Consider the following 230,686-nt stretch of genomic DNA (forward strand, 5'->3'; position numbering starts at 1 on the left):
AGTGACTGTGGCGGTGGCTGTAAAACCTCCTGATTGTTGTGGCAGATATAATGTCTGGTATTCTCCAGGCTGATCGGCGAGCGGTTCAGCTGTAAGCTCAAGCGTTTCTTTGTCGGGAGTTGTGATTTTTAAAGCGACCAGGTAATCACTGCGTTTCTGAAATTCGGGATCGCGGACCAGAATCTTAATTTTTGTACCCGATGAGGCATCTTCAGATTCTACAACTTGCAGCGAGACTGGTTCCAGAACGTCGGTAGTCATCCAGCGCAAAAGCTGACGCCAGGCTTTATAGAGTTGCGGATTTGGAGAATCTTCCTGGAGACGCCAGCGCCACAGATCCCCAATCATTACAGCTGTGACACGGCCCAGTCCATAACGTTGTGAAGCGATTGCGGGGGTAGAGGAGCGTGATGTGTTTTTCGCTTCGGCTGCCAGGATCGCGCCTGGTTTGGTGGTGTCTACCCGGTTAATGGTTTTGAACGCCGGCATTTCTGCCAGTCGTTTCTGTTCGTCCTGTTCCTGTTTATGGTGACGCAACCAGGGTTGCAGCCAGCCATCTCGTGTCAGTTGAAACTGGACATCGCTGGATATCTGTGGGTTGGGAGCGTGAGAAAAGTAGACTGGCAGCATTCGCTTAATGTCGGTTTTGTCATAGCCCCCCTGTTGAAATGACTCCTGGCCTCCGAGCATTACCAGCCCCCCGCCCCGTTCTGAAACAAAGCGGGTCAGCAGTTCGATCTGATCGTGAGTAAAAAAGGCTGCTTCAAGGTCATCAATGATTACGGTTTCATACTGAAACAGCTCGGCTTCGGTTTTGGGGAAACCATCCTTCAGTTCATTCGGCGTTTGTGTGTTAATCCGGACAAATACCGGTTGATCATAGCGTTCCAGATCCTTCTCGTTTTTCTCATCAAAGCCACGGTACAGGGCATTGCCCTCTTCCCCGTCTCGACTACGGAAATCAAACTTTGTTTCTTTTTGTGCAATGCGAATCAGTCCTACCAGCTGAATATGCTCATCTTCATGAATCGCACGCCGCAGGAATTTGAATTCCCAGTTTGGACGCCCCGAGACATAAAGAACGCGGTGTGCTTTCCGTCCCCTGTCGACCTTCAGTGTGCGCTGGTTATTAGCGAGCGTCAGTTCGCCCCCCTCTGGAATATTGACACTGGTTTTAATCCGATAGAAGGCAACGCCGGTCTCTTCTGGTTTGACCTGGAAGCGAATCTGGAACTGCTGCTCGGGCTGACTGACTTCGCGCGTGATAGTTTCAACGACTTTTCCAGCCGGATCTATTAGTTGGGCGGTAAGCTGTTTCTGCTGGCATTCCGTGGCGGAAAGATCGGCCAAGATGCGTATCGGAGCATCCTCGAAAGGAGAATAACTGACTGAAGTATTAGTAATTGCCAGATCGGTTGACCGAGCGACATGACCGATGGGAACCGGATAGATGGGGACACTGGTTTTCAGCTGGCTGGTATCACTGGCTGAAATTCCATCCGTCAGCACCAGGATTCCCGCGAGGGGCAGTTTCTGGTATCGCTGATTGAGTTCATTGAGGCTGGTTACCAGATTCGAAGACGTTCCCTCAAATTTCAGGTGCGTCAGGTCAGAGCGGGCATGAGCATGAGAGTCGAGCGAGTACTTGCGTACGGAAAAATTCTGTTCCAGATCGATCAGCCAGCGGGCTTGAGCTTCAGGTTGCTGTTTATTGGCTGACGCTAGTAACTGTTTCAACTGTTCGCTACGGGGTTTACCCGTTTTCGGGTCCTGAATGGCGAGGCTTTGCGAGTCATCAACCAAGACTGCGAAAAGATTCGTGCCGGGGGCCATACGTGTGCCACTCCAGAGTGGCTCCGTCAGGGTGATAGCCAGGATTGCGATCGCCAGTAGTTTCAACCCGGCAGCCCCCCCTGACAGGGCACGCTGAACTGTCAGTGAACGGTACGCGTAGACCAACAGCGCCAGTCCTGAGATGATGGCTACTGGTACAAAAAGGCTCCAGCCCGGAGCACCCAATTGAATTTCTGCCAGACTGATCATTTTCCGTTCCCTAGTTCTTCATAATAGCGTCGGACCAGGTCTGAGTACTTTTCTGGTACCGGGTCACGGTCAATCGGTGCCAGCGATGTTTGCGCACCTCGTTTACTGATTTCGTTTGACAGAATTGTTTGAATTTCAGCCAGCGGTTCCAGGATTTGTGCATTGATCAAGTCTCCCTCTGGTGCTTTGGAGTGACGTTTAAACTCTGCACGCATACTCTGTGCGCGTTCACGAATTTGAGCGACTCGACTACGTAGTTCGGAATCCCCCACCATTTCTTCCACGTCCCGCATCCGGTCTGACCATTCGCGGAACTGGTTTCCCGTCAAAGGTCCAGGGGTTGGGCTGCCGGGGCCTCCCTGGCCACCACCAAGTCCTCCCTGAGACTGTCCCCGTTGTCCCTTAAGAGATTTGGGAGCGGCTGAATTTTGCGAAGAATTGGGGGAGTTGGCTTGAGAACCGTTTCCTTTGCCTGCCTGCGCCGAGGTCAGCTGTACTTGCCCCTGCCCCTGCCCCTGACTGGCAGGCTGTCCTGATGAATTGGACTGGCTTTTTCCAGGTTGACTTTGTCCTGATTGTCCCTGCTGTGGTTGTCCAGATTGAGGCTGGCCAGACTTTGACTGTTCGGCTGAGGACGGATTTTGACCTGATTTTCCAGGCATCGGCTGATTCTGTGCCAGGCTGTTCTGGTCTTGTCTACTCTCACCCGGTTTACCTTGCCCCTGAGAACCTGCTGGATTGGGACGTTGACCTGCTTGTTGTGGAGATGGGGAACCAGGTTTTCCCGAACCAGTGCCTGGTGGTTTTTGTTGGGGAGAATTGCTTGCCAGTTGCTGTTCCTGTTGTATTTCAGAAGAGAGCGATTTGAGTGCCTGGCGAGCGCGTTTTAATGATTCCAGATCGTTGCCAAGTACGCTCTCAGCGGCGACCTGAATTCCCTGTTTCATGGTCTCGATGCCGCGTGAAGCACGTTCTTCTGCTTCACGAGCCTGATTACCATTTCCTTCTTTCAGGAAATTGGCCGCATCTTTCAATGCTTCTTCGGGGCGAAAGGGTCTCGTTTTGCGAATTGCGTCATACAGATGTCGTGAGAGCAGCGGCTCTGCCTGTTCCGATTCCTGTACAACCTGCTTCATCTGTTCCATGATTTCTTTGAGGCGGTCTTCCTGTTGTTTCAACTGATCTGCCAATTCTGAATTGCCCCGATGGCTTCTCAGGGAACGCCGTGCTCCCGGTTCCGGTTTCCGTTTCTGGTCATTAATCGCCTGATTGATAGCCTGCTGCTTCTGATCAAGCTGTTCTGCCTGCTGGTTCAGCGAACGCATGGCATCGGCGAACTGGTTGGCTGTTTTTTTGCGGAAGTCATTTTTCAACTGATTTAGTTTCTGCTGTGCCCGGGTGCCTGAGTTCAGAGCCCGGGAAACCTGCCCCTCTTTTAATGACTGGGCACTTTGTTGAAGATGCTGGCGGGTCTGTTCCAGTTCGCGACGTGATTTCATTGAATCGGGTTGTTTGGCCTGATCCATCCGCTGGGCCACTTCATCCGCCTGACGCAACAGTTCGCGTTGTCGTTCCCGCAGGCGTTTGAGCTGTCGTTCGATCTCTTCCCGTTCTACGTGTGTTTTGGCAAACCGCTGTTTATTGGCCAACTCCTTGAGCTGTTCATTCAGATCTTTCTGACGCTCAGCCAGTTCCCGCAGACGATTCAGAATTTGTAGAGATTCCCGATCTGGTTGAGCAGCAGCGGGCTGAGAAGCCTGATTTTCTGTTTCATAACGCTGTTTTTTATTGGTCAGTTCCAACTGCTGCAGTTGAGTCTGCGAACGGCTGCTGCCTCCCCCCTTGCTACCTCCGCCGTTTTTACTCTTGGAGACTTCATGCTCCCGGGCACGCAGTTTCAGCAGCATCTGATAGCTAGTCTGTTCCGCAGCCAGAGCCGTTGAAAGTGTCGATACAGACTGCGCCTCCCTGGCGGAGTCCAGGCAGGTAGCGGCCTCCTGCATGCTTTGCGAGATGGAGTCAATCAGTGCTTTTGATTTTTGGGATTTGATTTTTTCGGAAAGCTTGCGCAATTCTGCTACCAGCGACTGTTGTGCTTGCGAGAGCGTCTCGAGATCTGGGGAAAACTGTTCAGAAACGGTTGACTTGATCTCGCGGCGGATGACTTTCCAGGTTGCATTTATTATCTGTTTTTGTTGTTCTGCCAGCTTCTCGGCCTGTTGTGCGTTGCCACCACTTTTTCCTGCCTGTGAGGCGCCGCTGGGAGATCGTCCTTCCCGGAATATCTCTTCAAAGTGACGGACTTCCATGAAATACATGTCGCTGAGGACTTTGCGCGTGCGACCCTCTGCTTCGAGATCCTCAGCAAACAGGTAATAGGAAATCAGGGTGTCGGGCTGCACGTGCAGACGTTCCAGAGAGAGAGTGTGCTCAGCCGTGAAATCGACTGCTGCTTTATCGCTTTCACGGAGTACTACAGTCTGTGGTTCCTGGCCTGGAATCGAGTAAACCAGACCTACCCGTTGCAGGCCGAAGTCGTCTACTACGGTGCCTTGAACCAGTGCTTCTTCGAGTGGGGAGACACGGGTGTCGCGAGCTGGAAATGTGATTTTGATTTCAGGTGGAAGATTGGGTATCACGGCCAAGTCGATAAATGGTGGTGTGCGGTTTGAACGACCATCGCTGTCGTTCAGAAGCAGGTTCCAGGTCTGGTCCTGTTCTGCCTGCAATGTCAGACGGCCCGATAACCCATTTGAATCGATCACCATCGGTAATGAATTGCCGTTATCGGTTCTAAGTTCAGCTGTTCTCACTGGCTTATTAAAGCGGGCGTGGAATTGAATTTTAGAACCAACAATTGCACTCAGTGTGAGACTGTCTTCATTCCGCTGCGCTGGTTGACCTGTATAGTCTGGCGGTGTGATTGTGCTGTCAAGTTGAACCAGCTCGGGCAGGACATAGACTTTTACCTGTGAAACATTTGACTTCCAGTCTGCTGAGTGCACTTGATAGCTCAAATCCTCTATTAAAGAAGGAATTCGAACCGCAAAAATCGGGTCGTCCAGCTGTTTGGTCAGCGGAAGTTCTGTGGTGGTCCCACTGGCAGTTTTGAAATGCAGAATTGCAGTCTCCGGGACTTTTTCCAAGAAACGTGCAGTGATCAGCAAGGGATGTCCTTTTTCTACCTCGGTAGAACCAGGTTGAATTTCAACTTTGAATTCCTGTTGGGCCTGTTTTATGAGAGCGATGGATGATTTTTGAGGAGTGGGAGCGGCCTGGAGCAGAGTCCAGCAACTCAGGCAGCAGAGCAACCAGACAGTAAAGCAGGTTAAGTGTGTGGTGCTCTGCAGAATCAGACTGCGGTTGGAAATCGCCTGCCGCCAGTCATGGTTTGTGCCGTGTGAAATAACCTGGGCCAGCAGACGCTTCTGCAGAAATGTGGGTGACTCATTCCAGTTTTGCTTTTCCAGCTCCAGTGTTGCGAGCAGACTGGTGTCGAGATCAGGATAAGTTTCTTCGATCAGTTTTGCCACTGCATGCCGACTGGCTGGAGAGTAGCGGTTTCGCGAGCGATGTGCCAGCAAGCCGACAGCGATACAGGTTGGGACTCCCAGTAAAACTCCCAATAACAAGTACTGTTCGGCAGGAGTTGCTACGGGGGGAAGCAGGAGTACCATCAGCAGGGTCAGACCGCCTGCAACCAGCCAGAGTAGCGTCAGTCGCTTAAGCTTCAGACTGATCTGCTGGCGAAAGATGACCTGATTCAGCTGTTTTAATAGATCGGGCAGGCCCATGTTTACGCCTTTCCTGTCGCAGAAGAATTGCCGGTCAACCATCTGGCCAGCACCGTTTCCAGGCCCAGTAACGCAAGAGCCACTATGATCAACCAGCGCCAAAGCTGCTGTTTCTGTTCCAGTTCTCGTAACTGTGCCTGACGCTGAAGTTCGGAGGGAGAAGTATGCTCCTGCGATCCTGGACCAGAGTCCATAAAGTGGACTCCAAGAGCTTCCAGCTTTTCTCGCGCGAGAGGCTCGGTCTGGCTTTCGCTAATATCCAGATTTACTGCAAACTGCCTGGTCGGGGGCAGCTGGGTATCACTTTCAACCTGATACAGTCCGGGCAGAATCGTTTCTGTGAAATCCTGCTGATCGGAAGCAAGTTTGATCTGGGAGCGATCAGGCGTGCTGATCAGACGCGTCTGTTGATCTGCGGGGAGATTGACTTTCTGGCCGATTGTGAACTGCGCCGGGGTATTCTGGGCTCGGTCATTCAGAGTCAGGATTGCATTTAACATGGGGACGAATTTTGTTGATAGCGCGAACTGGCTTTCCTGAGGCGTCCAGCCAAAGCTCATTACGAGCAGTTTTCCTTTGTTTCGTGTTATTTCCAGTATCGCGGGAGCCTGATGATCGAAGCGGGCCAGTACCCGATGTGGAATCTGTTCCGGCAGTTTGAGCCCGCGATAATTCCAGAATTTCAGTCGGGTGAAGTCTGAGAATTCCGGAGCCTGAAAAATCTGAAACAGGGGATGCTCGAAATTGATATCGGTGAGTAAGGCATAAGTGTTGATTTCGGGGGAGACTGTTTCTATCAGTGCTGTAGTGTCTGCGTTATGCGTCGCCAGCTGATTCAGCGAATCAGTGGACTGATCATCGTGCAGCGTGAGAAGGACTACTCCCCCCTGCTCCAGATAACGTTGGACCTGTTCTGTTTCATCTGGTGCCAGTTGTCGACTGATCAGCATCAAATGGATCTCTGTTGCGGTGATCAGCAGTGGTGGTGAATCAGGGCCGATTGTTTGAAAATCAATGGATCGCTGGCTGGTACTGGGAAAGGCCCGTCGGGCAAAGTAATTCGCAGACTCAATCGAGTTTTCGGCAGGAGTCCCATAATGCACAATGGTCAGATTGGGCCGGGCCGGGGGCTGAAGATAAAGGTGGTTATCAAAATTCTGTTGATCGCCACTGAGCACAATTCTGGGAACAGAGGCTGGCTGTTGCCAGGCGGCCATACGGACAACTCGAGACTGGCCTCGAGGGATATAAACCTGCTGACTCTTTTCGAGTTTACCTGGCTGTACTTCATAGGCGATTGTGAATTTTTCCTTTTGAGAGTTAGCTGCATTCACAATTCGAATTGTCGGTTGAGACTCAGCATCGAGCGTGAGTAACTGCAGGCCGGCGTTATCTAAGTTGTCAGCTTCTAGCTGGTGCAACCGCACACTTAACTCCTTCGGCCAGGAAAACTCAGAGAGCGCTTCGGTTCTTGATCCTGCCTGGAAATCCGTAATCAGTTCGACTTTTGTGTGACGCAGGATGCTCCCGGTTGGATCAGAGATTGCCTGTTCCTGGAGGAGTGCCGCCAGTTCCGCCAGGGCCGTTCCCAGATCAGTTGCTTTCCAGCCGGGAGTCAATTCCTCTAATAGATTCTGGTTTCTTTCGAGTGAGCTTGCTGAACGTGTTTCTTGAGACTGTCGTAACGGTTTGACTGCTTTGAGTTGTGTGTCAAACGTATAAACTGAGATTTGATTCGGCGGCGTCTCTTTGATGATCTCATTTGCCTGGGATAATGCTTTTTCCCAGAGGGAATCCCGCTGCATACTGGCACTGGTGTCAACCAGTAGAATGGTCTGGCTCTGGGGCTGTGTTGAGGCGAGCTTCAGATCCTGGTTCTTGAAAAAAGGACGGGCGAATGCGGCGACGAGGAGAATCACGGCCAAAGCGCGTAATGAGAGTAACAGCCAGTGCTCGATTTTATTTTTGCGATTAGTCTGGGGGGGCTTGTGTTCCAGAAAGCGGAGAGAGCTGAAATAGAGGACGTTCTTAGGCTGATGACGGACCAGATGCAGCAGAATCGGCAGTCCGACGGCGATGATACCAACTAAATAAAGTGGGGTTAAAAAACTCAACTCAGGTCCTCTAATTAGATAGCACTGTCAGGCAGCGCGATCGGTAAGGAATTCAGAAAGCCCCTGCTCAAGGGGCATATCTGTGGTTAACTGATGGTAATGAACTCCCTGTTTGCGGCAGAACGACTGAATCGCCGCCTGATGTTCCTGTAACTGTTGCTGATAATTATCCCGGGCTGCTTTGGGATTGAGGGCGATACGCTCACCAGTTTCCAGATCTTCGAAGATTGCCGTTTCGTGGAAATTAAGGTGAATTTCTGCTGGGTCCAGAATCTGGAATAATGCGACTTCGTGTCCTTGTGCGCGAAGATAACCGAGGTGGGTATTTAATTCATCCAGGGGGCTCAGCAGATCGGATATCAGGACTACGAGCCCTCGTTTTTTGATGGTTTCTACTGCATGTTTCAGGGGATAGATCAGATTGGTATGTGAACCTTGCGGGGGACGTTCCAGTTCGATCAAGATTCGTCTGAGCTGCCCTCGCGTAAAGCGGGCGGGAATGATCGTTTCCACCTGCTCGTCAAAAATGATCAGTCCGGTGGCATCGCGCTGCTGGGCCAGGAAATAGGCAAATGTTGCAACCAGGGTTTTGGCATATTCGGCTTTGGTATAGCCCAGGCTCTGAAACTGCATCGAGGTACTGAGGTCGAGCAACATATGGCAGCAGAGGTTTGTCTCCTCCTCAAATCGTTTAATGTAGTGTTCGTTGGAGCGGGCTGCCAGTTTCCAGTCGATATGGCGCGGGTCATCTCCGGGCGTATATTCACGGTATTCGGTGAATTCAACGGAGAACCCGTGGTAGGGGCTGCGATGCAGTCCTTTCCAGGTTCCTTCAACAACGGTTTTCGCGCGTAATTCGAGAGATTTGATCCGCATCAGACAGGCAGGGTCAATGCGTTGAGACATCAGTCTCTGGTTACGGCGGGCTGTGGTATTTGTGTTCATGCAGCTTCAATTCATCCTTTGACGGGGGCGGGAATGGTTTCGATCAATTTTTGCACAACCTGTTCTACGGTGATCCCCTCGGCCTCTGCGCGATAGTTGATCAGAACGCGGTGACGCAGGACTGGTGCCAGCAGGGCCTCAATATCTTCCTGGGTGACATGAACTCGTCCCCGCAGAACGGCCCGGGCTTTGGCGCCCAGAATCAGACTCTGGGCTGCACGTAAACCAGCTCCCCAGTTGACCCATTCATTGATAAATTCCGGAGTATTCTCCTGGTGTGGCCGGGAGGCCGCACAAAGTTGAACCGCGTAACGGACAATCTCTTCGGCAACAGGTACTTCACGCACAAAACCATGGAACTGCTGGATATCATTTCCGGTAAACAGTGGTTCGATCGGTTCAGAATTGCGGGCTGTCGTCTGGGTCACAACGGCCACCTCATCATCCTCAGAGAGGTAATCAATGACCAGATTAAACATGAAGCGGTCTAATTGTGCTTCCGGTAAAGGGTATGTGCCTTCCATTTCGATCGGGTTCTGAGTTGCCAGCACGAAAAAGGGCTTTTCCAGTTCGTATCTGATCCCCGTGACGGTGACCTGTTTTTCCTGCATCGCTTCCAGCAGAGCAGCCTGTGTTTTGGGAGGCGTACGGTTAATTTCATCTGCGAGCAGAATATTGGTGAAGACGGGGCCTTTGACGAACTTCATCGCCCGTGATTCAGATGTATCACCTGCCAGAATTTCCGTCCCCGTGATGTCGGCGGGCATCAGGTCGGGAGTAAACTGAATACGCTGAGATTTCAGTTTGAAAACCTGGGCCAGGGAATTTACCAGCAGAGTTTTTGCCAGTCCCGGAGCACCTGTAATCAGGCAATGTCCGCCGGCAAACAGTGCAATCAGGAGCTGGTCGATAATTTCTTTTTGCCCAATGACTGCTTTAGAAATTTCGCGGTCAATCTGCTGTCGACTGTTCTGCAGCATTTCAAAGATGCGCTCGTCAGTGTCGCTGACATCGGGGGAGACAAGTTTCAAATTCACGTTTCGACTCCTGATAAAAAAACTGTCAAAGCAGAGACGCTGTATTCAGTGGGTCATGGCATAAAACACAATGTTAATCCCCAGGGGATAAGCTTTCTTTTCCGAGAACTCACGGAAGTACCATTTATCCTCCCCTTCCCGTTCCCAGCCATCACCCAGATCGGTATTGTGACAGACAATCGCCATCAATCGGCCGCTATCGTCGAACAGGCCGCGATAATGCACTTCCCGGGCATCTTCCCGTTCCCAGGTAATTCCTTCAGAGCGTCCCCACTGGGCGACGCCGATACTGGGGACCTGTGGTTTTTCTTTGAGGTCATATACACAATGGAAAATGGGATGTTCAAGAGGGATGTCGACCAGTTCGCGGTCCGGAAAAACACGTTTCATTTCCCAGGCAAAATTATCCCACTCGGCTTCTCCCCAGAAATCGTCCACCATCATGAAGCCACCGTTGGTCAGGTAACGTCGCAGGGCGGTGACTTCCTCTTCCGTAAATTCAAGGGAGCCGGGCTCAATCAGATAAATAAACGGGTAATGGAAAAGCTCCTCATCAGTCAGTTCGAGGATTCGACCTTCGGGATCGACCTTCAGCGAAGTTAATTGCTGAAGACGGTAGGAGAAGTTCAGATCACTGTCTGGATAATCAGTAGCCCAGCGGCGCCAGCCCCGATGTGAGTTGTAGCGGATGCGGACGAAGGTGAAGACGTCATGCTGGAACTCGGGATCAACTTTCCATTCCGGAACACCATTCCGGTCCATAGGGATGCGGGAGCGGTACTGTCCAATACAGATCGTGGCGACGATCAGTATAATGCCTGTGGCTGCCAGTGAAATCAGGGTTTTGTTCATGGCAGGCTCCTCCCGAGCCTCTGTATTTACATGTCAGTTCCGTTGCGAGCGTGGGGTGGTGTTCTCTGTTGTCAATTCCAGGAGTAAAAGGTGGGCAGCCCGAAAACGGGGGGCCTGTTCGAGCGCGATCAGTGTGTGTCGTTTTGCCTGCTGCTGGTTCTCTGATTTCAGCAGACGGGCTATCTGGTAGTGTATTTCAGCTTTATTATGGGGATCTAATGCCAGAATCGCCCGGTAGGCCTGGATCGCTTCCTGCCGCCGGTCCAGTCTGGTACAGGCGGTGGCAAGTGAGAGTTGTGAATCCTGATTCATGGGATTCACTGCATGGGCCAGACGGGCCGTCTGATAAACGGCAGACCAGTCTTCCTGCTGCTGATAGAGTTCGATCAACCTCTGGTAGACTTCCAATGCGTCAGGATTGATGCGGGCATGCTCTTCCAGAATCTGTTGTTCCTCTGCGAAACGTTTCTGATTCTGGTAAAGTTGGGCCAGTTGTTGGGCAGCGTTATCTGCTCCGGTATATACAGGATAGATTTCCACCAGTTTTTTAAGGGTGGTTTCGAGTTCAGCTGTGCGGTTTTCTTCTGAAAGAATCGTTGCATAGGCCATCAGGCCTCGGAAATGGTCAGGATGTTCCCGAATCCAGTCATCGAAACGTTTGGTATCGTCATTGAGTAGCGGTCGCAGATCCTGTTCGGACCAGTCTGCTTGTGGAGCGAAATCGAGTGCCTGCTGTTTCAGCCAGACTGCGTACTCTTCTTCCAGTTCTCCCAGTATCTTGGTGCGACGTTCGATAGCAACATTGATGGGGATGCCTGCCTGCAGGTCAACCAGAATTTTACGTACGGTTTCCAGACCGAAGTTTCTGACCAGGTATTCCACGACCATGGATGACTGGTAATACGCAAACTGAATATGCAGACTGCTTTTGGGGTTCATGAATGCACTGCTCAGTTGGCTGATGGGCGTGGTTTCTCCCTGTAGGATCATTTCGCGATACTGGGGAGTCATGGTCTCGCCCCAGAACGTATTCTTCTGACGTTCTTCATACACTGAGATACCCTCGCTGATCCAGCGGGGCATTTTATTATGGGTGAGTTCCAGAGTGACGACATGGCAGAACTCATGCCAGAGCACAGACTGCCAGTTAGCAGGGTGATCGGCCTGCGAAGCGGGACTGTTGGCGGTAATAACTTTGCCGAAGCAGACTCCCAGATAACCTGAAACAGCCGGCATACCAAACGTACGCACGGCGAAATCATCCGGATCGGGAAAGATTTCGACGGTGATTTTCTGGTTGAGTTTGAGTCCATATTTCTGGCAGAGCGACTGTTTGGCTTCATGGAGCAGAGCTTTGACCTGCTCACCGTATATGGCTGCTTCTCTGGCTTCCATGCGAATGATGAAGGAATCATCTTCCAGAGTTCTAAATTGGGCCAACTGGTCTTTCAGCTCCAGCAGGTTAAATATAGTCGTATCGTAACCGTCCTGGTTGTGAGCCTGTTGGGCATGCTCCCAGCCACTGATTTCCTGCCCCAGTCTTAACTGGTCCTGTGCGAGTTGAATCCGGGCCGGCAGATATTTTTCTTCTTTTTCCAGAGCCTGTTTCTGGTAGGTGGCACCTTCTGAAAACCGATAATGTTCCGAGAGTGTTTTGCCGATCAGGTAGTCAACATGCGGGTTTTGATCGTGATGACATAAGGCCTGCCAGTAATAGGCGGTTTCATCGGAAGGACGATTTTCAAAATGGGCAATCGCAGCCAGGCTGGCCCAGGCAGAAGCCAGATGAGGATTGATCGAAAGGATCTGATTCAGTTCGGTTTTGGCCGCCTCATACTGTTCCGAATCAATCAGCTGGCCAACCTGCATCATTCGTGCTGGAATGTGGCGGGGATTGATTTCCAGAACTTCGGCGGCGAGCACGGCAGCGCGTTGAGAGTCGGAACGTGCTAATGCCTGTGAAAGTCCGAAGAGGAGATCTGGATCCTTGGGGACCTGTTTCAGTCCCGCTGTGAAAGTTTCGTTGGCCAGAGCATAATCGTGCTTAGCTAAAGCGAGATTCCCACTGGCAAGCCAGGCAGCTCGCTGGTCGGGATATTCCTGGATGGCACGATCAAAAAAAGTTTCGAGTACCTGACCAGGGTCCATTCCCCGTTGCAGGGAAGCCTGTCCCAACGCCACCAGACTATCAGCATCGGTATAGCGCCAGGCAGAACGGCTGGCGAGTTCATGAATGCTGTTCAGAAACGCGTCTGCAGCTTCATGCTCATTATTCAGGTGGTAGATCTGCCAGGCGAGATATCGTAAAGGCAAGCTCCATGAATAGCGTTTCAGGCCAGCGTTTATCGTCTGCTGGGCTTCAGCGTATTGCCCGACGGCAAACTCAGCCTGTGCTTTGAGCAGCGGCCATTCAGAGCCGTACGCCTTTTTTTCAATGGCGAGGGCAGATGCTTGAATGCAAGCCTGATACTGGCCGGTCAGGAGAAGTTGCTCACAGTCTTCCTGTTCCGACGCTGATAATTCAGTTGCGATTGTCAGGGACCAGAGTAGAAAGCAGAGGGTAGAGAGAGGGCGAGTGCGAAGAGCCAGTGAGCGAAGCTGAACCAGCAGCGATAACGAAACGTCAGGCCAGACTCGGAAACGATGCACTCGTTGCATAAGCGCCCCTTCCCTGGGAAAGTTCAATTCGCGGAGCGACTCGCGACTATTGAAACGTAATACTTATGCCCAGGAACAGAAACAGTTCCTCTCCCGAACATGGAAGTATATCACTCGTGGACTATCGTAGTAATCGTCAGGTGTCATTCATGAGCAGGAGAGCCAGAAGAAAACGATATCTGATTTTTCCCAGTTGTGCAACAAGAAAATATTTTGGGGAGGGAATTTCCTGCAATTCCTGTTCAGTGTTGCACTGGAGAAACCATAAAAAAACAGGCAGGTCTCGCTTCCCTGATTCGGGTTGAGAGCCTGCCTGTTTATGAACAGTGCTGTTGAGGAAACCTCAACGGTGACTGATACTATCGCGATTAGAATTCGCCCAGAACCTGTCCATCATTGATGATCGCCAGTTTCTGATAAGTTCCCATGGCTGCGGGGCCATTGGATGAATTGTAGTCAGAAGAGTTGATGTTTTCGCTGATGAAGCGAACAGTACCATCACCCAGCAGGAAGTGGCAACCACCTACGTGCTGGCTGCTGAATCCACGATGAGCAGGACCTGATTTCAGATTGATACGAGTTGCATCAGAAACAACGCCCAGGCTGTCTTCTTTCAGGCTGGTGATGATTCCGCTGGTACCGATGTTGTTGGTACGTCCGCCGGCCCAGATGGCAGCGTATGGCTGCTGAGTGACAGTTCCTGTGAACTGGAAGGCACGTTCGCCAACCAGAATTGTGTTGGATGTTCCGTCAGTGAAATCACGGAATCGGACACTGCTGCGGGGGTAAAATGTTCCCTTGTCCTGGTAGGTGGTAACCGGGGTTCCGGTCAGAGCTGCTACGTGGCCAGAAACGCCAGGGTAGCTGAGAGAGCCGTAGCCACTGGGAACGCTGTCAGTACGCTGGTTGTTGATCACAGGTACGACAGACGAAGGGCAGCGGTAAACAGGAATTGCTGTTTGTAAAGCGGGCTGACCGTTGTAGGTGGTGTTCGCTGCGGGAAGAAGCAGGCCACCATTCGGGTTGAGTGAATTGTAGAGTGGTGCCTGATCGACAAATGGCAGCAGGAAGGTAGACCATGCCCAGGTAAAGTCAGTTGAGCTGCTGGTCTGGTTGACATATCCGAGCGGGAAAACAGTGTGAGTATCGGCGTAGTTGTGAATAGCGATGCCGATCTGCTTCAGGTTGTTCTTGCAGGTAGAACGACGAGCTGCTTCACGGGCCTGCTGTACGGCGGGCAGAAGCAATGCAATCAGGATTGCGATAATGGCAATCACAACGAGTAACTCAATCAATGTGAACCCACGCTTTGAGGTTCCTTTACGACTCTTCATCTTAACTCCAGTTTGTCTTAGGGTTGGGTTTAGAGGGCGCCTGCTTGAACTGCCTGTGCAGTCGAACTGCCAGTCCATCTGCGAGCAAATTGGTAGACTTCACAGTCTGGATGGATAGCAATCGCAGTAGAAAAATATACCTGCGATGAAGAGGAAACAAGCACTGCTTGTTCTTAGTTTAAGAAAAAATTAAATTTTTCTTATGGCAGGGTCCAAGTGTGCACTTTGTTGCCGCAAGTCCCTGTTTTTCAGGCATTTATTTTGCAGATTTTTGTCAGGAAATTTGTTTTTTTGACGAACGTGGAGTTCTGTGCATAGGGGTGAACCCTATATTTCTGCAAATATTGGCATGCAATTTTTTTCAACGACGCAGGCGTTCAAATCGGGCCAATGCCATTAGCGGAAAATAGGTGCGGTACAGGTGGTATTTGAGATAGAAGACCTTGGGGAAGCCTGTCCCGGTAAATGGTTCTTCGTCCCAGTTACCGTCATTCTTCTGGGTTTCCAGCAGGTAGTGAATACCTCGGCGAACTGCAGCTGAGTCAATTTCTCCCGCTGCCATCAAGCCCATTAGAGCCCAGGCGGTCTGAGAAGGCGTAGCCTCTCCCTGTCCGCGTAGGGAGGGATCAGCATAGCTGTCAGCTGTCTCGCCCCAGCCACCACTGGGTTGCTGTTTTGACTTCAACCAGCCCACTGCACGGACAATTCGAGGGTCGTCTGTCGGGATTCCAATCTGTACCAGGCCGACAATCGATTGCCAGGTACCATAGAGGTAGTTGATTCCCCAGCGACCGTACCAGCAGTGATCGTCTTCCTGCTCGCTCCAGACGTACTGAATCGCGCGTTGCGTGGCGGGGTGGCTGATGGGGAGCTGGACATCGGCGAATGCTTCCAGGACCCGGGCCGTTAAATCGGCGGTACTCGGGTCCACCATCGCATTGTGATCGGCAAAGGGGACCTGTGTGAATAATTCCCGGTCATTGTCCCGGTCAAATGCGCCCCATCCGCCATCTTTGTTCTGCATTCCCAGGACCCAGTGCACGCCTCTGCGGATGGCGCCAATCATTGGTTGCAACAGTTCGAGGTCAGCAAAGGCCTGTTCGCGCGACTCACTTCTGCCTGCGACAATCGCTTCTGTGTCCAGGTCTTCTTCGTAGGGGTTCCATTCAGGATTGACCAGGAAGTCGGTCAGCCATTGATCCTGTTTGAGGGTTTTGGGCAGGCAACGACGCAGGGCCATGATGACCATCGTCGTGTCATCGACATCGGGGTAAAACTCGTTGTTGAATTCAAAGTACCAGCCTCCGGGAGTCTGGGATTTGCTTGAATTGACCCAGTCGCCCGGAATTCTGGCTTCCTGGGAGAGCAGCCATTTTACGCTCTGGCGGATGGCCGGATGACGATTGGAGACGCCTGCTTCCCGAAGTGCGATCGTGCTGATGGCGGTATCCCAGACGGGGGATTTACAGGGCTGCAGGCGGATGCGGTCGCCGTCTTTGATCTGTAGTTTTTTGAGTTCTTTCAAGGCACGCTGGATATCAGGACTGCTTTCATCCTCTCCAAGACATTTTAAAGCGATCACGGTCCAGATGATTGGAGGAAAAATGGCTCCGAGTCCATCACTGTGATCGAATCGCTCCTGCATCCATTGATAGGCTTTATTGACTGCCCGCTTACGAAAAGGCTTGATCCCCAGGTTTTCGACCAGTTTGAAACCCTGGTCGACGACTTGAAAGAAGCGGTGCCAGTCGAACCAGGTTTTTTTCTTGAGGGAATCGAGTGCCTCTGATTTCGGGACGTTCCGAGGGTAGTTCTCTGGGGAACCGGTAAAGAGTTCGTTGATCCCCTGCTCTTCCGGTAAAGTGACCGAGGGACGATATTCCCAGAGAATACTGAGAGGAACCAGAATGGTGCGGGACCAGGCTGACATTTCAAAAATGTTGAAAGGCATCCAGCGTGGAATCAGCATCAGTTCGGGAGGGACAGCAGGGCATTTTGAATAGGGGATCACCCCCAGAAGTGCCAGGTAAAACCGTGTGAAGCTGTTGATGGCTTCGACTCCGCCTGCTGCCAGAATTGCTTTACGAGCCCGTTGCATGTACTCGGCGTCGGGTGAATGGCCCGTCAGTTTCAGGGCAAAATAGGCTTTAACGGCAGCACTGATTTCGATGGGGCCTTCGGGGTACATGTTCCAGCCTCCCTCAGGCATCTGGATATCCAACAGGTAGTTGGCACACTGGATCGCTTCTTCGCTGTGCTGTTTGCCGAGGAATGCGAGTAGTAGAATGTACTCTGATTCGAGAATCGAGTCTCCTTCCAGTTCGCCGCACCAGTAGCCATCGGGATCCTGCAGGGAGAGCAGATAATCGCGTGAGCGGGCGATGCCCTTCAGCAGTTGATCGGGGTGATCAAAGGGGGCTGCTTCCGTACTCGGAAAAATCTTGAAGGTGGGGGTGGTTTCGTTTTCGGCTGCCGAGCTGTTGGAAAGATCGCTGGCACGCAGTCTGCCTGAATTCATTTCAGGTGCTCCCTGACTCTAAGATGATGGATTCCATTCCCGCAGATTGAGCAGGTCTGTACGCCGTGCACTCAATCTGAAGTCGGAATCATACGTTGGGAGCGTTATTCTTACAACCTCAATCCAGATAAGGGCTTTGTGGAATTCACAAAACCCTCCCGGACCGATAATAAAGCGGGCTCAGCGGGACTCGGTTTGTCCTGCCAGTTCGGGGGCTTCAGTGGATGCATCCATTTCGTGGCCCGATACAATGACTTCGAATCCGAGATCAGAAATCATTTCATAATCGGCTTCTGCGGCCTGCCCTTTGGTTGTGAGATAGTCGCTGACGAACATGGAATTCGCAGCATAGAGCCCCATGGCCTGCATCGAACGCAGGTTTACTTCGCGTCCGCCTGCAATCCGGATTTCCGTTGAGGGATGAACCATGCGGAACAGGCAAAGTGCCTTGAGGCAGTGACGGGGGTCGAGCTCATCCACCGCTTCCAGTGAGGTACCTTCGATGGAATTCAGGAAGTTGACCGGGATCGATTTGGTTTCCAGGGTACGCAGCTCAAAAGTGGCATCGACGATGTCTTCCAGCGTTTCTCCCATGCCGACAATCAGTCCGCTGCAGAGTTCCATTCCTGCTTCCCGAGCCACTTTCAGAGTGTTCAGGCGATCTTGATATGTATGAGTGGAGCAGATCTTGTCGTAGTATTCGCGGCTGGTGTTCAGGTTGTGATTGATCCGGTTCACGCCGGCTTGCGACAGACGCTGTGCCTGTTCTTCATTAAGCAGGCCCAGACAGCAGCAGATGCGGAGATCGTATTCTGATTTGATTTTCTCTACCACACTGGCAACGTGCTCTACTTCTCTATCGGTGGGGCCACGTCCACTGGCGACGATACAGTAAGTACCTGCTTTGGCTTCATCGGCGGCCTTGGCGCCCTCAAGCAGCTTCTCTTCATTCAGCATACGGTACTTGGGAATGTCTGCCTTGGACCCGCGGGCTTGTGAGCAGTAACCGCAGTCTTCTGGGCAAAGTCCGCTCTTGGCGTTTTTGAGGTAATAGAGCTGAACCTGTTTCCCGAAATATTTCTGCCGTACCCGATAGGTGGCTGCCAGCAGTTCCAGGAGCTCATCGTCAGATGAATTTAAGATTTCCAGACCCTCTTCACGGGTCAACTGATAACCGGATAAAACCTGGTCCGCCAGCGACTGCCAGCGAGAAGAAGATGTGGGAGCCTGAGTGCTCATTAAAAAAGATCTTTCAGTAGTAAAAAACGTTGTTGTCACTGGCTGAAGTGCCAGCCTCTTAATTACGCTTCTTCACCCGCCTGAATTACGGTTTGTGGATTTCTGTATAGAGAAAATGCAACAGAAGGTGAATCTTGAGCGTCCAGCCTGAATTCAGAAGATCAGAGGCAGGAGCCATATGCCTCTATGATAGGCGAATTAGATGAGAGTACAAGTTTCGGAGTGGCATCGAAGCGTAACTGAAGGGATAAACGGAAGTTTTGATCAGTAGGAAGTGCGGATCCATTTCTGATTTACATCGCCGGAGTCATCCCGCAGTGTGAACATTTTGTCCTCAATGCTATGAATCTCCCGGACAAATTCTTCTCCCCAGAGTTGTTTGATATAATCTAATTTATTCTCTGGACTTCCGCCAACGGTTCGCAGTGTCAGTTTTCCCTGATTGAGGCTCCACTCGATATTGATCGTGACACGGTCTCCCAGAACAGCAGTCCAGAGTCCCTGAGGTTCGACGATCATCGTTGCCTTGCCGTTCTCTTCAATGGTAAGGATCTGTCTGCTGGTGCTTTTGGTCTGCTCCCATCGTCCAACGAGCCGGGTGAGGATCTCATCGGGAGTCAACTGTGAAATCATTTCGCCAGTAATGACGGCCGATTTTTGAGCCTGTGACACAGTCTTTTGGAGGGGATTCGCTCTCACAGACTCTGATTTTACTCGAGGTGGAATCTGTTGCAGAACGGCCTGACGTGTTTGCAGTGGCTGACGGGATTCTCCTGTCTGCTGGTTTGCCCTGGTTGCAGAAAACCAGAACGGTGCTGAGAGTCCTGTCAGCGCCAGCAAAAGTATTCCCGTTGTTTTTTTAACCATTTTTTCTTCCTGAATGTGCAAATTTACCGTACCGGTAGCGCAACTATATCTTATTTTCGGTTCGTCTGGAGCCCCGGATTTCTTAAAATCAGTCGAAAACAGCACTTTTAAACGGTTTGTCGCTGCAACGGGCTTAGCGACCGATACTTCCGCCAATCGCTTTTTTCTTGACGACTGGAGTGTGAAAGTGGATATGACTTTCACCAATCGTGGCTTTCAGGCGGTTTTCGAACTCCTCGCTGCAGGACACGCGAAGATTACCGGGCGGGTTCAAGACGTACCTCAAGCTCGTATCCGGCTTTTCCTGGTCCACGGAATCGACGACCAGAATCACCTCGGTTTGCCCCGGAAACTGCGTCAGCACATCATGTACATTGACCATATCCTGTCGCGTGTGGACTCCCCGTTTGAAGTTGATTGCCAACCGGTCGGTAAACTGCTTGCGGGCGTCGTTGAGGGTCAGTAACTGGTCCACAATTACGTTGGGCTCCCTGCCTCGTTTGTCTATCTTACCCTTGATGATCACCATGGCTTCCATCTTGACCTTTTCCCCGAAGCGAGCGAACTGTTCGGGCCACATAATGCAGCGTACCAGGCCGTGTGGATCTTCAAAGTCAAAGTTCACGTACCGGGTGTGACCGTTCTTACTGGGTTTCTTGGTGGCAGCATTTTTGATGGAGGACACCATGCCGGCCAGAATGACTTCGTCCCGGTCTTCCATTTCCGCGAGTTCATTCGTTCTATTCTGTGCGTACTTGGTCAGGGCGTCACCCATTTCAGCCAGGGGATGCGAAGTCAGGTAAAAACCAAATACTTCCTTTTCAGCGGCGAGTTTCTGTGCTCGCGACCAGTCTTCGGCTTCGGGCAACAGTGCCTCATCTGCAGAATCGGGTTCATCACTGGCAGACTCATCGCCGAACAGGCTTTTCTGCCCGCGTGCCCTGTCCTTGTGAATCTTGAGAGCCGACTGCACTGCTCTTTCTACAGTCAGCATCAATTGCGCCTGATTTCCGCCCAGGCTGTTCAAGGCACCAGCTTTGATTAGAGTTTCCAAGGTGCTGCGGTTTAACGATTTGGGGTCGACACGTTCGCACAGGTTATACAGGCTGCTGTATTGACCGTTTTCTTCCCGTTCTTTCACTACTTCTTCGAGTGCCTGCTCTCCGACCCCCTTGATGGCGCCCATGCCGAAACGAATCTTTTCGCCATCGACACTGAATTCCACATCGGACCGGTTGATGTCCGGTGGCAGAACTTCAATTTTCATTCTGCGACAGTCATCGACATGCTCGTTGATTCGCTCGTGGCTCTCCATCCCACAGGAAAGCAAGGCGGCCATGAATTCTTTGGGATAATGCGCTTTGAGGTACGCAGTTGCATAGGCGACACCCCCATAAGCGGTGGAGTGTGATTTATTGAAACCGTAACCGGCAAATTTTTCGATCATGTCGAAAAGTTCGATTGCCAGTTTTTCATCCATGTCCCGTTCTTTGGCACCTGCGATGTACTGGTCTTTGAACTCTGCGATGATTTTGAGCTTCTTCTTACTGATCGCTTTAATACAACGATACGCGGCAGAAAGCTCAATCCCTCCGACGCGGTTCAGAATCCGCATCACCTGTTCCTGGTAAACCATCACGCCATAGGTTTCTTCCAGAATTTCATCCACGATCGGATGAACTTTAGGGATCGGAATCCGGTTGTGTTTCACATCGACGTACTGCATCACCATCCCCCCTTCCAGGGGACCCGGACGATACAGAGCCGAGGTAGCGATGATGTCCTGGAACTTGTCCGGCTTCATCTTGGTCAGCAGGTCACGCATTCCGCCACTTTCCAACTGGAAAATGCCCTTTGTTTCTCCGCGTTGCAGCAGGGCAAACGTTTCTTCATCGTCCAGAGGGAGATGGTGCGGATCGATTTCAATCCCACAGTGCTTCTTCACGTTTTGAACGGCTTTGTCCAGAATCGTGAGATTTCGCAGACCGAGGAAGTCCATCTTGAGCAGCCCCACCGATTCCACGGTAGGACCATCCCACTGGGTGATAATGTCCGTTTTGCCGGTGATTGTCTGCAGAGGGACGACTTCAGAAAGCGGCAAGTCGGCGACCACCACACCCGCAGCGTGGGTCCCTGCACTGCGGCAGAGACCTTCCAACTGCATAGCGAGATCAAGCAGCTGTTTTACTTCCATATCCTGGTCGTAGGCGGCTTGCAGATCGGGGCTTTCCTTGATGGCATCCTTGATCTTGATCCCCAGTGAGTCGGGAACCATCTTGGCAATTTCGTTGACGCGGGCCAAGGGGACGCCCAGCGCACGGCCGACGTCACGGATCGCGGCTTTGGCCTTGAGTGTTCCAAACGTCCCGATCTGGGCCACGCTACGTTCGCCGTATTTCTTTTTGGTGTAATCGATCACCAACTGACGGCGGTCACGGCAGAAATCGATATCGATATCGGGCGGTTCGGTGCGGCTGGGGTCGAGAAATCGTTCAAACAGGAGATCGTACTTCAGGGGGCAGACCTGCGACATTCCCAGGAGGAAGGCTACAATGGCTCCACAAGCCGAACCACGGGCCGTACAGGGGATCTTCTCACTTTCAGCGAAGACGACAAAGTCCCACACGATCAGGAAGTAGCTGGAGTAACCCATCTGCTCGATGACGCCCAGTTCTTTGTTAAGACGATCCCAGTGCGCCTGGCTCAGTTCATCACCGTATTTGAGGGGCAGGCGTTCCTCACAGAGTTTGCGCAGGTACTGTGTGTCTGTCATTCCATCCGGTGGCTGGAAGACCGGGTAGAATTTTTTGTCCGACATCTGAATGTCGACACGCTCGGCAACTTCCTGTGTGCGGGCAACCGCGTCTTCAAAGCCGGGGAACGCGTTATACATTTCTTCCTGAGTGCGGACGAAGAACTGGTCTCCTGTCATTTTCATCCGTTTTTCATCACTTACGACCGCACGCGTACTAACGCAGAGCAGCACGTCCTGGGCAACAGCATCTTCCTGTTCGACATAATGCGCATCGTTGGTGGCAACCAGGGGCAGGCCCATCTTGTTGGCCAGTTCGACGGTGCCTTCCATGCACTGCCGCTGAATCTCCAGACCGGCATTCTGGATCTCCATATACACGCGATCGCCGAATACTTTTTCATACCAGGCGCATAGTTTTTCTGCCTCTTCCCAGTCTTCTCCCAGGATATAGTGCGACAGTTCGCCTGCGGCACAGCCTGTCAGCAGGATCAGTCCGTCGCTGTGGGCTTCCAGGATCTCCTTGTCGATTCGCGGCTTATAATAAAAGCCTTCAAGGTAAGACATGGATGAGAGTTTAATCAGGTTTTCGAACCCCTGGCGATTCTGGGCCAGTAAGGTCAGGTGAAAACTGGCCTCTTTCATCCGCGAAGCCCCTTTTTCGAAACGGCTGCGGGGGGCAATATACGCTTCCAGACCCAGGATCGGATTGACTTCCTGGCTCCGGCAATGGCTATAAAAGTCCATCGCTCCGTACAGGTTGCCGTGGTCGGTGATTGCCAGCGAGTTCATGCCTGCTTCTTTGATCTTGCTGACCATTTCCGGAATGCGGCTGGCGCCATCCAGCATGCTGAAATGAGTGTGACAATGCAGGTGAGCAAAAGGACGTGTGTCGCTCATGAGTTTCCGTGCTCCCGTATGATGGCTGCCGTCCAGGCAGTTTTTGGCTTGCGCTGTGAGAGATATCTAAGGCAGGACACTGGGGAGAATTCCACGACAGTGCTCCAGTTAACGAGTGTATTTGGAATCTTGGGTTTGTCAATCTACCTTGCGCTACTGAGGTTTGGGTTTTTGATATGGACGAGCTTTGATGTTAAAGGCCTGGGAATTCAGGGCGTCTCTTTTCAGGCGACCAGATCCTGAAAGGTGCTGCAAGCTTAACTGACTTGAATCGTCAGGTGGCTTAGATCCAGAGATTGATATACCAGTTTACGCCATCTGCGAGGGGCGGACAGAGGTCACAGGCCAGTAAGAGTGGCATGTAGAATGCGGCGAAGAATGGGGAGCTCATTGAGTGGTACGAAGCAAACCATTGCCAGAACAAGGGACCGATGGAAAGGATGTATATTGTCAGGAAAATAGCCAGTTGAATCAGATAGCTGATGATATACCGCCGCCGACTCCGCTGGGGGAGAGCTGTTTCTGTCTCTGGCAGATCGGGTGCAGACGTCAGTTCACTTTCCATGTGGCTATTCTAAGCTTGAAGAGAGAGTCGGGTCAAATACCCATTCTCTGGAGATCTATAAAAACAAGTATTTTCACAGGGAATTCCCAAGTAAGAGTTACCCTGGCAATTTCTGATGTTCTCGAAACCAGTCAATAGTCTCTGACATGGCTTCTTGATAGGTCGTCTGTGGTGCATAGCCCAGCTCATGCTGCGCTTTGAGCGTGCTATAATCCAGATTCAATCCCAGGAACTTAATACGCGCCTGAGAGAGGATGGGGGCCTGTTTCTTTCCCAGCAGTCGCCAGAGTCCCTCAAGCAGTTTGGCCAGGTGCCGGGCTACCGGCAGGGGGACCACTTTTTCTGGTGACTTGTATCCGGCCTGTTCTGCTATCGTTGAGATGAACTCCCGTTTGCTGACCAGGGTAACGTCGGTGATATTATATATCTGACCGACGGCCTGCTCCTGATTCAATGCCAGAAAGATGGCATCCACCAGGTGTTTCACATAGGTGTTATTCATCAGTTTCTCAGGAGAGCCGAGATATGCAAACTGACCAGACTGGAGTCGCTCCAGAATTCGGGGCAGAACGGTTCGGTCGCGGGGGCCATAAATGAATCCGGGACGCAATATGGTATAAGGAATCGACTGTTGCTGGAGCATCTGCTCCGCTTCGATTTTGCTCAAAGTGTAACCATCAATTCCGGATGCATGAGGGGGCTCGGTCTCATCCGTGCCATGATGATCACGGGCTGCATAAACGCCCAGGGAGCTGATATGGATCAATCGCTTTAAGCTACATTGTTCCTGGAGAGCTGCGATCAGGTTCATTAAACCGGTAACGTTGGTCTGACGGTATTCATCGACCTTACCCCAGTCTCCCACTTTGGCGGCGGTATGTACGACCTGGGTAATGCCCGAGAGCTTTTCTTGAAGAGTTTCGGGACGGGTCAGGTCGCCTTCAATCAGTTCCACCCCCTGCTCTTGCAGGAATGACGCCTGCTCTACAGAGCGGACCAGAGCGGTGACTGGTTTACCGAGTTCTAGCGCCCGCTGGATTACCTGGCTGCCTACCAGTCCGGTCGCACCTGTAACAAGCAGTTTCTCCTCAGCTGGATTTGTCATGTCTGGCCTCCCTGCCGATGCGGCATTATGTTGATATGGTTTCAGCCTGTCGTTTTCAGAGCGGTGATGATTCTGGTTGAACGTGGCCCCTGTCCACTGAATTCGAAGCGGCGTGTGGTTTCTGAGACGTGTGTGATGGTGACCTGCAAGACATCCCGAGGCAGCACTTCTGAAACTTTTTCCGCCCATTCAATCAGGCAAACTCCCTCTGCATACAATAGTTCGTCCGCTCCCAGTTCGAGGAATTCGTCTGTATCTTTGAGACGATAGGTATCGAAGTGGTAGAGCGGAAGTCGTCCTTCGTACTCTTGCACCAGCACAAAGGTGGGACTGTTTACTTCAGCAGGATCGACTCCCAGTGCCGTGGAAATCGCCTGAACGAGGCGAGTTTTACCGGCACCCAGATTCCCATTCAGGGCAATGACCGTGCCTGGAACCAGTTGGGCGGCCAGCAGTGCCCCTAAACGCCGGGTATCTGCTTCGCTGGTTGAGTCAAAGGACCATTCTGCCGCTGTTTCCAAGAATCCATCTTTCCTGAATCGAAGGTTGAGTCACTGAACTTCTGCTGGTATAGCCAGTTTTTCTCAAAATCACAATGCATCGTGCCTGTATATCACGTGCTGAAAAGATATCAAAACTCAGGCTGGTCCAGGGAAGCCGATTTCCATTTCATGGGCCACATCAGTAGAATAACAGCTGTCCTCCAGTTTGATCCCCTGCCTCGAAATTCTATCTCAAAATGTCCTACGCTTATCGCTGTCTGATCTGTCTCACGCTGACGCACATCATCGTTGATGCTTCGGCCATAGTGGTCGGCCCTCTCTGGGGGGAACTGGAGCGGGTACACTCGCTTTCGGAAAACGCATTGTTTCTGGTTTTGACGATTCATGCACTGGCTTCATCGCTGGCGCAACCCGTTTTCGGCTATATTCGCGATCGATATCCAATCCCCTCAATTTTATGGATTGGTCCTGTGCTGGGGGCGATCATGATGCCTCTGGTCGGACCCGCACCCAATGTGGCGGTATTGTGTGTGGCATTGTTACTGGGGGGCGTGGGCATCGGTTCCTTTCATCCCGAGGCCGCTGTGGTCGCGGGAGCTCTGATCCCCGAACGCCGGACACGGAGTTTGTCGCTATTCATGTTTGGTGGCGCGATGGGACTGGCCCTGGGACCGATTGCCTGTGGTGCCATTGTAACAACCTGGGGCTTGAAAAGTGTCTGGATCCTGGCTCCTTTGTATGCCGGTTTGATCCTGATTTTACACTACGTTGGAAAACCACCAGCGAAACTGTTCGAACGCGATAAGACTCAGAAACCTCAATCGCTCTATCATATGCTGGAAGGAAAAATCCCTCTGGCACTGTTCCTGTTTATGGTCTGTTCATTGAGGCTGGTTCCAAACATGGCGATGGACAAACTGATTTCTTTCATTCTCAAAGATCAGAATGTTTCTGCTTTTCAAATTGGGTTAGTGCAATCCGTTTTTCTGTTTTCTGCCAGTGTCGGCATGTTACTGATGGCGTTTCGTTTCAAATCCGGTCACGAAAAAGCGTTTATGATTGCCTGTCCGCTGTTGGGAATTCCACTGATGCTGGTGTTGGGCTGGGACGGCTGTCCCACGTGGTTGATGACGCTCCTGCTGGTCCCCAGCGGGCTGGTGTTGTGGGGGACGAGTCCAGCGATGGTTTCCTATTCTCATCAACTGTTTCCCAAAGGTGGTGGTGTTGCTTCAGCAATTACGATGGGTATGGCCTGGGGAGGTGGCGGAATGATTCAGGCAAAAATCACGAGTCATTTTGTTTCGTTGGGAACACCCCATCTGGCCTTTTATGCGATAATTCCCTGCCTGTTGCTGGCTGCCGTTGGTGCGTCCGTTCTGCCGGCATTGTCGACCGAGTCAAATCAACAGAATGATGCGCTAGAGACGGCTTAAGACTGCCGGCCTGTAGCAGGCAAAACCCCAGTTTTAAAAGAATTCTCTGAAAAAAGCCGATTTGTGATGCAAATTCAGGTGTCCGAAACGCCCAAGGCACAAGATATGGTGTCTGATCTGCAACTTGAAAAAATAATCGCTCAAAATGATCGATTCGCTGGACAGCCTCCAGACGGGGTACTAAGATCCCCCCACTTGAATGATTCGAACTGACTCACAGACGACATTCAAACGGACTGATTCACATCAGTCCGACACGGACCGAAGGAACGGACCGCTAGAAGAGAATGGATTCTATTTTCTATTCGTTCGACAGGGGGGATATTTCATCCGCTCGAACGCACTTCGTTAGCGTATCGCTCTGCTTTCTCCGGTCCCCGGTTTTTGGGGATATCCCGTTACCTCCCCAACCCGTTTTGACCGCACAGGAAGTGCACTTGAAGTGAAGGATGGATTCGATGTCAAAAAAACCTCTGATCGGAATTACCGGAGACTTTCGCCCCGAGCAAAAACAGACACAGGCACTGAGCTGGTTCTACACAGGCTACTATGACTCAGTGACCGATGCCGGCGGAATTCCCGTCATGGTTCCCCCGCTTGCCGATGACGATGACTTGAAACAAATGCTCGAACAGCTGGACGGTCTGGTACTTTCGGGTTGTGCTCTGGACCTGGATCCGATTCGCCTGGGATTCGAAAAACACCCTGCTTCCCGCGCCATGCCCCTGCGTCGTGAAGACTTTGATCGTCGTGTCTGCACCATGGCCATGGAAATGAAAATGCCGTTGTTGGCCATCGGATCTGGTATGCAGCTGATGAATGTCATCAGTGGTGGAACACTGCACCAGCATGTCACTGAAGATGTTCCCGGTGCCATGTATCACCGTGATGGTGTTGAAGCTAACCTGCGACATATCATTGATATCGTACCTGGTACCCGCGTTGATAAAATGTATGGACCTGGAGAAATTCGGGTGAACAGCCAGCATCACATGGCTGTGAAATATGTTTCCAAAATGTTTGTGGTTTCTGCAACAGCACCGGATGGTGTTGTTGAAGCGATCGAAGTACCTGATGAAGACTGGTTCTGTGTCGGCGTGCAGTGGCACCCGCAGAATCATTCTGCTTCCGCTCTGGATATGCAGGTCTTCGAAAACTTCCTGGCTGCCTGCGAAGAGCCAGAACCACAAATTCTGCAAATGCCTGTCCGCAAAGCAGCGTGATTCCAAAATGGATCACGGAGGCACTTCTCCAGCGATTGTTCAGGATGAAATCGCTGAGAGGAACTTAAGGTGCTTCAGCTTTGTGTCATCGGAAAACGATGAATCAAAATCGGCAAGTCATCAGGACTTGCCGATTTTTCTTTTCCCCTTCGAAGCTGGGGAAAGTTTCAATTTGTGACGGTTAATCTGACGATAACGATCATAGCAGGCTGGTGTGCGCGAAGTCTGACGAAAAATCGCCCACCTCCTGAATTGAAATAAGTATTCTAACCCGCTGACATAAAACAGGTTATCGTAATATTGCCCTGACGATATTACGTGACAGAGCCCGAACCAAGCTTATGACGACTGCCCAATATAAGGTCGAGTTGCAGATATACAGTGGTCCATTAGACCTGCTGTTATACCTGATCCGGCGGAATGAGCTCGACATTCTGGACCTGCCTGTGGCTACGATTACGTCATCCTTCAATGAGTTTCTGGACGTGCTGGAACTGATTGATCTGGATCTGGTGGGTGACTTTCTGGTGATGGCGAGTACTCTGGCGGAAATTAAAAGCCGGATGGTGCTTCCCCGGGCCGAAGAAGAAGAAATTGCGGAAGTGATTGACGATCCCCGCAGCGATCTGATTCAGCAGTTGCTGGAATACAAGAAGTTCAAAGATGCAGCGAACGCTCTGGAAGAACATGCTGCCGAATGGCAGGAACGCTATCCCCGTTTGTCAGATGAACGGCCCAAATCGGGTAAGGATCCTGCAGAGGATCTCATCAAGGAAGTCGAGCTTTGGGACCTGGTCAGTGCGCTGGCCCGCGTAGTGAAACGCAAAGAGGTCGAAGAGGAGTCGAGCATTACGTATGACGACACGCCAATTTCTACCTATGTGGAGCGAATTGGAGCACGCGTGCGTCAGGAAGGGAAGCTCGCCTTCAGTGCGTTTTTTGAAGGCGAAAAACTGCGCAGTCGGATCACCGGGATCTTTCTGGCGATATTGGAACTACTTCGTCATCATCATTTCCGGGCAGATCAGCCGGAAGACTACGGCGAAATCTGGATTATGGCTCCCTTGCCCGAAACGCAAGACTCAGAAAGCGCTCCGATAGCGGAGACTACTGACGCGTCGGTAACTGAGCATGCGGAAGAGGAAGTTGCCAGTGTCGAAACAAATGATCCCGAGATGGTGCAGACAGCTCAGATAGAAGTAGAGGCACTTCCCGAGTCGGGTGAGACTGAGCCTGATCAAGTCGCTTCGGATGCTGTAGCTCCTGAGGACGGAGCTGCTAAGAGCGATCAATCAGAGGTAGATCCAAGTGACGACACCGATCCGGAATCACTCCATCCGGAAGCATAGTCGTTTTTCAGGTGTCCGGGCTGTGATTATTGGTTCTCTGCCGGGAATCAGTGGCTCCCTTTATTCGTGACACCAGGATGCTCTACAATATCTGTCATAGAAGATATCAGTTTCCCCGTTCCGGTCAGAGGTGAACCGGTGCGCTGACCAGACGCAGAGAGTAGAGCAACCATGTCCGTGTTTCAGTTACAGAGTGACTTTCAACCTTCGGGAGATCAGCCTCGTGCTATCGATGGACTGGTGAAAGGCATCAAAGAAGGCAAGTCTGATCAGGTTCTGCTGGGGGTGACCGGATCCGGTAAAACGTTCACGATGGCCAATGTGATCGCAGAACTGGGGCGCCCTGCTCTGATACTGTCGCACAATAAAACTCTGGCAGCGCAATTGTATTCTGAATTCAAAGAGTTCTTTCCGAATAATGCAGTCACCTATTTCGTAAGTTATTACGACTACTATCAGCCGGAAGCCTATATTCCCCAGCGCGATATTTATATTGAAAAAGACGCTTCGATCAATGATGAAATTGATCGACTCCGGCTTCTGGCGACTAGTGCCCTTGTCAGTCGGCGGGACGTGATCGTGGTTGCCAGCGTGAGTTGTATCTATGGTTTAGGGTCACCGAAAGACTACCTGGAGATGATGATTCCCCTGCGTGTGGGAGAGGAGATTGACCGGGATGATATGCTCCGCAGACTGGTAGATATTCAGTATGATCGCAACAACGTTGAACTGGCGCGAGCCCGGTTTCGCGTGAGAGGCGACGTAGTCGAATGCTGGCCCGCATATGAAGAGTTCGCCTATCGGATCGAGTTCTGGGGAGACGAAATCGAAAACCTGGCGATCATTGATCCTTTGACGGGCGAGGTGTTGCGAACTGTCAACGAGGCCTACATTTACCCTGCCAAGCACTTTGTTCTCCCGCAGGAACGGATTGAATCAGCGATTAAAGAGATTCAGACAGAATTGGATGAGCGGCTGCAGGTGTTACAGAGCGAAGGGAAGCTGCTGGAATCTCAGCGGCTCAGTGCCCGGACCCGCTACGATATGGAACTGCTGGAAGAGGTTGGCTTTTGCCCGGGTATCGAGAATTACAGCCGTGCTCTGGCGGGCAGAAAACCAGGTTCCCCACCGGATACACTGCTGGACTTCTTTCCTGATGATTTCCTGTTGTTCGTAGATGAATCGCACGTAACAGTCTCTCAGATTCGAGCCATGTTTGCCGGGGATCGTTCGCGTAAGACAAACCTGGTCGACCATGGATTCCGGTTGCCAATGGCTCTCGATAACCGGCCTCTCACCTTCGAAGAATGGAACGAACGCCGTAAGCAGACTGTTTTCGTTTCCGCGACACCAGGCGACTGGGAGCTGGAACGCGTTGAGGGGGAAGTTGTTGAACAGGTCATTCGACCCACGGGGCTGATTGATCCTGCGATACGCATTGTCCCGGCTCGCGGTCAGGTGCCTCATCTGAAGGAAGAAATTCTCAAGCGGGTGGAGGTAAATGAACGTGTGCTGGTAACGACCCTGACCAAGCGGCTGGCGGAGGATCTGTCGTCTTATTTTCAGGAAGAAGGCATTCGCTGCGCATGGCTGCATTCTGAACTTGATGCCTTTGAGCGGGTTGAAATCTTAAGGGGGCTCCGCGAGCAGAAGTATGATGTGGTTGTGGGGATCAACCTGTTGCGCGAAGGGCTGGATATTCCGGAAGTGTCACTGGTCGCCATTCTGGATGCTGATAAGGAAGGCTTTCTGCGAAGTGAAACGAGTCTGATTCAGACAATCGGGCGTTCGGCACGGCATGTGAATGCTGAGGTGATTCTCTATGCAGATCGGGTGACTCCCAGTATGCAGAGTGCGATTGAGGAAACAGATCGCCGCCGCGCGATTCAGGAAGAGTACAACCGCGAGCACAACATCACTCCGGAAACGATTCGCAAGGCGATTAAGCGGGGGATTGAAGACGAAATTGAGGCGCGCCAGTTTGTGAGGGAGTCAGTCGGCTTTTCGGATGAGTCGGAATACATTACCCAGGAGTTTCTCAATGAACTGGAAAGCGAAATGCTTGAAGCAGCGGAGAAACTGGAGTTCGAGCGGGCGGCACTCCTGCGAGACCGAATTGACGATCTGAAAAAGTCGGGAGGCAAAGCAACCAAGTCAGCGTCAGGGAAATCATCCGGCAGGGGCGGCAAAAAAGGGAAACGTCAACGCCGCAGACGTTGATTCAGCGTGATTGCTAAAAACCAGAGTTCAGCTTCTGGAGTGCTGCACCCGTGAGGGAGTCGGGGTGCTGTGCCACTTCGGTGGGTGTGCCGGTGGCTACGATCTGGCCCCCCTGCTCTCCTGCGGCTGGTCCCAGGTCAATGATGTGATCGGCAATCCGAATGAGTTGCAGGTTGTGTTCGATCAAAATCAGGGAGTGTCCCGCCGTGAGCAGGTATTCAAAGCAATTGAGCAGATATTGTATATCCAGGGGATGCAGGCCTCGGCTTGGTTCATTCATCAGGAACAGTGTGCGTTTCCGACTGCTGGTCGTGAGGTAAGCTGCCAGTTTGAGTCGCTGACATTCTCCACCGGAAAGGGATGGGAGTGGCTGACCCAGGGGGATATACCCCAGTCCCACATCTTTGAGTTGCTTTAGTTTTTTCTGCAGTGACGCCTGTCCCCGGAAAAAGGGGAATGCCTCATCGACGGTCATTTTCAGAACATCTGCGATGCTCAGTTTGCGATATTTTATCTCCAGAAGTTCGCGTTGATAGCGTTCTCCGTGGCAGGACTGGCACTCCATGGTAAGATCTGCCAGGAACTGCAGGTCGATTTCGATGAAGCCGGTTCCTTTGCATTCAGGACAACGTCCGCCATTTTTACTGTTGAAGCTGAAGTCTTTGGCTGTCAGGTTTCGCAGTCTCGCGTCAGCGGTCTGGGCAAAGATACTGCGGATTTCATCAAATAGATTCAGGTAGGTCGCGGGGATGCTGCGGGGAGTCTGGCCGATCAGTGACTGATCCAGCAGAATAACCTCGTCGATCTGATCTGTTCCGGAGATTGACTCATAAACTGTTCCAAGGTCTGATATGGGCTCTTCAGCTAATGCTCTGATGAGGCTGGGGAATAGAGTCTGTTCCACCAGGCTGCTTTTACCGCTTCCACTGATACCGGTAACGATACAGAGTTGCCCCAGCGGAAAAGTAACTGAAATGTTCTGCAGATTGTTTGTTGTGCAGCCTGTGAGGGTGATCGATCCACTCGCTTGTTTTCCGGATAGGGATCCAAAGTCATTGGAATGAGTTGAGTTGAGAAAACGGCTGGTTGGTGAGTCAGTCGCATCTTGCATTTCGAGAATTGAACCCTGGAAAACGAGTTCTCCCCCAACTCTACCGGCACCGGGGCCAAGTTCGATAATGTGGTCTGAGGCACGAATGAATTCCGGGTCATGTTCCACGATAACCAGGCTGTTATTGAGGTCTCGTAACTGCTGCAGTATCGAAATCACACGCTGGCTGTCAGCTGGATGCAGGCCCGAAGAGGGTTCGTCCAGAATATAAAGTGTGTTGACGAGGTTCGAGCTGAGAACGGCAGTGAGTGCGATTCGTTGCTGCTCTCCGCTGGAAAGCGTGGAACGACCGCGATTGAGGGACAGGTAGCCGATGCCCAGGTCTTCCAATGTCTGCAGTCGATTAGTGATCTCCCTGACCAGCGAAGTTGCCGTGGGTGTTGAATCGAGGTGACTCAGCCAGGAATTGATCTGCGGTATCGCTTGTGCCCCCAACTCATCAATGTTCAAATCTGCTATCCGGACGGCACGAGCAGTGGAGTTAAGGCGACTTCCCTGGCATGAACGACAGGAGAGTTCGCCTGACTGAGGATCAGTGCCTGTACCCCGGCAGACTGGGCAGGCACCCATCTGGCTATAGAAATTAAAGAGCTGTGGCTCTGGCTTCAGGTAGGACTCCTGGCATCGCGTGCAGGTGAGACTGGAGAAGAAATCACAGCGGTACCATTCCTGTTCATCAACGAGGAATGGTGTGTCCTTCGGTTGGCTTGCTGGTGGCTGCTCTACCAGTAATGTTGCTGTACCAGCAGATTCGGTAAATGCCAGCTCCAGGCTTTCCAGGATACGCTGATCATCTGCTTTACGAGTGCTGAGGCGATCGAGTACGATCAGGCAGTTATTCGTGATCGAGCTGTTGTTTCCCATTTCATCGAGCTTACAGGACTGGTGATCAATGATCGCGCGCGTCAGGCCCTGCTGAATCAGTTCGGCCAGTAGTTTGTCGGTCGGTCGATCAAAAACAGATCCCAAGGGAAAGCAGATCTGGAAACGTGTCTGTTCAGGCAGGCTGTGTATGAAAGTGAGGACCGATTCTGGGGATTGTGGTTTGACGGGGATCTGGCAGTTTGAGCAGATGACCTCTCCCAGGGTGCTGAACAGCAGGCGGAGGTAATTCTGGACCCCCGATTCAATGCCGACGTTCGGTTCCAGTGTTTTACCTGTAGCAGCGCGTCGACCGGCATTCTGTTTGAGAGCGACCGTGGGGGGGATTCGGGTAATCCGGTCTGCGTCCGGCTTGGGCAACTGGTGAATGAATTGACGTGCTGCCGGAGAGAGGGTTTCGAGGTAGCGTCTTTGCCCTTCCGCATAGAGGGTGTCAAAGGCGAGGCTGGTTTTGCCTGAACCACTGACGCCACAAACTGTCACCAGTTGCTGCAGAGGCAGATCCAGGTCGATGTTTTTCAGATTATGGACACGAACTCCGCGCAGCTGAATCGCAGGCGTCTCAGGACTCTGTGTTGCTTCGCCGTGCGAGAGTTCAGTCATGTGCTGTCAGTTTCAGGCAGCGTCGGAGGCGTCCAAGTAGTTCGTGATCCGGTTCTTGGGGGATAGGCCAGGAGCAAACTCCTGTTCGGTCCGCTGCAGGCGATACTGGAGGACATAAGCATCCTCCCCGGCGTCTTCGAAATAATTCCGCAGCACTGAAACGGCGCGGAAATCCATTTTTCGGAAGAACAGCTGGGCCGAAAGATTGGTTTCACGGACTTCCAATACGATTTCCCGACGTCGTTGCTGCGAGAGCTTGTCGATCACCCGCTGTACCATCTGGCGACCGATTCCCTGCTGCCGAAATTCCGGGGCAACAGCGAAATTCAGTACCTGGATCATCGATTTATGCAGTTCGTAAATCATGAATCCAACGATCTGATGATTATGTTCGGCTACCATCCCGATGCAGTTCCGCTGGCGGAGACAGCTGAGAAAGTACTCTTCAGACCAGGTGTACTCAAAGCTTTCTTCTTCGATACGGAGAACCTCTGGCATATCTCTGCGGATAAGCCAGCGAATTTGAACCATTAAGTCCTGATTGGGGGGTTGATTGAGACTCATAGTGGCCTTCCTGCTACTGATAAGTGCTTCAATAAGTTCCTGCAACTGGTGCCCTGCTTCATCCTGAATCAGGCAGCAGCTGGATCGAAAATGATGACGGTAAAGGCTTGTCCGGGCGCCGATAATCATGGTCATGATTGAAGACGTGAATCAAAGCTGACGACGCCGAAAACAGCGAGGTTGATTCGCGAAACTTATCAGAACTTGAAAACGGCGCACAGAGGAATTTCAGAATTTTTTCGTGAAATCGGAGACGTGCAGGAAAGGTTTTGCGCAGGTAGTGCTCTGACCTGACGTTCTGAATCCTCTGTGCAGCAGGGGTTTATCAGCCTTTAGGGGGGATAGGCATGCGGCGTTTCATCACCATGTGGTTGATGACTTCTTCTACGCCGGTCAGTGCCTGAATTCGCTTGCTGAGATCGGGACATTCGTCATCGAACTCGAGCACGCCTTCCAGGCAGACGCCGTTTTTGGTGCGTCGCACGACCAGAGAGTTCAGGCAGACATCGGAATCGATGGCCAGCGCGTGCTTGATCTCGCATTCGAGCGCATGTGGCGCTTCGAAATTACGGGGAGCAATGCGGGAAGCTGTGTTTGCAGGAAGCGGTTGGGCTGTGCGGGGGAGGGGTTTACTTTTCATGTGGTTGTTCCTTTCACCACCAGTTAAAATCGTTCCATCAGCATACTGGATTTGGGTCTATCCTCTGACCCAATCTTAACATTCATTGAAGAAACTGATAGATGAAAAGTAAACCTTCTTTTTAAGAATTTGAAAAAGGACCTCCCCCTCTCGTATCCAGCCTGAGTCACTTCGAGGTAGTGATAGTACAGAGTGAATAAGGGATATTATTGATGTGGTAGATGGCCTCCATGTAGTAGGCGACATGCCCCTTATCTGGTTTGTTTATTTTAGCCAGATAGCTATTGTCTTCCGGGGTAACGTCTTGTGATGACCATTGGGCGTCACGGAAATCCTTATCGTCAGAGTAAGCGCTCCAGATGCGGACCCGAGTCGGTTTGCTGTCACAAGTCAGCTTTAGTTCGTAATCATTGCTGTTGTCCCAGCTTATGTTCGGCAGTTCCTGACCCGTTGCTGCATGGATGAAGAATGCTGCAATGGTTTGCAGGGCGTATTCGACTCCATTCCCCAGGTCATGTCCTGCGTTGGGGACCTGCAGGATGTACTTCGGACCTACGAGATCTGACCAGTAAAACTTCATGGCGTCGACGACCCAGTAAGGATCATTGGTGCCATTAACGAGGAGTTTGGGAAGTGTGAGCTGATGGCGATAAGTATAAGGGTCCATCATCAGTCGCAGGTGTTTTTCCCGAGGGGATTCGACTCCTTCAACGATCAGGCCTTTGCTGGTGTAGTCAATAATCTGAACGCTGTATTTTCCCCAGGTGGCAATCTGATGTTTCATCTGTTTGCGGAAATTCAGGGTATCGATCACGATTGGTGCTGTGGCGATGATCCGTTTGTCTACAACGGGTGTGAGCCAGCTGGTCCAGCCGCGCTTGGATGCCCCGGTAATGACGAAGCCGTCGATCTCAATATTTCGATGCTCGCGCGCAATTTCCTGAATGGCGTCCATGGCCTTGACGGCGCTTTTGGCCATGGGAAACAGCAGCGGCCAGTTTTCGTCTCCCGTTTTCAGGTATTGCAGCCAGGTTTCGGTGATCAGGTCATCCTCTTTTTTGCCATCAAACAAGGGCTGGTTGGGGACCTGTGTCAGTAAGGCGATGCGGGCTCCCGTGGTTTTAGCAAGCAGGAAGGCGGGTTTGAGTCGTTTTTCGTTGGGGCGCGAGCCGTTGCTGCCCCCTGTGACGAACAGTAAAACCTTGTTATTAATCCGAACCTGATCGGGCTCAAAGATGTAAAGCCAGTGCTTCCAGGTGTGTCCCTGCCAGGTTTGTGAAGTCAGCTCTACAGGGTAGGCTGTCACGCCGTCGTGGGAAAGTGAGTCATGGATTTCCCATTTGTATTCAGGCTCTTCTTTCTGGATGTAGTTAAAGAAAGCCTCGGGAACCTCTTTCGCTTCTACCGGTCTGGTGCGGAGGTTTACATTTTCCGCTGCAGAGAGTACCGAACTGAAGCTGAAAAATAACAGGAGAATGCAGGTTCTATGCAACATGTTTTACTTCCGGTATACGAGCAGGAGTGGCGGTTAACTATTGGGGGCCGCCTGGTTGAGTCAATTTAGTGCGACTGTTTTGTAGATGAATGTGAGAAGGTTTATTTGGTGGTCAGTTCGATGACACCCAGATCAACTTCATCGCCCTCTTTAACAGAAAATTCTATTTTTGACTTCTGTGGTGAATCATAGCGTTTTTTCAGCTTGTCCGGTCCGCTGTAGCCACGGTTCACCAAATCGAATTTCTTCCAGACAAAAGTCAGAGCGTATTCGCCGGGAGGAAGACCATCACCGGTTGTATAAGTAGAAAGTTCAAAGACACCATCGTTATCGCTTGAGCCTCTTGATAGCGTAGGGTGTTCCGTATCAACTTCACCCTTATTGACGCAGTTGATTTGAATCGGGGATCCGGGGGCTTTGCCATCAACGGTAATTTTCCCTTTTACGGGATAGGTTTTTTTAGTGTAAGGTTCCTCTACATGGTTGCAGCCTGTGAATACAAGCGACAATAAAACCAGGGGAATGGCATTGATTCGTTTCATGGAGCTTTCTCGGTTGTGGCTGATGTAGAATGGCTAAACCTGTCAGCGCCAGACGTGGCGTCTGGCGCTGAGCCTGCTGTTGCTTGGCAAGATAGGTTTAGAATTCGCCGAGGACTTCTCCCCCCGCACGAGTGGTGAGAGATGCCAGAGTGTAGGCATCAACATTCTGGCTGATGAAACGGACGGCGCCATCGCCCAGCAGAAAGTGAGCCCCTCCAACGTGGAAGCTAAGAAAGCCTGCACTTCTAATATTAGTGCAGTTGATGGCGCAGGGGCCATCGGGTGTACCATCTCTGAGAGAGCCTGTATACCAGTGCTCACCATTCAGGAGGTCTCCCCATCCGCCTCCATTGGTTGAGCCGTAGGCGGAGGTGAACGCCGAATGAATGGTTGTACCAGTATAGATATTTGTGCCTCCCACCCGTTCGCCGAGCAGGATTGTATTGGATGTTCCATCGATTACATCACGAATTCTGGTGATTGTATTGCTTCCCCCTGAAGGATTACTGGGGTCGACTCCTACATTGGTCAGCATTCCGGATCGACTGTTAGCTGCCGGGTGACCGGTGTAGGCGATTGAAGAATAAGTGCCGCGAACTCCTAAAGCCGGGCAATAGTCGGTTCGGGCAGCGGTGTAAGTAAGTGGAAATCCGGCAGGTGTTAAGTCGTAGGTGTGGGTTGTGGCCTCTGGTGTGGAAGGACACATGAAGACTGGAAGTGGGTTCTTGATGACCTGCAGGTTTTGTTGCACAGCAGGAATGGCGGCCAGTTGATCGAAAGCAGGATACGATGAATTCCACTGGTTGTAGAGTGGTGCCTGATCCATGTAGGGGAGAAGCATGATGTTGTAAACACTGGCTTTCGGATTTGCAGGGTTGGCGGCATCTACAAACCAGGAAAAGGGGAAACAGCTGTGTGCGTCATGGTAATTGTGGAACGCCAGGCCTATCTGTTTGAGGTTGTTTTTGCACGTCGATCGACGGGCTGCCTCTCTTGCCTGCTGGACTGCCGGCAGTAACAGGGCTATTAAGATGGCAATAATCGCAATGACGACAAGTAGCTCAATCAGAGTAAAACCTTTTTTGAGGCGCGAGTTCAGTTTCATCCTCTTTCTCCTTAGGCACAGCGAAATGAATTATGGGATCCAGGGAAAATCAGAGTAAGAATACATTCTCCATAAAGAGAGCTTTCTTCTGTTTTATATTCAGCAAATCACGCACCAAGGTGTGGTTCGGATTGCTGGCAAGAATTTGCAGTTCGAAAGTAACCTATAACTTCAGGTTTTTTGATATCAGGCATTTAGGACATGTATTGGATAGGGCCTGATAATTTCTCAGCATACCTTCCCGTTTCTCGACAATCCATATCATTATCTATGAAATAGGTAAAAATACTAATTTTAATTTTTGGGGTAGCGAGGGTTAAGAGCTTGACTGTGTAACCTGCAGGTAAGGTTAATTTTGGGGCTGGAAATTCTGCTAAAAGTAGCCCGGTCCGCTTTCTATTTATTGTGTGAAGGGGATGCCGTTTGGGGTAGGTGGCAGTTGCTTGTGTAAAAATTACAAGCGGTCTGAGCTGCGGCATTTTTTTGCATAACCCGCCTTGACCAGATTTGAAGAATCGGGAGAATGCTCCCACTTCAAAGACGCAACCAGAAATTGATCACTTCCAATCACATCTCCCAGCCAGTTCCGGCTGTTATTGTTTACCACCAGCCTTTTAGATCAAAGCATTCCCTAGCCACCCCCCCTTTCAGACATTGGTTTCATTGAAATGCATGGTTCATACCTCACATCCATGTCATCTTCATCGTTAAGCTTGTCACCGGGAACGATTGCCATCAGTTTAAGATCGCAATTTCCTTCCGCGAGCTTTGTGGATTGTGCTGACATTTGCGTGACGTCCCTGCAGTCCGACAGTCGACGCTGTCAGCCGGGAGACCTGTTTGTGGTGATTGCCGGGACCAGAGAGTCTGCCGAAAAGTATATCCCTGAGGCGATCAAAAACGGTGCTAAGGCGGTACTGACCGGTCGTCCGTTGACGGGACTGGAAGTACCTCAGTGTATTGTGGCTGACGTTCGCAAGGCATATGCGATTCTATGTTCGGAACTGGCAGACCGTCCTTCAAGGCAGTTGGATGCGGTAGGGATTACCGGGACCAATGGAAAGACAACGGTCAGCTGGCTGGTTCGGTCGATTTTACAGAGTGCCGGATACAAGGCCGGTCTCACTGGTACGGTCGAGTACCATGACGGAAATGAGTCTCGCCCTTCTTCGCTGACGACGCCCGATGCATTAGAGTTGTCGCAGTTATTATCTGCAATGGTCAAGAATGAAGTCACGCATTCAGTAATGGAAGTCTCCAGCCACGCTCTGGACCAGAGCCGGCTTGCGGGGACACAACTGGCAGTCGCAGCGGTGACGAATGTCACACAGGATCATTTTGACTATCATCAGAATTTGAAAAATTATGCAGCTTGTAAAGCACGAATCATTCAGCATCTCAAGCCTGAAGGGACGCTGGTGCTGAATTTCGATGATCCCGTTTGTCGTTCGATGGCAGACGGAAAGCAGTCGGCTCAAAAGCTGCTGACTTACGGGCTTGAGTCGGAAGCAGATCTGCAGGTGACTGGGATACAGGAATCGGCGGCTGGTACTGCATTTGAAATTGTATTCGGGTCAGACACTAATTCAGTCAGTACGACTCTCATCGGCAGACATAATGTTTCGAATTGCCTGGCGGCAACAGCTGTCTGCCTGGGGCTTGGTCTGAGCCTGCACGAAATTGTGGCCGGAATTCAGGCCCTGGAAAATGTTCCCGGTCGAATGGAACAGGTGAATTGTGGTCAGTCCTGTACCGTGCTGATTGATTATGCCCATACTGATGATGCATTGCGACATGCGATTCTCTCTGCCCGACAGGTCTGTAATCGACGTTTATTCTGTGTATTTGGGGCTGGCGGGGATCGCGACAGTTCGAAACGCGGCCTGCTGGGGATAGCGGGCAGTGAAGCAGACCGGGTGATCATCACCAGCGATAATCCGCGGAGCGAGGATCCCTTTCAGATCATGAAAGCGATTGCTGCCGGCTGTCAGTCTCAGGGAGTGACGCCGGAATTGATCGAAGATCGGAAAGCAGCGATCGAATATGCTTTGTCAGAAGCCGGGGCAGGAGATCTGGTGCTGATTGCCGGTAAAGGTCATGAATGCGAACAGATCTTACGTGACAGGAAAGTTCCCTTCCGCGATCGACTGGTTGTAGAGCAGTATTTCGCGGAGCAGAAAATTTCGGACTCTCAGAAAGTTTCCGCTTAACAGATTCTATTATTCACAATTCAAAGGAACCACGGGCCAGACAGTTATGAATCATCTATCTCTCGCAACACTTAGCAAGGTGCTTCTCAGCAGATCGAATAACTTCGATTCCGCTGCCGGTACAACTGGTGTCAGCGGGATTTCAATTGATTCACGCACGGTCCAACCGGGGGATCTGTTCTTTGCAATTCAGGGGCAGCGCCTTGATGGTCACGAGTTTGTAAAGCAGGCATTAGAACGAGGGGCAAGTGCCTGTGTTGTGAAACAGCAGCTCGTCTCTGAAAACAACTCGGCACAACTCTTGTTCGTGGATGATGTGAATCAGGCACTCACACGGTTTGCTTACTGGTATCGCCGGCAGCAGTCTGCAACTGTCATCGGAGTTACGGGAAGTGTTGGCAAGACAACCACCCGCAATATGATTTACACAGCCCTGGCTCCTTATCTGAAGGGGGTGCAGAGTCCTGCTAACTATAACAACGAGTTTGGTGTCCCCCTGAGTATTGCTCAGCTTGAGTCTGTGCATCAGTTCGCGGTACTGGAACTGGGGGCTTCACAGGCGGGTGAGATTCGTAGTCTGGCAGAAGTGGTGAGTCCTGAGATCGGTGTCATAACTGGAATTGGGCCTTCGCATCTGGAACATTTTGGAACACTCCAGCGAACGGCTGAAGCGAAGGCAGAACTGTTTGAGCAACTTCCGGTTTCGGGACTGGCAATTGTCAATGGTGACGATGCCTATGCGGACTTTCTGGTCTCTCGCAGCCCTGCTCCCTCATTCCGGATTGGTTTGGGAGAAGGCAATGATTTGCGAGCCGTGGCGGTTCGTCAGGAAGAAAATGGCCTGACCTTCCAGGTCGATGGAACAAGTTTTGTTATCCCGGTCATGGGCAGTCATTTTGTCTACCCTGCTCTGATCGCGATTGCCGTTGGTAAAGTGCTGGGACTGTCAAATCAGGAATTATCAGACAGCCTGCGGGAGTATGAACCAGTTCGCGGTCGCTGTCATGTCGAACTGGTTGGAGACTGGACCGTGGTGGATGACGCATACAATTCCAGTCCGGTTTCGATGCGAGCGGCATGTGAGCTGTTGAGCGAGTGGCCAACTCCCGGAAAGCGGATTCTGGTAATGGGCGATATGCTGGAGTTGGGGCCAGACTCGCCCGGTTATCATCGCGAAATTGGAAAAAAGGTCGCCTGTTCCACAATCGATCGATTGTATGTATGTGGTGCCCAGGCGGCATCCGTTGCGGCAGGAGCACTCGAAGAACAGTTCCCTGCTGGATGTATCGTGCAAGGGGCAGATGTCGAAGAGATTCAAGCGGATGTATTTTCCGGTCTAGAGCCGGGAGATGTTGTATTAGTCAAAGGTTCCCGTGGTATGCGGATGGAGCGGCTGTTGGAATATCTCAAGCAGCAGGTTTCAGTGCAGTCCACTCAGGGAGAAAAAAATATTTCATGTGTCTAACTCAATGATTTTGCCATGTGCTTAGGGTTTGCGGGAATCCAGAGCGCGTTCGCTTCGGCGGACAAATCAGCACCGGAAATTGTGATTAATTGGGTCGATCACTCCAATGCTGTATCATGGTGAAATCATTTCCGGGCGTCGAGATTGGGGTCTCGGCGCCCGGTCTCTTTACAGGACCTGGTAAAAAAATGAATGAGACCCTGAATCCGGGCGAGAAAAACACTGCATGATCATTTGGTTGTTGAATCATTTTTCTCCCCTGCTGGAAAAACTGGAAGTGCTCTCCACTGGCGATTCGCGTGTGTTTCTGACTGCACGCATTGCGCTGGCCAGCCTGTCTTCATTTCTGATCGCGATTCTACTCGGCCCGTTTGCGATTCGCTGGCTGGAAAAACGTTTCCGGGAACGAATCGACAGCGCCTCGGAAAAGCTCAATGAAATTCATGCTTCCAAGAATGCAACCCCGACCATGGGGGGCATTTTTATCGTGGGGGCAATTTTGATCTCCGGTCTGCTCTGGGCGGATCTTTCCAGCGGCTATGTGCAACTTGGCCTGTTGACGGCGTCGGGATTTGCGCTGCTGGGAGCTTACGATGACTGGGTGAAGCTGAGTACCAAGCAGAATGGTCTGAAGCCGCGGCAGAAACTGATTGTGCAATTAATCTTTTCTGCATTGATTGGGGCTGCCTTGTATCATAGTCATTCGACGGTTCCAGCGGGCCTGGATCTGATCATGCCGGTCACTCGTCTGGTGTTTCCGCTTGGAATTCTGTTCGTTCCCTGGGCGATGCTGGTCATGACGGGCAGTTCCAATGCTGTCAACCTGACTGATGGGCTGGATGGACTGGCCAGTGGGTGTATGGTGTTTGCCGGATCTGCTTTCGCCGGCCTGACGTACCTGGCGGGACACAAGGTGATGGCTGAGTATCTGCAGATCCCCTATATTCCCGGTGCAGGTGAACTCAGTATTCTACTGGGAGCAGCCGTGGGGGCGGTGCTTGGATTTCTCTGGTTCAACTGTTATCCAGCCCAGGTTTTCATGGGAGATACCGGATCCCTGCCTCTGGGAGCGCTACTCGGGTTTGCGGCGCTGGTCATTCGACAGGAAGCTCTGCTGGTGATTGCCGGCGGCGTTTTTGTCGTCGAGACACTGAGTGTGATGCTGCAGGTGTTCTGGTATAAGCGAACCGGAAACCGAATTCTGGCCTGTAGTCCTCTGCACAATCATTTCCTGTTCAAGGGCGAACATGAAATGAAGATTGTAGTTCGCTTTTGGATCTGTTCCGCCTTGCTGGCGATTATTGCGGTTGCCAGTCTGAAAATTGCAACCTGATCTGCCGTCGAATCAGTTCGGTTCAGGTAAGCGTGAAAAGCACTGGCTGTTCTGTCGATTCTAGCGGTCTGCGAAGTGGGGGCAGCGATTCCATGGCCTGTTATCACGGTTTTGTCAGCTGATTCATGTCGGGCGGCAATGTTTCTAAATCATGGTCTGGTTATGGGGTTACCTTTGGTGAGGTGCCCGAAAAATAGTCGATTTCAGAGATGTCACTCTGTGTCATTTTCGAGATCGGAATATGAAACCTACCTCACTCCTGCCGCAAACTCAGCCTGATCATGATCGCAGCCTGTTCATCTCGATGGCTTGCGCGCTGCTGGGGATCGGGGTGTTAATGGTACATAGTGCCAGTATTACATCCTGGCCAACCGAGTTTGAGCAGGTTTACCTGTCCCGGCACCTGACCTTTCTAGCTCTGGCGGTTGTAGTTTCCTCAATTGCTTCCATGCTGCCAGCCCGATTCTGGTACGAGCGTGCGCCCCTGCTCTTCTGGGGAACCGTAGCATTGCTGGTGCTGGTACTTATTCCGGGAGTCGGGACGCGGGTGAATGGTGCTCAGCGCTGGCTGAGATTAGGGCCTGTTTCATTGCAGCCCTCCGAACTGGCGAAGATCGCGCTTCCGTTACTGACTGTGCGATTGATGGTCCAGCGTCGGGCATTTTTAAACCATTGGTGGAAAGGCACAATTCCGCTGCTGGTTCCCCTGCTCCTCGTGATTCCACTTGTGTTGAAGCAGCCTGACCTTGGAACCTCGCTGTTTCTTGTGGGGGGCGTGGCGTTGGCTCTGTTCCTAGGTGGCTGGCCTCTTCGTAATTTTATAATAGGTCTGTTATGCGCGATTCCTGCGGTCGGAATGCTGGTGGCATTGCGGCCTTATCAGTTGAAACGTATCACCGGTTTTGTAGATACCTGGACCAACTGGCAATCGGCGCCATACCAGCTGAAACAGTCTCTCATGGCTTTGGGGGCTGGCGGAATCAGTGGTTCCGGTCTGGGCAAAGGAGCACAAAAGCTCAGCTTTCTTCCCGAAGCGAATACTGACTTTGTCTTTTCTGTTGCCGGTGAAGAGCTGGGGTTGATTGGTACTTTGGGGATTGCAGGTCTCTGGATCGGTCTGTTCCTGGCCGGGTTCAATATTCTGCGTTCCCAGAATCAGAAGTCTTTTGCCTATGTTGCGGGTTTTACACTTTTGCTGCAGCTGGTGTTGCAGGCAATTATCAATGTGGCCGTCGTCACAGCCATGGTTCCTCCCAAGGGGATTTCGCACCCTCTGATTAGTTATGGAGGGACGAATCTGATGGTCAGTCTGCTTTCATTGGGGATTATTGTCAGCTTAACCCGCGCGGGAACAGATGAGAGTCTGCAGATCGACCCTGCCCTGGATCAGTCAGATGATCCTGAGACTGCCATTGATCAGTCAGTATCCTCTCTTCCAATCAACGAAGCGCCCCAGGATGAAGAGTGCGAGGATGAAGAGTGCGAGGATGAAGAGTGCGAAGATGAAGAGTGCGAAGATGAAGAGTGCGAAGATGAAGAGTGCGAAGATGAAGAGTGCGAAGATGAAGAGTGCGAGGATGAAGAGCTGGAAAAAGAGTGACTGGGATTTTCCTATGACATATTCTATGCTGAGCTGTCTGATCTCAGTTTGAAATCCTTGTCCGGTAGCGTCCACGATGATGACCGAATCCCGTCTTAAGAAACGATCTCTTATTTTTGCCGGCGGTGGCACTGGCGGTCATCTGCTTCCCGGAATTGCGGTAGCAGAACAACTCGCCTCAATGGACGACTTTTCGATAACATTTATTGGTTCCAATCGACCGGTTGAGCAGCAGATTATTGAACGTTCGGGATATCAGCATCTCGGACTGGCTTCTTCTCCCAGTAATGAGTTGAAAAGCGCTCCCTGGAGCTTCTTCTGGAATAACGGACGTGCCTGTCTGCAGGCGCGGCGGATTTTGCGGGCGGAACGACCGGCTGCGGTGATTGGACTGGGTGGGTTTGCCAGTGTGCCTCTGATTATGGCTGCCAGCTGGCTTAATATTCCGATCGTGTTGTTGGAGCAAAACATCATTCCCGGTCGAGCCAACCGGTTTCTGTTCTCTCGCGCCAATGTTATCTGTACTTCGTTTGCCGAAACCCGTCTTCCCAAGCCTCACTCTGGAAGGCCTCTGATTGCCTTTACTGGCAATCCGGTGCGTGAGCAGATGACGCATCTTGAAACCACCCCAAAGAGCGAACCATCAGAGATATTGTTGCTGGTTCTAGGTGGCAGCCAGGGGGCACGAGCGGTGAATCAGGCGGTACTCTCTTTGCTGGAACAGGGGCGAGATGCCCTGCCTCGCAGACTGCATGTCGTGCATCAGACAGGTGAGACAGACTGGAAGTATGCGGTGCAGGAATATCAGAAACTTCAGAAACACGATTCCGAATTGCGCGTAACCGTTGAGCCATTTATTAATGATCTGGCGGAATGGTATTCGAAGGCCGATCTGGTGATTTCGCGGGCGGGAGCTACGACTCTGGCAGAGCTGGCCTGTACGGGATGTCCGACGGTATTAATTCCCTACCCAAATTCGATCGGCGATCATCAACTGATTAATGCTCAATTCTATGAGGCAGAAGGAGCTGCGGTGCTGGTAGAGCAGATGGCTGATGCCGAAGTGACCGCGCACAACCTACAGACCGCAGTGGTCGAATTATTGCATGATTCTACGAAACGGAATTCATTGTCTGAGGTTATGCAAAAGCTAGCCCTCCCGGAGGCTTCCCGAAAGGTGGCGGATGAAATCATGGCTCTTATTGCCCATTGAGGTAGTGTACGATATGCCATTTATTGAGGTTCCAGCTACTGATTTCCGGGGACTGTGGTGGCTGAACTGGTAGAACCTGTCAGTTTTCCGGGCTTTTCCAGGTTTTACGGAATCCCCCCAGCCTGTTGATTCACGAATCAAAGGGGATTTGTTACCTTTCTAGCACTTGGGCAGCAGGAATGGAGCCGTTTTGTTCTGCCAGTCGAGATTACCCTACTCAAGTTCTTTAGCATCAGAAGTTTAGAAATTGGAGACGAGACGTGTCGCTCATAGTCCAGAAGTTCGGTGGAACGAGTGTCGCTGATACCAGTAAGATTCAGGCTGCTGCCCGTCGCGCGACTGCCATGCATCAGGCGGGGCACCAGGTCGTGATGGTTGTCAGCGCCCGCGGCAAAAAAACGGATGAACTGGTCGGCCTGGCTGCTGAAATCACCGATCGTCCGACTCCCCGCGAAATGGACATGTTGCTTTCTACCGGCGAGCAGGAATCAGTGGCATTGATGGCGATGGCGATTCATAAACTGGGGGTCGAGGCGATCAGTCTGACGGGGTCTCAGATCGGCGTAGTAACTGATTCCTCGCATACGAAGGCTCGCATCATCTCAATCTCGACTGAGCGGATGAAAGCGGCTTTGAATGAAGGCAAGATCGTCATTGCTGCCGGCTTTCAGGGGCGGGACAAAGACTGGAATATTACCACCCTGGGACGTGGGGGAAGTGATACAACGGCGACCGCGCTGGCAGCTGTTCTCGAAGCCGACATGTGCGAGATTTATACCGACGTGGAAGGGGTCTTCACCACCGATCCCCGTGTGGTTCCCGAGGCCCATCAGATGGCCAGCATCTCTTACGATGAAATGCTGGAGCTGGCCAGCCTGGGAGCGGGCGTGATGCATTCGCGTTCTATTGAATTTGCCAAAAAATACAGAGTTCCCCTGAAGGTACGCCCCTCTTTTTCGGATGGTGAAGGCACCCTGATCGCGGCACAGGCGCTGGATGCGGCTCCGGTCGTGACCGGAGTGGCCTTTGTGAGGGATGAGGTTCGGGTGAGCCTGACCGATATTCCGGACGAGCCGGGTATCATGAGCAGCATTTTTGCCCGGATGGCAGAGCGGAAAATTACCCTGGATATGATCGTTCAGGATGTGGGAACGGGGGGCCTGGCACGGGTATCCTTTACCGTACCTCAGTCTGACCTTGCCGAGACGTTGACCGCAGCTGGCGAGGCAATTGAAGATATCGGTGCCGGTAAGATTCAGCATGGAACCAATCTGTCCAAGGTTTCCATCGTCGGCAGTGGCATGCGGAACAATTACGGTGTTGCCAGTCGGATGTTCTCGATCCTGGCAGACGCTGATATCAATGTGGGGATGATTACGACCAGCGAAATCAAGGTGACGGTACTCGTCGACCGGGATCAATGCGATGAAGCAGTCCGCGTGATCCATAACGGTTTTGAGTTGGACCGTTTGACCAGCTACGATTTTGCATCGAATCAGATTCAGGCCGGAGAGGGACAGCCTGACGAGTCCCAGCAGAAAACAGCAGAACTGGAGCAGGAGATCGTCGATCAACTCTCCCATATGGAAGACATCGTAGTCAGTGAAGTTCTGTTGGACCAGAGTCAGTCCCGAGTTACTGTCAGAAATCTGCCGGACAATCCGGGCATATGCTCGCGTCTGTTTTCCGTCGTCGCAGAAGGCGGTGTTTCCGTGGACATGATTGTGCAAAACATGGGCGAGGAGGAGCAGGCGCATCTTTCGTTTACCGTGCCGCGCACCTCGCTGGAAAAAAGCCTGAAACTGGTCGAGCCGCTGCTCTCGGAGTGGGGAGACGCCGAGCTGAGCCATGAGGCAGAGATTGCCAAGTTGTCGGTAGTTGGGATTGGACTTCGCAGCCATACGGGAGTCGGGCAGTCAATGTTCAGCGCCCTGGCGGAGGCGGAGATCAACATTCAGATGATCAACACCAGTGAAACCCGGATCAGTGCCGTCGTCGCTCTGGAAGATGGCGAAAAAGCCTTCCAGGGCCTGCTGAAAAAGTTTGGTCTGAGCTAATCGTCTGTCGAGAATGCTGTCTGCAGTAATCGCGGGAGATTCGCAGAGAACTGGCTCCGTGGCAGAACCTGGTCACAGCCTGCATCCCTGGCCTGCTGAAGTGTTTCTGTGTCGACGTGCGGTCCGTATGCGATGCTGGTCAATTGCGGATATGGCTGCATCGTTCGGGTCAGTAGTTCCCAGTCAATTTCCGGCTGATTTAAATCAATGATCAGCAGTTGAGGGAACTCGTTTGTCAGCTCTCCCAACGCCTGAGCCAGACTCAGGACGCAAGTAAAAGAGAAGCCATTGAGACGGGCGGCACCGGTGATCTGACTTTGAAACATCAGATCGGCGCAGAGAATCACGATTTGGGATCGGGGTTCTGTTTCGCTGGTCATACTAACTCAATCATGGTTGTTCAGGCCTGAGCGAACATGATTAGACTGGGCAGGCCTGTCGCGGTTGGTATTTCAGATGGTGGAACGATGAAAGTGGACGTGCTGCCATTCTCCGTCCTGTTTCTGCCAGATGCGGGATTCTTCGCAGGCAGCACTATGATCGTGGCCATGCTCGTCAATCGATTGTACCACGCGAATGTAGGTGACCAGAGCAACTTCTCCCATGATGGAAACCATGGGGGAACTGATAGTAGACTGCCGCGGGCGACCTGTCGGGTTCATATCGAAGTAGAAGCGATGAAAATCCATTCCGGTTACGAGATGCCCCCGGGCTTCCGGTTCGAAACAGGTCAGCTCTTCATCGCAGAGACTGGTGTAGGTGTTCCAGTCTTTGTGATCAATGGAGTCTAGGAGCTGTTTGCTTAACTTCAAGAGGTCTTGTACATCGTTGTCTGACATCTGCGGATCCTGCTCTGGTGACAAAGAAGATTTAACTCTGCCTCATCTTATCCGTTAATTCAATTTCTGGAAATTGAATCGTCTTTTTATTTTCTGAAGTTTCCGCATCTGGATTGTATTCGTCGATGGTGACCGTTTCGGTGGACTTTTTCCCGGATGATTTGTCCTGGTTCTCCGGCAGATCCACTGCGACGGGAATTACATCGTCTGAAGCGGAGGCAAAAGGCAGCTCCGGCAGTAGTTCCCCCACGCTTTTGAGGTTGATTGTAGAGCCAACGTCCACAAAGACCTGTGGGTCGTAATCGATACGAAAGCTGACGTCAGCAATGGAAAGTACACAGCCCGGCAGCAACTTGGTATCCCGTTTGGGAGTTACCCTGTTCCCATCGATAAAGGTGCCGTTGGAACTACCCAGGTCATGTACCAGCGCTACTGACTCAGTCAGCACGATCCTGCAGTGATGACGGCTTACCAGATCGGACTTGAGCTTTAAGTCGCAGTCGGCTGATCGGCCCACCAAAGTCGTTTTTGTGAGTGTCATCGACTTCAGTTTTTTAGACCCATTTTGAAGGCTCAGACGAATTTTCATAACGATTGACCACACATAAGAAAACCCGCCGGAGGGCTGCTCCGGCGGGAAATTGTTCATTTCAGGTTCATTATAGATTCTGCCCAGGGGCAAGTCTATGCGGCTGCTGAGTCATCTTTGGGGAAAAGATGTTCAGTGCCCCGGATGATTTCCGGAGTAACCACGTATTTTTTGCCGGCTTCCTGCTCGGGCAGTTCGTACATGATGTCGAACATAGCTTGTTCGATCACGCTACGTAAACCACGAGCTCCAGTGTTCTTTTTCTGGGCGATACAGGCAATTTCATGCAAGGCTGCATCTGTGAATTCCAGTTCGGCGTTTTCCATTTCGAAGAACTTCTGAAACTGGCGAACCAGAGAATTCTTTGGTTCCTGCAGGACGCGAACCAGATCGTTTTCTTCCAGCTGACTGAGCGTGGAGAGAACGGGGAGTCGTCCGAGCAGTTCGGGGATCAGGCCAAATTCAAGTACATCGTCGACTGAGGCCTGGGCCAGCAGGTCGTTCTTGGACTTTTCCTGATCTTTCTTCTGATGAGACTGTCCAAAGCCAATCGTCTTGCGACCGAGTCGCTTACCGACAATGTCTTCGAGTCCCACAAAAGTACCACCGCAGATAAACAGAATGTTGCTGGTGTCGAGCTGGATGTACTGTTGCTCGGGATGCTTGCGGCCACCCTGAGGAGGCACGTTGGCAACGGTGCCTTCCAGCATCTTGAGCAGTGCCTGCTGAACCCCTTCTCCGGAAACGTCGCGCGTAATCGAAACGTTCTGGCTGGTTTTGCCGATCTTATCGATCTCGTCGATAAACAGAATTCCGCGCTGGGCAGCTTCTACATCGAAATCAGCAGCATGCAGCAGCTTGAGGAGCAGGTTTTCAACGTCTTCACCGACGTAACCGGCTTCTGTGAGGGTTGTCGCATCACCGATGGCGAACGGTACCTGCAGGTAGCGAGCCAGACTCTTGGCGAGCAGGGTCTTACCGGAACCAGTGGGGCCGATCAGCAGGATGTTTGATTTATCCAGTTCTAGATCTGAACTGGCTTCCTCGGCGTGCATCAGTCGCTTGTAGTGATTGTGGACAGCAACCGCCATGACTTTCTTGGCACGTTCCTGGCCGATGACGTAGTCATTCAGGTGTGTGACAATTTCCCGGGGAGTTGGAACATTCTTGAACAGTTTTTTAGTCGTTCCACGACGACGATGCTCCTGTTCCAGAATCGACTGGCAGACTTCTATACATTCTCCACAGATATAGGCATTATCGGGCCCCTCTACCAGAGGGCCGACTTCGCGATAACTTTTTCTACAGAAAGAGCAGTTCGCATTTTTCTTACCAGAAGAATTACGTTTTCCAGAGGTGATATCTCGTCCGGTGGGCATAGCTTCCCTTCAACGGTGTCAACTAAATTATGGCGTTCAACGTCCAGTGAGTTTTGATTCTGCCTCCCTGCAAATCACTCGATAGGTATAACTTGTGAAATGAGTTCCTCATTTAGAATCAGAAATAAATATCAGAGGCAATCAATCGGGTGATACAGTCGTTTCCAAACAGGAACTCGATGAAGCACAGCTGACCTTCAACCGGGATGTTGCTGGTCACTCACATCTGGAGAATCGGACAACTCGTCTTTCTTCTCTTGTTCCGGATTGTTATCGGATGAATCAACAAGCCGTTTTTTGATGGATCGGAATTCGTCGTCGGTAAGGTCACCTTCTCGTTGCATTTCTGCGAACTGGAGCAGTAATTCACGCGCATCGACATGACGATCTTCATTTTCCCTAAAACGTCCTACGATCCATACTATTACCCAAATCAAAAAAATGATTAGTAAAACTGCCAGGCACCACTCAACGGCGTGTCCGTCAAAGAGTTCCTTAAACAGCTTCTGCTTAGCCGCCTGATTTCCCTGTAATAAATAATTCTGAGCCACTTTAAAATCAGCAGAAGGAAATCTCGTTCTGCCTTTCCTAGTTTAAACCTGCGACAGTCACCTCGATCGCGTCCCTTTGAACGTGAAGTCCATCTGAACGCTGCTGAGCTTTTCTTCATTATTGGAAAGAACCATAATTCAGGCAAGCCCTGTTGGGGCTGAGTGCCTTGGCAGTGGTTTAAATGAACTTGCATATCATGCGCCAAAGTCGAGCAAAATACGGTAGTAAATCAAAACAGGTGTTCTGTGGTGAATCGCATGATTGTGGCATTTTGGAATAAACCACCTCAAATACAGGGGTGATTGGGTTTTTCCAGAAGCCTGAAAGGCAACCGGGCCACAGCAGGGAGTGGGTACACCCGAACACAGAGAGCACTCACAGTTCCAGCGAATCTGGTAAGACTTACATTGTCGATATTACCTTAAGTTGAACGAGAATCATTATTTGGGAAGTGACGAATCGCCAGAGAACTGTCGCTCACGGGTGTGCCTTGCATTGCATACCAGACTCATCACTTTTATGATCTCTTCTGCCAGTAACTACGTATAATAAAAGTCTGCCTGCTCGGCAGTGAATTTTGATTTATGACTTATAACTACCGGTTTTGAATTTCAGGGATTACGAATGGACTTTGAAAAACGTCTTAAGCACGCGATCAATAAGGGGCGTGCGGCCAAAGATGAAGAAACCCGGCAGGAAGTCGGTAAGAAGATGTCCGAGGAGGAGTTTCGTAATCTTCATCTTCAGTACCGACTCGAACTGACTGACCACATTGATAACTGTCTGAAGAAACTGGCCGATCACTTCCCCGGTTTTCAGTTCAATACAGTTATGGGTGAAGAGGGCTGGGGATCCCGCATTACCCGCGATGATGTCAATCTGTCACGTGGCAAGGCACAGACACTGTACAGTCGGCTGGAAATGATTGTCAGGCCATTTACAGAAACACATATTATTGAACTGGTTGCTAAAGCAACCATTCGCAATAAAGAGACCTTTAACCGCTCGCATTATCAGTTTATTGCAGAGGCTGACATTCAGTCTTTTCAGGATCTCATGGACTTGTGGATCCTGGAATTTGCCGAACAGTTCTCTTTTCAGTCGTAATAAACGAACTCTATTCCTATCAGCTTGATCAAGATATCAGAGAAACAGGGGTAACAGCAGATGAGTCGTCACGCGGATTTCTCACAGGTTATGGATCGTGGTGCAGTGGCGATTATTCGCGCTCCCTCCAGTGAATTACTGGTCGATGTTTCCAAAGCCATCTATGCCGGGGGCCTGGATGTGATTGAAGTCACATTCACCGTCCCCAATGTCCTGGATATTCTGGCTCAGGTGAAACGTGAGATCGGCGACAAGATCCTGTTGGGGGCCGGGACGGTTCTGGACCCGGAATCAGCGCGGGCTGCGATTCTGGCCGGGGCGGAGTTTATTGTGACTCCGACTGTGAATCCAGATGTGATCGAGCTCTGTAACCGTTATGATAAGCTGATCATGACGGGCGCGTTTACACCCACCGAGGTGCTGACTGCCTGGGAATCCGGGGCGGACATAATTAAGGTCTTCCCGGCTTTTGTCGGTGGCCCCGAGTATCTCAAAGCCCTGCACGGTCCCCTGCCCCAGATCCCGCTCATGCCTACAGGCGGAGTCGATCTGGAAACGCTGCCTGCCTATATGAAAGCAGGTGCCTGTGCCGTCGGTCTGGGTAGTTCGCTGGTGACGAAACAGATGGTCGCTGATGGCGATCTGGAAGGGATCCAGAAGTTGACCGCTGAATACATGGCCAAAATTGCCGAGCTTCGCAAAGCCTGATTCAACAAGGCTTTATAAATAACTGACCAGTCTGGCCATTTAAGTCTGACGGGTTGGAGCAGTACTGATACAACTGTTTCAGCCCGAAAGATCGTCTCAAGTCGTAAGATCCGAATGGACGATATTTTCCGATAGTCGGCATTCGGTCTACTAGTGGTCCGTCGATTCTGAATTGACGGTTCAAGCGACGCCAGGCGAGCGTACGGCCCATTTCAGGCTGCTTGTCATGCCAGAGTTCGATCCATCACTAGTATTCCCGTACGTCATGGCTGTTGGATCAGTTACCATAATCGCAGGAGGGGCTCCAGGGCAGGATGGCCTGATTCTATTGTCATCCAGCCATGGAGGTGCATTGGCATGAGACTATTTTCACTACTGGTAATCAGTTGCTGTATCTGGAGTGGCGCTGCAACTTCTGTTTCTGCAGCGACGGCACCGCCTGTCTTTACCAGTAAAACGCAGTTCCGGATTCCTTATCACTACGATCAGGCGGAAATTGATCGTCTGGGGGCCCGGGAGATTCGTCTCTATGTCTCGACTGATCGCGGAGTCAGCTGGAATCATCAGCAATCGGTCTCTCCTTCGACGCGGAAATTTCCTTTCACGGCGACCCAGGATGGCGAATACTGGTTCTCGGTCCGGACACTTGATGCCAATAATCAACTGCACCCTTCGGGGCGCGTTTTCGAACCTGGTCTGCGTGTGGTCATCGATACCACCCCTCCCCAGCTCGATCTGGATCTGAAACAGGTTTCTCCGGGAAAAGTTCAGCTGATCTGGAACGCTGAGGACAAATATCTGGACCCTACGAAACTGGTTCTGGAATATGCCCAGAATGGGAGCCAGGACTGGCAACGTGTGATTGTTGCCCCTAACAGCCGAGGTCAGACGACCTGGTCAATTTCGCAGGGGGGCGTTGTTTCTGTACGAGGCATGATCAAAGACCGAGCGAACAACGTGGGGAGCAGCCAGAAACAGATTCGCGTCGTGGCTGCAGCCAGCCGCACATTACCCAAGCCGAAGCAGGATCTACCAGATTTCAATCAGCCGATCGCGCAGGGATCGCTTCCCGATCAGAGTCTAACACAGAACGATCCGGGTTCACCGGCTCCTTATTCCAGTCTGAAGCAACCCGGTCAGCCGGAACAGCCTGGTGCGCTTGAACCATCTACTCCGCTGGCGAATCGTCAGATGCCCGGGGTCTTTCCCCGAGAGGGACAATTTGATCCCGCTCCACCAGCGGGGGCTCCCGTCCAGGATTCGGTCAAAGGACAGTACGTTGCCGACGATCCCGAAAAACGGCCTGCATATGCGAAAAACCGGTATCCGATGCCTGCTCAAAACTGGTCGGCTGATCGGAAACAGGTATTGAACGGGACTCAGTTCCAGATCGGTTTCCAGGTCGACGAGGTTGGACCTTCGGGAGTGGGAGCTGTCGAGCTTTATATTACAGAAGATAATGGCCAGAAATGGTATAAATACGGTGAAGACCCCGATAAAAAGAGTCCCTTCCAGGTCGAAGTTCCCAACGATGGAATTTACGGATTTACCCTGCGGGTTCGCAGTGGTGCCGGGTTGGCCGATGCCCTGCCCAAGTCAGGCGAAAAGCCTGATGTGGTCGTTGTGGTAGACCGTCAGGCGCCGGTGATTCAACTGGACCCAGTGGTTCAGGGAGTGGGGGGGGAAGCGAATAAAGTCACGATTTCCTGGAATATCAGCGAGCCTAACCCTGCAGAAAAGCCAATCGCCATCAATTACTCGACCCAGCCAGGTGGTCCCTGGGAGCCGATTGTGGAGTGGCAGGAGGACCAGGGGCGGTTTACCTGGTCGGTTCGCCCCGGGAATCCTTCCAAATTTTATCTGCAAGTTGTTGCGAGAGATGCCGCCGGCAACATCTCTCAACAAGTGACACCTCAGCCGATCGTAGTCGACCTGACGAAACCGTCAGGTCGGATCGTGGATGTGGAAGTTCTGAGCAGAAAGCCTTCTTACTAAGCCTGCTCTGATTTTTCTTCTTTGGGTTCGGAACTGGGAACTTCGAATTTCGGAGCAGTGAATTCTTCCGAACGTTCTTCCGGTTTGGGGCGTGGTGTTTCAGGCTGAGAATGTGAGTAAGAAGCCTGATTGACTTCGTCCTCGATACCACTCACTCCCTTTTTGAATTCGACAATCCCCTTACCCAGGCTGCGTGCGACTTCTGGCAATCGTTTGCCAAACAGCAGCAGGGCAATAATGCCGACAATAATCATTTCATAACCGCCAGGCATACCCAGAAAGGCGGGGACGGCATTGATGTGTGTGATGGTCTGGAACATGTTTTAACCTCTCAATTATCATGAAGGTGATGAAGGTGTTCCGCAAATTGGAAAGCACTGTGCACCTTGTGGCGATTGGAAACTGAATTCAACCTCTGATTCGCGCAGTCGCGGTTCGTCAGCCTGACTAGCTGTCTTTGGAGGAATCCTGCGAAGAGATCTTTGAGGAATCGTCATCGGATTCCTCCCCTTCCTTCGCTCCTTTTTTGAATTCGACAATGCTTCTACCGAGGGAATTCATCACGCCGGGCAGACGTTTGCCAAACAGCAGGAGAACAATTCCCAGAATAATGACGACTTCAATCCAGCCAGGAAAGCCAAACATACTAACGGTCCCGTTAACTTCTATGAATCGGTCGAGGTAGACGATTCCGTGAATCTCTGTAATCCGGTTCTTTCAGTGAAATGGTAACAGATGGAAGCTTCACCGAAAATGAACACCAGCATAGTCGGGATGTTCCAATCGGGTATGCTCTGCCGGCGGCAGGGAGAGATCAGGAGGAAATCTAATTCCCGCATGATGGCCCTGCGAAACGATATCTCGAAGGAAATCCCAGTGATGGATATCCACTCGGTTTGCCCGCAGGAGAGTCGCAGGAGGATTGAGCGGTAAGTAATTAAATCATAACCGCCCAAACGCGGCTGTCAACAGAATTTAAGGGCTCATTTCTGCTGAATTTCTATTCCGTATTTAAAAATGAGAATCCTGCGGGTCGTAACCGACTCCGGAGATCCTCCGTATAGCGGAAATTATCCCCTGTTCTTAACCTGTTGTCGCATCAAGGGATGTCCGTTGGAGTAAAAGCTGCATTTCGATCCACTGACTTTGCCTGGCAAACGTATCGAGGGAGGCATTCCCTGAGGCTGCTGACTCTGCACAGCAGTCGACGAACTCGTTCAGCGACCATTTGCCACTGGACACCAGTGGGGTCTGCCAGTCTAAAACCTGGTTGTCCCCAAACTGTGCAAATAAAGGGGCGATGACGTCCGGGAGTTCATTGAGCAGCGGGTGATGGCCGACTGCCCTGCTCCAGTATTTGGCGTTTGAATCGTCGGGCTCACGGCGGTGCATGATGTGATGCCAGTAGTCACCAGCACGATGTCTGCCGTCATGTTGCACCGACTGCGAATATTGATGGCTTTCCTCGAGGTAATCATGGATGCAAAGCAGGCCAGCTTTCACGGCTTTAGCATCAGGGCGGGAGCTGATATTGGGCAGATCCTCCTCTGGCTGATATGCCTGCAGGAGTGAATAAAGCCACTCGTATTCCGAGCCGGGTTCGTGAGGAGCCAGCTCCGGTAAATGTCGGGGGAATCCATGATAATCGTCGAGGTCGATCACGGCATCAAGTATCTGGCAGTCCGCTTCAGCCTGAATCAGTTGAATGAATGCCTGCCAGAGCAGATGGTTGTTGGCTTTCAGATTCTGCAGGTTCTGTAAGTCCTCTTTTCTGAACAGGACCAATGCATGTTCCAGGGGATTCAAGGCCAGGGATGCAGCAGTGGGAGTCAGTGTGTCCCACGCCTGACCAAAGAGCGTCGCTCCGTTCAAACGGCACACGATCAGACTGTTATGCGGAGTTTCCAGTTGACCCGATACCAGTGGATGCGGCAAGCCGCAGTCTGAAATAGGAAAATCCAGAAATCCCACAAAATCAGCTGCTGTCTGCTCACAGAGTCCGGTGATGTCTGCCGCTGACAGATCACAAGTCTGATTCTGAGGAAAGGCTCCAGCTTTCAGTGTGGATCCTTCCTGGGGCACTGGAATTGTTGCTGAGTATTGCTGCGGTAGAAAAAGCTGGATCGTGGCTGCCATGGGGATTCACTTTTACGGGTTAATTCAGATCGTTCGACAGCCTTACCCTAACGGATTTTCTCCTGCACTGAAAGTCAATACAAGACTTTAGAAGCTGGTTCATTCCGGAGTGAAACAGCAGAGCTGACCGTTCTCCAGCGTGACGAAAATGCGGCCATGGGAATCGATGGCGGTCCCCCCTTTCACAGCCAGTGCTGGCAGAGGATGAGACCAGAGATCGGTTCCTTCTCCGATGTCGATGGCGGTGAGGAACGGCTTCTCTGGTTGTTGGTCGGGATGTCCGGCTGTCAGCAGTGTCTGGGGAGACACAATGAAACTGGTGAAACGCCGCTGCTGCTGATCTTCCCAGAGGTTTTTACGTTTGATTGCCTGTCCCGTTCTGCGTGCCCGCATACTCAGCCAGCGGGCGACCTCTTTTTTCTCTTTAGGAGCTCCGGGAGGCAACGCTTCCTTGAGCGTCAGGTTGGTAAATACACTGCCTTCATAACTGGCATCATGCACGAGTTCCCTGCGGTCGGCGAGGGTATGTTCGATCGACAGGTATTTGCCATATTCAGGATAGTAGGGATAAAAGGCGGTACGGTATTGAGAGGTGACCTCGGAACGCGGCGCGTTGAGGCACTTAAGAGTTTTGAGATCATAACGGGCAAGCTCATACACGCCTCCGGCCAGGAAACGGAGTTCATCGTCAGCTACATACAGGCTTCCCTGCAGGCTGATGCCACTGTTGACCGTGGGGGACAGAACTCCCGAGGTATTATTTTCCTGCTTGAGTTCTCCTGAGATAGGATCCAGGGCAACCAGGTGAGTGCCGTCAAAGTGAGCGATACCCGCTGCTGCGTATAAGGTGTTATCGTGGACGACGACTCCACCGGAAACGGGCCACGTCGAGATCAGCTTACCATACACGGGGATCCAGCGGACTGTGGGAGCCACGCGAAATGACCAGAGTGGTTCGCCTGTTCTGGCCGCATACGCATAGACGCGTCCGTCAGCTGAGCCCACAAACAGGCGGTCCTGTGCGATTGTGGGAGGATAGTAGATCGCTCCGCCGGTATAGCGTTTCCAGACCGGTTTCCCTTCCAGGTCGAAAGCAGAGATTGCCCCATTGCGGTCTCCGACAAAAATCAAGTCTCCTGCCACAACCGGGGCTGTAGGGAGAGCGTTACTGACAACTTTCGTGGTCCATACCTGTTTTGTTTTCACGGGGATTGCGACGTTGGTGCTGGAAGATTGTCGGGCATCACCTCGGAAAGCGGTCCAGTCCTGTTCACTCGCTGAAAGTGGTTCAACTGTTTCCAACTGATCCGTGTATCGGGTAAGTCGCGGGGGCGTTTGTGCAGCGGGAGTGGACGAATTCTGTTCCGGGCCCAGACTGATGTGACCATAAAGCGAAAGTTCGCAACCACACATCCAGGGGCCCCAGTACAGTAGTCCGTTCGAGACGATCACGCCATCCTGACAGGGGGGCCGCATCGGGGCGATATGCTGCGCTGAATCGGTGGCCGTTTCCAGTCGGACAGTACCGCCTCTGGTTCGGAAAAAGATGCTGTCGACGCTACCGGTCGCCCGGGTACAGGCACGGCGGGTGGGGAGTGCCGCGAGGACGTCACCCGTTGCGTAGTCCAGCTTCATGCCTGTCTCTTTGGGGCCGGCTGCATAGATGCCATCCTTTCTGAGCACCAGTTGCAGATTTCCATGCTCTTTTTCCCACATCAGGTAGCCATCGGCCGCAGAGGCGGAAACAAGGTGTAGCCGTTGTGGACCAGCAAAAAACAGGTAGTCATCGCTGCATTTCAGATAGGTGGTGGTAGCGTAACCCGTCACATAATGTTGTGCACGCTGGTTGGAACCGATTGAAGCCAGAAGCTTGGGATCGTTGTTCTTCCACAGTTGTTTGCCCTTTTTCGTCTCCAGGCATGCCAGGAATTTATCTGGGCAGTAGTAGAAAATGCGTCCGTTTTTCATACAGACGCCCCGGCTGTCTATATAGTCCTGATCTTTGAAGTGCCAGAGGATCTGTTTGTTGCTGATATCGATCGCCACGAAAGTTCTGCCGAAGCCGAATGCATTTTTCGGATCGGAATAATCATGGCCCTTCCACATGCCCCAGGGCCAGTGCCCCAGTCCACGCCGTGCTGATTTCTGGGTATCGACTTTGACCTCTTTATTTCCGACCAGTGCATACAGCACGCCATCCTGCATGCCCATCCATTTCCAGACCGGTCCATCAGAGAACTTCTGATCGATCACGATTTCATCCCTGATCTTGCCGGTTTCACTGTCGATGATTTTGCAGGACTTATCATCGGCCATGTAAAGGGCATCGGGAGTGCCAATCATCGTGTTACGGTGAATCATGAATCCCTCAGGCAGAGGACGTTTCCAGAGGATCGTGCCGTTAAAGGCATTGATGCACATTAAAGTATTCAGAATGGCATTCTGATTCTGTTTGTGTGCGATATGCCCGAAGGCTTTGAAGACTTTCCCCCCCCGCTGCCACCGAAACTTCGGGCATGGGGGAAAATTTAGGATCGGCCAGAAACTGAGTGCGGTAAGGAGCCCGCGCATTCTGATCTTCTGACTGAGGATTGTTGTCGGGACGGTGATAGGGATGCGTCCAATCATCGTTGCCTGCTGGAATCGGTTTGGTGAGTTCTCCCTCAGAATGATAAGCGGTTCCCTGTGGACGCAGGACTCGGAGAATTTCTGCACGAGTCTGATCATTCTTAAGGGGGACTGGTACCAGGACGACATCGGCCAGATTACTGGCAAGGGCAATTGAATTATTGGTTCCCGCATCAGCAAACAGACGACTTCCCAGATAACCCCGTTGATCTGCCAGCTTGCGGAGTTCAGCCAGTTGTGCTGCATCAGAAGACTGGAAATAGATCTGAAATTGAGTTTGTTCAATGAGTCGATTGATCTCAGATACCTGTTGATCCGGGAGCGGTCCCAATACGACGCAGATACCCTGTTTCGTGTTCAATTTGGGGAGGCAGGCTTCCAGGAATGATGAACTCTCTTGCCCGCTAACAGCGGGTTCTTTCGAAAAGGTGGGAGACGATACTCCGATCAACATCAGAAAGAGGAACAGGAAACTTGAAGTCCAGTATTTCTTCATCTGAAATCTCCATTGATCAGGTATGGATTTCCGGGGAAACAAGTTGTCGTCTCAGCCAGCTTTGGGGAGGCTGTCTGCTGGCTTTATCATGTCTGTAAGAAATCAGATATTCAAAGAGAATCCTGAATAATCTGATGTTTTTATCTGAGTTCTTACATTCGATTTGGGGGCTGAATGGATTGAAAAACAGTGCTATCAGTTCAAATCTGGCTGATCCAACTGCTGTTTATGTGGACGTATGGTTACGCTTCCGGGTAAAATCGGCGCGATCTTGAGAAAATTGGAATTATCGGCTGGTTAAAATGTAAATTCTGTGAACAATAAAGCCAAATCTGCTCCCCAGTCAGGTCTGGGTCAAACGTGATCTGGCTGAGTCGGAGTGCATCGGTTTAAGCTGAACAAGGGGACCTGTTCAAAACTTAAGCCCTGACGACTGGTGATTTTATTTCAGGTCACTGGCGGTATTCTTGTATGAATCACATCTTACCTGATTATTATGTGAGTGAAGCAACATGGTTTTATCTTTCCCTGTTGCTGACGCTGGCGGTCTTTTTCCGATTTGACCGGATCTTTTCGCTGCGCAATCTGGACCTGATTCTGCTCCTCTTAATTTCGCCGGGTCTTTTATTCCTGGGTGACTACCCCGTGGTTGGTAATTTCTGGCTGTTCGTCGGGACGGGGCTGTTCGTAATCCGGATGAGTATCGACTGTCTCTTTCAGCGGCGTCCTCGCGGCGAACAGAATTTAAACAGCTTTGGAATGGCGTTTCTCTGTGTCTCGATCTTTGCGTTTTTTGTCGTGCGCGTGTTCACAGAAAACCCAGCACCAGATACGATCCAAACAGTTAAACAGGCTGACAGTCTGCTGAGTATGCAGGATGCCGGTAATGTCTCAAAAGCTCAGCCTGCTGAAGCTGGTCCAACCGCAAGACTGCTGGCTGCTCCAGTGGTTCCCTTCTCCAACGCGGTCGTTACCGGGACCCTGGATCACGCGACTCTGGCTGCTCGCATCATGGCGATTCTGGCGCATGCGTTTGTGGTTGTGGGGCTGATTATCATGGGGAAGGTCCATTTTGCAGACACGCAGGTGGGCCTTGCGATGGCCCTGCTCTATCTGCTGCTCCCCTGTACCGCGTATGACGTCAGTAAAGCCAACCATGTGTTGCCAGCGGCACTGCTGGTCTGGGCATTCGTAACGTATCAGAAGCCGATTTTGTCCGGAATTTTCATGGGGCTGGCCTGTGGTGCGATGTTCTTCCCAGTCTTCCTGCTGCCTCTCTGGGCCAGTTTCTACTGGAAAAACGGCCTCAAGCGATTTGTACTTTCCGGAACTCTGGTGGCTGTGGTCCTGCTGGGCAGCCTGATTCTGACATCAGTTGATCGTTTCTCTTTCACGCAGCAGACGATCGGTTCGATCAACTGGTCCGTGCTGAAGTTCGAAGGAGGCCAGCATATGCCGGGCTTCTGGAGTACGTACGATTCGGCGTATCGCATCCCGGTATTTGTGATTTTTGTGCTTTTGATCACCTGTCTGACAATCTGGCCCCGCCGTAAAAACCTGGGACATTTGATGTCACACACGACGGCGATCATCATTGCCACCCTGCTCTGGTATCCGCAGCAAGGAAGTGTCTATCTGCTCTGGTATCTACCGATGCTGCTGATGGTCGTCTTCCGACCGCGTCTGCTGCATACGACCCAGAATTATGAAGTGGATCGCAATCAGCAATCCGGCGAAAAGCCGAGCTCACGCTTCCAGGACTCAGTCAGTATTGCGAAGCACACTTCGCAGTAACCCGCTCTCAGTGCTGTCCGGAATATTCAGGATCCAAGTGCCGGGAAACAGGTGCAGTCTCTGACTGCGGCTGATTCTGACGGGCCAATAAAGGGGCCTCAATTTCCGGGTTGGTAAAATTCGTCTTGGTACCGACGATATACATGGGCCGCGCCCGGACCTGATCATAGATGCGAGTCACATACTCGCCCAAAATTCCAATTCCCAAAGCATTCAGGGCACCAAAGAACGAGGCGGTAATCGTGGTCGATGCCCAGCCTGGAATTGCCAGCCCGGTGAACAGTTTGTGGTACAGCACAAATGAGATCAGAGCGAGACAGACCAGAGTGGAAAGAGCAGCAATCAGATAGAATATGGTCAGAGGCAGGAATGAGAATGAGAAAATTGCCGTCTTGGCCAGTCGACAGAGTTGTACGAAAGAAACACGGGGGTTGTCATCGTACCGTGCCATTCGCTCAACCTGGATCCCGGTCTGTCGGTATCCAACCCACGAACGCAGACCAGGGAAATACCGGTCACGGTCATTGAGCTGTGCGATTTGAATCGCAACTTTGCGATCAATCAGACCAAAATTGCCGGCATCACGGGGGATAGGTGTATGGGAGATTTTATTTAGTAGTTTATGAAAAGTCTGGAATGCCCAGCGTTTGAGACGATTTTCTTTACGCTTGGTTCGAACGGCGTAAACGACGTCATAACCGGACTGCCAGGTTTCCACGAAGTCCACAATCGCGGTCGGGCTGTCCTGCATATCGGAGTCCATGATCACGATGGCGTCGCCGGTTGCGTGCAACAGCCCCGCCTGCACGGCGGCCTGGTGGCCAAAATTTTTAGCGAAGTGCAGTACCCTTACCCGGGGATTGAGCTCAGCTAACTCATCGAGTATCTGCCCGCTTTTATCTGAGGAACCGTCGTTGACGAAGATGATTTCATACTGACTGCCTACGGTTTGTAGAGCCTCCTCAACAGCCTGCTGCAGTTCCGCAAGGACGCTTTCTTCATTGAACACGGGAAGTACGACTGAAATCAGTACGTCAGTGACCGGTTTGCGGGCAGAATCTTTCTTCGACTGGATATCACTGGCCGCGCTCATTTGATTAGAACTCCTACCAGGGACAATCCAAAGGGAACACCTGTGGAATGAATCAGAGTGCGTTCAAGCTTCGCACACGACATGAGACAGGAATTTGTGAAGCGGGAGACACGATTGAAACGGGGGGGCGAGTCATCTCTTTTATTGAACAAGCGGTCCTTGCCACGAGCCAAAATCGCGGGAGCCAGTGTAAAGGAGTTCCAGTGAGTCACCCATTTCACTTTTAAACCTGCCTGCTGGGCATTATCCCGAAAACGCGCTTTTGTATAGCGACAAAAGTGGCCCAGCTTGCGATCCCAGTCGGAGTAGAGCCAGGGGTAAGCAGGAACGGTAATGATGATACCTCCACCCGGTTCCAGCGTCTCGGCTGCATTGGTGAGGAGTTGCACCGGATCTTCCACATGCTCCATGACATCCAGTAAGAGGACTGCTTTCGCTGATTCTGGATCAACGGGCCAGGGCTGGCTCAATTCATGGACGTGCAGTTGATCCAGTCCACGGGAACGACCATATTCCACAGCTGCTTCCATGAGGTCAAACCCAACGACATCATATCCCATGCGATTGAATTCAAGCAGATTTCGTGCTGAACCGATCCCCCCCTCTATCAGCAGCCCGGGGGCGGGGAACTCTCTGGTCAGGATCTCGGTAACCAGTTTCCGTTTGGAAACATGCCACCAGTAATTGTCCTCAAGTTCAATTAATTCAGTCAGATGTGCCGGGTCCACGTGATCAGATCTCAATACGAAATAACGTTGATGTCATGAGTTCAGATGACTCTGAGCCAAGTCAGGGTAATCAGTAGAACTAGACAGTTTCCATATGAAATGTCTGTTTTTTGTATTGGATACAAAATATATATTTTAACTATAGTGCTTATGATGTCTATAGTGTTGTCTGGTGATGTGTAATTGCATAAAAGTACTGTAATTATGTGGAGTTGTTGGGTGAGTGACCTGCCAGACAGACAGTTTTCCCTGGGGGCCTGGTTTGCCAGTATCATTTTGTTATTTCTGGTCATTCTGTGTGTCCCCCTGTTTATCAGAATGCCGCTGGCAACTGATGTCGTGCTTTACGATGTGCAGGCTGAGACGGTGCTGGATGGGGGGACGCTGTATCAGGACATGTTCGAGACCAATCTGCCGGGCATTGTCTGGTTGCACATGCTGATTCGACCGATCATTGGTATGAGTTCTGATGCCCTGCGGTGTGTCGATCTGCTGTTTTTTACCGGATCGGTGACCTTGTTGGCCTTCTGGAGTCGAAGAAGTCAGCTCTCCATGACGGGTATGCTCTGGATCGCCATCGCACTCTATGCCTTTTATTTCTCTCTCTCGGAGTGGTGTCACTTCCAGAGAGATACCATCATACTGCTTCCTTCGTTGGGAGCACTCTGGATGAGGCGAAAACAGCTCGATCGCCTGCTCGCAGACAAACAAATCAGAGTCGCATCGATCTGGGGCTGGGCATTTCTGGAAGGTTTGCTCTGGGCAACTGCATTCTGGATCAAACCTTTTGTCGCGGTTCCCGCATTATGCGTCTGGCTAGGGTCTGTCTGGTTACTGGGGCAGTGGCGGCGTTCTCTACTTGACCTGACAGGATTATTGTCAGGGGGACTGTTTCTGGGAGCAGCCGGCATTGCCTGGTTATGGCAGTCAGGTGCCTGGCCCTGGTTTCTGGAAACGTTTCTGGAGTGGAATCCGGAATACGTCGCAGCACGGAAATCTGGCTGGACAGTGATGCGGTTTGCCCAGTTTCTGTATCGATTCTATCCCTGGTTTCTGCTGAACCTGATAGCGATTCCGCTGGCGCTGATCATGTTGAAAGACGGCTGGAAAGCACGTCGCAAGGCTGAATCTGAAGACGTTTCCAGTCCTGCTTCTAGAGATCAAAGTCTACTGGCACTGATGTACCTGGGTTGGTTGTTTCAGTCGATGGCATTTCAGCATCTGTTTGATTATGTCCATCCCCCTGCTCATCTGCTGGCGATCACGGTGATTGGCGGCTATCTGGGCAGTCGTTACAGTCAACATGCTTTAGGTTGGGGCTGGAAATCAGGAATGGCCCTGTTTCTGCTGCTGGTGGTCCTCACTTTTCCTGCGTTTAAGCCTGATCGAGCCCGCTTGTGGAAGACCTGTCTACTGCAATCCAGCGATGCAGAATTAAAGTCGAAGCTGGCATTACTGGTCCAGGTCGACTGGGAAGATCTCGCTGCCGTCCGGGAGTATCTGGCGGAGCAGCAGCTCAAAGACCGCGAGCTGCATTGTTACAACAGTACTTTAATTTATCTCTATCCGGAATTAGGGTTGCAGCCAGCGACGCGCTTTGGATTTTTCGATTCGGTACTGGTCTTCTGCCGCAAGCACCGCGGTGATCTTCACCAGGCGATTCAAGACAGCCCGCAGAAATTCATCGTGACCGATCTGATCGAGAGCGGGTTTAACAGGGAAACAGCACTCGCAACTGCGGAAAGTCCAGAAAAGAAAGTGCCGCCTCAGTACCCCGTCAGTCTCAAGGGAGCCTATCCCTGGTCTCAGCCCGTCGTGTTTCGATCGGGACGCTATCTGGTACATCGGGTAGAACGTCCCCTGGGGAAATTCATCGGCGGTGGTTTTGTACCGACAGAATCGGACGTACAAAAATTCCTGCAGCGACAAAAAGAGAGTACATCAGAGAACAACGATCGAAAGAATGATTGATCGATCCTCGTCTATATCAAGTCTTATTCGGCTTGCGGTTTAGAGTCTGAACGGAATGCTTTTACCAGCAGAATGCATAATATTGCCAGGGCGGTGAGAGAAATAACACGACCAATCTGAAAGCCGGGTGGAACGAAGCTCAGTTGAACCTGATGCTGACCAGGTGGCAGAGGAATCGCTCTCAAAGAGAAATCCGCGGGCAGGACTGGTAGTTCCTGCTGACCGAGTCTGGCAGTCCAGCCGGGGTAATAAATGTCGGACAGGACCAGGTAGCCTGGCGCGTCAAGATCCGCTTGAAGACTCAGTAAATTGGGGCCGTTTTCCAGGATGGTTGCCGGTTGAAATGCCTGTCTGTCTCCCTTGGGGAGGACATCCTGTCTCAGTAAAACCTCAGCACGTGGTTTTACTTTCGAAATGGCTGCTACGATTTTCTTACTGGACTCCTCGTCCTGAAACGCACGGGTTTGTCCGACCAGGTAAGCACGGGGAAGCGGGTTTTGGTTTTCGATAATCTGGAATGGAATCTGGCGTGGCTTTGATCCCCTGAGAGTGTATTCCGCAGGCACTTGACCCTGTAAAACCGTCTTCCAACCTTCCAGCTTAACGGGCTCGCTGGTTCTCAATACGGCATATTTGATACTCATCAGGTCAAGTAGCTGTGGTTCCGCTTTTTCAAGTTGCGGCGAGTCGAATCCTGCCATCATCCTGGCTGCATTGGGTTGGTCGAACGTGGCGGCTGCCAGGAGCCCGAGTCGCACCAGGGGCACTGGTTCATAACCTTGAACTTTTAAGAGTTGATTTTTCCAGGCCTCACGATCACTCAGCAGGTGCTGGTCAGCCAGTACACGGTGTTCCCCCAGGTTGTTCTTCAGGAATTGAACGATTTCTGTCTCTCCCCGGATGGATGATTGGGGGATCGTGCACAGGATGTTATTTGAATAGACCGAGAGTTCTCCGGTACAGATCAGGCAGAGGATCACGAGTCCTCCGAAAGCGGCCTTTCGTGAGAGGCTGGTGAGAAAAATCGCAATCGAGATGCCTAGCAGGGCTGTCAGCAGGTAGCCTGCCTGGATGTTGAACATCTTGTCTGGAGCCAGACTGACTTTAAGGCTCCCTGCAGACTTAAATATCAGATAGATCAGGATTGGTAGAACTGCAACAACAGCGATTCCTGCGAGCAGCCGCATGGTTCGACCTTTTGAGTTCTGATACAACAGCGAAATCCATTGAGATCCAAACCCGGCCAGCATTGCGACGACCAGGGTGCAGATCCATAGCTGACGACCAGGAATTCGAAACATCGATGCCCCGGGAATCAATTGATAAAACAACTTATAAAATGGAAGTGCGGGACCGAACGCCAGCAGAAAGGCGATCAGTCCAATCAGTGTCAGCCGGATCACGATTCGTTGTTGAAAGGAACTTAAAACTCCGACGATTGCCAGTAGCAGAGGCAAACAACCGAATGAGCAGATCGCTTCCCAGTAAAAGGTTCCGGGGCCGGTATACTGGTTTGGATTTCCCCAGACGAACGGGTCAATCAGTTGCAGCAGGCTGGCTGCATTCAGGCTACCTGCACTGAGGCTGGCCAGGTCAATTCCGCTGGAGCGGACTGCCTGTTTCGTGTAAATGAACACCGGGATCAGATCAATGGCGACAAGACCTGCTGTTAACAGACCTGCCGTCAACCAGCCTTTAATCCAGAGACCTGGTCTACTTGTTTCTTCCAGTTCGGTTACGGCACCCTGCTCGCTTTCAATTGGTTTCTTTTTAGAAAAGAGTTCGAGGATTGATTCAATGATAATCGCAGCTGTGAGGAACAGCAGCAGATAGTAGAGTTCCTGAACATGGCCGCAAAAAAATGCCAGAGAAATCACAATAACCACGAAGGGAACCGCTTTTTTACTTCCTGTACGCAGGAGTTCGTACGCGTATAAGATCCAGGGGAACCAGGCGATTTGTGTGACAGATGTAAAGTGCCCTTCGCCCGTTTTGGCAACAAAGTAAGGGGCTGCCAGGAAAACAATCCCTGAAAGCAGTGCACTGAAGAAATTCAACCGATATTTTCTGCCGAGCAGATACGCGCCCCAACCGGCCCACCAGTGATGTAGAACCAGTACCCAGCTGATCGTAGAAGCCGCATTGAGGAAAAAGAATATCCAGTTAACCGGGTAGAACAGAGACGCTTGTGGATTTCCCACCCAGGGCATGCCCAGCAATGACCACGGATTCCAGTAGGGAAACTGGTTGAATTGCTGGAGGCACTCGCGCTGATAGTCTTTGAAACCGATGAACGCGTTGGTCGTGTCGTTATATCCCTGGTTCTGGATACCCACCAGGACATCTGCCGGGTGACTCACGAGTACCTGAAAACAGACTCCCGAAACGATTAACAGAATCAGGGCCGCGATCACATTTTGAAACAGTCTGGACTTCATGTGTTTCTTTTCAGCATCACTGATTCGTTGACTCGCATTTTCATGGCGAGCTGGTTTGTAAAGAAACTGAAACGCTCCATTCGTTTCTGTAAGTGTAAATGAACAAATGCTGTTATGTGAATTTCAGCCTGTTCTGGTCCCGGTACATATCCAGGGAACGGAAGCGGGAAGGCTGCCAGTTGGAGAACATATAGCATTGTGCATGCCAAACTAAGCGGTTGTCTGGCATGCCTATGTGCTCAGTATGTCGGCAGATCAACCACGCTGGGGAGGTTTTAGTCCGTGGGGCTCCACGATCAGACCGTACATTTCAGGACGACGATCCGCCAGACGATCAATCACATGTTTATCCGGAACGCGGTCAACGCGTTTGTTGCGGGCACGCTCCGGGTCGAAGGTGGCATACAGAATTTCTTCCTCTCTCCCGGTTGAAGTGGCCAATGTTTCTCCGGCGGGGCCGCAGATGCGGCTCTTGCCGATGAACTGAAAGCCCCGCTCTTCACCGACCCGGTTGATGGCGCAATAGAAGATCCCGTTTTCCATGGCCCGTGTGTTGATGGCATGCTCGGCCACGCATTCTGCTCCGGTGGGCCAGTTCGTCGGCAGGATGATCAGATCAGCCTGCTGGAGTGTCATTACCCGGGATGACTCCGGAAACGCACTATCGTAGCAGATATTCACACCAATGCGTGCAGATGGGTGTTCGAAGACCTCGAATCCCCGGTCGCCAGGCGTCGCGAAGCGGTCGACACCGAGATAAGGCAAATGGATTTTTCGATATTTGCCGAGCACACCTTCACGCGTAATTATTACTGCCGAGTTATAAACTCCATGCGGAGCCTGTTCGAGCATTCCAATCACAACCGTCTGATTCAACTCTCGGCAGACCTGCTGTAATGTTTTCGTTGTGGGGCCTGGAATCGTTTCAGCCAGTGGCACTGCTTCCTGCAGGCTGTCAAAGCAGTAGCCGGTCAGTGCACACTCGGGGAACACGGTCAGTTCCGCTCCCTCGGAAGCAGTTTCGTGCATTTTTGCGATAATTCGATGGAGATTATCCGTTTTCTCCATCAGGGCGATATCCATCTGGACGCCGGCTATAATCATTCTGTTGCTCCCCTGCTCTAGATTGAGCTATTCCTGGTCTCGCTGAGTTTTTACCCGTGCGATTATAAGGGACCCAAGAAGGGGATACCATCCCTGCAAGTCAGGATACAGGGATTTAGAGACGCTCTGTGGTTTTAAAAGGCAATGCCTGCTGAACTGGCGGTTCTGATTTTTCAATCGGATTTGCCTGTTGCGGTGGGGGAATCAGCACACCCGAATCGACGAGAGTGATATAAGTCATTGTGAGCAGGATTGCATAGGCGACCGCGTTACCAAACAATCCGTTCCCAAACCATTTCAGTGCACTCCCCGCAGATTTTTTCAGACGAATGGTGACCCCTTTGCGTTCCACGCTGTAAACTTCGTCCAGAACGAGGTGGGAGAGAAAGCCCAGTGAGATACCACCGGCCATCAGAAATTTCACCGCGAAGGAATCGCTGATGTAGGAGAGGAAGACGGCTTCTCCGGTGATAATCAGGGCGGGGATGCTGTGAAACATGCCCCTGTGTACTGCGAATTTCGAGAGGATCGCTGAACCGCCGTAACGAACTCCCGCATAGGTAACGACCGCCATCAGGATCGCATCATCGGGATCTGCCCCTTTGCGAATCATGCAGCGCATGGCCATAAAGGAAGCGACGGCGGCAGTCAGGCTGAACAGTTCCTTGATGGGCCGTCCCGTTTCAGAATCGAGGTCTGGCAGCATACCGCCTACCCAGGTCAGTACTCCTGCCAGGATACCCTGAGTCGGGGTGAATCCCAGAAAGAGGGAGCCCACGGAGCCGTAAACGACTCCCAATAACCCGCTGACGCTGATGTGCTCCGTATAACCGGCCATGCAATTCTTCCCTGAAGTTGCGTTCTGTTCCTGAATGGATCGAATCAGTCCTTCCTGAGGAGATCCTAGCAAAGAACCGCAGCGAGAATCAATGCGACTTCTAACCCTGTTTTTTAGCTGGAAATCGGCTAGTTCTGGGCAATAATCTGCAGGACTTCGTCTTTGAGAGCGTCGTTGACGGCCATTCCGTTGCCAGTATAAATTGAAGGCTTGCCATCAAAGTCAATCCAGTGACCGCCGGCTTCTTCCAGAATGGGCAGCAAAGCAGCAGCATCCCAGGGGCTCAAGACGGGGTCCACCATCACTTCGGCACGACCAGTGGCCACCAGCATGTGGCCATAGCAGTCGCCCCAGCCTCGGGCGAGGTAGGAATTGCGACAAAGGTTTTCATAGGCCTTCTGCTTACCGATAGTTTCCCAGCGAGTCATGGTGGTGGTACAGAATACGGCATCAGAGAGTTGAGCTTTCTCTGAAACCCGGGCGCGACGTGGTTCCTGGTCACGGATTTTCCACCAGGCCCCATCTCCTTTGATCGCATAGACGACTTCGTCCAGAGCGGGGAAACGGCAGACGCCCATGACGAGCTTACCGTTTTCTTCCAGACCCAGCAGGGTTCCGAAGAGGGGCACGCCTTGTGTGAACGGTTTGGTGCCGTCAATCGGATCCAGGATCCACTTGAATTCGTTTGAACCTTCGACCGGCGGTAATTCCTCACCCATGATGCTGTCGTCAGGAAACGCCATGGTGATTTCTTCCCGCAACAATTCCTCTGCCCCGCGGTCGGCGATCGTGACCGGTGAGTCGTCTGACTTGCGATCTACCTTCAGTTCGGGGGACTGATAGTATTTGAGGATGAGCTCGCTGGCCTTTTCAGAGGCGGTCAGTGCAAGTTCCAGACGGGCTTTCAGTTCAAATTGTTCTGAGTGAATAGTCATGATAAGAAAAATGTTTCCTGAGGATGGTCAGAAGTTATCAGCAATTGTGAATGATCAGCGTGTCGCTGACACTTTGGTTGAATTATTCATTTTCCAGACGGTAAAGGTGCTCCCCTGCTTTTCTTACCAGGAGGATGCCTTCATCTTCACGGTCTGCGAATGATTCGACATCGATCGTATCGGGATCACGATAGCCGAGATTGATTTTCTCGCAGAGTTCGGGAGGAATCTGGGAAGCCAGAGTCACCTGGACCCGGGGCCGTTCGATGCCGTCTTCGAATGTCCCTGTACCACGGACATGAGTCGAATGGGCCAGAATGCCCCAGGGGTAGTCCTTAAACTGGTCCCACTGTTTGGTGAAGTAGTCGCGGACATGGTAGCCAACTTCGGAAATCAGCTTGCCATGAGTGACCGAAATTTCCTGCATGTGCGGGGCGTAAATGATCAGTTCACCCCCATCAGCGACTACTGGTTCCAGCTTGTACATACATTTGCCGGCAACCCAGAGTTCATCGTACATCAGGGGAGCACAGGAGAGTACCTGTTTGAATGGTTTCGGCTTCCGTTTGATGTGAATCTGGCCGGAGAGGTTGGCGGCTGATTCCCAGGCCGATTCCGGGGTTCCGTAAAACAAGCCGTAGAGCGAACTGTCTGGAGCGACGACGAAGGTAATACAGCGTTTCTCGTTAGGGATCATTGCTGCAGAACGGTTTACGACTTCGCGTACCGGCGTATGTTTGACGCCAATAATTCCCACGTTGGTAATCAGGGCGCCCAGCCAGTGGAAGAAGTTCAACAGGTCCGGACCGGAGATTCCCGGGAAGAAATATTTGCTGCCACCGGAGAAACCGACGACTTCATGTGGGAAGACGGGCCCCATAATCTGGAGCATATCGTAATCCCTGATGCGGGAATTGATCGTCACAGGGACTTCCATTTCCAGCAGGCCTTCGGAGATGGCTTTGGTATCTTCTTTGGTGAGCGTACCAATCTCAGTCAGACGTTCGGGGTTGTCCCACTCGTGGTTATACAGTCCCACGTCTTTGTATTCTGCCCGGCGGGCCGATTCTGAAATTCCCAGCAGGCGGCAGATGTCTTTCTCGGGCATGGGGGGATGCGTGCCCAGGGCAACCAGCACATCGATCTGTCTGGCAACAGGGCTTAACAGGCGATGGAATGTTGCAAACAAGAGAGGCAGAGGTGCGGTGCGGGTTGCATCCGGGATAATGAGCAGAATACGTTTATTGCGATAGTCTTCAACGGGAAGGTTCTCTTCGAACCATTGAATGACTTCCTGTTCGGTGAGGGTCTGGTGAGGTTGTTCCATTAGTCGCAATTGCTTTCAGGGGAGCCCACTGGTCTCTGATTCGCTTTACTGCAGGGGCTGACAGCAAAAAACTTATTATATAATCCATTTTCGAAAAAAGGAAATCGAGCGAAGGACTTGTGGGAGTCGTATATCACACTTTTTCCCGTTCGACCAGTCTGAGGGGGCTGAACTTCAGAGACTCTTGAATATAATGGAATGCTCAGAATCAATTTTTAAATGGAAGTCAAAAATTCATAAGAAAACCCTCCAGATAGACTGGTCAAAAGCGGCGTGGATCTAGTAACCTCGTAAGATGCGCTCTGCACGGGAGTTGAGGGTAAAACTTCAATAACCCACCCGGGCTGGTTCAGTGTGAAACGATCTGGCTGAGCGAACCTAACATTATAAGTTCCGACCGATACTAGCGTTGGTCCAGGAGCCATTCAGGACTGACTTATGCAGATAACTGGGAGTGTCTCAATAATGCGAGTTGCGTTTTGGGATCAGGCAGGAGGCCGTCCATGACGTTAGCAGAATTACTGGAAAATCAATTTCGTGCGGACATTCGTTTCCGTGGAGCGGCTTACATTGAAGCCGAACGGGTTGAACTGACGCGCGTGACCGCAGACCATGTGTTTGCGGTAGTCAGAGACGGTGTAGAGTATCAGACTCAGCTGTCCCGCGATGACGGCAATCTGAAGACCTATTGCACCTGCGATCAGTTTCAGAAGTTCAATGTCTGTAAACATCTCTGGGCATCTATTCTGGCGGTTGATGTAGCGGGTTACCTGACCGGTTCGGTCAAACCTGGATACATTCCTCCCTTTATCATCGAAAATACACCGATTGCCTTCGATGAAGAGGATGACGACTACGATTTCTCAATGCCCTCCGATTTCGAACTGGGCAGTGGTCGGTCTCGCAAATCAAAGTCGAGTGGGGAACAGTCGACGGCAGTGACTTCGCGTCCGCGACTGCGCGAGTGGGAAACGAAACTGGTTGAACTGAAAAATGATTTCGCCCTCACGCCGGTTCTGTCTAAAACCACGCAACAGGAACGTGAGATCTTCTACGAGATTGATGTAGAAGAAAGTCAGGAATCTGGACAACTGGTTGTGCAGACTTCACAGCGTCAGCGAAGAGCTAACGGTCAGTGGGGCAAGCTGAAGCCACTCAAGCTCAAAGTCGGCCAGCTGCAGGAAGTCGAACATGAAGATGATCGCCGGATTCTGGCGTACCTCTCCGGCGGGACACCTGAGCGGACCAACTGGCGAGCCCAGCAGACCGAAACACAAATGGCTGCGTTCCGCTATCGGGTGCCATATGAGCTTTGTGAGCTGATTCTTCCACTGATGTGCGGTACAGGACACGTACGTTACCTGGATCGACAGCCTGATGACGTCGATTCCCTGGTCTGGGATGGAGAGCATGCCTGGGAATTCCGGATGGGAGTTGAGCATGACCGCAAAGAATCGACGTGGAAGCTGAATGGTCATCTGAAACGAGAAAACGATACTCTGGAAATCACAGATGCACGTCTGATTGTCTCGGGAGGACTGGTACTGACCCGCGATAAAATCACGCCTCTGGAAGATTACGATGCATTTCCCTGGATCAAAATGATTCAGATGAATGAGACAATTGAAGTCGATGAAGGCGAGCAGCAGGAACTGGTAGACCGCCTGCTGGACATGCCTGTCCTGCCCCGACTGGAACTGCCTGAAGAACTGCATCTGGAAGAGATAACCTGCGATCCCAGTCCGGAGTTGCTGATCCATTCTCCGCAGAAGAAACGCTGGCAGCAGGATCGCCTGTATGGCGAGATTCATTTTAATTATCTGGACCATCTGGTCTCGGGGAGCAGCACCCAGTGGGCGATTGTGGATCGTCAGGAAAAACGCTGCATTCTGCGAAACCGCGAAAAAGAATCTCAAGCCTGGACACTGCTTCAGGATAGTGGTTTCCGTCGCCTGCTGGACAGGCGGATTCAGGGACGCGATGTGGAAATTGCAGCCCGTGATCTGGGGCGAGCAGTTCGCGAAATGATCAATGCCGGCTGGGTGGTTCGCGCCGATGGCAAACAGGTCCATCAGCCATCCAACATGATGTTCAAGGTCCAGTCCGGAATTGACTGGTTTGAACTGCACGCAGATATCGATTTTGAAGGTCAGACGGTTAAGTTTCCTGAGCTGTTATCAGCACTGGCCCGCGGTGATTCGTCGATTCGACTCGATGATGGCTCACTGGGGATCTTGCCGGAAGAGTGGATCGAACAGTACGGCATTCTGGCCGGATTAGCGGTTACTGATGAAGAGCATCTTCGGTTCGCTCCCAATCAGGTGGCGCTGCTGGACGCTTTACTGAGTTCACAGGAATTTGTTGAGACAGACGCCAAATTCGATGAAATGCGGGATAAGATCCGGAACTTTTCAGGGATTGCCCTGGATAAAGAACCAGCCGGATTCGAAGGAGGCTTGCGCAAGTATCAGCTCGAAGGTTTAGGCTGGCTGCAGTTCCTGCAGGACTTCCACTTTGGTGGGTGTCTGGCTGATGACATGGGCCTGGGTAAAACGGTACAGCTGCTGGCCCTGTTGTTACGTCGTAAGAAGGGCCGGGAAGGACATCTCCCTTCACTGGCTGTCGTTCCCAAGTCGTTGATGTTCAACTGGATGCAGGAAGCTGCCAAATTTACGCCTGAGTTGAAAGTTGTCGAGTACGCAGGCGGGGATCGAGGGAAACTGATCGATTCGCTGGAAGAGTACGATCTGGTTTTAACGACCTACGGCACGATGCGTCGCGATATTACTCAGATCAAGGATATCCAGTTCGATTATGCTGTCCTGGATGAAGCCCAGATGATTAAAAACTCGGGGTCGCAGGTTGCGAAGGCATCGCGGCTGCTGCAGGCAAAACATCGAATCGCATTGAGTGGTACCCCAGTGGAGAACCATCTGGGAGATCTGTGGTCGATCTTCGAGTTTCTCAATCCCGGCATGCTGGGACGCAGTTCGGTGTTCAAAGCTTACACCAACGACATCGAAGATAAGAATGCCCGGCTCCTCCTCGGGAATGCGTTGCGACCCTTCATTCTGCGACGAACCAAGGAACAGGTGGCTAACGAACTGCCCGACAAAGTTGAGCAGACGCTCTACTGCGATATGGGCAAAGATCAGACCCGTCTTTACGACGAACTCCGACAGCATTACCGGGACTCAATCCTGGGGATGGTCGAATCCAAGGGCCTGGGGAAAACCAAAATCCATGTGCTGGAAGCACTGCTCCGGCTGCGACAGGCAGCCTGCCACCCTGCTCTGCTGGAACGGGGACGTGCCCTGGATGCTTCGGCCAAGATGGATGTGTTGATTCCACACCTGGAAGAACTGATCGAAGAAGGTCACAAGGCCCTCGTCTTTTCACAGTTCACCAGTATGTTGTCGATCGTGCAGGAACACCTGGATCAGAAAGAGATCGTCTACGAATACCTGGATGGACAGACGCGCGATCGTAAAGAACGCGTCGATCGATTCCAGACCGATAAAGACTGTGGTGTGTTCCTGATCAGTCTCAAGGCTGGTGGTTTGGGACTGAACCTGACCGCTGCGGATTACGTCTTCATTCTGGATCCGTGGTGGAACCCGGCTGTGGAGACGCAGGCGATCGACCGGGCACACCGTGTCGGGCAGACTAAACGAGTATTTGCCTACAAGCTGATCTGTCGCAATACGGTGGAAGAGAAGATCACCGAGTTACAGCAGCAGAAACGCGAACTGGCCGATGCGATCCTGGAAGAAAACCAGAGCGTCCTGAAGAACCTGTCCAGCGAAGATCTCGAACTGCTGCTCTCTTAAACAGGGAGTCAGTAGTGCGAGTGATGTCTGCCAGCTATTCATCTGAGCGACTTATTTGTCAGCCGGTTTCTGATTGGCAAGGCCACGTGTGAAGGCTTCGTAGGCTTCACGGTATTCTTCCGGAACCGGCAATCGACGTGGCCCCAGGCTGTCGCTGGTTTGTTCTCTGGTACTGTTCCGGTTGCGGCGTGCCGCCCGGGGAGCGGGTTTGAGTGATTTGAGCATCTCTTCAAACTGCCGCTTACGGGCCAGGGACTCAGGAGACTGCTGGTTATTATCCTGCATTTGCAGTTGTTTCTGCAGCCGTTCAGAAAACTGTTTCATTTCCTCTTTCGACCAGCCCAGTTCCTTCAATAGTTCCGGATCGACTTCCTCGCGTTTGAGTTCGTCTTTGATGCGTTTCAGAACGAGGTTGGCGGCTTCTTTTCCATATTCGAGGTTGGCTTCATCAGCGTTGGGCAGCGCTGGACTGGAACCGGCGCCCCCTGATTCACTGTCACCAGGAGCGGTGCCCCCGGTCGTCGCGCTGGAACCTTGAGGATCGCTGGAGTTGGAGCCTTTACTGGAGCCTGCTGCCTGGCTGTTGCTCTTCTGAGATTGCCCTTTACCTTCGGATGAACCCTGCCCTCCTTTCTGGCCTCCCTTCTGACCACCAGCTTGATCTCCTTTTTGTTCGCCAGACTGATTGCCTTTCTGATTCTGATTTTTGTTCTGGTTGTTTCCCGACTGGCCTTTATTCTGCTGGTTTTGATCCTGTCCCTGTTTCTCTGAGGACTGGTTCTGTTCCATTGATTTACTGGAACCTGAGGGATTGCCTTTGTTGCCTTGCTCCTGGTTTCCTTTTTGTCCGGTGGAATCACCTTTGCCGGGCTGCTGACTCCCTTTCTGTCCCTGGTCATTTTGGGAACTGTTGCCATTCTCTCCGTCCTGGGGACGTTTGGATTTTTGATCATTGGCTTCTGGTTTACCCCCCGGTGGCTGGTTAGAACCGTCAGGCTGATCCTGTTTCTGCTGCGACTTCTTCCCATCGGCAGCCTGTTGCTGTTTAGGTGAGGAGGGATTGTCGTTCGACTGTTGTGGTTTTCGCATTTCAGAACCCGGTTTCTGATCGGGCTGATCATTCTGCTGTCCCGGTTTGGAAGAGGACTGCTCCGGTTTCTCCTGCGGATTGGCATTCGGAGATTTTTTGTCTCCCGGTCGCATCGCCGGTTTCTCATTCGGATCCCGCTTCACATCGCTGTTGCTCCGCTTGGGATCAGCGTCGGGATCATTGTCCGGTCTGGCCTTCCCTTTGGGATCTCCTTCGGTTTTCATTTTGCGATCCGCTTCTTTCGAGTCGGAAGGCTCTTTCTTTCCATCCTCTACTCTGCCTTTTTGAGGCGGGGATTTCTGGTCTGCTGATTTCTGATCAGGATTATTTTCATTTGCCTTAGAAGAGGGCTGGGGTTTCTGGTTTTTGTCCTGGTTCTGACCCTGACCGGGTGTGCCTTGAGAGTTTTTATCCTGACTGGAAGAGGATTCGCTGGACTTGGAATCGGCTCCATTCGATTCCGGTTCCTGCATCTGCTTATCAGAGCCCGGGCGTTCGGAGTCGTGTTTCTCAGAACCCTGTTTTTCGTTTTCAGGCTTTTTTTGATCAGAGTCTGGTTCCTGACCCTCTTTTTTCAGCTTCTCCAGAATTTTCTTGAGTGCTGCCTGGTCGTCACTGCCATCGCTGTCCAGACCTTCTTTTTTCTCCGGCTTGGACTGGGGCTGACCTTCACCCTGTTCCGGGTTTGGCTCTGCTCCTGATTCAGGGGAATCTGATTTCTTCTGTCCATGCTGCTCAGACTGTTTCTGATCTTCGTTGCCCGGCTGTTTCTGGTCTCCGGGTTGTTTACCAGAATCGGATTTGGAATCCCCCTGCTCTTTCTGATCTGGCATCGGCTGGTCGCCGTCACCTGGCTGCTGACCGGGTTGTTTTTCCTGACCTTGCTGCTGGCCGGGCTGTTTCTGCTGATCAGGATTCTGTTGCTGCTTCTCTTCCGCGGCCTTTTGCTTTTGTTCTTGCAGTTGTTTTTTGGCTTCTTCGGGTGAGACCGGTTCCTGGATTTCGATTTTGATCTTAGGTGTGTTCTTGCGGTTCCCGGAGGGGTGTTTGTTGTCGCGTGCTTCGACCCAGAAGTAAATTGTGTCACCCGGATTCAATCGGAGCGGTTCCAATGCGAGATCGTAATTGATGCCTACGCTTTTGCGATCCCCTTCGAACAGGGTTTTATCAAGAATGCGAATCTGCTGTTTTTCAACCCGCAGATTGAGATAGCGGAGTTTGAAATCCGGATCTTCCGCGATCACTGAAATCGGGATTGTGCCGTTAGACGGGAGTTTCAGGTCCTGTTTGGGTGAGAGCAGACTGATTTCCGGCGGTAGATCGCGACGGATCATCAGTGGGTAAACGGTCGGCGAGAGTGTCACCTGTCCTGCTTCGTTCCTGCATTTGATCTGATAGAATTTCGGGAAAGTTCCATCAGATCTCAGCTTCAGTTTCCAGGAGGCGGAGATGGTATTCTTGTCGATCGTTTTTATGACCTGGAACTCTTCCAGCAAAGAGGCAGAATCTTCTTCGTCAGAAAAGAGAACTTCAAACGACGTAATGGGCATGTTGGTCGTAGCATCTACGGTTACTTTGGTGCCTTCATAGGCATCAATAGCGCCGCCGGGCTGTTCTACTGCTGCCAGTTCCATGTAGGAAGGATAGTCGTAGCGGACGGAATGCACGGTCGCTGAGGGGGGCTGAATGACACTGACCTGGTATTCCTCGGAAACCGCATCACCGGCTTCAATATGGTAGCTCAGATTCTGGCGGATCCCGCGGCCATTGACGCCAACAATCAGACCCTGGAAGCGTTTGAGGGTTTCATCCACGGCTCGGAGTTTGATCGGCTCATCGACGCGCCCCTGGTCACTGGATGTGTAGAACAGTGTGACGTCTTCCGGCACTTCGCCCCGGAGATCGACAATCACTTCCAACTGGCTGCCTGCCAGTACTTCTGTGTTGCCGGGGGTGACGGAACTGATCTGAGTCTGGGTCGCAAACTCGCGCTGGGAGGAGAATGAGATCGCAGCCGAGAGTGAGGGCCAGATCTGTTTAGGCGAAAAGAGTGCGTAGAAACAGAGAATGGCGACGACAAACAACAGGCAGTAAGAAAGCCGCATCAGCGGGCGTCGATCCACCGCCTGTTCGGTATCAGTCTGGGAAAGTGTCAGTGCTGCCCGTTTTTCGAGCGAACTGATGATGTCCGGATTGACTTTACGGTCGGATCGCTGGAGGTCTACCAGGTTCAACAGCGCGCCATGCATGTCTTCGGAGGTCTGTTCTAACGCACGGGCGGAATAGAGACGTGTCACTTTCTTGAAGTAGGGTAAAACCAGTTTCCAGACAGCCCAGCCAATACTGGCCAGAATCACCCCGGCGAGCATGGTCAGCCGCGCGAAATGACCGAAGCCCCCCTTGATCAGCCAGTGATCACAGAGAATGAAGAGCAACAGATAGCCCAGGAAAATCGTGGAGATACCCACTGCCGTCGTGAGCAGATCGTTCGCCTTGATGTGTGAACCGGTGCGGGAGACCTGATAGTCCACATACTCATCGAATTTGGCGTACTGTCCGTTCCGATTTTCTGTCGATGGCGTCGAGTTGGAAGCTGTAGACATGGAAAACCTGTGTCAGTCTGAAATCCGTAAAAAGAACTGTCCTTACGTTCTTATTATAGAATGATCGACGCCTGCGATGGAAATAATGTTCCTGTTTTTTCAGGGAGTTTCCGTTTTCGGCAGTTTTTCAGAAGATTATCAGACAAATGCCCGGACAACCGTTATACCAGGCCTTTTTTCTTCCGCAGGAACCATTCCAGGGAGAGCAGCAGCACGAACAGGAGCAGAAAATACCAGTTGTCCCAGAGTGATATTCGCCTGTATCGGGTCAGGTCGTTGTTCCAGGATTTGTCCTTGTTCATCCGGTTGAGGAAGCTGCCCAGCTCTTCAGGAGGGACAGCTATTCCCCCCGAGAGTGAGGCGATCGTTTCGAGCAGCGAGTAGTCGGCTGCGGGATTATCCAGTTCCAGATCCCGGGGATCGACGATGAAACGTGTGGTGGCATCAAAACCCAGTGAAACGCCGTTCTGTTCTGCATGCACGGTCACCCAGTAATCCCCGGGCTTCGTCGTCTGAGAAAAAGTCGTACGGGATGTTTCTCCCGTTCCCACGACTTCAACTTGAGACGTCTTACCAGAGGGACCTGCAACCTGGACCGTAAACTTCACATCACTTAACGGTTTCCCCTCCGGGCCCCGGGCACCAAACAGGATGGGGACCTGACTGCCGGGAGCGACGTTTCGAGGTTCAACCCGGGTCCAGACGCTCTGATCCGAGTCATTCTCTTTGTGAGCCAGCCAGAGGATCATTTGTCGCCAGAATCGCTCGTGCTCCTTACGGTGTCCTGAGAGAAACCACTGGAAGGTCGTATCGCCGGCAAACGCCATGACCCGGGCTCCTCCCACATCGGAGGCAAACAGCAGAGGTACGGCCCCGTTCCCTGCGGATTGGGCCAGGACTTCGACCGTCTCATACTTCTTACGGAGCTTATTAGCTCCTTTCAGGGGGGACAGTTCATTCCAGAGTTGGCGATTGCGGTCTGCCGAACTATCGAGTTGCATGACATACCGTTGCAGGCCCAGTGACGTGGGGATCATTTTCAGATCTTCAAAATGATGCAGGTCTTTTGCGATCCCATTTCCCGTCTGTTTTTCACTGCTCCGCATTTCGACCGGAATAAAGTTGTCCAATGGCGTGTTCGTGTAACCTCCGGGGCCGAAACTGTGATAACCACCGGTCATCAGCAGGCCGGAACCCTGATCCACCTGGGCGGCGATCTTACGCAGCAGTGTTGGTCCCAGGAGATCCGCGGGGACATCTCCAATGATGAATACATCGTATTTGGAAACATCATTCAGGTCGGGGCTGGTTGGTTTTCTGCCCCCGGAGAAACCGCTGCCCATGGGGATATAGTCGAGCTGAATTTTAGGGTCATTCATGGAGCGGATGAATTTCTGCTCCGGTCGAAGCGCGTCGAAATAGGCGACCTGTACGCCCCCTTTCTGGACGGTGACAATCGTTTCCAGGCGGTTGTTCGTCTGCTTGATTTCTCCATCGAGGGGAACCGCTTCGACGGCAATTTTGTATTCTCCCGGCACTTCTGGAGTCCAGAAGAGTTCGACGGTGTCGAGCTCGTTATTCTGGGTGGGATGAATCTGGGTAGCGACCCGGGAATTGTTATAAGGAGCCGCAGGCAGCATCAGGCCGGCTTCACCGATCTTTTTCCCCGCTCGATCTTCAACCAGAAGCCGGACGGTGACATCTTTCCCGGACGCACCCAGGCTGCGGACCTTGACGGTAATTGGCGTGGTTTTCTTTTCAAAAACCAGCGGATCAATCACCAGGTTTTCCATGACCAGATCCAGGGTGGTGTCCTGCAACGTGGAAGAACCAAAGCCGAGCGTGTAGATGGGGATGCCGGCATCGCCGAAATAGCTGGCCTGTGATCTGATATCGACATCATGGGGGGGAAGCGAACGTTCCGCTCCATCAGAAAGCAGCAGAATGCCGACCAGTTGTTCCTGTTGCAGTTCGCCGGAGAGCATTTCCAATGCGTAACCGATGGCCGTCTGCTGTCCTTCCGCTTCATCGGAGAATGTTTCAACAGGCGACAGATCCTGTGCAAAATCAAACCGCCTGATTTTGATATTCTTATCCATCTCCTTGAACGCAGGCTGGGCGGTTTCCAGGGTTTTGAGCAGTTCATTGCGGCGGGTGGTGCTCGCGGGGCCGTCCTGAGTCTGCATGCTGCGACTGGAATCGGCCAGGATGTACAACCAGGACTGACGGACTGTTTTGTCGGTCAGTTCGATCGCGGGACGCAGCATCATGAAAGCCAGCAGTAAGACGATCAGCAGCCGCAGACCGATCAATGTTCGCCTGATCGGACGGGAAAAATACCTGACGCGCCCGGGATAGGTGGTGAGAACCAATGCGAACAGCGCGATGATAAGCAGGATCATCGTGGGCCAGGACCAGATTGGTTCAAAGATTGGTTTCATGAGAGAGTCAGTTTCACATCAGACAGTGCTTGTCTGAGTTGTCGTTCAGGATGTGGATTCTTCTGAAGGTTGATCGATTTCGTAAAAATAGTTTGCAGTAAAATGTTCCAGACAGAAGACGGTCAGCAGAAGAGTGACCAGGATCGGAAAGATTTCGACACCAAGTCGCCCCGTTCGGATGGTGCGTTTCAGTCCTTCCATATCGCGGGTCATACTGTAACGTTCTGCTCCCAGGATCTGATCCAGTTCCTGATTGCTGATAGGGCGGAAATTGCTTTCGGCCGGATTGACATTCACGCTGAATCCGCTTGAGGACCGAGTGGCGTTACTCGAATTATCGATAAGCTCGTAATGGCCGACGACCCGGGTATCCGGAATAGAGACCTGATGCGTTCCCTGTTTGACTTCAATGGGAAGCTGTTTCAAATCGGGGGTTCTGAGCAGGAACGATTCCGGTGTGGTGGCGGTAGCCGGCCATTGATAGATGGCAACTTCGCCAGCCAGATAGTTGGTTCGATTGGAGCGTGTACGGATCAGGTAGCGGGTCAACTGGTCGGCAAACGCGAGATAAGACCAGCGGGCATACAGGAGCTGGCTCCAGCCCTGAGCGTCGATACCTGTGGTCAAGACGACGACCTTTCCCCTGCCGAGATTACGTTCGATGATGGCGGGCGAATGGCGGGCATCGGTATAGCGGGCGATGACCTGGTCCGGGTTTTCCGGTTCCACACGCCAGTAGCGGTTGACTTCCATGTTTGAGAGTTCTCCGGTGCCTCCCAGGTCCTGAAAATAAGAGAACAGTGCGTGCTCATTGTGTTCCAGGTCCAGGAATTCCGGCGGGATGAACTTGAGTGAGCCTAACAGTTCCAAGGGCAGGAGTTCTTGTGCCGGACGGGAGTTGAACGAGACGATTGTCGATTCAGGTGCATCGCCGTCGCTGCCCATCAGTACTCCCAGGCCTCCCCCCTGTTTGACATAATCTGTAAACTGCTGCCACAGACTGTCAGGCAGGCTGGTGATGTTGATCAGGTAGATGGCGGCATATTCTTCCAGGGGGAGTGTTGCGATCTGGTTGAGGGGGGCGATCTCACACTGATAGCGGTTCTTTTTAAGGGCGACCAAAGGTCTGGGGGCCAGGGCATCATTCCATAGACGGGCAGAGCTGGCATCAGGACTGACAATCAGAATCTTGGGTGGAGGTCGGGCGGTGATGGTAAAATAACGGACATCATCGGGTAGATAGGGATCTGAAGAGGTGATCCGCAGTTCCCCCTGCGTGACCGGCTGGTCGACATTCGGCAGGCTCATTTCCAGCTGGGGGCCCGGTTTTGCTCCGGTGGTCACATTCTCTGTTGCGGGAGCATCGTCTGGAGATGCGACCGTGGAAAGCGGGCGTTGATCCCGTTTGATCAACTGTCCTTTCTCGTTTTGTGTGTATAGCTCCAGAAACGTGTCACTGGCCGTGATGCCTGTAGATGTGATTTCCGCTTTGATCGAGACGGAATTGCCCAGTGTGATCGATTCACGTGAGAGATCCAGGTGGGAAATCCCGATGTTCTGGGGACTGGTCACTCCGACATCAATCACGTAGATTCCCAGCCATTTAAGCTTTTCCAGCTGCTGTTGAATTAACTGGGAAGGCTGGCTGCGCCAGGCGGTGCGGGCCAGATCGGTATAGATATAGATTTCCCGCACAAACTGATCAGAGCTGGCTGCCTGTGAACCTGAGGACTGGCGTTCGTTCTGACTGCGTTTGAAATCATCTTCCTGACGATTGATGGCAGTGCGGAGGCGATCATCCAGGTAGAGGGACCAGGCGGATGTTTTGAGGGACTTGAGCCGGGATTTTACCGCGGTGAGGTCCGACTGAAATGGAGAGATATCTTCGCTGCTGCTGTTCAGAATAGAGACCCTGCTCTGCGCGGGGAGATTACTCAAATGCTCTTCGGCGATGGACTGGGCCTGTTCCAGTCGTGACTGGTTTTCCTGGCGGTAGTCCATGCTCAGGCTGGTATCAAACAGGAAGATCGCCGTGACCGGAATGTTCTCAGAAACCGCCGGTAAGGGAGCAGAAATTTCCGCGAAGACTCTCCTTTGATAAGGCCAGAGAACCAGGAGTGCTATCAGCAGGAACGCAGCGCCTCCGATGCCTCCCCTTAGAAAAGTGCGTCGTGTATTCAAAGACTGCTGGGAGATCCTCTGTTTCTGATAATGTCTCATCAATCCCAGGTAGGCCAACACCGCCAAGACAATGATGGAACAGAACATGACCAGTTCGTACGTCGAAAAATTGTAATTGGCTGGTGGGAGTGAGGGACGTGTCAGTGCCAGGACAATGGCGACGATGATCAGAATTCGCAGGAGCAGGAGCCAGATGTGTCGCAGTTTGAGGCGTTGCGAGTTTTGAATTTTACGTCGCTGCAACAGCGCTAAGGCCGGGAAGATCAGTTTTTTGGGTTTGGAACGAAGCAGAAAGTGGAGAATCACCGGGATTGTTGCCAGCAGAATTCCAAGTAATAAACCAGGGTGAATGAGTGACATAGATTGATGTGTCTATTGGAGAGTCTGATTGGCGATTCAGATCGTTACGATTTGTGATCTCTTTTCTATTCCGCTCATTGAGTCAACTAAAACTGCGTGCTGGGGCGTGATTCTCCGCCGCCGTTTCCGCGTTGCGGGGGCTGCAGTTCGAATGTCTCGAGGCTGAAATCGATCTGTTCCTGCAACTTGGATTTACGGACCATGTTCTCGGGGATGAAAGTCAGGATGGCAGCCTGATACTCACCCGATTCAATCAGGTAGATCTGTATTACATAAGGGGCGCCATCGATGGGCATTTTGGGAGTAAATTGTTTGAAGGTGAAATCTTTAGACTTGATATAACCCCGCTTACGGGGAAAGCGTTTGGTAACAAAGTCTTTCGTATTCAAAGACTCGTTGAAAGTGATGGAGAGCTGGTTATTGACTTCGTTGATAAAATTGCCAGCAGCTTCCTGCTCCTCGTTCTGCAACAGCGAGTAATTGCACAGCACATATAGATAGGCTGGGCGATCCACAGTTTCATTTTCCAGATCGACGGGGACTTCCGTTCGCCAGGCGCCTTCAAGACCGGGGAGTTTGAGATCGGCAAAATCCGGCTGTCGGGGGTCGATCGTCTGTGTCGGCTCCGCTGGTTCCGCTTCTCCATTCTCACCTGCCGGAACTGCTGCTGGTGCGGCAGCGGAAATTTCCTGAAAATCGAGGGGGGGACGGAAGTGAATCGAAGGAGCGCTCCAGGTACCAGCGAGTGCCTGATTCCGTTCATGCAGATATGAGAAATACTGCTCCGTTTCGTTGAGTCGCTGCTCGTACGTCTCTGCGCCACAACCAGAGCACAGAATCGCCAGATTCAGGCAAAGCAGAACGGGCAGGCTCATGTTTCGCTTAAGCAGGAGACAAGACAGGAAGCTGTTTTTCATAGTTAATCACAAGCCCCATTCTGATAAAGGGTTGGGAGCGGTATATGTATTATCGACTCTACAACGGGAGTGGTTTAGTGCCTGCTGTCTGAAGTTCCTATCTGATGGTGAACAGAAAAACTTGATCCCGATTGGGTGACTTGATTTAAATTATCGAAATTCGTTCTTTCCCTGATGTTCACGCTGATCTGATCGGATCAACTTATTGATATTGTTGATGATACAGAGGGGAACGTCAACTTCGATCATTTTGTGTGCAGAAGTTTTTAATGATCGGCCCGATAGCGGATTTCGCCGGAGACAACCACGACTTCTGCCCTGCCCTGTAGTTCTTTGCCCAGAAACGGGCTGTTGTGACTGGAAGATTTCAAGTTTTCCCGCTGAAGAACATAGCGGACCTCAGGGTTGATGAGGGTGATATCAGCGTCTGCTCCCGGAGCGAGTGTTCCCTTGGCGAGCCCCAGAATGCGGGCCGGACCAATTGTGAGTTTGCTGATCAATTCCGGCCATGTTAAATGCCCCGGTGTGATCAGGGTCTGCAGGCAGACTGGCAGCAGAGTTTCCAGACCAATGATGCCAAAGTCAGCACCCAGGATTTCATCTGTTTTCTTCTCGGCAGCATGCGGAGTATGGTCCGAGCAGATCACTTCAATCGTGCCATCTTTGAGGCCTTCGATCAGGGCGTCAATATGTTCCTGAGAGCGGAGCGGAGGCAGAACTTTGTAATTGGGATCATAAGTTTCCAGCATCTGGTCCGTTAGAGTGAGATGATGGGGAGTAACGTCGGCGGAGACCTGGATTCCAGACGCCTTGGCGCGTCTGATCTGGGCGACACTGTTTTGTGTGGAGATGCACATCAGGTGGATGCGTCCGCGTGTCAGTTCGGCCAGGGCGATATCCCGATTGACCATGATCTCTTCAGCTGCTGCGGGAATCCCCTTCAAACCCAATACGGTTGAGTGAAACCCTTCGTGCATCTGTCCTTTCTCGGTCAGTTCCGCGACTTGCGGACGATTTAAAATCGGGCGGCCGAACATGCGCGTGTACTCCAGGGCGCACCGCATGATTTCGGCACTCTCGATAGGTTTGTCGGCATCGGTGAAACCGACCGCCTGGCCGGCGACCAGCTGCCCGATTTCAGCGAGCTCTTTCCCCTCGTTGTTTTTGGTGACTGCTCCCAGGGGAAAGACGTGACAGTTAGATGCCCGCTCGGCCTGCAGCAGAATGAACTCTGCGGAAGATCGGTCGTCGACAACTGGAGCGGTATTCGGCAGACAACCCAGCGAAGTCACACCACCGGCCAATGCCGCAGCCGTACCGGTTTCAATGGTTTCGTCTTCTTCGAAACCTGGCTCGCACAGGGAGACGTGCAGGTCAATGAACCCGGGGCTGACAATCAATCCTGTGGCATCGATCACTTCGTCTGCTATGACATCGTCATCGCAGAGTCCTGTAATCTTTCCTCCTTCGACGAGCAGGTTGCCCTGCACATCCAGATCTTGCGAAGGATCGATAATGTGCCCGTTTTTGATAAGGAGAGATTTCATCCAGATGTTCCCTGGGAGGCAATACGTTGTAAGTGAAGCAGGTAGAGGCAGGCCATGCGGATAATCAGCCCGTTACTGACCTGTCCGAGAATGACAGAGTGCGGGCCATCAGCTACGTCGGGAGTAATCTCCACACCACGGTTGATTGGTCCGGGAGCCAGAATCAGCACATCCTCTTTGGCTTTGTTGATGCGCTGTTTATTCATGCCGAACAGGTGAGCGTATTCGCGAATCGACGGGAAATAATGTCCGCGTTGGCGTTCGAATTGAATCCGCAGCAGGTTCAGGCAGTCGGTGCGATCGATCACGTCGTCCAGGCTGTTGGAAACTTCTACACCCAGCTGCTCAATATCGGTGGGGATTAGTGTGGTGGGACCGCAGACGATCACGTGAGCCCCCAGTTTTTTCAGACCCCAGATATTCGACCGTGCGACCCGGCTATGGAGGATATCACCGACGAGGGTGACGGTCAGTCCTGCAATTTTCCCGAAATGCTCGCGGATGGTAAAGATGTCCAACAGAGCCTGGGTTGGATGCTCGTGCGTTCCATCGCCAGCGTTGAGAATATTCGCATCCAGGTGTTGTGCCAGAAGCTGCGGGGCACCGGGAGTTTTGTGTCGGACAACTACGTAGGAGACTCCCATGGCCTCGATGGTTTTGGCGGTGTCGACAAAGCTTTCCCCTTTGGAAAGGCTGCTGCCGGAGGCGGTGAAATCAACTGTGTCGGCACTGAGTCGTTTGGCTGCGAGACCAAAGCTGATGCGGGTGCGTGTGGAAGGTTCGAAGAACAGGTTCGCAACCACGGTGCCTGCCAGCGGGGTGAGTTTGGTTTCTCCAATGTTTGCGAGCCGCTTAAATTCGGCTGCCTGATTCAGGATGATGTTCAGCTCATCCCGGGAGAGGTCCTGCAGTCCTAAAATGTGTTTCCGGTTCCAGCCACGGGAGATGTCGGTTCGATACTCATGGTCGATATTCATAGTCACATCAGATAAGTGTGTGCGTTCGTCAACTGGCGGAGCCGCCCGTGTGCTGCCGGCCGACGGAGGTCGTTTTTCACAGGACTGGAAGAGATGTTACCAACCCTCTGTCCTCCCTTCAAGGAGCGTGGTTGGAGATAATTGGCTGCGGTTCTCAGTTTTCGAGAGACATCAGGCGTGCCAGGAATGCGGGGAACTGTTTTACCTGAATGCCCGGTGGCAGCGAGGAAGTTCGCGGGACCTGTGCGGCGGTAATGACTGAGTCTTCCACGTGCAGACTGAGTGGTGCTGCGTATTCGAATTTACCAGTCGAGAGGCCTTCGATATCCATATTGAGCGTGCTCAGTTCCTGGAGTGGCTCTGTGGCTGAGGCTTGCCAGCCTGCGATCTGAATTTCTGCAGAAGCAACGGAGCCCTCGCCGAGCAGACTGACCGAAGAGAGCCAGTTTTCCGGTGGTTTCTGACCTCTGACCTGGATCAGGGCTGCCTGATTCAGGTCAAACACGCAATCCCGGGCCTCGATTTGAATGGTGCCGGGAATTAATGTGGGATCATTCCAGTTTAACAGGACCAGTGGGCCTGCTTTTCGGAGCGTCAGATGCTGCAGTTTCAAATTGAACTGCTGGTCAATCTCCGGGGCACGTTCGAGGTAAAGCGTAGAATGAGACGTGACATTCAAGCTGTTTGTGAGCGTCAGGACTTGAGGCGTATGTGTCAGGTGTAGTGCATGTTCGGGGACCGCAAACAGAGTGTCCTGAATGTGGACCTGGCTACTGTTCCGTTGTTGCGGATCGAGGGGACTCCAGTAAACGGCTTCCCTTTCGAGGGCTGCGGTGTTGGAGCTGTCTGAATCGAGTTGAGTAAAACAGCAACCTTTGATCTTCAGGCTCTGGGCGGTCACGTGCAGTAGAGCCGTGGAAGTGCCTGCTGACGCTGACTGTTTTTGTGGAGAAGGACTTTGGGTGCGGTTGACAAAAATCACATTTTCGAGGCTGAGACTGGCGGCGACGATGCGGCAGGGAGTCTCTTCGATTTCAATGATCGCCGGGTTTTCGGCAGTGCCTTTGATGGTCAATCCGCCGACCGTTGAGATTTGTGTGGATACGTATGGTTCGGCTGAATCCAGCAGAATCACGCCGTTTCCGTCAGGGACGGGAAGTAATTGTCGTTGGGCAGCAGTCTCGGCTTTTTGATTAGAAGAAGCCTCGGTGGCTGTCTCAGCTGGGGATGAGTTTGAGCTGGATTGAGTGAAGGAAACACGAGAGGTGATTTCCAGCAGGTGATTGCGGGCTCCTTCATCCAGCAGTGTGTAAGACAGTCCGGAAAGGACGAAGATCATGGCGGCAATCAGAGGGAGTCGGCCTGGTCGGCTGGTGTCTGTTTCGCTCTGGCTGCGGGTCGTCTGGTGTTGAAATGATGCATGGAAGCGAGCCAGTGTTTTCCGGGATCCTTGCTGAGAAACTGGCCATTGCTGTTGAGCCGCCTGCATGCTGGTCGGTCGTTGATTGGGTTGTGATGCGGTCAGTTTCAAAAGCATTTCAGCCAGGGGAGCCGGTGTTTCGGGGGCCCAGCTGCGAATATCAGGAATGGTCTTTGTTTGATGACAGGCCAGTTTGGCCAGAGGGTCTCCCGTCGTAAACGGAGGTCGGCCTGCGAGTAACTCCCAGAGCAGACAGCCCAGTGCGTAGAGGTCGCTCTGGGCATCGGGATGACGCCCGGTCCCTATCAGTTCGGGAGCGATTCCGTCGTAGCAGCGCGGCGGTAAGGATGAGTGAATCGTCAGTTCCGGTGACAGGATCGGTTCCAGCCCCGTATCGACCAGGGCAGCGATTCCGCTGGGAGTCAGCCGTACGTTCCAGGGGCGAATGTCACCATGAATCACTCTCCGTTTTTCGAGGGCGACCAGGGCGTCTAGAAGTTGTGCTCCAAGTGACAGTACAACGGGAACGGGAAAGCGTCCGCGTCGGATTAACAGTTCGGAAACCGTTGATGAGGGTAGGAAATGGCTGATCACCACAATCTGCTGACCTACCGGTTTGACAACGCGGGGCAAAATTAACGAGGGGTGATGCAGACCCTGCAGTTGCTGCAGCAATGTGTGGAAATCCTGCTGCAGCTGGTTTATGGAATCCGACTGAGGTTGTGTCAGTTTCAGGGCGCAGCGATCAGCACTTTCAGAAGGTCGTGCAATAAAAGTACGAGATTTATGACTGTGTCCCAGTTCAGAGATCAGCAGGTAAGGGCCAACGGTCAGCTGTTCGGGGTGCCCTGCTTCCAGTGCTTTGGCCTGGAAGGGGGATATTTTCTGAGCTTGAACCAGCGCATCAATCCAGACCGAGTCAAAAGCCGGGATTCCCCGGGCCAATTTTCTGACTCGTCGTCGGCATCGTCTCAGATCAGCGGCTGTACAGAGCTTGAGGCTGGTCAGGCGATGAATCAACTCTTGTGAAGGCGGTTCGATCAACGTTTGAGAAATCCTTTTCCTCACCAATGCGTCGGGCATCCTGAGCCACTGGCGAGATCAAATCCGATCAGCTTGTTAGATAACGGTTTATGACAAAATAACGGGATTTTCGCAAGACCGATTCGCAGGAACTGACAACTTCTGAGCAGAGAGAGTGCCCTTCCCCTGAATTGGGGGTTTACGTTATAAGTTATCTGAAACTACGAAAGATATGGTCTTTAGGAGAAGAGGCGGATGCAGCAGAGCGACGCTCAACGGGAATGTGTGTTGATTCTGGGGAATTCCCAGACCGAAGAAATGCAGGGTGTGATGCATTCCCTCCAGGAGGTGTTCGACGAAGCGGAACTGGTGTGCGTGCCTCGTCTCTCTGAACTGAAAACAGAGTCCATCCAGCCTGAACTGGTCGTGATCTGTCAAAACTGGCCTGATGAGTTTTCGGGACGAACCCTGACAGAACTGGTCAGGAGGTTTCCGGTCAGTCGCTTTCTCTGCTGTTACGGTGTCTGGTGTGAAGCCGATGGCAGAACACGGAATTTCTGGCCCGTCAGTATTCGGGTTCCGGCCCGCGCTGCCAAGTTTCGGATTCGGCAAGAGGCAGAGATCATCAGAGGAACAGCGCCCGCTTACCCCCTGACTGCGGGCCGCGATGAAATCTTTCACTATCAGGCAGCTTCGGAATCAGACACGGGGGGAGATTGTCTGCAGGGAAAACGGGTGGGTGTGATATCCCGGGACCCGGTGTACCGCAGGATGCTGGAAGCACTGGTGCAGTCTCGCGGCGCATTAATCGCGTCTGCTGCTCGACGGGCCCTGGCAGATCTCTGGCTGTATGACCTCGATCCCTGGGACGTCGTGCAGTCCCGACTGATGTTGCTGGGAGAACATCCGGTTTGCATCGGCATGATGGGGCTGGCGCATCCTGAGACGATCACCGCAGCACGTCTGCTGGGAGTGGACGCTGTCGTCTGTAAAGTTGCCCCGGAGCAGGAACTGTTTCAGACTATTTCCCGGACTTTGCAGCAGGCGACGATTCCCCGGGCAGATTGCTGAGCTTCAGGTCTTTGAAGTTTAGATCGGTCGTCGGGTCATGTCCCTGCAGGCTGATGTGGCCGGCTTTGAGACGCAGGCCCTTCCGCGGATTATCGTCCGGTTTGCGGGTGTCTTCCCAGTCGGTGACCTGATAGCCGTCGATCCAGACGGCGATGTGAGAGCCGTAAGCATTGAGAGTCGTGGTGAACCACTCGTGATCGTTGGAAACGACACGACGGGCTTCCGTTCTCCGAAAGATGGCACCGGTCCCTGCATTTTCGGGTTTGGTACGATCGTTGTCTTTGAATCCATTGTGGATTTGAACTTCGTAGCCGTTAGCCATTCCAGATTCGGTACCTTTGATGGCACGAAAGAAATAACCGCTGTTAAGTGCTTCCCCGTTCGATTTGGCTGAGGCCTGGAAGAGGAAATTGTCGAATGTGTCTTCAGTTTCCAGATAGCCCTGTTTTTCGGCAGTCACGTGGATGGTTTTGTCGACGACTTCAAATTTGCTCTGAGAACCGGGGACGACCTGCCAGCCTGCCAGATCGACGCCGTTGAAGAGTGTCATCATGCGGAGCGGTTTTAGATAGATATTCCGGAATTCGACGGCTCCTTCATTTTTTTGCAGACCGATGAATCCAATGTCGCGCTGATTCTCCGAGGTGTCTTTGAAATTAAGAACCTCTTTCCCGTTGAGTGAGGCCTGGAACTGAGGGCCTTCCACGCGGACATGAAAGGTTTGCCAGTCGGTGCTGGCGGGGACCGCTTCTTTGATTTTACTGCGGCCGACCAGACTGCCGGTGGGAAACTCCGTTTTTGTGTCACAGAGATTCAGTTCATAGCAGTCTTGGGTGGGATCTTTGGGGTCGAAGGTTGTTCTGAGGAACATGCCGCTGTTGGTTTCGGGAGCGAGTTTAAAATCAAAACGCAACTCGTAGTCTGCGAACGGGGATGTTGTCAGGAGTAGACCCGGTTCGCCGGTGCTCGCTTTGATGACTTCTTCTTCGACGTGCCAGTTCACGTCGTTGTTAGGTTTCCAGCCATACAGACTGTGACCGTCAAACAGGGCAATCCAGCCCTCTTCAATTTCGGCTTTGGTCAATCCAGTGTCTGGAATAACGTCCCCCGGAGGTGCGGGGGACGGCTTTGGTTTCGCTTCCGGCGACTCGCCTACCTGAGGTTCGGCATTGGTTTTGGCAGGAGGGGAAGGATGTTCCACTTTCAGGCAGCCAGCCAGGCTGAGTGAAATGAACATACTTAAAACACCGCAAGTCAGCTTTCCTGATCGCATGATTTACTTCCCTCTGTTTCTGATTACTTACCAGCATGCATTCGTATTATCAGCCTGGTTAATTTTCCGCCATACCCCAGCGGAGGAAGGATTCGAGGAATCCATCCAGATCGCCATCCAGGACCGGGCCCGGATTGCCTACTTTGTGGCCCGTACGGGCATCTTTTGCATATTGGTCGGGGTGTAAGACATAGTTGCGGACGGTCTGACCGCCGAAACCGATCTTTGATTTACCACCCCGCTTTGCAGCCAGTTCGGCGTCCCGTTTTTCCTGTTCAATCTGAAACAGTTTCGCTTTGAGCATTTTACGGGCTTCCGCACGGTTTTTGTGCTGACTGCGGTTGTTCTGACATTGTACGACTACACCCGATTCCAGGTGCGTCAGACGGATTGCAGAATCGGTTTTGTTGATATGCTGTCCCCCGGCACCACTGGCGCGGTAGGTGTCTTCTCGCACGTCCTGGTCCCAGTTGATTTCAATCTCTGCAATCTCTCCCAGGTCGGGTGAGACGTCGACGGCGGCAAAGGAAGTATGTCGCCTGCCTGCGGAATCGAACGGGCTGATACGAATCAACCGGTGGTTGCCGGTTTCGCCTTTGAGATAGCCGTAGGCATAGTCTCCTTCGATGCGGACAGTGGCACTGCGAATACCGGCCTCTTCAGCATCAGAACGATCCAGGATTTCGACATTGAAACCGCGACGCTCCGCCCAGCGCAGGTACATCCGCAGCAGCATTTCTGCCCAGTCAGAGGAGTCGGTCCCCCCTTCACCGGCCTGAATACTGAGGTAGGCTGCAGAGCCATCCTCGGGTGCAGACATCATGGCCTGAAGTTCGAGGTGATCCAGTATCTTCTGCAGACGATCTGCGGTGGAAGCGAGTTCGGGAATGCTGTCTTCGCTGCCATCTTCCTCAATGAATTCCAGCAGAACTTCAAGATCCCCAGCGCCTTCAATCAACTCTGTCAGCGGTTTGACAGTCAATTGCAGCTGTTGCATCTCAGAAACGAGGACCTGAGCTTTCTCCTGGTTATCCCAGAATCCGGCTGCCCCCATCTTTTCATTAATTTCGGTGGTCCGTTTTTTCTTACCAGCGTAGTCAAAGAGAGTCTCGTAATTTAACGATGCGATCCATGATTCCGGTACATTTATCTCTGAGTTCGTGATCCATTGGTGGCTGCTTTCTATCGCTCTGCAGCCGGGGCTGCAGGAAAATGATTTAAAAACCAAACAGGCAGTGCTGAATGGATATCTGTGAGTCTACTGACAAAGTATTTGAGGCATGCCCGTCAATCTAAGTTTTTTTCCGAACTGAGTCCAATGCCAAAGTACTTGATACCTTTGGCTTTCAGCTTTGAGGGCTCGTAGAGGTTGCGTCCGTCAAAGATAACCGGCTGTGTCAGTTTATGTCGGATGTAATCGAAGTCGGCATGCCGGAACTCGTTCCATTCCGTAACGATTACGAGTACATCAGCACCATCCAGCGTGTCGTAATGATGGTCAAAGTATGAGAGTTTATCACCATACTCGGCTTTGACATTTTCCATGGCGACAGGATCGTGAACCTTGATATTGCTGACGCCCGCTTCCAGTAACAGATCGATCAGTACCAGGGCTGGCGCTTCGCGAATATCATCGGTTTTAGGCTTGAAAGCGAGTCCCCAGATGGCGACTGTTTTTCCGGCGAGATCCCCTTCGAAGTAGCGGTTGATCTTGTCGAACAGGACCCGTTTCTGGGCTGTGTTGACTTGATCGACGGCGTTCAGAATTGAGGGTTCCATTTCGCGATCATGGGCCACGGAGATCAGCGCTGAGACGTCTTTGGGGAAACAGGATCCACCATAACCGACTCCCGGAAACAGAAATGAAAAGCCGATCCGCTGATCGTGTCCAATACCGCGTCGCACCTGATTGATATCCGCCCCGACGCGTTCGCAGAGATTGGCCATCTCGTTAATGAAGCTGATTTTGGTTGCCAGCATGCAGTTGGCGACATACTTAGTCATTTCCGCACTCTCGAGTTCCATCGACAGGAATGGGTGTTCGGTTCGTAGAAATGGCTTGTAAAGTTCATGTAAAACGTCAGAAACTTCGGGGCGAGAGACTCCGACTACCACCCGGTCCGGTTTGGAGAAGTCGTCGATCGCTGCTCCTTCTTTGAGAAATTCCGGGTTAGAGGCGACATCGACTTCCCGTCCAGTCAGGGATTTCAGCATTTCTGCCAGCTTGCGGTTTGTACCAACTGGTACTGTACTTTTAATGATGACGACTGCGTCTTCAGCGAGCAGCGGTGCCAGAGATTCTGCTACTTTCCAGATACTGTCCAGATTGGCAGAGCCATCTGCCGTCATTGGCGTTCCCACGGCGATGAAAATACATTTGGAATCAGGGATCACATCAGCATAGCTTGTCGTAAACGTCAAGCGTCCCGCTTTGGTGTTCCGCTTGACCATTTCCTCCAGGCCAGGTTCATAGATCGGGACTTCTCCCGCTTGCAGACGACGGACCTTGGTCTCGTCGATATCAATGCAGGTGACGTAATTTCCACTTTCAGAGAAACAGGTACCCGTGACTAATCCTACGTATCCTGTACCAATTACTGCAATTTTCATTGTCTTAAGAGTCCGTTCGAATGTGGAAGCTGATGCGCACTAAAATTATTAGAGTCGATGCTGGCGGAGATGGAAGTCACCGTCAGAGAGGGTGTGCTGACAACTCCCGTGATAAGGAAGAATAGTTAAACAGGAACTGTTAGGATTTCAGACGGGTTCCGTATTGCTGTTCATAGTATTCGCGATACTTTCCTGTGCGGATCCGGTTTACCCACTCGGGGTTTTCCAGATACCAGTCGATGGTCTCTTTCAGACCTGCCTGAAAGTCCGTTTCCACTTTCCATCCCAGTTCAGATTCCGCTTTGCTGCAGTCGATGGCATAACGCAAATCGTGTCCCGGGCGATCTGTGACGTATTCAATGAGTGATTCCGGCTTGTCCAGCAGTTTGAGAAGCAGTTTTGTGATTTCGATGTTCTGCATCTCAGCGTGACCGCCAAAGTTGTAAACCTGACCGGGCTCACCTTTTCTGAGAGCGGCATCAATTCCCCGGCAATGATCCATCACGTGAATCCAGTCACGTACGTTCGTTCCTTCGCCGTAGATTGGCAGCGATTTGCCTTCCTGGGCGTTGGAGATAAACAGTGGAATCAGTTTTTCCGGAAACTGATAGGGCCCATAGTTGTTTGAGCAGCGAGTGATGATAGCGGGGAAGCCGAACGTATTCACGTAACTGCGGACCAGCAGGTCGGCGGCGGCTTTGGAAGCAGAATAGGGACTGTTCGGTGCGATCGGGGTCTGCTCTGTGAACAGCCCTTCGGGACCGAGACTGCCATAGACTTCGTCAGTGGAGACCTGGACGTACCGGTTGACTTCATGTTTGCGGGCTGCATCGAGCAGAACCTGTGTTCCGACGATGTTAGTCTGGATGAATGGTCCGGAATCCAGAATGCTGCGATCAACGTGTGATTCTGCAGCAAAGTTGATTACGGCGTCGAAGTCAACGGAGTCCAGCAGGGAATTTACCACTTCCGGATCAGTAATGTCCCCTTTGACAAACTGATAGCCGGAGTGCGATTCAAAATCTTTGAGGTTTTCAAGATTGCCGGCATAGGTGAGTTTGTCGAGATTGGTGACTTCGATCTCCGGATACTCAGACAATTGTAAACGGATAAAGTTTGATCCGATAAAACCACATCCGCCTGTTACTAAAATCCGTTTCATGACTGTCTTTGTCCCTCTTTTTAAAGCAAATGAAGATCACGAATTAAGTGAGTGTTTATTCCTGGTCACCAGGGGTGTCTTGAGCGCTGTTGCTTTCGTTTTCCGTTTCCGGAGACTCTGATTCCGTGGCCGTATTCTCTTCAGCGTCGGCGTCCGGAGGCTCGTTTTCTGAGTCGGCTACGATTTCTGCAGGAATTCGGGCCAGGGAGACCAGTTTGTCGTTATCGTCCAGGGTGATTACTCGCACGCCCTGAGTGTTTCGACCGACCTGACTGATTTCGCAGCCTCGAATACGTTGAATTTTCCCACTGCGGGTTACCATCAGAATCTCATCGTCCTCCGCGACAGAGATGATGTCGACCGCCTGACCGTTGCGTGCCGAAGTGCGGATGTCACGAATTCCCTTACCGCCGCGTTTCTGTCGACGATATTGCATACCACTTCGGGTTTCCTGTTCGTCATCAGAATCTTCGTCGGTATCGCTTTCAGCAGTTGAGAGTTCTTCGTCTGTATCGGTCTGCTCGTCCTGATCTTCATCCTCTTCCGAAGCTGGAATGAAGCCGAATGGAGTGCGCTTCCCGTGTCCATTCTCACATACTGTCAGCAGGCAATATCGAGGATCCGCGATGACCATGCCGATCACGTGGCCAGATTTAGACAGCTTAATGCCTTTGACACCGCGGGTATTTCGTCCCATGCTGCGTGCATCCGACTGGGCAAAACGGATTGCCATGCCGTCAGAGGTTGCCAGCAGGAGGTCTTCTCCCGGGGAGACGATCAGAGCTTCGACGAGTTCGTCGTCTTCATCGAGTTTGATCGCAATAATCCCGCCCCGTTGTACCCGGCTGTAAGCGGAAAGCGGCGATTTTTTGATGATACCGTTACGGGTGGCCATGACCAGGAAGCGTTCTTCATCGAATTCCCGGACAGAGACACAGTTGGAAACGGTTTCATCTTCCTGTAGTGAAAGCAGGTTGACCAGTGCCCGGCCTTTGGCGGTGCGGCCCTGCAGCGGCAGATCGTAGACCTTGGACCAGTAAACCCGCCCGCGATTCGTGATGAACAGCAGGTAAGAGTGAGTACTGGCAACGAACAGGTGCTCGATGGGGTCTTCCTCATCGACTTTAGCGCCGCGGATTCCTTTGCCGCCTCTGTTCTGAGCCTGATAAGTATTGAGCTGAGTCCGTTTGATGTAGCCGCGCTGTGAAAGCGTGACGACCATCGGTTCTTCGGCAATCAGATCATCCCGGTTGACGTCAGTCAGTTCTTCGTCACTGATGTCGGTCCGGCGTTTATCTGCATACTTTTCCTGCAGGTGGAGCATATCGTCGCGAATCACCGCGCGGATATGGTCTTCGTCCGAGAGCAGGTACAGGTACTCGGAGATTGCTTTCAGCAGCTCTCGGTGTTCGTCGGCCAGTTTTTCCCGTTCCAGGTTGGCCAGTGAACCGAGCTGCATCGAAACAATGGCTTCGGCCTGATTTGCGGAGAGGGTGTAATATTCGTGAACCCCCTGCTCGTTCTGGTATTCTTTGAATCCCTCTTCACCCAGTGCCCGTTCAATGAGTTTTCCATCGACCTGCATGCCCTGCAGGCTGATTTTGGCTTCGGCACGGCTGGGTGAGTTACGGATGGTTTTGATCACTTCATCAATATCGATCTGAGCGATCATCAGACCTTCGACCGTGTGTTTCCGCTTGCGGGCTTCGGCGAGCAGGAATTCAGTCCGACGACGGATCACGTCGATGCGGTGCAGGATGAACTGCTGGATCAGTTCCTTGATCGAGAGGGTTTCGGGACGGTTCCCGACCAGCGCGAGCAGGATGATACTGAATGTGGTCTGCAGCGGTGAGAACTTAAAGAGCTGCGCAAGCACCACTTCCTTGTCAGCGTCGCGCTTGAGAATGATCTGCAGATGGACTTTCCAGGGGGGCACATTGCGGTCGGTAAGGTCCACAATGCGGGAGATGCCTTTGACCCGGTCGTCGCGGACCAGCAATTCCAGTTTTTCACGAATGCGGTCACGGGTTTCCATGTAAGGGATTTCCGTGATCACAATCACATCGGACTGTTTTTCAGTTTCGAAGTGAGTGCGAGCCCGCAGTGTGATGGTGGAACGTCCGGTGGCGTATCCTTTGCGAATGCCGTAACGACCACAGATGATTCCCCCGGTCGGGAAATCGGGGCCTGGCATGACCTGCAGAATGTCGTCGATGGTCGCGTCAGGATTGTCGATCAGCAGTTTGACGGCTTCGCAGGCCTCACCCATGTTCTGGGGAGGAATACTGGTTGCCATACCGACAGCAATCCCGCTGGAACCGTTAACCAGCAGGTTCGGAAACTTCGAGGGGAGCACGACCGGCTCATCGTTCCGCTGGTCATAAGTCGGCACGAAGTCGACCGTATTCCGGTTGATGTCGTCCAGCATCTCTGCCGCGACGGGGGCCAGCCGGGCTTCGGTATAACGCATGGCTGCGGGAGGCAGACCGGCCAGAGAGCCGAAGTTCCCCTGCTTGTCGATGAGGACATTCCGCATGACCCATTCCTGCCCCAGACGGACCAGGGTAGGATAAATTGAACCGTCCCCGTGGGGGTGATAGTTACCGCTGGTGTCACCGGAAATCTTTGCGCATTTTACCCGGGATGAACTGGCTCCCAGGTTCAGATCGTTCATGGCGACCAGAATACGACGCTGTGAGGGTTTGAGACCATCGCGAGCGTCAGGCAGGGCGCGGCTGATAATTACACTCATCGCATAGGTGAGGTAACTGTCCCGCATTTCATCCTGAATGTCCAGATGCTTGATATTCGGGTCAATATTTGGCTCTTCGCCGTTATCGGTGGCCAATCCTTGTTCTCCTTAAGGAATTCAACTTCAGATGTTGTCTTGCTTTGTAGATCGTATCGAAACTGTTCCGCGCTGATTTCTCAGGAGACTGACAGTCCTGATTCCGGGGAAACAGACACCGTTCATCCTGAGATCAGGGTAACAATTCGGGCAAATTGAAATGAACGCGAGTATCCTTACTGTCGACTGAAAAAAACTGCCTGGCGAAAACTGTTTTTTAGATCAAAACAGAGGTTGAAAAACGAGCCGAAACCCGCAGAATTCATGCGTCTCAACCTGTTACAAATTGTAGCTGGATTCGCCCGATATCACAACTGACAATGCCCCTGAATTTTAAGGTCTGACCAGGGTGAAAAACCTTGATTTTCAATAAGTTACGTTCTCAAATTCATCATTGAGGAGAACATGGACATTGCATAGAATAGATAAACGCAGATCGGCTGTTTTTTGCCCCGTTTTCTGACTCGGATTGCTGTCCGGAAGCCCCCCCTTTTTTCGAAAACTTTTGTATGAATGATCCAGAATCAAAAGATCAGGCAGGCTCCCCCGGCGATTCCAGCCTGGAGAGCCAAAATGTGCAGGCACCTGCAGGGGACCTGGATGATTCACTGCAAAAAACACTGAGGCAGAGCCCCGCTGAGCGTGAGCAGGCGGCCCATCTGAGTAAAGATCGACTGTCACTGCCTGCGAAGGTCCCCGGTTATCTGATGGTTCGTTCTCTAGGGGAAGGATCCTATGGATCGGTCTGGCTGGCACAGGAAGAAAATACCGGGAAGTATGTGGCGATCAAGTTCTATACGTATCGCCGGGGCCTGGACTGGTCGCTGCTGAACCGGGAAGTCGAAAAACTGGCAGAGCTTTATACCTCGCGGAATATTATCAGTCTGCAGGGAGTGGGCTGGAACAGTGATCCCCCCTACTACATGATGGAGTACCTGGAAAACGGATCACTGGCATCGTTTCTGGATGCAGGACCATTGCCGGTTCCTGAGGCCGTCCGCATCGCCAAAACTGTATTACAGGCACTCGTTCATGCGCATGGGAGAGGGATTCTGCACTGCGACCTGAAGCCGGCGAATGTTCTGCTGGATGATAATTATGAGCCCCGAATTTGCGATTTCGGGCAGTCCCGTCTGTCTGACGAACAGAGCCCTTCCCTGGGGACGCTTTATTACATGGCTCCCGAACAGGCAGATCTGCAGGCGGTTCCCGATGCCCGCTGGGACGTCTATGCCCTGGGAGCATTGCTCTATCACATGCTGTCCGGCAAGGCGCCTTACCGGACGCCTGAGAATGAGCAGGCCATTCGCCAGTTGGAGACACTGGAAGAGAAACTCGAAGCCTACCGGGAATTGATTCGCAAAGCCCCCCGCCCTGCGGAACATCGCAAAGTCAAGGGGATCGACCGTCGTCTGATCGATATTATCGATCGATGTCTGGAAACAGATCCCCGCAATCGATTTCCTAATGCGCAGGCCGTTTTGAGCAGTCTTGTCCAGCGTGAGCAGTATCGTGCCCGTCGGCCTTTAATTGCACTGGGAATCATCGGACCTTTATTGCTGGTGCTGGGGGTGATTCCGGTGGCGGGGGCTGCGGTGAATCAGATGGTCTCTCAGTTTCGTGAAAACCTGACAGCGCGGGCGTTGAAGGGAGATCTGATCTCAGCCAACCTGTTGTCACAAAACGTGGAGCACGATCTTCAGGATCGTCAGGTACAGCTGGTAGAATTATCTGAGCGAACTCTGCTGCGTGATATGATGGAAAGAGTACAGGATCCACAGGATGACGAATCCGAGAGCCTGGAGAGCTACGGCGAAATTGCGGAATACCTGCAACACGAGAAAGATCTGGTCGATGAGAAGCGGGAATCTCTGCAGCGGGAAAAAGACGCCAGCTGGTTTTTAACGGATGCGAAAGGGATTCAGGTCTGGCGTGACCCACCCCGTCCGACCATCGGGCAGGACTTCTCTCACCGGGACTACTTTCATGGTCACGGGACCGAATATGAGAAAGGCCATGCACCTGATTCCGTGGAGCCGATTCAGCGTCCATATATCTGCCAGGTCTTTAAAAGTGATGCCTCTAATCAATGGATGGTGGCGGTGGTAGTTCCGATCTGGGATTTGCAACATGAGAGAGTATTGGGGATTCTGGGCCGCACGACCCACCTGGATCAGTTGCTCACAGGTTATGATGAAAGCATTCGCGGCGATTCTGAGAAAATCGGTGACCGGAAAATTGCACTGATTGATAACCGGGATGGAAAGGTGCTGGCTCATCCCCGTATGACCGCTGAAAACCTGCGGCCCCTGAGCCGGGAAGAGGTCGACCAGCTGGTACTCAAAGGTGAGCATTTCGATCAGCTGAAGTTATTTAAACTGACAGAGAAGAAGGAAAATCGGGGACCGTTGCCAGCAGTGATCAGCGATTATCATGATCCGGTAGAGGCGGTCTTTTCCGATGATCCTCAGGATAATCTCTGGCTGGCTGCTTTCGCACCGGTGGGAAATACTGGATGGACGGCTGTCGTTCAGGAACGACGGGGGCTGGCGTTGCGGCCGGTTGTCGAGATGAAACGCTGGTTGATTGAGTACGGGTTGATTGTGCTCGTCACGAGTTGCCTGCTGATCTTTACGGTATGGTATTTCGTAATGCGGGTTTTGACTGAGCGGCGCGGCTGGGACTGGTCTCGTCACCAGTCGGAAAAGAAATCGGATACGGAGACAACGGTTTCGAATTGACGATTTGAGGCGAACCCTCATCGACTCGCGGGGAGATCCTCACAAGCAGGGAGCAGATTTTTGTTGGAACTTTTGATCTATGGAGCCCGTTCCCAGGATTCCAGTCGCATCGGACTGGAGCCGGGACAGGAACTGGTGTTAGGGCGTGCTTCCACTGCCGACATTTCGGTTCCCTGGGATGACCGTATTTCGCGGCGGCATGCCCGCTTGCAGGTGCAGTCCAAACAGGTGCACGTCAGTAAGATTGAGGAAGCAGAAAACGAAATCTTCCTATCGGGTTCCGGGCAGACCGAGTTTCAGCTCGAACCGGGTAACTCGTTTGTTATCGGCTCTACTACATTCCAGCTGGTTGACTCTGTTTCCAGTTTTACTTCACCTCGTGAATCCCCGCTGGAAGAGGTGACATTCAAGCCTCATGAACTTCTAAAAGTAAAGTATCGAGATGCCGATCAGAGAATCGACGTACTCGCGCATCTGCCAGAACTGATTTTAGATGCTCGGAATGATGCAGACCTGTTTCATCGTCTGGTGACGATGCTGCTGTCGGGGGTCAAGCATGCTGACGCGGTGGCTGTCGTGCGGCTCAATGAGGATGACCGGGTCGAAGTTCCCTTCTGGGAGCGTCGACGCCAGGCCCAGGGGGGCTTTCATCCGAGTGGACGTCTGGTGAAAGAAGCTGTTAAAAAGAGCGGGAGCTCGGTGCTTCACGTCTGGGCGGCACGTGAAGAAAAACCGGAACAGGATGATTATACAGCAGTCGCTGAGTTTGACTGGGCATTCTGTACGCCGATTGAAGATGGTCCCGCGGGAAAATGGGGACTGTATGTTGCGGGGGAACTGGACCATCCTTATCAGGCGGGTGGTGGCAGGAGCGGTCTCGATCTCCAGGCGGATGTGAAATTCACCGAACTGGTTGCGGCGATCGTGAAGTCGGTCCGTCGCTTGAATCAGCTGGAACGTCAACAGGCCGGTCTGCGACAGTTCTTTGCTCCTCCGATCCTGACTGCATTGGGAGATAATCTGAATACGGAGATTCTGGAGCCCCGCGAATGTGACGTGACGGTGCTGTTCTGTGACTTGCGAGGATTCAGTCAGCACGCAGAAGACTCTTCTGGCGACCTGATCGGTCTCTTGGGGCGTGTCAGTCAGGCGCTGGGAATTATGACAGCGCATATTCTGGACTTTGGCGGGGTGACAGGAGATTTTCAGGGAGATGCAGCCCTGGGGTTCTGGGGCTGGCCCTTCTCTTCTGATATGGCGCCTCTGGATGCCTGCCGGGCTGCCCTGGCGATTCGTCAGGCCTTTGAACAGATCCGTCAGCAACCCGAACATCCGCTGTCTGATTTTCGAATGGGGATTGGAATTGCCCATGGCCGGGCAGTCGCGGGTAAAATCGGCACCAGCGACCAGGTTAAGGTGACCGTGTTTGGTCCGGTGGTCAATCTGGCCAGCCGCCTGGAAGGTTTGACCAAGCACCTCCGCGTTCCGGTTGTACTGGATGAAGCGACGGCTCAGATCGTGCGGAGTAAACTGGATCGTCGGGAAGGTCGCGTTCGCAAACTTGCTCAGATCCTGCCCTATGGCATGGAGAAATCAGTGCTGGTCAGTGAGCTATTGCCTCCCGAATCGCAGGCGGAAACCCTGACAGAAGAGGAAGTTGCCTGCTACGAACGAGCTGTAGACTGCTTTATTACAGGCGACTGGGAAGAATCGTTTCGTCTGCTCCACGCAATTCCCGCTTCCGACCGGGCCCAGGATTTCCTGTCACTGCAGATTGCCCGTTCAAATCGAGTGGCACCTGCCGACTGGGATGGGACAATCCGCTTCGATTCCAAGTAACTCTTCATTCTCCGAATGCTTTTTGAGGCCAGGCTGGCCCGGTTCCGATTATGCAGCCTGAGCGGAACAGGTTGACTTCGCGCGCAGTTGACTGTTCATTTTTCTCAGAATTTCTAGTCATCTGGCTAAAGTTGACCTATTTTTTAACGACGGGCATCACGGAGATGCGGATGTGATGGGCCTTGTACAATCTGTATTCAGCAGCCTGGAGAGAGTGAAATCATGAGTAACGCAGAATTATTGATCGAACCGGAAGAGGTAACACAGGAAACGGAAAAGCACTGTCAGAGATCCCGGGAAATTGAAATCAATCTTCGTTCTCAGGAGATGCTGCTGGTTTTAAATGAAGTATTTGATTCGATTGTTCCTTCAAGCAAGTCTTAAAAATTGATTTCAATTATCAGTAGTAGGTTCCTCTCATGCTACAAGCATCAGAAAAGTCAAACGCACGCATTTTAGTTATAGATGACGACCCGCTCTTTCGTAATCTGATGGTTTCATTTTTACGGAGAGAGTATTTTGTATCCGTGGCCAGTGATGGCTCGGAAGGTTTTTACAAAGCACTCGAGTATCCACCGGACATAGCCATTGTCGATGTGCAGATGCCGGTGTGGGATGGTTTGCAGACACTGAAAGCATTCCGGTCACACCCTACCCTTTGCAAGACAAAAATCATCATGCTGACCTCAGATGCCAGCAAGGGGACAGTTGTCGCTGCAATTCAGGGTGGTGCGAACGACTACATCATAAAAACCAGCTTCTCTAAAACTGAGCTGCTGGATAAGGTCAGGAAATTCGCTCAGCCGGGATCCGGAAATGTGGCCAACACTCCGAATTCAGCACGCCGTCAGAACTCGGTCACTGCTGTCGTGAGTAGTACTCCGCAGCCTCACCCTGCAGAACAGAGTGCTGGTCGTGCTTCCATTGAAGATCAACTGAGTGATCTTTCACTAGACAAATCAGAGGAAGAGATGCTGGAAGAGATTATGGAAGAGTGGGAGTAATCAGGGCTGATCTGTTCCCGATTGAATTTCAATCTGCAGCTGATCAACCCTGGCCCGCGTGAATGTCCAGGCATCCCTATAAAGAAAACTGAGTATCCAAAGAAAAACCCCGCAGAGCTGACAATGGGCTCCGCGGGGTTTTGTATTATCGGTCATCGATTGTGAATTACAGGGTCTCTTTCGAGAACTTGGCAATCACGTTTCCGATGAATTTGAGAATACCTTTATCGAGTTTGGCTTTGCCGTCGATGACATCGCCTTCGCGTTTCATAACAAAGGTGAAGGTATCGTCTTTGTCGGTGAGCGAGCTGAGCAGCATTTCACGGATTTCGACGTTGCCTTTTTTGTCCCGGACTTTGTTGATCAGTTTCAGCCAGGGCAGCGTTTTCACGTTCAGTTCAATTACATTGGGACTGACTTTTTCCGGAGCAGGCTCTTTGACCTTCTTAGCAGCATCCTTGATGTTCTGAATTGCATCAGGGCCAGCTGCCATCCAGAGTGCCTCGGGAGTGCTGCCGACATAGAGTGCTTCTCCATCACCAAAGAGCTCATAAAACCCGGCCTGGAATTCTTCCCGGATCGTGATTTTGTGGATCTTCAGGTTCTCTTCGTTGACCACATCCACTTCAACGGTCTGCCCTTTCATCAGCGACGGCAGGAGTTCAACAACTTCCTTCAGCTTGGCACCATCGGTAGAACGGATGCCTCCGAGCAGTGCGTATTTGCCGCCGTCAGCAGAGTTGGTATTGATGAAGCCATCGATGAGTGAGGTCTCTTTGCCTGCATCCAGCATCTGAATGATCAGTTCAGAGATTTTTTTGCCGGCTTCTTTCTGCTTGTCGGTCAAATCTTTGTTACTATCAATCCGCTCTTTAATGCTGGGGAGCAGCAGACTGTAGAATGCGGTGATGTTGGCTTTGCGCATTTCATCCAGGGGATGATTGATGCGGCCGTTTAAGATTCCGTCCTGCTTGACTTCGACGTTGGCGAAGTAGCTGGGCTTGGTGGCAAACTGCTTGATGCTTTCATCCAGCGAAGTTCCCTCGATTGCTTTCAGGCTGAAAACGAGACGTCCTTCATTCTGAGCTGCGTCTGTGGTCCAGCCGATGACCATCTTCTGGGCTTCAGCAAAGAGTCGCTCGGCTTCATCCATCTGGTGGGTAAAAGCGAGTTTACGCAGTTCAAAAGCATTGTCGGTTTCATCCCGCTTTTTCTTGATGGCAGCCTGCAGCTGTTCGCGGGTTTTGGTCATGGATTTCTTCCGCAGATCCACGCCTTCTTTTTCATTCGTGATCAGAGCACTGAAATCGTATTCGGCTTTGATCAGTTCCTGGACCCGCTTGAGTGGGTCTTCGATGTTCTCGACCTCATCGAGTTTTTCAGAGATGATCACATATTTCTTGTCCTGCAGATACTGCATGAAACCTTCGAAGAGGTTACCCAGTTTGTATGGGCCTTTACGCTGTTTCTTGGAAGAGATTTCAAAGACTTCCAGGTTATCGCGGAATTCCCCCAGGTCACTAATGGGGAGGATCAGTCGATAGCGCTGCTGCTGATTTTCACCAAGCAGGATGTCGATGCGGAGAGGACGTTGTTTATCAATTCCTTCCAGGAAGGTCGGGATCAACTGTTCGAGGTTGGTCCAGCCTTTTTTGTCGCCTGCCAGATCTAATACCAGATACTTGAGGTCCGCAATCATGCCATCGGCATTAATCTGGACCAGAGAGATATTAGGGGCAGCTTTATTTTCTTGAGCAGTTGCGACGCGCGGGAGTGAGAACGCAACGAATAGAATCAAAGCAAAATGAGCAATGCGGCTCATACATTTCCTCCATGATGTATTTCTGAGGATCTTGGGGATCGATATCTGATTTGCCTGCATCTTCTGCAGGGACCGACAGTAACTGTCATCCCGATTCAACACAGGCTGGTAGCAAATGTTAGTTTATACCAATGGTAATGAATAGGGAACTCTGGTTGAAGAAATAGCTAAAGTCCGAAATCGAAGATTTCTCTGTCGGGTAGACCAGGCGAATCTGGGATAAGAAATACAATGTGTACGTGTGTATTGTCAGGGTCCGGATGGACTAGAGGGTCCACAATAGAAATTCGGCGGTGCTCTGTGAAAATATGAAGGATGTTCAGAAACAAACCCAAAAATTTCCGAACTGAAGCCGACGCCATCGCAGAATCGCTAAGATTCCCCAGCCTTTGAGTTTTCAGGCGACTTTGATTCAGTCTTAACGGGACTGACCAGTCCAGCAGCGGAGGTGCCCTTCTCTGGCTGGGAGTCGGGCAGTCCGCGATATCGCCGGTGTATCCCCTCTGTTTGATCAGGGGTCGTCCTCAGCTGTGATTACAACTTTTTCTCTGGCTCTTTGGCGGGAGGCGTTTCGGGTTGTGAACTACGAGCAGTCTCAATTCCTGTGACCAGTCCCAGGTAGCCTGAGATTCGTTCGGTGGGCGTGTAGTTACTGCCCTGGAGCATTTTGCTGACAGCCGGGATCTGTTTCTGTTCGACAGCGACTGCACCAATTGTATTCAGCATATCCTCACGGAGCACCGGATCTTTAGTCGCAGTCACAAACTGCACAGCCTGACTGAATTGAGACTGATTCAGGAGTCGAGATAACAGTTTGAGGGAGAGTTGCCCCTTCCAGGGTTTCTTCAGGTCAGACTGGTTGATCAGGTGAGCCGCCTGCTCTGGTTTCCCGTTCTTAATCAGGGAAGCGGTCTGACGGAGCAGCTCATCCTCTTTGGAAAGTTTGGGGGCACTGCTGGTCAGGGCTTTACTGATCTGTGATTTCAGATCTTCGTTCTGTGAGCCGACAGATTCCAGAATCACGGCTGGCAGGGTCGTTTCCTGCAGGGCATCTTTGAGGTTAATATTTGAATTTTGTGAGGCAGCCTGCACCAGATTCCAGACTTCCGGAGCCAGGCCTGAGCGGGATGCCTGGGCCAGAAGTGCGATAAGTTTTTCGGACCGTTGTTCACCGGCGGCTTTCAGGCTGCGGAGTTGTTTGTTGTATTCGGTAATGGCCCGGTTGATGCGATCGGAGGTGTCCAGGTTAAAGGTGTCTTTGATCTCGTCCCGGAAATTGAAATTCGTCGTTGCGTTCGATTTTTCTTTGACTGCAGCGAGGCTGGGGGCAGTGGCCTGAATGCTCTGGACTGCATTTTTGAGGTATTGCAGTGCTTCTGCTTTCTTACCTAGCTCTGACTCGGCACAGGCGATCTGCAGATAGGTCTGAGCCAGTTGTTCCAGAGGAGCAGCCTGAGGCAGTCGCATGGAGTTCACTTCTTTGAGGTCTCCCAGAGTAATAGGAGTCGGAACGGGTTGATCCTTGATCAGGCTGATGGCCCGGTCGACAAAGGCCTGTGCGGCCTCTTTCTGATTCAGGCCGACCAGTTCCCGCGCACAGCGGGCCAGCATCATGGCGTTGCCTGTGGGGGAGAGCTTCTGCTCCGCTGGCTGGACCAGGCTTAAATCGGGTTTCCGCTGTTGTTTGACGGCCTGCTCGAGCCGGGAGAGTGACCATTGAGTTACTGCTTCCGTCCGGTCAGCAGAGTCGGAGGCCATGGCTGCCCAGTTCAGGGCGGCTTCCGGATAACCGTGAGTGACGAGAATCATGGTGGTTGCTACCCACTGGGGAGAAGCCCACATGCGGTGCAGGTCAATCAGGGATTCAAAATCATGGTGATTGGCTTCCTGGGCGATCTGCAGGTAAGCCGAGAGTTGTGCCAGATTGCTTTCCGCCTGGTATTTGCGGATGAGATCGGTAGCCAGGTCTTCTTTTCCGGCGGCAATCCAGAAGGCAGCCAGGCGGGAGATCAGGTCTAAGGTATCCCTTCCGCCGTAATCGGGGATCTTCTGGGAGAGTTCAATAGTCTGATCCAGCGTCTCTTTGAGACCGGCCTGATCTTTCTCCTTAAGCTGAATCCAGCCAATTTCGATCAGGGGGAAGATTTTATAAAATGGCAGTGGTGGACTGACGGCGTCAATCCGCTCCATCTGTTCGCGGGCGGCAGGAATGTTTCTGGTAACTGCATAAGCTTCGGCTGCCAGTCGCCGACTGAAAGGTTTGCTGCGATTCCCGCGGTCGCGAGAAAGATTAACAATTTCCTCCAGTGCATTCTGTTTCACTTTGGCCGGATCAACGGACGTCTGCTGGTTCTGAGTTGTCTGTTCTGGCGGATTCAGCGGGTTTTGCGCCAGGGGGTTTCGTTCTTTTTCATCCTGATTGTTGCTGAAATTTTTATTCTTAGCCTCGGAAATGGCCGGGTTTTTAAATGGCTGGGACAGTTCGGAAGCATCTGGAACCTGAGTGAAATACCAGTAGGCACCACCAATGGCTCCCGCAGAAACTACGATGGCACCGATCAGCGGCAGTTTCGAGGGCTTCTTTTCCTTGGGCTTTTCTTCCTCGGTGGATTTGCGTTCCTGCGCATCAGGGTTGGGGACGGTGAAGACGGGGGCCAGACACTCCGGGTTTCGACATTTTACCTCGCGTCCGACGACTTTCTCAGAGGCAAATCCCTGGGTGTCGCACATGGGGCAGACGACACGGAACATCTTTCCCTTGGCAGGTTTGCGTGCCAGTGGGATCACCTTGACGGCTTCCTGTTTTTTCCGTTCCAGTTCAAACGGATCGTCATCGGAAACCGTTTCCCGGCCTCGACGTTTGACGGGCTGCTGAGTTGCAGCGGATTTAGCAGGTGCGGGTTTGTCTTTGGGAGAGGGGCTGCTGGTTTTACCTGAGGACTTCATGGGAGCGCCGCAGGACGGGCACTCGGTGACGTCTTCATCAAGTACTGATGCCCCACAGGACGGGCAGGTTGGCAAATCCATATTTCAATCGTCCGATATATTCTGGTGGTTAATCAATGTCCATGTCTCACCTGTTACGTAATCCGAAAGTCTTCAGAAAGGAAAAATCAAAACGCAACAGTTGGATTGTGATCAGAAAGGAATCATAGTTAACTGTTTAGAAAACAGAAAGCTAAGTATCATTGTATACATTGAATAACCTCCTCTTCAAGGAATATTCAATGAACGCCGATGAATGTCGGATCTTCAGAAATGAGAAAAACTTCTGACAGAGACTGTTAACGCAAAAGCAGCGCTGCGATCCACAGTCATTCGAACATAACACACCACTACCACTTCAGGAACGGGACAGAGAATCATGGATTTACAGGTCGAGCAGGTTGTCACTCAGCTGGAACAGGAATTACGTGAACAGAATTCTGTTTCCGGTGTGCTGGATCTGCTGCTGGCCCAGCTGAAGGGGCGGGCCGCTGGTCTCTGGCGGTGTGCCGACGGGAATCTGCTGCAGGTAGGCTTTCGTGCAGTACCGGAAATGAATCTGCAGGTGCAACAGGATTTTGCCGCTCTGACGAAAGAAGTTTCACTGGAAAATAAAGGGTTAGGCATCGTCAAGGCGGTGCTGGATCGTCAGCCTGCGATTGGAACTCTGAGCAGTACGGAGTCAGGATTACCAGGGTCTTCCGAGTGGCTGGTCAAGTTCGGAGCACAACAATCATATGCGATACCCGTCATCGAGGACGATGAGGTCACAGGAGTTCTGGCAATTTCCACAGACTGTATTCATCAGGCAGGCGATGCCGAGTGGGAAATTCAGACTCAGATTGCGAACCGAATCGGTGAGAAAAAACTTTTGGGGATGCTTTGAACCTGTGAATTGAGTATGATTTCGTTACAGAAAAAGGGAGTGGAATTGTCAGGAGATTTCCTGATGTATATAACATGTGGAGTGGAAACAGGAGTTTCCCTGCTCTACCGTTCTACGTACCCGGTCATTCTGAGCTCAGCATTAGCTGAAGGACGTTTGTGATTCTCTGCAACAGGTCATGGTAAGATGAGTCGATCGAATCCTTTGCACTGGTCATTTCCCATTGGATCCTGGTTTTTGACTCAGGTGCGTGTCAGCATTTTTCTGCCGGTCGTCCTGCTCGTCTTCTGGTCACATTACTCTCTGGGACTGGGATTTGCTTTATTCGGCGTTCTGTTCATCAGCGTCTTCCTGCATGAAATGGGGCACGTGGTTGCCTGTCGGATGATGGGAGGCGAAGCCGATCAGATCATGCTCTGGCCCCTGGGAGGCCTGGTACCCTGCAGCCCTGCCCGTACTGATGCCTCACGCATCGTCACCGTTCTGGGCGGGCCGCTGGTGAATCTGCTGTTATGTGCGATTACGCTGCCGGCTGTAATCTGGTCCGGACAGATGTCAGAATCGCTCAACCCGATCAAGCTTCCGACTGTCGATCTGAGTAACAATCTGGGGCAGGCAATGCTTTTGATGGTGTTCAGCATCAACTGGCTCCTGCTGCTGGTAAACCTGATTCCGGTACTTCCCCTGGATGGTGGTAAAGTGCTGCAGATCATCCTCTCCCGCCGCTTTGATGAAACTGTGCTGCATATGGTGATGCTGAACGTCAGTTTTCTGGTCGGGGGGCTGGGAATGGTGATTGGCCTCTGCACCCATACCGTCTGGGTGGTCTTTTTCGGAGCGTTGCTGTTAATGCTGAACCTGCTGGAATTTGCTGCCGGCCATCGAGAGGAAGCCTTCGACGATTCCATTTTCGGCTACGATTTCTCACAAGGCTATACCAGCCTGGAACGTTCGAGTCCGGAACCTTCAGAGCAGAAAGTTGGTTTCTTCCAGAAGTGGCGGGAGAAACGAAAACTGCAGAAACGGATGCGGGAACGTGAAAAAGAACGGGATGCAGAAAAGCAGCTGGATCTCCTGCTGAATAAGGTTCATGAATTCGGTCTGGATTCCTTAACCCCCAAGGAGCGTCAGCAGTTAAATCAGGTGAGTGCCCGCTATCGCAAGAGCAATTCCGACCCCTAGAATCAGGCGGATTTGCACTCAAACGGTGTTTCATTTTCACTTTCCACCGAAAATCACCGAAATTTACTTAACTGGTGAATCATTTTGCTGGTCTGGCCTGACAATGCACACATCTGGCAGAATCCGCAGCATCGTGCTTAACTGATGTTGTTTTACTTCAGTCAGCTCCGTCTGGTGGTGAACAGGAATGAGATGCGTCTCTCCCTGGCAGAAAGACGGGGATTCATGCTGGATTGTTCCTAACTGTCATGAAAACAAGGCGATACAACCAGAGTAAAGGACCCGTTACTCTTTATATCCAGTTTGATATCTGGTTGTTGACGAAGTTAACTTCAGAAAACCTTGAATTTGTTCACTAGAACCTGCGTTTGCCGATATTTGCGGTGTAAACTGCAGTTTTCGGGGCGAAAACTGCAGTTTCCTGAAAAGTGACACAAATACAGGTCCTGATTTCAAATCTGATTTGCGGCCATTCGTCTGCGAACTAACTTTCTATAGGGAATAACTCCTCTAGAAAGCAGGAAAATGACTTATGGTCTCGGGAACAATTGATTCATTCAAGAAACTGTCCAACTTCAGCAAGTGTGGTGGCGCATGGGATCTGGAAATCCATCAGGATACCAAGGTGGAATTGTCCAACGATCGCATGCAGCGCATTTCAGAATTGACGGGCCTGTCAATGTTCTGTTTCGACGCCAGGGTTCAAAGGCTGGTCGGGCGGACTCACACGCGCTCCCTGCCCTTTTTTCCGATCGACGTCTTAAACCAGCTCGGTGAGATTCAGGGACTGACCCTGGTCGAGAATACAAACGGGTTGACCCATTATCTGTTTCCCCTCTTCGAGGATAGCGAACACAAATATGTTGCCGCCGGTTTTGTGTTTCAGAAAGAGAAACGCAAACTGACGGAAATGGTAATGTCAGCTGTGGAGAGGAACTGGTCTTCCGAGGAACTGGATACCTGGCTCGAAGGGCAGCGGATACTGGATGTGAAATCGCTGCATGCCCTGCTGAGTCTGGCCATCATGCATCTGGATGAAGAACAGCAGCTGGATGAATTGAACGAGGAAGTCGATAATCTGTCCGAATGTCTGGATGAGACGTTTGAAGAAATCAGCCTGCTGCACGAAGTGGCGCAGCATTTGAAGATTTCTGAAAGTCCCGAGAAGCTGGGAGAGCTCTGTCTGGAGCGGATCGGCAATCTGATCGAAGCGGAAACAAATATTATCTGGTTCGAAGGACAGGGACACACGTCCCGATTCATGTCTGAGAGCCAGACTGAATTTGATGAACTCAAACTGGCTCGGCTGGTCGCACAGTTTGATGGGTTTGACTTCAATCAGCCTCTGGTGATCAATCACGTGGACAGTTCCCTGCTCTCGCTGGAATTTCCGGATCTGCATAATCTGGTGCTGGTGCCGATTACTGATGGCTCTCATTCTTACGGATGGATTCTGAGCTGTAATCTTCTCAAGAGCGAAGAGTATGGCACGATTCAGGCCAGTCTGTTGAATTCGGTGGCTTCATTCCTGGGAACGCACCTGCGTAACATCGACCTGTATGCGCAACAGGAAGAGCTGATGCTCAGCTTTGTGAAATCGTTCATCTCCACTCTGGATGCGAAAGATCCTTACACACGCGGTCATAGCGAGCGCGTGGCCCTGATCGCACAGCAACTGGCGAAACAACTGGGTTATACGGGAGAATTCATCCACGATATCTATCTCTCCGGTCTGTTGCACGACATCGGGAAAATCGGCGTGGATGACCGCATCCTCCGCAAGGAAGGCCGTTTGACCGATGAGGAATTCCTCCAGATTCAGAAACATCCGATGATCGGATACAAGATTCTCTCTGGTATCAAAAAGCTCAAAAACATTCTGCCGGGGATCCGTAATCACCATGAGCAGATCGACGGCCGGGGTTATCCCGATGGTTTGACCGGAGACGATATTCCGCTGATGGCGCGGATTATTGCTGTCGCGGATGCCTATGATGCGATGGGCAGTGATCGTCCCTACCGCAACGGCATGCCTCTGGAGCGACTCGAAGCGATTTTCCGTGAAGGGAAAGGGATCCAGTGGGATGCTGCCGTGATCGACGCTTATTTTGAGATCCGTGATGAAATTACTCAGCTCTCGCAGAAATACAATCTGGAATCTGCTGAGCAGCTGGAACTGACGGTCAGTTGATGGACTGACTTTCGCTGAATGATTAGGATGAGTGCATCACCTTATTCTGTCTTCATGCGGGAGTCTTTCATGTCAGCTGTCCTACCTCAGAATCTCTGGAAGCACATCGTCTTCCTGGTTTGCCTGTTCCCTGGCCTGTCGGGCTGTGGTTCTGGTGAATCTGATGCTCCTGCCGATCTGCCTGTTCCCGAAGCGGCTCCCCTCAGTTCTGCTCAAAGTGCTGCGACTGACGCTTCACACTCTGAGGCCGGCGAAAAAGTCTTTGACGGGATTCAGTTCGACGTGCCCGTCGGCTGGCAGCAGATCCCGTTGTCTCCAGCACAACAGGGGATGATCTCAGCCAGCTTTCAGATTCCCAAAGCGGGACCGGATGTAAAGCTCACTCTCTCTTCGGTCGGCGGTGGCATAGAGGCCAACCTGCAGCGCTGGCGAGGGCAGTTCCAGTTACCTCCGGGTGAAGAGCCGCTTGAGAAGACTGTCCGCGTAGATGACGTGGAAGCGATCTGGCTCGATCTTCGTGGTACCTTTGATACCGGACCGGCTCTGAACGGGACAGCGGAAGCGGGCATGCGGATGATTGGCGTGGCAATCCCCCGCAGTCCTCGTGATTTTTACCTCAAGCTGACTGGTCCTCGGGAACAGCTGCTGAAAGCAGAGCCTGAGTTCGAAGCGTTTTTGAAATCGGCTCGTTTCAAACAGTAACTCTGTAGCTACGAGAGATTATCGGTCGCTGTCCCATTTACGGACCAGGCCGGCTGACAGGTGGCCTCCAAATCCAAAAGAGAGTTTGAGGGCCGTACTGATTTCCCGTGATGCTGCAACCTGGGGTGTGTAATTGAGTGGGCACTCTGGATCGGGATTTTCCAGGTTCAGTGTGGGGGGAACGATTCCGTCCCGCATGGCGAGCAGCGTCAGCGCCAGTTCTACGCTCCCTGCTGCTCCGAGGAGATGTCCCATGCCCCCTTTCAGGCTGGAACAGGCAAGTGCAGCGGAGTGGGGGCCGAATGCTTTCTGTAAAGCATGCGTTTCATAGACATCGTTGATTTGAGTTCCGGTGCCGTGGAGATTGACATAGTCGACTTCCTCGTGAGCCACTCCGGCCCGATCCAGTGTGACGTTAATCAGGTGTGACAGGCTCTCTGCCCGGGGATCGAACTGCATCAAATGTGTGGAATCCGCGCCGAGGCCTCCGGTCAGCCATTCTGCATAGGGAGTCACGTTACGTTTCTGTGCCTGCTCCAGTGACTCGAGTACCAGGATGCCGGCCCCTTCTCCGACGACAAAGCCGTTACGTCTGACATCATAGGGACGGCAAGCTTGTGATGGGTGATCGAACTGCGATGCCAGCACACCCATGCGATGAAACGAGGCCAGAACGGCGGGCAGGAGTGAGGCATCAGTACTGCCCGCGAGAACCGTGTCACAGACTCCATCCTGAATCAGTTCGGCGCCGCGCATGATGCTTGAGAAGCCGGTAGCGCAGGCTGAGACCGGGGTCAGGGCTGCGGCCTGGAGGTTAAAGTGGGCGGCGAAGGAGTGACTGGCTGCGCCCGCGAAACACTGCAGCCAGAGATCCGGGGGAACCTGCTCTGCAACAGATGCATCCTGGTGTGAGAGCGCGGCCAGTTGTGCGAAACTGGCCATGCCCCCTTTACTGGATCCGATGACACACCCGGTGGTCTCCCGGTTGAGGTGGTTCAAGTCCAGGCCGGCATCCTCAAATGCTTCGGTGCCTGCCTGCAGTGCGAGGGTTAGAGAGGGCTCAGTCTGCAGGGGAGTCGAGCTGCTTAACGAAGCACTGGAGAGACTGGGGTCGGGAATGATTCCCCCTGCCAAGGGACGCTTCAGTTGCTGGGATAAGGCATCCAACGGCTGGATCGCAGAAACGCCGGAGCAGATTCCCTGCCAGGAAGCTTCCCGGCCAACGGCGTACGGGGTGATCAGTCCGATGCCCGTGATGACGACCCTGCGGGGCTCAGGCTCAGATACTGTAGACAGTGGTCGCATGAAAACGTGAGGGCTGAGTGTGAATGAAATCGAAGAGTGATCAGACGCGATGGCTGGTGCGACAGACGGCGAACAGAGCGGCTCCAATCAGGGCCGCTACGATCAGGTATTCCACGATCGAGGTCTGAGACTGGACGATCGCTCCCCCCTTGCGTTCCTCCTCCTGGGCCAGGACGGTCGTCACTGAAAACAGCGTCGTACAGGCAAAGGCGGTCAGAGCGGAAAAGAGGCGGGATGTGAATCGCGTGCGTATGTTCATAACGTCATTCTGAGAGTCTGGTAAAAGTGTCTGTCGGTCGCCTGATTGTATCAGCCTGAAGTCGAATCTGCATCTGGAAAACCGCATTCCTCTCTATTTTCCCCGGTTAATTCTGCGGGTTCTGAGCCCTGGATAAGCGTTTCTACAGGTTGTCGGAGCTGCTGGAAATCCTGCTGATGCAGATAAACGGTCTGCCAGCTGTCGGAACGAGGTTTCATTTTGTCCTGATAGGCGTCGACCGGAACCAGGTAGAATGCGTACAGATTCTCTTTAAATTCATATACCTTCTCCAGGTTGTTGGAAATTGAGTCGGGGGGCAGCTGATAGGCAAAGACCAGACTGGAGATAAAGCCTTCTCCGAACAGTTCCTGCCACTGGAAGAGCCCCCTGATATCCTCTCGGGTGGCCCAACTTTCCCAGCGACGACTACGCGTGGGGGCGTCAAAGATCTCGGTGCGTCCCTTGACGTCAATCAGCAGGTTGGGCCCCTGCGATGAATAGACGATAAAGTCCAGTGATTTGATTGACGCCTCCTGGGCCAGTGCCCGGCGTTTTTCATCCACGGCGACGTACGGAATTTTCTGGGAGCGGAGGTAATCCTCAAAGGCGGATTCGTAGTGATTCCTGCGAATGACCATGCTGATCCTCATCTGAAAACGATCTGGTTACTGATCAAATGGTACCAATGACTGGTGGTACTGTAAATATCTATAGATCAGTCTGTTTTCAGAATGAAGGGGTTCAGGCGAGGATTTTCTGGATCACGTCCAGCAGTTCTTCTTCTTTGACGGCGGTTTGCGTACCGGCCTGCATGTCCTTGACCTGCCAGAGCTGGTTTTCGAATTCGTCTGAGCCAGCCACGATGACGATTTTGAAGCCGTGACGGTTGGCATATTTGAACTGTTTCTTGATCGCCTTGGTATCCGGATAGACTTCCACATTCAAGCCCGCCTGACGCAGATCACGGCCCAGACGCAGGTATTCGGGGGTGAAAGCGGCGTCCATTTGTGTCACCAGAATCGGTGCGGGAGTAGAAACCTCGCTTAGCAGATTCAGTTCCTGCATCGCGGCGAGCAGACGGTCCAGTCCGAGGCTGGCACCGACGCCGGGCAGTTCCTGAGTGGTAAACAGCTCAGCGAGGTTATCGTAGCGTCCCCCCGAACAGACACTGCCGATCCCGGGCATCTGATCAAGGAAGGTTTCATAAATCGTGCCGGTATAGTAATCGAGGCCACGGGCAATGGACGTATCCAGTACCACCCGTTCGGCAGGAATCCCCGCCCGCTCTACTGCGGTAAACAGTTCACGAAGATTGAGTACGCCCTGCGTACCACGCTCGTTTCCTTTGAGCTGTGATTCGAGTGAGTCCAGAATTTCTGCAGTCGTTCCCTGAGCGGTCATTAGTGCCAGAATCTGTTCGGCCTGCTGTTGAGTCAGTCCCCCCTGCTCCTGCATTTCCTGAATGACGGCTTCCGGGCTGCTTTTGGCCAGCTTATCGAGGGCGCGCAGGACGGCTGCCGACTGCGATTCCAGGTTGTGCAACTGCAGCAGTCCATTGAGAATCATGCGATTATTAATGCGGATTTTGAAATCGGTGAAGCCGATCTTCAGCATCAGATCGTGAATGATGAACAGCGTTTCGATGTCCGCGGCATTGGACTTGGTACCGATGGTATCGAAATCGCACTGGACGAATTCGCGGTAGCGTCCTTTTTGCGGATTCTCTCCCCGCCAGACGGTGCCGACGTGATAGCGTTTGAACGGGGTGCCGAGCTCGTTGATGTTCTGCGCGGAGAAACGGGCGAAAGGAACTGTCAGGTCGAACCGCATGGCAACGTCGCGGTTCCCCTGTTCGAAACGGAACATCTGCTTGTCCGATTCTTCTCCCCCTTTGCCGGTCAGGACTTCGGTGTATTCCAGAGCCGGTGTGTCAATCGGGCTGAAGCCATAGCTGCGATAGACGGACTTGGCTGTCTCGATCAGCTGTTCGCGGGGAATCATGGCTGAGGGGAGATAGTCGCGGAACCCTTTGAGCGTACGTGGGGTAATTAATGGTTTATTCACAGTATCGTACCGGCTGTGATCCTCGCGGATCGCTGTTGACTGGAGAGTTTAAGGATTGGTTTCGTTTGAGACGGAACGCGTGCTACACATGCACGACGGGAAGGTTCTCGGTTTTGATTTTGGACTTCCCTTTGCGTTTCTTTTTCTTCGGAGGCAGAACGGCGTGGGCGTATTCCCAGATCTGTTCCGGAGTCTCAAACAGGCGGTCGTAGGTGCCGTCGTTGTCGTATTCGCAGTCGTCGGTGGTGTAAGTCCGACAGATCTGGGGACGGTCTTCATAGTTCCCACAACGGTAATCCGGGAGAATGTATTTGCAGTCTCCATAGACCATCAGGAACCAGACATCCTCATCGACGAAAATGGCACTGTGCCCGTGCATGATGTACCACCGCATGTGATCGTAATCTTCCCAGGTGGTCGGCGTTTCGATGGGTAGTGCAAAATAGCGACAGCAGCGTGCCGTGCAGTAACTGCATAATACTTCCCCGCTTTTCAGATCGGATCGTTTTACTGTGACAGTGGACATGGTCGGCTTCCCTGATAAATAAAAAGACGGTTCAAGTCTGAAAAGGTTCGCAGCGACTGAAAACCTGCTGAACGACTGCTCTGTCCCCCAATCCCGGGGGCGGCGGAACGTATTAAAACAGACCGCTGCAAGGTCAGTACAATTCAGGACTTCAATACACCTCTGATGATAGAATAGGATGTTTTATAAGCCATTGAGCGGGAAAATGCACGGAATCTGCAGCAAGAAAGTTCGGGAAATCAATCAGAAGCGGCTCTGGAAACGCCGTCCCGTCGGAACCGGAGAATGCGAGGGGACGCTCACGCTGCTCTTTTCAGGAGTTCGCTTATAGGGGTTTTAGCGGTTATCACCCGGCGAAAAGTGTATAATTACGGTTTCTGCTTGACCCTGATTTGTTATGGGACTTATCATTAAATAAAAGTCCCGTCCGGTTTTTCGCAGCTTTCCTGATCCCCACAATTGATCTGTCCGGGATACGCGTGAATAATTGATACCGAACGATTTATCTTCGGTTCCAATGGTCAGGATAGACGATGTAACAGACAAGGGCTCATCAGTTTTTGTCTGAAACCCAAGATAGAAGACAGACATTCATTACAGGAATTCGAACGCACCACACGAAACCGCCGGTTTCGTAGAATTCGATCAAGGTTTAAAACGATGCATAAATCCGGAGTAGTCTTCGCCTGGCTTGTCGTGTTGGCAGCGATTGTCGCGGTACCACTGACAGCCAAGGTTCTTGCCGTCCGCAGCAGCTGGTTGCAGGCAGTGGAGAAGAACAGCACTCAGATTGCCAAAAACGAAGCAGAAATCAAAGCGAAATCCGAAGAGAGCGCAGATCTCCGCAAGCGACTGACCCGGGTCATGCTGGGCTGGGATCGTTACTGGGATGCTGCAGTGACTGTCTCCAATCAGCAGACGGGTGAGATTCAGGTGGCGATCGGCAGTAATAACGGGCTCGGCTCAACTCAGAATGCTGAAGAGGCCAAACCGGTCGTCTTCGCATTTCAGGCAGCTCCCGGTCAACCGGGGGGAGTCGCTTATGTCGGTGCGTTCCGTGTGACCGCCCTGGAAGCGAATCGTGCACTCCTGCAGAAAGTGACACCACCCGAAGGTGGTGAAGCAGCAAAATGGCAGAACGGTACCTGGCGTCTGCGAGCTCTGGTGCCCCCTAACTACATCACTACCCTGCGAACTCTGCGGGATCAACTGGTTGAGCGCAAACAGCAGCTCGAAAGAAAACAGGATCGAATCGAAGACCTCAACCGCCTGCTGGCTTCTGCCCAGAAGCGTCTGGATGCACGCGTCAGCGAGTTGATCGGTTCCGACAATGCTCCCCAGGGAGAGAACCTGCCCGTTGAATTGCGCAAGGGGCTGGTTGCTGGTCTGGAAGAAGAAGAGCAGGAGCGGAACGAGGAATTTCAGGAAACCGATCGGTTGCGGCGCGATTTGCTGAAAGTCTACCAGGAACAGCAGAAACTGATTGAAGACGTCAGCAAGCTGGCCCGACAGTTGCCCCAGCACAACGAAGGGTACGGCGAACAGAAACAACCAACCGGCGAAAAGCTTTCTGAAGTCTCTGCTCAATAGCTCAAAATCACGGACGGCACGGACACGGATGACAGAGCGTTGCACATAACGCCTCTGGCCAGGAACTGACAGACTAAGGATACGTTAGGCGATGGGGATCGAGAGTCGGGATTACCTGCGACACGAGAGTGAGGGAAATTACCGCTCTTTCAACATGTCATCCGGTGGCTGGGCGATCAAGTACCTGATCATTGCGAATGTGGTTGTCTTCCTGCTGGAAGTGGCGACTTCGGAAGGTCGGGGTTCTTCTCCCGTGATTAACTTCCTGGCACTGGACCGAGGCAGCCTGTTCCCTGGTTTCCAGATCTGGCGGCTGTTGACTTATGGATTCTGCCATTCCACGCAGACCCTGGGCCATATCTTTTTCAACATGTTCATCCTCTGGATGTTTGGACGCATGGTGGAACCGGTGGTCGGCTCGCGTGAGTTTCTGGTCTTCTATCTGGTCAGCATCGTGATCAGCGGATTGTGTCATGTCGCCATCAGTCCCAACCCTGTGATTGGTGCTTCGGGGGGTGTGATGGCGGTGGTCTTTCTGACGGCCATGTACTACCCCAAGATGACCGTGCTGCTGTTTTTCATCCTGCCGATCGAGCTTCGCTGGCTGGCGGTGCTGTATGCGGTCGTCGATCTGTTTGGCTTTGTGAATCCCCGCAGTGATGGCGTTGCCCACTTTGCTCACCTGGGAGGCGCTGCCTTTGGGGTGGCCTACAAATATTACGGCTGGAATCTGTCGAGTGGCCTGCTGCGGAAGTGGGATCGCTTCCAGTCCAACCGGTCGGTCCGTAAAAGCAAACTCAAAGTCTATTCCGAGCCCGATACCCGTTTGAGCAAAGCGAGCCTGGATGAGCGGGTAGACGCCATTCTGGAAAAAATCAGCCGCGAAGGTGAAGCCAGTCTGACGGATCAGGAGCGGGAACTGCTCAAAGAGGCCAGCAGCAAGTACAAAAAGCGTTGAATCACTGACTGCGACAGATTAACCTGATGGATCGGGAGTTCACAGCTGTGAGAATGCATTCTGATTCCGGTGGTCCGTCATGCCTCAGTCACAATTTGAAGAGCTGATTCAGCGTACGCGTGCCGGCGATCGCGGTGCCGAAAATGAACTGCTGGAAAAATGCCGCGCTTATATCTCGCTGGTCGCCCGGGCTCAGATTGAAGGCTGGATGCGTACCAAGTTCGATGCCTCCGACCTGGTGCAGCAGACGCTGCTCGAAGCGCACCAGGGGCTTTCCCGTTTCGAGGGAGAGACCGAGGCGGAATGGCTGGGCTGGCTGCGGGGTATTTTAAATCATAACACGCTGGACTTCGCCCGGCGTTACCAGGGAGCCGCCAAGCGTGATGTGAAACGTGAGTTTTCCATTGATCGCGCTGGTCAGCAACCAGAAGCCTCTGGTCAGATGAAGTGGGAGTTGCCGGACCAGGCGGATACGCCGAGCCGGATCCTGTTGAACCGGGAACAGGAGATTCAGGTTGCTGACGCGGTCAGTCAGCTCCCCCCTGACTACCAGGAAGTGATTATGCTTCGCAATCTGCAGCGGCTGCCGTTCAAAGAGGTTGCCGAGCGGATGCAGAGGAGTCCCGGTGCCGTACAGATGCTCTGGTTGAGGGCACTGAATCAACTGCAGGAACTGCTGGAACAGGTTTGAAGCGGCCCTTGCGACCGGATAATTCGACTGAAAATTGAAGATTTAAGAAAGACTGCAGCCCGTGACCGACGAGTCGAATGAGCAATCTGAGCAGGTGGAAGTACTGAACCAGTATCTGGACTTCCTGCAGCGTCAGGATGATGCCAGCTGTCAGAGTCTGCGTGCAGTCAATCCCGAGTTAAAACCACTGATGGCCTGTCTGGATTCCCTGGAGCGTCTCGCGCCTCAGTCAGACAGTGATCCCGAATCGGTTGAGCTGGGGCCCGATGATGCGACGTTGCCAGTTTCTCCCCACGCATCCCGACAGGCGCCCCCCCTGCTCGCGCGGGAGTTCGGCAATTATGAACTGCTGGAGGAGCTGGGACGCGGCGGGATGGGCATCGTCTATAAGGCACGTCAGAAGGATCTGAATCGGGTCGTGGCGTTGAAAACGATCCTCAGTAATCAGTTTGCATCCGAAGACGAGGTCCGACGGTTCTACCTGGAAGCCCAGGCCGCCGGTCGTCTGCAGCATGCGAATATTGTCGCGATTCACGAAGTGGGCCAGCATCTGGGGCAGCATTATTTCACCATGGACTTTATTGGCGGAGGCTCACTGGCGAGTCCCGATTTTCGCCCGCTTTCCCAGGTGGCACCGGATAATTATTACGAGGTCGCCTCACTCATGCAGCAGGTTGCCGAGGCGGTCGAGTATCTGCATTCCAAAGAGATCATTCACCGCGATTTGAAACCGTCGAACATTCTGATCGATGAAGCGGGCCAGGCTTACGTCACCGATTTTGGTCTGGCGAAACTCTACGATGGACTGCCGGGAGGCTCAGGGACCGATGCCCGCACACAGACGGGCATGATCGTGGGGACTCCGGGCTACATGTCACCCGAACAGGCCGCGGGGCAACTGGATCAGATTTCCACGCGGAGTGATATCTTCTGTCTGGGTATTATTCTGTATGAACTTTTGACGGGCGTATCTCCGTTCAAACACAGCAGTCCGCTCGATTCGCTGGTGGCGGTGATTGAAGGGGAACCTGCACTCCCCCATTCGCATAACAGAAACATTCCCCGTAGTCTGGAACTGGTCTGCCTGAAGTGTCTCGAGAAGGATCCCGCATTACGCTACCAGTCGGCCCGCGAACTGGCGGCGGATCTCGAACGGTTCATTGCTGGAGAACCTCTACAGGCACAACCTGCGGGCATGATTCAGAAGTTCCAGCGCTGGTTCCGCCGCAAGCCGGCACTGGTGTCGCGGCTCTCCGCAATCCTGCTGGCAGTCGGAATTATTCAGACCGTGTATTCTACGCAGGGCGTTGATTTGAATTACCACCTGCGGATCATGTCGCTGTTTGGTTTGTGGGGCGCACTGGTGGTGTTCTTTCAGTTTGGTCTGGATCACTTTCCAAACAAAAAACGGGTGCGTTACTTCTGGTCTGCGGCGGATGTTGCGCTGCTGACGGGACTGCTGGTGCTCGCCGATGCGCCGATCGGGATTCTGTTGATTGGGTATCCGATGCTCATTGTTTCATCAGGACTGTTCTTTTACGTCAGGCTCGTGCTGTTTACCACGGTGCTTTCACTGCTCTCGTTTGCTGTCCTGGTACTGGCTCGATCGGAGCTGGTTGAGTTATGGCAGTATCCCGTCATCTATGCAATGGTGCTGGCGATCCTGGGAATGATCACGGCTTACCAGATTTATCGGGTCCGCGTGTTGAGTCGCTACTACGAGCTGCGGCGTCCTTGATGACCGCTTGCGAGAAGCGTCAGGCTGCTTTCGGCGTTCTTTCAGCTGCTTCGCGTGTGATCAGGCGATGCAGGGCCTGCCAGACGCGGCTGACTTCCAGCTCTTCCATGCAGCACAGATTCTGTGGTCCGCGTTTGGGGCAGCGTTTGTTATAGCTGCCGCCACAGCTGACATTCGTGGAGACAAGTTCGTGCTTGTCTCCCGGCGGTCCGGAGCGAAGTGCACTGGTGCAGGTAAAGATGCCGGTGACAGGGGTTCCGAGACCAGCGGCCAGGTGCATGGGGCCGGAATCATTGGTGAGGACAAAGTCGGATTGCTGTAAAACCGCGGCGAGTTGTTTGAGCGTTGTTTCCCCTGCCAGATTGATGACCCTGCCGGTCGGGACGAACTTTTGCAGCAGTTTTTCGATATGGCCGGTCAGTTCTCTTTCTGCAGAAGTTCCCACCAGGACAACCTGGCAACGGAAGCGACGGATGGCTTTGGCACCGACCGCAGCGAAGCTTTCGGGGGGCCAGCGTTTGGTGATCCATTGCGCGCCCGCGTGAATCGCGAGAGTCGGCAGCGGATACTCAGGGCAATACAGTTTTTTCTGTGCCCAGTTCTGGTCATCTTCGGAGAGATAGATGTTAGTCGTGCGTTTCAGCTTCCCCTGACCAAAGGCATCAGCGACGCGCCAGTATTTGAGCCAGGCTGGGACATAGCGTCCCGTGTCGGGGATCGTCAGGTTACAGGTGAGGTGCGAACCTTCGCGAGCTGCTTCGATGCCGACCCGCCAGGGAGCGCGGGTGGCGGCAGTCATGATGCCGGTACGGAGCAGGCCCTGCAGATCGATGACCAGATCAAATTTCTGTTTGTTGAGTGACTTGAGAAACTGCCACCACTGTCCTGCTGAGCTGCGTCGCTGGAAGGGAATGATTTCATCCAGGCAGGGATGTCCTTCCAGAAGATTGGCAAAGCTGTCCCGAACGACCCAGGAGATGCGGGCATTGGGAAACCGTTCCCTCAGGACCGGCAGGATAGGGAGTGTCTGCACGACGTCACCCAGGGCACTGGGTTTGATAATGCAGATCCGCTGCGCTTCAATCTGATTCAATCGTGCTAACGGGTCAGTTTTGTTCATCGAATTCGGGAATACAGGCATCAGATGTAAGGTGTACTGGTACAGGCGCAGCCTACAGGGGCGGCATCATAGTGTGATTTGCCGAATTGAGGCAAGATCAGCTTGTACCTGGGACGCATCAGAAAAGCCCGGTTTTCAAAGGGTTACGCGACGACTTCGATTACGTTTTCTGAATTTTTTCTGAGAATCCGCGAAACCTCTGCCTCCCTCTCGCGTTTGATACCGTGTTAACTGAAACCGCTGCAGGAAGCTGATTCCTGTTTCCACAGATTTTGAGAATGAGGAGCTGTCTTGATGAAAATGAATCGGATCGTTACTGCGTGTGCACTGGGTATGGCTGTGATTTCATGGAGCTCTGCTACGCAGGCTGAAGAGGGGAAAAAAGGACAGCGCCCCAACCGTGAGGAGATCCTCAAAAAATTCGACAAGGACGGCGATGGCAAGCTGAATGAAGAAGAGCGTTCGGCTGCTCGGGCTGCCCGTGGTGAAAAGGGTGGTCAGGGTTTCAATCGCGAAGAGTTCATGAAAAAGTTTGACAAAAACGGTGACGGCAAACTGGATGAAAACGAACGCAAAGCTGCTCGCGAAGCCCGCGAAAAAATGGGTCAGCGTGGCCCGCGCATGAGCCGTGAAGAACTGGTGAAAAAGTTCGACAAAGACGGCGATGGGAAGCTCAGCGAAGCTGAACGCCAGGAAGCCCGCAAAGCGATGGGCGGTCGTCGTCCCGGGTTCGATCGCGAAGCCATGCTCAAGAAGTTCGACAAGAACGGCGACGGCAAACTGGATGACGCAGAACGCCAGGCCGCACGGGCAGAAATGATGAAGAACCGTGGTAAAGGTGCCGGTGGCAAAGGGAAAGCCAAAGGCAAAGGACAGAAGAAGAATTAATACTTAATCAGGGACGGGGCGCAGGTCTCGTTCGTGATGTGAACGAAAACAGCCGACGGGATTTTTATTCCGTCGGCTGTTTTTATTGTTCGTCAGGTACTCAGGTCGACTGCTCTGAGATGATCTGGTTGTCGAAATAGTTGGTGCCCATACCGGCATCAATGACGATTCCCTGCGAATTGATACCCGAGGAACGGGGACTGATCAGGAAAGCTACGGTATCTGCGACTTCACTGGTCTGGACGGCTGACTTTCTTAATGTGGCTTTTTCAGCAAACAGGTAGCTGTCCACATAGCCGGGAATTCCTGCGGAGGCGGATGTCTTCAACAGACCGGGACAGACGGCATTAAAGCGAACCTGCGAGAAGTTTGAGAACGACTTGGCCAGAAAGCAGACCGAGGAATCGAGGGCCGCTTTCACGGGGGCCATGTAGCCGTAATTTTCCGCCGCCATGCGGGTGGTGGAGATCGAAATCGTCACCACACTCCCCTGCTCTGGATCGAGCAGATCCTTGAATGCATTACAGACTGCGATCAGGGAGAAACAGGAAATATCGACTGCCTGCAGAAAAGCGGCGCGGGGTGTTTCATGGAACGGAAGCCAGCCGGCTGAGTAGTCTGCAAACGCGATGGAGTGGACCAGACCATGGATGACATCGTATTTCTGGCTGATGTCCGCCTGGAGCTGATCGATTTCCTGTTGATGTTCAACATCACAGATATAGATCGGTGCGTCTTTCAGAAGTTTGGACAGCGATTCTTTGCGGGCTTCCGAGCGAACGACGTAAATCACTTCGGCGCCTGCTTCCTCCAGGACCTTCCCTGTCTGATAGGCGACACTTTTACGGTTGGCGACTCCAAATACGAGAATCCGTTTTCCCGCTAACTTTAAAAAATCCATTCAATCATTTTCCCAGGATCGATTTCTGTAAACAAATTCTGAAAGACCGAGGGTTCACTCTGACAAATTTTGTTTTTTTTCGCAATGTGTAGAAGATTGTCACTCTCAGATAAGTCGTAATTCGACATAATGGACGGGTTGACGGTCCTGTTTCCGATTCTGAATGTTTCCCGAAAGCGAATTCAATGTTCAAGGCACGTGCTTCAATGAAGTCTCTGGCGATGCTGTGTCGTTCCCTGAGTACGATGCTGGAATCCGGCGTGCCGATCACGAAAAGCTTTCAACTGGCCGGGAGAAAACTGGGGAATCGGCGGATGCAGGAGTCCGTGAAAGAGATCACCGTTGAGTTGAAGGCTGGGAACGATGTGACGTCAGCGCTTAAACTCCAGGGGAATTATTATCCGGAGCTGATGGTCAACATGGTCAGTGTGGCGGAACAGAGTGGCGGCCTGCCCGAAGTACTCAAAGCTTTGTCGGAGCATTATGACCAGCTGCTGAACCTGAGGAAGAATTTTGTGCGGTTAATTGCCTGGCCCGTCTTTCAGTTTGTGGCGGCGATCATGGTCATCGCGCTGATGATTCTTGTGTTGGGTTTAATCGCCAATGCGCGAGGTGGAGAGGCGATCGATGTTCTCGGACTGGGACTGTCCGGCCCCAGCGGCGCCCTGATCTGGCTGACCTGTACGTTCGGTTCGATTTTTGTACTATTTGTCGCGTACCAGGTGATGGATCGACTCTGGGGTGGGAAACGCTTCTTTCATAGCCTCTTTCTGCGCATTCCCGTCGTGGGCAACTGCATGCGGTCGTTTGCGATCGCCCGCTTCTCCTGGGCGTTTGCACTGACGCAGCAGGCCGGTATGAATATTCTGGACTCAGTGGAAGCCAGTCTCAAAGCGACTGGTAATGGAGCGTTTATTGCAGCGATCCCCCAGGTCAATGCGGCTGTGAATGATGGAGTGGATCTGACCGACGCCCTGGCGGGAACGCATCTGTTTCCCGAAGATTACATCCAGATGGTGCATGTAGGTGAGACATCCGGGACGGTGCCTGAAACACTGGAGCGGTTGAGTCCCCGTTTTCAGGAAGACGCGCAGCGCTCCCTGGCTGCCCTGGCGGCGGTGCTGGGCTGGTTGATCTGGGCGATGGTAGCCGCTTTTATCATCTTTGTTGTGTTCCGCATCGCTTTCTGGTATCTGGGGATTATCAACGATGCGTTGGAGCAGATCTGAGCATTTCCCGCTGGGTTTTTACTGCTGACGAAGCCTGATCTGATCGCGATAAAGTAACATCTGAACAGAAAAACGACCGTGTCTCAATTTCATTTCGAACTGATCCATACCGATTCCCGGACTCAGGCCCGCGCGGGCCGCTGGCATACTCCCCACGGCATTGTCGACACTCCGGCTTTCATGCCCGTGGGGACCCTGGCCTCTGTCAAAGGGTTACTGCCTGAACAGCTCAAACAGGTGGGAACGCAGCAGGTGCTGGCAAATACGTACCATCTGGCGCTGCGGCCGGGAGCCGAAATTGTGCAGGAACTGGGCGGGCTGCATGAATTCATGAACTGGGATGGCCCGATTCTGACCGACAGTGGTGGATTCCAGGTCTTCAGTCTGGCCCAGCTTACAAAGATGGATGATGAGCAGGTGGTCTTCCGCTCTCACATTGATGGCAGCCTGTTTGAACTCTCGCCCGAAAAAGCGGTGAAGATTCAGGAGCAACTGGGAGCCGACTGTATCATGTGTCTGGATGAGTGCCCGCCGCACGATGTGCCGCTGGAAAAAATGCAGGAAGCCGTCGATCGGACGACCAAGTGGGCAGCCCGCTGCCGGGATGCCCAGAAACGGGATGACCAGGCCCTGTTCGGCATTGTTCAGGGGGGTACTGATCAGAAAATGCGGGAACGCTCGGCTGAGGGGTTGCTGCCACTGGAATTCCCCGGATATGCGATCGGGGGCTTAAGCGTGGGAGAAAAGCCTGAGGATATGTACTCCACCCTGGATTTCACAACGCCGATGCTGCCTGTGGAAAAACCCCGCTACCTGATGGGGGTGGGCCGTCCATCCGACCTGATCGAGGCCATCATGCGGGGCGTGGACCTGTTTGACTGTGTGATGCCGACCCGAAATGGCAGAAATGGGATGGCTTTTACCAGTCAGGGACGCGTGAATTTGCGTAATCAAAAGCATGCCCGGGATCCGAGTCCACTGGATCCCGAGTGTGATTCGCCCGGTTCGCGTGATTACAGCCGGGCTTATCTGCGTCATTTATTCATGGCGCGGGAGATGCTGGGGCCAATTCTGATCTCGCTGCATAACATTGCCTTTTATCAGAAACTGGTGCGGGATCTGCGTGAGGCGATTCTGAATGATCAAGTTGAGGAGTTTAGGGCGGTTCACCTTGCCCGCTGGAACGCATCTTTCTAAGATACAGCTTACTTGATTGCTGGATAACTCCTGAAATTGTTTAGGTTTGGGCCAAATTCGAAACAGCAGTGAACCACCCGAGCCTGTTAAACTGATATGAAATTTCTTGCTGGATCGGGTTGCGGGTCAGATCTAAGTGACGCATGAGACTCACTTTATAGATTACCACGCTGGCCCGGGAAGAGAACGAAATGCACACCTTATTGTCGACTTTGTTAGTACTTGCTCAAGAGACACCCGCTAAACAGCCCGCTGGACCTTCTTTCCTGGTCCAGTCGCTGCCTTTGATTGTGATCGTGATTTTTTTCTACTTCATTATGTTCCGTCCTCAACAGAAGGAACGGGCCCGACGCGAGCAGGCGCTTAAAGAGTTGAAGAAGAATGATCGTGTGGTGACCATCGGTGGGATCATTGGCACGATTGCCAATATTTCTGAGTCAGATCAGGAAGTGACTCTGAAAATTGATGATAATTCGAAGATGAAAGTGCGTCGCAGTGCCATTCAGGGGCTGTATCAGGTTGAAACCAAAGAGGCAACAAGCTAGGTTGCGTTTCAACAGAGAAGTTTGTCAGTATCTGGCACGAAGTTGTCAGCTTAAATCATCATTGCCGAATGAATCGGCCCAGACAAAAAGAATCGTTTCAGGACTAATTGAATGACAGGGATTGATTTTCACTCAGCAACGCTGCTGGCTCAGGAAGCGACCGAAAAAGCGCCTTCGGGCGTATCCGCCGTCACTATCATCTTAATCCTTCTGGCTGTCTTTGTACTGCCGTTTATTCTGGGGGCGGTGATTTCCCGCGCTCTCAAGTTGAAGGAGTATTCACAGAAGATCGGCCTGGTCCTGTTTGTGGCCATCGTAGCGGCGACTCCCTTTATCTGGCAGATCTCGCATGGCCACGACTGGCGAAATGCCATTCGTCTGGGTATCGACCTGGCCGGCGGTTCGAACATGGTTTTCGAAGTCGATCAGGGTAAAAGCGAAAAAGAGCTTTCCAACGAAGTGATGGACCAGATGGTCGGCGCGATTGGGCGTCGTATCAATCCATCGGGTACTGAAGAAGTCACCGTCCGTAAGGTTGGCCAGAGCCGGATTGAAGTGATTGTTCCGGGGGCCGACACCGAAGACGTCCAGCGGATTAAATCGCTGATTACCCGACTGGGTAGCCTGGAATTCGATATTGTCGCAAACCGTCGCGATCATCCCCGTGAAGTACGACTGGCTACGGAAGCCAAGGGGAAGGATGTGCGTGACAATGAAGGCCGTGTGATCGCCAGCTGGCGTGAAGTCAGCAGCGACGAGCCTTTCAGCACCGATGACCAGATGGTCGTTCGGCCCTTCACCCGCAAAGACGGGTCCCAGGGACAGGAAGTGCTGGTCATCATCGAGCCTAACGAAGACCGACGCATCACCGGTAAGTACCTGGTGCGGGCCCGTCAGTCGACTGACCAGAACGGTGCACCTGCGGTTGCCTTTACATTCAATGCCCGTGGCGGCACCCTGTTCAGCCAGCTGACATCGAAAAACCGTCCCAGTAAGGATGGTTTCCACCGTCACCTGGCCGTGCTGCTGGACGGTAAAGTTCATTCGGCACCCCGTCTGATCGACACGATTGGATCCGAGGGGCAGATTACCGGTAACTTTACTCAGAAAGAAATTACCGACCTGTTGAACGTCCTGAATGCAGGGGCGCTGGAAGTTCCGCTGAAGCCGGAACCGGTCTCCGAGTTCTCCATCAGCCCGCTGCTGGGTGTTGACGTTCAGCAGAAAGGGAAGCAGGCAATCATCATCGCAGCTGTTGCCGTGATTGTGTTCATGCTGATCTACTATCGTTTCTCCGGCCTGGTGGCCAATATCTGTCTGACGCTGAACCTGTTGCTGGTGATGGGAGCCATGTCTTTCATCAATGCGACCTTCACCCTGCCCGGTCTGGCCGGTCTGGTGCTGACGATTGGTATGGCGGTCGACGCAAACGTACTGATTTTTGAGCGTATCCGGGAAGAGAAAAACCGGGGCTCCAGCCTGCGAATGGCGATCAATAACGGTTTCTCACGGGCTTTCACTACGATCGTGGATGCCAACCTGACCACGCTGATTGTGGCGGTTGTCTTGTACGTGATTGGTACCGACCAGGTCCGCGGTTTCGCCGTGACGCTGTTTATCGGTATTGTCATGAGTATGTTTACCGCCCTGTATGTCGGGCGTCTGATCTTTGACATCTTCGAACGGAAACGCTGGATCAGCGATCTGAGGATGATGAGTATCGTGGGTGATACCAGTATCGATTTCCTTGGTAAGCGTAAGATTGCCGGTGCCATTTCGGTGGCCCTGATTCTCATCGGCATGGGCGTTGTCATCGCCCGCGGAGAAGAGAACCTGGATATCGACTTCACCGGTGGTACGATGGTGACCTTCGAGTTCGAAGATCAGCAGAACATCGACGAAGTCCGCGCCAGCCTGCAGAAGGCATTTGACAGCAGCATTACGCTGGAACAGCTGGAGCTGTCGAACGATCCGACTTCGGAGGGACGTTTCTTCCGGTTACGTACTACGATGAATGATGCCGACCTGGAGAACTCCGGTCAGAATGCGGCTGAAGGTATCCGTGAAAATCTGAACAAAGCTTTCGACGGAACCGATCATAAACTTCGGAAAGTAACAATGGACTTTGGCGAGGTGAAAAAACTGACCGGTAGTGCTGATTCACCGGCCGGTACCGAAGTCGAACTGACCTTCAGTGGTGATCTGAAGCCCTCGACGGTTGAGACTTACCTCAAAGAAGAGATTGCCAAGATTAAGAACGAAGATGGTTCCGATAAATATGAGCGGATCCCCGAGTTCCAGGTTCAAGGCGCAACCGCTGGTGATAAAGAGGACGAAACGGCAGATGCTTCTGCGGAAGCAGCCCGTCATAAGAAGATGGTTGCCCAGTTTGGTCCTGACCTGTCGGCTGCCGACCTGGAAACTGCGTTAGCTGAGATGAAAACAGTCATGGCAACCACAGCGGTACTGGATGAAGTTAACAGCTTCGACAGCTCTGTGGCCAGCGAGATGCAGGAATCGGCTTTGATGGCGATGCTGATCAGTCTGGTAGCGATCGTGGCTTACATCTGGTTCCGCTTCCAGCGAATCACCTTCGGTCTGGCGGCTGTCGTGGCTCTGGTGCATGACGTGCTGGTTGTGCTGGGTCTGGTTGCCTTGGGAGCCTACCTGAGCAATACCGCTCTGGGGCCGCTGATGGGGCTGACCGACTTCAAGATCAACCTGCCTATGATTGCAGCGTTCCTGACGATCGTCGGTTACTCGCTGAACGATACGATCGTGGTCTTCGACCGGATTCGTGAAGTTCGTGGCAAGAACCCTGCTCTGACAACCAGTATGGTCAATGAGAGTCTGAACCAGACGCTGTCTCGTACCTTGCTGACCTCATTGACAACATTGATCGTAGTGCTGATTCTGTACGCGATCGGCGGTGAAGGTATTCACGGCTTCGCTTACTGTCTGGTACTGGGTGTGTTTGTCGGTACCTACAGCTCGATCTTTATCGCCAGCCCGGTTCTGGTCTGGTTGATGAACCGTCCGGGAAGTGCAACTGCCCGGGCAACTCAGGAAAGCGAAAAGCAGGCCAGCGTCAGCAACAGCTAAGCTGTACGATGCTCAAAACTGCTCTGAAATAAAAAGGGGCTGACTTTGAAGTCAGCCCCCTTTTTTTGTATATGTCGTGCCTGGCAGAGTGAGATATCTTGAGCTGAGTGAAATCCAGTAGCCCTCATCTGTGGGTGCTGTCTGAGCTTTTAACGCGTCTTCTGGCCTTCGACAAAGACGGCTTCGATTGAGCCCGGGAAGGTGATTCCTTCGAAGGGAGACCAGCCACATTTGGTTTTCAGATCTTCACGCTGGATGGTCACCGGACGTTTGAGATTGAGTACGGTGAGGCTGGCGGTGTAGCCCGGTTCAATTTTACCGAATTTCAGCGGTGCGATATACGGGTTGACGAATTCTCCGGGGTTTTCCGAACAGAAACGGGCTGCCTGTTCCGGAGTGAATTTCTGGTCCAGAATCAGCCAGGTGACGAACGCACCATAGGTATCCAGATGTGGTTGTCCGGAGATGCCCTGCTCGTTTTCTTCCAAGGTATGCGGGGCATGGTCGGTTGCCAGGTAATCGAGGGTGCCTTCCCGCAGGGCAGCCAGCATGGCCTTGCGGTCAGCGATTGTCCGCAGCGGAGGATTCATCTGCATCTTTCCCCGGTTCTGATCGGTCAGATCGGACTGATCAAAATAGAGGTGATGCGGTGTGACTTCACAAGTGACTTTGAGACCGCGGCTGCGGGCTTCGCGAATCAGGGGGAGCCCTTCTCCGACCGAGTAGTGACAGAGCTTGCCGCGGAGGTCGTATTTCTCGATCATCTGCAACGCAAAGCGGGTGGCGGAAATTTCGCATTCCGCGGGTCGCCGCTCTTCGTGAGTGGCGGCGTTCGCATGTTCATCGAGCAGAATGGGGTCTTCACAGTGGAAGCTGACGTTGCAGCCCCGGTACTGCGAGAGTGTTTCATCCAGCTGTTCCAGTGTTTTGAAGAACAGGTCGCCGACGCTGGGGCCCATGTAGGCTTTGTAAGGTACCGGGAATGTGAGTGGGCTGGTGCCCGGTCCGATGCCCGCGTAGAGCGTAAAGTGGATTGGCGGGTTACGCTGCTTAAGATGCTCCTGTTTGGCGTGGTAGCTCTCGTCTGTAATTGGAGGTACGGGGTTGTTGGGCATATCAGCCACATGGACGACCCCGCCATTCAGAGCGGCGGCACCTGCGGTGCAGAAATCTTCTTTGTATGTTTGTGATTCACCGATATCATCGCGGGCGTGAATGTGAATATCGCCCATGCCGGCAAAGATCAGGCAGTCATCGGAGAAAGTGAAATCCGGTTCTCCCAGTTGAGCGCCGACTTCGACGATCTGATTTCCCTCGATACGAATCTGGCTGTGAGAAGTCCCTGTAGAACTGACGAGAGTTCCTTGTATGATCATCGAACTGAAGTCATTCCGTTATGAAAGAAGTGTAGTCTGCAGTCAAAGAGGGATGGTGTGATTACCAGCCGACAGACATGTTGGTTTCGATTGCCAGCTGGGCTTCGTGCAGGTCGGCCCCGGTGTCACGCATGTAGAGTCGGATGGCGTGAACTTTGTCGCCCGAAGCGCGGAAGAGGCATTCGCGTGCCATGTCGCAGGGTTCGGTGTGCCCTTCAATCCCCAGCAGACGTTTGGAGATGACCCACATGTCGCGTGGGCGGCGAGTGACACGCAAGATCTCATCTTCGGGGTAATTCTCCTGGGCAGCGTGTTCCGCTTCTTCTTGAGTATTAGCCCAGCCCACCATGATATGCGCGTTTGTTTCAATCTCGTAAAGAGCCATAATTCAACTCCAGTCTGAAGAATGGAAATGTGAAAGCCTGTGAACGACAACGAATAACAGGACTCTTTCGAATTCGTCGCAGCAGACATAATACTCAGGAGTCTGAAATCGAACAATTCCCTGCCCGTATTATAGCCAAGCCCGAATCGCGGCGAGAGTGTCTTCTGGAAAATGTTTCAAGAAAATAAGAAATCACGATTTTACGCTTGCTTATGCGTCATCAGAACTTGCAGTGATTCCAGATAATTTAATTGAAGTTTTCGGGAGCGGCTGTGTTACTGATTATGTTGTGCATCCCACTTCTCTTCCGCTGCACTTTTGCGAAGATAGAAGGGAGTCAGGTTCCAGACTTCACTGGCCGGTGGAGTCTCCTGTTGCAGGAGTGTGGCCGTCAATTCTGCGACCTGGGAGGCGAGTGTCTGACGGGGAAAATCTTCGATTCGGATTTCCGGTAAGCTGCCTTGGTCGAGCAGATCGATTCCGGGACCGCAGACGGTTTCACCGGGCTGAAGTGCACTGCTGAATTCGTGGATGTCCTGCAGATGAATGGGAACTGTCTGTTGCCATTCTCCTGTGGAATTGCGGACATATCTGCCGACGAATAGATCGCCCCGCTGGGCGTTGGAGATCACATAGGTCTCTGAAATTTCAGTCGGACAGCTGAGTGCGATGGCTGCAAAGGTATCGATGCCATGTACGGGAGCACCTGTCACGTAGCCAAAGGTTTTGGCGAAGGTGATGCCGATTCTCAGGCCGGTAAAGCTACCCGGGCCACGGCTGACGCCGATTCCGGCGATCTGCTGAGGGGCGATTTCCAGCTGATCCAGCAGTTTTCTGACTTCGCTGACCAGGGTCTGGGCGTGCTTTCTCCCCTGTTGCTGCAGTGAGACGGGCGCAATTTCCTGCCCGGGACGGCAAATCGCGATGGAGCCGCTGCGTCCGGAAGTCTCGATACCTAGATAAAACTCGGAATTTTCCACACTGACTGAAATCAAGTACATCGAAAAAGGAGGGCAAATGCGTTAAAAATGCAGTAAGGAGTATGACAAACTCCCCCTGGGCTTCCAAGTCATCTACCGTAAAATCTCCGATGCGGATGTGTAACAACGAGTCTGCAGAGACTGACAACTGGCCATCCACTTCCCTGGAGCAGACGCTTTAAGTCCAAAATAGAATAGATTATTGTATTTCGAATGCTGTCAGGACCGAAAATAGATCGATGTCCACCCGCCCGGTCTGCATGCCCGGTGTTCGAAGTGTCCCGCTTGCCGGCATAATTCAATACAGCAACATACAGTTTGCTGTTCATCCTAGTTAAGACAAAATGGTTTACTTTAAAAAACTCAATGACCTGCTGACCTCCTTTGATTTAAAAACGAGTGGCAAATGGTTTGTGCTGTCCTGCCTGATCGGGGTGGTGGCGGGGTTTGGCGCCATCGTATTTGACGCATTAACTCAGATTGTGCAGCATCACTCTCTGGTCGCGATCGCCGGGTTCGAACATCCGCAGACAGTTGGCGAATATTCCTTCTATAAAGACCAGGTGACGGAGGTGAACTTTGCACCATGGCTGTTGCTGGTGGTGATTACTTTAGGCGGTCTGGCTTCGGGAGTCATTGTGTACAACATTGCCCCGGAGGCGGAAGGCCACGGAACCGATGCTGCCATCGACGCCTTTCATAATAAACGGGGAGAAATCCAGCCCCGGATTCCGATCGTCAAGACGATTGCCTCTGCCCTGACACTGGGAACCGGCGGTTCAGCCGGGCGGGAAGGACCGATAGCCCAGATTGGAGCCGGCTTTGGTTCGTGGGTGGCGACCAAATTGAAGCTCTCGGCCCGCGATCGCCGGATCATGCTGGCGGCGGGGATGGGGGCCGGGATTGGTGCGATCTTCCGTGCTCCCCTGGCCGGGGCGCTGTTTGCCGCCGAGATCATGTACAGCAATGCGGATTTCGAATCGGACGTGATCGTGCCGGCTGCGATGTCGTCGATCATAGCGTATTCTCTGTATTGCATGTCTCTGCCCCAGTCGTTGCGTTTCATGCCCCTGTTCGGGAACGAACTGCATCATACGGTTGATTCCCATTTTGAATTGATTCCTTACACGATCCTGTCGATCGTGCTCAGCCTGTCTGCGGCTTTTTATGTGAAAACATTTTATGGCACGAACCGGCTCTTCAAACGGTTGCCGATCAAGCCGATGTTCCGCCCTGCTGTTGGTGCTTTTCTGACCGGTGTCGTTGGGCTGGGGCTGTTCTATCTTTACGATCAGGATATGCGGGCTCTGTCGGTGCTCTCAACCGGCTATGGCGTCCTGCAGGAAGCGCTGACATCGGCATCTAAGGTGGGGATTCCACTGCTGCTGACGGTGGCGGTTGTGAAGGTCTTTACGACATCGTTGACGATTGGCTCGGGAGGATCCGGCGGTGTGTTCGGACCTTCGATGGTGATTGGCGGTTGTGTGGGGGCTGCCACCGGGCAGTTTCTGCAGAAGCTATGGCCCAATCTGGTGACACAGCCTGAGGCCTACGGACTGGTGGGTATGGCCGGGTTCTTTGCCGGTGCGGCCCATGCGCCGATTTCGACAATCATCATGGTTTCTGAAATCACCGGGAACTACGCCCTGCTGCTACCGACGATGCTCGCTTCGACGCTCTGCTTCGTGCTCTGTCAGCGGGTGCACCTCTACCAGAAACAGTATCCCAGCCGCCTGGATTCACCGGCACACCGGGGTGACTTCCTGATCGATGTTCTGGAAGGAAGCCGGGTAAGCGATGTGTATGATCCCAAACGCAAGATCCAGTTGATTCATGAATCGAAAACCCTGGATGAAATCGTGCATTCACTAGCGGGGACGCAACAGCATTACTTCCCTGTCGTGGACGACGCGGGGCGGATCATTGGCGTGTTTTCCGAGGATGACGTGCGGGCTTACCTCTACGATGAAACGATCTGGAAACTGGCCCTGGCGCGAGACATCATGCAGCCTGATTTCATGCGGGTGACCCCCGATGACGACCTGAATACCGTCATGCAGCGTTTTACGGCCATCAATGTGGAAGCGTTGCCGGTGGTTGATGCCCAGGATGCGGGCGTGCTGCTGGGGATGCTGCATCGTAAGGAAACGATTGGGTATTACAATCAGCAGTTACTGAAGCATAAGCGGGCCAGTGACGAACAGGAAACCTGATTTAGTCTTCTTCCTCTTCGCCGTCTGTATTCCGCATTTCGAACAGGAAGCGAGAGGGTAGCGTCGGCTGTTTCTTACCCCACTTGGTTCGGGTGGCAGCGCGACTGAGTGTCAGGTAGTCCTGAGCCCGGGTAATGCCTACGTAGGCGATCCGCCGTTCTTCTGCAATTTCCGCATCGGTCCCTTCGACTGATCGCTTGTGCGGGAGGAGCCCTTCTTCCATCCCGACCAGGTAGACACGCGGGAATTCGAGCCCCTTGGCACTGTGCAGCGTCATCAGCTTCACGGCATCCTGTGACAGTTTGTCTTCCTTGTCGTTGAGGTCGTCGCGATCCCCGAGAGCCGTTTCTTCCAGGAAGCCGGAGGGACTGGGGGCGCTGGTTCGCGTGCAGTATTCTTTGATCGATTCGATGAACTGTTCCAGGACGACGAGCCGGGCCTGCTGCTGCTCGGAAGTCTTGTACTGTTTTCTGATCTCCGAGGCGTAGTCAATTTCCTGGATCAGTTCCTGCATGATCTGAGCCAGTTCCCGGGGGGACCGTTCGAGCCGGGCACGATAGCGGCGAATTAACTGGTGGAAGGCGCTCAAGGCAGAACTGGCCCGCGGAGTCAGTTCGTTGGCTTCGCGGGCAGAATCGACCGTGTCCCAGAACTGGTGCCCTGCCTTGACGGCCTGGTTGACCAGTTTTTCGACCGTCCCGCTGCCGATGCCACGCGTGGGAGTGTTGATGATCCGCAGCATGGAGAGTTCGTCGTGGGGAAAGGCCAGTGTCTTCATGTAAGCCAGCAGATCGCGGATTTCGCGACGATCGAAGAAGGACTGGCTGCCAATTAACTGATAGCGGACGTTGGTCCGACGGAGTTCGGTTTCGAAGACGCGGGGCTGTTCGTTGGTACGGAACAGGATGGCGAAGTCGCGGAGCGGAATCTCCTGGGCTTCGTGCAGGTAGCGAATCTCGCCGATGATTTTCTCGGCCTCGGTCAATTCGTCGGCCAGTTCGAGGAAGCGGACGGGGGCTCCCATTTTCTTGTGCGCGACGAGCTGTTTCTTATGACGGTCGCGGTTGTGTTTCACGAGCCGGTTAGCCAAGTCGATGATCTTGTCGGTGCAGCGGTAATTGCTCTCGAGGCGAACGACTTTGGCACCGGGGAACTGTTGCTGGAACCCGAGAATGTGACGGACTTCTGCACCGCGCCAGCCGTAAATTGACTGATCGTCGTCACCCACCACACAGAGGTTCTGGTGCGGTTTGACTAAAGCACGGATCAGATTGAACTGGGAGAGGTTGGTGTCCTGGTATTCGTCAATCTGCACGAAGTCGAACTTCTCCTGGACCTTCGCGAGGACATCGGGGAACTGGGAGAACAGGTCGTTGGTCAGCATGAGCAGGTCATCGAAGTCGACGGCACCGCTGGAGCGGAGTTTGGTCTGGTACTTGCGATACGCCATGGCGGCGAGGAAGTCGAAATCGTTTTCGGTGTAGTTGGTGGCCATCTCCGGAGAGACGTTTGCCATTTTCCAGGAGCTGATTCGGTTCAGCAGGTCGCCGGGGCGGAGGCTTTTGTCATTGACGCGGATTTCTCGAAGTGCCGCCCGGGCTGCGGATTCCTGGTCGCCCCGGTCATAAATCACGAATTTCTGGGGATAGCCCAGTGCGGTGATTTCTTCGCGGAGGATGCGGACGCAGAGCGAATGGAACGTGGAAATGAAGGGCTTGGCCGGCAGGCGTTTGCCCATCAGGCCGTTCATGCGTTCCTGCATTTCCTTGGCTGCTTTGTTGGTGAAGGTCACCGAGAGGATCTTGTTGGGAGTCACCCCCTGCCGGATCAGTTCCACCATGCGATAAGTAATCACACGTGTTTTGCCGGTACCGGCGCCAGCCAGAACCAGGAGTGGACCAGAGATTGTCGAGGCTGCTTCACGTTGTGCCGGATTGAGTGCGGAGAGATGACTGGAAGAACTGGGAGAGGAAGACAAGGACATATATCAGGATCAATTATCTGGCGTAAAACGGGTATGGGCAGCTGAGCTGAAGCGGTAACCGGCGGCGACGATTTCCGCTCAGTGACTTTCATCTTTTTTATCGGGTTTTGATCGGGGGGCCGGTTTTTTCTGAGTCGGGCGTTCCGGTTTCCGTGAGGCATTGGGTGATTTTTTCGCAGGAGCCTGCCCTGCTTCAGTAGACTCTGATTTCGATTCCGTGGAGCGTCTGCTGGAACCGGGCTGTTTCTTTTTTCTCAACTTGGGGCGCGCCTGTTCGCTGCGCCGGGGCTGAGCGGGATCTGGTTGCTGTTTTCGACGGGCCGATTCTACGGTCTCCTGGTGAGGCACCGGAGTTTTCGCAGGAGCAGAACGCTGCTGTTCTTTATACGCCTGTTTGAACGGATCGAGCATCTCGTTGATCGTCTGCCAGCGGTCTTGCGGGTAGAGCTCCAGCCCCTTCATGATCGCATCGGCAATGCGGGGGTCGAGATCGGGGAGCAGGTTCTGGATGTGCTCCGGTGGTGAATTGATATGTTGCAGGACCGCTTCCATTGTTTCGGCTGCCTTCCAGGGAAGCCGTTTGGTCAGCATCTCATAGCAGGTTACTGCGTAAGAGAAGATATCGATTTTCTGGCTGGTCTTCTGGCGTTTGATGAGCTCGGGGGCCATGTAAGCGGCGGTACCGGTGCGGTTGCCGGGCTGCAGAAACGGAGGCGTGTTAGGGACGACCAGTCCGAAATCGATCAGCTTGAGTTCGTGATCGTTACTGACCATGATGTTGCGCGGGCAGATGTCGCGGTGAATCCAGCCTTCGTCATGAAAATACTGGATCGCTTCGCCCAGCTGGATCATGTATTTGAGGCAGTTGGTTTTCATGTCCTCGTTCTGGGCTTCCACCAGAAAGCTGAGACTGTAGCCTTCGATGAATTCCATGACGAGGAACTGTTCCTGATCGGCAGTCAGGCCATGTTCATAAGTTTTGACGATGTGCGGGTGATTGAACTGGACTGCGATCTCCCCCTCTTTGGGTTTATCCAGTCCGACAAAGCGGGCTTCCAGTTCCTGTGTTTTGACTTTGTCCAGAATTTTAAGCGAAACGGTTTTGCCGGAATTGTAATCGCGGGCCCGCCAGACCTTTGACATGCTGCCCTGGCCCACGCGCCCGATGAGCTCAAAACGTTGCTTGATGTTCACACGGGGAACACGTGCTTCTTTGGAAAAGAGTCGCTTTAAAAAGTTCATGCATTCACCAGGGGCAGAGAGTGAATTCAGGACCAGGTTTCATCCCGGGCTCAGAAGAAGTTAACCGGCCCAACACTTCCAGTATAATTGCCAGCCTGACGAGACGCAAAGCGGTCCCCTGAAATCGACTGTTTCCAATCAGCGTCGACTGATGCGAACGGTGGTCGGGACGGTTTCAGGGATTCGTTTTGAGACTTTGGGGGAGTCAGACGCAATAGTCAATCAGTCGTGCCAGTTCCGAGCGGAGTCGGGGACGGGGAATGATGCGATCGACAAAGCCATGATCCAGAAGAAATTCACTGGTCTGGAAGCCTTCGGGCAGCGAGCTTTTAATCGTGGCTTCCACCACCCGCGGTCCCGCGAAACCGACCAGGGCTTTGGGTTCCGCAACGACAATGTCACCCAGTGAGGCGAAACTGGCGGCGACTCCCCCCATGGTGGGGTTGGTCAGAACTGAAATGAACAGTCCTCCCTTTTCGTGGTAGCGTCCCAGGGCTGCTGAAACTTTTCCCATCTGCATCAGGGAGAAGATCCCTTCGTGCATGCGGGCTCCCCCGCCGGAGCCACTGATGATGATCAGCGGGAGTTTGAGTTCCGTTGCCTGTTCGATGGCGCGGGTCAGTTTTTCGCCGACCACGGAACCCATGCTGCCCATAATGAAAGATGAGTCGGTAATGCCGATGACCAGCGGGCGACCACGCATGTAGCCTTTGCCGACGATACAGGCATCTTTGAGTCCCGTTTTTTTCTGCTCCGCGACCAGGCGTTCTTTGTAGGTTTTGCTTTTGTCAGCAAATTCGAGCGGATCGCCTGCGGTGAGGTCGGGGTACCATTCTTCAAAGCTGTCCGGGTCGAGCAGCTGCTGGATTCGGGTGTGAGCCGAGATCGAAAAGTGGTGATCGCATTCCGGGCAGAGGCCGAGCCCCTGATCGACCTGTTTGCAGAACACGGTTGCGTTACAGGCAGGACAGCGTTGCCAGAGTCCTTCCGGCACCCCTCGCTTGGGGCGGGTGGTGTGGCTGAGCTTTGAATCGACGTTTGACTTGGGAGCAGAACTCATATTACTTAGCCTCCTCGTAGCGCCATTTTTCTGTATGGCAGCTTTGACCCTGTTGGGAATCCCTCTTTTCTGATTGATCGTCAAAATTTACCTGTTTTGAATCACTTTTTTTAGGGGGTGACTCAAGAATTTCCAACATTTCATTGTGACAGAAGCGTCCGGCGTGCTCAAAACAAATTTTTTCTTTCTGTTCGTTCCGCAGGAGGCTGGAAATGATCGTCGCCAGTGGTTCTGAAGCCACGATGGCAAAGTTCTGTTTCTTCTTCAGGTATTTCTGTAATGTTTTCTGGACCCGGTTGACCGCTTCCGAGGCGAGTTCCCCTTCGGGTGGGCAGACCGTTTCGGGAGATTCGGCCCATTGTTTGAGTAATTTGGGGTACTTCCGACGGACTTCTTCGTATTCCAAGCCCTGCCAGAGCCCCTGGTTCAGGTTTTTCAGGCCTTCCTTTTCCTTGACCGGAACGCCCAGGTTTTCGCCCAGCTGTTCGGCTGTTGACAGTGCGGGCTCTGATGAAGAAGTGATGATGGTTTCGATCCCCGCCTGTTCCAACTGGGGAATCAGATTTCGAACCTGTTCTTCCCCTTTTGCGTTCAGTGGAAGATCCAGGGTACCTTGAATTCGCTCATCTTTATCAAAGTCAGTACAACCAGGACGTATGAGTACCACAGTTGGCATGTTTTTGAATCTCTTTTATGTTAAGGAAGCTGTCCGGCTTCTGGCTATCCGGGCCAGATCGCTGACAGCAGTTGCGTAATCGGGCTCATTAAAAATGGCGCTTCCGACCACGAAGTAATTGGCACCGGCCTGAGCTGCTGCGCCGATGGTATCTGGATCAATGCCTCCATCCACGGAGAGAATCGTTTCCGGAGAGATCATTGATTTCAATTGTCTGATTCGTTCGGGGCTGGTTTCGATGAAGGACTGCCCCCCAAAGCCAGGTTCCACGCTCATCACCAGCACCAGTCCGCAGGCATCCAGATACGGTTCGATCCGTGCCAGTGGTGTCTGAGGGCTGATCGCCAGACCGGGTAAAACCCCTGCCTCCTGGAGGCGATCCAGCAGACCCTGTGGTTCCGGCAGTGCTTCGATATGGACGGTAATCGAATCGCAGCCAGCCTTGATGTAGTCATCAACATACTTTTCGGGATTGCTGATCATCAGGTGGGCGTCGAAAAACGACTTGGTCAATGGTCTGACCCGCTCAATGAGCATGGCTCCGTAGGAGAGGTTAGGGACAAAATGCCCATCCATGACATCCCAGTGGAGTACGGGTGCCTGAGCGGCATCCAGCAGCTCGACCTCACGGTGGAGGTTGCCGAAGTCACACTTCAGCATCGAGGGAGCAATTACCGGTGCAGCTGATAACAGTTTGTGTTTGGTATTCGAGTCAATCATAGAATTCAGGAATAATATACAACTCAAAGCCAAAAGCAAGAGCTCTGAATCGTTCGCATCAAGAGTTTGATTTCTTGCGAGTTTTATGAATGGAGTTACTGCTTTTATTATAAGCGGACTATTTTGACGATCTCAGGGATCATAGTCTAGTGGAAAGTAGAAACACCTGTTCTTGTGTGTAGGTGAGTCACTCTGGAAAAACAGCCGAGATGAAAACCATCTCGGCTGTTTTCGTAGTTCCGTCTCTAAATCATATTCTATAAGACTAGATAATGATTAGAGTTGCGCCAGACGAGCGATCATGTCGGCCGTCCGGTTTGAGTAACCGTATTCGTTGTCGTACCAGCTCAGAACTTTGATCATGTTGCCGCCGATCTGGGTGGTCCAGGTGGCGTCAAAGATGGAGCTGTGAGTGTTGCCGATGATGTCACTGGAGACGATCGGATCGGTGTTGTACTCCAGAATGCCCTTCAGAGGACCTTCAGCGGCTGCTTTCATGGCAGCGTTGACATCGTCAGCAGAGACGTCTTTGCTGAGGGTTACTACCAGGTCGGTAATTGAACCAGCGGGAACGGGAACACGCAGGCTGAGGCCGGTCAGTTTGCCGTTCAGGTCGGGCAGAACCAGACCGACGGCTTTAGCAGCACCGGTGGTGGTTGGAATGATGTTAACAGCGGCAGCACGGGCCCGCAGCGGGTCGGAGTGCAGCTGGTCAGAAACACGCTGGTCGTTGGTGTAAGCGTGCACTGTGGTCATCAGACCGTGCTCAATACCGAAGTTTTCGTGAATGACTTTGGCCATGGGAGCCAGGCAGTTGGTGGTACAGCTGGCGTTGGAAACACAGTTGTGCTCTGAAGTCAGCTGATCATCGTTAACGCCGAAGACAACGGTCATGTCCGGAGTGTCTTTCGCAGGAGCGGAAATCACTACTTTACGAGCACCAGCGGTGATGTGGCTGTCGTAACCGGGGTTACCGTCTGCTTCACGTTTGGTGAAGAAACCGGTGGATTCCAGAGCCACTTCGACTCCGAGTTCTTTCCAGGGCAGATTGCGAGGATCGCGTTCTGCACAGACCCGTACGGTTTTTCCGTTGACGATCAGGTTGCTACCTTCTGCTTCGACAGTTCCGGGGAAACGACCCTGAACACTGTCGTACTTCAACAGCCATGCCAGTTTCTGAGGATCACCCAGGTCGTTGATGGCAACCACTTCGAATTCGTCGGGACGGGCAGCCAGTGCTCTGAATGTGATACGACCAATGCGTCCAAAACCGTTAATACCTACCTTTACAGCAGCCACAGGACTCACTCCTTACATCTGAATGAAATTTATATCTATCTGTTGACGGCAGATCCGCTGGAAGACAATTCCTCGGGGATCTCGATGCGCGTACTTTGTAACTCGTTTTCGGGGCTGATTGTAATAGTCTATGCACGGCCACACAACCGAACGCAGCAACTCGTTTGAGTTCTTAATAATTCAACAATGTTAAGTATTTGTGCGTGTACTCGCTGACTGGCAAATGTCCCGGCAGATTGGGCGCGGATTTACTGTACAGATACTGTTCGCAGGCGCTGACATGTGACAAATTTCGACAAGTATTCCCCTCCCTGCGCGTAGTCTGGATCACACGACCTCAAGGGGCTCCAGCAAAAATGACGATAGTGCTTGAGAGGAGAATACTTACATCTAGAGGGAATATATCGACAGATCATGCATCGGGGAACGTTGATAAGACCCTGTCTGTAAGTAACTTAGCTCCTCCCGCCAGGTCTCAAATTTACTATATAATACGTTCCCTAATCACCAGGACGGGCTGATGGACGATATTCTGCAGGAGTTTTTGGCAGAAAGCTGGGAAAACTTAGGTCAACTCGACTCTGAAATCGTTGAGTTGGAAAAGGATCCTCAGAATGCTGAGCTGATCGCCAGCATCTTTCGGACGATTCATACGATTAAGGGAACCTGTGGTTTTCTGGGACTGACGAATCTGGGAGCGGTCGCGCATTCAGCTGAAAATGTGCTGGGTAAGATGCGCGAGCGGATGATGGAAGTTTCTCCCGGAGCGATTTCTCTGGTGCTGGAAGCTGTCGACAGTATTAAAGAACTGTTGCAGGGGCTGGAAGCAACCGGAGAAGAGCCCAAGACCGATCATTCAACTCTGACCGGCATGCTGGATGACCTGGCAAATCTGGCGACGGCCCCCATAGCAGAACCTGCCGCTGCCCCGGAAACGGTGGCGACTACAGAGCCGGCAGAGATCAGTGCTCCTGCAGTTGTGACACCCTCCCCTGCAGAATCAGCAACCATCGAATCTCAACCGGTAGCTGAAGCTCCCTCCCAAGAGGTCAGAGCACCAGAACCGACACCAGCTTCTCCCGAAGTCGTGGTGGATGCTGCCGATGATGGGGCTAAGTCGTCTAAGGTCAGCGTTGCCGATCTTTCGATTCGCGTGAATGTGAACGTTGTCGACAGCCTGATGAACCTGGTCGGGGAACTGGTGCTGACACGAAATCAGCTGCTGCAGCTGGCACGGGGAGATGAGGAATCGAAGTATGCAGCGCCGATCACCCATTTGAACCGGGTGACAACCGATTTGCAGGAAGGGGTGATGAAGACCCGTATGCAGCCTATCGGAAATGCCTGGAATAAGCTGCCCCGCCTGGTGCGTGACCTGTCTCAGGTGACACATAAACATATCGAACTGGTGATGACCGGTGCGGAAACCGAACTCGATCGCACGGTGCTGGATGCCATCAAAGACCCATTGACGCATATGGTCCGCAACTCGGCTGACCATGGGATTGAAGCTCCCGAGATCCGTAAAGCTAACGGAAAGCCGGAATCGGGGACCATTCATCTGAATGCCTATCACGAAGGCGGTCATGTGATTATTGAGATTCAGGACGACGGAGCCGGCATCAGCCGTGAACGGGTTCTGAAAAAGGCAATTTCACAGGGGCTGATCAACGAGGCCGACGCCGACACAATGACGGACAGCCACGTCTTCTCCATGATTTTCCAGCCTGGCTTTTCGACGGCAGAACAGGTCAGTTCCATTTCCGGTCGCGGCGTGGGTATGGATGTTGTACGGACCCAGATTGAAAAAATCGGTGGGACCGTCGACCTGAATTCGAAGATGGGCAAAGGGACGACTGTCCGGATCAAGATTCCGTTGACGCTCGCGATTGTCTCGGCCCTGGTACTCGAGAGTGGCGGTCAGCCATTCGCGATTCCTCAGTTGGGTGTTGTCGAACTGGTACGTCTCTCCGCTGAAGACCGTACGAAAATTGAAACAATTCATGACAAGAAAGTCTTCCGTCTGCGGGATCGACTGCTGCCGCTGGTCCATCTGAATGAAGTTCTGCAACTGGAAGAAGTAGCACTTGAAGATGATGACGATTTGCACGATACAAACATCGTGGTTGTCCAGGTTGGCGAAGACCAGTTCGGGCTGATTGTATCGCGGATCTTCGACACGGAAGAGATCGTGGTCAAACCTGTAGGGCGGCTGCTGAAAAACATCGGCCTGTATCAGGGAACAACAATTCTTGGTGACGGGCGGGTTGTGATGATTCTCGATGTCGGGGGAATCTTCAACCAGTGCGGTGGCAGTTCTTCGCACTCGCAGGCAGTGGCTGAAGAAAATAACTCTGGAACTGGTCGGGAAACGATCAGCATGCTGCTGTTCGGTGTCGGCGAAAATGAAACCATGGCCGTCCCGCTTTCGCTGGTGGCGCGACTGGAAGAGTTCCCGCTGGAGAGCATTGAACTGAATGGCGGACGGAAAGTTGTGCAATATCGAGACAACCTGCTGCCGTTACTTTCAGTGGAAGGTGCCGGGTATGGCGGGGGAGAAACAATTGATCCACAGCCTGTGGTCGTATTCTCGGAGAACAGCCGATCGATGGGCCTGATGGTCAGCGAGATTAAAGACATCATCGACGAGCAGCTGGTGATCCGCATGCAGTCCGATCGACCGGGCATACTGGGTACGGCAATTATCGGTAAGAATGCCATCGATGTGATTGATACTCAATATTATGTGATGCGTTCCACCCCCAACTGGTTTGCCAAGGTGGAAGATAAGAAATCCTTCCGGGTGCTGGTGGTTGATGATTCGATGTTCTTCCGTCAGCTGGTCGCGACCGCTTTGGAGACCGCAGGCTACTCTGTGGCAACCTGCGACAGCTGCGTGGCAGCGGTAGAGATTCTGGAACGCAATGCGAATTTCCAGGCGATTGTTACCGATCTCGATCTGCCGATGATGGATGGCTTCGAATTCTGCGAATGGGTGAAAGAACAGTCGAACACGCAGGAGACCTGCGTGTTGGCCATGACCTCTTCCAACAGCAGTGCAGATCAGACGCGGGCCACCGAGGCCGGCTTTGATCAGTTCCTGGTCAAATTCAATTCTCACGAACTCATTTCCTGTCTGGATGAGCATTTTGCCCGGACTAAACATAGTGCAGGAGTCAATGCATGAGCCTTACAGCGACTGATTCAACCAGCGGCATGGAGTCGCAGTTAGATTATTCGAGTCAGTATGTCTCGTTCCGCGTGGATGGTCAGCTGCTGGGAATTCCTGTGAATATGGTGCAGGAAGTCCTGACGGAGCAGGTGATTTCGCCGACTCCCCTGGCCCGCCCTGAAATTAAAGGGTTGCTCAACCTGCGGGGACAGATTGTGACGGCGGTCAGCCTGCGGAAGCGTCTGGGACTACCTGACCTGGACAACGAAGAATCAATGAATGTCGTAACGCGACTGGGAGGCGAGTCTTTCAGTCTGCTGGTCGACGAAGTGGGAGACGTGATCAACGTTTCCGGACGTTCGATGGAACCGGTACCCCGGACTTTGGATCCACACTGGCGCTCGGTCACGATTGGAGTGTTTCAGCTGGACGAGGGACTGTTTGTCATCCTGGATGTCGAAACGATTCTGAATTTTGACTGACTTTCGTTCTGTTTCCGGTGCATTTTAAAAGGGCCAAATCGTGGATTTAAATGTGACTGCACTTCGAGAATCGTTCGAGCTGGTGGCGCCCCGGGCCGACCAGCTGGCAGAACGGTTCTATGAGAAGTTATTCGAAGATTATCCCGATCTTCTGCGCTATTTTACGCATACCGACTTTTCCGAGCAGCGGGGCAAACTGATTCAGGCACTGGTGCTGGTGATGAAGTCACTGGAAAATCCCACCGCCCTGACCCGGGTTCTGCATCAACTGGGAAAAGAACATGACGAAATGGGTGTCCAGGAAGACGATTACCCACCCGTCACACAAACGCTGTTGAGTGTGCTGGCTGAATTTGCCGGCGAACACTGGAGTGATGAACTGGAAGACGCCTGGGATCAGGCACTGACAGCGGTAGCAAACCTGATGATTGAAGGAGCCAAAGACTCAAGTCGCGCTAAGCAACTTCAATCAGCGGCTGCCGGGGGCTCAACGGGAGCCGACTTTGAAGCAGAAGCGTCTGACGTGGACCCTGCCCTGACTTCAGAGACTTTAAACGAAACACAAACCGAACAGTCTATTCGATCTGAAGAGCAGATCAACCATCCTAAGGAGAAGAGTGAAATGTCGATTGATTCAGTACAGAATACGGGACAGAGCGCGGCTACTGAACGGTCGCAGAATCTTGATCAGTTTTACGGCATTGTGGAATTCAGTCCACAGGCCACCCTGTTTGTCAGTGCTCAAGGCGAGTTGACCTACATCAACCGCAAGGGACAGGAACTGCTGAATCAGCTCAGCGGCGAACTGGGACTGACAGCACAACAGGTTGTCGGTGGCAGCATCAATCAGCTGGCTGCCCGCATTCCTGAACTGCAGACCGCGATTACCGGTCTGGTGGGAGAGAAAACGATCACCGCTCCTGTGGGACAACGTTACCTGGAAATCAGTCTGTCTGCTGCCAGCGGTGAGTCTGGTGAGAGTGTCGGAACTGTCATGACCTGGAAAGACATCACCGAGACCATCCAGCAGGAAGAAGAGAACTGCGACCTGTCCGGTCAATTGGGCGCAATCAGCGATGCCCAGGCTGTGATTGAATTCAAAATGGATGGCACGATCATCAAGGCCAACGACAATTTCTGTAAAACGGTCGGTTACTCCCTCGAAGAAATTCAGGGTAAACATCACCGGATGTTCGTAGACAGCGAGTTTCAGAACAGTCCTGAATATCAGGAATTCTGGGAAAAACTGAATGCCGGGATTAACCAGGTTGCTGAGTACAAGCGCATTGGCAAAGGTGGAAAAGAGATCTGGATTTCCGCTTCTTATAATCCCATCAAGAACAAGAGTGGAAAACTGGTGAAGGTCGTCAAATATGCGACAGACATCACCGAGAAGAAGCTGGCTGAAGCCGAGATGGTGCGTGTGCAGAACATGATGGATAACATTCCCATCAATGTGCTGCTGGCCAACCGCGATTTCGAAATGGTCTACATGAACCCTGCTTCTTACAAGCAGCTGAAAGCCATTGAGCATCTGCTGCCTAAGCCCGTTGATCAGCTGGTTGGTCAGAGCATCGATATTTTCCATAAGAATCCAGAGATGCAGCGGCGGATGCTGGCTGATCCGTCCAACTTGCCTCACCGGGCAAAAATCAAGGTGGGCGACGAAACTCTGGACCTGCTGGCAACAGCGATCACCGACAAGGAAGGCAATTACATCGGCCCGATGGTCAGCTGGTCTCTGATTACCGATCAGGTCAAGCTGGCTGATGATTTCGAAAGCGAAATTCAGGGCATCGTAAGTGTCGTTACCTCTTCTGCTACAGAAATGCAGGCCAGTTCGAAGAGTCTGTCTGACATGGCTGATGAAACGGCTCGCCAGTCTCAGGTTGTGGCTGCAGCCAGTGAAGAAGCAACCCGTAACGTGGAGACCGTCTCCTCGGCTGCGGAAGAGTTGAGTGCTTCGATCAGCGAGATTGCCCGTCACGTACAGGAACAGTCGCACATGACCTCACAGGCTGTGGGTGAAGCAGATCGTACGAATGAGACCATCAAAGAACTGGGTGATGCCAGCAGTGAAATTGGTCAGGTCGTGAAAGTGATTACTTCGATTGCTCAGCAGACTAACCTGCTGGCTCTGAACGCGACCATTGAAGCAGCCCGGGCCGGTGAAGCTGGTAAAGGGTTTGCTGTGGTAGCGAACGAAGTGAAAGAACTGGCTCGCCAGACTGCACGTGCTACGGAAGAAATCAGCGAGAAGATCTCTGCAATTCAGGGTTCGACGAACATCGCGGTTTCGGCCATCGGTTCGATTGGGGAAAGTATTCGTAAGATCAACGAAATTTCCACAACAATTGCGAGTGCCGTTGAGGAACAGACTGCAGCTACGAATGAGATTTCCCGTAACGTCGCTGAAGCGGCTCGCGGTACTGCCGAAGTGACCAACAACATTTCGGGTGTTTCCCAGGCAGCCAGCGAGAGTGGAACGGCAGCAAACGACATGCTGGCCGCTGCTCAGGGTCTGACTCAGGAATCGGTCAAGCTGGACGAAGCTGCTGCCAACTTCCTGAAGCGGATGCGTACCATCTAAGCAGTATGGCCCTGACGGGGCAGACACTGCAGTTCAATCAAATCAACCGTCAGTCTGAGCTCATGTATATTTACAAATGCCAGGTCTGACGGTTTTTTTGTTTTAACAACGAGACTGAGGTTCAGGCAAAACACTCAAACCTGCTGAAAATTAAGGATTTTGGACTTTGCCAGACTCCGGCACAAAAACGTGTCCTAGACTTCGAATGAGAAAAGAAACGACCGCCTGTCCGCGTGGTGCGATTGTAAGAGATTCACCAGTTCTGCGGGTCGGCATTTGATTAAACGATAACTTACATACTGGGAGACCGGTGATAATGAAAACGGTATTACTTGTAGACGATTCCCGTGCAGTGCGACTGGTTGGTCGCCGCATGATGGGGGCGTTTGGCCTGGAAGTTCTGGAAGCGGAAGATGGTAAGCAGGCTCTGGAAGTCGCGCGTGCGAATCCGGAACTGGATGCGATTTTACTGGACTGGAACATGCCGATCATGGATGGGATGGAGTTTCTGACCGCACTGCGTGCAGAAGATCGTCAGAAACAGCCCATCGTGGTGATGTGCACTACGGAAAATGATATGCCCCGGATCGTGCAGGCGATGCAGGCTGGTGCCAACGAGTACATCATGAAGCCGTTCACTGAAGACATCATCCGCGACAAGTTTGAAGAGACAGGTGTTTTGTGAGCCATTCGGTAATCAAAGTACTGCTGGTTGATGACTCGGCTGTGATTCGTGGATTAATGACGCAGGCAATTAATCTCGATGATCAGATCAGTGTTGTCGGTTCCGCAATGCACGGTCAGGCTGCGTTGACCTGGTTGAATTCTCACCAGGCGGATGTAGTTGTGCTCGATGTGGAAATGCCGGTGATGGATGGAATCAGCTGTCTGAAGCAGTTGAGACAAAGCCATCCAGACCTGCCGGTGATCATGGCCAGTTCTCTGACCCGTGCCGGAGCAGAAATTACTCTGCAGGCGCTGGATCTGGGGGCCGCCGGATGTGTTGCCAAACCGGTCGCGTCGAATGCGGCTGAGGCAATCGCCCAGATGGCTCACGATCTGTTGCCTTTAATCAAGGCACTGGTTCGTGGCAGGCAGACCGACTCTCAGAGTCTGACCCAACTGCAGGTGCGTACGACCACGTCTCCTGTAAAAACTCCCATGGTACTGGTCATCGGATCCAGCACGGGAGGGCCCAATGCTTTAAAAACAGTATTGTCCGCCCTGCCCGAGAAGTTTTCGCTGCCGATTCTGATAGCCCAGCATATGCCACCCTTGTTTACACGAACACTGGCGGAACATATCCAGCGGGATACCGGTCGACCGACTTCAGAAGCGGTTGATGGTGCTTTGATTGAAAGAGGTCATATCTACATCGCGCCAGGTGATCATCACATGGTGGTCGACAAGCAGAATGATCGCATGGTAATTCGACTGAATCAGGAAGCGCCCGAGCATTTCTGCCGTCCCTCAGTCAATCCGTTATACAACTCCGCAGCAAACTGGTATGGCAGTTCTGTGCTGGCGGTGATGTTGACCGGGATGGGAGATGACGGTATCGAGGGAGCCCGATCGATCAGTGAACGTCAAGGTTATATTATCGCACAAGATGAACGAAGCAGTGTTGTCTGGGGAATGCCTGGCGCTATCGCCAAGGCAGGACTGGCCAACCAGGTGCTGCCACTCAGAAATATTGCCTCTGAACTGGCGCGACTTTGTTCTTTATAGAAAGTGGTGTTCCCGTGTCTCCAGAAGATTATAATTTCATAACCAGCTTTTTGCTGGATACAACAGGTCTGTCTCTCGGCGAGAATAAAGAGTACTTGCTGGAAGCCCGTCTGGTTCCGCTGGCCCAGTCACATGGTATGAACGGGGTCGAAGATCTCGTGCTGGCACTCAAATCGAGTATCGATCCCAGTCTGAAAAAAGACGTAATGGAAGCGATGACGACGAATGAGTCTTCGTTCTTCCGTGACAGACGTCCTTTTGACGAACTTAAAAATTCGATCTTACCGAATCTGATCGCCGAACGGAAAGCAACCCAGCGGCTGCGGATCTGGTGTTCCGCCTGCTCTCACGGGCAGGAGCCTTACAGCATCGTGATGCTGATCCGCGAACACTTCCCGGAACTGGCCAACTGGAATATTCAGATCGTCTCGACCGACCTCTGCAGCAAAGCACTGGATCGGGCCCGGGGTGGGATTTATTCCCAGTTTGAGGTTCAGCGTGGTTTGCCTGTGCAGCTGCTGATGAAGCACTTTGATCAGTGCGAACAGGGCTGGCAGATCAAATCGGAACTGGGAGCCGGGATTCAGTGGAAGCATCTGAACCTGCTGGAAGATTTTCAGCACCTGGGCATGTTCGACATTGTCTTCTGCCGAAACGTCCTGATTTACTTCAAACCAGAGACCAAGAAAGACATTCTCGACCGCATCAGCCGACAGATGTCGTCTGCCGGCGTGTTACTGCTGGGAGCAGCGGAAACGGTGCTGGGAATTTCAGATAACTACACCAAGCTGCCCGAATGTCAGTCGGCCATTTATCGTCTGTCAAACTCGAGCCCGCTTTCAGCTGGAGTTCGCTGAATCCGCCAGGCAGGAAGCCGGTCCGGTAAGATGTAAATATTAAGAAAATTAATATTCTTTTCGGATCCTTCCCTGTCCGTGAAGATCAATTCTCTCTCGTATTAAATTGCCTTTTCTCCCCCGTGCATATCTGTTATTAATGCACGGGGTGAAAGGTCAATCAGGAGTCAATAATTGATGTTTCACACCTGCTATTCAGCTGATTTCGCACAGGGAAGTGCCCGATAATGCGGCTTGCCATTTTTGAAGATCATTCTGCTCTGCAATTCTCACCGGTCTCGCTCATGCGACCGGTGTTTGAACTGCTGTGTGGTACCTGCTCACTCCGCGAGCGACTGCTGCGAACCCTGCCCGTTGCGGAATGGGGCGTTCTGATCCGTCCGGTGCTGACAGAAGTCTATGCAGAATCGCATGCGGATGCCCGCATCAATGATGCACTCTGGTTAAGTGAAGCACCCACCCTGCTGATTAATGGCCGCTGGCTGCCCTCTAATGAGGATCTGAAACAGCTTGCCAGTGCTTCCACCGAGACAGTCGGGATGCAGGGCAACTGTGTGGCCTACCTGCTGCTGGATCCGGAAGAGTCAGTGCTGCTGACGACCGAAGCCTGGGATGACGCGATTGACCAGATCGCCGCGACCCGTAAACCATTGGCTGTGCAGGGACCGGAACTCCGCTATCCCTGGGATCTGGTGAATCAGAACCGTCAGCAGTTGCTGGAAGATTTTGCATCTGCATCAGATACCTTTGCCTCGGGCGGCGATGCCCTCAGCCTGACGATCGTCGGCTCTCCGGAACTGGTCCGGATTGCTGAGTCCGCTGAGATCGATCCCTTTGTTGTCTTTGACACGCGCCAGGGACCGATTGTGGTAGAAGCTGAGGCCCAGATTCAGGCATTCACCCGGATCGAGGGACCCGCCTACATTGGTCGGGGAACCCGTCTGTTCCGCGCGAATTTCAAAGCGGGAACCAGTGCCGGCCCGTTCTGCCGACTGGGAGGCGAAATTGAAGAGTCGATCATTCACGGCTATGCGAACAAGTACCATGACGGGTTTCTGGGGCACTCTTATATTTGTCCCTGGGTGAACCTGGGAGCACAGACCAGTAACAGTGATCTCAAAAACGATTACTCCAACGTTAAGGTTCCCATCTCGGGCTATCCCGTTGATACCGGGGCCGTGAAGGTGGGATGTTTTATCGGCGACCACACTAAAACCGGGCTCAACAGCCTGTTCAATACCGGCACCTCGGTGGGCGTCATGTCGATGGTCCTCCCTACGGGAGAACTGCTGCCGAAACACATTCCATCCTTTTCCCGGTTCTGGCTGGGGCGGATCGACGGGCAGATCGATCTGGACGGCATGCTGCAGCTGGCAGAGACTTCGATGCAGCGGCGGGGAATGAGCCTGACCACTGCCCAGCAGAAACTGCTGAAACAGCTGCTGGATGAGAGTGCCGACGAACGCGAAACCGCGATTCAGTGGTGGGACCAGAAGCTGGCTTCCCGTGGTCCCCAGCCTTCCCTGCCTGCAGAACACTGATTTTCAGATCAAAGTGACGACCTGCTGTCACAGTCAGACAAATCAGCGAACTTGTACGGCGTTCGTGTTGTCTTAACAGTGTGTCAGTCACCCGCGTCTGAGAGGTGCTGGGACTTGAGCGAAATCCGGGTGAATTCCGCTATTTCGTAAGACTTATCATCTTGATGTAAGAATGTCGCAAAAACGAGGACACTCGTGAGAGCGGCCCGAGGGGCGTTGTCATTCTTACCAGTCCACTGGTGAACTCAAGAGTCTGGCTTTGCAGGCATTTACGTTCGCATCCAGATGCAAATCTGTTTTTTGGCAGGTTTGGTACAGTCCTTGCGATTCTTCCAATTATCAGGCTTATCCGCAGGAGATCAGCCCGGCAGTGACTGATGAGCCAGTCATCGCTGAGAAAGCAAACGAGACAACCAAAAAGTGATATAAAAATGAAACAGGAGAAGAAGGTCATGTCAGAACAGGTCATGGAAGAGTTGTGGAACGGTTTATCCCCCGCAACCAACAGTATGGAACTGGCGAATGCAGTCATTGATCGTCTGCAGGAGCTGAATATCGATCTGCAGGACGTTTCACTGGCCGAGATGAAAAACCTGCTGGCGAAAGCCTGCACCTATCAGGCGGAGCGGCAGACGCGGAATCCCCGCCTGTCCGATTGCCTCGTTTCCTAGATCGGGGTTGTGGGAGAGGGGCGCGATCCGGTTGACGATTCCAGCAGAAATTACTTGAACCAGTCGCATTTCCAATGTTAAAACGGAAATGCGTGGGAACAGCTTAAGCGAGCCTGTTGTTTTCCATGTGAAGACAACAGGCTCGCTTTTTTAATGAAAGGCACCTCAATGGACGACACTTCCGCAGAAAATTCTCAACCCAATGCCGATGACTCTGACCAGACCAAAGCCATGGAGCAGATTGTCGAATCGCTCCGCCAGGGGAATAAAATCGAGGCCATCAAAGAGTACCGGGAACTGACTGGTTCCGGGCTGAAAGAATCGAAGGAAGCTATTGAAGCTCTGATTCAGAAATATGAGATCCCGATGAAGTCGGGCTGTGCCTCTCTCCTGTTGATCGGGCTTTCTTCGACGCTGCTGCTGGTATTCGTCTGCTGGTAACCTGATCCGGGGCTGTGTGATACGCTCAATTCCCCGGCATCGCTCTCTTGAAATCCTGGTACCCGCGTCTGCCTGGTCAGGCGAATTTGCTCCCCCTGGAAGAGATTAACAAGCGGTTAATTTCTTTTTTTATAAAACTCCTAAACAAATCCCGATTCTTCTTGAGCACCTGCCTGTCGCATGTATACTCGATTATATAAGAACATTAAGCTGCTCTAACTACTCTCTCACGATCTTTCACTTCTATTCGATAAAGCCTTCCGGATAACCATTCCATCTTTCTCCCGGGAATATCGGATTGGATGGCTCTGACCGGATCTTAATAATTCATGATTTCTTATCGTTTTTTTATTAGGAGTGCGTCATGTCTTTCAGTCCTCTTCAACGGAGACGCGGATTTACATTAATTGAACTACTGGTCGTGATCGCCATCATTGCGATTCTGATCGCCCTGCTTCTGCCTGCGGTCCAGCAGGCCCGCGAAGCAGCTCGTCGTGCCAGCTGTAAAAACAAGCTCAGGCAGGTCGCTCTGGCCCTGCACAACTACCACGATGCTCACAGTGTCTTCCCCCCCGGCGGAATCACCTACGGCTGGTGTACCCTGGCAACTCCTGATCCCGGTCGTACGACCCATAATAAAAACGGACTCTGTCTGTTGTTGCCTTATCTCGATCAGTCTCCCCTCTACAACCGACTCAACCTGGATACTGCCAACAGTGCGCAGAATACCGGGTACTGTTGCAGCTATGGTGGGGCATCCAGTCCCCTGGCAGGAAATCCGGCGGACAATGCGGATGAGATGGCTGTCCTGCTGGACGTCTTCCTCTGCCCTTCCGATTCCGGGTCGACACACCTCGGAACAGGAGCTCCCTATGGAACCTCAGTTGCGCCTGGTCCAGCCAAAACCAATTATGAATTGAGTGCCGACCAGACAATCGACTGTAACCTCTGGTCGAGACAGGCTCCGAATGCCCGCAAGATGTTCGGCGAGAACAGCCGGTGCCGGATTCGCGATGTCAAAGATGGAACCTCGAACACCCTGATGGTCTGCGAGACAACGCGTACCGTTGCCAACGGCGAACCTCCGGCCTGGGGGATGCGTGGCTGGGTGACTACAGGCGGGGATATCGACCCCGGAATCAATGTCTGGGATATCCCGACCGGCTGGACGCGACCCGATACCGGAAACCTCAACAGCTGGGGGCAGGTGGGAAGTCTGCATACCGGCGGGGCTCACTTTGGTCTCGGCGACGGATCGGTCCGCTTCATTTCGGAAAATACAGACCTCACTCTGCTGAGACGACTGGGGACCATTTCAGACGGTTTTGTCGTCGAAATTCCCTAGTTCTGAGTTACAACCTGAGTTTAACATTCTTGCGTGAGGTACTTCATGATACTTATTCCAGGGAAGCGCACGGCTCTGGGAGCCGTGTTGCTGATGTGCAGTCTCTGTATCGGCTGTGGTGGTAAACCTGAGGGGCCGGAACTCGGCCCCGTCACCGGGGTGGTTCTGCTCAATGAAGAACCACTGGAAAATGCTGACCTGTTCTTTATGCCCATTGAGAGTACCCCCGGCGTGGGGGGACAGGGGCGATCCAAAGAGGGGGGGAAATTCGAAGTGGTTTATTTTCGGGGCGGCGAAGGTTTGCCGGCGGGCACCTATCGCGTGGCCGTCAGTTATCGTCTGATGCCCGATGGTACACCTGTTCCGGAAGGAGACGATACCCCTCCGATTGAATCCCCGGCCACAGAGTCGTTGCCCGCGAAATACTCGAGCAAAGACAATTCGGAGCTGCAGGTGAAAGTCGAACCGGGGCAGCCGATCGAACTGAAACTGACTGGCAAGAAGAAGTAAGCCGTTAAGGAGCCCGTTCAGTGGGCTGGACTATAAATGAGAAACAAAAGCAGGCAGGTATTCTGAAGTTTAGCAGGATGCCTGCCTTTTTTATTCGCTATGGAGAGAAACGGAGAAAGTCGAGTTCAACTTAATTGCTCCCGTTTTCAGCCGGGAAACCTGTTCTCAGAAAAGTTTCCTAATGAAATCATCTTTTCTTCACATTTACCACACAATTTGTCATCATATTACGTGCTGGATTGAATTTACGTAATCAGTACTTAAGCTGAATACGGTGAATGATTTCCCGATAGCAACCCGCCCGACCTGACCCCCTCCTCGAAAGGTGATTGCATGAGACGGTTATTAATACCAGTGACTCTGCTAAGCGCCCTGTTAACGACAACTGTCATCTGGGCCTGTTCCGTTCCCGTATTTCGGTACGCGCTGGAACGCTGGCCCGCAGATCAATACAGCGCCGTGGTATTTCACCGTGGTCCACTTCAACCGGAACAACAGCGTGTCGTCGACCTGTTTGCCAGGGAGGGGGCTGTCGCCCGGCAGTCCGCGAATGTTGAACTGAAGCTGGTCGACCTGGATGTCGACCCGGCACCACAAGATCTGGAACTCTGGAAACGACAGGATTCCCAGACACTGCCTCTGCTGGTCATGCGGACTCCCCTGCCCGCTCCGGTACCGGTGGGCTTCTGGTCGGGAGAACTGACGGAAGAAAACGTAACGCGACTCATCGATTCCCCCTTGCGTCAAAAGATTGCTAAACAGCTGATTGACGGTCAGACCGCGGTCTGGGTCTTTCTGGAATCTGGTGACGCGGAACAGGACAAGGCCGCACTGGAGCAGCTCAAAGCCGAACTGAAGCGGATGGAGAAGACACTCAAACTCCCCGAAATCGAACAGGCCGATATTGAACAGGGACTGGTCAGCGTCGCGCCGGAAAGCCTCAAGCTTAAATTCAGCGTGGAAACCTTGTCTCGCAAAGAGGCTGCAGAAGACTATTTCACACGCATGCTGATCGCCACCGAAAACGATCTGCATGAGTTCAGCGACGAACCGATGGCACTGCCGGTGTTTGGTCGTGGACGCGTGCTGTATGCTCTGATCGGCAAAGGGATCAATCCCGGGACCATCGAGCAGGCCTGTCGGGATCTGACGGGCCCCTGTACCTGTCAGGTGAAAGACCAGAATCCAGGGACCGACCTGCTGATGGCGGTCAACTGGGAGAAACTGGTAACACCTACTCCCCAGGAAGAAAAAGAGATTCCCGACCTGACCGGGCTGACCAGCTTCTCAAAACAGGGCGCTGATGCAGCACAGGGGCTGTCGATGTCGAAAGAAAAAGAACAGAAATCGGATCAGGCGACACCGAAAACAGAGAGCGTATCAGCAGAGCAGACAGCTCAGGCGGAACCAGCTACGGCCGAAACGAAAGTCCAGACGCAGGAGAGTGATTCCGCTGATGCAGGTACAACCGAACTTCCTGCTGCGGGAACCACAGAAGCGGCTCAAAGCAGCTCACTGCTGCGGAATCTTTCGATCCTGGCTGTGCTGGCAATCGTGATCGTGCTGGCTGCGAGCTACATCGTTATGGGACGTAAATCAGAGAGTTGAAATTTCAGATCTGTATCTGAATCCCTCACTCCATCAGGAAATCAAGAGCGGGCATTATGTCAATTTTTCATCTGATTCTTCAGGAAATGCAGCACCGGAAAATGAATTTTCTGCTGGGGCTGCTGTCGGTGATCGTTGCGGTCGGCTGTCTGATTGCCGCCCTGACTCTGTTGCAGGCGGACGAAATTCAGACCGCACTGATTCTGCAACAGAAGGAAGATGAGGTGAAACAGGCGGGAGCCGAGCTGAAAGATGCGATGCGGAAGATTACCAAGGGGCTCGGGTTTAATATTCTGATCCTCCCTGCCGACCAGGACCTGGAAGAGTTTCACCTGACCGGCGTCGTCTCGGGAACGATGCCCGAGGACAATATGCGGAAGCTGTCTGAATCCAAAATTGTCACCATCAACCACATGCTGCCGATGGTGGCGAAGAAAGTGACCTGGCCCGAAAAGGAACTGGATATCATTCTCACCGGCACCCGCGGTGAAGTGCCCCAGTTGCATCGGGCTCTGAAGAAACCACTACAGCAACCCGTGCCCGCGGGGGCAATGGTGCTGGGCTACCAGGTGCAGAAGAAAACCGGTCTCAAAGTGGGCGACGAAGTCCAACTGATGGGCAAAGGGTTCAAGGTCGCCAAGGTCTTCCCCGAACGGGGGAACTCCGATGACAGTACCGTGTGGATCAATCTCAAAGAAGCGCAGCAATTGCTGGGCATGGAAAATCTGCTGAATGCCATTCTGGCGCTGGAATGTAACTGTGCTACCGAAGATCGAGTCGCAGAAATCCGCAAGGATGTAGCTGAGATTCTGCCCGGCACCCAGATCATCGAACGTGGCCCTCCTGCCCTGGCCCGCGCCGAAGCACGCAACACGGCGGCTGCGACCGCGGTCGCATCACTGGAGCAGGAAAAGGCCAATCGGATTAAACTGATCGAACGGCATGCCAGTTTTGCCGCGATCCTGGTGCCTCTCGTGGTGTTGGGGTGTGGCGCCTGGATTGGTTTCCTTTCACTGGAAAACGTCCGCCGCCGGGCAACCGAGATCGGAATTCTGCGGGCGATTGGCGTGCGTTCTTCCCAGGTCTTCGGAATCTTTATCATCAAAGCACTGCTGATCGGCCTCGTGGGGGCGTTGATCGGCTATTTTCTGGGCTATTGGATCGGCGTTACCTGGGGTGACCTGCCTGCGGCTGCAGATCCGGCGCAGGTCCTCTTTTCGGGACGCTGGTTACTGTTGAGCCTGGTGTTCGCCCCCCTGCTGTCCAGTCTCTCCAGCTGGATCCCTGCCCTGCTGGCGGCCCGACAGGATCCTGCCACCATTCTCCAGGAAGGATGATTACATCACGATGTTACTTGAACTGGAACAACTGTCGAAATCATTCAAGTCCGGTCCGGGCCGTGTCCAGGCAGTGGACGGCGTGAGCCTGACCGTCGATGCGACTGAGTTCGTAGCGATTCAGGGCCCCAGCGGCTGTGGTAAGTCGACACTGTTGCTGATGGCGGGGGGACTGCTCAGCCCCGATTCCGGCCAGGTACTGATCGAAGGGACTAACCCGTATCGTCTTTCGAGTGATCAACGGGCCCGTTTCCGTTCTCAACATCTGGGCTTTGTCTTTCAGCAGTTCCACCTCGTACCCTACCTGAATGTGCTGGATAACGTGTTAACGCCGGCCCTGGCATCGAATCGGAGTCAGGCCCGCGAACGCGCCCGTGCATTGATTGAACAATTCGGCCTGGAACAGCGTCTGCATCATACCCCGGCCCAGTTGAGTACCGGGGAAAAGCAGCGGGTGGCTCTGGCCCGGGCCCTGTTTCATCAGCCGAAAATTCTGCTGGCAGATGAGCCGACAGGCAACCTGGACAGCGAGAACTCCACTATCGTATTGAACGCACTCAGTCAGTTTGCCGCCGATGGTGGTTGCGTACTCATGGTCTCGCACGATGACCAGGCAGTACAGTCGGCGCAACGCGTGTTGGGGATCAGGGATGGTCGCCTCGTGACTCCTCAAGAATCAGAATCGTTAGTCAACTCCTGAGAATCAATTTCGCTCAGTAAGTATACAGGACAAGAGAATGAAACATCCCGCTCCTCAGCCCCGAATTCAGGTCTGCTCTCAATCAGGCCGCAGCGGAAAAGTGTCAGGCCTGGTGATCGCCGGCGGCTCGGTCGTCTTTCTGGTGATCATGCTGGTGTTGCTGGTCTATACGCCGCCTAAAGATACTCCTTCGTCGTCTACAACAAAGACAGACTCATCCAGTTCACAAACAGACGAATCCGAGGGGGGTGACTCCACTGCTGATCCGGAAGAGAATGCCCTGGTGATGTACTGTGCCGCGGGGATCAAACCGCCGGTCGCCGCGATGGCAGCCCAATTTGCCGAAGAAGAATTTGGCATGCCGGTTCACCTGCAGTACGGCGGGTCTGGTACCCTGCTCAGTAATCTGCAGGTGGCGAAAAAAGGAGACCTCTACCTGGCAGCCGATACGAGCTACATCGAGATTGCCCGTGAAAAGGGGCTGGTCGACGAAGCGGTGAGCGTGGCCCGGATGCATCCGGTGATCATGGTGCAGAAAGGGAATCCGAAGGGCATCAAGTCAATCGATGATCTGCTCAAAGAGAATGTCACCGTGGCCCTGGCGAATCCCGATGCCGCCTCGATTGGCAAATTGACCAAAAAAGTTCTGACGCAACACGGTAAATGGGAATCCCTTTCCAAGTCAGCCCGGGTGTTTAAGCCGACGGTATCGGAAATTGCAACCGACGTGATGCTGGGGGCCGTTGATGCCGCGATCGTCTGGGATGCGACCGTGAATCAGCATCCGGAAAAAGCAGACATGGTGGATATTCCCGAGTTCACCGAAGCAATCAAGAATGTAACCGTGGCCGTATTGACCTCTACGGAAAAGCCCCGGGAAGCGTTGATGTTTGCCCGTTATCTGCAGGCACCTGAAAAGGGGCAGAAAGCGTTTGCGGAGCTGGGCTACGAGACGGTTAAAGGCGATAAGTGGGATCCGCATCCGACCATTCTGCTGTTCAGCGGTGGTGTGAACCGGCTGGCGATTCAGGATACGCTCAAAGAGTTCGAAGAGCGCGAAGGGGTGACAATCAATACGGTCTTTAACGGCTGTGGTATTCTGGTGGGGCAGATCAACAGTGGTCAACGTCCCGATGCTTACTTCGCCTGTGATACTTCTTACATGGTGCAGGTGCAGCCCAAGTTCAGCATTCCCCTGACCGTGGCGGAAACCGATATGGTGGTGATCGTTGAGAAAGGAAACCCGAAGCAGATCAAGTCCATCTATGATCTGGCCGGCAAGGATGTGCGGGTGGGCCTGGCGCATCACGAGCAGAGTGCCCTGGGCGCATTGACGAAAAATCTGCTGACCTCCCTGAAAAAGGATGATCAAAATCTGTATGACCTCGTACAGCCCAATGTGAAAACCAATACGCCGACTGCAGATCTGCTGGTCAATCAGTTGCGTACGGGCTCGCTTGATGCTGCGATAGTTTACCGGGCGAATCTGCCTTACGTCAAAGACAAGGTCGACATCATAGAAATCAAAGAGGGGGACCCCCTGGCCGAACAGCCGATTGCGATTCTGAAAACGACCGATTATCCGAATCTGATGCAGCGTCTGGTGGATAAACTGACTTCCAATCCTTCGCGTGGCATTTTCGAATCGATCGGCTTCCGCTGGCGGATTACACCGGAGTCACTATGAGTGCGTCGAATTCTGAAGAATCTCCTCGCACATGGAAGTCGCGTTCTGATCTCCCCTTTTATGCCGTGTTTGTGGCCGTCAGTGCCGTATACATTCTGTTGATCGTGGCGATGCTGGCTGCGGAGACGACGTATACGACTCCCGGTCATATCATGCGGTCGTTTCAGAAGCCGGAAATCCGCTATGCGATCTGGTTGAGCCTGGTTTCCTGTGCGATTACGACCGTGCTTTCGCTCTGGGTCTCGGTACCCATTGGCTACCTGATGTCGCGGCATCAGTTTCCGGGAAAGACGCTGATAGACGCGATTCTGGATATTCCGATCGTGCTCCCTCCCCTGGTCATCGGTCTTTGTCTGTTGATACTGTTTCAGATCCAGTTACCCCAGTTTGAATGGCTGAATGAAATGGTGGCGGCGAAGTCTGGCATCGTGTATGACAAGGTGGCTGCAGCGGCCGTCGCGGACCAGACACAGTCACTGGATGAGTTGATTCGCAAGATCACCAAAGTGCTGTTTGGGCGGGCTATCGGGGTGACTTACGAGATTCCGAGTATCATTCTCGCACAGTTTATGGTGGCGTGTGCCTTTGCCGTACGGACGATGCGGGTCACTTTCGACCAGATCGGTCCCCGCTATGAACAGGTAGCGTTGACCTTGGGATGCAACCGGGGGCAGGCTTTCTGGCGGGTCGTCTTTCCGCAGGCCTATCGGGGACTGCTGGCTGCAGCGACCCTGGCGTGGGCCCGCTCGCTGGGAGAATTTGGCCCGATTCTGATCTTCTCGGGGGCGACCCGGATGAAAACCGAGGTGCTGCCGACAACCGTGTTTCTGGAACTGACCGTGGGAAATATCGAGGGGGCCGTAGCCGCTTCCCTGATTATGGTTGTTTCCGCCCTGATTGTGCTGGTGATTGCCCGCATGTTTGGTCTGACCCGCTCGGCGGCGATATAGATATAAATAGCGGCGGTACTTTGCACCGCGACTGGAAATATGATTTGAGAACAGGTGGCGATGTTCGCCTGATAAGTTGAAATATGATTTCGGTAAAAAACCTTTGTGTACAAGTGGGTGACTTCCGGCTGAACGATGTCAGCTTTGAAATTCCTCAGGGGCATTACGCCGTACTGATGGGGAAAACGGGGAGCGGGAAGACGACCATTCTGGAGACGATCTGCGGTCTGAAAAAAGTGCAGTCGGGCGAAGTCTTCCTGAATGGCAAAGACATGACTCATGCCAAACCGGCTGAGCGTGAGATCGGATATGTGCCCCAGGAAGGCGTGCTGTTCCATACGATGACGGTCAAAGATAATCTGGCATTCGCTTTGGAAATCCGTAAGTGGAAGCAACGCGAGATTGACGAACGCGTCGATGAACTCGCGAACCTGCTGGGTATCACCGGATTATTGAACCGGACCCCACACGGCTTAAGCGGTGGAGAGACACAACGGGTGTCTCTGGGACGTGCGCTGGCGGCCCGGCCTGGGATTCTGTGTCTGGATGAACCCTTGAGTGCGCTGGATGAAGATACGCGTGGAGAGATCTGCGATCTGTTGAACAATGTTCAGCACGTGACCGGTGTGACAGCGCTGCACATCACTCATAATATCTCCGAATCGGAACGTCTGGGAGATGTGAAATTGACGATCAACAATGGTAAGCTGAGTATGCTGCCCGGCGGAAATCCGAAGAAAACCGTCGCCAGTCCGAACACGGAACCTTCTGAAACTCCAGCTGACACGAGAGCTCACTAACATGAAAATTGCGGTCGAATATACAGCCCAGGTCAAAAAAGCGGCTGGTGTCGGAAGAGAAGAATTTGAAGTCCCCGCGGGCACGACGCTGCAGGAACTGGTCAAGACTGTGGCTGAGTCGCGGGCCGATTCACTGAAGCCACTGCTGTTCCCTGCCGGCGAGGCCCTGCATCCTTCCATGCTGTTGTTTGTTTCCAATGAACAGGTGCTGTGGGATGAACCGCTGACGCTGGAACCGCATCACAGCGTTACGATCCTTTCCCCGATCTCCGGAGGATGATATCCTCGTCTTTTTAACTGACCTCACGCAATTCAGCCTGAAGGAGACATGATGTCTGGTTTCGCTCCCCTGACAGATGAAGAACGAGCCGTTTACGAGTGGCAGATCTGGGTGCCCGAGTTCGGCGAAGCCGGGCAGGAGAAGCTGAAGAATGCGTCGGTGCTGGTTTCACGTTGTGGCGGTCTGGGGAGTGTTGTGGCTTATGAACTGGCTGCTGCGGGAGTCGGCAAGCTGGTCCTGGCTCACGCCGGGAATGTGAAACCGAGCGATCTGAACCGGCAGCTGTTGATGACGCATGACTGGCTGGGAAAGCCACGCGTTGAATCCGCAGAGCGGCGTTTGAAGGAACTGAATCCACGGCTGGAGATCGTGGCGATCCAGGAAAATATTTCGGAAGAGAATGCAGTGGCGATTGTGGATCAGGTAGATCTGATCGTCGACTGTGCACCGCTCTTCCCCGAGCGGTATGCCATGAATCGGCAGTCCGTTCTGCAGCAGAAACCACTGATCGAGTGCGCGATGTACGATCTCGAAGCACAAATCACGACCTTTCTACCCGGTGAGACCGGGTGCCTGGCCTGTCTGTATCCCGATGATCCCCCGGCCTGGAAACGGGAGTTTCCCGTGTTTGGTGCGGTTTCGGGAACCGTGGGTTGCATGGCGGCGATGGAGGCCATCAAGGTGCTCGCGGGGTTTGGCGAGACGCTGGCCAATCAACTGCTGATGTTTGATCTGCGCGACATGACATTTCACCGCAACCGGATTCAGCGCCGTTCCGATTGCCCGGTCTGTGGAGCCTGACTCCACTTCCAATACGATTGATAAAAACTGCAGGGAGATCCGATGAAAAATAACATACAGCGTTATCTGGTGGTCCTGGTTCTGGCGGGAATCGTGACGGTCGGGGGGAATAGCCGACTGTCAGCAGCCGAAGCGAAACAGCAGACCGAATGGAAAGCCGTAGCGGCGTCGGTGGTGATTACTCCCGAGAAACCGATGTGGATGGCCGGTTATGCAGCCCGCACGGAACCTTCCAAGGGGAAAGTACACGATCTGTATGCCAAGCTACTGATTCTGGAAGACAGCCGTGGCAAGAAACTGGTGATGATCACGACCGACCTGATTGGTATCACCCCTGCCCTGCGTGATCCGATTGCGGCCCGCCTGGAAGAAGATTTTCAGATTCCCGCTGCGGCACTGTTGATGAATGCCTCGCATACGCACTGCGGACCGGAGCTGAGAGAAAAGAAAGCCAGCCGTCGGGGACTGGGCGGTGACCGTGGTGCCCAGGCGCGGGTTTATACGCAGGAGCTGGTGCGAAAACTGGTGGCCGCGATTGGGGAAGCCCTTCCTCAACTGGAGCCAGCCGTGCTCAAGTATTCGTATGGACGCGCCGGTTTTTCGATGAACCGCCGCTTGCCTACCGAGAACGGAGTGATTAATAGCCCGCATCCTCAAGGTCCCGTCGATCAACGGGTGCCCGTGCTGATGGTCGAACGGCCCGACAGTTCTCTGATGGCGGTACTGTTCGGTTATGCCTGTCATAATACGACACTCAGTTTCTACCAGTTCTGTGGTGACTATGCGGGCTATGCCCAGGAATATCTGCAAGCTGACCACCCGGGGACCGTGGCGATGTTCATGATGGGGTGTGGCGGGGATCAGAACCCTTACCCGCGACGGACGCTCGACCTGGCGAAGCAGCACGGAAGGGCGCTGGCCAATGCGGTTGAGACGGCTATCTCTGTGAAACAACCTCGCCTGATTCACGGTCCGTTGGGAGTGGCGATGGGCGATGTGGAACTGGAGTTTGCGACTCCCCCCACCAAAGCAGAACTGCTCAAGCAGAAAGAGAATGGCAACAAGTATGAGGTAAGTCACGCGACGCGTCTGCTGGACCAACTGGAGGAACGGGGCGGTATTCAGACCGAATATGCTTTTCCGCTGCAGGTGGTTCAGTTTGGAAAAGACCTGACCCTGGTGGCGGTCTGCGGCGAGACCGTGGTCGATTATTCGCATCGCTTCCAGAAAGAGCTGAAGTCGGGCCATGGTGCGGGTGAAACCGATCCGATTGTCTGGGTTGCCGGCTATTCGAACCATGTGTTCGGCTACCTGCCCAGCCTGCGGGTCCTGAAAGAGGGAGGCTATGAAGGCGCCCGGGCGATGATTTACTCTTCTTATCCCGGTCCGTTTAAAGAGTCGGTCGAAGCGCGTGTGGCTGCGAAAGTGCATCAGCTGACCGAACAGGCCCGCCGCGAGGTACTGGGGGATTAATCTCGTTGAGCGAACAACAGAAACCGGGGGCAGCGCAGCAGCGGTCCCCGGTTTCTGCGTTTCAGGGGTGTTCTCTGGTCTGAAATATTTCCTGATGAGAGCTGTGAATTGCCGTTATGGGCAGTTTCTCCTAAATCGAAATTGATTTTTGTCGCAGGATGGCTAGAATCCCTAAGAGCCTGTCTGTCAGGTCATACCGTAAAATCTTCCAATCAGCGTGTCTTCGATTCGACGGTGAGAAAGTTCACCGATTTTTGAATGAATTCCAGCAAAATGCGCCGCCAGATCGTCTTTGAGGCGGCCCGACTGATGTATTCCCGTCAGGAAACTGAGTACTATCGCGCCAAAATGAAAGCAGCCCGCAAGGTCTGCCAGGGCTGGGTCAAACCGGCCGATCTTCCCAGTAACCGCGAAATCCGGGACGAAATTCAGCGTTTCGCCTGTACATTCGAGGGAGAGTCGCGCACCGAAAACCTGCTGGCGATGCGGCTGCAGGCCCTGCGTTATCTGCGACTCTTCAAGGCGTTTCACCCAAAAATTATCGGCAGTACCCTCACGGGTCATATCCGACAGGGATCGGATATTGATATCCATGTCTTTTCACACAGTTGTGAAGCAGTGACGACACAGCTGGATGAAGAGGGAACGCCGTATCATGTCGAGCACAAGACGGTGAAGAAACACGGGGAAGAACGCGTGTTTACACACATTCATGTGCAGGACACTTATCCGGTTGAACTGACGCTGTATCCGACAGAAAAATCGAGTTACGGCTTCAAATGTTCGATTACGGGGAAACGGATCGAACGCGCCACCCTGCCCGAGTTCGAACAGTTGCTGGAGCAGGATTATCCCGGTATCGATCTGGATCAAAGGCTGGCAGAAGTCGAGGAGAGTGTGGACCGCTTCCAGATTTACCGTATGCTGCTTCTGCCGCTGGCCGCGGTGAAGCAGTCAAAGAAATATCACCCCGAGGGGGACGCGTTATACCACAGTCTGCAGGTTTATGATCTGGCCTGTGACGAACTGCCTTACGACGAAGAATTTCAGCTCGCGGCACTGCTGCACGATGTGGGCAAAGCCATCGATTCGAAGAATCATGTCGAGGCAGGCTTGCAGGCGCTGGAAGGATTTATTACAGATCGAACTGCCTGGTTGATCGAACATCACATGGAGGCCCACCTGATCCGGTCGGGGACGATCGGTGCCCGGGCCCGTCGACGGCTGATGGCCAACGAAAATTACGAAGACCTGCTGCTGCTGGAAGAATGCGATCACAGTGGTCGCGAGCCGGGAGTGCAGGTGCCGGACGTGGATGACGCGCTGGAATCCATCCGCGAACTATCCCGCTTGTGCAGTTAAACTGCTGCTCAATCAGAATCGCTTTACCAGAAATCAGATCACAATTGAAATAAAGAGAGAGAGGAACTTTCGATGACGAAACGAGTACTCAGTGTCGGGCAATGTATGCCGGATGCCAGTGCGTTAAGCCGTTTTCTGAATACCCATTTTGAAGTCCAGATCGATGAGTCGGACGTGGAACAGGATACGCTCGAGAAGCTGAAAACCACCGCTTACGACCTGGTAATGATCAATCGCAAACTGGATGCGGACTACAGCGACGGTATCGAACTGATGCAGACCATCAAAAACACGCCCGACGTGAAGCCCTGCACGCTGATGCTGGTTTCGAACTTTCCGGAGTACCAGGAACAGGCAGTTGAAGTGGGTGCCGCGTACGGAATCGGTAAAAACGAATATCGCAGCCCGGAAACCGTGGCCCGCCTGCAGCCTTACCTGGGCTGATAGCGGACGTAGCGTCCGGGGAGTGTTTCGGCGTTAACATCCAGCGGCTGGTTGTTGTGTACGATGGGTACGCCGTTGGTGAGAACATATTCCATACCGGTGGAGTACTGCTGCGGATCTGTGTAGGTCGCGTTATCCTGAATGGTTTCGGGATCGAAGACGACGATGTCCGCGTAGTTGCCCTGCCTGAGGATGCTGCGTTTTTCCATGCCGAACCGCTGGGCGGCACAACCGGAGAGTTTATAAACCGCATCTTCCAGTGAGAAGAGTTTGTGGTCCCTGACACAGGGGCCGAGGATTCGTGCGGCGGAACCGAACTGGCGGGGATGAATGACGCCCCCGTCCATGTAGATGCCGTCGGTGCCCATCATATACAGGTCGTGCTGTAGAACGGGATCGACCAGGCGGTCATCGCCCATGTTGAACACCAGCAGGACGGCCATCTCTTCTTCGATGAGCAGTTTGATCAGGGCTTCCTCTTTCGGAAGCCCTGTTTCTTCCACGTACTGGCTGAGCATTTTGCCCTGGTGCTGCTTGTTTTTTTCGGTCAGGACCCAGGCGATCTGAATGGCCGAGATGTCGAGCAGGTAGTTCTCCAGTCCGTATTTGAACCGCTGTTGCATTTCGGGCTGCTTGAGTTTCTCGACTGCCTTGCGGGGGCCCTCTTCGAAGACTTCGTAGGGAAGCAGGAAGTGCAGCATGGTGGAGCCGGGCTGATAGGGATAGACGTCGAACGAAATATCAACCTCGTGGCGGGCGACTTTGTCAATGTATTCGAGTGCCTCTTCGGCCTGCCCCGGATGCTGTCCCTTCATGTGAGAGATGTGTACTTTGACGCCGGCCCGCTTGCCGATTTCGACGAGTTCCTCGATCGCGGGCATCAGCGATTTCTTGTAGCGGATGTGCGAGACATACAGGCCGTCATATTCGGCCATCGCCTGGCAGGCTTCGACGAGTTCGTCGGTCGGCGAGAAGCACTGGGCGACGTAATCGAGGCCGGTTGAGATTCCCACGGCGCCCGCTTCCATTCCCTTGCGGACTTCGCTGCAGATCAGTTTCATCTGGAAGTCGTCGACTCGCTGGCGTCCGAATCCGCAGTGCATGGAACGCAGATTGGCATACGGGATGTGGGTCATCACATTCTGCACGTTTCTGCCGTCGAGCAGATTCATGTAATCTTCGAGGGATTCCCAGCCCGTGTATTCTTCGGGGTAGAGTCCGTCGAGGGACTGCAGATAGTAGATCCAGTCGGCGGCAGTGCAGCGGTCGACGGGGGCATACGAGATGCCATCGGCCATGATGACTTCTGTTGTGAATCCCTGCGATGTTTTGGAGAGGAAGTTCGGCGTATTCAGGAGCCAGCTGTCGGAGTGATTGTGGACATCCACGAAGCCGGGGGCCACGATTTTTCCTGTCGCGTCGATCTCAAAGGCCCCCTTCGCAGAGGAAAGGTCTCCCAGGGCGACGATCTGGTCCCCCTTGATGCCGACGTCGGCAGTCACGCGCGGGGCGCGGGTTCCGTCGATGACGGTGCCGCCTTTAATCAGAACATCAAATTCAGAGGTCGTGGAAGAAGAATCACTGCTGCTCATGGGGGTTGTCAGTTTCGTGTTGCGGGACGGTGTGGGTGGGTGAACGCTGTGATGTTTTATTTACTTTGACATGTTCCCTCAGGGGAGAAAAGTCTCTGTGGAAAATATTTCAAAAAAATGAGAATGGCTCAAGTGTGCACGGGTTTTCGGAGTCTGGGGGAGATGGCCATTTCGGGGTTAATTCTGTTTTCTTTCGCTGGGGCGTCCACTACAATAAATGGATCTTTACTGATTTGAGATTCTTAAAAGTTAAATCACGTTTTAACCGACTAAAGTAACATGGCGTCAGACGATTACTTTAGACATTCAAACAGGAGCACTTCATGAGTCAACGTACAACACGCCGCGAGTTTATCAAACAGAGCTCGGCACTGGGAGCCGCCTTCTGGGTCGGTGGTCAGAGCCTGCTGGCTGCTGAAAAATCTCCCATGGAAAAAATCAATTTCGCCGCAATCGGCGTGGGCGGTAAAGGCTCCAGCGATACAGCGAGTGCAGCAAGCAGCGGTAACCTGGTTGCTATCTGTGATATCGACGATAAGCGTCTGTTGAAATCAGCGGCTCGCTATCGCAAAGCGCAAAAGTTCAATGATTATCGCGAAATGCTGGAAGAGATGGGCGATAAAATTGACGCGGTGACTGTCAGTACCCCTGACCATTCGCATGCTCCTGCCTCCGTGATGGCGATGAAAAAAGGGAAGCACTGCTTCACCCAGAAGCCGCTGACCTGGTCGGTCCACGAAGCCCGCGTGATGCGTGAAACAGCTAACAAGCACAATGTGCAGACCCAGATGGGCAACCAGGGGACTGCCAAGGACGGGTTCCGCGAAGCCGTCGAAGTCATCCGGTCCGGCGTGCTGGGTAATGTGCGTGAAGCCCATGTCTGGACGAACCGTCCGGTCTGGGGTAAAGGCGTCGAGCGTCCACCGGAAGGGGAACCGGCTCCCAAGCACATTCACTGGGATCTCTTCCTCGGCCCTGCTCCTTACCGGGAATTCAGCACGCTGTATCATCCGTTTGAATGGCGTGGCTGGCTGGACTTCGGTACCGGTGCCCTGGGTGACATGGCCTGTCACACGATGAACATGCACGTGATGGCCCTCGATCTGTACGATCCGACTTCCATCGTCGCCGAATCGGAAGGAATGATTGAAAACGAGACTTATCCCAAGTCGACCAAAATCACCTACCAGTTCCCCGAGCGGACCCAGGGCGATAAAACACTCTGTCCGCTGAAGCTGACCTGGTACGATGGTGGTAACCTGCCTCCGGAAGAACTGCTGATGGGCGAAAAAATGAAGCCCAGTGGTGTGGTTCTGATTGGCGATGAAGGCAACCTGTATACGCCGGACGACTACGGTGCAGAATACGTGCTGCTGCCCCGCGACAAGTTCAGCGACTTCAAAAAGCCCGAGCAGAGCCTGCCTCGTTCACCCGGTCACTTCGAAGAATTCGTTGTTGCCATCAAAGGTGGTGAGCCTGCGATGTCCAACTTCAATTATGCCAGCCGCCTGACGGAAACGACCCTGCTGGGTAACTGTGCCATCCGCGCTGGTAAGAAACTGGATTGGGATGCCAAGAAGATGGAATTCACCAATGCGCCGGAAGCCAACAAGTTCCTGAGCCGCGATTACCGTGATGGCTGGTCTCTCTAATCGCTGAGAGCCTGATTCACTGAGATATGAAAACCCCGCAGGACGATTGGTTCTGCGGGGTATTTTCCTTTTACTGTCCAGAATGGAAATCAGCGGACGATATCATCCAGGGCCGAGATGGAGACGACTTCCCGGCGGGAGACGAGGACCCGCTCGCGATTGACGGCGACACCGTGTTTGCCCATTTCATGGACGTACAGTTCGCGGGTGGTGGTCGTATCGCGGAGATCGTGGACGTCGGCCTGTTCCAGAAACAGGTAGTGCTGGTCCTGCCCGATCAGGGTTCCTGCAATCACGTAGAGGCTGGTGAGGTCGATCACGACCGTTTTGCCCACCATTTGATCAAAAAACTGAGAGTCTTCACTCATTTCGCATCCATCAGGTTAGAGACAGAGATTCCAGCCGCCTATTGTGACCGGTTTGACGGTGAAATCAACCGGTGCCGCCCCCTGCTCTTGGGCGTGTGAGGAAATCCCGGGTTGACCCAAAACGATAAATCCCATATGAGAGCGGTTCACAAATCCTCTCCCCTGCCTCTCCTGTGACAATCATGTCTCTGTTTTACCATAAGTCTCATTGGTGAAATGGTTTAGTGTTCTCGTTTGTCCGGTTGGCAGGCGTCAAATTCTGAATCCCTGTTTCAGTGTCGATGTCCTATGACTCTAATATCAGCGCCAATTCGTTCGTGTGTGCCTGCCCTTCTGTTTTGCCTGGCTGTGTTCGGCTGGATTGGTGGAAGGACTGTGGAGGCACAGGTAGAGACGCCGCTGAAAAAGAACTCGATTCTGTTGATGCGGACCGGCCGGATGGTCTCGGGTGAAATCAGCGAAAGCGCGGGAGGCTACCTCGTCACGAATCCGACGGGGAGTATGCTGGTCCCCTTTGCGGATGTGGTGTTTGAGGCTCCCGACCTGCATGGAATTTATAAGAAGCAGCGGGCGTCGATGAAATTTCCCACGGCTAATTCGCATATGGATCTGGCCCGCTGGTGTGTAACGAATGATCTGATCGAAGAAGCGAAGAGTGAATTGCGGGATGCGATTCGCCTGGAACCCAAACGCTCTGAGCCCCAGTTGATGTTACGTCGTCTGATGAACGTCTCTCCCACGAAAGACCGGATGACGATTCAGCAGAAAATCGAAGAGAAACTGGTCACGCAGAAACTGGAAAATGCAGACGAAGCGACTTCACTGACAGGAATCTCCCGGGAACAGTCTGCGATCTTCGTACGCAAGATTCAGCCGATCCTGCTCAATAAATGTGGAAATGCGAACTGCCATGGGAGTGCGACGACTTCTGAATTCAAATTGACCCAGGTCACGCGGCGGTATGGAAATCATCGGATCTACGCCGAGAAGAACCTGGCAGAGGTCATGAAGTGGCTGGACTTCGACTACCCCACCAAAAGCGCGTTGATCGTGAAACCGGAGCAGGAACATCCGCAGCAGGGCATGGTCGTCTACCAGGGCTATGCGGGACGGAAGCAGAAAGAGATAGTTCAGAAGTGGGTGGGCGATGCGGTCGCAGACCGTCTGGCGAATGACAATCTGCGGGCTGACCGGCTGGCCAAACGGGCGGAACGTCGGGTGGGCTTTGCCCGTGAGAATCTATTGAAGCAGGCCGCGGAGATTCGCCCGACAAGTGGCGGTTCCAATTCCGGCCTCGAACAGGCACTCATGGAACAGGATATCCAGGATCGAGCGGCAGCAGGACAGCCGGTGATTCAACAGACCGGCGGAACCAGCGAGGCCACACCTCTGAAGGGAGACCTCTCTCTGATTGCCGATTTTGTTCCGAAGAAGCTGTCCGACCAGGAAATTAATAAGCTGGTAAAACCGAAGCCCGCGGATCCCTTTGATCCGGCGGAATTCAACAGTGGTGTGCCTGCCAGTCCCTGATTAGAGGGTGACATTCAGCAGCACCAGTTCTCAATGAGGGCCGCGAATTTCTCGGTCCCCTGCTCCAACTGTTCGAGGGCGATGAATTCATCGTGTGTATGTGCCTGGCCGATGTCTCCGGGGCCGAAGACGACCAGGTTTTTCATCTCGGGAAACTGGCTGCCGTCGGTGCCATAGGAGACCGTTTTCGCCTGATCTTTACCGGCAATCTTCAGGACTTCTTTGACGATGGTCGAATTCGGATCGGTGTAAACCGGGCTGCCTCCACATTTGAACTGGAATTCAATACCACACTTTTCAGCAGCTTCGCGGGCGCGGGCGACCAGTTCGTCCGGCTCCTGTCCCGGCATGGGGCGGAAGTAAACGGTGCAGATACTCTGCGGGGGTGTGATATTGACGGCAGCCGTTTTGTCGTTGATACCGATGTTCCAGCCATTGGTAGGCGGGTTGAATTCGTCATTCTGCCAGCGGGGATTGGTCATGCATTCTTCGTACAGTTTTTTCATTTCGACGAGGAACGGGATCATGGCGAGGTTCGCGTTGATGCCGGTATCGAGGCTGGAGTGAGCGGCCCGGCCGTGGGAGATGGCCTGGAAACCGTAGGTTCCCTTATGCGCGTAGACGACTTCAAGCATGGTCGGTTCGCCGATGATGCCGTGGGCTTCGCCTGCTGCCATCTCTCGATAGATTTGGGAGTGTTCCGCTACGTTCTTAGCACCGTGATAGCCGACTTCTTCGTCTGCGGTACAGGTGATGTAGAGCGGGTGTTTCAGGTCCTGATCGACGTAGCGTTTGGCGGCCGCCAGCATGCAGGCGATGGAACCTTTCATATCGCAGGAACCGCGGCCATAGAGTTTGTCTCCCTGAATGGTGGGAGTGAACGGACCGAACTCGTCGGTGAACCAGGGATCTGCGGGAACCACATCGGTGTGGGCGAAGTAGGCCATGCCTCCGGGGCCAGAACCGCGACGACCGATGACGTTGGCTTTACGTACGCCTTTGGCATCCGTGTATTCGAGGCGTTCGATTTCGAAACCCAGTTTTTTGAGCTCGGCTTCGACGTAATCGGTGACTTCGATGTTTGAGTAGCAGCTGGTGGATTCAAAGCCGACCAGTTCCTGCGTGTATTTCAGGGCATCCATGAATGGGTTCCGGGTATTCTCTCTGGGTTAAGACTTCAGGTGGCGCTCGAAGTGGGACCGTGTTTTATCCCACATCACGGGGGACAGCACGTGGCCGGCTCCCTCTTCAATATAATAACTAAAGTTTGTTTCTGCATTCATGGCAGCGTAGTTGTTTGCAATTATTTTGACACCGCGGCGGACTTCATCGATGGGGCTGCCCCCATCCAGCTCACCGAAATTCATGTGCAATGGACGCGGGGCGATGAGGGCGGCGATGTCGGGGGTGTCGCCAAATTCGTAGATACCCGGGATGAAATTAGGGAAACAGTGCAGCATGTGTTCGCGGTGAATGCCTTTGTAGGTGGGCAGGCAGCAGTTGCCCACCAGGCATTTGATACGGGGTTCCCAGGGACCGATGAGCCAGGTGTGCGTGGAACCCATCGAATGTCCGTAGCAGCCGATTTTTTCATCGATGACTTCGGGGCGACTCTGCAGAAAGTCGACGGCGCGTTGCATGTCGAGAATATTTTTCCAGGCCATGCATTTGCCGTCGACGACGTAACGCAGGAATTCAAAGCGTTCATAATTCCCTGCTTTGAGCTTGCCGGTCGGGTCCTGGCGTTCTTCGAAGCAGAGGGCATCCGGACAGAGGACCACGTAACCTTCTTTCGCGAGGGCGGCACCGGTGTGGTGCATCGGGTTTCCGGCCAGTCCCGCCGGTTCGCTTTTGCCGAGATGGTACTGACCGGCGTGCTGGTGCCAGACCGCGACGGCGGGAGCGGGATGCGCGGGCGAGACCATATCGGGAATCAGCAGCATGGCGGGAATCGGATCGCCGGGCTCGGCTTCGTAGGTCAGTGACTCAATGCGATAGCCGTCCCGTTGAATGGTATCACGGTGTTTGACATTCAGTTCCGGCGGCGCGGGCCAGTCACCGCCGAGGCCTGCTAACAGTTTTTGTTTAAATTCGGCGGGGGGCATGGGGGAGGTTCCTGTAGAATGATTGGTTTTTAGATGAGCATGGTGAGACGAGTGCTGATTAATACCTGAATTCATGATGAGACATGATATCAAATTTGTTTGTTCCCCGTAGTTTTCATTTGCTGTCTCGATAACGAGTAGCATATGGGGGTAGATAGCGCCCGGAATAGTAACACCGGTCCGAATAGAATTCCGAGTCGATCATGGTGCGGGTTCCAGAAGAGTTTGGAAGCAGTGGCAGAACTGTCAGGTGATCTTGTTTATACCGCACAGGTGTGTAATATGAAACCCTCTGTCAGACTGGATCGAAACTAAAGAAATGAATATTGAATGAAGCCTGATTTTATCATCTTGAGCGAGAGGGAACGCCTGAAACCCTTCAGGAAATACATCGGAAAAGAACTGTCAGAGATTTCCTGTTGGAGGCTGTGTTGCGATGGAGAACCGGACACTGAATGTGATTGTAATCTGGATCTACTGTTTCGAGATGAGAGCGTCTTGTCTATGTCTATCAAAGAAGATGGTCAAAGCATTGAAGCCTATCCCAGGGTTTTTAATAAACCCGTTTGGGCTGTCTCCGATGACGTAAATCGATATGGGTGGCAACGGATAATGCTGACAAAAGATCAACCATGGGCCAAGCTTGTTGAGCAACAGCTGACGCAGATTGATTCAATCATTTTACAGTGGACGGAACGCCGACAGGAGCAGGAAATCAGGCATGAGGCATTGGCTGGATGTCGTTGTGTCTTTGAGAACAATAATTACCTGGTTTTCACCAATCGAGGAGACCAGGCCGAATGGTTTTTTAATCAAATGCCGTATAAATCCGAACTGGCAAATGGTGAGATGTGTCTGGACTCCATCTGAAAACTGGCGAAAACAACCTTGGATCACCAAAAGGATATCGAATGACACTCCCCAGCCGAGGAAAACGCACGATCACTGTGGATGGTATTGATTATCATTGGCTGATTCGAAGTCGAGCCACATACATACAAGAGTGTGAATCCGGAAATATGCTGGCGGCGATCGAACGAGCTGATACAAAGGGGGCAACTCTTGCAGTCGTGTTTCCCTGGGTGAGATTTGAGGGGGAGTATAAGTTCGAAGCCAGGTCCGTGACTCCCGAGATCATTGCTAAATGTATTCGCGAAGCACTACGCGAGGGTTGGCAGCCTGCTATGAGAGGCGCGAGATTTTTGTTTCATTATCCGGATCAAACATCTTAAGCGATGTTTGATCCCTTCGCCTTTAATGGGGAACCTCTTGGGAATTATGAAGTGAAGTCAATCTATGCGATAACAAGCTGTCAGATCTGGGGGACGAGGAACTGCTGGTCGCTTTCTGCGCAGGCGGGATCGAGTGAACCAGCGCGGACGTGCGAGGTGAAACTGGAAATTCAGGGGGATCGTAAATCAGGTTATAATCTGGTAATGAGTCCCGAGGGATTTTTTACTGCCGATTCATGGCATGAAACCCGACAGGCGGCCCTGGAAACAGCACATGAATTATTTGGCGTCGATGTGAAAGACTGGACGGAGTGAATCTGTTTCTCTGGAGTTTCCGTACCAACTTCTTCGCTGCAGCCAATTGCTATTTTTGATGCTCTTCATCACCTGTGCGGCCCGTTTTTTGATGTCTTCCGGGTTGGAGAGTTCGTTAAACCGCTGGACGGTGACGGCCTGTTCCATGTCGCCGGCGTTTTCCAGACCGATCCTGAAGGACGGCTCAGAAAACGCTCGCGAAATCCGATGAACTGCGTTATGCTGCAAGTGAACAAAAAAATCAGTTTCATTTGATCCTGGGTCGGATCGTTCGCGTTGTCAGACTCAAGACAAGACTGTTTTCCCAGCGCCGTTTGTTCTTCAGGATGAATCCGTTCCATGTCAATTCAAGTCAACTGCCCTGTCTGTGCGAAGAATTATAAAGTCAAAGAGGAAGCCGCCGGTAAAAAGCTGCGCTGTAAGGAGTGTGGCGAAACCGTGGCGATTCCCACGCTGGAATCAATACAGGATGAGGACTACGCCGAGAATGACTTTTCCAGCCTGCTGGACGATGCGGTGGAACTGGAAGCGAAGTCCAAAACGATTCGCCGGCCGGTGCGGCGCAAGCCGATGGTCAAGGCCGAGAAGTATGACGGTGATGAAGACGGCCCTGTCACGCGTAAGAAAGAGAATAACTACGTCGAGGATCTGAAGGCGACGTTCCTGATGCTGCTCGATCCGTCCAACCTGTTTATCTTCATGCTGCTCTGGCTGGGGATGGGGCTCTGTTTCTCATTATTACCTTTCGCCGGCACGCTGGGATTTATCGGGCTGATCATCATCCGGGGCTGGTACAGCCATTATCGCTTCTGTGTGATTTATGAAGCGGCTGCAGGTGAGAAACATCTGCCGGAGTTAAGCCCCGAAGAGGGCTTTTTTATCCCGATGGTCAAGTGGATTTTCACCTGGTTCCTGGTTCATTTTCCGGCTTATGCCTATGTGGGCGTGATCTTCTTCCTCAATCCGGAGATCATTGCGGATGCGGGGCTGTATTTGTTCGGAATGGAGACCATTGGTGATAACCTGCCTGCATTTCACCTGAGCATGTTCATGTTTCTGTATTGTATGGGTGTGTTCTTCTGGCCGATTCTGGCGCTGTGTGTGGCCGTCGGTGGTGTGGAATCGGTCTTACGTCTCGACCTGATGGTCCTGACGATTTTCAAATCGATGCCCGCTTACTTCTTTACCGCAACCGGGATGTTCTTCGTGGCGGGGCTGCAGCTCGGCTTGACTTTCGCGAACATCGAATGGGGGATCATGGGCCTGTTTCTGATGCGAGGCGTGATGATCTACGTCGAACTGGTGGCGTTACGAATGATTGGCCTGTATTACCACCACTTCAAGAACCAGTTCGCCTGGTCGTGGGGTTAAACAGACAGGCTCTTTCGAACCGGCTACTTTTCGTGAATCGTATTGATCACCTGGGTGAAGATCGGTGTGAACTGATCGAACTGACCGTCGGGACAGAGGCAGATCATATTGAACTGCACCCGTCCGGTGAGCAGGGTCACCCGGTAGCCACGCTGTGTGCCTCCCAGCAGTGATTTGGTGGTGAAGACAGACTGGCAGGCATCGCCCATTTTGGTGTCCAGTAACTTGTAATCGCCGATTTCTTCGTAGTTGGGGTAGTCGTCCGCCAGTTTGATTTTCATCAGGCGATGGATGCCGACGACCGGCGGTTCGATTTCGTCGGAATCGGCGCCTTGTGTCATCGCCAGGCCGGCACCACCGAGGGCGCCGCCAGTCATGTTGCCTCGTACCGAAATCGTGGCGCTTTCATCGGGGGAACTGAACCTGGCCCAGCTCTGGACGCCCCCCTGCCCGCCTCCGCTTTTGACATTCCAGTTATCGGGATATTCGCAGCCGAAGTCGCCGACTTCCGGGTGGAAGGTCGCATACTTGACGGGGCCTGCCTGCTGATTCTGTGCCGCATTCTGAGCACTCAACGAACTTCCTGCGGTCACCATAAAATAGATCACACCGCCGGTCAGGGCGAGCCCCAGGATACTGCCGCCGACTAACAGCAGAACGGGAGGTTGTGACTTTTCCTGTTCCGATTTTTTACCCTTGGATTTGGCTTTCGTTGTGCCGGCACTGCTGCTGGAGTTACCTTTCTTTTTGCGTGCGCGACGGGCGCGGGCTACAGCGGCACTGTCAAATTCTTCGTCGAAATCATCGAACTCATCTGCGGACGCGGCTCTGGCTTTTTTCTTCTGGCCATCGGCTTTGAGGACAAAGGGAGTTTCGCAACTGCGGCAGTTGACTTTCTTCCCCAGCATTTTGGTGCTTTTCAGTTTAGCCTTGGCCTGACAGTGCGGACAGGTGACGACGATTTCTGGCATTTATGAATTCTCCCGGAAAGAGATGTGAGAGCGACAGTCCCGGGCAGGAGCGGCTGCATCACTGCATTTACTGGTTAGCCTATTCAATCACTTCAGATTTATCCACTACGATATTTGTGAATCGTTGTGATAAACAGAAACAGGGTGATGTGCAAGTCGATCTTGCAATACTCACGGAGAATTCATCGAACGTGGTTTTGTTTTTTCAGAAAGCGACAGACAAAAAACGGAGCAACTCCGTTCTAAAACAGTAACGAAGCCCGTTGATCTGATTGCGTTACTGGCGCGACAGCAGTCGGTCAATGGGCTTTGTTTGTTTTTTGATTCCAGGAGCGGCTGATTTCCCTGTCCGCGGGTTGCTGGTTTCCATCGCTGGCGAGATATGGCATAATCAGGAGAATGGATTACGTTTAATTTCCGCCTGTCTCTGCTTTCGGGAGAATGCGATGGTTGCCTGTGGTTTGAAATTTCTGTCTGTTGTGTTGTGTGTCTGCTGCCTGAGTGGTGGCACGCTCCGTGCTGCGGACGCCGGTTATGCTTATGGTTTCGCGAAGACCGAAATTACTCCCGAGGTCCCGTTACGGCTCTCCGGGTACGGCAACCGGGATACGGTTTACGAGAACGTGGATGAGCCCCTGTATGTGCGGGCCATCGCGATTCGATCGCCTGAGAAAAAGGTCTGTGCGCTGGTCTCGCTCGATTCCATCGGTTTCGCCGGCACGTTTACCGACCGGATTGCGAAGACGGTCAAAGAGAAGTACGGACTGGACCGCGATCAACTGGTGATCTGCAGCACGCATTCCCATACCGCTCCGCATCCGGTGGAGGGCTTGTCGAATATCTTCTCTACACCGCTGACCGAAGCGCAGCGGAATGCATCACAGAAGTACTGGACCCAGGTCGAAGCGCGGATCGTAAAGACCGTCGGCACTGCGATTGAAGATCTCAAGCCGGGAACGATGGCGCTGGTCACCGGAGAAGTCGGCTTTGCCCAGAACCGGCGGGTGCTGAAGAACGGCAAGTGGACCGGGTTCGGCGTCAATCCGGAGGGGCCCGTCGACCACAGTCTGCCGGTATTGAAGGTGACTGATGGCAACGGACGACTGCGGGGACTGGTATTTAACTATGCCTGTCACTGCACCACGTTCGGCGGCGATTACAATTGTCTCAACGGCGACTGGGCCGGCTATGCCGCCCGTTATATTGAAGAGCAACAGGGGGAGATTGTCGCCGTCTGCACGATCGGTTGTGGAGCCGATCAGAATCCGATCCGGGGCAAGAAGGATGTAGCGAAGGATCTGGCCATCGGTCATGGCCGGGCGATCGCGGTGGAAGTTGCCCGACTGCTGAAACAAGAGACGCAGCCCATTACGGCCCCGCTGGGAACTGCTTATGGCAAGGCGGATCTACCTTTCGAGCCTCCAACGAAACAGGAACTGGAAACGGCCCTCGATCATCAGCGGCCGCAGGTCAGACAGCACGCGGCTAACATGCTCAAGCACTTCGAGAAAGAGGGGAAACTGCCGACGAGCTATCCTGCTCCCGTGCAGGTCTGGAAGTTCGGTCGGCAGTTTACGATGGTCTTCCTGGGAGGCGAAGTGGTGGTGGACTACGCGTTGCGGCTCAAGCGGGAACTCAAAAGTGACGACGTCTGGGCGACTGCTTACGCCAATGACGTGTTCGGCTACGTCGCATCAGAGCGGATGCGGGATGAAGGTGGTTACGAGGTTGATTTCTCGATGATCTACTACAATCAGCCGGGCCGCTGGGCGAAAGGAACCGAAGATATTCTGATCAAGCGCATTCACGAACTGGTGCAGCAGGCAGAGTGAATCGCGGCGAAAACAGGGATCGCGCTGGTGACCGGCGGCTGAAAATGGGTGATCCGCAGCCGGAAACCCGAATTTTTTTGAATTCGGGGCCTGCATTGTGTGTTGTAAGTATTGAGCCGAAAAGCACTTTCCCGTTAGAATCCAGCACCGCTTCCGCGACCCCGGTGCGAACTCATTCGCCCGAAGTGGGGTCCATAGAGAAACACAGGCGCCCGTAGCTCAGCTGGATAGAGCAACGGACTTCTAATCCGTAGGTCGGTGGTTCGAATCCACCCGGGCGTGCATATAAGCCCATAAGCGATTAATGCTTATGGGCTTTTTTGTTTTTTGGAAATGTACCTAAATGTGTGGTTTTCATTGTGTACCTGATTCGCTCGCTTCACTTGCAGCTAAACAGAGATTAGAAGGCTCATAGCTGTCTGTGCAAATGATGCTCTTTTCCTCTGTCCAGTTCACACTTCAAGTCACGAAAGTCATGCTGAAAACTTTTGTTGTGTGTGTGGATGACCATTAAAAGAGAATTCTGTATTGGAAGATCGAGGTCTTACCTTGGCCGATTGGGAACTTCCTGTCTGGCTAGAATGCAATTTTAAAGCATGCGTGATCTCAGGAATTTCCGTAATGAGGGATACAGTCTTCCTCACAGTCCCTTGTATCTGTCGACTAATTGGAAAATCGGGCAGCTCGATAAAAAACACAAAGACTCGAAACTACTTGAAAATGAGCATTCTATTGAAGGCGGAATATCTCTGGACAAAGTAGTGAGTATCTACCTCTTCTTTTCTTTTGTCGCGATGTTGTAAATACGTTAAGGGTTGTGCGAGGTTACAAGGGCCTTTCACCCCGTATATCTCCACACGTGTCGGGATAAATAACGAGTCGTAAGTTTCCTGGTCGCCATCCTCAATAACTCCCCGGGATCCTGTAATGAAATCACGGACGCGCCTGAGATAAACGATTTCGCGCCTCTTCGAATTGATCAGAGGCTAAAGCATGCCAGTCCCTCTCAGATATTTAAACCGCAATTTTCCGTTTTTCTGGTACTGACACACTTAACGTTTCGGGACTGGTAAGAACTTCCGTTTCTCGAACTCACCCCCGGTATTTCTTTGAAACTCTCAGTTCAGACACTCTGTTTTAATCTTAGAACTCAGAACAAACACTGTCCCAGCCTGTTGACCTGACAACTTCCGGTCAGTTACGATTCGTCTACGCGGCGAAATGGTCTCTCCAAAGTAGTGTCAGGCAGCTCCGCATCGTATCTCTTTTAGAGGAACGGGACTTAACATGGCTGAAGGCACAATCAAGGTTGTGATGCAGAAGGGCTTTGGATTTATCGACACTGGAACTGGTAATGACCTGTTCTTCCACTCGTCAAATCTCGAAGGAATATCATTCGACCAGCTCCAGACCGGACAGCGGGTGTCGTACACCGAAGGACGTGGTCCCAAAGGACCGTGTGCTGAGAACGTGAGACCAATCTGACGGAACTGAGAGAAACTTCCTTCAAATCACAGCAAAACAAACATGAGCGAACAGGGCCTTCATCTTGAATGTCCTGCTGAATCCAAGGTTAGCCCGGATTACGGAAATACTAGAGTAGAACAGACAGATAATCGTTCTTGCCTGTCAGGCGGCTAACATCTTATGTATCGAAAGCCGCTCTACTATGAAACCTCCGTTCTTCGAGATACTCGCCTATGAACCCACGGATCTCGGTATGTTGTGTTTGCGGCGGCGTGAGTTGCTGTGCGAACCGGGAACGATCGTCACCGAAGTCACGCTCAACCATGAATTTCTGATGAGCAGTTACCTGACAGCTTCCGAGAAGGCCCTGTCGGAAATCGCGCTGCAGATGCACTCTGGATCCAGCCTGCGCGTACTGATTGGTGGCCTCGGGCTGGGGTATACTTCCTGGACAGCGCTGGAATCTGATCGCGTATCACAATGCGAGGTGCTGGAGTTTCTACCACAGGTGATCAACTGGCTGAAGCAAGATATGATTCCGCTGTCAGGCAAGCTGAACGCAGACAATCGTCTCACCATCACTCAGAGTGATATCTACCAGCAACTCGCCAGTCCGCCGGACAAGAGGTATGACCTGATTCTCATCGACGTGGATCATTCACCAGATGAGAAACTCGATGATGGGAATGGCCATTTTTATACAGCCGAAGGATTGCAGCGTGCAAAGCTCCACCTGGAAGAAAACGGGGTGCTCGGCATCTGGTCTTACGCAGAGAGTCCCCGGTTTGCCGACGCGTTGCACGAGGTGTTCCGCGAAGTTCGGATTGAGCCCGTGACCGTTTTCAACAATCTGATCAACGAACAGCAGACTGACTGGCTGTTTTTTGCTCGTGACTGAGTCTGCTGCGAGCAATTTGATCGACTGTTTCTGAACAAGACGTGCCCCCCTGCCCTTAAATGAAAATCTAACAGGATTACATATTGTGCCTCTGGTGGAAATTGAAATCTCAATTCAGACTGCAGTCGTACCCGATGCGATCATTGATTTTCTTAGTGAAGCTGAAGCAAGGATCCGTCATTATCTTGAGAACAGTCCGTGCACTGCTTTGGGTTTTGTGCCAAGCCATTTCGAAAAAGTTTATCACGCCTTGCACGCAATCACGGACGAGAACCTTGCCTGCGGAACATCATTGTGCGAGTGGGGGAGCGGTTTCGGGGTGGTAGCGTCGTTAGCCTCGATGCTTGGATTTATGGCTTATGGCATTGAGATTGAACAGGATCTGGTTGAGGCATCCCGCAGACTGGCGGATGACTTTGGCCTGCCCGTGGAGTTCGTTCAAGGCAGCTTTATTCCGGCGGGCGCCGAAGCCCTTGCTCAGGAAGCCTATGTAGATAACAATTCCGTCTTTCCCTGGCTTATTAATGACGCGGAGGAGGGATACAAAAAACTCCAGCGTGGTCTCAATGAGTTTGACATTGTTTTTGCCTATCCCTGGCCCGGCGAGGATTATCTATTTAAGAGTTTGTTTGAGGAATATGCCGCCGAGGGGGCACTGTTGATGACGTATGACTACCCTCAAACAATACGCGTGCTCAGGAAGCAGAGTGAATTGGCAGCGGGGGCGTAAGCCATTCGGGCTTCCCAGTACAGTCTCCAAGTACCGATTCACTTTCTGACGTTTGATTTCAAGCAGAAACGGTTCTCCCTGCGCCGAGGCTTAACCTGTCAAACTATTATCCATGGTCTGTCACGAAGCACAACGACTCCAGATTTAGTAGTTAATGGTGATAAACGGTATTCAAGACGCATACAGCCCGCTCCTTCTAGCCGAATTAATTCACGATCACCGTTGAGTGCTCAAAGTGCCTCTCATTTGTTGAGCAAGCCCAGAGTCGCTAAATAAAATGCAAATTAAAATGTGAATAGTGTGAAAGAAGTTAATTAGATACCACGTACAATGCATGTCGTGATTCTGACATTCTGTCTGGCGTTTAGGGGAAATAAAATGACAAGTTATCAAACTCGCAAAGGGTTCTGGCATGAGGCGGTTGCTTTGGAAGGGGCGGTTACACTTAAAGTGATTCCCTCGGTACTGATTTTTGGTATTCTCTCAAGTGTTGTTTGTGGTGCTGCTTCATTTATAAAGGATCACTTTCAAGTTTCGTTTGAACTAGATATCAGTGTTTTTGGATTCGCTGGAGTAGCTTTGGGAATACTGCTGGTCATTCGATTGAATGCTGGTTACGACCGATGGTGGGAAGCTCGTACGCTCTGGGGAGGCATCGTCAACCAATCACGCAATCTAATCATTAGTTCGATTACATACGGGCCAGAGAACAAAACCTGGCGAGATAATATGGTCAGGTGGACGGCAGCCTTTCCGCATGTGGCTCGCCATACTCTGCGCAGTGAGCCCCTTTCAGATGAAGTCATTAATTTGATCGGCCCAGACGCTGCCAGTAATCTCACTGCGTCCGGTCATATGCCAAGCACCGTGGCGATGCAAATAGGTGAACTGCTTCAAACTGCTACAAAGCAAGGGGAATTAGACGGTTTCGCATTTATGCAAATTGATCGAGAACGTGCATTACTGATCGATCATCTGGGAGCTTGTGAAAGAATTGTACTGACGCCACTTCCTCAAATTTATTCACTCAAAATCAGGCATTTTATTCTTCTGTTCCTGCTGCTACTACCTGTGGCCATGATCCCTCAGTTAAATACAATCTGGTGGATCCCAATACTCACGATGCTCATCGCCTACCCCCTGTTATCGCTCGACCAGATTGGCGTTGAATTAGAGAATCCGTTTTCGACAGCAAATCATAGCCACCTGCCGCTTAATGATATTTCAGCAACAATCGAACGAAACCTGTTGAGTTTCCTGCATCTGAAACAGTGAGATGTCGGATGAGCCGAGGACATCCCTGATGGATCGAGCTTTCAGTAGAAAGTCTTAAGAATGCAAAGTGTATGTTAACGCGACTGGATAACCGTGCCTGATCACAAGATAGATTTTCCGAACTTTGAGATAATCTCATTAGATCAATTCGAAGTTCGAACAAAGCCCGCTCATATTTCAGCTCCCCTCTCCCGATCAGCGCCGGACCGTTAAGCCGATTAAGCTCTAACTCTGTCTTACTTATTAATCCCTGCTGATTGCTATTGCCTTCCTGTATATTGGAGGTACAATATATGCAGGTGCCAATATTGCACCTGCAATAACAGCTGTGCAAAACCTTAAAACAGAGGATCTGACTGATGCCGAAAGTAAAAATTACAAGGAAGAAATTTCTGGAAGACAGTCAGGGCCGAACTTTCTCAGATGTGTTTAATGAATCTGATGCGCCGTTTGAAGCAGTTCTGAGATTTTTTGATTGTCCGGATCGGCAACGCAGGATGGAAGAATCCGAACTGCATCATGATCGGTCTCCCCTGGCTGGCGTCGTTCGGGAACTTGAAGCTTTGCCGGAAGTCGATCAGTTTCTTTCCGGTGTGCATATCCAGCGAAGCATGCGATTCCGCCAGGCCATTGGAGTTCTGGTACGAATCATCATGGAAGCCCAAGGCTGGGAGAAGACTGGCCGCAAAGGTTCACTGGGGGTCAGATCCCCCAGGAAGACCCGAACCCCCAGGCACAATACGGGAGGGCTGGCATTCTGGTTTAACCGAGGCGAACGCTATCGCAAAACAGATGGTATGCCGTTTCTGTCTGTGAAAGAACGCTGTGAGCAGTTTGAAAACTGTGTTGATTCACAAAACATGTCTATGGAAGCATAGGCAATTTTTCAAAAGAACAATGTCGCCAGAGTACTAAAACGGTGAAACGAATCACATGATTCAGAGTGACACTTGTGTCCTCAAGAAGTTCCATTGCCTGCTTGAAACTGCTGCTAACCAATCGTAATCCTTTCTCTACAACAGCAGTCATCTGCATCGGAATACTGGTGCGTACAGGGAGGAATATTCCACGATGTGTATTTAATTTACACATTCCGCCAAGTGGGTTCCTCTCAGTTCTCAGGAACTTGAATTGCTGTTCTCCGGGGCAGGAATCTGGCTCAACGGAACTATGATTCTCTTTTTGATCATGCAGATCAAGAAAATGATGTGGTTGTCAACAGGCTGCATCAGGTTGAAGATTACCTGCTGATCTGGTCCATCAAATTGCTTCTTGAGATTTCACGCTTGCCTGTTTTGATGCCCTGTTTTAAGCAATTCAATTTCGAAAGCCGGCAGAATGAAACTCAATCAACCTTTAACGGAATTGGTACTTGCGCGAGATCTTATGTCGCAGCAGGTCCATTCCCTGTTACCAGCCACTCCCATTCCTGAGGGGATACATCAGTTACTGACCGGGCAGTATTCTGAGATGCCGATTGTGAACAAGTCGGGTGAGTACTGCGGAATGTTTTCTGAAAAATGTTGTGTGAAAATCCTCTCATACCTGGCAGATCTGATTGACGTCAAACAGCATACTTCTTTTCGGGCTGCGGATGTGATGATTCCCCGTCACAAACTGTTCATGCTGAATCCGGAACACGATGTCATATCAGCAATCTCAGCATTGCTCGAGAAAAAATATACAGGAGCACCTGTAGTTGATTCACAGGGACGCTGTCTGGGTGTATTCTCTGAGAGAACCTGCCTCGGGTACGTGATCGAAGCGATCTACAGTAGAGTACCGTCTGCGCAGGTGCAGGAATTTACTGACTCGGACAGTAATCGACTGATTGATCTGGAGACCGGTCTCCAGAAGATTTTAAGCATCTTTGATGAGACCTTCTACGGTCGTCTGCCTGTCATACAGAATGATGAAATCGCCGGCCAGGTTTCCAGACGAGACGTGCTCAAGCACTCCACAATTCTTTCCAACATCATGCAATCTCGGCTGAATGCACCTCATATCGATGTCGGAATACCTGAGGTAAGGACTGCGGATTATTCGAAAGCGCACGACACATTCCTGAATCATCCTGTCTCGGTATTCACCGAAGAGAATTCTTATACGATCGGCCCTGAAATGAGTCTGCTCTCGGTCGCGCAACTGTTTTTTGATTCCCCACATCGTCGCTTCCCGGTTGTCGAAGCAGGGAAGCTGATTGGACTGGTTGATCGATGTGATGTATTGCGTTCTGCAATCAAACTTTTCAAATAATGCACCTTTAAATAAGCGGACATACGGTTCCGCTGGAATGATATCAGGCTCTAGACGACATGCTTTCTCCCAATACCAATCCGATTGATCGACTGAACTTGAGTGAAAATTCCATTCAGCAGATCAGTTCGTGTGTGCAAAACCGTTTAGGATATTTAATTGATGGCTTTCGGATCGATGACTGTACGACTGGCGTGACTCTCTGGGGGCGTGTCAGTACATATTACAGTAAACAACTGGTCCAGGAAGTTGTTAAGGAACAATGTGGTATCGCCATTGTTATCGATAACATTGAAGTTGAGCTGTCAGATACTGGCTGCGTTCGCTGCAGAGAGAGCTTTATATGAACTATTCCCCACTCACCATGACAGCTCAAGTGGCTCATGCGGTACGCGACTTTCAACAACAGCGCACTGGCCATACTCCCAGATCCGTAACAGTAGTTCTCAGTGAAGGTGTGATGCTGGTGACACTCCATGAGGTACTGACCCCGGCAGAGATCATTCTTTGTCAGACTGACAAAGGTATGGCCCGCTTACGGGACTTTCATCGTGATTCGATCCGGGCCTCGCTCGGCCCTCTGGGAACAGAAATCGAACGAATTGCCGGAGTCGCCCTGCAAGAAGTGGTAGCGGACATTGAACCGGCAACGGGCGATATCGTCCATATTTTTACTACAGGAACTCTGTTGCAGGTGTTTAAGCTCACAGGTTGCTTATCCGCAGAAACATGGGTTGGAAGTGAAAGAGATCCGGCATGAACAATTTCTGGTTTCTGGTGATCGTAATCACTATCGCAAGTGTTCTGTTTTTCGCTGGAATGCGATATTTCTCATTGTGGCTGCAAGCCTATGTCACGGGAACTCGTATTCATCTGTTGTCTCTGATCATGATGTCCCTGAGAAAAGTCGACCCAAAAGTCATTGTCCAGGTCAAAATTATGGCCGTTCAGGCGGGGCTCTCCGATATTTCGACCGACGCACTGGAAGCACAGTACCTGGCTGGGGGAGACGTCCGTCGCATTACACTTGCCTTGATTGCAGCCCAACGCGCTCAGATTGAGCTTGACTGGGATACCGCCGCTGCCATCGATCTGGCGGGGCGCGATATCCTGGAGGCGGTCCAGGTCAGCGTAAATCCCAAAGTGATTTACTGTCCCCAGGAGAAAGCTGGAGTTCGCAGTACGCTGGATGGTGTTTCCAAAGACGGCATTCAATTGAAGGTTCGAGCGCTGGTGTCTGTCCGCACCAATCTCAACCAGCTCATCGGTGGTGCCGCGGAATCGACTGTGATTGCAAGGGTTGGTGAAGGAATCGTTTCCGCAATCGGAGCGTGTGAGAGTTACCAGGAAGCACTGGCCGATCCAACATTGATTTCCCGCAAGGTAATCAATAAAGGCCTGGATTCGCAGACATCTTTCAGTATTATCTCCATTGATATCGCTTCCATAGAGGTAGGCAGGAATATTGGAGCCCAGCTGCGAATTACACAGGCAAATGCTGATGTTAATGTTGCTCGTGCAGAAGCGGAAGGACGGCGGGCAATGGCAGTGGCCCTGGAACAGGAAATGCTGGCCCAGACTCAAGAGAACCAGGCCATGGTTGTTCTGGCAGAAGCGCAAATTCCAATCGCCATGGCAGATACGTTCCGGGCAGGTCTCCTGTATTCAAAACCATTTCAGGAGCGAGACAAGACACAGGACATGGATCTAAAAAGAAATACCCAACAGGGCATCAGACCAGCATCTGCCCCAGATCTCAAGCATTATTCGTGGAACCCAAAACTGGGAAACAGAGGCTAGAACAAAGTCTCTCTTTTTCCAGGCAAATAGATTTACCCCCGACGATCATAAAGTATCAACGATTTCTCCCCCGTCGGAATTATACATATTCAGATTATGCGAGTCCCTGCTTTCCTCTACACACGATTACTGCAGAAGGAATTACCGAGTGCAGGTGTGGGACAGTCAAGCTTTCATCCGGAATCCAGCTTGTGGTTCAACCAAGGATTTAACAGGTCGCATCTTGTTAAATTTTAAGAGATCGTCATGATGAAAGAGGAACCAGAACAGGCAAAGTTGCATATTTGCAAAATACGATTTCAGGACCGGATCAGGAACTGCTGGGGTGGCGACAGCAAGCTACCGGTTCTATCAGGGGGCAAACCATGATTGAATACTCCTTCCCCGGGGATTTGCTGGATCGCATTAAGACACGCTGGCAACAAATTCCCGATGAGCAATTCGCATTGCCTGAAGACACGATTCTCAGGCGGCTCCTGGAGACTTGTTATCATGCTTCGTTTCGTACCAGTGAGCAGAGACTTGTCCAATGTGTCGTGGCATATGTTTCGCCTGGCGACGTTCCTCAAGAAGCTTTACTTTTGACAGACCCTGTGCAAATGACGGATTCTGAACTTGTCCGCCTGTCACCGATAACACAACATCGTCAGACGGTCATTGGTTGTTATCAGGTGGATGAATGGCTTGGTATCTGGGGATTCTTCGAACATGGCCAGGCGTGGGTACAACACTCAGCAGGTGACCCGCCAGCGGTACCAATGCAACCAGGTGATTATCCACCTGACTGTTTGATGATCACAATAGAAGGGCCAGGTGCATTGACAGTATCCCAGGGACGAACAGGCCTGGTGCGTTTACGAAACGGCAGAGTGATTTTTCCGCAGGTGAATCTGCTCCAGACCACAGGAAATCCACTGGGTGATTTCTTTTTTCAATTAGTGAATCGTTTTTTGACTCGAGATCAGTATCAGGAATTCGCAGGAAACGCCGATGAGACTGAGGGACAATTCTCATTGCAGAATATTTATACGACTTCAATTCTGGCTATACTGGAACGAATTCGCTTAAAACGACACGGAGGGAGTGTGGTCATCGCACCAGTCTCATTCGACCAGCCACTCGCTCACATCACTTATACCGTCTTTGAACATGCCGGTTTGTTCGGGGAGATTGTTGACTATAAGAGACTTGTTAATCGGTTATGTGATCTTAATTCAAATTCAGAATCCCCTGCTGAGCATGAAAGCAGTCAAGCTGAACTGGCTCTCCGACGGGCGAGCCAGCAGTTAATTCGAGGCATCAGTCAGATCAGTCTGTTAGCGGCTGTCGATGGTGCGGTCCTGCTTGATGATCTCCTGCGCATTCAAGGATTTGGGGTACGGTTTCCTGTTTTACTACCACCAGGTTCGAGAATAGTAGATGCACTTTCCGGCCGAAAGTACTTGTGTGACCAATGGGGATTACGTCATCAGTCAGTATTTTCATTCTGTCATAAATGTGAACAGGCCATCGGATTAATTGTATCCCAGGACGACGAAGTCAAAGCCGTAAAAGCAGAGCAAGGTCAGCTTTATTTCTGGGATGGGATTCTCAATTGAATTTGCAGGTGGATCATTAACGAGAGCCCTCACCTGTAATCTGTTTCTGCCGGTGTCCTGTCGAGAATCTGCCAGAAGCATCTCTGAATAGTTCAGAAACGTTCTCATTCATAGGTTCATAGACTACGTACCTGATTGCTTATTAGCTGGTGCTGCTCTATAATCGATCGATTCCCCCCTTGCTCCAGGAGATGGAGCTGGGCTTTAGGAGGCTTAATGCATGTTCCAGATCTCTGGCAAAAACTGTATCGGTTGATTTTCTTCTGGCAGTTTCGCCAGCAGGAACCTCCACTTTTTCATCCCGTCGACGAGACGCCGCTTCGCGCCGAACTCTTCAGTATTGACCAGCTCGAACGTCATGCGAAACTCATTGCCGGATTACACACACTGGCATCCGGCAGAGCACGAGACGAACTGCTACCACGGCTTGATGAGAATCATCGTATCTTAAATGAAACGTACGATCTGGTTACAGCCGCCGCCGATCAAAATCGCCGGATCGAACCAGCGGCTGAATGGCTCCTCGATAATTTCTATCTGATCGAAGAGCAGATTCGTGCCATCCGACGTCTGCTGCCCCCCTCTTACAGCCGGGAATTGCCGCGTCTGTCCAGTGGCACTGCTGTCAGCTTTCCCCGGATTTATGCGATTGCCCTCGAATTGATTTCTCACGTCGATGGTCGAATTGACGCCGACAGTCTTACCAGCTTCATTGAGTCGTATCAATCAGTCGAGACACTCAAGCTTGGTGAATTATGGGCATTACCTTTGATGCTGCGTCTGGCTCTGATCGAAAATCTTCGACGCGTTTCTGTACGGATTGCTTCTGCCCGGGGTGACCGGGATCTGGCAAATGACTGGGCGGACCGTATGGTGAAAGTCGTGGAGCAGAAACCGACGGACCTGGTCCTGGTTTTAGCAGATATGGCACGCACCAACCCGCCTCTCTCTGGAGCATTCCTGGCAGAGTTAACGCGGCACCTGCAGGGACAGAATCCGAATTTTGCTTTCGCCAACAGCTGGCTCGAACATCGTCTGGCCGATCAATTGTTAACGATCGAGCAAGTCGTGCATGCCGAGGGACAGGCTCAGGCAGCCGACCAGGTCTCAATCGGTAACAGTATTAACAGCTTACGATTTCTCAACTCCAATGACTGGCGCCGGTTTGTTGAAAAAAACAGCCTGGTGGAGCAGACACTGGCCAGTGACCCGTCTCATATTTATTCAAACATGAATTTTGCGACGCGCGATCGTTACAGGCGAACAGTTGAAGAGATCGCCCGTCGCAGTCGGTTAACGGAATGCGATGTTGCCCGCCAGGCAGTTCGACTGGCTGAGAAGCATGCAATCGCGCAATCCGAAGAACGGGCAGCCCACGTCGGTTATTATCTGATCGATCACGGCCGCCCGATTTTAGAATCTTTAGTCGAAATGCGTCTGACACCTGCAGCGATGTGGGGCAAATTACATCGAAAAGCACCACTGATCAGTTACCTGTCAATAACGAGCCTGGTCACCCTTTCTCTCTCATTACTTTACATGTTGAAGGCCGATCAACTCAATGTGAGCTGGCAGTGGCTACTGGTATTGACGATCCCCGTTCTGATCTGCGCCTCCCAGTTAGGGGTGAGCCTGGTCAACTGGTTGTCGATGCAACTGCTCCGCCCACAATCGTTGCCCCGCATGGACTTTGAACGGGGAATTCCCCCCGAGCAGCGCACTCTGGTAGCCGTGCCCACAATGCTGACGAGTGTAGCGAGTGTGGAACATTTACTGGAGGGGCTGGAATTACGCTATCTGGCCAACCGCGATCCCTCTTTGCACTATGCTCTGATCACCGATTTCGTTGATGCTGATCTGGAATCTCTGCCTGCTGATGCGCATCTTATCAATCTGATGAGAGAAGGTATGCAGCGTCTGCAGAAAAGATACGCACATGATCGTTCCGATATCTTTTATCTCTTTCACCGTTCACGAAAGTGGAATGCCCAGGAAGGGGTCTGGATGGGGCAGGAACGTAAACGCGGTAAGCTGGCTGACTTGAATGCGACATTGCGCGGTGGTGAAAACTGTTTTTCTGAAGTCGTCGGCAATATTGAAATTCTACAAACCGTGCAGTACGTCATTACGCTTGATACCGATACGCAGCTGCCTCGTGACGCCGCACGCTTGATGATTGGCACACTGGCGCATCGGCTGAATCATCCTGTGTATGACGTTCAGAAATCGCGTGTGGTTGACGGGCATACGATTCTTCAACCACGGGTTGGGGTGAGCCTGAATAGAGCGCAACAGTCTCGATTCGTCCAGTTGTATGCCGGTGAAGCGGGAATTGATCCCTACACGCGGGTCGTATCGGATGTTTATCAGGATCTGTTCGGGGAAGGTTCATTTATCGGGAAAGGAATTTACGAGGTGGATTCCTTTGAGCGGTGTTGCAGTAACTTCCCGGAAAATGCGATCCTGAGCCATGATCTGATTGAGGGAGCTTACTGTCGTTCCGCGCTGGTCAGCGATGTAACTTTATATGAAGAGTATCCCTCGCGTTATCTATCGGACATCGGACGCCGGCACCGTTGGATTCGTGGTGACTGGCAGATCGCCGGCTGGCTGCTTCCCCGGGTTCGAAATCGTGCAGGTCAGTCTGTAAGGAATCCGATCTCTGCCCTTTCCTGGTGGAAGATCTTTGATAATCTGCGTCGCAGCCTGGTTTCGCTGACCATGTTGAGTTTATTGCTCGTGACCTGGTTCATACTACCTGCGATGGCGGCAAGTACAATGCTGTTCATCGCCTGTGTTGTTTTCCTGCCCACAATGCTGGACTTTGTCACTACGCTGTTTCACAAACCGGTCGACTTACCGTTTCGCATGCATGCGCGAGAGACACTGCAGGCGACGGGGCGACCGTTGGGACAGAATATTCTGACTCTCGTCTTTTTACCCTTTGAAGCATATATTTGCGTTGACGCTATCACTCGTACGCTGGTACGCATCAACTGGACAAAACGCCGGCTTCTCGAATGGAAAACGGCCAGTGACTCTGAACGCGGAAATACGGGCAGTCTGAGCAACACCATTTACCAGATGCTGGTCGCCCCCGGGATAGCCGCCAGTTCGGCATTGCTACTGTATATCAAAGATCCGGTTATCTTCCCCTGGGCAGCCCCCTGGCTGGCGGCCTGGTTTGTATCACCAGTTGTTGCCTGGTGGCTCAGCCGACCGATTATCAGGCGAGAAATTCATTTTTCAGAATCAGAACAACACTTTCTGGAAAAACTATCCCGCAAAACCTGGCGCTACTTTGAGGAATATGTCACTAAAGAAGATCACTGGCTGCCACCAGACAATATTCAGCAGAATCCTGATCTGGTAATTGCAACGCGTACCAGCCCAACGAATATTGGTATGGCATTACTCTCTAACCTGTCCGCCTATGACTTTGGCTATTGTTCTGCAGCTCAGTTTCTCACTCGTACCAGAAATACCCTTAAGACTCTTGATGAGTTGGAACGCCATCACGGGCATTTTTATAACTGGTATGACACACGATCGCTGAAACCATTGCATCCGCAATATATCTCCATGGTCGACAGCGGTAATTTAGCAGCGAATCTGCTGATACTCAGGAGTGGATGCCAGGAATTGAGTGAGGCGAGTATTCTGCCCCGGCGTATGTTCGCGGGGTTGAGTGACACACTTCGCGTTTTATGCGATGTAGCACGTCGTCTCGACGGAAAGCTCGTTGATGCCGTCTTTCATCGCAAAATTGAGAGGCAGCTTGAAATACTGGATCAGGCACCTGTCACACTACAGGCGGCACATGAACTGCTGGCTGATCTGGAAATGGAAGCAGCCGAACTGTCTGAAGCTGCAGACTGTGATGAGGAACTTGCCTGGTGGGCGCGTGCATATGAGCGATCGTGTCAGGATCATCGAGCTGACCTGTTGCATCTGGCAGTCTGGCTCACTCTCCCTGAGGCTCCTGACGGATTGTTCCAGTCCCAGTCTGATGATCAAAGTGTGGTAGTCGATCCATTAGCTTTTGCGCTGCAGCACCTCGACAACACGATTGGACTGCGCGACGTCGCTAAACTGCAATCCACGGTCGTCCCTCTGATCCAGGCCGTGATTAAAAAGTCAAGTCCCGAGTACAGCGACTGGCTTATCCAGTTAGGTGCATCATTAAGCATTGCTGCCGGGCGTTCCGCTGCCAGAATCCGGGGTTTTGAGGAACTGGCGCTACAAAGTCACGACCTCGCTGATATGGATTTTGGCTTACTGTATGATAAGTCGCGTGACTTATTTGCTATTGGTTATAACGTCAGTGAACGACGACTTGATCCCGGTTTCTATGATCTGCTCGCCTCGGAAGCGCGTCTGGCCAGTTTTATCGTCATCGCTCAAGGACATTTCGGCCAGGAACACTGGTTTGCATTGGGGCGTCTGCTGACCAGTGCAGGAAGTCAGCCTGCGCTTCTGAGCTGGAGCGGCTCGATGTTCGAATATCTGATGCCGTTACTGGTCATGCCCAATTATGAGAACACCCTGCTCGATCGTACCTATCATGCCGTTGTGCGCCGACAAATCGAATATGGACGCAAGCTGAAAGTTCCCTGGGGAATATCCGAGTCTGGTTATAACACATTGGACCAGCATCGAATCTATCAGTATCGGGCGTTTGGTGTTCCCGGATTAGGGTTGAAGCGTGGTCTGGCTGAAGATCTCGTGATCGCCCCCTATGCCAGTGTGCTGGCTCTGATGGTCGATGCTAAAGCGGCTTGTGCTAATCTACAACAGTTGGAAGCAGATGGTCAGCTGGGAGCTTGTGGATTCTACGAGGCCATCGATTATACGCCATCAAGGCTACCTCCCGGCACAACAAGCGCCACAGTAAGACAATTCATGGCTCATCATGAAGGTATGAGCCTGCTGGCACTGGCGTATGTTCTGCTTGATAAACCAATGCAGCGTCGTTTTCTGTCTGACCCCATGTTACGGGCTGCAGATCAGCTGTTACAGGAACGGGTTCCCCGGGCCATCGCGCCGGTACTGCCACATAAAAGTGAAATACGGGACGCACCGCTTGCTTCACCCGAAGAAACGGGCAGCATGCGCGTGATTACCAACCCAGCCAGCGCAACCGTTGAAGCCCATTTGCTCTCCAACGGCAGTTATCACGTTACCGTCACAAGTGCAGGAGGAGGTTTCAGCAGATGGCATGATCTGGCAGTGACTCGCTGGCGCGAAGATGCGACCCGGGACAACTACGGGAGCTTCTGTTACCTGCGCGACGTAAGCAGTGGTTCGACCTGGTCTAATACCTGGCAGCCGATCACCGGTCCGGCCAAAGGATACGAAGCGATCTTTACACAGGCTCGAGCTGAATTTCGCCGTTCTGATGAAAAGATAGAAACGTATACCCAGATCAGTGTTTCGCCAGAGGATGACATCGAACTGCGGCGTATTACATTGACTAATCGTTCTGAGAAGCCGCGTAAGATCGAAGTGACCAGCTATGCGGAAGTCGTATTGGCGACACAACCCCAGGATGAGGCCCATCCGGCATTCAGCAATCTGTTTGTGCAGACGGAAATCGTTCAGCGCCACCAGGCCATTTATTGCACGCGACGTCCTCGTTCCCTCGAGGAACATCCCCCCTGGATGACACATATGATGACCGTCAGAGGTGTCACCACTGGAACGCCTTCTTACGAGACAGATCGGATGAAATTCATCGGTCGTCAGCGGACACTTGCATCGCCAGCCGCTTTAGATGACTTCGCTCCGCTTTCGAATAGTGCCGGACCTGTTCTTGATCCGATTGTGAGTATCCGGCAAACAGTATTATTAGCGCCCAGCGAAACGGTGCGCATCGATATTATAACTGGTGTCTCTGAGTCGCGGACAGGCGTTGAGGCCCTTTCCGAAAAGTACAGTGATCATAGTCTGGCCGACCGAGTGTTTGACCTTGCCTGGACCCATGGGCACATTCTACTGCAACAGCTGAGTGCTTCGGAAATGGATGCGCAGGTTTATGGCCGACTGGCCAGTTCAATCCTATATGCTTCCTCTCTCCGGCGTGCCAAAAAGAGCATTCTCAGTCTTAATCGGCAGGGGCAATCCGGTCTCTGGGCATACGGGATCTCGGGGGACCTGCCCATTGTTCTGGTCCGTATTCGCGCTCATGAAAAGATCGAGCTTGTCAGGCAGGCTGTAAAGGCACACGCTTACTGGCGACTGAAAGGACTGGCCGTCGATCTGGTCATCTGGAACGAAGATGATTCGGTATATCGACAAAGTCTGCAAGACGAAATCGCCGACCTGATTGCCGCCAGCCCTGAAGCAGGGTTTTGTGATAAACCGGGAGGCATCTTTATCCGCAGAGTCGAACAAATGTCAGAGGAAGACCGCATTTTATTGCAGTCAGTGGCACGCATCATTTTGTCAGACGACAGAGGTACTCTCCAGGATCAGGCCGAACGCTTCGTGCGAACTGAAGTCCCGATTCCTCATCTGGTTCCCATTCGGAGTTCCATCACACCACTGATTCCTGGAAGCCATCCGCAATATAATCTGGCCTATTTTAATGGTCTGGGCGGGTTCAGCCAGGACGGTCGCGAGTATGTAACCATTCTACCCGCTGGAAAAACAACGCCTGCTCCCTGGGTGAACGTGATTGCGAATTCGCAGTTGGGGACCGTTGTCTCGGAAGGAGGCAGTGCCTATACCTGGGCTGAAAACAGTCATGAATTCCGCCTGACTCCCTGGCATAATGACCCTGTGTCCGATCTCAGTGGCGAAGCCATTTATATCCGGGATGAGGAAACAGGGCATTTCTGGTCCCCTTCTCCACTTCCGGCGCGGGGACAGCATACTTATATAGCACGTCATGGTTTTGGTTACAGTATTTTTGATTATACCGAAGACGGATTGACAACAGAGCTGTGCGTTTATGTGGCAACCGATGCACCGGTCAAATTCTGTAAGCTTAAAATCACGAATCGCTCCGGACGCCCAAGACAACTCTCCGTGACGGGTTTCTGGGAACTGGTCCTGGGCGATTCACGCAGCAAAACGGCAATGCATATCTCGACAGAAAAAGATCCAATGAGCGATGCGATTCTGGCACGGAATGTCTATAGTCCGGAATTCAGTGATCGGGTTGCCTTTTTCAGCTGCAGTGAAACGAATCAGTCCTTTACTGGTGATCGTACTGAATTCCTGGGACGGAATGGAAATCTCAAGAAACCTCTCGCCATGCAGCGTGTGCGTCTCTCTGGTCGCGTGGGAGCAGGCTATGATCCCTGTGCAGCAATTCAGGCTCCGTTGCATCTGGCGGATGGTCAGGAACGGATTATCACATTCACAAGCGGTGCTGCTTGTGGAACCGCAGAGACGAAGACGCTGGCACAGAGGTACCGGACTGTGGAAAGTGCCCATCAGGCGATTGAAGGCGTGTGGGATTACTGGAGTCGAACACTGGGCGTCATCCATCTGGAAACTCCCGATCCGTCAGTCAATTTTCTGGCGAATGGCTGGCTCGTTTATCAGACCCTGGCCTGTCGCATGTGGGCCCGCTCTGGATTTTATCAATCGGGAGGCGCTTTCGGCTTTCGAGATCAACTGCAGGATGCGATGGCCCTGGTCTATTCCCAGCCACAACTCCTCAGAGAGCATCTGCTACGTGCCGCGGCACATCAGTTTCAGGAAGGAGATGTGCAACACTGGTGGCATCCTCCGGTGGGCCGAGGCGTGCGCACTCATTTCTCCGACGACTATCTATGGTTGCCCCTGGCAATCTGTCGCTACGTGAAAATCACAGGGGACACTGGAATTCTCACTGAAAGCGTACCTTTTCTCACTTCACGTCCCTTACGTGAGGACGAGGAGTCGAACTACGATTTGCCAGAAATCAGTGATGAGATCGGGACTCTATTTGAACACGGTACTCGTGCCATCGAGAACGGCTTGCGTTTCGGTGAGCATGGCTTGCCCCTGATGGGGTGTGGTGACTGGAACGATGGCATGAATCTGGTCGGCGCAGCAGGACAGGGAGAGAGTGTCTGGCTGGGCTTCTTTCTGTATCATGTTCTCGTCCAGTTTTCCGAGTTGGCACGAGATCAGGGAGAGGAAGCCCTTGCAGAGCGCTACACAGAGGAAGCAGGCCGTCTGCAAGACAATATCGAGCTGCACGGCTGGGATGGCAAATGGTACCGCCGCGCCTATTTTGATGATGGCACGCCGCTGGGATCGTCTTCAAATAAAGAATGTCAGATCGATGCCATCGCACAGAGCTGGTCGATCCTGTCTGGTGCCGGTTCGGAAAATCGAACGAAGGTTGCCATGCAAAGTGTGGATCGCCGACTGATTGACGACGACGATCGATTGATCCGGTTACTGGATCCTCCCTTTGACAAGTCAGAGCTCAACCCGGGATATATCAAAGGTTATGTTCCCGGTGTACGGGAAAATGGTGGTCAATACACGCACAGTGCCATCTGGACTGTCATGGCGACAGCTGCAATGGGAGACAGCAGGCGTGCCTGGGAGCTGTTTTCACTCATCAATCCAGTATCCCATGGATCGACACCGGATGAGATTTCAGTCTATCGCGTTGAACCGTACGTCGTAGCTGCAGACGTTTATGGAGTGGAACCCCATACCGGACGAGGTGGCTGGACGTGGTATACCGGATCTGCTGGCTGGATGTACCGCCTGATTGTGGAATCTCTGTTGGGGCTGGAACTGGAAGTGGATCAGTTGCGTATCACACCTTGCCTGCCTGCTGACTGGACCACTTTTAAAATGCATTATCGCTATCGCGAAACCTTCTATCATATCACCATTCACAACAACGGCTCCGACGCAGAAGCCAGCCTGATGACTCTGGATGGTATCGAGTTGCCAGACCTGATCATTCCCCTTGTCGACGACCATGAAGACCATGAAGTTGTTATTACGGCCATCGCAGGCAAGTATGACAGCAGTATTTATCTGAGTAAGTTCCACTAAAAATTCACAAAAGAGGGACTTTCTCTTCAGAAATTGATGGATCTTTCCCGAGTCAAATCAGGCACTTTAACGGTAGAGGAAGTATTAGTCCCTGCACTGTGCCACCCCAAAAAATCTTCCGATTCACCCTGTTACATCTGTACGCACGCTTATGCCGCCATATCTGGCAGGCTTCTTTTCATCTTCATGATTTCACTTAGATTATGTTGATATCGACCTTTCTCGGGAGATTGTATCAGGACAGTACCCTAATTAATTGTCTACCACTTTTCGCTGGTCCCCCCCCCAGCAACAACAAATAGACCAAAGGTACCTGCTCTCCACCAACCACAAAGTCTTCTAATCCGCAGGTCGGTGGTTCGAATCCACCCGGGCGTGCATATAAGCCCATAAACGATAAATGCTTATGGGCTTTTTGGGCTGCTGGTATTGTATCTGATGTACTCGATTCAATTGAAAGTCATCAGTTCTTCAAACGCGACGCGCTGACAGTGCTCCTGGTCTCTCTGAATCTCTTGATGCGGGCTTGAAGCTCCCTATGTGAGCAGCCGTTTCGGAAACGGAACCTATCTCTATCGCCCTCTTGCGTACTGCGTCATTCAAATCGAATCTGGCACATTCTCCGAACGTGTTTTCAGAGGAAAATTCTAATTCTGCGATTCGTTGATGTGCTGTGATCAGCCCCCCCAACGCTTACGACATTGTTAGGCGTTTCAAATTAAGCGGAGAATATTCAAAAAATATTCCAGTCTGTTGCACACGATTTCCCGGGGTGTCGCCAAAGAGGGTGAAGCCATCTCCGAGTGCCTGAAAATCAGGAAAACAGTTATGCAGAATCAGTTTACGAGGAATCTCATGTTCAAAATCAGCATTACCTGCTTGTTGTTACTCAGTTTTCTGACCAGTCAGGGTTCCGCTGCGGATCGGATCTGGACCAGTGCCGATGGCAGGCAGAGGGTCAGAGCGGAGTTCGCTGGCCTGAAGGGAGATCAGGTGCAACTGAAGATTACCGGGGGGCTGATTGTGAGCCTCCCGCTGACTCAGTTCAGCCAGCGTGATCAGAAATATATCCAGCGGACTGCTTCAACCGATACACCGGATCAGACACCGAACTCTGAAACAAAAAAGATGGTGGTAGCGGACCAGGTTGACTCGGTCAAAACAGCGGACACTGAGACAAATAAGCAAGTGGCGGTTGCATCATCGGGAGATATGAAGCGGCTGGCGAATGATGATATCGGGAAGGCATCGAGGCTGCTGGGGGAGAAATTCAATCTCATGCTGGTGAATGGACTGCCGGTGATCCACCAGGAACACTTCCTGGAGTTGGAAAATATTGGTTCCGCTACCGAGCGGCATCAGCGTCATCAGGCTGCGGTGCAGGCTCTGGCACGCGAACGGCAGAACTTCAGCAAGTTGCTGGAACGTGTTGCTTTGGGTGTGGATGAGAGTTGGGTCGAAGAATTTCTACCAAATTTTATTGCCAATCATTATCCCCGACAGGTTGTGGAATCGGTGTTGAATTTCAAATATCAGACAGGGGGGGCGGTTGGTATCTGGAAAGGTGATAACGAATTTGAAAGACGGGCTGCACAACAGAAGTTCGAACGCGAGTATGGGGAGAGTCTGTCCGAGTTAGCGATCAAAGGGCCGTTTCGGATCTGTTTTATTTCCAAAGCACGATTATCGCCTTATGACTTTACCCGCAAGGGACTGTCGGTAAAAGCACTGGCGCACGGGGGAACGCCTGTGGTCCCTGGTGTCGAATGGAAGACAACATTTCCCACACTGCCTTCGAGTGGCGGATTTCGAAGGTCACTCAATGTTGCCGGTTCTCCGGTAGCCGGAACATCGTTCTGGAAAGTCGGTCCGGATATCGTCAACAGATTACCGAGCAGAACGAAAAAAAGTTTTATCGGAGGCGCGGTGACAGAGCGCTGGGCGTTTATTGCGACTGTGGTGACGTTTCGAAGTGCACCGTTACTGGAACCCGCTGATCGTCAAATGCCGGCCATTTTTGGAACGGTAGACTCCGTTGAACTGTTTGCAGATCCCACTTTGCGAAAGCCACTGCACAGCTTTCCTCTGAAACGCTATCCCACGGCTGTGCTGGTAGGTGGCGTGGAAGCTGTGAGCGAATCGTCGCAAGCAGTGATTCCCCTGGATGAATTTGCCGTAGCCGGTCTGATTGCCCGGAATCAGGGGCTGAAACTTAAAGACGAATCCTGGACCCGGATCTGGCAGCAGGTGAGTAAGAAAGATCAGCAGGCCGTTTTAAAGACGCGAGAAAAACTAAACTCGTACACCGATCTCAATTTCAGTATTCCCAGCATGATCAGCACGCAGCGGGCTTCAGCGGACTTGAATCAGCGGGTCAGTTCTGCCAGTCAGGAAGTGTCTCGACTGCGCTCGGAGATTCAGGGCCTGATGTCTCCGTCTCGACAGCCATTCTTTCCCCCTTTTGCAGGAACATTTGGTGCCACGTGGGATCAGGACCGTGAATCGATCTCAGCGGCGCAGCGGCAGCAGTTGTCCGACTGGCTGGCCGGTCGAACAGAAGCCGCGGGTGATCTGTATCGACTGAATTTCAAAGTGGTCCTCGATCCCCGGACAGATGAACCGCGACTGGAAGACATGTCATTGACTCAACAACAGGCTGAACTGCGTGCAGCGGGCGAACAGCCATCACATCTGATTTCCCTGTATGAGAATCGAGCATTTGATGAGCGCGGTGAACTTGAGCTGCGGGGGACAGAAACAGGACTCTTCCAGCGTGCGGGACAGGAGTATAAGCCCTATCAATTTCTGTTGAATCTGGGATGCGATACGAAAACTCTGATGAGATTCCTGCCGGAAGAGGCTGTGAAAAAGGCATTGGCTGAGAGAGGCGATGAAATTCGCATCGCGGTTACACTGGATGTCCGGGTTCAACAATTAAGGAGCCTGAATACAGATACGGGAAAACAAGGTGGGTATGCGACTGTGATTCTCGATTCGTTGCCCATTCATATTTCTGTTGGCGAAAAAGACAAGGCTCCTTTGTACGAGGGGCCCCTGCAGATGGCAGCGTTACAGAAGCTGGCAGCGCACCAGCCTGAAAAAGCGATTCCCGTTCAGTCGAAAGAGAATGAAAAAGCGTTTGCTTTAAGTCCCCAGGGGATGCTGCCGCTGATTGCTTCTGTTGCACCAGAGTTTCTGGAGGATCCGGAGCAACTGGATCAACTGATGGTGATGCGCTGGCGTTTTGAAAATGTTCCCATGTTCGATGTCAAACCTGATCAGGTTCGGTTCTTCGACAAAGGCTCACAGACTCTTCCCTCTCGTGATGTCCGCGCAGCGAAAGCGGAGAAGTTTAAAGCCTGGGTGAAACGCTGGACCGAATCGGTTCCGGACCAGTTCACGATGCAATTCGATGACTTCCGATTTCAGGGGCTGGATAAAGATCGCCCCAGTCCAGCGTTGTTTTCTAACAGCTTTATCCCCTGGAGTGGTGGTGGGAATGTGAATGATTATGGGCATATGATGTATGGGTTGAAGCATCCGGATACGATTCAACCAGCGATGGCTGCTGAGAAAGTACAGGAATTATTAGACCTGTTTGCGATCGCACCACGGGATCTTTTGATGGATCAGATCTATGCTGTTCCTGATCAGGAAGGTCGCAATTTTAAGGCAGCGTTTCCCAATCCTCAGGCAATTCCCGGTCTGGCAATGGATCGTCCTGCAGAACCGATTTTTCCCCTGCTGCGTTTCGATAAAGAGATCTGGCCAGCTGAGAATGCCAGACTGGAACAAACTGCTCACAAACCGCGGTTAGAGATCACAGCCAAGGTGGCTTCATTCAAGCTGGTGGAGGAATTACCTCGACATCCCTGGGTAGAGGGCTTGAGCCGATTTCACAGCAGAGAATATCCCTCAGATCGGATTATCGATAAAGGAAAGTATGCCATCATGGAAGTGAAACTGAAGTCCGCCCGACTGGTTGACCCTGCGACGGGGAAAACGGTTCTCCCCCTTGAATTAAAAGAGTATCGTGCAGTTGATCTGAAAGCATTGGATCAGCAAAACGAACAATAGGCGGCCGTATGATGATGTCAGGGATTGAGTTTAGTTTGAAACCTGTCTGCCACTGTATGTAACAGGTACTGTCCCCTCGAATCATGACTCGTTCGACAGGTTATCCTCAAACGCTGATCTGTCTTTAGTTCTGATCCGTAGATTAGTGGTTCGAATCCACCCGGGCGTGCTTTTGATGGCGATTCACTGTAAAGGTGAATCGCTTTTTTTATTGGCTGTTGCTTCCGAGCCGGTTTTCAATAGAGTGAATATCAAGTGGCTACCAGAACCCAATTACAGAGAGTTATTGAGACATGATTCATTTCGTGAGCTGTGAAGTTCTAAGCATTGATGGTGATGATGCTTTGCTCGAAATTAAATACCGGATTGATGCCGGGCAGGAAATCCATTCATATCAGGTAAAGCAGGATTTTTCCGTCGAAGATGGTTTTGTTTACATTGGGACGACTGAAGTTATCCAAGGTCAGCGGCCAGGATGGGCGGAATATGCATCAGATCACGATCTGATACACGATACCCTGCAAGATGACTATGATGAAAGAAGCGGACTGTTTTCGTAACCGAAACAAATGAGACATGTGCCTTTGGAGGGGCGTACTGCTGGCATAAAAAGGATGGAAAGAGAACAGGTGCTTCTCCGCCTCTTTTTCCAGCAGCTGGTGTCTGGTGAGAATCCAGCGAAGTTCTGCATATTCACTTCCTGCTCCCCGTTCGAAAGTTCACGTCTTTTCCGGGCCCGTTTCTTATCATGAAAAGCCACCAAAGGCTGGCGTCTGCCTTGGGTTACCACTACACTGGTGGTACTACCAAATTTTCACACCCCCCTCTTCTGACGCTCTTTTAATACGGATGATGCTAGAACCATGAAACGATTCTCCCACCGCTGTGCCGTATCTTCTTTGAAATCTGCAGGCTGGGCTGTTGCCCTGTGTCTGTCGCTGTTTGTGACCAGCTTTGCCAGTGCGGGGCCTCTGGTTTATGAAGGGACCGAGGGACCTGGTAAAGGGAAGCATATTGTCTTCCTGGCCGGCGATCATGAGTATCGCTCGGAAGAATCGCTGCCCGAACTCGCCCGGATCCTGGCGAAGCGGCATGGGTTCAAGTGCACGGTGCTGTTTAACATCGATCCCGAGACCGGCGAGATCGTCGCCGGCAATTCGAATATTCCCGGAATGGAAGCCCTCAAGACGGCGGATCTGGCAGTCGTCTTTCTGCGGTTTCAGAATCTGCCCAAGGAACAGATGCAGCATCTCGATGACTATCTGAAACGGGGTGGCCCGGTGGTTGGGATGCGGACCGCCACGCATGCCTTTAACATGCCCGAGTCGGCACCGTTCTCGAAATATTCATACCAGAGCAAAGACAAAGACTACGAAAAAGGGTTTGGTCACCAGGTACTGGGACAGACCTGGGTCGGACACTATGGAACCAATCACAAGCAGAGCACGCGCATCACTATCATCGACGATAAGAAACAGCACCCGATTCTGCGGGGCGTGAAAGATATCTGGGTGCAGGCCGGCGGTTATGTCGGTAAGCCGATCGATGGTGAAGTACTCACGATGGCGCAGCCGCTGAACGGGATGCAGCCCGACTCCCCTGCCGACGAAACCAAACCTCCCATGCCTTCCGAATGGACGCGTACCTACACTTCGGCTTCCGGGAAAAAAGGACGCGTCTTTACGACCCTGTATGGAACGCCTGAGGATCTGCTGAACGACGGTTATCGCCGGATGCTGGTGAATGCCTGCTACTGGGCACTGGGGATGGAAGACGCGATCAAGGCGGATGCGAATGTGGATTTCGTCGGCCCGTTCGAACCGAATACCTTCGGTTTTGGAACCTACGCACACGGGATCAAGCCGGAAGCCTATGCCGGGTTCAAGAGCCCCATTCCGGCGAACCACAACACCAAGCGAACGGACACTCCCCAAAAGGGAGGGAAAAAAGCAGCGCCGAAAAAAAAGGACAACAAGTCGGCCAGTAAGTCGAAAGAGCCGACCGCGTCCCTGGCGACTGGTAAGCCGGCCCGCTTTGTGCGCATTGAACTCCCCGGCGACAAGCGGATTCTGACCCTGGCGGAAGTGGAAGTCATCAGCGGCGGAAAAAATGTTGCCAAGGGAGCGAAAGCCACCCAGTCGAGCACGATGGGATCGGCGGTCGCCGCCAAGGCTTTGGACGGTAACAAGAGTGCGGACTGGGGCAAAGGCGGACAGACACATACTTCGAACTCGGGTTCTAAAAATCCCTGGTGGGAAGTCGATCTGGGCCGTGCGGTTGATGTAGACAAAGTGGCGATCTGGAACCGGGAAGGTTATGAAGGACGCCTGGAAGACTTTACCCTGACGCTGCTGGATGCAGATCGGAAAGAAGTGTTTCGGCTGACAAAGGTCCCTGCCCCGTTCTCCATGGAAATTGACGTCAAGAACAAGGGCAAGCTGGAATACCTGACCCACAACGGAAAAGCGGGTGTGCCTTATAAGTCGACTTCGAAGTCGGTCGGTGCGGAATCAGGGAGTCAGGTTGAAGATCCGACGCTGGTGGAAGTGCCGGCCGATTATCGTGATCCGATTCCCTTTAAATTTCAGGAAGGCGATGTCGTCGCGATCCTCGGTAATGGTCTGCCCGATCGGATGCAGCATGATGGGTGGCTTGAAACCCTGCTGCAGAGTGAACTGCAGGGTAAGAAAGTCCGTTTTCGCAACATGAGCGTGAGTGGTGACCAGGTGGATTCGTTTCCGCGGAGTAAAGGTGCCGCGACGACCACTGAGATGTTACGGCATGTGAAAGCCGACGTCGTCCTGGCATTCTTCGGTTATAACGAATCCTTTCAGGGCGTGAAAAAAGCGGGCGACTATCAGAAACGACTGGTCGATTTCGTAAGAAAGACACGCGGTTCCAAGGCGAATGGCAAATCGTTCCCGCGGATCGTGCTGTTCAGCCCCATCGCCCATGAAGATACCGGCAACAAAAATGTGCCGGATGGGAAAGCACACAACGTTCAGCTGGAAGCTTACACGCGAGCTACAGAAGCAGCGGCCCGGGAAGCAGGCGTCGCGTATGTCGATCTGTTTCACCCTTCCCAGCAGATGTTCCAGGAGTCGAGCACACCACTGACGATTAACGGAATCCATCTGACCGAAGAGGGCAACAAGCAGCTGGCGGAGATTATCTCCTCTGCCCTGTTTGGGCACCAGGTGACCGCGTCTCAGACGATGGAACCGCTGCGGTCTGCCGTGCTGGATAAGAATTACAAATGGAACAACCGCTTTCGTGCCCGTGACGGGAACGATGTGTGGGGCGGTCGTTCGATTCTCAAGTTTACTGACGACCAGACCAACGCCGAAGTGCTGCAGCACGAACTGTCGATGCTGGACGTGATGGCGAACAATCGCGATCCCCTGATCTGGGCGAAAGCCAAAGGGGAAGACTACCAGGTTGACGACAGCAACGTGCCTGCCCCTGTGAAAGTGATTTCGAATGTCGGTGGCGGCAGTAAGAGCTCAAGTGCGGTCAAAGAGGGGAACCTCAACTACATCAGTGGTCAGGAAGCGATTGAGCACATGGCGCTGGCTGACGGATTTGAAGTCAGTCTGTTTGCGGATGAAAAACAGTTCCCCGAACTGGTCAACCCCGTGCAGATTCAGTTCGATACCAAGGGACGTCTGTGGGCGGCTGTCTGGCCGACCTATCCCAAGTGGGAACCATTGAAAGAGATGAACGATGCCCTGTTGATCGTGCACGATGATGACAACGACGGCAAGGCGGATCGCGTGACCGAGTTTGCCCGCATTCAGAATCCGCTGGGTTTTGAATTCTGGAACGGAGGCGTGCTGGTCGCGTCTGCACCGGAAATTGTGTTCCTCAAGGATACTGATGGAGATGATGTGGCCGATGTGCGGACCGTGATGCTGCAGGGCCTCGATTCCTCGGACACCCATCATGCGGCCAATAACCTGATTTACGGTCCCGATGGCGCCATCTACTGGCAAAGTGGCGTGTTCATGGTACATAACCACGAACATCCCTGGGGCCCTTCGCTGCAGGCCAGTGAGTCAGCCATGTATCGTTTCGATCCACGGCGGTTCACGATTTCGATGCACGCGATCAATTCCCCCAACCCGCACGGAATTTCGTTCGATTACTGGGGCTATCATTATGCGACCGATGGCACCGGCGGACGGGCTTACCAGGTCCGGCCGGAAAAAGGCGGGTTCAAAATGCACGAACTGCTCAAGAAAGAAGTCCGTCCTGTGACGGCCAGTGAAGTGGTCAGCAGTGCGCACTTCCCCGAATCCATGCAGGGTGACTTCCTGATCTGTAACGTGATCGGGTTCCTGGGTATCAAGCACTACGATCTGGCCCGTAACGCCACCGATGGTACCGTGTGGGGTGAACCGGCGGGCGATGATCTGACCGTGATGCGTTTAAACGCGGACGGATCGAAAACGGAAGATAAATCCAGGGGGCTGATGATGAGCGGGGATAAGAATTTCCGTCCCGCTGATGCCATTTTTGCTCCCGATGGTTCGCTGTACTTCTGCGACTGGCACAACGTGATCATCGGACATATGCAGCACAACGTTCGCGACCCCAATCGCGATCATCAGCATGGTCGTATTTACCGGATGACCGCCAAGGGGCGTCCGCTGCAGAAACCGGTGGCCATCGATGGCGAGCCGATTCCTGCCCTGCTGGAAAATCTGAAATCGCCGATTGACGGCATTCGTCATCGGACCCGCGTCGAATTGAGCGAACGCGATACCGATGCCGTGATTGCCGCGACGGAAGAATGGATCAAGCAGTTTGATCCCAATAAGAAGGAAGACGCACATCACCTGCTGGAAGCACTCTGGTTGCATCAGCAGCACAATGTCCGGAACCTGGAACTGCTGGGGCTGCTGCTCAAGTCGCCCGAGCCACATGCCCGCATCGCCGCGAATACGGTGAAGCATCTCTGGTTCAACGTGGAAGGCACGATGCGTGGTGGTGTGATTGCCGAAACGGAAGAAGCCGAGACCAAGAAGTCGGGTATTCTGAGCGATACACCCGAGCTGACAACGATTCGCATCGGGACAGTCCGTGAGCGGATGCGTTACGATGTGACGAAGTTGACCGTCAAACCGGGCAAGAAGGTAAAGCTGACGTTTGCGAACCCGGATTTCATGCCGCATAACATCATGCTGGTGAATCCCGGTAAAGCCGACGAAGTCGGACTGGCAGCCATTGCCCTGGGGGCCAGCGGGTTTTCTGTGGGCTTTATTCCTGAGAGCAAAGAGATTCTCTGGCACAGCCAGCTGGTGGATCATGGTCAGGAAGAGGTGATTGAATTTGTCGCTCCGACCCAGGAAGGGGCTTATCCTTATATCTGCTCGTTCCCCGGTCACCACCTGCTGATGCGGGGCACCATGTATGTGACCAACGATCTCAAAGCGTATCTGGCGAAGAACCCGGAGAAAGAGAAGAAGATTACCAAGTGGAAACTGGCCGATCTGACCCAGGACCTGAAACGGGTCGGGCAGCATCGCAACTTCTCGCGGGGACAGGAGATTTTCACCAAGCTGGCCTGTGCCCAGTGCCATAAGGTCAATGAGCACAGCCACACGCTGGGCAAGAACCTGGCGATTGGCCCGAATCTGGATGAGGTCGTGAAGAAGCACAAACACGACCCTAAAGCGGTTCTGGCTGAAATTCTGGAGCCTTCGCGGAAGATCGAAGATAAGTACCGTACGGTGCTGTTCGTGCTGGATGACGGTCAGACCATCAACGGGAACATCGTTACCGAAGATGACAAATCGGTCACGATCCTGACCGGGCCTCCCCAGGTGAAACAGAAGAAGGTGTCGAAGGATTCGATTGAATTCCAGCGGACTTCTCCCATTTCAATTATGCCCGCCGACCTGCTGAATACGCTGGACAAAGAGGAGATTCTGGATCTGCTCGCGTTCGTGCTGTCCGGCGGGAATGCGAAGTCGGATGCGTTTCATCATCACCATTAAGAGTGGTGTCGATCGACTTCAGGTGATCAATTTGTTTTCGCAATAGAACATGGCAGCCGGGGCATTTTTCCCGGCTGCTGTTTCTATTTTGCGGGCGGTTTCTGTCTGGCTGATCATCAGTGGCTTTTGAACTGATTTGATTCGGCGCTGCTTTCGTTCTTCAATTGCGCAGTTGATACCCAGGTCGCTTCAACCGGGGCCCGGATTCCATTCTGCGCACCCTGCTCTCTTGAATACTCAAGCGTTCTGCATGTTCAGCTTGGGGGCTGAGAGCCGATGCTTAGAATGGTGCGCTGTTCCGCCGGGGGCCTGTAACGGGGGCTCGGTAGCGTTTCTTCAGTTGCACGGTTGATACCGAAGTTGTTTCAACCGGGGCTAACGCACTACGGCTAAGGCGAAAATTGCCCATGATTACCATTTTAGCGCTACAGCTCTTACAGAACAGTATAGACGATTACCGGCGGCTGACGCCTTGCCGGTCATTTATGTGTGTTGGGGATTATTGTGTGGATCGGCGTGGGGAGGTCAAGTGGAATCTGGGGGTTGAGGTCCTGTTGAAATCTTTTGAGTTCAGGCTGAATGTGCTGCGAAATGCTCTGAATGTGCTCCGAAAGCATTTGAAAATGTACGAGACAGTGAGAACCGGTGATGAATGTTTGGGTGAAAAGTTGGTGAAAATCGACGGCGATTCAGGTGCAGCCGTGTCACTGGTGCCTTGTGTTCCAGTGCTCGCATCATCCGCCTCGCGCGCGAAGCACAATTGCACAAGAATACGGTTCGGGAAGTGGGAATCAAGGGGAGTTTATGCAGTGAAGAGAACTGAACGGCACAGCTGGTTATCCGGAAGCGGTGTAATGTGTTCAGAGATCGAGTTGAAACCGCAGGCCGGCGACGAAGGCGTCGGGATAGATGCCGGAAGGAGTGGTGATGTACTGCAGATCGGGCTGGATACTGAGTGCGTCGTTGATCTGTGCTTTGTAGAAGACTTCGACCATGATTTCACTGTCGGTGCCCCCCTGGTCGAGGTCGACCCACCCTGCTCCGGCGCCGGTGACATCCTGGTCCCGACCGCGGATCAGACCGGTATAAGCGAGCCCGGCCAGGGCATCATGCGGGATCAGAGGGAAAGGAGAACGTCCATAGGTGCTGGTGGGAAAATGCTGAGCAAAGATGGTCAGGCCCTGAGGCTGGTCGTCCGTGCTGCCTGCTTCGCGGAACAGGAGCTGCTCAATCTGTACGTAATAGCCGAAGGCGCGGGGAATCGTACCGGCGGGAACCGAACCGGTGGTCTGGTAGGTAGCACCAGCGGTGAATTTCCCGGGCAGCTGTCGAAACGGGCTTTGATAGCGATATTCAAATTCGCCGATGAACAGTGCCGAGTTGTTATCGGAAAAGAGCCCGTTCGCATTACTGCGATACGCGTCCCAGCCTCCGACTCTGAGACTGAGATCGGAGTTGACTTCGGTCATAAATACGATAGCGGGACTGGGCGCAGGGAACGAAGGCAGACCCGCCGAGGGGGAGAGACCAAAGGCAGAGTTGATGAAATCGCTGGCGGCATCGATTGCCAGGAAGAGGTTACTGATATCCTGTTTGCCGACGCGCATCGTCACACCGGAATCGTAGAGGCCGACCTCCCACCAGAGTTCACTGATCTGCGCGATGTTGTCGAACGAGTCAATACTGCTGATGATCTGTGTGGCGCCGACATACTCATCCAGGCCGCGACCGTGGGTGTTCTGGAACAGGATCGAAGCACGTCCCGGGATGTCGAGCTTCATTTTTTCAAAATCGAGATCAACGGTGAGGTCGAGCAGACCTTCGTACTGAGTTGAACCGTTGGTGGCGATACCGCCGTGGGCATTGGTGAAGACTTCACCGTAATAGACGGGGGAGACAGCGATGCCGCTATCGGATTTGAACCAGTCAGGGATCAGTGTCGGATCGTCAGGAGACGTATTGCTGGAGGGAGCCACTATGCTAGCGGGTTCAACGGGGAGACAGTCGATTTGTTCTGTCAGACTCTCTTCTGCGCAGGGCTGACTGCAGACTGCCTGGGGGGCAGACAGAACCAGGATCAGAAATATCAGCGGGACGACAGAATTCAGCCGCAACGTTACGCTCCCCATTCACGCTGCGTGAGAATATTCAGACCGGAAAACAGCGCGCAATACTCTTATTTTCGGCAGAATTGACGCGGTGATCCAGTCTGGGGGAATAGTCAAACTAAGGAGAGAATGACGGCATGTTTCAATTGGATTGCAGGGCTTTCTGCCCTGTTTGGGGTTGTGTGGCCAGGTGTTTTCGCAGGAAGGCTTCAACGAGTTGCATCCGCTGTGCATCAAAAAACTGAGGACCACCATGAGCGCCGCCGTGAATGACTTCGAAAGTGACATCCAGATCGTGCTGCTTGTATTTGCCGTGCAGTTCGTGGGACTGGTTGATGGGGACCTGCGGGTCCTGATCTCCGTGAATCATGAGCAGCGGCGGATCTTGCTCGTCTACGTGAAAGACGGGGCTGGCGAGACGGGCGAGTTCGGGCATGTTTTCCGGGCGGTCACCCAGCAGGAGTTGCAGCGCGGGGACGCGGACACTCAAACCATGCGGCGTGGACTGGGGGAGGATTGTCATGAAGTTGGTGGGACCATAGTAGTCGACGATGGCATCGACGCGGGAGGATTCCTGATCGAAGTCGCCGAGGTCCCCTTCCAACTGCGGGTGTCCGTTGGTGACACCCATCAGGGCGACCAGGTGTCCTCCAGCCGAAGAACCGAGAATGCCGATTTTGGTGGCGTCGTAGCCGTACTTCTCTGCAGAGCCGCGCAGGAAGCGAATGGCGGCTTTAATATCGTGGATCTGGGCCGGGAAGCGCGCGACCGGGGAGAGACGGTAATCGACGCTGGCGACGGCGAAGCCCTGCTGGACCAGTGCAGCGAGGGGCATGTGGTCTTTGGAGCCGGCCCGCCAGGCGCCGCCATGGATCCAGACCAGGAGCGGCGGTTGCGAGACTCCCTCGGGGAGGTAGAGGTCAAGCTGCAGGCGGTGTCCGTCTGCGGTCGCGTACTGGATGTCATTGATCCGCTGAATCGATTCCACGGCGAAACTCCTGTCGGGGGATACAAACAGCATCAGGGCCAGCATGAGTCCGGCCCGGTAGAAAGGTCGCATAAGTGCCTCTTTCTCAGCTTGATTATCGGGGCGATCCCGGAGGTTTCCGGATGTGTCCATTGTATACCTTAGGGACGGGGAATGACAGGTTGGAAGTCGGCTGGGCCGGGGGGGAGAGGGACGATCTGGATTTCCCCCTTTTCCCCGTCGATCCGATCTGTAGAATTCCTGTTACGGGGTGGGACTGATGCTGGTAACCACGCTAATCTGGCCTGGATTGAGGATTTGTGAATAACTGTGAAATCCGAAAAAATCTCGGTCGCAAAGAATTCAGGGGAGTGCTATGATCCGCTGCCTGCCTGTGGATCGACAGCGCCACTCAAACACAAGCGATTTTCTCACCCTGGGGGTCGTGCCTGCACTCCAAAATCCCCTTTGCGAATGGTTTATCCGTGTAAAGGAAACCCCGATGCAGGATTCCGCTGTGAGTTCAACAGGCAAGCGTCTCCCGGTGGGAGTGCGTTTCGACGCGAATTTTTTTCAAGGATAGATGTACCGTGTGGTCTCTAAAAACAGCACAGCGGGCGCTGATCGCCGCCGGCTGTATGGCGATGATTTACACCCAGTTTACGATGTCACCCGCGACGATTGAGTTCGCACGTTCGCTGGGAGCGACCGGGTTACACATCGGGATTCTGGGTGCCCTGCCGACGTTGATGCTGTTTTTCCAGTTCCTGGCAGCGATTGTCGCCAATCACCTGGAATACCGCCGCTGGCTCTGGTTGCCGATTTCGATTCTGCAGCGTTTGATTCTGGTGCCTGTGGCGCTGGTTCCCTGGCTGCTGCCCTCCCTGTCTGATACGGCCTGGCTCTGGTGGCTGATCGTGCTGACCGCGGTCAACCACGCGCTGATTCACTTTACTACGCCGCTCTGGCTGTCGTGGCTGGGAGATTATCTGCCGCACAAGGGGCTCAATCATTATTGGGGCTACCGCCAGGTCTGGATGTACTGGACCGGGGCGATTTCGCTGCTGGGCGGTGCGATTTTTCTGGCAGAGAGTGGCCTGGATATCAAGTACGGGTTTGCCTGGCTGGTTGGCGTCGGATCGATTTTTGGTGTGTTCGATATTCTGTTCTACATGAAGATCGAAGAGCCGCCTGTGGCGAAGGTCAAAGAGCCGAAGCTGAAAAAGGTGCTGATGACGCCTTTTCTGGATCCGAATTTCCGATCTTATATTTCGTTCACCTGTTTCTGGCATTTTGCCGCGATGCTGGGCGCTCCCTTCATCAGCTATTACCTGCTGGAATACACTGGCATGGACGTGTTCCGGTTGCTGTTGCTCTGGACGTGTGCATGGCTCGGAGGCGCGATCTTTTCCAAGCGACTGGGGTCGATGGCCGATCATTATGGAAACCGGCCGGTACTGATTCTGTGTACGGCGTTCAAATCGACCAACATGATCGGGCTGCTGTTTCTTCCGAAAGATCCGACGCTGGCGTTCTGGATTATGGTGCCGGTGTTTATCATCGATTCACTGCTGAATGCGGGGATTGCGATCGCCAATAACGGCTTCATGCTCAAGAATTCTCCTTCCGAAAACCGGACGATGTATATCGCTGCGGGAACCGCCCTGGCGGGACTGGTGGGCGGTATTACTTCGATTCTGGCGGGGGCGTTTCTGGTGATGTCCTCAGGCTGGAGCGTGACGATTCTGGGAAAAGAGTTCAATAATTTTCACCTGATTTTCTTCATCAGTCTGCTGATGCGGCTGGTCGCAGCTTTCTATGCCCGCTCGGTTCGCGAACCGGATTCGCACTGGACGGCTCAGGTGATTATGAAGCTGGTAGGCGTGACGCCGTTCCGGATGATGCGGTTTCCCGTGGGTCTGTATCGTTCCTTCAAGGCCGACGAATTAAAGGGGATGTCGCCTAAGGAAAAACGGAAACAGAGCCGTCTGGAGAAAGCGAAGCAGACCCAGAACGCGGGCAGTGGTTCTGTGGATTAGATAGAGAGATCCTGTTGACGACGTAGCGACTGTCTTAAAAAATCAGATTTTAATCACGTTTGCCTCCCATTTTTTCCCTTCTTTGACCATGGTGTTGAGAATGATGAGCAGTTTCCGCATGGCGGCCACGAGGGCGACCATTTTGGACTTTCCATTTTCCACGAGCCGTTTGTAGAACGCTTTGATCCTGGGGTTGTGATTCAGGGCCGTGACGGTGGGCATGTATAACCCGTTCCGGATCCGGACTCGTCCCCCGCCAATCGTTCTTTTCCCACGCAGAGTTCCACTGTCACGGTTGGTGGGAGCCAGGCCGATCAGCCGCGCGATCTGCTTTCGATTCAGACTCCCCAGTTCCGGAAGGTCTGAGATGAGCAGGGCCGCGGTTGTGCCGGCCACACCAGGTACTGACTGCAGGATTTCAGAGCGCTCGCGGGATTCTTCATCCGCGTCAATCAGCTCCTTCAGTTTTTTCTCGATGTGTTTGAGCTGTTTTTTATAGAACTGGATTGAATCGCTAATCATTTTGGCCACTTCCCTGTCCGGGGTGGTTTCCAGGCGGTTCTGCTCCTGGATGATCATCTTGCTGACCTGCTGCCTGCGAGCACTGAATTCCCGCATTTTCTGCTGGACCTGTGTTAAAAGTGGGGTAATCCGCGGCTGCATCACCTGGGCAAATTCCATGATCGTGTGCGCGTCAATCTGATCGGTTTTCGCCAGCCGGTTCTTGGCGCGGGCAAAGTCCCGGATCTGCCGAGGGTTGACGACGGCGACTGGAAACCCATGCTTGTGTAGACAGGCAACGAGTTTTCGTTCCAGTCCTCCCGTTGCTTCCAGGCAGATCAGTTTGGGCTGAGTCTTCTGAAGCACCTGCATGAACTGTTTCATCCCGTCGGGTGTGTACTCATAAACGGAACCTTTGGGACGACCTGAAATTCTGGTATCAAACTTAGATTTTGAAATGTCAATTCCGACGTGATCTGTGTTATGCTGTTGCATGCTAAGGCCCTTCCTTGCTGATACGAGCTGGTGGTGGTGCACCGCTCAGGCGACTGTACGGGTTAAGGCATGGAGAAGCGAGTGGCGATCAAGCTACAAATCGGTCTTTAGGACCAGGGGCAACCACGATCTGACACTCGCCACCAATGCTTCCCGCCTTTAAAGGCGGGAAGCATTGGCTTTATCTGCCTATCAAATCAAAGAACTGCAGACAGTCAAGAGCAGATACAAGGGGCAACCCTGTGTGGTCGCCCGTCGGGTTGAGGATGATGCTGTTTCGAGTCAGAAGATCTGGCGAGATCTACCAAGCATATTTTATAACATATTGACGGTTACGGGCAGGCACACAGGCCTGCCCCTACGAAACGATAAGATTTCTTATTTTCGGATTATCACTTTGCGTTACGGTAATATTTGTCATCTACCCAACGTAGAGGATTAGTTCGGATGTATTCTGAGATTTCGAGCCAGGCATCTTCGTCGCGTATGACATGTTCATAGTAGTTTCGTTGCCATAAACGATTACGAAATGGACGCCAGTTATTTGACTTTACGTTTCGAATATATTCATTGACTGTCATGGTTTTGAACCAGCCTACCATGGTAGAAATCGATGGGATTTCGAGACTGGTAGTCGGTTTAATAGTTGAGTATGCGTCATGTTCTGCAAGCTCATTAGAGTGATTTAATTGAATGATTCCGTGAAAATGATTGGGCATAACGATATGGTCATGAAGGAATACTGGTGGATATTTATGATCCAGTTCATGCCACCACTTCTCTATCATGTCTCCCGCTGGATTCCGTTTCATCGATCCATTCTTATCAATCTCACCAAACAGGCATAAATGATTTTGAGTGCAGATGGTAATGAAATAGAATCCTGATTGAGAATAATCGTACCCTTGTAGACGTATCGATTTTCGCTTGGGAAAGTTCATGACTCTAATCATCGCAAGGGAAAAAATGGATGCGAACCACCAAAATGCAGACCAGGTATATGATGTATTACCAAAATCCAAATCTCAAATGGAAAGTTTCCAAAAGTAGTGTTAGTTTTGGGAGGACGTATGGAGCATGATATGCTCCATTTTAAAAGCCCGAAGCAGAATGCGGACAACGGGCCGGTGGAGTAGTTGTGGCTGTTTTGTTTTTGGTGTAGGGGCGACCCTGTGTGATCGCCTGCTGTGTTGAGGTGCTTGGGATGAAGTGTTCGAATGATATAAACGGAACCATTCGGAGTTTAGCATTAAATCGAACACAGCCAGGCGGGCAGGCACACAGGCCTGCCCCTACTACTTTATTAGTGTTGAAATATCACCAGGTGATCGGGGGCGAGCTGGATTTCGTTGTCCTGGATCAGGGGGGCTGATACTGAGGAGAGCACAAGCCAACCTGTGAGGGGGATGCGAACGGGCTCTGTGTCCGTATCTGAGACCGGGGTGAGACGGGCGTGGATGGTGATCGTACTCCCCTGCTCTGGATTCAGGTATTGGAGCGTGAAAATATTGTGCTCCCGGTCAACGCTGGTCTGCAGGTGGTCAGCGGTCAGCCAACCTGCGTCGATCCCCTGTTTGCGGAAGTTGAGCAGGCTTTGATACCAGTGGAACATGTCCGGGTCGCGGTGCGGGGCTTCGTTCCATTTGGCTTTGAAAAACGCCTCGGCCTGCGAGGGGAGCAACGCATCCTGCCAGATATGAGGTGGATAATCGCCTCGACGGCCAATGTCGACGGCGTCGCGGAGGTGTCGATCTTCGAAGTCGACGAAGAAAGGAAACGGTGCGGAAGTCGCGAATTCTTCTCCCATGAAGATCAGCGGGATCCCGGGATACAGGAGCACCAGACCGGCGGCCGCTTTCTGGAACGGTTTGGACGTCAGATGGTGAATCCGTTTGCCGTGCGGATGATTGCCGACGCTGTCATGGGTTTGCAAAGCGATGACCAGCGACTCGAAATGCCGGCTGTCCCGTTCCCTGTCGGTGACGCGTTGTGAGTCTTTGCCGGTGAAGACGTATCCGTGAGCCAGCGACTCCACGAGGTCCGCGGTTCCGTGGTACTGACGGTGCGTCAGCGAGAGGTCCGGCAGAACGTGAGAATAGATCGAGTACATCAGGCAGTCGCACCAGATGCCATCGTAAGGAGTGCGGTTCTGATCGGGAGTGAGGAGTTCGTGGTTGTAGACATTGGTTTCAGCGAAAAGGTGAATGGACCAGCGTACGGTCTCCGCGTATCGCGAGACGCCCAGGCGGATGTCATCCAGGATGTCGGGGCGACTGTCATCGTACATGCAGTGCACGGCGTCGAGGCGAAGTCCGTCGAGGTGAAACTCTTCGAGCCAGTAGACAGCGTTGTCGACGATGAACTGCCGGACGTGTTCTGATTCCGGACCATCGTAGTTGAAGGCGTCTCCCCAGGGGGTGTGATGTTTGTCGGAAAAATAGGGGCCGAATTCTGAGAGGTAGTTCCCCTCCGGTCCCAGATGGTTGTAGACCACGTCCAGAATAACGGCGAGGCCGGAGCGGTGGCATTCGTCAACGAAGGCGCGGAAGTCGTCAGGTGTCCCATAGGTGTTACGGACGGCGAAGAGGTCGACTCCGTCGTAGCCCCAGTTCCAGCGACCGGGTGACTGGGCGACCGGCATGATTTCCACTGCGGTGATGCCGAGCTCGATCAGTTCCGGCAGGCGTTCGATGGCCGCGCGGAACGTGCCTGCCTGGGTGAAGGTGCCGACGTGCAGTTCGTAGATCACGAGGTTTTGTTTGTCTATTCCCTGCCAGCTCTCATCGGCCCAGGGGAAGTCGCGGGGATCGATGATCTGCGAGACACTGTGCACTCCCTGCGGCTGGTAACGCGAGGCGGGATCGGGACGCGTGTTTTTTCCATCAAGGCGGTACTGGTAACAGGCGTTCGCGGAGGCCTGGGGGATGGTGGCGGAATGATATCCCTGATGATCGCGCACCAGTTCGTGGCTGATGTTTCCGCTGTCGGTATTGATCTCGACATGCACCTGCTTACAATGAGGCGCCCAGACGCGGAAGTGCGTATCCCGGGAGGTCACAGGCGTGGCGCCGGTACGCGTGATTTCCGTTGGTTCGGGGGCCGCGAGTCCAAACCAGCGACAGCCTTCCAGCACTGCGGAAGTGGCGGTGGCTGAAGCGAGATAGAGGCGGTCATCCCAGCCGGATTGGCGATGCAGGTTATAGACCCGCTGGGCCAGGCTGCGGTCGGCGTTTCCGACCAGAATCGTACGGTAGCCTGCAGTCAGTGCGGCCAGATCGTTTCCGGAGTCTCCTGAAAAGACGGTGCTGGTGGGATCGAGCTGATTCTCCTTGTGCCACCACTCGAGGGCCAGGGCCTTGGAGACGGTGGCGGGGAGCAGATCGATCAGGCCATCTCCGTTAAAGGGATCGACGCTGTGGATGATCGAGTATGGGGCGTCGGTCTTGTCGAGGATCTGCTGGATGCGGTCGACTTCCTGTTCCAGCAGTGATGCATCGGTGTAGTAACTGAGTTTGAATCGCCCCTGCTTTTCCGGTTCCTGTAAACGCAGGCCGGAAATCGGCTGAAGGAGTTCGCGGAGCTTCTCGATGGGCATCGAGGTAATGATTTGATCCTGGTAATCCTGGTAGGCGGCGACCGGTTCAAATTCGCCTGAGGCCTGCCGTTTAAAGATGGATGTACCGACGTCGCAGATGATCCACTGCGGGATCGGCAGTTCGAACTCTTCAATCGCCTGTGAGACCGAAGCGAAGTGACGGCCCGTGACGAAGACGACGGATACATTACGGCTCTGGAACTCTGTAGTGAGAGTCTTCAGATCAGACTGGTTTTGGGGATCCTGATTCAGGGGGATAAAGGTGCCATCCAGATCGGTGGCCAGGATTTGGGCTGCGGGATCTGTCAGCGGATTGTCTGCGCGAGACATGGGACGCTCCGTCGGTTAGACGCGATTGAGCCAGAGAATCTGGTAAGGGGCGAGCACGATGTTCTCTGAGGTCGCGTAGGTTTTGTCGTCGATCATATTCTGGAAGAATCGTCCGAGGCCAGCGGTGCGGATCTTATTTCCGTCGATTTGCTGAGGTTCCTCGGAGAAGTTGGCGAGCACGATCAGGCGGTTGCCTTCATTGATGCGGATGTAGCCCAGCACGTGTTCGTTGGAAAGCGCGATGAGGTCCATCTCCTGACCTGCGAGGGCCGGCAGTGATTTGCGGAGAGCGATCAGCTTCTGGGTCGTGCAGTAAATGTGGGTGCGGATAGAACCGTTGCCCGCGTTGCGGTGGTCGTCGAGTTCTTCGAGGAATTCCCACTGCATTTTAGGACGATGGATCCAGCGGGAGTCGCCGGCTTTGGCGGGGTCTTTCACGAAATCGTAATCGTTGAGCATGCCCCACTCTTCGCCGAGGTACAGTAGCGGAATGCCACCGATACTCAGTGAGACCCCGTGCAGGAGCAGCATGCGTCGCAGGGCGAGTTCCTTCTTCTCCTCGTCGTCTTCCTCAATAGCCTGTTCCAGTCCGGCGAGCGACGCCATGGTTCCCGAGATGCGCATGTCGCCGGTCTCGAAGTTCTCCTGGAAAGGAACGCCGCGGGCGAAGGAGCCCGGAAACTGACCGGTGTAGAAGTCGTTGAGGAATTTACGATGATCGTAAGCATTGATGCCGATGGCCTGGGCGTCGGCGTCGTCGAAGGTCCAGCCGATGTCGTCGTGGCAGCGGAGGTAGTTGACCCAGGCAGTGTTGCGGGGCAGCCGATAACGGTGGCTGAGGGTCTGTACCAGCAGATTGACTTTGCGGGTGGCCAGCGATTCCCAGAGGAGCGCCATCAGTGTGGGGTTGTAAGAGATCTGACACTCGTGCTCGCTGATGTACTTGACGACGTCGTCGGGATGCACGATGGCTTCGGACTTGAACAGCAGACCGGGGGTGGCGATGCGGGCCAGGCGGTTGAAGGCCTGGATCAGCGTGTGTGCCTGGGGGAGATTCTCACAGCTGGTTCCCATCTGTTTCCAGATGAAGGCGACCGCGTCCAGGCGGAGGATGTCGATACCCGTGTTGGCGATGAAGAACATCTCTTCGAGCATGGCGCGGAAGACCGCGGGGTTGGTGTAGTTCAGATCCCACTGGAAGCTGTTAAATGTGGTCCAGACCCACTGCTGCATTCCATCGTGCCAGGTGAAGTTGCCGCGACGCACGGTGGGAAAGATTTCGCGGAGCGTGCGCTCGTATTTCTCCGGTTCTGTGCGATCCGGGAAGATGTAGTAGTACTCCTGGAACTCACGGTTCCCGGCTTGCGCGAGGCGGGCCCATTCGTGGTCGTCCGCGGTGTGGTTGAAGACGAAGTCGAGGACGAGCGAGATGCCTGCTTTGCGCAGGTCAGCGGCGAACAGACGCAGATCGTCAATCGTCCCGAGACGGGGATCGACAGAGCGATACGTACTAATCGCGTAACCGCCGTCGTTATTGCCGGGGCGGACTGCGAATAAGGGCATCAGGTGCAGATAAGTCAGACCGAGATCTTTGAAGTAGCCCACATGCTCGCGAAGTTTGCTGAGGTTCTCCCCGAACAGATCGACGTAGAGTGCCCCTCCGTTGATGCGTTCGGACTGGAACCAGTTGGGTTCGTTGATCCGATGCCGGTCCAGTTCGCAGAGTTCTTCTCGACGCTCCGCCCACGCTCGGGCTGCGGTGAGCAGCACGTGTTCGATATGAAAGAAGAAGTCGTAACGGTTGTGATAGAGTTCGAACAGCAGACGGAACAACGGGCGCCAGTGCTCGTCGAGTCGCAGTTCGAATTCATGCTGCCTGGCATCACTGATCTGACTCTCCTGCCAGACCTGAGCTAACCGGGGCTGCAAACGTTGCAGGGTCAGATCTGCCTTGAAGTCAATCTCATCCTGTGTCTTGCTCATTCGATCCGATCGTTGGGAATGGTAATCTTATCCAAAAAGTTGTAGTACTTGATTCCTTCGAGGATGCCTGCAGCGTGGGTTGCCTGCGCGAAGTAGACGCGGGGTCGATTACGCAGACGTTCCAGCTCTTCGCTGTGGTTGCCGACGACGACTCCCAGGGTGCGTCCCAGCAGCATTCCCGCGTCATTTCCGGAATCGCCAGAGACAAGAACGTGTTCGGGAGCAAAGCCCCATTTCCAGAGCACGTGTCTCATTGACAGGTCGCTGCCCCCCCGCACGGGGATGACATCCAGGTACATGCCGAGCGACATCACAACCTTAGCACGTAATCCTGCTTCCCGGAGAATTTTTTTGATTTCCGAGAGGCTGGGGCTGAGACTGGTATCGATTTCATAACTGATTTTGAATTCTGACTGATGTTCTTCGATTTGCGGGAAAAATCCGGGGAGTGAATCCAGCACTTCGCGAATTTTTTCGGGTTGCCAGGCGTAATCAATTGATTTGCGCCAGCTGAGGTCGGGAGTGAGATTCTCGCCGTAGTGTAACTGTGTTCCCGCGTCCGTATCAATCAGGTCCGGCTGAGGGAGCCCCAACTCCTGGATCAGTTCCATGGCACTATCCAGACGTCGGCCCGTCGCAATTCCAAAACCAATATGATCATTCGCACGGATGAGTTCGATGAACTCCTGCAATGCCTCGTCATCTCCCGTCAGTGTATTGTCCAGATCGGTGATAATCAACCGGTCAAATTCGGGAAGACGACGCGAGGTCGATTTGTCGGCCAGCACGGGGGCGGGAGAGTGCTCCAGGATATCCTGCAGGTCCCGCAAGTAACGCTGTGCGTGATTATTCCAGGAGTAATGTTCACGGGTGCCTGCGATCCCGTTGGTGGACCAGTCAGACCACTGTTCTGGCTCGGTGAGGACACGGAGCAGAGCGTGTTCGATGGCCTCTTTATCGAGAGGATCGACGAGCAGACCGTTCTGACAATTGGCGATAATGTCCCGCGGACCGCCATCGTTGGTGGCGACGACAGGCAACCCTGTGGCACCGGCTTCGAGCAGTGTGAGTCCGAAAGGTTCTGTCAGGGCGGGATTGATGAAGACCCCCTTCAGAGACGTAGCGAGTCGGTAGAGTTCGGGGACATCACTCGGCGTATGGGTTTTGGGGTATGCAACCTTCCCATACAGGTTATAGCGGTCGACCAGGTAGAGCACGCGGTTGATGATGGTCCGCTGCGATTTGGGTAGATCGCGGAGGTCATCGCGGGTTCCCATGACCATGACGAGGTTGGCTTTCTCCTGCAGCTGTTCGCTTTCGCCATAAACCTTGACCAGCATTTCCAGGTTCTTGCGTTCATCCGGCCGCGCCATGGTAAGGATCATTGGCTTGTCCGGCTCGCGCAGGAATGGTTTCAGTTCTTCGGCGAACGCAGGTGTTTTCCAGTCGGGTTTCGCAGGAGAAAATGACGAGAGATCCACGCCGGGAGGGATAACTTCCATCCGGGCGGGTTCATAGTGGTCGTAGAGTTCGTATTGCTGTTGGACTTCCTGGTTCGTGCTGGTGACTACCATGGAAGCGGTTTCCAATGCGAGTTCTTCCGCTTCGATGCGTGCGGTGAACTTGTAGCGGCTTTCCAGTTTATCCATTGATTCCGGATCGGTTTTCCCCAGTGAGAGCCGCTGGCGTTTGACCCGTCCCAGTGAGTGTCCAGTAAAGACGTAAGGAATATGGAGCAGTCGGGCCAACTGGGCTCCCGCAACGCCGGCGTCGGCGTAATGGCCATGAATGATGTCAGGCAGTCCCGTGCGACGGAAGTGTTGCAGTGTCTGGTCGATAAACAGCTCCAGGTAAGGCCAGAGCGATTCTTTTCGCAGGTAACGTTTGGGGCCGAACGGGATGCGGACGATCTTTGCGTTTTCTGAGATTGGTTCTTCAACCTGCGCGTAAGCGTCATCGACTTTGGGGTCGATGATCTGGCGGGTGAGTACCTCGACTTCTTTGACGCGCGAATGAGCGGCGAGTTCTTTGGCCAGTTCCAGCACGTATTTGACTTGGCCGCCGGTATCTGCATCGCGGCCCAGTTCGGGGTCGTGTGCCCGAATCAAACCGTGCAGACTGATGAGCGTGATTTTCAGATCACCACGCCTAGCAGAGGCAATGCCTGCCCCACGGGGATCAACGACTGCGTCTGAAAAGGGTTCATTTAATACGTTATGGCTCATTGAGTTCATCCTGTTAAATTCTGTTCCTGAGTTGGGGGCCCGCTGCGATGTCGCAATCCTGAATAACGGGAGTGATGGTAAGAGGTTCGCGTGAAAGCATGTCGGAGGGAGCGCGGCGAAAAAGTCGTTCGCCGATTTTGAATAACGTCAAAGTCGGCTCTGTTGAGTGGAGATATCAGTCGAGCAGGTCCGGTCGCTGAGCGATCACATTGGTCGCCAGCCAACCACTCGGGGCAATCTCCTGCTGGGGCAAGTCCAATCAAAACGGGTTTGTTAATTGCTTTCTCCTGAATGGTCATCCTGAGTCCAATGTAGTGGGAATTAACTATGCAAAGGGCATGCCGAACCGGGGGGTAGAGAACTGGCAGTGATGAGACATGTCTGGCTCAATATAAGTGACACGGTTGTCTCATATGTGTGCGTGATGATATAATGGGAAATGCGTGTCGCATTTGGGAGTGAGAAATCGACCGTCGGTTTCTCAGGAAATTCAGCCTCGTGCTCGCTGAATTCACCTCAAAGAGCGGCCGGGAGGTGTCTCATGGAAAAACCTTTGCTCGTCTGTACGTTATCGAAACGTCAGGCCAGGACAGCCCTGGAGTCTGAAGGCTGCGATCTACTGGTGGTCTCCTCTGCCGAGCAGATTCTCTCGACGGAATTCCCTCGCTCGCCCCGTCTGTTTGTGATGACTGCGACTACAGAGAACCTGGAAGAAGTTCTGGGCGTCATCAGCGTCTTACGCAATCAATGGCCACTGACGGACATTCTTATCTGGGCACCGGGCATCGAGAATGAACAGGTGCGGATTCTGTTTCAGTCAGGCGTGAGGGATGTATGTCTGTCTCAGTCCGCGGAGCAACTGCAGCAGTTGGTCAAAGAGACGCTCGAGAATCAGCAGTTCCTGCCCCGCATGCACGATCTGAGTCCTCAGCGGAAGAAAGGGGCTCGTTTTGAATCGATGCTCAGTCGCAGCCTGGCGATGTGGGATCTGTTCGAACTCTGCACGCGTGTGGCACCGACGGATGCGACCGTATTGATCGTGGGAGAAACAGGGACCGGTAAGGAACTGCTGGCGCGGGCTGTGCATCGTCGCTCGGGAAGATCGGGGCGTTTTGTCGCTGCGAATTGTGCGAGTATTCCTGCAGAACTGATCAACTCCGAACTGTTCGGTCATGAGAAAGGAGCCTTCACCGGTGCGGAACGGGCCAAGAAAGGTCTGGTGATGCATGCGAACGGCGGGACACTGTTTCTGGATGAAATTGGCGATATGCCCCCGGAAGCACAGCTGTGCCTGCTGCGGATGCTACAGGAAAAACGGATTCGGCCCGTGGGCAGTCAGTCTGAAGTTGAGATCGATGTGCGGATCGTGGCGGCGACGAATGTGCTGCTGGATGAAGCGGTTCGGGAGGGACGATTTCGCGAGGATCTCTTTTACCGACTCGATGTGATCCGCGTGAATGTGCCGCCACTGCGTCAGCGTCCGGAAGATATCTTTCTATTGTTCGGCCATTTCACCAAACGTCTGGCGCGGCATTACGGGTTGGAGCCGCCGGTCTTCACGGACAGCTTTCTGGATGCCCTGCTCGACTACGAATGGCCGGGTAATGTGCGACAGCTGGAAAATTTCAGTGAGCGGCTGGTACTGGCCCGGTTCCCCTCGGCTCTGACAGCACGGGATTTTGCCAGGCTGCGAAGTACCAATCTGGCAGAGACCGGGCAGACGCTGGAGCATAAGCAGCAGGCGGTCTGGCGGAAGAGCATTGATGCGTCGCGGACGCTGCAGGAGAATCTGGAGCCCGTGATTGAGCAGCTGGAACGCGAGTACCTTCGGGCAAAGCTCAAGCAGAATTCCGGGCGGGTGGCGGAAACCGCCGACGCCGCGGGGATCAGCAGGCGGACCCTCTTGCGCAAGATGAAACAGTATGGAATCGAGAAGCAGGATTTCAAAGACTGACAGTTCGGGAATTTTAAGCTGACCGGGCAACCCGCAGATTGTATTTCCTCCCCCCTCTGATTAGAGTAATTACTAAACAAGGTTATTGAATCGGCTGAGAGTCAAATCCAGCCTGGTTGTCAGCGTCATTATATCAAGAAGGAATGATCGATGAATTTAAAGTCACTCTGCAAAAGTGGTCTGTTTTCCCTGCTGGTTCTGGCTGTCATGGGAACTGCTGCCGTGAATGCAGGCGAAAAGAAGTCCGACAAGAAAATGAATCAGCCTCCGGAAGGCTTTATCGCCCTGTTTAACGGTAAAGATCTGTCCGGCTGGATCGGCATGAATTATCACATCGTCAAAGGGAAAAGCCCGATGGCCGTGAAGAAGATGTCGGAAAAAGAGCGGGAAGAACTGCTCAAAAAGAACTGGGAAGACGTACTGGAACACTGGTCCGTGGAAGATGGGGAACTGGTGAATGACGGTCATGGCGTCTATCTGACAACAGCGGAAGACTTTGGTGACTTCGAACTGCTGCTTGATTACAAGACCGTAGCGAAAGCAGACAGCGGTATCTACTTACGTGGTGTGCCCCAGGTGCAGATCTGGGATACGACCGAAGAAGGTGGTAAATGGGATCGGAAGGCGAACCTGGGTTCCGGTGGTCTGTTCAATAACAAAGGGGAAGGCAAGTATCCGCTGGTACACGCCGATAAACCCTTTGGTGAGTGGAATCACTTCCGAATCATCATGAAGGGGGATAAGGTTACGGTCTACTTCAATGACAAACTCGTTGTAGACAACAAAAAGATGGATAATTATTATGAGAAGGACCAGCCGATCTATGAGACGGGGCCGATTCAGCTTCAAACTCATGGCGGTGAAATCCGTTTCAGAAATGTCTTTCTGAAAAAGCTGTAAACCGTACAAAACAGAATTCGGAATCAGCTGTCCCCCAGGTGCGGGACAGCTGAGATCCGGGGGCTGTTTTTGATATAAAATTCAGGGAGGAGTTAAGGAATGGTTTCCTGCACGCACCGCTTATTTGTGACCGGCCTGATTTTATGGCTGCTGGTCGGCTGCACCAAAACGACTCCCGTTGAAGAAATCTCTGTCCAGTCCAGCGGCGTCTCTCTGAGTGATTCTGACGTTCCCGATCTGTCGGATGTCTGGCCAGGCTGGCGCGGACCGGAACGAAATGGACACGCCCCGGACCAGGACCTGCCCGTCCAGTGGAACGCATCCAGGAATGTAGTCTGGCGTACTGATATTCCCGGACGCGGACACAGCTCTCCCATCGTGGTTGGCGACCAGGTGATGCTGGCTACCGCCGATGATGCGGATCAGGAGCAGATGGTGATCGCCTATAACCGCAAGGATGGCACCGTGCTTTGGGAAACCGTCGTGCATCAAGGGGGCTTCCCCTCTGACGGGGAACTGCATAAAAAAGGAACCAATGCGAACGGAAGTTTGCTCTGCGACGGCGAGCGGATCTTTGCTGCCTTTCTGAATTCAGGAAAAGTCATCGCGACCGCACTGGATCTAGAGGGGAAGCAACTCTGGCAGCAGGAACTGGGGGCCTTTAATTCCAAGTTTGGATACGCGCCATCTCCCCTGCTCTATAAATCATTTGTAATCATTGCCGCCGACAACCGGGGGGGCGGATACATTGCTGCTCTGGATCGACAGACGGGCAAAATTGCCTGGCGGGTCGCACGACCGGCGGTGAGTACCTATTCCAGCCCAATCGTAGCGCACGTGGGAGGTCGGGATCAACTCTTGATCAGCGGCTGTGACCGAGTGGCCAGCTATGACCCGGCTACGGGAAAGGAAAACTGGAGCACCCCTTGTCTGGCAGAAGCAACCTGCGGGACGATTGTGACTGCCGACGACAAAATCTTTGCCAGTGGTGGTTATCCCAAGCGGGAAACGGTGGGGCTCTCGGCGGAGGGGAAACTGCTCTGGACGGA

At 52.7% G+C, this 230,686-nt stretch carries 162 protein-coding genes and 1 tRNA gene (2 of these 163 only partly in view); 83 read left to right on the forward strand and 80 right to left on the reverse strand.

Annotated elements, in window-relative coordinates; genetic code table 11:
• The 15 genes from HG66A1_RS12020 to tsaE all read right to left on the reverse strand — a co-directional run.
• Positions 1–2,043, reverse strand: the 5' portion of a protein-coding gene (locus HG66A1_RS12020) for a hypothetical protein (protein WP_145183864.1). Its footprint begins 297 nt before the window's first position; only the first 2,043 of its 2,340 coding nucleotides appear in the window; it begins with the start codon at positions 2,041–2,043; its stop codon lies off the left edge, out of view.
• The gene (locus HG66A1_RS12025) at positions 2,040–5,837 is read right to left on the reverse strand and encodes a proline-rich domain-containing protein (RefSeq protein WP_145183867.1); all 3,798 of its coding nucleotides are present in this window, start codon (positions 5,835–5,837) and stop codon (positions 2,040–2,042) included. Before HG66A1_RS12025 ends, HG66A1_RS12020 begins: the two co-directional genes overlap by 4 nt.
• Before the next feature lie 2 nt (positions 5,838–5,839).
• Complete coding sequence (locus tag HG66A1_RS12030) at positions 5,840–7,951, reverse strand: vWA domain-containing protein (RefSeq protein ID WP_145183870.1); 2,112 nt, start codon at positions 7,949–7,951, stop codon at positions 5,840–5,842.
• Between the two features lie 27 nt (positions 7,952–7,978).
• The gene (locus tag HG66A1_RS12035; RefSeq protein WP_145183873.1) at positions 7,979–8,896 is read right to left on the reverse strand and encodes a DUF58 domain-containing protein; all 918 of its coding nucleotides are present in this window, start codon (positions 8,894–8,896) and stop codon (positions 7,979–7,981) included.
• A gap of 11 nt (positions 8,897–8,907) precedes the next feature.
• The gene (locus HG66A1_RS12040) at positions 8,908–9,933 is read right to left on the reverse strand and encodes an AAA family ATPase (protein WP_197993967.1); all 1,026 of its coding nucleotides are present in this window, start codon (positions 9,931–9,933) and stop codon (positions 8,908–8,910) included.
• A 45-nt stretch (positions 9,934–9,978) separates the two neighbouring features.
• Entirely contained in the window at positions 9,979–10,785 is an 807-nt protein-coding gene (locus HG66A1_RS12045; protein ID WP_145183877.1) for a DUF4159 domain-containing protein, read from the reverse strand.
• 33 nt (positions 10,786–10,818) lie between these two features.
• Entirely contained in the window at positions 10,819–13,443 is a 2,625-nt protein-coding gene (locus HG66A1_RS12050) for a tetratricopeptide repeat protein (RefSeq protein WP_145183880.1), read from the reverse strand.
• Positions 13,444–13,811: 368 nt separating this feature from the next.
• Positions 13,812–14,777, reverse strand: coding sequence for a DUF1559 domain-containing protein (locus HG66A1_RS12055; RefSeq protein WP_145183883.1), 966 nt, complete (start codon positions 14,775–14,777; stop codon positions 13,812–13,814).
• A 361-nt stretch (positions 14,778–15,138) separates the two neighbouring features.
• On the reverse strand, positions 15,139–17,295 hold the full coding sequence (locus tag HG66A1_RS12060) for a prenyltransferase/squalene oxidase repeat-containing protein (RefSeq protein WP_145183886.1): 2,157 nt from the start codon (positions 17,293–17,295) through the stop codon (positions 15,139–15,141).
• 180 nt (positions 17,296–17,475) lie between these two features.
• The gene (gene bioB / locus HG66A1_RS12065) at positions 17,476–18,534 is read right to left on the reverse strand and encodes a biotin synthase BioB (protein ID WP_145183888.1); all 1,059 of its coding nucleotides are present in this window, start codon (positions 18,532–18,534) and stop codon (positions 17,476–17,478) included.
• A gap of 264 nt (positions 18,535–18,798) precedes the next feature.
• Positions 18,799–19,401 (reverse strand): hypothetical protein, encoded by a 603-nt coding sequence (locus tag HG66A1_RS12070; protein WP_145183891.1) that lies wholly within the window; start codon positions 19,399–19,401, stop codon positions 18,799–18,801.
• Between the two features lie 133 nt (positions 19,402–19,534).
• Positions 19,535–23,053, reverse strand: coding sequence for a DNA polymerase III subunit alpha (gene dnaE / locus HG66A1_RS12075; protein ID WP_145183894.1), 3,519 nt, complete (start codon positions 23,051–23,053; stop codon positions 19,535–19,537).
• Positions 23,054–23,336: 283 nt separating this feature from the next.
• On the reverse strand, positions 23,337–23,618 hold the full coding sequence (locus tag HG66A1_RS12080; RefSeq protein ID WP_145040126.1) for a hypothetical protein: 282 nt from the start codon (positions 23,616–23,618) through the stop codon (positions 23,337–23,339).
• A gap of 97 nt (positions 23,619–23,715) precedes the next feature.
• Positions 23,716–24,723 carry an NAD-dependent epimerase/dehydratase family protein gene (locus HG66A1_RS12085; RefSeq protein ID WP_145183896.1) on the reverse strand — a complete coding sequence of 336 codons (1,008 nt, stop codon included), beginning with the start codon at positions 24,721–24,723 and terminating at the stop codon, positions 23,716–23,718.
• Positions 24,724–24,764: 41 nt separating this feature from the next.
• Positions 24,765–25,244 (reverse strand): tRNA (adenosine(37)-N6)-threonylcarbamoyltransferase complex ATPase subunit type 1 TsaE, encoded by a 480-nt coding sequence (tsaE, locus tag HG66A1_RS12090; protein WP_145183898.1) that lies wholly within the window; start codon positions 25,242–25,244, stop codon positions 24,765–24,767.
• Positions 25,245–25,462: 218 nt separating this feature from the next.
• On the opposite strand from tsaE, the gene HG66A1_RS12095 reads away from it, so the two are divergent.
• The 4 genes from HG66A1_RS12095 (at position 25,463) to uvrB (ending at position 31,451) form a co-directional block, all read left to right on the forward strand.
• A complete protein-coding gene (locus HG66A1_RS12095; RefSeq protein ID WP_145183901.1) occupies positions 25,463–26,659 on the forward strand; it encodes an MFS transporter in 1,197 nt (398 codons plus the stop codon).
• A gap of 458 nt (positions 26,660–27,117) precedes the next feature.
• Positions 27,118–27,882, forward strand: a complete 765-nt coding sequence (locus tag HG66A1_RS12100) for a gamma-glutamyl-gamma-aminobutyrate hydrolase family protein (RefSeq protein ID WP_228030471.1) — start codon at positions 27,118–27,120, stop codon at positions 27,880–27,882.
• A 341-nt stretch (positions 27,883–28,223) separates the two neighbouring features.
• A complete protein-coding gene (locus HG66A1_RS12105; RefSeq protein WP_145183904.1) occupies positions 28,224–29,231 on the forward strand; it encodes a segregation and condensation protein A in 1,008 nt (335 codons plus the stop codon).
• Between the two features lie 171 nt (positions 29,232–29,402).
• A complete protein-coding gene (gene uvrB / locus HG66A1_RS12110; protein WP_145183907.1) occupies positions 29,403–31,451 on the forward strand; it encodes an excinuclease ABC subunit UvrB in 2,049 nt (682 codons plus the stop codon).
• Positions 31,452–31,464: 13 nt separating this feature from the next.
• Here uvrB and HG66A1_RS12115 read toward each other — a convergent pair whose 3' ends face one another.
• The 6 genes from HG66A1_RS12115 to HG66A1_RS12140 form a co-directional block, all read right to left on the reverse strand.
• Complete coding sequence (locus HG66A1_RS12115; RefSeq protein ID WP_145183910.1) at positions 31,465–34,047, reverse strand: excinuclease ABC subunit UvrA; 2,583 nt, start codon at positions 34,045–34,047, stop codon at positions 31,465–31,467.
• Positions 34,048–34,059: 12 nt separating this feature from the next.
• On the reverse strand, positions 34,060–34,611 hold the full coding sequence (rimI, locus tag HG66A1_RS12120) for a ribosomal protein S18-alanine N-acetyltransferase (RefSeq protein WP_145040142.1): 552 nt from the start codon (positions 34,609–34,611) through the stop codon (positions 34,060–34,062).
• A 325-nt stretch (positions 34,612–34,936) separates the two neighbouring features.
• On the reverse strand, positions 34,937–35,251 hold the full coding sequence (locus tag HG66A1_RS12125; protein ID WP_145040144.1) for a hypothetical protein: 315 nt from the start codon (positions 35,249–35,251) through the stop codon (positions 34,937–34,939).
• A gap of 166 nt (positions 35,252–35,417) precedes the next feature.
• The gene (locus tag HG66A1_RS12130; protein WP_145183914.1) at positions 35,418–36,746 is read right to left on the reverse strand and encodes a PhoPQ-activated pathogenicity-related family protein; all 1,329 of its coding nucleotides are present in this window, start codon (positions 36,744–36,746) and stop codon (positions 35,418–35,420) included.
• A gap of 101 nt (positions 36,747–36,847) precedes the next feature.
• Entirely contained in the window at positions 36,848–37,288 is a 441-nt protein-coding gene (locus tag HG66A1_RS12135; protein WP_145183917.1) for a hypothetical protein, read from the reverse strand.
• A 97-nt stretch (positions 37,289–37,385) separates the two neighbouring features.
• On the reverse strand, positions 37,386–38,393 hold the full coding sequence (locus HG66A1_RS12140) for a DUF1559 domain-containing protein (RefSeq protein WP_145183920.1): 1,008 nt from the start codon (positions 38,391–38,393) through the stop codon (positions 37,386–37,388).
• A gap of 692 nt (positions 38,394–39,085) precedes the next feature.
• On the opposite strand from HG66A1_RS12140, the gene HG66A1_RS12145 reads away from it, so the two are divergent.
• The 6 genes from HG66A1_RS12145 to HG66A1_RS12170 all read left to right on the forward strand — a co-directional run bounded on the left by HG66A1_RS12145 (position 39,086) and on the right by HG66A1_RS12170 (position 48,271).
• The gene (locus HG66A1_RS12145) at positions 39,086–40,603 is read left to right on the forward strand and encodes a UDP-N-acetylmuramoyl-L-alanyl-D-glutamate--2,6-diaminopimelate ligase (RefSeq protein ID WP_261344730.1); all 1,518 of its coding nucleotides are present in this window, start codon (positions 39,086–39,088) and stop codon (positions 40,601–40,603) included.
• 46 nt (positions 40,604–40,649) lie between these two features.
• The gene (murF, locus tag HG66A1_RS12150) at positions 40,650–42,068 is read left to right on the forward strand and encodes a UDP-N-acetylmuramoyl-tripeptide--D-alanyl-D-alanine ligase (RefSeq protein ID WP_145183926.1); all 1,419 of its coding nucleotides are present in this window, start codon (positions 40,650–40,652) and stop codon (positions 42,066–42,068) included.
• Positions 42,069–42,294: 226 nt separating this feature from the next.
• The gene (gene mraY, locus HG66A1_RS12155; RefSeq protein ID WP_145183929.1) at positions 42,295–43,401 is read left to right on the forward strand and encodes a phospho-N-acetylmuramoyl-pentapeptide-transferase; all 1,107 of its coding nucleotides are present in this window, start codon (positions 42,295–42,297) and stop codon (positions 43,399–43,401) included.
• A 241-nt stretch (positions 43,402–43,642) separates the two neighbouring features.
• Positions 43,643–45,001: an FtsW/RodA/SpoVE family cell cycle protein gene (locus HG66A1_RS12160; RefSeq protein ID WP_145183933.1), complete on the forward strand. Its 1,359-nt coding sequence runs from the start codon at positions 43,643–43,645 to the stop codon at positions 44,999–45,001.
• A 76-nt stretch (positions 45,002–45,077) separates the two neighbouring features.
• Positions 45,078–46,214, forward strand: coding sequence for an undecaprenyldiphospho-muramoylpentapeptide beta-N-acetylglucosaminyltransferase (murG, locus tag HG66A1_RS12165; RefSeq protein ID WP_145183936.1), 1,137 nt, complete (start codon positions 45,078–45,080; stop codon positions 46,212–46,214).
• A gap of 260 nt (positions 46,215–46,474) precedes the next feature.
• Positions 46,475–48,271, forward strand: a complete 1,797-nt coding sequence (locus HG66A1_RS12170; RefSeq protein WP_145183939.1) for an aspartate kinase — start codon at positions 46,475–46,477, stop codon at positions 48,269–48,271.
• On the opposite strand, the gene HG66A1_RS12175 is transcribed toward HG66A1_RS12170, so the two are convergent.
• The 5 genes from HG66A1_RS12175 to HG66A1_RS12195 all read right to left on the reverse strand — a co-directional run bounded on the left by HG66A1_RS12175 (position 48,268) and on the right by HG66A1_RS12195 (position 51,629).
• Complete coding sequence (locus HG66A1_RS12175; protein ID WP_145183942.1) at positions 48,268–48,651, reverse strand: response regulator; 384 nt, start codon at positions 48,649–48,651, stop codon at positions 48,268–48,270. The genes HG66A1_RS12170 and HG66A1_RS12175 overlap by 4 nt on opposite strands.
• A 72-nt stretch (positions 48,652–48,723) precedes the next feature.
• Complete coding sequence (locus tag HG66A1_RS12180) at positions 48,724–49,110, reverse strand: DUF4440 domain-containing protein (protein WP_145040165.1); 387 nt, start codon at positions 49,108–49,110, stop codon at positions 48,724–48,726.
• Positions 49,111–49,141: 31 nt separating this feature from the next.
• Entirely contained in the window at positions 49,142–49,759 is a 618-nt protein-coding gene (locus HG66A1_RS12185) for an FHA domain-containing protein (protein ID WP_145183947.1), read from the reverse strand.
• A gap of 35 nt (positions 49,760–49,794) precedes the next feature.
• On the reverse strand, positions 49,795–51,078 hold the full coding sequence (gene clpX, locus HG66A1_RS12190; RefSeq protein ID WP_145183950.1) for an ATP-dependent Clp protease ATP-binding subunit ClpX: 1,284 nt from the start codon (positions 51,076–51,078) through the stop codon (positions 49,795–49,797).
• Positions 51,079–51,275: 197 nt separating this feature from the next.
• Complete coding sequence (locus tag HG66A1_RS12195) at positions 51,276–51,629, reverse strand: hypothetical protein (protein ID WP_145183954.1); 354 nt, start codon at positions 51,627–51,629, stop codon at positions 51,276–51,278.
• Between the two features lie 625 nt (positions 51,630–52,254).
• Between HG66A1_RS12195 and HG66A1_RS12200 the strand changes: the two genes are divergently transcribed.
• From HG66A1_RS12200 to HG66A1_RS12210, 3 genes are all read left to right on the forward strand, one after another.
• On the forward strand, positions 52,255–52,737 hold the full coding sequence (locus HG66A1_RS12200) for a hypothetical protein (RefSeq protein WP_145183957.1): 483 nt from the start codon (positions 52,255–52,257) through the stop codon (positions 52,735–52,737).
• 60 nt (positions 52,738–52,797) lie between these two features.
• Positions 52,798–53,445 (forward strand): bifunctional 4-hydroxy-2-oxoglutarate aldolase/2-dehydro-3-deoxy-phosphogluconate aldolase, encoded by a 648-nt coding sequence (locus tag HG66A1_RS12205; RefSeq protein WP_145183959.1) that lies wholly within the window; start codon positions 52,798–52,800, stop codon positions 53,443–53,445.
• A gap of 357 nt (positions 53,446–53,802) precedes the next feature.
• Complete coding sequence (locus HG66A1_RS12210) at positions 53,803–55,440, forward strand: hypothetical protein (protein WP_145183962.1); 1,638 nt, start codon at positions 53,803–53,805, stop codon at positions 55,438–55,440.
• Here the strand turns inward: HG66A1_RS12210 and HG66A1_RS12215 are convergent.
• The 5 genes from HG66A1_RS12215 to HG66A1_RS31965 all read right to left on the reverse strand — a co-directional run bounded on the left by HG66A1_RS12215 (position 55,437) and on the right by HG66A1_RS31965 (position 60,700).
• Entirely contained in the window at positions 55,437–55,760 is a 324-nt protein-coding gene (locus HG66A1_RS12215; protein ID WP_187782269.1) for a twin-arginine translocase TatA/TatE family subunit, read from the reverse strand. The genes HG66A1_RS12210 and HG66A1_RS12215 overlap by 4 nt on opposite strands.
• Before the next feature lie 127 nt (positions 55,761–55,887).
• A complete protein-coding gene (locus HG66A1_RS12220; protein ID WP_145040179.1) occupies positions 55,888–56,085 on the reverse strand; it encodes a twin-arginine translocase TatA/TatE family subunit in 198 nt (65 codons plus the stop codon).
• A 438-nt stretch (positions 56,086–56,523) separates the two neighbouring features.
• Positions 56,524–57,576 carry a hypothetical protein gene (locus HG66A1_RS12225; RefSeq protein ID WP_145183965.1) on the reverse strand — a complete coding sequence of 351 codons (1,053 nt, stop codon included), beginning with the start codon at positions 57,574–57,576 and terminating at the stop codon, positions 56,524–56,526.
• Positions 57,577–57,675: 99 nt separating this feature from the next.
• Positions 57,676–59,997, reverse strand: coding sequence for a PQQ-binding-like beta-propeller repeat protein (locus HG66A1_RS12230; protein WP_197997114.1), 2,322 nt, complete (start codon positions 59,995–59,997; stop codon positions 57,676–57,678).
• A complete protein-coding gene (locus HG66A1_RS31965) occupies positions 59,978–60,700 on the reverse strand; it encodes a hypothetical protein (protein WP_197997115.1) in 723 nt (240 codons plus the stop codon). The genes HG66A1_RS12230 and HG66A1_RS31965 overlap by 20 nt, the downstream gene beginning before the upstream one ends.
• 471 nt (positions 60,701–61,171) lie before the next feature.
• Between HG66A1_RS31965 and HG66A1_RS12235 the strand changes: the two genes are divergently transcribed.
• The gene (locus HG66A1_RS12235; RefSeq protein WP_145183971.1) at positions 61,172–62,494 is read left to right on the forward strand and encodes a hypothetical protein; all 1,323 of its coding nucleotides are present in this window, start codon (positions 61,172–61,174) and stop codon (positions 62,492–62,494) included.
• 7 nt (positions 62,495–62,501) lie between these two features.
• Here the strand turns inward: HG66A1_RS12235 and HG66A1_RS12240 are convergent, their stop codons facing one another.
• Both HG66A1_RS12240 and HG66A1_RS12245 read right to left on the reverse strand, forming a co-directional pair.
• The gene (locus tag HG66A1_RS12240) at positions 62,502–63,587 is read right to left on the reverse strand and encodes a glycosyltransferase family 2 protein (RefSeq protein WP_145183974.1); all 1,086 of its coding nucleotides are present in this window, start codon (positions 63,585–63,587) and stop codon (positions 62,502–62,504) included.
• On the reverse strand, positions 63,584–64,315 hold the full coding sequence (locus HG66A1_RS12245; protein ID WP_197993963.1) for a class I SAM-dependent methyltransferase: 732 nt from the start codon (positions 64,313–64,315) through the stop codon (positions 63,584–63,586). The genes HG66A1_RS12240 and HG66A1_RS12245 overlap by 4 nt, the downstream gene beginning before the upstream one ends.
• Positions 64,316–64,534: 219 nt before the next feature.
• On the opposite strand from HG66A1_RS12245, the gene HG66A1_RS12250 reads away from it, so the two are divergent.
• Complete coding sequence (locus tag HG66A1_RS12250; RefSeq protein ID WP_145183979.1) at positions 64,535–66,286, forward strand: hypothetical protein; 1,752 nt, start codon at positions 64,535–64,537, stop codon at positions 66,284–66,286.
• Positions 66,287–66,309: 23 nt separating this feature from the next.
• Here HG66A1_RS12250 and HG66A1_RS12255 read toward each other — a convergent pair whose 3' ends face one another.
• From HG66A1_RS12255 to HG66A1_RS12275, 5 genes are all read right to left on the reverse strand, one after another.
• Positions 66,310–68,724 carry a YfhO family protein gene (locus tag HG66A1_RS12255; RefSeq protein ID WP_145183982.1) on the reverse strand — a complete coding sequence of 805 codons (2,415 nt, stop codon included), beginning with the start codon at positions 68,722–68,724 and terminating at the stop codon, positions 66,310–66,312.
• A gap of 255 nt (positions 68,725–68,979) precedes the next feature.
• Entirely contained in the window at positions 68,980–69,828 is an 849-nt protein-coding gene (locus HG66A1_RS12260) for a carbon-nitrogen hydrolase family protein (protein ID WP_145183985.1), read from the reverse strand.
• A gap of 115 nt (positions 69,829–69,943) precedes the next feature.
• Positions 69,944–70,666 carry a metal-dependent hydrolase gene (locus HG66A1_RS12265; RefSeq protein WP_145040196.1) on the reverse strand — a complete coding sequence of 241 codons (723 nt, stop codon included), beginning with the start codon at positions 70,664–70,666 and terminating at the stop codon, positions 69,944–69,946.
• Positions 70,667–70,794: 128 nt separating this feature from the next.
• On the reverse strand, positions 70,795–71,601 hold the full coding sequence (gene hisN / locus HG66A1_RS12270) for a histidinol-phosphatase (protein WP_145183988.1): 807 nt from the start codon (positions 71,599–71,601) through the stop codon (positions 70,795–70,797).
• Between the two features lie 82 nt (positions 71,602–71,683).
• Positions 71,684–72,928, reverse strand: coding sequence for a lactate racemase domain-containing protein (locus tag HG66A1_RS12275; RefSeq protein WP_145183991.1), 1,245 nt, complete (start codon positions 72,926–72,928; stop codon positions 71,684–71,686).
• 503 nt (positions 72,929–73,431) lie between these two features.
• Between HG66A1_RS12275 and HG66A1_RS12280 the strand changes: the two genes are divergently transcribed.
• The gene (locus tag HG66A1_RS12280; protein ID WP_145183995.1) at positions 73,432–76,758 is read left to right on the forward strand and encodes a DEAD/DEAH box helicase; all 3,327 of its coding nucleotides are present in this window, start codon (positions 73,432–73,434) and stop codon (positions 76,756–76,758) included.
• A gap of 51 nt (positions 76,759–76,809) precedes the next feature.
• On the opposite strand, the gene HG66A1_RS12285 is transcribed toward HG66A1_RS12280, so the two are convergent.
• From HG66A1_RS12285 to HG66A1_RS12315, 7 genes are all read right to left on the reverse strand, one after another.
• Positions 76,810–80,451 carry a hypothetical protein gene (locus tag HG66A1_RS12285; RefSeq protein WP_145183998.1) on the reverse strand — a complete coding sequence of 1,214 codons (3,642 nt, stop codon included), beginning with the start codon at positions 80,449–80,451 and terminating at the stop codon, positions 76,810–76,812.
• A gap of 161 nt (positions 80,452–80,612) precedes the next feature.
• Complete coding sequence (locus tag HG66A1_RS12290; RefSeq protein WP_145184001.1) at positions 80,613–82,892, reverse strand: hypothetical protein; 2,280 nt, start codon at positions 82,890–82,892, stop codon at positions 80,613–80,615.
• Positions 82,893–82,937: 45 nt separating this feature from the next.
• Positions 82,938–85,433 (reverse strand): vWA domain-containing protein, encoded by a 2,496-nt coding sequence (locus HG66A1_RS12295; protein WP_145184004.1) that lies wholly within the window; start codon positions 85,431–85,433, stop codon positions 82,938–82,940.
• Positions 85,434–85,519: 86 nt separating this feature from the next.
• Positions 85,520–86,308, reverse strand: coding sequence for a hypothetical protein (locus tag HG66A1_RS12300; RefSeq protein WP_145184005.1), 789 nt, complete (start codon positions 86,306–86,308; stop codon positions 85,520–85,522).
• Positions 86,309–86,616: 308 nt separating this feature from the next.
• Complete coding sequence (locus HG66A1_RS12305) at positions 86,617–87,897, reverse strand: dihydroorotase (RefSeq protein WP_145184008.1); 1,281 nt, start codon at positions 87,895–87,897, stop codon at positions 86,617–86,619.
• On the reverse strand, positions 87,894–88,874 hold the full coding sequence (locus tag HG66A1_RS12310; protein WP_145184011.1) for an aspartate carbamoyltransferase catalytic subunit: 981 nt from the start codon (positions 88,872–88,874) through the stop codon (positions 87,894–87,896). Before HG66A1_RS12310 ends, HG66A1_RS12305 begins: the two co-directional genes overlap by 4 nt.
• 154 nt (positions 88,875–89,028) lie before the next feature.
• Positions 89,029–91,338, reverse strand: coding sequence for a serine/threonine protein kinase (locus HG66A1_RS12315; RefSeq protein WP_197997116.1), 2,310 nt, complete (start codon positions 91,336–91,338; stop codon positions 89,029–89,031).
• A 234-nt stretch (positions 91,339–91,572) separates the two neighbouring features.
• On the opposite strand from HG66A1_RS12315, the gene HG66A1_RS12320 reads away from it, so the two are divergent.
• The gene (locus HG66A1_RS12320) at positions 91,573–92,388 is read left to right on the forward strand and encodes a hypothetical protein (RefSeq protein ID WP_145184016.1); all 816 of its coding nucleotides are present in this window, start codon (positions 91,573–91,575) and stop codon (positions 92,386–92,388) included.
• On the opposite strand, the gene HG66A1_RS12325 is transcribed toward HG66A1_RS12320, so the two are convergent.
• The 5 genes from HG66A1_RS12325 to gyrA form a co-directional block, all read right to left on the reverse strand.
• The gene (locus HG66A1_RS12325) at positions 92,339–93,661 is read right to left on the reverse strand and encodes a DUF1080 domain-containing protein (RefSeq protein WP_145184019.1); all 1,323 of its coding nucleotides are present in this window, start codon (positions 93,659–93,661) and stop codon (positions 92,339–92,341) included. The two genes, HG66A1_RS12320 and HG66A1_RS12325, sit on opposite strands and share 50 nt — an antisense overlap.
• 58 nt (positions 93,662–93,719) lie before the next feature.
• Positions 93,720–94,830 (reverse strand): peptide chain release factor 2 gene (gene prfB / locus HG66A1_RS12330; RefSeq protein ID WP_197997117.1). Its coding sequence is split into 2 segments (ribosomal slippage): positions 93,720–94,760 and positions 94,762–94,830, totalling 1,110 coding nucleotides; the frame shifts between segments, so codons are not numbered across the junction.
• Between the two features lie 118 nt (positions 94,831–94,948).
• Positions 94,949–96,271 (reverse strand): UDP-glucose dehydrogenase family protein, encoded by a 1,323-nt coding sequence (locus tag HG66A1_RS12335; RefSeq protein WP_145184022.1) that lies wholly within the window; start codon positions 96,269–96,271, stop codon positions 94,949–94,951.
• Between the two features lie 139 nt (positions 96,272–96,410).
• Positions 96,411–97,433, reverse strand: a complete 1,023-nt coding sequence (rfbB, locus tag HG66A1_RS12340) for a dTDP-glucose 4,6-dehydratase (RefSeq protein ID WP_145184025.1) — start codon at positions 97,431–97,433, stop codon at positions 96,411–96,413.
• A gap of 55 nt (positions 97,434–97,488) precedes the next feature.
• On the reverse strand, positions 97,489–100,281 hold the full coding sequence (gene gyrA, locus HG66A1_RS12345) for a DNA gyrase subunit A (protein WP_232106812.1): 2,793 nt from the start codon (positions 100,279–100,281) through the stop codon (positions 97,489–97,491).
• Positions 100,282–100,790: 509 nt separating this feature from the next.
• Between gyrA and HG66A1_RS12350 the strand changes: the two genes are divergently transcribed.
• From HG66A1_RS12350 to HG66A1_RS12360, 4 genes are all read left to right on the forward strand, one after another.
• Positions 100,791–103,022, forward strand: coding sequence for a serine/threonine protein kinase (locus HG66A1_RS12350; protein WP_145184028.1), 2,232 nt, complete (start codon positions 100,791–100,793; stop codon positions 103,020–103,022).
• Positions 103,023–103,082: 60 nt separating this feature from the next.
• A complete protein-coding gene (locus HG66A1_RS12355; protein ID WP_232106813.1) occupies positions 103,083–104,861 on the forward strand; it encodes an adenylate/guanylate cyclase domain-containing protein in 1,779 nt (592 codons plus the stop codon).
• A gap of 222 nt (positions 104,862–105,083) precedes the next feature.
• Entirely contained in the window at positions 105,084–105,245 is a 162-nt protein-coding gene (locus HG66A1_RS31970) for a hypothetical protein (protein WP_187782273.1), read from the forward strand.
• A 35-nt stretch (positions 105,246–105,280) separates the two neighbouring features.
• Positions 105,281–105,865, forward strand: coding sequence for a PleD family two-component system response regulator (locus HG66A1_RS12360; protein WP_145184031.1), 585 nt, complete (start codon positions 105,281–105,283; stop codon positions 105,863–105,865).
• A gap of 166 nt (positions 105,866–106,031) precedes the next feature.
• Here HG66A1_RS12360 and HG66A1_RS12365 read toward each other — a convergent pair whose 3' ends face one another.
• A complete protein-coding gene (locus HG66A1_RS12365; RefSeq protein ID WP_145184033.1) occupies positions 106,032–107,687 on the reverse strand; it encodes a hypothetical protein in 1,656 nt (551 codons plus the stop codon).
• Positions 107,688–108,221: 534 nt separating this feature from the next.
• Entirely contained in the window at positions 108,222–110,714 is a 2,493-nt protein-coding gene (locus HG66A1_RS12370; protein WP_145184036.1) for a zinc ribbon domain-containing protein, read from the reverse strand.
• 337 nt (positions 110,715–111,051) lie between these two features.
• Here HG66A1_RS12370 and HG66A1_RS12375 point away from each other — a divergent pair, with 337 nt between their 5' ends.
• The 4 genes from HG66A1_RS12375 to HG66A1_RS12390 all read left to right on the forward strand — a co-directional run bounded on the left by HG66A1_RS12375 (position 111,052) and on the right by HG66A1_RS12390 (position 115,633).
• Positions 111,052–111,558, forward strand: coding sequence for a hypothetical protein (locus HG66A1_RS12375; protein WP_145184039.1), 507 nt, complete (start codon positions 111,052–111,054; stop codon positions 111,556–111,558).
• Positions 111,559–111,744: 186 nt separating this feature from the next.
• The gene (locus tag HG66A1_RS12380) at positions 111,745–112,740 is read left to right on the forward strand and encodes a M50 family metallopeptidase (RefSeq protein WP_145040238.1); all 996 of its coding nucleotides are present in this window, start codon (positions 111,745–111,747) and stop codon (positions 112,738–112,740) included.
• A gap of 532 nt (positions 112,741–113,272) precedes the next feature.
• The gene (locus HG66A1_RS12385) at positions 113,273–114,931 is read left to right on the forward strand and encodes an HD-GYP domain-containing protein (RefSeq protein WP_145184041.1); all 1,659 of its coding nucleotides are present in this window, start codon (positions 113,273–113,275) and stop codon (positions 114,929–114,931) included.
• A gap of 69 nt (positions 114,932–115,000) precedes the next feature.
• A complete protein-coding gene (locus tag HG66A1_RS12390; protein ID WP_145184044.1) occupies positions 115,001–115,633 on the forward strand; it encodes a hypothetical protein in 633 nt (210 codons plus the stop codon).
• A gap of 18 nt (positions 115,634–115,651) precedes the next feature.
• On the opposite strand, the gene HG66A1_RS12395 is transcribed toward HG66A1_RS12390, so the two are convergent.
• The 5 genes from HG66A1_RS12395 to HG66A1_RS12415 form a co-directional block, all read right to left on the reverse strand.
• Entirely contained in the window at positions 115,652–116,938 is a 1,287-nt protein-coding gene (locus HG66A1_RS12395) for a beta-ketoacyl-[acyl-carrier-protein] synthase family protein (RefSeq protein ID WP_145184047.1), read from the reverse strand.
• Between the two features lie 40 nt (positions 116,939–116,978).
• On the reverse strand, positions 116,979–117,197 hold the full coding sequence (locus tag HG66A1_RS12400; protein WP_145184050.1) for a hypothetical protein: 219 nt from the start codon (positions 117,195–117,197) through the stop codon (positions 116,979–116,981).
• Positions 117,198–117,247: 50 nt separating this feature from the next.
• The gene (locus HG66A1_RS12405) at positions 117,248–117,835 is read right to left on the reverse strand and encodes an HYExAFE family protein (RefSeq protein WP_145184053.1); all 588 of its coding nucleotides are present in this window, start codon (positions 117,833–117,835) and stop codon (positions 117,248–117,250) included.
• A gap of 103 nt (positions 117,836–117,938) precedes the next feature.
• On the reverse strand, positions 117,939–119,261 hold the full coding sequence (hisS, locus tag HG66A1_RS12410; RefSeq protein ID WP_232106814.1) for a histidine--tRNA ligase: 1,323 nt from the start codon (positions 119,259–119,261) through the stop codon (positions 117,939–117,941).
• 82 nt (positions 119,262–119,343) lie between these two features.
• Positions 119,344–119,787: a YkgJ family cysteine cluster protein gene (locus HG66A1_RS12415; RefSeq protein ID WP_145040252.1), complete on the reverse strand. Its 444-nt coding sequence runs from the start codon at positions 119,785–119,787 to the stop codon at positions 119,344–119,346.
• Positions 119,788–119,965: 178 nt separating this feature from the next.
• Here HG66A1_RS12415 and HG66A1_RS31975 point away from each other — a divergent pair, with 178 nt between their 5' ends.
• The 5 genes from HG66A1_RS31975 to HG66A1_RS12435 all read left to right on the forward strand — a co-directional run bounded on the left by HG66A1_RS31975 (position 119,966) and on the right by HG66A1_RS12435 (position 124,764).
• The gene (locus tag HG66A1_RS31975; RefSeq protein ID WP_197997118.1) at positions 119,966–120,118 is read left to right on the forward strand and encodes a hypothetical protein; all 153 of its coding nucleotides are present in this window, start codon (positions 119,966–119,968) and stop codon (positions 120,116–120,118) included.
• Positions 120,119–120,447: 329 nt separating this feature from the next.
• Positions 120,448–121,377, forward strand: a complete 930-nt coding sequence (locus HG66A1_RS12420; RefSeq protein WP_145184061.1) for a hypothetical protein — start codon at positions 120,448–120,450, stop codon at positions 121,375–121,377.
• A gap of 91 nt (positions 121,378–121,468) precedes the next feature.
• The gene (locus HG66A1_RS12425; protein WP_145040256.1) at positions 121,469–122,335 is read left to right on the forward strand and encodes a rhomboid family intramembrane serine protease; all 867 of its coding nucleotides are present in this window, start codon (positions 121,469–121,471) and stop codon (positions 122,333–122,335) included.
• Positions 122,336–122,414: 79 nt separating this feature from the next.
• The gene (locus HG66A1_RS12430) at positions 122,415–123,026 is read left to right on the forward strand and encodes a sigma-70 family RNA polymerase sigma factor (RefSeq protein ID WP_145184064.1); all 612 of its coding nucleotides are present in this window, start codon (positions 122,415–122,417) and stop codon (positions 123,024–123,026) included.
• Positions 123,027–123,087: 61 nt separating this feature from the next.
• Complete coding sequence (locus HG66A1_RS12435; RefSeq protein ID WP_145184066.1) at positions 123,088–124,764, forward strand: serine/threonine-protein kinase; 1,677 nt, start codon at positions 123,088–123,090, stop codon at positions 124,762–124,764.
• A gap of 19 nt (positions 124,765–124,783) precedes the next feature.
• Here HG66A1_RS12435 and HG66A1_RS12440 read toward each other — a convergent pair whose 3' ends face one another.
• A complete protein-coding gene (locus HG66A1_RS12440) occupies positions 124,784–125,884 on the reverse strand; it encodes a glycosyltransferase family 9 protein (RefSeq protein WP_232106815.1) in 1,101 nt (366 codons plus the stop codon).
• 294 nt (positions 125,885–126,178) lie between these two features.
• On the opposite strand from HG66A1_RS12440, the gene HG66A1_RS12445 reads away from it, so the two are divergent.
• Positions 126,179–126,772 (forward strand): EF-hand domain-containing protein, encoded by a 594-nt coding sequence (locus HG66A1_RS12445; protein WP_145184072.1) that lies wholly within the window; start codon positions 126,179–126,181, stop codon positions 126,770–126,772.
• Positions 126,773–126,872: 100 nt separating this feature from the next.
• Here the strand turns inward: HG66A1_RS12445 and HG66A1_RS12450 are convergent, their stop codons facing one another.
• Positions 126,873–127,673 carry an enoyl-ACP reductase gene (locus HG66A1_RS12450; RefSeq protein ID WP_145184075.1) on the reverse strand — a complete coding sequence of 267 codons (801 nt, stop codon included), beginning with the start codon at positions 127,671–127,673 and terminating at the stop codon, positions 126,873–126,875.
• Positions 127,674–127,894: 221 nt separating this feature from the next.
• Between HG66A1_RS12450 and HG66A1_RS12455 the strand changes: the two genes are divergently transcribed.
• The 4 genes from HG66A1_RS12455 (at position 127,895) to secD (ending at position 133,746) form a co-directional block, all read left to right on the forward strand.
• Positions 127,895–128,902, forward strand: coding sequence for a type II secretion system F family protein (locus HG66A1_RS12455; protein ID WP_232106816.1), 1,008 nt, complete (start codon positions 127,895–127,897; stop codon positions 128,900–128,902).
• Positions 128,903–128,980: 78 nt separating this feature from the next.
• Positions 128,981–130,099, forward strand: coding sequence for a tRNA guanosine(34) transglycosylase Tgt (gene tgt, locus HG66A1_RS12460; RefSeq protein WP_145184081.1), 1,119 nt, complete (start codon positions 128,981–128,983; stop codon positions 130,097–130,099).
• Positions 130,100–130,290: 191 nt separating this feature from the next.
• Positions 130,291–130,644 carry a preprotein translocase subunit YajC gene (yajC, locus tag HG66A1_RS12465; protein WP_145184084.1) on the forward strand — a complete coding sequence of 118 codons (354 nt, stop codon included), beginning with the start codon at positions 130,291–130,293 and terminating at the stop codon, positions 130,642–130,644.
• Positions 130,645–130,755: 111 nt separating this feature from the next.
• On the forward strand, positions 130,756–133,746 hold the full coding sequence (secD, locus tag HG66A1_RS12470; protein ID WP_145184087.1) for a protein translocase subunit SecD: 2,991 nt from the start codon (positions 130,756–130,758) through the stop codon (positions 133,744–133,746).
• Positions 133,747–133,895: 149 nt separating this feature from the next.
• Here secD and HG66A1_RS12475 read toward each other — a convergent pair whose 3' ends face one another.
• From HG66A1_RS12475 to tsaB, 3 genes are all read right to left on the reverse strand, one after another.
• Positions 133,896–135,122 (reverse strand): amidohydrolase family protein, encoded by a 1,227-nt coding sequence (locus HG66A1_RS12475; protein ID WP_145184089.1) that lies wholly within the window; start codon positions 135,120–135,122, stop codon positions 133,896–133,898.
• Between the two features lie 61 nt (positions 135,123–135,183).
• Complete coding sequence (locus HG66A1_RS12480) at positions 135,184–135,507, reverse strand: DUF6793 family protein (RefSeq protein WP_145040278.1); 324 nt, start codon at positions 135,505–135,507, stop codon at positions 135,184–135,186.
• A 275-nt stretch (positions 135,508–135,782) separates the two neighbouring features.
• Positions 135,783–136,487, reverse strand: a complete 705-nt coding sequence (gene tsaB, locus HG66A1_RS12485; protein ID WP_197997119.1) for a tRNA (adenosine(37)-N6)-threonylcarbamoyltransferase complex dimerization subunit type 1 TsaB — start codon at positions 136,485–136,487, stop codon at positions 135,783–135,785.
• A gap of 344 nt (positions 136,488–136,831) precedes the next feature.
• Between tsaB and HG66A1_RS12490 the strand changes: the two genes are divergently transcribed.
• The gene (locus HG66A1_RS12490; RefSeq protein WP_145184095.1) at positions 136,832–138,700 is read left to right on the forward strand and encodes a chloride channel protein; all 1,869 of its coding nucleotides are present in this window, start codon (positions 136,832–136,834) and stop codon (positions 138,698–138,700) included.
• A gap of 1 nt (position 138,701) precedes the next feature.
• On the opposite strand, the gene HG66A1_RS12495 is transcribed toward HG66A1_RS12490, so the two are convergent.
• From HG66A1_RS12495 to gap, 6 genes are all read right to left on the reverse strand, one after another.
• The gene (locus HG66A1_RS12495) at positions 138,702–140,684 is read right to left on the reverse strand and encodes an ATP-dependent helicase (RefSeq protein ID WP_145184098.1); all 1,983 of its coding nucleotides are present in this window, start codon (positions 140,682–140,684) and stop codon (positions 138,702–138,704) included.
• Between the two features lie 78 nt (positions 140,685–140,762).
• Complete coding sequence (locus HG66A1_RS12500; protein WP_145184101.1) at positions 140,763–141,926, reverse strand: serine/threonine protein kinase; 1,164 nt, start codon at positions 141,924–141,926, stop codon at positions 140,763–140,765.
• A gap of 205 nt (positions 141,927–142,131) precedes the next feature.
• Positions 142,132–142,986, reverse strand: coding sequence for an acetyl-CoA carboxylase, carboxyltransferase subunit beta (gene accD, locus HG66A1_RS12505; RefSeq protein WP_145040288.1), 855 nt, complete (start codon positions 142,984–142,986; stop codon positions 142,132–142,134).
• 1 nt (position 142,987) lies between these two features.
• On the reverse strand, positions 142,988–143,662 hold the full coding sequence (locus tag HG66A1_RS12510) for a histidine phosphatase family protein (protein ID WP_145040289.1): 675 nt from the start codon (positions 143,660–143,662) through the stop codon (positions 142,988–142,990).
• A gap of 15 nt (positions 143,663–143,677) precedes the next feature.
• Positions 143,678–144,382, reverse strand: coding sequence for a ribulose-phosphate 3-epimerase (gene rpe / locus HG66A1_RS12515; protein WP_145184104.1), 705 nt, complete (start codon positions 144,380–144,382; stop codon positions 143,678–143,680).
• Between the two features lie 276 nt (positions 144,383–144,658).
• The gene (gene gap, locus HG66A1_RS12520) at positions 144,659–145,681 is read right to left on the reverse strand and encodes a type I glyceraldehyde-3-phosphate dehydrogenase (protein WP_145184107.1); all 1,023 of its coding nucleotides are present in this window, start codon (positions 145,679–145,681) and stop codon (positions 144,659–144,661) included.
• Between the two features lie 520 nt (positions 145,682–146,201).
• Here gap and HG66A1_RS12525 point away from each other — a divergent pair.
• The 22 genes from HG66A1_RS12525 (at position 146,202) to HG66A1_RS12630 (ending at position 170,460) form a co-directional block, all read left to right on the forward strand.
• Positions 146,202–148,868 (forward strand): chemotaxis protein CheW, encoded by a 2,667-nt coding sequence (locus HG66A1_RS12525; protein WP_145184110.1) that lies wholly within the window; start codon positions 146,202–146,204, stop codon positions 148,866–148,868.
• Positions 148,865–149,335: a chemotaxis protein CheW gene (locus HG66A1_RS12530; protein ID WP_145040298.1), complete on the forward strand. Its 471-nt coding sequence runs from the start codon at positions 148,865–148,867 to the stop codon at positions 149,333–149,335. Before HG66A1_RS12525 ends, HG66A1_RS12530 begins: the two co-directional genes overlap by 4 nt.
• Positions 149,336–149,387: 52 nt before the next feature.
• Positions 149,388–151,925, forward strand: a complete 2,538-nt coding sequence (locus tag HG66A1_RS12535; protein WP_145184113.1) for a methyl-accepting chemotaxis protein — start codon at positions 149,388–149,390, stop codon at positions 151,923–151,925.
• A gap of 316 nt (positions 151,926–152,241) precedes the next feature.
• A complete protein-coding gene (locus HG66A1_RS12540) occupies positions 152,242–152,610 on the forward strand; it encodes a response regulator (protein ID WP_145040302.1) in 369 nt (122 codons plus the stop codon).
• A complete protein-coding gene (locus HG66A1_RS12545) occupies positions 152,607–153,653 on the forward strand; it encodes a chemotaxis response regulator protein-glutamate methylesterase (RefSeq protein WP_145184116.1) in 1,047 nt (348 codons plus the stop codon). Before HG66A1_RS12540 ends, HG66A1_RS12545 begins: the two co-directional genes overlap by 4 nt.
• A 14-nt stretch (positions 153,654–153,667) precedes the next feature.
• On the forward strand, positions 153,668–154,510 hold the full coding sequence (locus tag HG66A1_RS12550; RefSeq protein ID WP_232106817.1) for a CheR family methyltransferase: 843 nt from the start codon (positions 153,668–153,670) through the stop codon (positions 154,508–154,510).
• Positions 154,511–154,737: 227 nt separating this feature from the next.
• The gene (locus HG66A1_RS12555) at positions 154,738–156,051 is read left to right on the forward strand and encodes a putative sugar nucleotidyl transferase (RefSeq protein ID WP_197997120.1); all 1,314 of its coding nucleotides are present in this window, start codon (positions 154,738–154,740) and stop codon (positions 156,049–156,051) included.
• A 452-nt stretch (positions 156,052–156,503) separates the two neighbouring features.
• Positions 156,504–156,722: a hypothetical protein gene (locus tag HG66A1_RS12560; protein ID WP_145184125.1), complete on the forward strand. Its 219-nt coding sequence runs from the start codon at positions 156,504–156,506 to the stop codon at positions 156,720–156,722.
• Positions 156,723–156,890: 168 nt separating this feature from the next.
• Positions 156,891–157,163 carry a ribosomal protein L7/L12 gene (locus HG66A1_RS12565; RefSeq protein ID WP_197997121.1) on the forward strand — a complete coding sequence of 91 codons (273 nt, stop codon included), beginning with the start codon at positions 156,891–156,893 and terminating at the stop codon, positions 157,161–157,163.
• A 364-nt stretch (positions 157,164–157,527) separates the two neighbouring features.
• Positions 157,528–158,508, forward strand: coding sequence for a DUF1559 domain-containing protein (locus tag HG66A1_RS12570; protein ID WP_145184132.1), 981 nt, complete (start codon positions 157,528–157,530; stop codon positions 158,506–158,508).
• A 45-nt stretch (positions 158,509–158,553) separates the two neighbouring features.
• Positions 158,554–159,018 carry a hypothetical protein gene (locus tag HG66A1_RS12575; RefSeq protein WP_145184135.1) on the forward strand — a complete coding sequence of 155 codons (465 nt, stop codon included), beginning with the start codon at positions 158,554–158,556 and terminating at the stop codon, positions 159,016–159,018.
• 333 nt (positions 159,019–159,351) lie between these two features.
• The gene (locus tag HG66A1_RS12580; protein WP_145184136.1) at positions 159,352–160,626 is read left to right on the forward strand and encodes a hypothetical protein; all 1,275 of its coding nucleotides are present in this window, start codon (positions 159,352–159,354) and stop codon (positions 160,624–160,626) included.
• Between the two features lie 56 nt (positions 160,627–160,682).
• Positions 160,683–161,963: an ABC transporter permease gene (locus HG66A1_RS12585; protein WP_145184139.1), complete on the forward strand. Its 1,281-nt coding sequence runs from the start codon at positions 160,683–160,685 to the stop codon at positions 161,961–161,963.
• A gap of 10 nt (positions 161,964–161,973) precedes the next feature.
• Complete coding sequence (locus tag HG66A1_RS12590) at positions 161,974–162,663, forward strand: ABC transporter ATP-binding protein (protein WP_145184142.1); 690 nt, start codon at positions 161,974–161,976, stop codon at positions 162,661–162,663.
• A 37-nt stretch (positions 162,664–162,700) separates the two neighbouring features.
• Positions 162,701–164,350, forward strand: a complete 1,650-nt coding sequence (gene modA / locus HG66A1_RS12595) for a molybdate ABC transporter substrate-binding protein (RefSeq protein ID WP_145184145.1) — start codon at positions 162,701–162,703, stop codon at positions 164,348–164,350.
• A complete protein-coding gene (locus tag HG66A1_RS12600) occupies positions 164,347–165,300 on the forward strand; it encodes an ABC transporter permease (protein WP_145184148.1) in 954 nt (317 codons plus the stop codon). The genes modA and HG66A1_RS12600 overlap by 4 nt, the downstream gene beginning before the upstream one ends.
• Positions 165,301–165,383: 83 nt before the next feature.
• A complete protein-coding gene (locus HG66A1_RS12605) occupies positions 165,384–166,100 on the forward strand; it encodes an ATP-binding cassette domain-containing protein (protein WP_145184151.1) in 717 nt (238 codons plus the stop codon).
• 1 nt (position 166,101) lies between these two features.
• The gene (locus HG66A1_RS12610; protein WP_145040329.1) at positions 166,102–166,380 is read left to right on the forward strand and encodes a MoaD/ThiS family protein; all 279 of its coding nucleotides are present in this window, start codon (positions 166,102–166,104) and stop codon (positions 166,378–166,380) included.
• Between the two features lie 48 nt (positions 166,381–166,428).
• On the forward strand, positions 166,429–167,181 hold the full coding sequence (locus HG66A1_RS12615) for a HesA/MoeB/ThiF family protein (RefSeq protein ID WP_232106818.1): 753 nt from the start codon (positions 166,429–166,431) through the stop codon (positions 167,179–167,181).
• Positions 167,182–167,223: 42 nt separating this feature from the next.
• Positions 167,224–168,654, forward strand: a complete 1,431-nt coding sequence (locus HG66A1_RS12620) for a neutral/alkaline non-lysosomal ceramidase N-terminal domain-containing protein (RefSeq protein WP_145184154.1) — start codon at positions 167,224–167,226, stop codon at positions 168,652–168,654.
• A 258-nt stretch (positions 168,655–168,912) separates the two neighbouring features.
• Positions 168,913–170,016 carry an HD domain-containing protein gene (locus HG66A1_RS12625; protein ID WP_145184157.1) on the forward strand — a complete coding sequence of 368 codons (1,104 nt, stop codon included), beginning with the start codon at positions 168,913–168,915 and terminating at the stop codon, positions 170,014–170,016.
• 72 nt (positions 170,017–170,088) lie between these two features.
• Positions 170,089–170,460, forward strand: coding sequence for a response regulator (locus HG66A1_RS12630; RefSeq protein WP_145184160.1), 372 nt, complete (start codon positions 170,089–170,091; stop codon positions 170,458–170,460).
• Here HG66A1_RS12630 and HG66A1_RS12635 read toward each other — a convergent pair.
• Positions 170,448–172,052 carry an N-acyl-D-amino-acid deacylase family protein gene (locus tag HG66A1_RS12635; RefSeq protein WP_145184162.1) on the reverse strand — a complete coding sequence of 535 codons (1,605 nt, stop codon included), beginning with the start codon at positions 172,050–172,052 and terminating at the stop codon, positions 170,448–170,450. The genes HG66A1_RS12630 and HG66A1_RS12635 overlap by 13 nt on opposite strands.
• 323 nt (positions 172,053–172,375) lie before the next feature.
• Here HG66A1_RS12635 and HG66A1_RS12640 point away from each other — a divergent pair, with 323 nt between their 5' ends.
• The gene (locus HG66A1_RS12640) at positions 172,376–173,704 is read left to right on the forward strand and encodes a Gfo/Idh/MocA family protein (protein ID WP_145184164.1); all 1,329 of its coding nucleotides are present in this window, start codon (positions 172,376–172,378) and stop codon (positions 173,702–173,704) included.
• Between the two features lie 89 nt (positions 173,705–173,793).
• Here HG66A1_RS12640 and HG66A1_RS12645 read toward each other — a convergent pair whose 3' ends face one another.
• Positions 173,794–174,072 (reverse strand): hypothetical protein, encoded by a 279-nt coding sequence (locus HG66A1_RS12645; RefSeq protein WP_145184167.1) that lies wholly within the window; start codon positions 174,070–174,072, stop codon positions 173,794–173,796.
• Positions 174,073–174,447: 375 nt separating this feature from the next.
• Here HG66A1_RS12645 and HG66A1_RS12650 point away from each other — a divergent pair, with 375 nt between their 5' ends.
• Complete coding sequence (locus tag HG66A1_RS12650) at positions 174,448–175,602, forward strand: hypothetical protein (protein ID WP_145184170.1); 1,155 nt, start codon at positions 174,448–174,450, stop codon at positions 175,600–175,602.
• A gap of 14 nt (positions 175,603–175,616) precedes the next feature.
• On the opposite strand, the gene HG66A1_RS12655 is transcribed toward HG66A1_RS12650, so the two are convergent.
• Positions 175,617–176,744: a M20 family metallopeptidase gene (locus tag HG66A1_RS12655; protein WP_145184173.1), complete on the reverse strand. Its 1,128-nt coding sequence runs from the start codon at positions 176,742–176,744 to the stop codon at positions 175,617–175,619.
• 27 nt (positions 176,745–176,771) lie between these two features.
• Positions 176,772–177,707 (reverse strand): dienelactone hydrolase family protein, encoded by a 936-nt coding sequence (locus HG66A1_RS12660; RefSeq protein WP_145184175.1) that lies wholly within the window; start codon positions 177,705–177,707, stop codon positions 176,772–176,774.
• Between the two features lie 504 nt (positions 177,708–178,211).
• On the opposite strand from HG66A1_RS12660, the gene HG66A1_RS12665 reads away from it, so the two are divergent.
• The 3 genes from HG66A1_RS12665 to HG66A1_RS12670 all read left to right on the forward strand — a co-directional run bounded on the left by HG66A1_RS12665 (position 178,212) and on the right by HG66A1_RS12670 (position 180,625).
• Positions 178,212–178,577: a hypothetical protein gene (locus HG66A1_RS12665; RefSeq protein WP_145184178.1), complete on the forward strand. Its 366-nt coding sequence runs from the start codon at positions 178,212–178,214 to the stop codon at positions 178,575–178,577.
• A gap of 518 nt (positions 178,578–179,095) precedes the next feature.
• Positions 179,096–179,254, forward strand: coding sequence for a hypothetical protein (locus HG66A1_RS31980; RefSeq protein WP_197997122.1), 159 nt, complete (start codon positions 179,096–179,098; stop codon positions 179,252–179,254).
• 339 nt (positions 179,255–179,593) lie between these two features.
• Positions 179,594–180,625, forward strand: a complete 1,032-nt coding sequence (locus HG66A1_RS12670; protein WP_145184181.1) for a hypothetical protein — start codon at positions 179,594–179,596, stop codon at positions 180,623–180,625.
• Between the two features lie 23 nt (positions 180,626–180,648).
• On the opposite strand, the gene HG66A1_RS12675 is transcribed toward HG66A1_RS12670, so the two are convergent.
• On the reverse strand, positions 180,649–181,596 hold the full coding sequence (locus HG66A1_RS12675; protein WP_145184184.1) for a hypothetical protein: 948 nt from the start codon (positions 181,594–181,596) through the stop codon (positions 180,649–180,651).
• 446 nt (positions 181,597–182,042) lie between these two features.
• Between HG66A1_RS12675 and HG66A1_RS12680 the strand changes: the two genes are divergently transcribed.
• The 16 genes from HG66A1_RS12680 to HG66A1_RS12750 all read left to right on the forward strand — a co-directional run bounded on the left by HG66A1_RS12680 (position 182,043) and on the right by HG66A1_RS12750 (position 212,540).
• Positions 182,043–183,428, forward strand: coding sequence for a neutral/alkaline non-lysosomal ceramidase N-terminal domain-containing protein (locus tag HG66A1_RS12680; protein WP_197997123.1), 1,386 nt, complete (start codon positions 182,043–182,045; stop codon positions 183,426–183,428).
• A gap of 208 nt (positions 183,429–183,636) precedes the next feature.
• Positions 183,637–183,710 (forward strand) — tRNA-Arg (locus HG66A1_RS12685).
• Between the two features lie 1,005 nt (positions 183,711–184,715).
• On the forward strand, positions 184,716–184,913 hold the full coding sequence (locus HG66A1_RS12690) for a cold-shock protein (RefSeq protein WP_145184190.1): 198 nt from the start codon (positions 184,716–184,718) through the stop codon (positions 184,911–184,913).
• Between the two features lie 235 nt (positions 184,914–185,148).
• A complete protein-coding gene (locus tag HG66A1_RS12695; protein WP_145184193.1) occupies positions 185,149–185,793 on the forward strand; it encodes a spermidine synthase in 645 nt (214 codons plus the stop codon).
• A gap of 85 nt (positions 185,794–185,878) precedes the next feature.
• Positions 185,879–186,523 (forward strand): class I SAM-dependent methyltransferase, encoded by a 645-nt coding sequence (locus tag HG66A1_RS12700; protein WP_145184196.1) that lies wholly within the window; start codon positions 185,879–185,881, stop codon positions 186,521–186,523.
• 378 nt (positions 186,524–186,901) lie between these two features.
• On the forward strand, positions 186,902–187,798 hold the full coding sequence (locus HG66A1_RS12705; RefSeq protein ID WP_145184199.1) for a bestrophin family protein: 897 nt from the start codon (positions 186,902–186,904) through the stop codon (positions 187,796–187,798).
• 497 nt (positions 187,799–188,295) lie between these two features.
• Entirely contained in the window at positions 188,296–188,676 is a 381-nt protein-coding gene (locus HG66A1_RS12710; protein WP_145184202.1) for a hypothetical protein, read from the forward strand.
• Positions 188,677–189,184: 508 nt separating this feature from the next.
• Positions 189,185–190,054: a CBS domain-containing protein gene (locus HG66A1_RS12715; protein WP_197997124.1), complete on the forward strand. Its 870-nt coding sequence runs from the start codon at positions 189,185–189,187 to the stop codon at positions 190,052–190,054.
• Between the two features lie 59 nt (positions 190,055–190,113).
• Positions 190,114–190,401 (forward strand): BON domain-containing protein, encoded by a 288-nt coding sequence (locus HG66A1_RS31985; RefSeq protein ID WP_197997125.1) that lies wholly within the window; start codon positions 190,114–190,116, stop codon positions 190,399–190,401.
• Complete coding sequence (locus HG66A1_RS12720; protein ID WP_145184208.1) at positions 190,398–190,814, forward strand: Na-translocating system protein MpsC family protein; 417 nt, start codon at positions 190,398–190,400, stop codon at positions 190,812–190,814. Before HG66A1_RS31985 ends, HG66A1_RS12720 begins: the two co-directional genes overlap by 4 nt.
• Positions 190,811–191,854, forward strand: coding sequence for a flotillin-like protein FloA (gene floA, locus HG66A1_RS12725; protein ID WP_145184211.1), 1,044 nt, complete (start codon positions 190,811–190,813; stop codon positions 191,852–191,854). Before HG66A1_RS12720 ends, floA begins: the two co-directional genes overlap by 4 nt.
• 365 nt (positions 191,855–192,219) lie before the next feature.
• The gene (locus HG66A1_RS12730) at positions 192,220–193,452 is read left to right on the forward strand and encodes a putative sensor domain DACNV-containing protein (RefSeq protein ID WP_145184214.1); all 1,233 of its coding nucleotides are present in this window, start codon (positions 192,220–192,222) and stop codon (positions 193,450–193,452) included.
• Positions 193,453–193,668: 216 nt separating this feature from the next.
• Positions 193,669–202,464 carry a GH36-type glycosyl hydrolase domain-containing protein gene (locus HG66A1_RS12735; protein WP_145184217.1) on the forward strand — a complete coding sequence of 2,932 codons (8,796 nt, stop codon included), beginning with the start codon at positions 193,669–193,671 and terminating at the stop codon, positions 202,462–202,464.
• A gap of 855 nt (positions 202,465–203,319) precedes the next feature.
• The gene (locus HG66A1_RS12740; RefSeq protein ID WP_197997126.1) at positions 203,320–206,541 is read left to right on the forward strand and encodes an SHD1 domain-containing protein; all 3,222 of its coding nucleotides are present in this window, start codon (positions 203,320–203,322) and stop codon (positions 206,539–206,541) included.
• Positions 206,542–206,834: 293 nt separating this feature from the next.
• On the forward strand, positions 206,835–207,101 hold the full coding sequence (locus tag HG66A1_RS12745) for a hypothetical protein (protein ID WP_145184223.1): 267 nt from the start codon (positions 206,835–206,837) through the stop codon (positions 207,099–207,101).
• A gap of 303 nt (positions 207,102–207,404) precedes the next feature.
• Positions 207,405–212,540, forward strand: a complete 5,136-nt coding sequence (locus tag HG66A1_RS12750; RefSeq protein ID WP_145184226.1) for a PVC-type heme-binding CxxCH protein — start codon at positions 207,405–207,407, stop codon at positions 212,538–212,540.
• A gap of 860 nt (positions 212,541–213,400) precedes the next feature.
• Here HG66A1_RS12750 and HG66A1_RS12755 read toward each other — a convergent pair.
• Both HG66A1_RS12755 and HG66A1_RS12760 read right to left on the reverse strand, forming a co-directional pair.
• The gene (locus HG66A1_RS12755; RefSeq protein WP_197997127.1) at positions 213,401–214,654 is read right to left on the reverse strand and encodes a carbohydrate porin; all 1,254 of its coding nucleotides are present in this window, start codon (positions 214,652–214,654) and stop codon (positions 213,401–213,403) included.
• Between the two features lie 136 nt (positions 214,655–214,790).
• Complete coding sequence (locus HG66A1_RS12760; RefSeq protein ID WP_145184231.1) at positions 214,791–215,708, reverse strand: alpha/beta hydrolase; 918 nt, start codon at positions 215,706–215,708, stop codon at positions 214,791–214,793.
• A gap of 497 nt (positions 215,709–216,205) precedes the next feature.
• Between HG66A1_RS12760 and HG66A1_RS12765 the strand changes: the two genes are divergently transcribed.
• Positions 216,206–217,654 carry an MFS transporter gene (locus HG66A1_RS12765; protein WP_232102204.1) on the forward strand — a complete coding sequence of 483 codons (1,449 nt, stop codon included), beginning with the start codon at positions 216,206–216,208 and terminating at the stop codon, positions 217,652–217,654.
• Positions 217,655–217,696: 42 nt separating this feature from the next.
• Here HG66A1_RS12765 and HG66A1_RS12770 read toward each other — a convergent pair whose 3' ends face one another.
• The 5 genes from HG66A1_RS12770 to HG66A1_RS12790 all read right to left on the reverse strand — a co-directional run bounded on the left by HG66A1_RS12770 (position 217,697) and on the right by HG66A1_RS12790 (position 226,783).
• Positions 217,697–218,650, reverse strand: a complete 954-nt coding sequence (locus HG66A1_RS12770) for an IS110 family transposase (RefSeq protein WP_145181142.1) — start codon at positions 218,648–218,650, stop codon at positions 217,697–217,699.
• Positions 218,651–219,042: 392 nt separating this feature from the next.
• Positions 219,043–219,591, reverse strand: a complete 549-nt coding sequence (locus HG66A1_RS12775; protein WP_197993951.1) for a transposase — start codon at positions 219,589–219,591, stop codon at positions 219,043–219,045.
• Positions 219,592–219,953: 362 nt separating this feature from the next.
• Entirely contained in the window at positions 219,954–222,575 is a 2,622-nt protein-coding gene (treZ, locus tag HG66A1_RS12780) for a malto-oligosyltrehalose trehalohydrolase (RefSeq protein WP_145184233.1), read from the reverse strand.
• 15 nt (positions 222,576–222,590) lie between these two features.
• Positions 222,591–224,558 carry an alpha-amylase family glycosyl hydrolase gene (locus tag HG66A1_RS12785; RefSeq protein WP_145184236.1) on the reverse strand — a complete coding sequence of 656 codons (1,968 nt, stop codon included), beginning with the start codon at positions 224,556–224,558 and terminating at the stop codon, positions 222,591–222,593.
• Positions 224,555–226,783 carry an HAD-IIB family hydrolase gene (locus HG66A1_RS12790; RefSeq protein WP_145184239.1) on the reverse strand — a complete coding sequence of 743 codons (2,229 nt, stop codon included), beginning with the start codon at positions 226,781–226,783 and terminating at the stop codon, positions 224,555–224,557. The genes HG66A1_RS12785 and HG66A1_RS12790 overlap by 4 nt, the downstream gene beginning before the upstream one ends.
• Positions 226,784–227,324: 541 nt before the next feature.
• Between HG66A1_RS12790 and HG66A1_RS12795 the strand changes: the two genes are divergently transcribed.
• The 3 genes from HG66A1_RS12795 to HG66A1_RS12805 all read left to right on the forward strand — a co-directional run.
• On the forward strand, positions 227,325–228,737 hold the full coding sequence (locus tag HG66A1_RS12795) for a sigma-54 interaction domain-containing protein (protein ID WP_197993950.1): 1,413 nt from the start codon (positions 227,325–227,327) through the stop codon (positions 228,735–228,737).
• A 150-nt stretch (positions 228,738–228,887) separates the two neighbouring features.
• Positions 228,888–229,637, forward strand: coding sequence for a DUF1080 domain-containing protein (locus tag HG66A1_RS12800; protein ID WP_232106819.1), 750 nt, complete (start codon positions 228,888–228,890; stop codon positions 229,635–229,637).
• A 99-nt stretch (positions 229,638–229,736) separates the two neighbouring features.
• Positions 229,737–230,686, forward strand: the 5' portion of a protein-coding gene (locus HG66A1_RS12805; RefSeq protein ID WP_145184245.1) for a PQQ-binding-like beta-propeller repeat protein. 400 nt of this gene lie beyond the right edge of the window; 950 of the gene's 1,350 nt are visible here — the first part of the coding sequence; it begins with the start codon at positions 229,737–229,739; its stop codon lies beyond the right edge, outside the window.

The sequence above is a fragment of the Gimesia chilikensis genome (assembly GCF_007744075.1).
In the GTDB taxonomy this organism is placed as follows: domain Bacteria; phylum Planctomycetota; class Planctomycetia; order Planctomycetales; family Planctomycetaceae; genus Gimesia; species Gimesia chilikensis_A.

What these genes read in the sequence shown, in the direction of transcription:
- HG66A1_RS12145 (WP_261344730.1), top strand. Translation starts at nt 39,086, where the DNA reads ATGTCATCTTCATCGTTAAGCTTGTCACCGGGAACGATTGCCATCAGT.
- modA (WP_145184145.1), top strand. Translation starts at nt 162,701, where the DNA reads ATGAAACATCCCGCTCCTCAGCCCCGAATTCAGGTCTGCTCTCAATCA.
- HG66A1_RS12730 (WP_145184214.1), top strand. Translation starts at nt 192,220, where the DNA reads ATGATTGAATACTCCTTCCCCGGGGATTTGCTGGATCGCATTAAGACA.
- HG66A1_RS12215 (WP_187782269.1), bottom strand. Translation starts at nt 55,760, where the DNA reads ATGTTCCAGACCATCACACACATCAATGCCGTCCCCGCCTTTCTGGGT.
- HG66A1_RS12115 (WP_145183910.1), bottom strand. Translation starts at nt 34,047, where the DNA reads ATGACTGAACTCTCGCACGGCGAAGCAACACAGAGTCCTGAGACGCCT.
- HG66A1_RS12160 (WP_145183933.1), top strand. Translation starts at nt 43,643, where the DNA reads ATGAAACCTACCTCACTCCTGCCGCAAACTCAGCCTGATCATGATCGC.
- floA (WP_145184211.1), top strand. Translation starts at nt 190,811, where the DNA reads ATGAACAATTTCTGGTTTCTGGTGATCGTAATCACTATCGCAAGTGTT.
- HG66A1_RS12230 (WP_197997114.1), bottom strand. Translation starts at nt 59,997, where the DNA reads ATGTGCATCAATGCCTTTAACGGCACGATCCTCTGGAAACGTCCTCTG.
- HG66A1_RS12050 (WP_145183880.1), bottom strand. Translation starts at nt 13,443, where the DNA reads ATGCAACGAGTGCATCGTTTCCGAGTCTGGCCTGACGTTTCGTTATCG.
- HG66A1_RS12680 (WP_197997123.1), top strand. Translation starts at nt 182,043, where the DNA reads ATGGTTGCCTGTGGTTTGAAATTTCTGTCTGTTGTGTTGTGTGTCTGC.
- HG66A1_RS12670 (WP_145184181.1), top strand. Translation starts at nt 179,594, where the DNA reads ATGTCAATTCAAGTCAACTGCCCTGTCTGTGCGAAGAATTATAAAGTC.
- HG66A1_RS12735 (WP_145184217.1), top strand. Translation starts at nt 193,669, where the DNA reads ATGCATGTTCCAGATCTCTGGCAAAAACTGTATCGGTTGATTTTCTTC.
- HG66A1_RS12580 (WP_145184136.1), top strand. Translation starts at nt 159,352, where the DNA reads ATGAGACGGTTATTAATACCAGTGACTCTGCTAAGCGCCCTGTTAACG.
- HG66A1_RS12415 (WP_145040252.1), bottom strand. Translation starts at nt 119,787, where the DNA reads ATGTCCACTGTCACAGTAAAACGATCCGATCTGAAAAGCGGGGAAGTA.
- HG66A1_RS12795 (WP_197993950.1), top strand. Translation starts at nt 227,325, where the DNA reads ATGGAAAAACCTTTGCTCGTCTGTACGTTATCGAAACGTCAGGCCAGG.
- HG66A1_RS12290 (WP_145184001.1), bottom strand. Translation starts at nt 82,892, where the DNA reads ATGAAACCAATCTTTGAACCAATCTGGTCCTGGCCCACGATGATCCTG.
- HG66A1_RS12185 (WP_145183947.1), bottom strand. Translation starts at nt 49,759, where the DNA reads ATGAACAATTTCCCGCCGGAGCAGCCCTCCGGCGGGTTTTCTTATGTG.
- HG66A1_RS12405 (WP_145184053.1), bottom strand. Translation starts at nt 117,835, where the DNA reads ATGGTCATTCGCAGGAATCACTACGAATCCGCCTTTGAGGATTACCTC.
- HG66A1_RS12360 (WP_145184031.1), top strand. Translation starts at nt 105,281, where the DNA reads ATGCTACAAGCATCAGAAAAGTCAAACGCACGCATTTTAGTTATAGAT.
- HG66A1_RS12710 (WP_145184202.1), top strand. Translation starts at nt 188,296, where the DNA reads ATGGAAGAATCCGAACTGCATCATGATCGGTCTCCCCTGGCTGGCGTC.
- HG66A1_RS12285 (WP_145183998.1), bottom strand. Translation starts at nt 80,451, where the DNA reads ATGTCTACAGCTTCCAACTCGACGCCATCGACAGAAAATCGGAACGGA.
- HG66A1_RS12225 (WP_145183965.1), bottom strand. Translation starts at nt 57,576, where the DNA reads ATGGCAGCCACGATCCAGCTTTTTCTACCGCAGCAATACTCAGCAACA.
- HG66A1_RS12275 (WP_145183991.1), bottom strand. Translation starts at nt 72,928, where the DNA reads ATGGAACAACCTCACCAGACCCTCACCGAACAGGAAGTCATTCAATGG.
- HG66A1_RS12080 (WP_145040126.1), bottom strand. Translation starts at nt 23,618, where the DNA reads ATGGAAAGTGAACTGACGTCTGCACCCGATCTGCCAGAGACAGAAACA.
- bioB (WP_145183888.1), bottom strand. Translation starts at nt 18,534, where the DNA reads ATGAGCACTCAGGCTCCCACATCTTCTTCTCGCTGGCAGTCGCTGGCG.
- HG66A1_RS12740 (WP_197997126.1), top strand. Translation starts at nt 203,320, where the DNA reads ATGTTCAAAATCAGCATTACCTGCTTGTTGTTACTCAGTTTTCTGACC.
- HG66A1_RS12450 (WP_145184075.1), bottom strand. Translation starts at nt 127,673, where the DNA reads ATGGATTTTTTAAAGTTAGCGGGAAAACGGATTCTCGTATTTGGAGTC.
- HG66A1_RS12370 (WP_145184036.1), bottom strand. Translation starts at nt 110,714, where the DNA reads ATGGATTTGCCAACCTGCCCGTCCTGTGGGGCATCAGTACTTGATGAA.
- HG66A1_RS12035 (WP_145183873.1), bottom strand. Translation starts at nt 8,896, where the DNA reads ATGAACACAAATACCACAGCCCGCCGTAACCAGAGACTGATGTCTCAA.
- HG66A1_RS12235 (WP_145183971.1), top strand. Translation starts at nt 61,172, where the DNA reads ATGAATCACATCTTACCTGATTATTATGTGAGTGAAGCAACATGGTTT.
- HG66A1_RS12495 (WP_145184098.1), bottom strand. Translation starts at nt 140,684, where the DNA reads ATGTCCTTGTCTTCCTCTCCCAGTTCTTCCAGTCATCTCTCCGCACTC.
- HG66A1_RS12800 (WP_232106819.1), top strand. Translation starts at nt 228,888, where the DNA reads ATGAATTTAAAGTCACTCTGCAAAAGTGGTCTGTTTTCCCTGCTGGTT.
- HG66A1_RS12295 (WP_145184004.1), bottom strand. Translation starts at nt 85,433, where the DNA reads ATGTCACTCATTCACCCTGGTTTATTACTTGGAATTCTGCTGGCAACA.
- HG66A1_RS12590 (WP_145184142.1), top strand. Translation starts at nt 161,974, where the DNA reads ATGTTACTTGAACTGGAACAACTGTCGAAATCATTCAAGTCCGGTCCG.
- HG66A1_RS12540 (WP_145040302.1), top strand. Translation starts at nt 152,242, where the DNA reads ATGAAAACGGTATTACTTGTAGACGATTCCCGTGCAGTGCGACTGGTT.
- HG66A1_RS12385 (WP_145184041.1), top strand. Translation starts at nt 113,273, where the DNA reads ATGGTCTCGGGAACAATTGATTCATTCAAGAAACTGTCCAACTTCAGC.
- HG66A1_RS12690 (WP_145184190.1), top strand. Translation starts at nt 184,716, where the DNA reads ATGGCTGAAGGCACAATCAAGGTTGTGATGCAGAAGGGCTTTGGATTT.
- HG66A1_RS12100 (WP_228030471.1), top strand. Translation starts at nt 27,118, where the DNA reads ATGTCAAAAAAACCTCTGATCGGAATTACCGGAGACTTTCGCCCCGAG.
- treZ (WP_145184233.1), bottom strand. Translation starts at nt 222,575, where the DNA reads ATGTCTCGCGCAGACAATCCGCTGACAGATCCCGCAGCCCAAATCCTG.
- rpe (WP_145184104.1), bottom strand. Translation starts at nt 144,382, where the DNA reads ATGATTGACTCGAATACCAAACACAAACTGTTATCAGCTGCACCGGTA.
- HG66A1_RS12240 (WP_145183974.1), bottom strand. Translation starts at nt 63,587, where the DNA reads ATGAGCGCGGCCAGTGATATCCAGTCGAAGAAAGATTCTGCCCGCAAA.
- HG66A1_RS12390 (WP_145184044.1), top strand. Translation starts at nt 115,001, where the DNA reads ATGTCAGCTGTCCTACCTCAGAATCTCTGGAAGCACATCGTCTTCCTG.
- HG66A1_RS12135 (WP_145183917.1), bottom strand. Translation starts at nt 37,288, where the DNA reads ATGAAACGAATCAATGCCATTCCCCTGGTTTTATTGTCGCTTGTATTC.
- HG66A1_RS12655 (WP_145184173.1), bottom strand. Translation starts at nt 176,744, where the DNA reads ATGGATGCCCTGAAATACACGCAGGAACTGGTCGGCTTTGAATCCACC.
- HG66A1_RS12085 (WP_145183896.1), bottom strand. Translation starts at nt 24,723, where the DNA reads ATGACAAATCCAGCTGAGGAGAAACTGCTTGTTACAGGTGCGACCGGA.
- HG66A1_RS12140 (WP_145183920.1), bottom strand. Translation starts at nt 38,393, where the DNA reads ATGAAACTGAACTCGCGCCTCAAAAAAGGTTTTACTCTGATTGAGCTA.
- HG66A1_RS12220 (WP_145040179.1), bottom strand. Translation starts at nt 56,085, where the DNA reads ATGTTTGGCTTTCCTGGCTGGATTGAAGTCGTCATTATTCTGGGAATT.
- HG66A1_RS12720 (WP_145184208.1), top strand. Translation starts at nt 190,398, where the DNA reads ATGAACTATTCCCCACTCACCATGACAGCTCAAGTGGCTCATGCGGTA.
- HG66A1_RS12395 (WP_145184047.1), bottom strand. Translation starts at nt 116,938, where the DNA reads ATGCGACCACTGTCTACAGTATCTGAGCCTGAGCCCCGCAGGGTCGTC.
- HG66A1_RS12200 (WP_145183957.1), top strand. Translation starts at nt 52,255, where the DNA reads ATGGACTTTGAAAAACGTCTTAAGCACGCGATCAATAAGGGGCGTGCG.
- HG66A1_RS12500 (WP_145184101.1), bottom strand. Translation starts at nt 141,926, where the DNA reads ATGAACTTTTTAAAGCGACTCTTTTCCAAAGAAGCACGTGTTCCCCGT.
- HG66A1_RS12380 (WP_145040238.1), top strand. Translation starts at nt 111,745, where the DNA reads ATGAGTCGATCGAATCCTTTGCACTGGTCATTTCCCATTGGATCCTGG.
- HG66A1_RS12775 (WP_197993951.1), bottom strand. Translation starts at nt 219,591, where the DNA reads ATGAACTTTCCCAAGCGAAAATCGATACGTCTACAAGGGTACGATTAT.
- HG66A1_RS12400 (WP_145184050.1), bottom strand. Translation starts at nt 117,197, where the DNA reads ATGAACATACGCACGCGATTCACATCCCGCCTCTTTTCCGCTCTGACC.
- murG (WP_145183936.1), top strand. Translation starts at nt 45,078, where the DNA reads ATGATGACCGAATCCCGTCTTAAGAAACGATCTCTTATTTTTGCCGGC.
- HG66A1_RS12575 (WP_145184135.1), top strand. Translation starts at nt 158,554, where the DNA reads ATGATACTTATTCCAGGGAAGCGCACGGCTCTGGGAGCCGTGTTGCTG.
- HG66A1_RS12060 (WP_145183886.1), bottom strand. Translation starts at nt 17,295, where the DNA reads ATGAATTCAGGCAGACTGCGTGCCAGCGATCTTTCCAACAGCTCGGCA.
- HG66A1_RS12310 (WP_145184011.1), bottom strand. Translation starts at nt 88,874, where the DNA reads ATGAATATCGACCATGAGTATCGAACCGACATCTCCCGTGGCTGGAAC.
- HG66A1_RS12555 (WP_197997120.1), top strand. Translation starts at nt 154,738, where the DNA reads ATGCGGCTTGCCATTTTTGAAGATCATTCTGCTCTGCAATTCTCACCG.
- HG66A1_RS12300 (WP_145184005.1), bottom strand. Translation starts at nt 86,308, where the DNA reads ATGAGCCTGCCCGTTCTGCTTTGCCTGAATCTGGCGATTCTGTGCTCT.
- HG66A1_RS12790 (WP_145184239.1), bottom strand. Translation starts at nt 226,783, where the DNA reads ATGAGCCATAACGTATTAAATGAACCCTTTTCAGACGCAGTCGTTGAT.
- HG66A1_RS31965 (WP_197997115.1), bottom strand. Translation starts at nt 60,700, where the DNA reads ATGAAGAAATACTGGACTTCAAGTTTCCTGTTCCTCTTTCTGATGTTG.
- dnaE (WP_145183894.1), bottom strand. Translation starts at nt 23,053, where the DNA reads ATGAGCGACACACGTCCTTTTGCTCACCTGCATTGTCACACTCATTTC.
- HG66A1_RS12365 (WP_145184033.1), bottom strand. Translation starts at nt 107,687, where the DNA reads ATGAGCCGCATTGCTCATTTTGCTTTGATTCTATTCGTTGCGTTCTCA.
- HG66A1_RS12785 (WP_145184236.1), bottom strand. Translation starts at nt 224,558, where the DNA reads ATGAGCAAGACACAGGATGAGATTGACTTCAAGGCAGATCTGACCCTG.
- HG66A1_RS12570 (WP_145184132.1), top strand. Translation starts at nt 157,528, where the DNA reads ATGTCTTTCAGTCCTCTTCAACGGAGACGCGGATTTACATTAATTGAA.
- HG66A1_RS12350 (WP_145184028.1), top strand. Translation starts at nt 100,791, where the DNA reads ATGAATGATCCAGAATCAAAAGATCAGGCAGGCTCCCCCGGCGATTCC.
- HG66A1_RS12760 (WP_145184231.1), bottom strand. Translation starts at nt 215,708, where the DNA reads ATGCGACCTTTCTACCGGGCCGGACTCATGCTGGCCCTGATGCTGTTT.
- secD (WP_145184087.1), top strand. Translation starts at nt 130,756, where the DNA reads ATGACAGGGATTGATTTTCACTCAGCAACGCTGCTGGCTCAGGAAGCG.
- HG66A1_RS12070 (WP_145183891.1), bottom strand. Translation starts at nt 19,401, where the DNA reads ATGGTTAAAAAAACAACGGGAATACTTTTGCTGGCGCTGACAGGACTC.
- HG66A1_RS12560 (WP_145184125.1), top strand. Translation starts at nt 156,504, where the DNA reads ATGTCAGAACAGGTCATGGAAGAGTTGTGGAACGGTTTATCCCCCGCA.
- HG66A1_RS12745 (WP_145184223.1), top strand. Translation starts at nt 206,835, where the DNA reads ATGATTCATTTCGTGAGCTGTGAAGTTCTAAGCATTGATGGTGATGAT.
- HG66A1_RS12640 (WP_145184164.1), top strand. Translation starts at nt 172,376, where the DNA reads ATGAGTCAACGTACAACACGCCGCGAGTTTATCAAACAGAGCTCGGCA.
- HG66A1_RS12325 (WP_145184019.1), bottom strand. Translation starts at nt 93,661, where the DNA reads ATGCGATCAGGAAAGCTGACTTGCGGTGTTTTAAGTATGTTCATTTCA.
- HG66A1_RS12705 (WP_145184199.1), top strand. Translation starts at nt 186,902, where the DNA reads ATGACAAGTTATCAAACTCGCAAAGGGTTCTGGCATGAGGCGGTTGCT.
- HG66A1_RS31970 (WP_187782273.1), top strand. Translation starts at nt 105,084, where the DNA reads ATGAGTAACGCAGAATTATTGATCGAACCGGAAGAGGTAACACAGGAA.
- HG66A1_RS12130 (WP_145183914.1), bottom strand. Translation starts at nt 36,746, where the DNA reads ATGTTGCATAGAACCTGCATTCTCCTGTTATTTTTCAGCTTCAGTTCG.
- HG66A1_RS12635 (WP_145184162.1), bottom strand. Translation starts at nt 172,052, where the DNA reads ATGAGCAGCAGTGATTCTTCTTCCACGACCTCTGAATTTGATGTTCTG.
- HG66A1_RS12455 (WP_232106816.1), top strand. Translation starts at nt 127,895, where the DNA reads ATGCTGTGTCGTTCCCTGAGTACGATGCTGGAATCCGGCGTGCCGATC.
- HG66A1_RS12660 (WP_145184175.1), bottom strand. Translation starts at nt 177,707, where the DNA reads ATGCCCCCCGCCGAATTTAAACAAAAACTGTTAGCAGGCCTCGGCGGT.
- HG66A1_RS12125 (WP_145040144.1), bottom strand. Translation starts at nt 35,251, where the DNA reads ATGAAAAGTAAACCCCTCCCCCGCACAGCCCAACCGCTTCCTGCAAAC.
- HG66A1_RS12025 (WP_145183867.1), bottom strand. Translation starts at nt 5,837, where the DNA reads ATGGGCCTGCCCGATCTATTAAAACAGCTGAATCAGGTCATCTTTCGC.
- murF (WP_145183926.1), top strand. Translation starts at nt 40,650, where the DNA reads ATGAATCATCTATCTCTCGCAACACTTAGCAAGGTGCTTCTCAGCAGA.
- HG66A1_RS12620 (WP_145184154.1), top strand. Translation starts at nt 167,224, where the DNA reads ATGAAAAATAACATACAGCGTTATCTGGTGGTCCTGGTTCTGGCGGGA.
- HG66A1_RS12610 (WP_145040329.1), top strand. Translation starts at nt 166,102, where the DNA reads ATGAAAATTGCGGTCGAATATACAGCCCAGGTCAAAAAAGCGGCTGGT.
- HG66A1_RS12695 (WP_145184193.1), top strand. Translation starts at nt 185,149, where the DNA reads ATGTTGTGTTTGCGGCGGCGTGAGTTGCTGTGCGAACCGGGAACGATC.
- HG66A1_RS12425 (WP_145040256.1), top strand. Translation starts at nt 121,469, where the DNA reads ATGGGGATCGAGAGTCGGGATTACCTGCGACACGAGAGTGAGGGAAAT.
- uvrB (WP_145183907.1), top strand. Translation starts at nt 29,403, where the DNA reads ATGTCCGTGTTTCAGTTACAGAGTGACTTTCAACCTTCGGGAGATCAG.
- HG66A1_RS12475 (WP_145184089.1), bottom strand. Translation starts at nt 135,122, where the DNA reads ATGATCATACAAGGAACTCTCGTCAGTTCTACAGGGACTTCTCACAGC.
- HG66A1_RS31985 (WP_197997125.1), top strand. Translation starts at nt 190,114, where the DNA reads ATGCTTTCTCCCAATACCAATCCGATTGATCGACTGAACTTGAGTGAA.
- HG66A1_RS12770 (WP_145181142.1), bottom strand. Translation starts at nt 218,650, where the DNA reads ATGCAACAGCATAACACAGATCACGTCGGAATTGACATTTCAAAATCT.
- HG66A1_RS12305 (WP_145184008.1), bottom strand. Translation starts at nt 87,897, where the DNA reads ATGAAATCTCTCCTTATCAAAAACGGGCACATTATCGATCCTTCGCAA.
- HG66A1_RS12175 (WP_145183942.1), bottom strand. Translation starts at nt 48,651, where the DNA reads ATGACCAGCGAAACAGAACCCCGATCCCAAATCGTGATTCTCTGCGCC.
- HG66A1_RS12095 (WP_145183901.1), top strand. Translation starts at nt 25,463, where the DNA reads ATGTCCTACGCTTATCGCTGTCTGATCTGTCTCACGCTGACGCACATC.
- HG66A1_RS31975 (WP_197997118.1), top strand. Translation starts at nt 119,966, where the DNA reads ATGTTTTATAAGCCATTGAGCGGGAAAATGCACGGAATCTGCAGCAAG.
- HG66A1_RS12615 (WP_232106818.1), top strand. Translation starts at nt 166,429, where the DNA reads ATGATGTCTGGTTTCGCTCCCCTGACAGATGAAGAACGAGCCGTTTAC.
- HG66A1_RS12255 (WP_145183982.1), bottom strand. Translation starts at nt 68,724, where the DNA reads ATGAAGTCCAGACTGTTTCAAAATGTGATCGCGGCCCTGATTCTGTTA.
- HG66A1_RS12530 (WP_145040298.1), top strand. Translation starts at nt 148,865, where the DNA reads ATGAGCCTTACAGCGACTGATTCAACCAGCGGCATGGAGTCGCAGTTA.
- HG66A1_RS12510 (WP_145040289.1), bottom strand. Translation starts at nt 143,662, where the DNA reads ATGCCAACTGTGGTACTCATACGTCCTGGTTGTACTGACTTTGATAAA.
- HG66A1_RS12630 (WP_145184160.1), top strand. Translation starts at nt 170,089, where the DNA reads ATGACGAAACGAGTACTCAGTGTCGGGCAATGTATGCCGGATGCCAGT.
- HG66A1_RS12490 (WP_145184095.1), top strand. Translation starts at nt 136,832, where the DNA reads ATGGTTTACTTTAAAAAACTCAATGACCTGCTGACCTCCTTTGATTTA.
- clpX (WP_145183950.1), bottom strand. Translation starts at nt 51,078, where the DNA reads ATGCCCACCGGACGAGATATCACCTCTGGAAAACGTAATTCTTCTGGT.
- HG66A1_RS12375 (WP_145184039.1), top strand. Translation starts at nt 111,052, where the DNA reads ATGGATTTACAGGTCGAGCAGGTTGTCACTCAGCTGGAACAGGAATTA.
- mraY (WP_145183929.1), top strand. Translation starts at nt 42,295, where the DNA reads ATGATCATTTGGTTGTTGAATCATTTTTCTCCCCTGCTGGAAAAACTG.
- HG66A1_RS12750 (WP_145184226.1), top strand. Translation starts at nt 207,405, where the DNA reads ATGAAACGATTCTCCCACCGCTGTGCCGTATCTTCTTTGAAATCTGCA.
- HG66A1_RS12480 (WP_145040278.1), bottom strand. Translation starts at nt 135,507, where the DNA reads ATGGCTCTTTACGAGATTGAAACAAACGCGCATATCATGGTGGGCTGG.
- rimI (WP_145040142.1), bottom strand. Translation starts at nt 34,611, where the DNA reads ATGAGTCTCAATCAACCCCCCAATCAGGACTTAATGGTTCAAATTCGC.
- HG66A1_RS12445 (WP_145184072.1), top strand. Translation starts at nt 126,179, where the DNA reads ATGAAAATGAATCGGATCGTTACTGCGTGTGCACTGGGTATGGCTGTG.
- hisN (WP_145183988.1), bottom strand. Translation starts at nt 71,601, where the DNA reads ATGACTATTCACTCAGAACAATTTGAACTGAAAGCCCGTCTGGAACTT.
- HG66A1_RS12565 (WP_197997121.1), top strand. Translation starts at nt 156,891, where the DNA reads ATGGACGACACTTCCGCAGAAAATTCTCAACCCAATGCCGATGACTCT.
- HG66A1_RS12420 (WP_145184061.1), top strand. Translation starts at nt 120,448, where the DNA reads ATGCATAAATCCGGAGTAGTCTTCGCCTGGCTTGTCGTGTTGGCAGCG.
- HG66A1_RS12675 (WP_145184184.1), bottom strand. Translation starts at nt 181,596, where the DNA reads ATGCCAGAAATCGTCGTCACCTGTCCGCACTGTCAGGCCAAGGCTAAA.
- HG66A1_RS12600 (WP_145184148.1), top strand. Translation starts at nt 164,347, where the DNA reads ATGAGTGCGTCGAATTCTGAAGAATCTCCTCGCACATGGAAGTCGCGT.
- HG66A1_RS12625 (WP_145184157.1), top strand. Translation starts at nt 168,913, where the DNA reads ATGAATTCCAGCAAAATGCGCCGCCAGATCGTCTTTGAGGCGGCCCGA.
- HG66A1_RS12645 (WP_145184167.1), bottom strand. Translation starts at nt 174,072, where the DNA reads ATGAGTGAAGACTCTCAGTTTTTTGATCAAATGGTGGGCAAAACGGTC.
- HG66A1_RS12665 (WP_145184178.1), top strand. Translation starts at nt 178,212, where the DNA reads ATGTCTATCAAAGAAGATGGTCAAAGCATTGAAGCCTATCCCAGGGTT.
- HG66A1_RS12335 (WP_145184022.1), bottom strand. Translation starts at nt 96,271, where the DNA reads ATGAAAATTGCAGTAATTGGTACAGGATACGTAGGATTAGTCACGGGT.
- HG66A1_RS12525 (WP_145184110.1), top strand. Translation starts at nt 146,202, where the DNA reads ATGGACGATATTCTGCAGGAGTTTTTGGCAGAAAGCTGGGAAAACTTA.
- accD (WP_145040288.1), bottom strand. Translation starts at nt 142,986, where the DNA reads ATGAGTTCTGCTCCCAAGTCAAACGTCGATTCAAAGCTCAGCCACACC.
- HG66A1_RS12280 (WP_145183995.1), top strand. Translation starts at nt 73,432, where the DNA reads ATGACGTTAGCAGAATTACTGGAAAATCAATTTCGTGCGGACATTCGT.
- HG66A1_RS12045 (WP_145183877.1), bottom strand. Translation starts at nt 10,785, where the DNA reads ATGAACAAAACCCTGATTTCACTGGCAGCCACAGGCATTATACTGATC.
- yajC (WP_145184084.1), top strand. Translation starts at nt 130,291, where the DNA reads ATGCACACCTTATTGTCGACTTTGTTAGTACTTGCTCAAGAGACACCC.
- HG66A1_RS12055 (WP_145183883.1), bottom strand. Translation starts at nt 14,777, where the DNA reads ATGAAGAGTCGTAAAGGAACCTCAAAGCGTGGGTTCACATTGATTGAG.
- HG66A1_RS12585 (WP_145184139.1), top strand. Translation starts at nt 160,683, where the DNA reads ATGTCAATTTTTCATCTGATTCTTCAGGAAATGCAGCACCGGAAAATG.
- HG66A1_RS12430 (WP_145184064.1), top strand. Translation starts at nt 122,415, where the DNA reads ATGCCTCAGTCACAATTTGAAGAGCTGATTCAGCGTACGCGTGCCGGC.
- HG66A1_RS12605 (WP_145184151.1), top strand. Translation starts at nt 165,384, where the DNA reads ATGATTTCGGTAAAAAACCTTTGTGTACAAGTGGGTGACTTCCGGCTG.
- HG66A1_RS12260 (WP_145183985.1), bottom strand. Translation starts at nt 69,828, where the DNA reads ATGATTATAGCCGGCGTCCAGATGGATATCGCCCTGATGGAGAAAACG.
- HG66A1_RS12105 (WP_145183904.1), top strand. Translation starts at nt 28,224, where the DNA reads ATGACGACTGCCCAATATAAGGTCGAGTTGCAGATATACAGTGGTCCA.
- HG66A1_RS12180 (WP_145040165.1), bottom strand. Translation starts at nt 49,110, where the DNA reads ATGTCAGACAACGATGTACAAGACCTCTTGAAGTTAAGCAAACAGCTC.
- HG66A1_RS12715 (WP_197997124.1), top strand. Translation starts at nt 189,185, where the DNA reads ATGTCGCAGCAGGTCCATTCCCTGTTACCAGCCACTCCCATTCCTGAG.
- HG66A1_RS12440 (WP_232106815.1), bottom strand. Translation starts at nt 125,884, where the DNA reads ATGAACAAAACTGACCCGTTAGCACGATTGAATCAGATTGAAGCGCAG.
- HG66A1_RS12320 (WP_145184016.1), top strand. Translation starts at nt 91,573, where the DNA reads ATGCAGCAGAGCGACGCTCAACGGGAATGTGTGTTGATTCTGGGGAAT.
- HG66A1_RS12205 (WP_145183959.1), top strand. Translation starts at nt 52,798, where the DNA reads ATGAGTCGTCACGCGGATTTCTCACAGGTTATGGATCGTGGTGCAGTG.
- HG66A1_RS12210 (WP_145183962.1), top strand. Translation starts at nt 53,803, where the DNA reads ATGAGACTATTTTCACTACTGGTAATCAGTTGCTGTATCTGGAGTGGC.
- rfbB (WP_145184025.1), bottom strand. Translation starts at nt 97,433, where the DNA reads ATGAAACGGATTTTAGTAACAGGCGGATGTGGTTTTATCGGATCAAAC.
- HG66A1_RS12265 (WP_145040196.1), bottom strand. Translation starts at nt 70,666, where the DNA reads ATGGCCGGTTATACGGAGCACATCAGCGTCAGCGGGTTATTGGGAGTC.